Annotated in this window: 209 protein-coding genes, 1 tRNA gene, 4 pseudogenes and 1 riboswitch (2 of these 215 running past the window's edge); of the genes and pseudogenes, 131 read left to right on the forward strand and 83 right to left on the reverse strand. The window is 66.9% G+C overall.

Annotated elements, in window-relative coordinates; genetic code table 11:
* The 6 genes in view from OHQ90_RS16170 to OHQ90_RS16195 are tightly spaced (at most 7 nt apart) and all read right to left on the reverse strand, a layout consistent with a single transcriptional unit that may run on beyond the window.
* Positions 1–961 carry the 5' portion of an ABC transporter substrate-binding protein gene (locus OHQ90_RS16170; RefSeq protein WP_328411373.1) on the reverse strand. Its footprint begins 659 nt before the window's first position, so 961 of the gene's 1,620 nt are visible here — the first part of the coding sequence; its start codon is at positions 959–961; its stop codon lies off the left edge, out of view.
* Positions 958–2,097, reverse strand: coding sequence for an LLM class flavin-dependent oxidoreductase (locus OHQ90_RS16175; RefSeq protein WP_328411375.1), 1,140 nt, complete (start codon positions 2,095–2,097; stop codon positions 958–960). The genes OHQ90_RS16170 and OHQ90_RS16175 overlap by 4 nt, the downstream gene beginning before the upstream one ends.
* Positions 2,094–2,657, reverse strand: a complete 564-nt coding sequence (locus tag OHQ90_RS16180) for a GNAT family N-acetyltransferase (protein ID WP_328411376.1) — start codon at positions 2,655–2,657, stop codon at positions 2,094–2,096. Before OHQ90_RS16180 ends, OHQ90_RS16175 begins: the two co-directional genes overlap by 4 nt.
* Before the next feature lie 7 nt (positions 2,658–2,664).
* Positions 2,665–3,654: an ABC transporter substrate-binding protein gene (locus tag OHQ90_RS16185; protein ID WP_328411378.1), complete on the reverse strand. Its 990-nt coding sequence runs from the start codon at positions 3,652–3,654 to the stop codon at positions 2,665–2,667.
* Between the two features lie 7 nt (positions 3,655–3,661).
* Positions 3,662–4,465, reverse strand: a complete 804-nt coding sequence (locus OHQ90_RS16190; protein ID WP_328411380.1) for an amino acid ABC transporter ATP-binding protein — start codon at positions 4,463–4,465, stop codon at positions 3,662–3,664.
* Positions 4,462–5,397 (reverse strand): amino acid ABC transporter permease, encoded by a 936-nt coding sequence (locus tag OHQ90_RS16195; RefSeq protein ID WP_328412876.1) that lies wholly within the window; start codon positions 5,395–5,397, stop codon positions 4,462–4,464. The genes OHQ90_RS16190 and OHQ90_RS16195 overlap by 4 nt, the downstream gene beginning before the upstream one ends.
* Positions 5,398–5,835: 438 nt before the next feature.
* Positions 5,836–5,929: riboswitch (SAM riboswitch) on the reverse strand.
* A 283-nt stretch (positions 5,930–6,212) separates the two neighbouring features.
* Between OHQ90_RS16195 and OHQ90_RS16200 the strand changes: the two genes are divergently transcribed.
* Complete coding sequence (locus OHQ90_RS16200; RefSeq protein ID WP_328411382.1) at positions 6,213–6,950, forward strand: hypothetical protein; 738 nt, start codon at positions 6,213–6,215, stop codon at positions 6,948–6,950.
* Positions 6,951–7,158: 208 nt separating this feature from the next.
* On the opposite strand, the gene OHQ90_RS16205 is transcribed toward OHQ90_RS16200, so the two are convergent.
* The 5 genes from OHQ90_RS16205 to OHQ90_RS16225 form a co-directional block, all read right to left on the reverse strand.
* Positions 7,159–8,343, reverse strand: coding sequence for a glycosyltransferase (locus OHQ90_RS16205; RefSeq protein WP_442941409.1), 1,185 nt, complete (start codon positions 8,341–8,343; stop codon positions 7,159–7,161).
* Between the two features lie 4 nt (positions 8,344–8,347).
* The gene (locus tag OHQ90_RS16210) at positions 8,348–9,115 is read right to left on the reverse strand and encodes an LppM family (lipo)protein (RefSeq protein ID WP_442941410.1); all 768 of its coding nucleotides are present in this window, start codon (positions 9,113–9,115) and stop codon (positions 8,348–8,350) included.
* 26 nt (positions 9,116–9,141) lie between these two features.
* Entirely contained in the window at positions 9,142–9,915 is a 774-nt protein-coding gene (locus OHQ90_RS16215) for a carotenoid biosynthesis protein (protein ID WP_328412881.1), read from the reverse strand.
* Positions 9,916–10,085: 170 nt separating this feature from the next.
* The gene (locus OHQ90_RS16220) at positions 10,086–11,654 is read right to left on the reverse strand and encodes a phytoene desaturase family protein (RefSeq protein ID WP_328411384.1); all 1,569 of its coding nucleotides are present in this window, start codon (positions 11,652–11,654) and stop codon (positions 10,086–10,088) included.
* A gap of 40 nt (positions 11,655–11,694) precedes the next feature.
* The gene (locus tag OHQ90_RS16225) at positions 11,695–12,306 is read right to left on the reverse strand and encodes a GNAT family N-acetyltransferase (RefSeq protein ID WP_328411386.1); all 612 of its coding nucleotides are present in this window, start codon (positions 12,304–12,306) and stop codon (positions 11,695–11,697) included.
* A gap of 159 nt (positions 12,307–12,465) precedes the next feature.
* Here OHQ90_RS16225 and OHQ90_RS16230 point away from each other — a divergent pair, with 159 nt between their 5' ends.
* From OHQ90_RS16230 to OHQ90_RS16340, 23 genes are all read left to right on the forward strand, one after another.
* On the forward strand, positions 12,466–12,906 hold the full coding sequence (locus OHQ90_RS16230; RefSeq protein WP_328411388.1) for an SAV_6107 family HEPN domain-containing protein: 441 nt from the start codon (positions 12,466–12,468) through the stop codon (positions 12,904–12,906).
* 192 nt (positions 12,907–13,098) lie between these two features.
* Complete coding sequence (locus OHQ90_RS16235; RefSeq protein ID WP_328411390.1) at positions 13,099–13,521, forward strand: DUF3040 domain-containing protein; 423 nt, start codon at positions 13,099–13,101, stop codon at positions 13,519–13,521.
* A gap of 437 nt (positions 13,522–13,958) precedes the next feature.
* Complete coding sequence (gene mraZ / locus OHQ90_RS16240; protein ID WP_328411392.1) at positions 13,959–14,390, forward strand: division/cell wall cluster transcriptional repressor MraZ; 432 nt, start codon at positions 13,959–13,961, stop codon at positions 14,388–14,390.
* Positions 14,391–14,603: 213 nt separating this feature from the next.
* Entirely contained in the window at positions 14,604–15,581 is a 978-nt protein-coding gene (rsmH, locus tag OHQ90_RS16245) for a 16S rRNA (cytosine(1402)-N(4))-methyltransferase RsmH (protein ID WP_328411394.1), read from the forward strand.
* Positions 15,578–16,465: a hypothetical protein gene (locus OHQ90_RS16250; RefSeq protein ID WP_328411396.1), complete on the forward strand. Its 888-nt coding sequence runs from the start codon at positions 15,578–15,580 to the stop codon at positions 16,463–16,465. Before rsmH ends, OHQ90_RS16250 begins: the two co-directional genes overlap by 4 nt.
* An 80-nt stretch (positions 16,466–16,545) precedes the next feature.
* Positions 16,546–18,351 carry a peptidoglycan D,D-transpeptidase FtsI family protein gene (locus OHQ90_RS16255; protein WP_328411398.1) on the forward strand — a complete coding sequence of 602 codons (1,806 nt, stop codon included), beginning with the start codon at positions 16,546–16,548 and terminating at the stop codon, positions 18,349–18,351.
* Between the two features lie 1,475 nt (positions 18,352–19,826).
* A complete protein-coding gene (locus OHQ90_RS16260; protein WP_442941412.1) occupies positions 19,827–21,437 on the forward strand; it encodes a UDP-N-acetylmuramoyl-L-alanyl-D-glutamate--2,6-diaminopimelate ligase in 1,611 nt (536 codons plus the stop codon).
* A 207-nt stretch (positions 21,438–21,644) separates the two neighbouring features.
* Positions 21,645–23,333 carry a UDP-N-acetylmuramoyl-tripeptide--D-alanyl-D-alanine ligase gene (locus tag OHQ90_RS16265; protein WP_328411402.1) on the forward strand — a complete coding sequence of 563 codons (1,689 nt, stop codon included), beginning with the start codon at positions 21,645–21,647 and terminating at the stop codon, positions 23,331–23,333.
* Positions 23,330–24,406, forward strand: a complete 1,077-nt coding sequence (gene mraY, locus OHQ90_RS16270; RefSeq protein ID WP_328411404.1) for a phospho-N-acetylmuramoyl-pentapeptide-transferase — start codon at positions 23,330–23,332, stop codon at positions 24,404–24,406. Before OHQ90_RS16265 ends, mraY begins: the two co-directional genes overlap by 4 nt.
* Positions 24,407–24,455: 49 nt before the next feature.
* Complete coding sequence (murD, locus tag OHQ90_RS16275) at positions 24,456–25,901, forward strand: UDP-N-acetylmuramoyl-L-alanine--D-glutamate ligase (protein WP_328411406.1); 1,446 nt, start codon at positions 24,456–24,458, stop codon at positions 25,899–25,901.
* Positions 25,902–26,078: 177 nt separating this feature from the next.
* Positions 26,079–27,593, forward strand: a complete 1,515-nt coding sequence (gene ftsW, locus OHQ90_RS16280) for a putative lipid II flippase FtsW (RefSeq protein WP_328411408.1) — start codon at positions 26,079–26,081, stop codon at positions 27,591–27,593.
* A 5-nt stretch (positions 27,594–27,598) separates the two neighbouring features.
* On the forward strand, positions 27,599–28,720 hold the full coding sequence (gene murG, locus OHQ90_RS16285) for an undecaprenyldiphospho-muramoylpentapeptide beta-N-acetylglucosaminyltransferase (protein ID WP_442941472.1): 1,122 nt from the start codon (positions 27,599–27,601) through the stop codon (positions 28,718–28,720).
* Complete coding sequence (gene murC / locus OHQ90_RS16290; RefSeq protein ID WP_328411412.1) at positions 28,717–30,240, forward strand: UDP-N-acetylmuramate--L-alanine ligase; 1,524 nt, start codon at positions 28,717–28,719, stop codon at positions 30,238–30,240. Before murG ends, murC begins: the two co-directional genes overlap by 4 nt.
* 6 nt (positions 30,241–30,246) lie before the next feature.
* Complete coding sequence (locus tag OHQ90_RS16295) at positions 30,247–30,909, forward strand: cell division protein FtsQ/DivIB (RefSeq protein ID WP_328411414.1); 663 nt, start codon at positions 30,247–30,249, stop codon at positions 30,907–30,909.
* Between the two features lie 311 nt (positions 30,910–31,220).
* Positions 31,221–32,462, forward strand: a complete 1,242-nt coding sequence (gene ftsZ / locus OHQ90_RS16300) for a cell division protein FtsZ (protein WP_328411416.1) — start codon at positions 31,221–31,223, stop codon at positions 32,460–32,462.
* Positions 32,463–32,583: 121 nt separating this feature from the next.
* The gene (gene pgeF / locus OHQ90_RS16305) at positions 32,584–33,312 is read left to right on the forward strand and encodes a peptidoglycan editing factor PgeF (protein ID WP_328411418.1); all 729 of its coding nucleotides are present in this window, start codon (positions 32,584–32,586) and stop codon (positions 33,310–33,312) included.
* Positions 33,313–33,379: 67 nt separating this feature from the next.
* Positions 33,380–34,141, forward strand: a complete 762-nt coding sequence (locus OHQ90_RS16310) for a YggS family pyridoxal phosphate-dependent enzyme (RefSeq protein ID WP_328411419.1) — start codon at positions 33,380–33,382, stop codon at positions 34,139–34,141.
* A 187-nt stretch (positions 34,142–34,328) separates the two neighbouring features.
* On the forward strand, positions 34,329–35,114 hold the full coding sequence (gene sepF, locus OHQ90_RS16315) for a cell division protein SepF (RefSeq protein WP_328411421.1): 786 nt from the start codon (positions 34,329–34,331) through the stop codon (positions 35,112–35,114).
* Positions 35,115–35,203: 89 nt separating this feature from the next.
* Positions 35,204–35,506, forward strand: a complete 303-nt coding sequence (locus OHQ90_RS16320; protein WP_228000883.1) for a YggT family protein — start codon at positions 35,204–35,206, stop codon at positions 35,504–35,506.
* Between the two features lie 69 nt (positions 35,507–35,575).
* Positions 35,576–36,433: a DivIVA-like cell division protein Wag31 gene (gene wag31 / locus OHQ90_RS16325; RefSeq protein ID WP_328411423.1), complete on the forward strand. Its 858-nt coding sequence runs from the start codon at positions 35,576–35,578 to the stop codon at positions 36,431–36,433.
* A 65-nt stretch (positions 36,434–36,498) separates the two neighbouring features.
* Complete coding sequence (locus OHQ90_RS16330) at positions 36,499–36,699, forward strand: hypothetical protein (protein ID WP_328411425.1); 201 nt, start codon at positions 36,499–36,501, stop codon at positions 36,697–36,699.
* Positions 36,700–36,989: 290 nt separating this feature from the next.
* A complete protein-coding gene (gene ileS / locus OHQ90_RS16335) occupies positions 36,990–40,190 on the forward strand; it encodes an isoleucine--tRNA ligase (RefSeq protein WP_328411427.1) in 3,201 nt (1,066 codons plus the stop codon).
* A gap of 401 nt (positions 40,191–40,591) precedes the next feature.
* Entirely contained in the window at positions 40,592–41,149 is a 558-nt protein-coding gene (locus OHQ90_RS16340; RefSeq protein ID WP_328411429.1) for an NlpC/P60 family protein, read from the forward strand.
* Positions 41,150–41,311: 162 nt separating this feature from the next.
* Here the strand turns inward: OHQ90_RS16340 and OHQ90_RS16345 are convergent, their stop codons facing one another.
* A complete protein-coding gene (locus OHQ90_RS16345; RefSeq protein ID WP_328411431.1) occupies positions 41,312–42,187 on the reverse strand; it encodes a UTP--glucose-1-phosphate uridylyltransferase in 876 nt (291 codons plus the stop codon).
* Positions 42,188–42,562: 375 nt separating this feature from the next.
* On the opposite strand from OHQ90_RS16345, the gene OHQ90_RS16350 reads away from it, so the two are divergent.
* The 3 genes from OHQ90_RS16350 (at position 42,563) to OHQ90_RS16360 (ending at position 47,846) form a co-directional block, all read left to right on the forward strand.
* Positions 42,563–43,891: a DNA polymerase IV gene (locus OHQ90_RS16350; protein ID WP_328412883.1), complete on the forward strand. Its 1,329-nt coding sequence runs from the start codon at positions 42,563–42,565 to the stop codon at positions 43,889–43,891.
* Between the two features lie 90 nt (positions 43,892–43,981).
* On the forward strand, positions 43,982–44,488 hold the full coding sequence (locus tag OHQ90_RS16355) for a hypothetical protein (protein WP_328411433.1): 507 nt from the start codon (positions 43,982–43,984) through the stop codon (positions 44,486–44,488).
* Positions 44,489–44,579: 91 nt separating this feature from the next.
* On the forward strand, positions 44,580–47,846 hold the full coding sequence (locus tag OHQ90_RS16360) for an arabinosyltransferase domain-containing protein (RefSeq protein ID WP_328411435.1): 3,267 nt from the start codon (positions 44,580–44,582) through the stop codon (positions 47,844–47,846).
* 146 nt (positions 47,847–47,992) lie between these two features.
* Here the strand turns inward: OHQ90_RS16360 and rarD are convergent, their stop codons facing one another.
* Positions 47,993–48,925 (reverse strand): EamA family transporter RarD, encoded by a 933-nt coding sequence (rarD, locus tag OHQ90_RS16365; protein ID WP_328411436.1) that lies wholly within the window; start codon positions 48,923–48,925, stop codon positions 47,993–47,995.
* A 33-nt stretch (positions 48,926–48,958) separates the two neighbouring features.
* On the opposite strand from rarD, the gene OHQ90_RS16370 reads away from it, so the two are divergent.
* Positions 48,959–51,397, forward strand: coding sequence for an HAD-IC family P-type ATPase (locus tag OHQ90_RS16370; RefSeq protein ID WP_328411438.1), 2,439 nt, complete (start codon positions 48,959–48,961; stop codon positions 51,395–51,397).
* Between the two features lie 63 nt (positions 51,398–51,460).
* Positions 51,461–52,279: a PhzF family phenazine biosynthesis protein gene (locus OHQ90_RS16375; RefSeq protein WP_328411439.1), complete on the forward strand. Its 819-nt coding sequence runs from the start codon at positions 51,461–51,463 to the stop codon at positions 52,277–52,279.
* 69 nt (positions 52,280–52,348) lie between these two features.
* On the opposite strand, the gene OHQ90_RS16380 is transcribed toward OHQ90_RS16375, so the two are convergent.
* Genes OHQ90_RS16380 through lspA form a run of 3 tightly spaced genes read right to left on the reverse strand, consistent with a single transcriptional unit; the run spans position 52,349 to position 54,655 of the window.
* Positions 52,349–53,026, reverse strand: coding sequence for a hypothetical protein (locus OHQ90_RS16380; RefSeq protein WP_328411440.1), 678 nt, complete (start codon positions 53,024–53,026; stop codon positions 52,349–52,351).
* On the reverse strand, positions 53,019–53,945 hold the full coding sequence (locus OHQ90_RS16385; RefSeq protein WP_328411441.1) for an RluA family pseudouridine synthase: 927 nt from the start codon (positions 53,943–53,945) through the stop codon (positions 53,019–53,021). The genes OHQ90_RS16380 and OHQ90_RS16385 overlap by 8 nt, the downstream gene beginning before the upstream one ends.
* Complete coding sequence (gene lspA / locus OHQ90_RS16390) at positions 53,942–54,655, reverse strand: signal peptidase II (RefSeq protein WP_442941413.1); 714 nt, start codon at positions 54,653–54,655, stop codon at positions 53,942–53,944. The genes OHQ90_RS16385 and lspA overlap by 4 nt, the downstream gene beginning before the upstream one ends.
* Before the next feature lie 152 nt (positions 54,656–54,807).
* Between lspA and OHQ90_RS16395 the strand changes: the two genes are divergently transcribed.
* The gene (locus OHQ90_RS16395) at positions 54,808–55,698 is read left to right on the forward strand and encodes a hypothetical protein (RefSeq protein WP_442941473.1); all 891 of its coding nucleotides are present in this window, start codon (positions 54,808–54,810) and stop codon (positions 55,696–55,698) included.
* A 110-nt stretch (positions 55,699–55,808) separates the two neighbouring features.
* A complete protein-coding gene (locus OHQ90_RS16400; protein WP_328411443.1) occupies positions 55,809–56,276 on the forward strand; it encodes a VOC family protein in 468 nt (155 codons plus the stop codon).
* Between the two features lie 8 nt (positions 56,277–56,284).
* Here the strand turns inward: OHQ90_RS16400 and OHQ90_RS16405 are convergent, their stop codons facing one another.
* From OHQ90_RS16405 to OHQ90_RS16420, 4 genes are all read right to left on the reverse strand, one after another.
* Positions 56,285–56,746 carry a QcrA and Rieske domain-containing protein gene (locus tag OHQ90_RS16405; protein WP_328411444.1) on the reverse strand — a complete coding sequence of 154 codons (462 nt, stop codon included), beginning with the start codon at positions 56,744–56,746 and terminating at the stop codon, positions 56,285–56,287.
* A gap of 14 nt (positions 56,747–56,760) precedes the next feature.
* Positions 56,761–57,303, reverse strand: a complete 543-nt coding sequence (locus OHQ90_RS16410; protein WP_442941474.1) for a DUF6529 family protein — start codon at positions 57,301–57,303, stop codon at positions 56,761–56,763.
* Between the two features lie 16 nt (positions 57,304–57,319).
* Positions 57,320–57,961: a hypothetical protein gene (locus OHQ90_RS16415; RefSeq protein ID WP_328411448.1), complete on the reverse strand. Its 642-nt coding sequence runs from the start codon at positions 57,959–57,961 to the stop codon at positions 57,320–57,322.
* A gap of 645 nt (positions 57,962–58,606) precedes the next feature.
* Positions 58,607–61,864, reverse strand: coding sequence for a BTAD domain-containing putative transcriptional regulator (locus OHQ90_RS16420; protein ID WP_328411450.1), 3,258 nt, complete (start codon positions 61,862–61,864; stop codon positions 58,607–58,609).
* 122 nt (positions 61,865–61,986) lie between these two features.
* On the opposite strand from OHQ90_RS16420, the gene OHQ90_RS16425 reads away from it, so the two are divergent.
* Together OHQ90_RS16425 and OHQ90_RS16430 are read left to right on the forward strand one after the other, a co-directional pair.
* Positions 61,987–62,898: an alpha/beta fold hydrolase gene (locus tag OHQ90_RS16425; protein ID WP_328411452.1), complete on the forward strand. Its 912-nt coding sequence runs from the start codon at positions 61,987–61,989 to the stop codon at positions 62,896–62,898.
* Entirely contained in the window at positions 62,895–63,557 is a 663-nt protein-coding gene (locus OHQ90_RS16430) for an NADPH-dependent FMN reductase (RefSeq protein WP_328411454.1), read from the forward strand. The genes OHQ90_RS16425 and OHQ90_RS16430 overlap by 4 nt, the downstream gene beginning before the upstream one ends.
* Before the next feature lie 64 nt (positions 63,558–63,621).
* Here OHQ90_RS16430 and OHQ90_RS16435 read toward each other — a convergent pair whose 3' ends face one another.
* Positions 63,622–63,906, reverse strand: a complete 285-nt coding sequence (locus tag OHQ90_RS16435; RefSeq protein WP_328411456.1) for an antibiotic biosynthesis monooxygenase — start codon at positions 63,904–63,906, stop codon at positions 63,622–63,624.
* 446 nt (positions 63,907–64,352) lie between these two features.
* On the opposite strand from OHQ90_RS16435, the gene OHQ90_RS16440 reads away from it, so the two are divergent.
* Positions 64,353–64,838, forward strand: coding sequence for a DUF6194 family protein (locus OHQ90_RS16440; RefSeq protein ID WP_328411458.1), 486 nt, complete (start codon positions 64,353–64,355; stop codon positions 64,836–64,838).
* A 291-nt stretch (positions 64,839–65,129) separates the two neighbouring features.
* Entirely contained in the window at positions 65,130–66,869 is a 1,740-nt protein-coding gene (locus tag OHQ90_RS16445) for a hypothetical protein (RefSeq protein ID WP_328411460.1), read from the forward strand.
* A 12-nt stretch (positions 66,870–66,881) separates the two neighbouring features.
* Here the strand turns inward: OHQ90_RS16445 and OHQ90_RS16450 are convergent, their stop codons facing one another.
* The 10 genes from OHQ90_RS16450 to OHQ90_RS16495 all read right to left on the reverse strand — a co-directional run bounded on the left by OHQ90_RS16450 (position 66,882) and on the right by OHQ90_RS16495 (position 81,183).
* Entirely contained in the window at positions 66,882–67,121 is a 240-nt protein-coding gene (locus tag OHQ90_RS16450; RefSeq protein ID WP_328411462.1) for a hypothetical protein, read from the reverse strand.
* The gene (locus OHQ90_RS16455; RefSeq protein WP_328411464.1) at positions 67,111–71,910 is read right to left on the reverse strand and encodes an FHA domain-containing protein; all 4,800 of its coding nucleotides are present in this window, start codon (positions 71,908–71,910) and stop codon (positions 67,111–67,113) included. Before OHQ90_RS16455 ends, OHQ90_RS16450 begins: the two co-directional genes overlap by 11 nt.
* A 175-nt stretch (positions 71,911–72,085) precedes the next feature.
* Positions 72,086–74,053, reverse strand: coding sequence for an acetate--CoA ligase (acs, locus tag OHQ90_RS16460; RefSeq protein ID WP_328411466.1), 1,968 nt, complete (start codon positions 74,051–74,053; stop codon positions 72,086–72,088).
* A 67-nt stretch (positions 74,054–74,120) separates the two neighbouring features.
* A complete protein-coding gene (locus tag OHQ90_RS16465) occupies positions 74,121–75,767 on the reverse strand; it encodes a solute symporter family protein (RefSeq protein ID WP_328411468.1) in 1,647 nt (548 codons plus the stop codon).
* 76 nt (positions 75,768–75,843) lie between these two features.
* Entirely contained in the window at positions 75,844–76,230 is a 387-nt protein-coding gene (locus tag OHQ90_RS16470; protein WP_328411469.1) for a DUF485 domain-containing protein, read from the reverse strand.
* Between the two features lie 195 nt (positions 76,231–76,425).
* Positions 76,426–78,180: a sodium/solute symporter gene (locus OHQ90_RS16475; RefSeq protein ID WP_328411470.1), complete on the reverse strand. Its 1,755-nt coding sequence runs from the start codon at positions 78,178–78,180 to the stop codon at positions 76,426–76,428.
* 54 nt (positions 78,181–78,234) lie between these two features.
* Positions 78,235–78,603, reverse strand: coding sequence for a hypothetical protein (locus tag OHQ90_RS16480; protein WP_328411471.1), 369 nt, complete (start codon positions 78,601–78,603; stop codon positions 78,235–78,237).
* Entirely contained in the window at positions 78,600–79,397 is a 798-nt protein-coding gene (locus OHQ90_RS16485) for a LytR/AlgR family response regulator transcription factor (RefSeq protein WP_328411473.1), read from the reverse strand. The genes OHQ90_RS16480 and OHQ90_RS16485 overlap by 4 nt, the downstream gene beginning before the upstream one ends.
* Positions 79,398–79,448: 51 nt before the next feature.
* Positions 79,449–80,648 (reverse strand): histidine kinase, encoded by a 1,200-nt coding sequence (locus OHQ90_RS16490; RefSeq protein WP_328412887.1) that lies wholly within the window; start codon positions 80,646–80,648, stop codon positions 79,449–79,451.
* 94 nt (positions 80,649–80,742) lie between these two features.
* Positions 80,743–81,183: a hypothetical protein gene (locus OHQ90_RS16495; protein WP_328411475.1), complete on the reverse strand. Its 441-nt coding sequence runs from the start codon at positions 81,181–81,183 to the stop codon at positions 80,743–80,745.
* A gap of 410 nt (positions 81,184–81,593) precedes the next feature.
* On the opposite strand from OHQ90_RS16495, the gene dnaE reads away from it, so the two are divergent.
* A complete protein-coding gene (dnaE, locus tag OHQ90_RS16500; RefSeq protein WP_328412889.1) occupies positions 81,594–85,088 on the forward strand; it encodes a DNA polymerase III subunit alpha in 3,495 nt (1,164 codons plus the stop codon).
* A gap of 121 nt (positions 85,089–85,209) precedes the next feature.
* Here the strand turns inward: dnaE and OHQ90_RS16505 are convergent, their stop codons facing one another.
* The 3 genes from OHQ90_RS16505 to OHQ90_RS16515 all read right to left on the reverse strand — a co-directional run bounded on the left by OHQ90_RS16505 (position 85,210) and on the right by OHQ90_RS16515 (position 87,720).
* Entirely contained in the window at positions 85,210–86,400 is a 1,191-nt protein-coding gene (locus tag OHQ90_RS16505) for a Cmx/CmrA family chloramphenicol efflux MFS transporter (RefSeq protein ID WP_328411477.1), read from the reverse strand.
* Between the two features lie 79 nt (positions 86,401–86,479).
* The gene (locus tag OHQ90_RS16510) at positions 86,480–87,052 is read right to left on the reverse strand and encodes a TetR/AcrR family transcriptional regulator (RefSeq protein WP_328411479.1); all 573 of its coding nucleotides are present in this window, start codon (positions 87,050–87,052) and stop codon (positions 86,480–86,482) included.
* Positions 87,053–87,105: 53 nt separating this feature from the next.
* Entirely contained in the window at positions 87,106–87,720 is a 615-nt protein-coding gene (locus OHQ90_RS16515; protein WP_328411481.1) for a class I SAM-dependent methyltransferase, read from the reverse strand.
* Between the two features lie 202 nt (positions 87,721–87,922).
* Between OHQ90_RS16515 and treZ the strand changes: the two genes are divergently transcribed.
* Positions 87,923–89,674, forward strand: coding sequence for a malto-oligosyltrehalose trehalohydrolase (gene treZ, locus OHQ90_RS16520; protein WP_328411483.1), 1,752 nt, complete (start codon positions 87,923–87,925; stop codon positions 89,672–89,674).
* A gap of 228 nt (positions 89,675–89,902) precedes the next feature.
* Positions 89,903–91,159, forward strand: a complete 1,257-nt coding sequence (locus OHQ90_RS16525) for a serine hydrolase domain-containing protein (RefSeq protein WP_328411485.1) — start codon at positions 89,903–89,905, stop codon at positions 91,157–91,159.
* 65 nt (positions 91,160–91,224) lie between these two features.
* Here the strand turns inward: OHQ90_RS16525 and ilvA are convergent, their stop codons facing one another.
* Entirely contained in the window at positions 91,225–92,580 is a 1,356-nt protein-coding gene (ilvA, locus tag OHQ90_RS16530; RefSeq protein ID WP_328411487.1) for a threonine ammonia-lyase IlvA, read from the reverse strand.
* A 75-nt stretch (positions 92,581–92,655) separates the two neighbouring features.
* Positions 92,656–93,090 carry a nitroreductase family deazaflavin-dependent oxidoreductase gene (locus OHQ90_RS16535; protein ID WP_328411489.1) on the reverse strand — a complete coding sequence of 145 codons (435 nt, stop codon included), beginning with the start codon at positions 93,088–93,090 and terminating at the stop codon, positions 92,656–92,658.
* Positions 93,091–93,177: 87 nt separating this feature from the next.
* Between OHQ90_RS16535 and OHQ90_RS16540 the strand changes: the two genes are divergently transcribed.
* Complete coding sequence (locus tag OHQ90_RS16540; protein ID WP_328411491.1) at positions 93,178–93,417, forward strand: hypothetical protein; 240 nt, start codon at positions 93,178–93,180, stop codon at positions 93,415–93,417.
* A 132-nt stretch (positions 93,418–93,549) separates the two neighbouring features.
* On the opposite strand, the gene OHQ90_RS16545 is transcribed toward OHQ90_RS16540, so the two are convergent.
* Positions 93,550–96,399 (reverse strand): helix-turn-helix transcriptional regulator, encoded by a 2,850-nt coding sequence (locus tag OHQ90_RS16545; RefSeq protein ID WP_328411493.1) that lies wholly within the window; start codon positions 96,397–96,399, stop codon positions 93,550–93,552.
* Here OHQ90_RS16545 and OHQ90_RS16550 point away from each other — a divergent pair.
* From OHQ90_RS16550 to OHQ90_RS16560, 3 genes are all read left to right on the forward strand, one after another.
* The gene (locus OHQ90_RS16550) at positions 96,393–97,214 is read left to right on the forward strand and encodes a methyltransferase domain-containing protein (RefSeq protein ID WP_328411494.1); all 822 of its coding nucleotides are present in this window, start codon (positions 96,393–96,395) and stop codon (positions 97,212–97,214) included. The genes OHQ90_RS16545 and OHQ90_RS16550 overlap by 7 nt on opposite strands.
* Positions 97,215–97,288: 74 nt before the next feature.
* Positions 97,289–97,915 (forward strand): MspA family porin, encoded by a 627-nt coding sequence (locus OHQ90_RS16555; protein WP_328411496.1) that lies wholly within the window; start codon positions 97,289–97,291, stop codon positions 97,913–97,915.
* A 187-nt stretch (positions 97,916–98,102) separates the two neighbouring features.
* Entirely contained in the window at positions 98,103–99,335 is a 1,233-nt protein-coding gene (locus tag OHQ90_RS16560) for a DUF2235 domain-containing protein (protein ID WP_328411497.1), read from the forward strand.
* Here OHQ90_RS16560 and treY read toward each other — a convergent pair.
* The 3 genes from treY to OHQ90_RS16575 all read right to left on the reverse strand — a co-directional run bounded on the left by treY (position 99,255) and on the right by OHQ90_RS16575 (position 104,208).
* Complete coding sequence (gene treY / locus OHQ90_RS16565) at positions 99,255–101,693, reverse strand: malto-oligosyltrehalose synthase (protein WP_442941414.1); 2,439 nt, start codon at positions 101,691–101,693, stop codon at positions 99,255–99,257. The genes OHQ90_RS16560 and treY overlap by 81 nt on opposite strands.
* Positions 101,690–103,810: a glycogen debranching protein GlgX gene (glgX, locus tag OHQ90_RS16570; protein WP_328411498.1), complete on the reverse strand. Its 2,121-nt coding sequence runs from the start codon at positions 103,808–103,810 to the stop codon at positions 101,690–101,692. Before glgX ends, treY begins: the two co-directional genes overlap by 4 nt.
* A gap of 83 nt (positions 103,811–103,893) precedes the next feature.
* Positions 103,894–104,208 carry a hypothetical protein gene (locus tag OHQ90_RS16575; protein ID WP_328411499.1) on the reverse strand — a complete coding sequence of 105 codons (315 nt, stop codon included), beginning with the start codon at positions 104,206–104,208 and terminating at the stop codon, positions 103,894–103,896.
* A 176-nt stretch (positions 104,209–104,384) separates the two neighbouring features.
* On the opposite strand from OHQ90_RS16575, the gene OHQ90_RS16580 reads away from it, so the two are divergent.
* The 4 genes from OHQ90_RS16580 to bioD all read left to right on the forward strand — a co-directional run bounded on the left by OHQ90_RS16580 (position 104,385) and on the right by bioD (position 107,849).
* A complete protein-coding gene (locus OHQ90_RS16580; protein WP_328412893.1) occupies positions 104,385–105,656 on the forward strand; it encodes an adenosylmethionine--8-amino-7-oxononanoate transaminase in 1,272 nt (423 codons plus the stop codon).
* A gap of 248 nt (positions 105,657–105,904) precedes the next feature.
* Positions 105,905–107,059, forward strand: a complete 1,155-nt coding sequence (locus OHQ90_RS16585) for an 8-amino-7-oxononanoate synthase (RefSeq protein WP_328411500.1) — start codon at positions 105,905–105,907, stop codon at positions 107,057–107,059.
* Positions 107,056–107,190, forward strand: a complete 135-nt coding sequence (locus tag OHQ90_RS16590) for a hypothetical protein (protein ID WP_328411501.1) — start codon at positions 107,056–107,058, stop codon at positions 107,188–107,190. Before OHQ90_RS16585 ends, OHQ90_RS16590 begins: the two co-directional genes overlap by 4 nt.
* Positions 107,187–107,849 carry a dethiobiotin synthase gene (gene bioD / locus OHQ90_RS16595; protein ID WP_328411502.1) on the forward strand — a complete coding sequence of 221 codons (663 nt, stop codon included), beginning with the start codon at positions 107,187–107,189 and terminating at the stop codon, positions 107,847–107,849. The genes OHQ90_RS16590 and bioD overlap by 4 nt, the downstream gene beginning before the upstream one ends.
* A 374-nt stretch (positions 107,850–108,223) precedes the next feature.
* On the opposite strand, the gene OHQ90_RS16600 is transcribed toward bioD, so the two are convergent.
* Together OHQ90_RS16600 and OHQ90_RS16605 are read right to left on the reverse strand one after the other, a co-directional pair.
* Positions 108,224–108,811 carry a maleylpyruvate isomerase family mycothiol-dependent enzyme gene (locus tag OHQ90_RS16600; protein WP_328411504.1) on the reverse strand — a complete coding sequence of 196 codons (588 nt, stop codon included), beginning with the start codon at positions 108,809–108,811 and terminating at the stop codon, positions 108,224–108,226.
* Positions 108,808–109,758, reverse strand: a complete 951-nt coding sequence (locus OHQ90_RS16605; protein ID WP_328411506.1) for a sigma-70 family RNA polymerase sigma factor — start codon at positions 109,756–109,758, stop codon at positions 108,808–108,810. Before OHQ90_RS16605 ends, OHQ90_RS16600 begins: the two co-directional genes overlap by 4 nt.
* 183 nt (positions 109,759–109,941) lie before the next feature.
* Here OHQ90_RS16605 and OHQ90_RS16610 point away from each other — a divergent pair, with 183 nt between their 5' ends.
* From OHQ90_RS16610 to OHQ90_RS16640, 7 genes are all read left to right on the forward strand, one after another.
* Positions 109,942–111,363: a DHA2 family efflux MFS transporter permease subunit gene (locus tag OHQ90_RS16610; RefSeq protein WP_328411507.1), complete on the forward strand. Its 1,422-nt coding sequence runs from the start codon at positions 109,942–109,944 to the stop codon at positions 111,361–111,363.
* 173 nt (positions 111,364–111,536) lie between these two features.
* Positions 111,537–111,758, forward strand: a complete 222-nt coding sequence (locus OHQ90_RS16615) for a hypothetical protein (RefSeq protein ID WP_328411509.1) — start codon at positions 111,537–111,539, stop codon at positions 111,756–111,758.
* A 192-nt stretch (positions 111,759–111,950) separates the two neighbouring features.
* Complete coding sequence (locus OHQ90_RS16620; RefSeq protein ID WP_328411511.1) at positions 111,951–113,117, forward strand: alpha/beta hydrolase; 1,167 nt, start codon at positions 111,951–111,953, stop codon at positions 113,115–113,117.
* 75 nt (positions 113,118–113,192) lie between these two features.
* A complete protein-coding gene (locus tag OHQ90_RS16625; protein WP_328411513.1) occupies positions 113,193–114,287 on the forward strand; it encodes an ABC transporter substrate-binding protein in 1,095 nt (364 codons plus the stop codon).
* On the forward strand, positions 114,287–115,150 hold the full coding sequence (locus OHQ90_RS16630) for an ABC transporter permease (protein ID WP_328411515.1): 864 nt from the start codon (positions 114,287–114,289) through the stop codon (positions 115,148–115,150). Before OHQ90_RS16625 ends, OHQ90_RS16630 begins: the two co-directional genes overlap by 1 nt.
* Positions 115,126–115,881: an ABC transporter ATP-binding protein gene (locus tag OHQ90_RS16635; RefSeq protein WP_328411517.1), complete on the forward strand. Its 756-nt coding sequence runs from the start codon at positions 115,126–115,128 to the stop codon at positions 115,879–115,881. The genes OHQ90_RS16630 and OHQ90_RS16635 overlap by 25 nt, the downstream gene beginning before the upstream one ends.
* Positions 115,878–117,227, forward strand: coding sequence for an LLM class flavin-dependent oxidoreductase (locus tag OHQ90_RS16640; protein WP_328411519.1), 1,350 nt, complete (start codon positions 115,878–115,880; stop codon positions 117,225–117,227). Before OHQ90_RS16635 ends, OHQ90_RS16640 begins: the two co-directional genes overlap by 4 nt.
* Positions 117,228–117,434: 207 nt before the next feature.
* Here the strand turns inward: OHQ90_RS16640 and OHQ90_RS16645 are convergent, their stop codons facing one another.
* On the reverse strand, positions 117,435–118,019 hold the full coding sequence (locus OHQ90_RS16645) for a TetR/AcrR family transcriptional regulator C-terminal domain-containing protein (RefSeq protein ID WP_328411520.1): 585 nt from the start codon (positions 118,017–118,019) through the stop codon (positions 117,435–117,437).
* Between the two features lie 135 nt (positions 118,020–118,154).
* Here OHQ90_RS16645 and bioB point away from each other — a divergent pair, with 135 nt between their 5' ends.
* The 9 genes and pseudogenes from bioB (at position 118,155) to OHQ90_RS16685 (ending at position 124,056) form a co-directional block, all read left to right on the forward strand.
* Complete coding sequence (bioB, locus tag OHQ90_RS16650; RefSeq protein ID WP_328411522.1) at positions 118,155–119,168, forward strand: biotin synthase BioB; 1,014 nt, start codon at positions 118,155–118,157, stop codon at positions 119,166–119,168.
* Positions 119,169–119,201: 33 nt separating this feature from the next.
* Positions 119,202–119,429 carry a biotin synthase auxiliary protein BsaP gene (bsaP, locus tag OHQ90_RS16655; RefSeq protein ID WP_328411524.1) on the forward strand — a complete coding sequence of 76 codons (228 nt, stop codon included), beginning with the start codon at positions 119,202–119,204 and terminating at the stop codon, positions 119,427–119,429.
* 20 nt (positions 119,430–119,449) lie between these two features.
* Positions 119,450–120,115 carry a DUF2567 domain-containing protein gene (locus OHQ90_RS16660; RefSeq protein WP_328412895.1) on the forward strand — a complete coding sequence of 222 codons (666 nt, stop codon included), beginning with the start codon at positions 119,450–119,452 and terminating at the stop codon, positions 120,113–120,115.
* A 94-nt stretch (positions 120,116–120,209) separates the two neighbouring features.
* Positions 120,210–120,746, forward strand: a complete 537-nt coding sequence (locus OHQ90_RS16665) for a DUF1353 domain-containing protein (protein WP_328411526.1) — start codon at positions 120,210–120,212, stop codon at positions 120,744–120,746.
* Positions 120,747–121,202: 456 nt separating this feature from the next.
* Positions 121,203–122,219, forward strand: a pseudogene (locus OHQ90_RS16670) (nSTAND1 domain-containing NTPase); the annotation flags it as partial.
* A 97-nt stretch (positions 122,220–122,316) separates the two neighbouring features.
* Positions 122,317–122,610, forward strand: a pseudogene (locus OHQ90_RS39425) (hypothetical protein); the annotation flags it as partial.
* Between the two features lie 118 nt (positions 122,611–122,728).
* Positions 122,729–122,914, forward strand: a complete 186-nt coding sequence (locus OHQ90_RS16675) for a hypothetical protein (protein ID WP_328411530.1) — start codon at positions 122,729–122,731, stop codon at positions 122,912–122,914.
* Between the two features lie 315 nt (positions 122,915–123,229).
* The gene (locus OHQ90_RS16680; protein WP_328411532.1) at positions 123,230–123,625 is read left to right on the forward strand and encodes a hypothetical protein; all 396 of its coding nucleotides are present in this window, start codon (positions 123,230–123,232) and stop codon (positions 123,623–123,625) included.
* Positions 123,622–124,056 (forward strand): hypothetical protein, encoded by a 435-nt coding sequence (locus OHQ90_RS16685; protein WP_328411534.1) that lies wholly within the window; start codon positions 123,622–123,624, stop codon positions 124,054–124,056. Before OHQ90_RS16680 ends, OHQ90_RS16685 begins: the two co-directional genes overlap by 4 nt.
* Before the next feature lie 694 nt (positions 124,057–124,750).
* On the opposite strand, the gene OHQ90_RS16690 is transcribed toward OHQ90_RS16685, so the two are convergent.
* Positions 124,751–125,509: an NUDIX hydrolase gene (locus tag OHQ90_RS16690; protein WP_328411536.1), complete on the reverse strand. Its 759-nt coding sequence runs from the start codon at positions 125,507–125,509 to the stop codon at positions 124,751–124,753.
* 77 nt (positions 125,510–125,586) lie between these two features.
* On the opposite strand from OHQ90_RS16690, the gene nadA reads away from it, so the two are divergent.
* The 3 genes from nadA (at position 125,587) to nadC (ending at position 129,596) form a co-directional block, all read left to right on the forward strand.
* Entirely contained in the window at positions 125,587–126,642 is a 1,056-nt protein-coding gene (gene nadA / locus OHQ90_RS16695; RefSeq protein ID WP_328411537.1) for a quinolinate synthase NadA, read from the forward strand.
* A 109-nt stretch (positions 126,643–126,751) separates the two neighbouring features.
* Positions 126,752–128,608 carry an L-aspartate oxidase gene (locus tag OHQ90_RS16700; RefSeq protein ID WP_328411538.1) on the forward strand — a complete coding sequence of 619 codons (1,857 nt, stop codon included), beginning with the start codon at positions 126,752–126,754 and terminating at the stop codon, positions 128,606–128,608.
* A gap of 127 nt (positions 128,609–128,735) precedes the next feature.
* Positions 128,736–129,596, forward strand: a complete 861-nt coding sequence (gene nadC, locus OHQ90_RS16705; protein ID WP_328411540.1) for a carboxylating nicotinate-nucleotide diphosphorylase — start codon at positions 128,736–128,738, stop codon at positions 129,594–129,596.
* A 63-nt stretch (positions 129,597–129,659) separates the two neighbouring features.
* Here nadC and OHQ90_RS16710 read toward each other — a convergent pair whose 3' ends face one another.
* Positions 129,660–130,838: a winged helix DNA-binding domain-containing protein gene (locus OHQ90_RS16710; protein ID WP_328411541.1), complete on the reverse strand. Its 1,179-nt coding sequence runs from the start codon at positions 130,836–130,838 to the stop codon at positions 129,660–129,662.
* A 96-nt stretch (positions 130,839–130,934) separates the two neighbouring features.
* Positions 130,935–131,285: an ArsR/SmtB family transcription factor gene (locus OHQ90_RS16715; RefSeq protein WP_328411543.1), complete on the reverse strand. Its 351-nt coding sequence runs from the start codon at positions 131,283–131,285 to the stop codon at positions 130,935–130,937.
* Between the two features lie 104 nt (positions 131,286–131,389).
* Here OHQ90_RS16715 and OHQ90_RS16720 point away from each other — a divergent pair, with 104 nt between their 5' ends.
* The 5 genes from OHQ90_RS16720 (at position 131,390) to OHQ90_RS16740 (ending at position 138,146) form a co-directional block, all read left to right on the forward strand.
* Positions 131,390–132,604: an MFS transporter gene (locus tag OHQ90_RS16720; RefSeq protein ID WP_328411545.1), complete on the forward strand. Its 1,215-nt coding sequence runs from the start codon at positions 131,390–131,392 to the stop codon at positions 132,602–132,604.
* Between the two features lie 20 nt (positions 132,605–132,624).
* Positions 132,625–133,626: an alpha/beta hydrolase family protein gene (locus OHQ90_RS16725; RefSeq protein ID WP_328411547.1), complete on the forward strand. Its 1,002-nt coding sequence runs from the start codon at positions 132,625–132,627 to the stop codon at positions 133,624–133,626.
* An 83-nt stretch (positions 133,627–133,709) separates the two neighbouring features.
* Complete coding sequence (locus OHQ90_RS16730; RefSeq protein WP_328411549.1) at positions 133,710–134,576, forward strand: arylamine N-acetyltransferase family protein; 867 nt, start codon at positions 133,710–133,712, stop codon at positions 134,574–134,576.
* 72 nt (positions 134,577–134,648) lie between these two features.
* Complete coding sequence (locus OHQ90_RS16735) at positions 134,649–136,400, forward strand: penicillin-binding transpeptidase domain-containing protein (protein WP_442941416.1); 1,752 nt, start codon at positions 134,649–134,651, stop codon at positions 136,398–136,400.
* Positions 136,401–136,553: 153 nt separating this feature from the next.
* The gene (locus tag OHQ90_RS16740; RefSeq protein ID WP_328411550.1) at positions 136,554–138,146 is read left to right on the forward strand and encodes a serine/threonine-protein kinase; all 1,593 of its coding nucleotides are present in this window, start codon (positions 136,554–136,556) and stop codon (positions 138,144–138,146) included.
* A 5-nt stretch (positions 138,147–138,151) separates the two neighbouring features.
* Here the strand turns inward: OHQ90_RS16740 and OHQ90_RS16745 are convergent, their stop codons facing one another.
* Positions 138,152–139,006 carry a helix-turn-helix transcriptional regulator gene (locus tag OHQ90_RS16745; RefSeq protein ID WP_328411552.1) on the reverse strand — a complete coding sequence of 285 codons (855 nt, stop codon included), beginning with the start codon at positions 139,004–139,006 and terminating at the stop codon, positions 138,152–138,154.
* 141 nt (positions 139,007–139,147) lie between these two features.
* On the opposite strand from OHQ90_RS16745, the gene OHQ90_RS16750 reads away from it, so the two are divergent.
* The 6 genes from OHQ90_RS16750 to hisH all read left to right on the forward strand — a co-directional run bounded on the left by OHQ90_RS16750 (position 139,148) and on the right by hisH (position 144,572).
* Positions 139,148–140,188: an aldo/keto reductase gene (locus OHQ90_RS16750; RefSeq protein WP_328411554.1), complete on the forward strand. Its 1,041-nt coding sequence runs from the start codon at positions 139,148–139,150 to the stop codon at positions 140,186–140,188.
* A 40-nt stretch (positions 140,189–140,228) separates the two neighbouring features.
* Positions 140,229–140,516 carry a putative quinol monooxygenase gene (locus OHQ90_RS16755; RefSeq protein WP_328411556.1) on the forward strand — a complete coding sequence of 96 codons (288 nt, stop codon included), beginning with the start codon at positions 140,229–140,231 and terminating at the stop codon, positions 140,514–140,516.
* Between the two features lie 295 nt (positions 140,517–140,811).
* Positions 140,812–142,149: a histidinol dehydrogenase gene (gene hisD, locus OHQ90_RS16760; protein ID WP_328411558.1), complete on the forward strand. Its 1,338-nt coding sequence runs from the start codon at positions 140,812–140,814 to the stop codon at positions 142,147–142,149.
* Complete coding sequence (locus tag OHQ90_RS16765) at positions 142,146–143,279, forward strand: histidinol-phosphate transaminase (protein ID WP_328411560.1); 1,134 nt, start codon at positions 142,146–142,148, stop codon at positions 143,277–143,279. The genes hisD and OHQ90_RS16765 overlap by 4 nt, the downstream gene beginning before the upstream one ends.
* A gap of 28 nt (positions 143,280–143,307) precedes the next feature.
* Entirely contained in the window at positions 143,308–143,940 is a 633-nt protein-coding gene (gene hisB, locus OHQ90_RS16770; protein WP_328411562.1) for an imidazoleglycerol-phosphate dehydratase HisB, read from the forward strand.
* Positions 143,937–144,572: an imidazole glycerol phosphate synthase subunit HisH gene (gene hisH, locus OHQ90_RS16775; protein WP_328411564.1), complete on the forward strand. Its 636-nt coding sequence runs from the start codon at positions 143,937–143,939 to the stop codon at positions 144,570–144,572. The genes hisB and hisH overlap by 4 nt, the downstream gene beginning before the upstream one ends.
* Before the next feature lie 194 nt (positions 144,573–144,766).
* Here the strand turns inward: hisH and OHQ90_RS16780 are convergent, their stop codons facing one another.
* Positions 144,767–145,303, reverse strand: a complete 537-nt coding sequence (locus OHQ90_RS16780; protein WP_328411566.1) for a nuclear transport factor 2 family protein — start codon at positions 145,301–145,303, stop codon at positions 144,767–144,769.
* A 100-nt stretch (positions 145,304–145,403) separates the two neighbouring features.
* Here OHQ90_RS16780 and OHQ90_RS16785 point away from each other — a divergent pair, with 100 nt between their 5' ends.
* Positions 145,404–145,856 (forward strand): MarR family winged helix-turn-helix transcriptional regulator, encoded by a 453-nt coding sequence (locus OHQ90_RS16785; RefSeq protein WP_328411568.1) that lies wholly within the window; start codon positions 145,404–145,406, stop codon positions 145,854–145,856.
* Between the two features lie 207 nt (positions 145,857–146,063).
* Here the strand turns inward: OHQ90_RS16785 and OHQ90_RS16790 are convergent, their stop codons facing one another.
* On the reverse strand, positions 146,064–147,347 hold the full coding sequence (locus OHQ90_RS16790; RefSeq protein ID WP_328411570.1) for a DUF2786 domain-containing protein: 1,284 nt from the start codon (positions 147,345–147,347) through the stop codon (positions 146,064–146,066).
* A 219-nt stretch (positions 147,348–147,566) separates the two neighbouring features.
* On the opposite strand from OHQ90_RS16790, the gene priA reads away from it, so the two are divergent.
* From priA to hisI, 5 genes are all read left to right on the forward strand, one after another.
* The gene (gene priA, locus OHQ90_RS16795) at positions 147,567–148,298 is read left to right on the forward strand and encodes a bifunctional 1-(5-phosphoribosyl)-5-((5-phosphoribosylamino)methylideneamino)imidazole-4-carboxamide isomerase/phosphoribosylanthranilate isomerase PriA (protein WP_328411571.1); all 732 of its coding nucleotides are present in this window, start codon (positions 147,567–147,569) and stop codon (positions 148,296–148,298) included.
* Positions 148,299–148,310: 12 nt separating this feature from the next.
* Positions 148,311–149,126 (forward strand): inositol monophosphatase family protein, encoded by an 816-nt coding sequence (locus OHQ90_RS16800; protein ID WP_328411573.1) that lies wholly within the window; start codon positions 148,311–148,313, stop codon positions 149,124–149,126.
* A gap of 40 nt (positions 149,127–149,166) precedes the next feature.
* Positions 149,167–149,940, forward strand: a complete 774-nt coding sequence (gene hisF / locus OHQ90_RS16805) for an imidazole glycerol phosphate synthase subunit HisF (protein ID WP_328411575.1) — start codon at positions 149,167–149,169, stop codon at positions 149,938–149,940.
* A gap of 79 nt (positions 149,941–150,019) precedes the next feature.
* Positions 150,020–151,483, forward strand: coding sequence for a serine/threonine-protein kinase (locus OHQ90_RS16810; RefSeq protein ID WP_328411577.1), 1,464 nt, complete (start codon positions 150,020–150,022; stop codon positions 151,481–151,483).
* A 213-nt stretch (positions 151,484–151,696) separates the two neighbouring features.
* Entirely contained in the window at positions 151,697–152,044 is a 348-nt protein-coding gene (gene hisI, locus OHQ90_RS16815; RefSeq protein WP_328411579.1) for a phosphoribosyl-AMP cyclohydrolase, read from the forward strand.
* Between the two features lie 71 nt (positions 152,045–152,115).
* On the opposite strand, the gene OHQ90_RS16820 is transcribed toward hisI, so the two are convergent.
* The 4 genes from OHQ90_RS16820 to OHQ90_RS16835 all read right to left on the reverse strand — a co-directional run bounded on the left by OHQ90_RS16820 (position 152,116) and on the right by OHQ90_RS16835 (position 154,412).
* Positions 152,116–152,625, reverse strand: coding sequence for a MarR family winged helix-turn-helix transcriptional regulator (locus tag OHQ90_RS16820; RefSeq protein ID WP_328411581.1), 510 nt, complete (start codon positions 152,623–152,625; stop codon positions 152,116–152,118).
* A 177-nt stretch (positions 152,626–152,802) separates the two neighbouring features.
* Positions 152,803–153,381, reverse strand: coding sequence for a permease (locus OHQ90_RS16825; RefSeq protein ID WP_328411583.1), 579 nt, complete (start codon positions 153,379–153,381; stop codon positions 152,803–152,805).
* 91 nt (positions 153,382–153,472) lie between these two features.
* Entirely contained in the window at positions 153,473–153,934 is a 462-nt protein-coding gene (locus tag OHQ90_RS16830; protein ID WP_328411584.1) for a peroxiredoxin, read from the reverse strand.
* A gap of 178 nt (positions 153,935–154,112) precedes the next feature.
* Positions 154,113–154,412, reverse strand: a complete 300-nt coding sequence (locus OHQ90_RS16835; RefSeq protein WP_328411585.1) for a hypothetical protein — start codon at positions 154,410–154,412, stop codon at positions 154,113–154,115.
* 170 nt (positions 154,413–154,582) lie between these two features.
* Between OHQ90_RS16835 and OHQ90_RS16840 the strand changes: the two genes are divergently transcribed.
* The 12 genes and pseudogenes from OHQ90_RS16840 to OHQ90_RS16895 all read left to right on the forward strand — a co-directional run bounded on the left by OHQ90_RS16840 (position 154,583) and on the right by OHQ90_RS16895 (position 166,380).
* The gene (locus OHQ90_RS16840; RefSeq protein WP_328411587.1) at positions 154,583–156,142 is read left to right on the forward strand and encodes an anthranilate synthase component I; all 1,560 of its coding nucleotides are present in this window, start codon (positions 154,583–154,585) and stop codon (positions 156,140–156,142) included.
* On the forward strand, positions 156,139–156,882 hold the full coding sequence (locus OHQ90_RS16845; RefSeq protein ID WP_328411589.1) for a TIGR02234 family membrane protein: 744 nt from the start codon (positions 156,139–156,141) through the stop codon (positions 156,880–156,882). Before OHQ90_RS16840 ends, OHQ90_RS16845 begins: the two co-directional genes overlap by 4 nt.
* A gap of 139 nt (positions 156,883–157,021) precedes the next feature.
* Positions 157,022–157,840: an indole-3-glycerol phosphate synthase TrpC gene (gene trpC, locus OHQ90_RS16850; RefSeq protein WP_328411591.1), complete on the forward strand. Its 819-nt coding sequence runs from the start codon at positions 157,022–157,024 to the stop codon at positions 157,838–157,840.
* On the forward strand, positions 157,837–159,111 hold the full coding sequence (gene trpB, locus OHQ90_RS16855) for a tryptophan synthase subunit beta (RefSeq protein ID WP_328411593.1): 1,275 nt from the start codon (positions 157,837–157,839) through the stop codon (positions 159,109–159,111). The genes trpC and trpB overlap by 4 nt, the downstream gene beginning before the upstream one ends.
* Entirely contained in the window at positions 159,108–159,908 is an 801-nt protein-coding gene (trpA, locus tag OHQ90_RS16860; protein WP_328411595.1) for a tryptophan synthase subunit alpha, read from the forward strand. Before trpB ends, trpA begins: the two co-directional genes overlap by 4 nt.
* Before the next feature lie 168 nt (positions 159,909–160,076).
* Positions 160,077–160,271: a hypothetical protein gene (locus tag OHQ90_RS16865; protein ID WP_328411596.1), complete on the forward strand. Its 195-nt coding sequence runs from the start codon at positions 160,077–160,079 to the stop codon at positions 160,269–160,271.
* Between the two features lie 51 nt (positions 160,272–160,322).
* A pseudogene (gene lgt / locus OHQ90_RS16870) lies at positions 160,323–161,399 on the forward strand (prolipoprotein diacylglyceryl transferase); the annotation flags it as partial.
* A gap of 421 nt (positions 161,400–161,820) precedes the next feature.
* On the forward strand, positions 161,821–162,330 hold the full coding sequence (locus tag OHQ90_RS16875; RefSeq protein ID WP_328411599.1) for a TM2 domain-containing protein: 510 nt from the start codon (positions 161,821–161,823) through the stop codon (positions 162,328–162,330).
* 185 nt (positions 162,331–162,515) lie between these two features.
* Positions 162,516–163,268, forward strand: coding sequence for an amino acid ABC transporter substrate-binding protein (locus OHQ90_RS16880; RefSeq protein ID WP_442941417.1), 753 nt, complete (start codon positions 162,516–162,518; stop codon positions 163,266–163,268).
* A 12-nt stretch (positions 163,269–163,280) separates the two neighbouring features.
* A complete protein-coding gene (locus OHQ90_RS16885) occupies positions 163,281–163,949 on the forward strand; it encodes an amino acid ABC transporter permease (protein ID WP_328411600.1) in 669 nt (222 codons plus the stop codon).
* Between the two features lie 102 nt (positions 163,950–164,051).
* On the forward strand, positions 164,052–165,470 hold the full coding sequence (pyk, locus tag OHQ90_RS16890; RefSeq protein ID WP_328411602.1) for a pyruvate kinase: 1,419 nt from the start codon (positions 164,052–164,054) through the stop codon (positions 165,468–165,470).
* A gap of 1 nt (position 165,471) precedes the next feature.
* The gene (locus OHQ90_RS16895) at positions 165,472–166,380 is read left to right on the forward strand and encodes an acyl-CoA thioesterase (RefSeq protein ID WP_328411604.1); all 909 of its coding nucleotides are present in this window, start codon (positions 165,472–165,474) and stop codon (positions 166,378–166,380) included.
* A 1-nt stretch (position 166,381) separates the two neighbouring features.
* Here the strand turns inward: OHQ90_RS16895 and OHQ90_RS16900 are convergent, their stop codons facing one another.
* From OHQ90_RS16900 to OHQ90_RS16915, 4 genes are all read right to left on the reverse strand, one after another.
* Entirely contained in the window at positions 166,382–166,792 is a 411-nt protein-coding gene (locus OHQ90_RS16900; protein ID WP_328411606.1) for a hypothetical protein, read from the reverse strand.
* A 132-nt stretch (positions 166,793–166,924) separates the two neighbouring features.
* Positions 166,925–167,545, reverse strand: coding sequence for an arsenate reductase/protein-tyrosine-phosphatase family protein (locus OHQ90_RS16905; RefSeq protein ID WP_328411608.1), 621 nt, complete (start codon positions 167,543–167,545; stop codon positions 166,925–166,927).
* Positions 167,546–167,819: 274 nt separating this feature from the next.
* The gene (locus tag OHQ90_RS16910) at positions 167,820–168,332 is read right to left on the reverse strand and encodes a phenylacetaldoxime dehydratase family protein (protein WP_328411610.1); all 513 of its coding nucleotides are present in this window, start codon (positions 168,330–168,332) and stop codon (positions 167,820–167,822) included.
* Between the two features lie 144 nt (positions 168,333–168,476).
* A tRNA-Leu gene (locus OHQ90_RS16915) sits at positions 168,477–168,563 on the reverse strand.
* 222 nt (positions 168,564–168,785) lie between these two features.
* Here OHQ90_RS16915 and OHQ90_RS16920 point away from each other — a divergent pair.
* The 6 genes from OHQ90_RS16920 (at position 168,786) to OHQ90_RS16945 (ending at position 175,191) form a co-directional block, all read left to right on the forward strand.
* A complete protein-coding gene (locus OHQ90_RS16920) occupies positions 168,786–169,403 on the forward strand; it encodes an ANTAR domain-containing response regulator (RefSeq protein ID WP_328411611.1) in 618 nt (205 codons plus the stop codon).
* Between the two features lie 240 nt (positions 169,404–169,643).
* Positions 169,644–170,840, forward strand: a complete 1,197-nt coding sequence (locus OHQ90_RS16925; RefSeq protein WP_328412901.1) for a branched-chain amino acid ABC transporter substrate-binding protein — start codon at positions 169,644–169,646, stop codon at positions 170,838–170,840.
* Positions 170,841–170,937: 97 nt separating this feature from the next.
* The gene (locus OHQ90_RS16930) at positions 170,938–171,975 is read left to right on the forward strand and encodes a branched-chain amino acid ABC transporter permease (RefSeq protein ID WP_328411612.1); all 1,038 of its coding nucleotides are present in this window, start codon (positions 170,938–170,940) and stop codon (positions 171,973–171,975) included.
* On the forward strand, positions 171,972–173,405 hold the full coding sequence (locus OHQ90_RS16935; protein WP_328411614.1) for a branched-chain amino acid ABC transporter permease: 1,434 nt from the start codon (positions 171,972–171,974) through the stop codon (positions 173,403–173,405). Before OHQ90_RS16930 ends, OHQ90_RS16935 begins: the two co-directional genes overlap by 4 nt.
* On the forward strand, positions 173,402–174,421 hold the full coding sequence (locus OHQ90_RS16940) for an ABC transporter ATP-binding protein (protein WP_328411616.1): 1,020 nt from the start codon (positions 173,402–173,404) through the stop codon (positions 174,419–174,421). The genes OHQ90_RS16935 and OHQ90_RS16940 overlap by 4 nt, the downstream gene beginning before the upstream one ends.
* Positions 174,422–174,429: 8 nt before the next feature.
* Positions 174,430–175,191: an ABC transporter ATP-binding protein gene (locus OHQ90_RS16945; protein ID WP_328411618.1), complete on the forward strand. Its 762-nt coding sequence runs from the start codon at positions 174,430–174,432 to the stop codon at positions 175,189–175,191.
* A gap of 47 nt (positions 175,192–175,238) precedes the next feature.
* Here OHQ90_RS16945 and OHQ90_RS16950 read toward each other — a convergent pair whose 3' ends face one another.
* Complete coding sequence (locus OHQ90_RS16950) at positions 175,239–175,715, reverse strand: nuclear transport factor 2 family protein (RefSeq protein ID WP_328411620.1); 477 nt, start codon at positions 175,713–175,715, stop codon at positions 175,239–175,241.
* Positions 175,716–175,807: 92 nt separating this feature from the next.
* Between OHQ90_RS16950 and polA the strand changes: the two genes are divergently transcribed.
* Positions 175,808–178,582, forward strand: a complete 2,775-nt coding sequence (gene polA, locus OHQ90_RS16955; RefSeq protein ID WP_328411622.1) for a DNA polymerase I — start codon at positions 175,808–175,810, stop codon at positions 178,580–178,582.
* Positions 178,583–178,926: 344 nt separating this feature from the next.
* Here polA and OHQ90_RS16960 read toward each other — a convergent pair whose 3' ends face one another.
* Positions 178,927–179,238 (reverse strand): DUF6191 domain-containing protein, encoded by a 312-nt coding sequence (locus tag OHQ90_RS16960; RefSeq protein ID WP_328411624.1) that lies wholly within the window; start codon positions 179,236–179,238, stop codon positions 178,927–178,929.
* A 408-nt stretch (positions 179,239–179,646) separates the two neighbouring features.
* Between OHQ90_RS16960 and OHQ90_RS16965 the strand changes: the two genes are divergently transcribed.
* A complete protein-coding gene (locus OHQ90_RS16965; protein ID WP_328411626.1) occupies positions 179,647–180,081 on the forward strand; it encodes an alpha-isopropylmalate synthase regulatory domain-containing protein in 435 nt (144 codons plus the stop codon).
* A 90-nt stretch (positions 180,082–180,171) separates the two neighbouring features.
* On the opposite strand, the gene trxA is transcribed toward OHQ90_RS16965, so the two are convergent.
* Complete coding sequence (trxA, locus tag OHQ90_RS16970) at positions 180,172–180,546, reverse strand: thioredoxin (protein ID WP_328411628.1); 375 nt, start codon at positions 180,544–180,546, stop codon at positions 180,172–180,174.
* Positions 180,547–180,596: 50 nt separating this feature from the next.
* Positions 180,597–181,118, reverse strand: coding sequence for a 2'-5' RNA ligase family protein (locus tag OHQ90_RS16975; RefSeq protein WP_328411630.1), 522 nt, complete (start codon positions 181,116–181,118; stop codon positions 180,597–180,599).
* 79 nt (positions 181,119–181,197) lie between these two features.
* Between OHQ90_RS16975 and OHQ90_RS16980 the strand changes: the two genes are divergently transcribed.
* The 5 genes from OHQ90_RS16980 (at position 181,198) to OHQ90_RS17000 (ending at position 187,695) form a co-directional block, all read left to right on the forward strand.
* Positions 181,198–182,295: an isocitrate/isopropylmalate dehydrogenase family protein gene (locus tag OHQ90_RS16980; protein WP_328411632.1), complete on the forward strand. Its 1,098-nt coding sequence runs from the start codon at positions 181,198–181,200 to the stop codon at positions 182,293–182,295.
* Positions 182,296–182,845: 550 nt separating this feature from the next.
* On the forward strand, positions 182,846–184,435 hold the full coding sequence (locus tag OHQ90_RS16985; RefSeq protein WP_328411634.1) for a carboxylesterase/lipase family protein: 1,590 nt from the start codon (positions 182,846–182,848) through the stop codon (positions 184,433–184,435).
* Positions 184,436–185,062: 627 nt separating this feature from the next.
* The gene (locus OHQ90_RS16990; RefSeq protein WP_328411636.1) at positions 185,063–185,926 is read left to right on the forward strand and encodes an ABC transporter substrate-binding protein; all 864 of its coding nucleotides are present in this window, start codon (positions 185,063–185,065) and stop codon (positions 185,924–185,926) included.
* 3 nt (positions 185,927–185,929) lie between these two features.
* Positions 185,930–186,892, forward strand: a complete 963-nt coding sequence (locus OHQ90_RS16995; RefSeq protein ID WP_328411638.1) for an amino acid ABC transporter permease — start codon at positions 185,930–185,932, stop codon at positions 186,890–186,892.
* Positions 186,889–187,695, forward strand: coding sequence for an amino acid ABC transporter ATP-binding protein (locus OHQ90_RS17000; protein WP_328411640.1), 807 nt, complete (start codon positions 186,889–186,891; stop codon positions 187,693–187,695). Before OHQ90_RS16995 ends, OHQ90_RS17000 begins: the two co-directional genes overlap by 4 nt.
* 18 nt (positions 187,696–187,713) lie before the next feature.
* Here the strand turns inward: OHQ90_RS17000 and OHQ90_RS17005 are convergent, their stop codons facing one another.
* The gene (locus tag OHQ90_RS17005) at positions 187,714–188,616 is read right to left on the reverse strand and encodes a LysR family transcriptional regulator (RefSeq protein WP_328411642.1); all 903 of its coding nucleotides are present in this window, start codon (positions 188,614–188,616) and stop codon (positions 187,714–187,716) included.
* 71 nt (positions 188,617–188,687) lie between these two features.
* Here OHQ90_RS17005 and OHQ90_RS17010 point away from each other — a divergent pair, with 71 nt between their 5' ends.
* From OHQ90_RS17010 to OHQ90_RS17020, 3 genes are all read left to right on the forward strand, one after another.
* Complete coding sequence (locus OHQ90_RS17010) at positions 188,688–190,061, forward strand: FAD-binding oxidoreductase (protein WP_328411644.1); 1,374 nt, start codon at positions 188,688–188,690, stop codon at positions 190,059–190,061.
* 62 nt (positions 190,062–190,123) lie between these two features.
* Positions 190,124–191,008: an SPFH domain-containing protein gene (locus OHQ90_RS17015; protein ID WP_328411645.1), complete on the forward strand. Its 885-nt coding sequence runs from the start codon at positions 190,124–190,126 to the stop codon at positions 191,006–191,008.
* 9 nt (positions 191,009–191,017) lie between these two features.
* Positions 191,018–191,170, forward strand: coding sequence for a hypothetical protein (locus tag OHQ90_RS17020; RefSeq protein ID WP_328411647.1), 153 nt, complete (start codon positions 191,018–191,020; stop codon positions 191,168–191,170).
* Positions 191,171–191,374: 204 nt separating this feature from the next.
* Here the strand turns inward: OHQ90_RS17020 and OHQ90_RS17025 are convergent, their stop codons facing one another.
* Complete coding sequence (locus tag OHQ90_RS17025) at positions 191,375–192,286, reverse strand: SDR family NAD(P)-dependent oxidoreductase (RefSeq protein WP_328411649.1); 912 nt, start codon at positions 192,284–192,286, stop codon at positions 191,375–191,377.
* Between the two features lie 49 nt (positions 192,287–192,335).
* On the opposite strand from OHQ90_RS17025, the gene OHQ90_RS17030 reads away from it, so the two are divergent.
* The gene (locus tag OHQ90_RS17030; protein ID WP_328411651.1) at positions 192,336–192,941 is read left to right on the forward strand and encodes a TetR family transcriptional regulator; all 606 of its coding nucleotides are present in this window, start codon (positions 192,336–192,338) and stop codon (positions 192,939–192,941) included.
* A 94-nt stretch (positions 192,942–193,035) separates the two neighbouring features.
* Complete coding sequence (locus OHQ90_RS17035; RefSeq protein ID WP_328412903.1) at positions 193,036–193,239, forward strand: cold-shock protein; 204 nt, start codon at positions 193,036–193,038, stop codon at positions 193,237–193,239.
* A gap of 99 nt (positions 193,240–193,338) precedes the next feature.
* Here the strand turns inward: OHQ90_RS17035 and OHQ90_RS17040 are convergent, their stop codons facing one another.
* Positions 193,339–194,193 (reverse strand): class I SAM-dependent methyltransferase, encoded by an 855-nt coding sequence (locus tag OHQ90_RS17040; protein ID WP_328411652.1) that lies wholly within the window; start codon positions 194,191–194,193, stop codon positions 193,339–193,341.
* Between the two features lie 281 nt (positions 194,194–194,474).
* Here OHQ90_RS17040 and rpsA point away from each other — a divergent pair, with 281 nt between their 5' ends.
* Both rpsA and OHQ90_RS17050 read left to right on the forward strand, forming a co-directional pair.
* Entirely contained in the window at positions 194,475–195,944 is a 1,470-nt protein-coding gene (rpsA, locus tag OHQ90_RS17045; RefSeq protein WP_328411654.1) for a 30S ribosomal protein S1, read from the forward strand.
* A gap of 245 nt (positions 195,945–196,189) precedes the next feature.
* Entirely contained in the window at positions 196,190–197,155 is a 966-nt protein-coding gene (locus OHQ90_RS17050) for an AEC family transporter (protein ID WP_328411655.1), read from the forward strand.
* On the opposite strand, the gene OHQ90_RS17055 is transcribed toward OHQ90_RS17050, so the two are convergent.
* Positions 197,142–197,549: a hypothetical protein gene (locus OHQ90_RS17055; RefSeq protein WP_328411657.1), complete on the reverse strand. Its 408-nt coding sequence runs from the start codon at positions 197,547–197,549 to the stop codon at positions 197,142–197,144. The two genes, OHQ90_RS17050 and OHQ90_RS17055, sit on opposite strands and share 14 nt — an antisense overlap.
* A gap of 292 nt (positions 197,550–197,841) precedes the next feature.
* Between OHQ90_RS17055 and OHQ90_RS17060 the strand changes: the two genes are divergently transcribed.
* Positions 197,842–198,045: a cold-shock protein gene (locus OHQ90_RS17060; protein WP_327114982.1), complete on the forward strand. Its 204-nt coding sequence runs from the start codon at positions 197,842–197,844 to the stop codon at positions 198,043–198,045.
* Here the strand turns inward: OHQ90_RS17060 and OHQ90_RS17065 are convergent.
* Both OHQ90_RS17065 and OHQ90_RS17070 read right to left on the reverse strand, forming a co-directional pair.
* A complete protein-coding gene (locus tag OHQ90_RS17065) occupies positions 198,038–198,367 on the reverse strand; it encodes a MerR family DNA-binding protein (protein ID WP_328411658.1) in 330 nt (109 codons plus the stop codon). The two genes, OHQ90_RS17060 and OHQ90_RS17065, sit on opposite strands and share 8 nt — an antisense overlap.
* On the reverse strand, positions 198,340–198,717 hold the full coding sequence (locus OHQ90_RS17070; RefSeq protein WP_328411659.1) for a hypothetical protein: 378 nt from the start codon (positions 198,715–198,717) through the stop codon (positions 198,340–198,342). The genes OHQ90_RS17065 and OHQ90_RS17070 overlap by 28 nt, the downstream gene beginning before the upstream one ends.
* Positions 198,718–198,796: 79 nt before the next feature.
* Between OHQ90_RS17070 and OHQ90_RS17075 the strand changes: the two genes are divergently transcribed.
* From OHQ90_RS17075 to OHQ90_RS17085, 3 genes and pseudogenes are all read left to right on the forward strand, one after another.
* On the forward strand, positions 198,797–199,180 hold the full coding sequence (locus tag OHQ90_RS17075) for a hypothetical protein (RefSeq protein ID WP_328411661.1): 384 nt from the start codon (positions 198,797–198,799) through the stop codon (positions 199,178–199,180).
* 470 nt (positions 199,181–199,650) lie between these two features.
* On the forward strand, positions 199,651–200,472 hold the full coding sequence (locus OHQ90_RS17080) for an SPFH domain-containing protein (protein ID WP_328412905.1): 822 nt from the start codon (positions 199,651–199,653) through the stop codon (positions 200,470–200,472).
* Positions 200,451–200,813 (forward strand): annotated as a pseudogene (locus OHQ90_RS17085) (alkaline phosphatase family protein); the annotation flags it as partial. The gene OHQ90_RS17080 and the pseudogene OHQ90_RS17085, both read left to right, overlap by 22 nt.
* Positions 200,814–200,870: 57 nt before the next feature.
* Here the strand turns inward: OHQ90_RS17085 and OHQ90_RS17090 are convergent.
* On the reverse strand, positions 200,871–201,029 hold the full coding sequence (locus OHQ90_RS17090) for a hypothetical protein (RefSeq protein ID WP_328413469.1): 159 nt from the start codon (positions 201,027–201,029) through the stop codon (positions 200,871–200,873).
* A gap of 359 nt (positions 201,030–201,388) precedes the next feature.
* On the opposite strand from OHQ90_RS17090, the gene coaE reads away from it, so the two are divergent.
* Entirely contained in the window at positions 201,389–202,597 is a 1,209-nt protein-coding gene (gene coaE, locus OHQ90_RS17095) for a dephospho-CoA kinase (protein WP_328411662.1), read from the forward strand.
* A gap of 309 nt (positions 202,598–202,906) precedes the next feature.
* On the opposite strand, the gene OHQ90_RS17100 is transcribed toward coaE, so the two are convergent.
* The 4 genes from OHQ90_RS17100 to OHQ90_RS17115 all read right to left on the reverse strand — a co-directional run bounded on the left by OHQ90_RS17100 (position 202,907) and on the right by OHQ90_RS17115 (position 205,596).
* Entirely contained in the window at positions 202,907–203,143 is a 237-nt protein-coding gene (locus OHQ90_RS17100; RefSeq protein ID WP_328411664.1) for a hypothetical protein, read from the reverse strand.
* A 110-nt stretch (positions 203,144–203,253) separates the two neighbouring features.
* The gene (locus OHQ90_RS17105; protein ID WP_328411665.1) at positions 203,254–203,778 is read right to left on the reverse strand and encodes a DUF402 domain-containing protein; all 525 of its coding nucleotides are present in this window, start codon (positions 203,776–203,778) and stop codon (positions 203,254–203,256) included.
* A gap of 56 nt (positions 203,779–203,834) precedes the next feature.
* Positions 203,835–204,482 (reverse strand): DUF402 domain-containing protein, encoded by a 648-nt coding sequence (locus OHQ90_RS17110; protein ID WP_328411666.1) that lies wholly within the window; start codon positions 204,480–204,482, stop codon positions 203,835–203,837.
* 262 nt (positions 204,483–204,744) lie between these two features.
* Positions 204,745–205,596, reverse strand: coding sequence for a class I SAM-dependent methyltransferase (locus tag OHQ90_RS17115; protein WP_328411667.1), 852 nt, complete (start codon positions 205,594–205,596; stop codon positions 204,745–204,747).
* Between the two features lie 69 nt (positions 205,597–205,665).
* Here OHQ90_RS17115 and OHQ90_RS17120 point away from each other — a divergent pair, with 69 nt between their 5' ends.
* Together OHQ90_RS17120 and uvrB are read left to right on the forward strand one after the other, a co-directional pair.
* The gene (locus OHQ90_RS17120; protein WP_328411668.1) at positions 205,666–206,256 is read left to right on the forward strand and encodes a TetR/AcrR family transcriptional regulator; all 591 of its coding nucleotides are present in this window, start codon (positions 205,666–205,668) and stop codon (positions 206,254–206,256) included.
* Between the two features lie 48 nt (positions 206,257–206,304).
* Positions 206,305–208,494, forward strand: a complete 2,190-nt coding sequence (gene uvrB / locus OHQ90_RS17125; protein ID WP_328411670.1) for an excinuclease ABC subunit UvrB — start codon at positions 206,305–206,307, stop codon at positions 208,492–208,494.
* Positions 208,495–208,535: 41 nt separating this feature from the next.
* On the opposite strand, the gene OHQ90_RS17130 is transcribed toward uvrB, so the two are convergent.
* Positions 208,536–209,006 carry a VOC family protein gene (locus tag OHQ90_RS17130; RefSeq protein ID WP_328411671.1) on the reverse strand — a complete coding sequence of 157 codons (471 nt, stop codon included), beginning with the start codon at positions 209,004–209,006 and terminating at the stop codon, positions 208,536–208,538.
* A gap of 52 nt (positions 209,007–209,058) precedes the next feature.
* Here OHQ90_RS17130 and OHQ90_RS17135 point away from each other — a divergent pair, with 52 nt between their 5' ends.
* From OHQ90_RS17135 to OHQ90_RS17145, 3 genes are all read left to right on the forward strand, one after another.
* Positions 209,059–209,958, forward strand: a complete 900-nt coding sequence (locus OHQ90_RS17135; protein WP_328411672.1) for an AraC family transcriptional regulator — start codon at positions 209,059–209,061, stop codon at positions 209,956–209,958.
* Between the two features lie 59 nt (positions 209,959–210,017).
* Positions 210,018–210,434, forward strand: coding sequence for a DoxX family protein (locus tag OHQ90_RS17140; RefSeq protein WP_328411674.1), 417 nt, complete (start codon positions 210,018–210,020; stop codon positions 210,432–210,434).
* A 280-nt stretch (positions 210,435–210,714) separates the two neighbouring features.
* Positions 210,715–211,167: a universal stress protein gene (locus tag OHQ90_RS17145; RefSeq protein ID WP_328411676.1), complete on the forward strand. Its 453-nt coding sequence runs from the start codon at positions 210,715–210,717 to the stop codon at positions 211,165–211,167.
* A 109-nt stretch (positions 211,168–211,276) separates the two neighbouring features.
* On the opposite strand, the gene OHQ90_RS17150 is transcribed toward OHQ90_RS17145, so the two are convergent.
* The 3 genes from OHQ90_RS17150 to OHQ90_RS17160 form a co-directional block, all read right to left on the reverse strand.
* Complete coding sequence (locus tag OHQ90_RS17150) at positions 211,277–213,580, reverse strand: HelD family protein (RefSeq protein ID WP_328412907.1); 2,304 nt, start codon at positions 213,578–213,580, stop codon at positions 211,277–211,279.
* Between the two features lie 86 nt (positions 213,581–213,666).
* Positions 213,667–214,014: an antibiotic biosynthesis monooxygenase family protein gene (locus tag OHQ90_RS17155; RefSeq protein WP_328411678.1), complete on the reverse strand. Its 348-nt coding sequence runs from the start codon at positions 214,012–214,014 to the stop codon at positions 213,667–213,669.
* Between the two features lie 9 nt (positions 214,015–214,023).
* Complete coding sequence (locus tag OHQ90_RS17160) at positions 214,024–215,367, reverse strand: diguanylate cyclase domain-containing protein (RefSeq protein ID WP_328411680.1); 1,344 nt, start codon at positions 215,365–215,367, stop codon at positions 214,024–214,026.
* Between the two features lie 214 nt (positions 215,368–215,581).
* Here OHQ90_RS17160 and OHQ90_RS17165 point away from each other — a divergent pair, with 214 nt between their 5' ends.
* Positions 215,582–216,769 carry a beta-ketoacyl synthase N-terminal-like domain-containing protein gene (locus OHQ90_RS17165; protein ID WP_328411682.1) on the forward strand — a complete coding sequence of 396 codons (1,188 nt, stop codon included), beginning with the start codon at positions 215,582–215,584 and terminating at the stop codon, positions 216,767–216,769.
* A gap of 7 nt (positions 216,770–216,776) precedes the next feature.
* Here the strand turns inward: OHQ90_RS17165 and OHQ90_RS17170 are convergent, their stop codons facing one another.
* The gene (locus OHQ90_RS17170; protein ID WP_328411684.1) at positions 216,777–218,516 is read right to left on the reverse strand and encodes a sensor histidine kinase; all 1,740 of its coding nucleotides are present in this window, start codon (positions 218,514–218,516) and stop codon (positions 216,777–216,779) included.
* Between the two features lie 136 nt (positions 218,517–218,652).
* Between OHQ90_RS17170 and OHQ90_RS17175 the strand changes: the two genes are divergently transcribed.
* Positions 218,653–219,555 (forward strand): sigma 54 modulation/S30EA ribosomal C-terminal domain-containing protein, encoded by a 903-nt coding sequence (locus OHQ90_RS17175; protein WP_328411687.1) that lies wholly within the window; start codon positions 218,653–218,655, stop codon positions 219,553–219,555.
* A 16-nt stretch (positions 219,556–219,571) separates the two neighbouring features.
* Here OHQ90_RS17175 and OHQ90_RS17180 read toward each other — a convergent pair whose 3' ends face one another.
* Complete coding sequence (locus tag OHQ90_RS17180; RefSeq protein ID WP_328412909.1) at positions 219,572–220,204, reverse strand: response regulator transcription factor; 633 nt, start codon at positions 220,202–220,204, stop codon at positions 219,572–219,574.
* Positions 220,205–220,441: 237 nt separating this feature from the next.
* Between OHQ90_RS17180 and OHQ90_RS17185 the strand changes: the two genes are divergently transcribed.
* Entirely contained in the window at positions 220,442–222,559 is a 2,118-nt protein-coding gene (locus OHQ90_RS17185) for an amylo-alpha-1,6-glucosidase (protein WP_328411689.1), read from the forward strand.
* 113 nt (positions 222,560–222,672) lie between these two features.
* Positions 222,673–225,699 (forward strand): excinuclease ABC subunit UvrA, encoded by a 3,027-nt coding sequence (gene uvrA / locus OHQ90_RS17190; RefSeq protein WP_328411691.1) that lies wholly within the window; start codon positions 222,673–222,675, stop codon positions 225,697–225,699.
* Positions 225,700–225,799: 100 nt separating this feature from the next.
* Here uvrA and OHQ90_RS17195 read toward each other — a convergent pair whose 3' ends face one another.
* The 5 genes from OHQ90_RS17195 to OHQ90_RS17215 form a co-directional block, all read right to left on the reverse strand.
* Complete coding sequence (locus tag OHQ90_RS17195; protein ID WP_328411693.1) at positions 225,800–226,033, reverse strand: hypothetical protein; 234 nt, start codon at positions 226,031–226,033, stop codon at positions 225,800–225,802.
* A 38-nt stretch (positions 226,034–226,071) separates the two neighbouring features.
* Positions 226,072–227,616, reverse strand: coding sequence for an FAD-dependent monooxygenase (locus OHQ90_RS17200; RefSeq protein WP_328411695.1), 1,545 nt, complete (start codon positions 227,614–227,616; stop codon positions 226,072–226,074).
* A 60-nt stretch (positions 227,617–227,676) separates the two neighbouring features.
* Positions 227,677–228,297 (reverse strand): TetR/AcrR family transcriptional regulator, encoded by a 621-nt coding sequence (locus OHQ90_RS17205; protein WP_328411697.1) that lies wholly within the window; start codon positions 228,295–228,297, stop codon positions 227,677–227,679.
* 71 nt (positions 228,298–228,368) lie between these two features.
* Complete coding sequence (locus tag OHQ90_RS17210) at positions 228,369–228,710, reverse strand: recombinase RecA (RefSeq protein ID WP_328411700.1); 342 nt, start codon at positions 228,708–228,710, stop codon at positions 228,369–228,371.
* Positions 228,711–228,714: 4 nt separating this feature from the next.
* Positions 228,715–228,858 carry a hypothetical protein gene (locus OHQ90_RS17215; RefSeq protein WP_328411701.1) on the reverse strand — a complete coding sequence of 48 codons (144 nt, stop codon included), beginning with the start codon at positions 228,856–228,858 and terminating at the stop codon, positions 228,715–228,717.
* 420 nt (positions 228,859–229,278) lie between these two features.
* Between OHQ90_RS17215 and infC the strand changes: the two genes are divergently transcribed.
* The 3 genes from infC to rplT form a co-directional block, all read left to right on the forward strand.
* Positions 229,279–230,019, forward strand: a complete 741-nt coding sequence (gene infC, locus OHQ90_RS17220; protein WP_442941475.1) for a translation initiation factor IF-3 — start codon at positions 229,279–229,281, stop codon at positions 230,017–230,019.
* A 59-nt stretch (positions 230,020–230,078) separates the two neighbouring features.
* Entirely contained in the window at positions 230,079–230,273 is a 195-nt protein-coding gene (gene rpmI, locus OHQ90_RS17225) for a 50S ribosomal protein L35 (RefSeq protein WP_328411703.1), read from the forward strand.
* Between the two features lie 95 nt (positions 230,274–230,368).
* Positions 230,369–230,686, forward strand: the 5' portion of a protein-coding gene (rplT, locus tag OHQ90_RS17230) for a 50S ribosomal protein L20 (RefSeq protein ID WP_014983432.1). 63 nt of this gene lie beyond the right edge of the window; the window shows 318 of its 381 coding nt (coding positions 1–318); its start codon is at positions 230,369–230,371; its stop codon lies beyond the right edge, outside the window.

Raw genomic sequence — 230,686 nt, forward strand, 5'->3', positions numbered from 1 at the left:
CGCGGTCGATGGCAGGCAGCAGCGCCTGGCGGACCGCCGGATCGCGCAGTGGTCCGCGGGTGACATTGGGCTGGAAGCCGAACGGCACGCCCGGGTTCGCGGTGCTCAGCACGCGCCCGCCGGTCGCCTCGATCTGGGGCGCGTCCTGCGGCAGGGCGTCGCTGATGGCATCGAGTTGATTGGAGCCGAGACTTCCGGTGCGGACTCCGGACTCGGGGACGACGGTGAACTCGATCTTGTCGAGGTAGGCCTCGCCGCGGTGCGCGAACACCGCCGAACCCCAGTGGTATCCGGCGCGTTTGGCCAGCGTCGCCGAGGCATCCTGCCGGTAGTTCGCGTAGGTGAACGGGCCGCTGCCGACGTTGTCGCCCGCGCAGCGTTGTTCGGCGGGTTTCGCGGTGGTGACGTCGGCGAGGATGCCGAGCTGCGCGGTCGAGGTGGCCTGCAGGAATTGGGCATTCGGCTTGCTGAACTCCACGCGGGCGGTGAGCTTGTCCACCGGAGTGGTCGCAACATAGTTGGTGAGATAGCTCGCGCCGAGCGGCGCCTTCGCCGCGCCCAGCTCGAGGACCGAGTCGAAGGTCTTCTGCACCGATTCCGCGGTCAGCGGCGTGCCGTCGCTGAAGGTGACGCCGTCGAAGAGGTGGAAGGTGAAGACCTTCGCGTCGGGGGTGACCTCCCAGCTCTGCGCAAGCCAGGGCTTCAGTTCGCCGGTCTTCGGATCCTGATCGGTCAGCGAATCCACGATCTGACGGCTGACATACAGCGTCTGATTGGTGCCAGACTGTGCGGGATCCGAGCAGGTCGGCGCCACCGACAGGCCGTAGCGCAGCGTGCCACCCGGCTTGGGCGGGCCCGCGTCCGCGCCGGTCCCTGCCGAATCACTGCCGCAGGCGGCGAGGCTCGCGGCCGCGGTGACGGCTGCGGCCACGGCCGCGATTCGATAGCGGGGTCGGATCACTGTGGTACTCCAGATGTTTCGGTGCGGACGAGGTCGCCCTGCGAATCGAGGTCGTAGTCGGTGGTGGGTCGAACGGGATGGTCGGTGGCCGAGTTCACGGCCAATGGCCTGCTCTGAATCCGCCTGCGCAGTTCCGGGGCAACTGCGGACTGGAACAGCTCGAGGCTGTCGCGGTGCGCAATTGCGGTGCGTCCGTCGCGATCCGCGGCCAAGTGGGTCACCTCGTGGCCGAAGTGCTCGTGCTGACGGCTGACCTTGTCGATCACCTGCTCCGGGCTGCCGACCAACGCCGAGCTACGGGCGAGGAAGTCGTCGAGGGTCTCGAACACCACCGGCAACCCGAGCTTGCGGGCCAGCGCGAGTCGCGCCTCGAAGATCGGCCGGAACACCTCCGCGGCCTCCTGCGAGGTTTTGGCCACGTGGAATCCGGCGGTACCCGCGCCGACCATGGCATCGGCGGGGTCGTGCCCGTAGAACTCCCACCGCTCCCGGTAGTGGCGCACCAGCTCGGCATACGGCTCGATGGGATTGGTGACGTTCGCCGAGAACAGCGGATCACCGTGGCGCGCGGCCAGTTCCACCGAGTCGCGACTCGTCGCGCTGCCGTGCCAGATGCGGATGCGCGGCTGCCACGGCCGTGGCAGCGCCTTGGCCGCGCGGAGTTCGGGCCGGAACCGGCCGGACCATGTCACGCTGTCGCTGGCCCAGAGCTCCCGGAACAGCTCGTAGCCTTCACGATTGCGGTCCCACTGATCGTCGGTGGTGACGTGGAACAGCTCCGCCTGCGCACTGCCGTTGCCCTTGCCGATGATCAGTTCGAGTCTGCCGCCGGAGAGATTGTCCAGCGTCGAGTAGTCCTCGAAGGCGCGCACCGGATCCAGCAGGCTCAGCGTGGTGACCGCGGTGAACAACGAGATGCGCGAGGTGACCGCGGCGATGTGGCTCAGGATCACCGGCGGTGCCGCCGACAGGAACGGATCCTCGTGCCGCTCACCGACGGCGAACCCGTCGTAGCCGAGCTCTTCGGCGATGCCCGCCTGCTCGATGACATTGCGCAGGCGCTCCCTGGTGCCGGGCAGCCGTCCGGTTATCGGGTCCGGAACCCGGGTGACCAGGGTGAAAAGCAGGAACTTCATGCGTGGGCTCCTACCGGGTCGGAGGCGGGATGTGGGGCGGGCAGGTACTTCTCGAAGGGATGCGGGCCGATCTCTTCCGACGGGATGTCCGGGTCGTAGAGCGCGGTGTAACCGTGGGCCAGATACAGGGCGACGGCCTCGGGCTGGCGCGGACCCGTGATCAGGTAGATGCGGCGGTAGCTACGCCGTGCGATCTCGGTCTCCAGCTGTTCGAGCACGAAGAGCCCGAGTCCCTGCCTGCGGTGCTCACGTGCGGTCCAGATGCGTTTCAGCTCGGCGGTGTCGTCGTCGTAGCGTCGGAAAGCGCCACCTGCCACGGGTTCGCCGTCGCGGGTGACGACCAGCAGCGCACCGTCCGGCGCCGCGAACTCCGCGGCCGGATAGTCGCGCAGCGAGTCGTGCACCGCACCGACGGTCCGGCCGTAGCGCCTGCTGTATTCGACGGCGAGTTCTGCGAGCAGGGGCGTGGCCAACGGATCGTCCTGGGCGACCGCGTGCACGCACAGCTCGGGTCGTGTTGCCGGGGAAAGTCGCCGATTCGAGGAAAGTCGCTGTGTCATCGGGCTGTCACGACTTCTTCGGCAGGCCGGGCGGGTTGATCCGCGAGCTGGTCACCGTTTCGGTCTTCAGCCCCCACCGGTCGATGACCTGCTGGTAGGTGCCCGACCGGATGGCGTGGTCGATGGCCTTGTGCACCGCGCCGATCAGCCCGTTGTCCTTCTTGGTGAGCACGCCGATCTCGCCCTGGAGCGCCTCGCCCGCGCCGGAGAAGGTGGCCACGATCTTGGTCTGATCCGCGGTTGCCGCGTGGTAGATCGCGGTGGGGTTGGGTCCGATGTAGCCGTCGAGGCGATGCGAGGCGAGCGCCAGATAGTAGTCGCTGGTCTTGTCGAAGTAGGCGATGTCGATGGCGGGCAGTTTGTCGGCGGCGTTCTGCTCGTTCCACTTCACCAGCAGCTGTTCCTGGTTGGTGCCGGTGCCGACGCCGATACGCTTGCCTGCCAGGCTCTTACGATCCCGGTAGTCGAGCGTGCTGTCCTTGGGGATCTCGAGTGCGACGTTGTCGGTGCGGTAGGTGGCGAAGTCGTACTTCTCTTTGCGTTCCTCGGTGACGGTGACATTGCTGATGAACGCGTCCACCTCGCCGGAATCCACCCGGACGAAGTTCTGTGTCCAATCTGCCACCGTCGCTTCGAGTTTCAGTCCGAGGATGTCGGCGATCAGGGTGGCGAAGTCGATCTCGGAACCCACCACGGTCTTGTCGTCGGTGGCGTAGAAGCGCAGTGGAGGTGCGGTGCCGGACGCGCCGGTCACCACCAGGGTGCCGCGGTCGCGAATGGATCGGGGCACCTCGGCGGCGATGGCGTCGACCTTGGCTGTGTGCACCCGGCCCGATTGGGCGGGGGAGAGGTCGAAGGCGACCGTGCCCGCAGGCGCGACGACGGTATCCTCGTCGGGATCGGTGCCGCAGCCGGAGACCAGCACAGCGACCGTGGCGGCGACGCCGACCAGGGCGGAGAACTTCATCGAATACCTGTTCATCAGGGGAGCGCGCATCGTGCGCTCAGCGGACTCGGGACAGAAATGCGCGGGTGCGCGGATGTTCGGGGTTGTCGAGAACCGCGGCGGGTGCGCCCTGCTCGACGATCGCGCCCGCATCGAGGAACACGACAGTGTCGGCTACCTCGCGGGCGAAACCGATCTCGTGGGTGACGATGACCAGCGCGGTGCCGCCGTCGGCAAGTCCGCGGATCACGTCGAGAACCTCGCCGACCAGCTCGGGGTCCAGCGCGGAGGTGGGTTCGTCGAAGAGGATCACCGGCGGTCGCAGCGCCAACGCCCGTGCGATCGCCACCCGTTGCTGCTGTCCGCCGGACAGCCGCCGCGGGTAGACATCGGCGAGCTCGCCGATGCCGACGCGGTCCAGCAGCGCCTTCGCCTCGCGCTCGATCTCCTGACGGGGGCGGCCCTGCGCGGAAATCGGCGCGAGCGTGACGTTGTCGAGCACTGTCAGATGCGGGAAGAGATTGAATTGCTGGAACACGAAACCGATGTGCGAGCGCTGCTTGCGGACCTCGCGGTCGGACAGTGCGTGCAGAGTGTTGCGGCGCTGCCGATATCCGATCAGCTCGCCGTCGATGTGTACGGTGCCCGCCGCTAGCGGCTCCAGATGGTTGATCACCCGCAGCAGTGTCGATTTGCCGGAACCGGAGGGGCCGATCACGGCGACCACTTCGCCTCTGGCGACGGTCAGATCGATGCCGCGAAGCACCTCGTGTGCGCCGTACGATTTGCGCACGCCACGGACCTCGACGGCGGGAGCCGCTCCGGTGCGCTGCTCGACTGTGTCGAGTGCCCCGGCGCTCATCGGGTCGCTCCACGCGGTGCGGCCGAACCGATGTCGGCAATCTCGCGCAGCCGCTGCCAGGCCCGCTGCCACGGTGTCGGCGGCGGTGTGCGCTGCGCGCCCCTGGCGTAGTGACGTTCGATGTAGAACTGCGCCACCGACAGGATCGTGGTCAGGATGATGTACCAGACCGTGGCGACCATCAACAGCGGCACCACTCGGCCATTGCGGCCGTAGACCACCTGGACCTGGTAGAAGAGTTCGGCGATCGCCATCACCGACACGATCGAGGTGCCCTTGAACAGGCTGATCACCTCGTTGGTCGCGTTCGGCAGGATGGAGCGCATCGCTTGGGGAACGACGATGGTGCGGAACTGGCGCAGCCGCGGAATACCGAGCGCCGCCGCCGCTTCCAGCTGGCCGGGATCGACGGAGATGAAACCGGCGCGGATGATCTCGGCCGAGTACGCCGCCTGGTGCAGTGCCAACCCGATCACTGCCGCGCTGAACCCGCTGATCACGCCGTTCACCTCGAAGGTCAGGAATGAAGGGCCGAACGGGATTCCGAGGGACAGGGTGTTGTACAGGTAGGCGAGGTTGAACCAGAACAGCAGCTGCACGATCAACGGAATCGATCGGAACGCCCAGATGTAGACCCACGAGATCACCCGCAGCACGGGATTGTTCGACAGTCGTGCGATCGCGAGCAGGGTACCGATCAGGAACCCGAGCGCCGTGCCCCACAGCGTGAGCTCCAGCGTGACCCGCAGCGCCGACAGCACCGACTTCGCGGTGAAGTACTTCGCGAACGTGGACCAATCCCAGCCGGGATTGGTCACCAAACCATGGACGAACTGTGCAAGCAGCACCAGCGCCACCGCACTGATCACCCACCGCCACGGATGCCGCGTCGGAGCAACCTTCAGCGCGGGCGTGCTGCGTGCGGCCGCCACGTTCTCGGTCGCGGTGGTTGCGGGCACACCGATGGCGGCGGTGGATCGTCCAGCGGAGGTCGTCGCACCCGCGTTGGGCGGATGGGCGATGCCACGGGACTCGACGGTGCCGGAAGTGGCGGATTCGCCGGATGCCGGGGTGGCGGGCTCGCCGGGTGCAGCCGTTGTGCCGGGCGCGTCGGGGGAGCCGGGTGCACCGCCGACGGCGGCGGCTGGGCCGAAGACGGCTGCGCCGGATGCGATGGACGCACTCATATCGAGGTCCTTCGAAGAAACGAACGAGACCGGCCCCTCATCAGGCGGTCACATCACCCGGCCAGTGACGGGTGCTCAGTCTGGCGGTGCGGTCAGTCGCGACAGCTCGCGGCGGTGATGTGGCACTGGTCGACATGGCGACGTGCCCAGCGGTTGACGCATTGCTCGGTGATCATTTCGGTTCCTCCATCGTTCCCGGCGGAAGCACCCGCACCCGGCGAGCGGGGGGTTGCTGCGACGTCGACGAGCCAGGTCTCTCGGTCGCTCTGGATGGTGCGACCCGCGGCGAGCGCGGGCCGTCGAAGGTCTAGCCGAAATAGCATGCGAAGTAAGGGCACTCCAGAACAAGGTTACGAATCAGCGTGAGCGCAGCCCTTGTCCGAGCGTCCGGTGCCCGCGATCATTGAGCCCGTCGTCGCGAGTAGCGCCTACGTTCTGGCCCGAAGCGCAGATCACGGGTGTGCGACGCGCCGGAAAGTTGCTATCTCGAAGAATTCCTGCTGTACGAGTTTGCTGAAGTACCCTGACCTCGATCGTGCCGACGTTGAGGAGGGTCCACAGTGACCGTTGTGCGCCGTCTGACCACGCTTACCGCCATCGCGGCCAGTGCTGCCGCGCTGGCCCTTGCCGCCCCTGCCACCGCCTTCGGCGCCCCGGCTGCTCCCGCTGCCCCTGCGGCTCCGGCTGCTCCGGCAGCGTCCGCCGAGCAGCCCGGTCTTGCCCGGACGGTCGCGCCCAACGATCTGGCCGGCACGTACCAGTCGGCAGTCGAGGCGCTGCGCGTCCTCGGCATGGACCCGTTCCTGTACCCGACCGCCGCGGCATTCTGCTCCGACGCCACTACTCTCGGCCTGGTCCCCGCCGTCGCGGGCGCCATCCCGGGCCCGTGGCCCAAGAACGCCATGAAGATCCCCGGCCTGGACCTCACCGCCGTCGAAAAGGGCGAGGTCATGTTCACTTTCGTGCCCTATGGCGTCGCCCCCGACACCTCGACCGAGTCCGGCATGCGTGTCGCCTGGGTGAACCTGAAGAACGGGCGCAGCGGCCTCACCTCGATGGGCCCACTCTCCGATATTTTCCGGGCTATGGTCCCCGACCAGGTCCCCGCGGAAGTCCGCCCTCTCGTCGAGCGGGCGATCCAGGACTTCTTCTTCGCCACCCTCCCGGCCGGCGGCATCCGCGCCGTCCCCGTGGACACAGGCTCGGGAACGGTGCTCGCCGCGATCTTCGGCACCGTCGAAAACGACGGCAACACCTGCTTCTTCCTCCCGACCATCGGCATCACCACGGTCAAATAGCCAGCCCGGCCCGACCCTTTCGGCCGTCCATCCGCCGCACCGTGTCACCACCGGGCACCCTGTGTAGAAGGTGTCCGGTCGCGACACGGTGCGGCGGACGGGCCGGGTGGAAGTGATGCAGCCGAGAGGCAGCCAACTCTCTGGGCTCGGTGGGTTCCAGCGGCCGGCTATGCAGGAGCCTCGGAGAATATCCACTGGGCGCGGCTGGTCAGGCAGTGACCGCGCGGTCTTTCCAACGGAGCGTGCCATGCCGATGAGCGCGGCGGGATGCTATCCATAGACCCAGGTATGCGCCGATGGACAGTGGATGAGCAAGGGCTGCAAGGGTATCCGCTGCTGCGATAGGCCAAGGGAGCTCGGTGGAACGGGACAGTAAACGTCCTGCCACGGCGGCGAAGTAGCCGAGCAGACCGGCTTTACGGACCGCGCCGCTGCCCACGACGGCAGCCAGCGGCGGAATCCAATAGCCCAGCGCAGCAATCGCTCCGACGGCCGCTCCGGCCGCTGCGGAGCCGCCGTAGGTCGACCACAGCCATCGGGTGTAGCCCGCTTCCAGTTCAGCGGCGCCACAGTACATTCTGGTCTCCGCCTGGCGTCCCGCGGCGACCAGCGCGGTGCGGAAGCCATTGCGGCGCAAGACTCGAGCGATATCCAGGTCCTCGGTGGGACTGGCCGCCACCGCGCCATGGCCGCCGACGGCGCGGTAGGCGGCGGTATCGAAGACGAGGAACTGCCCGCAGGCGACCGCTGTCGACGGTTTGCTGCTGCGGTTGGCGATCGAAATCGGCAGCGTGGACGCCCACGACCAGCACAGCAGCGGTTGCACCACGGCCTCGGGCACCGATCCGGTTCGCTGTCTCGGCCACGGCGACAGCAGTGCGACACCACGACGGTGGAATTCGGCTGACGCCGAAGCGATCGCATGCGGTGCCAGCCGGACATCGGCATCGAGAAAGATCACCGTGGGTGCGTCGACGAGCTCGGCCAACCGTGCGCAAGCCGCGGCCTTGCCCGTCCACCCCGGACCGGGCTCGATCTCGTTGCGCAACACCATGAATCGCTCGTCGCCTGCTATCGCGTCGATGGCTGCGGCATAGGTGTCATCGATGGAGGCGTCATCGAGGATCAGCACCCGCAATCGGGGGACCCCGACCTGCGCCCGCAGATCGCCGATCAGCGCGGGTAGCCGCACCGCCTCGTTACGCGCAGGAACGCAGACGGCGATCGGTTCGACGACAGGGGTGGCGACCTCGGGCAGTCTGGACACGGTCAACCGGTTGTAGAGCGCGATCGCACTGCCGGTCAGCGCAATACCGGTGCCGAACCGGGTCAGCGCCAGTGCCGATGGACAGAGATCCGCGTCGGCGGGCCGTCGGGTCACGCGCTCGGTCACTGGCTCAGCGGCGCCGCCGCGGCTGCCACAAGCTGCTGAACGAGAAGCCCTCGGGCGCGCCGGGCGGCGCGGGGTTGCGGTTCATGAAGGCCAGCGCGGCGACGATCGCGGCGACCGCAAGGGTGATGCCGCCGACGATGCCCGCCCATCCTGCGAAGGAGCGGGTGTTCGGGTCGGCGTAGCTGACCTCGGCGCGCAACGTGGACACATCACCGGGCGGCAGTTTCCACGACACGGTGGAATCGTCTTCGCGGTTGCCGTTGGTCTTGGCGACGCGCGACGGGAACGCCACCGTGAACTGCACGTCCGAGCCGTGCGGCGGAACGGATTTCAGGTCGACCCTGCCGGTGAGACTGACCAGGTCGCCGGTGCGCTGGAACTGCAGGTTGAACATGCCCTGTGTCTGTTCGGACAGGCCGCCGAGTTGGGAGACCTCACCGAAGGAAAGATCCTCGAAGAACACCTTGCTGCCTACATACCCGTCCTGGTTGTAGGGCTCCACCCGGACCTTCGCCGCCAGCGAGTCGGGCGACTTCAGCTGCGGGCCCTTGTCGTTGGGGTCGACCGGGACGACCGCGGCGACGATCCGTCCCGACACCCGGTCATTGGACGACACGCCCATCGATACCTGCACGCGCAGGCAGCCGGCGAGCACGGGCACCAGCAATGCCGCCAGCAGAACTGCCGCCGCGACCCTGACCCCTAAGCGAGGCGAGCGCGGCGAGGGTAGAACCTGAGCATCTAGCGGCGTGGTGAGAGGACTCGGCTGCACGGGTCACATCGTGCCAGGCCATCGGTTCAGATGGCCACGCGACGGGCGGAACCGTCCCCGTTGTGTCGCCCTCGGGACCGACGCAGCCGCACTACCAGCGGTACTCCGAGAATCCCGAGCCCGATCCCGCCGTAACAGGCCGAGGCGGGCAGCCCCAAGAACACCGCGTGTGCGAGCGCGGACCCGAGCCAGGTCCACAGGAAAACAACGACCGGGACCGCGATGGTCGACCGCGACGGCCGCACGTCGCGCGCGGTGCGTTCCCAACCGGTCAGCGCCAGGGCCATCAGCAGCGCCACCGCGAACCAGCCCAGATAATTGGTATATGGAATCCCGGCGAGCCCTGGCAGCCCCGAATCGCCATCGCACCAGCTCCACTGCCCATCGGCGACCATCTGTGGATCCAGAAACAGGTCCCACCCCACCGTACCCACCGCCGTCAACCCGATCCGGCCGACCGCCCGGCGCGTGAGGAAACCGGCCACCACCCAGACCGGATACAGCCCGCCGGTCCACGCCAGCGCCACCACCAGCGGCACCCCGGCCACGGCAGGACCGAGTCTGCCGTCCGCGTAGTCGTAACAGCCGAACGGGAAACCCGTTGCGGTGCCGATGATCTCGGCAAGCAGCCCCGACCCCGACACGATGACCAGAAATCCGGCGGCATATCTCGGTCCTCGAGTCATCCCGGCATGGACCAGCGCGGTGGCCGCCGAAAGCAACACCACCACGACGGTCACCTGATCGCGGCCGACCCCCGAGGTCAGCGGATAGGCGATCTGCGCGAGGACCAACAGCATCGCCGAGAGCGCGGGAATCAGGTCTCGCGGCCGTGGTGTAACAGCGGTCGCGTCAGCGGATCCCGTCGTCGCGAGTTGCCGCAGGAGCGTCGCGGCATAACGCCCCACTCTGCCCGGGCCGCCTGGATCGGCCACTGGTCGACGCGGCGCATTCTGCCGAGTGGGGTCGGTCATCGTCTACGTAGTCGAGGGCATCGATTCCGGCGCTGGTCGCGCAGGACCAGCTGCGCGGCGCTGCGCCCGCTCGCCCCGGAAACACCGCCGCCTGGATGGGTCGATGCGCCGGTCAGATACAGCCCCGGCGCGTCCGGCACCCTTTGCCCCGAGAGCTCGGGCAGTGGTCGCCACAGCATCATTTGATCCAGCGACATTTCGATGTGCATCACATTGCCGCCGCGCAGGCCCATCTCGCGCTCGAGGTCGATCGGAGTCTGCACATGGCGTCGCAGCACCGAGTCGGCGAAACCCGGTGCGTAAGAATCGACTTCGGCGATGATGCGGTCGGCCTCGTGGTCGGCGTGCTGGGACCAGTCGGTGCCGTCGGCAAGTTGGTAAGGGTGCCATTGGGCCCACAGTGAAAGCTGGTGTTCCCCGGGGGCGGCGATGGTCGGGTCGAGTGCGCTGAAGCTCATCGCGAGCACGACAGGGCGCGGTGGCAGGTCGCCCGCCAGCGCGGCGCCGTGCGCCCGCCGCAGCTGTCGCCGATCGGACACCAGCAATTGCAGGCCGTGCGCGGACTCTTCGGTCGAGCTGCCGGGATATTTCGGCAGCGATCGAGTCGCCAGCCGCACCACCATCCCGATGCCGGGCCCGACCCGGATGCGGCGCTGCCAGTCGTCGAGCACGGCGGGGTCGTATCCGCCTTCGCGCAGCAGGTCCAGGGTGGTCAGCACATGGGCGCCCGCGATCACGATGTCCGCATGCAGGTTTCGACCGGATGCGGTGCGCACGCGCCAGCCGGCGCCCGCGCGTTCCAGCGCGGTGACCGCATCGCCCGCAGACACGTCGCCGCCGTCGGCACGCAAGCGCGCGACGAGCGCGGCGGACAGCGCACCACTGCCACCGACGGCGCGGCCGGGCGGCACGGTGTGCATGAGCGCGGCGAAGCCGACCATGGGCGCGGTGCCCGGCTCCGACATGGGCGGACCCGACTGCGCGCCGAACCAGGCCAGCGACGCTTTGAGCCGCTCGTCGTCGAAGTAACTGTCCAGCAGGGCATCCCCGGTCTGTAGAAACTCCCGCGACAACGCACTGCCGCCGGCACGTGCGTCGAGCCCCCAGAACGAGCGCAGTAACCGGCCCGGCGTGGGGGAGCCGCCGAACGCGCGCATCACCCGTGCGCTGCGCGGCCCCCAGACCTCCACGAAACGTCGGTAGGCGGCAGCGTCGCGCGCACCGCAGGCCGTCGCGATCGAGGCACAGGTTCGATCGAGATCGCGATGGAACACAATCGGTGCGCCGCCGCCCGGACCTGCCGGTGTGAACCCCCACGGGTCGCAATCGATGTACCGCAGCCCGAACCGGGCCAGCTCGAGTTCCTCGATGATCCCGGTGTGGCGCACCATGATGTGCGCGGAGGACCCGCGATCGACCAGATGGCCAGGAAAGCGCTCGACGGTCGATACCGCGCCGCCGAGCACCTCGTCGCGCTCGAGCACCTCGACCCGGTGTCCGGCGCGCGCCAGGTAGCAGGCCGCGACGAGCGCGTTGTGGCCCGACCCGACCACCACAACCGTCACGTGACCCTCACTGGCGCACTCCGCCGCTCGCCGCGCATTCTCACAGCGGCAGCCGTCGTCCGAGGATGGCAAAGGGTCTGGTGTCGCCCGCGAAGACGAAGTTCCTGACCACATCGGTGAAACCCTGTCTGCGGTACAGCCGCCACGCCCGGTTGCTCTCCTTCTCCACCTCCGGGGTGGACAGCAGCACCGCCCGTTCGGGCCGGTCCTGCAGTAGCCGGGCGAGGAGGGTCGCGCCGATGCCGCGGCCCTGCGCGGTCGGGTGCACGTGTAGCTCGGTGAGCTCGAAATAGTCCGAGAGTAGTTCGCGCGCAGAGTGTTCCGGCCAGCCCGAGCGTCGCATGCCGCTGTGCACCTGCTGGTGCCACCACTGATGTGCGGCGCCGCGGTAGCCGTAGGCGATCGCGACGATCGGCGACGATCGTAGGTCGATGTGCCCGGAATCGTCGGGTACGACGGCGGCGACCGCCTGCCAGCCGGGACGGGTGGTGTGCTCGGTCCACATCGGCGCGCGGTGCTGCTCGGTGCCGCGCGGGTAATCCATCGCCGCGACATACACGGCCAGCGCATCGTGGAGCCGGGAGCGCAGGGCCGCGACCGAGAGGTCGACGACGACGGGTGCGGGGGTGTGGTTGGGCTTGACGGCAGTCATGGCTCTCGTCGGGCCGCGCTGGCGCGGAAGTTTGTCGGTGGGTGTCTCTATATTCAATCTCAATTCAAACGTTCGAATACCTGTTCGATCCGCGCGGTGCTGGGAAGTCGGCTCCCGTGCACACGATGGGCCAGGTGCGCGATTGTGGAGGGACGGCTGATGTCTGGTCGGATCGAACATGCGGGACAACCCGGTCGGGCGGGAAAACTGCTGAAGAAGGCCGACGGCCTGCTGATGCAGGCGGCGGGCGAGGAGGATCCGCGAGAACGATTCCGGACCGCGTACCTCGCGGCATTGCGCGGCGCGGGCGCGGTGCTCGCGTTCACGGGTGCTGACGCCGCGCCGCGGACGCGGTCACGCAGCGCCTGGGTGCTCCTGCAACGCGCGGCCCCCGAATTCGTCATGTGGGCGGACTACTTCAGTGCCCGCTCGGAGACGCGCGCCGCGCTGGAGGCGGGACTCGATCGTGATGTCGACGATCGGCAGGCCGACGAGTTCTATTCGCGGGTAGGCGCATTCCTGCACGATGTGGAAGATCTCATCGACGCGGGGGCTCGTTTGCGTCCGATTCCGGGCTGGAACAACGGCATGACCGCATAGTCGTCGGCGCGCCGCCGACTGTCGCGTCTGCCCTGCGCCCGCCGCAATTTGGCGACAGACTCGGCTGGCTGGGCCCATTAGGTGGTACGGCATTGATCGAACTCGTATCATTGGTGACAGATAGCCGCCAAGGTCGGCTGTCTGTCGCCTACCCGGAGGCGACAGCCAAGTCCTAGTGCCGGGGGAGGTACCGTGCCACTCTCCGAGCACGAGCAGCGCATGCTCGAACAGATCGAGAGCGCTCTCTATGCTGAGGATCCGAAGTTCGCCTCGTCCGTCCGCGGCGGACGCCTTCGCTCGACCTCGAGTCGTCGCAGACTCCAGGCCGCAGCTTTGTTCGTCCTTGGTCTGTTTCTACTCGTCGCCGGCATTGCCGCTCCTGTGAAGCTGGGCGACTTTCCGATCATCAGCCTGATCGGATTCATTGTCATGTTCGCCGCAGGCGTGCTGCTACTGCTCGGCAGTTCGAAGAGCATTGCCAAGGGCGACCGGTCGGGCGAAGCCCAATCCGGTGGCGCGAGCGGCGGATCGAGCGGACGTGGGCGCCAGCGCAAGTCCGGTGGTTTCTCCGAGCGCATGGAGGATCGATTCCGGCGACGGTTCGAGCAGGAGTAGCTCGGGCTTAGCCGACATCTCACAGCACAGACGGCGACGCCGCACCGATTCGGTGCGGCGTCGCCGTCTTGTGTGCGAAACGCCGAACGGTCAGATGATCTCCGGTCGGGTTTCGTCCGATCCCCCACATCGCCCCACGAAGATCCCCCACCACGCACCGATCATCCGGTGAATAGGGTGACACCAGGGCGTTTGCTGGTTGTTGTCGGGCGCCCACCCAGCTGGGCGGTGCGTGTCGGCGAGCACCCGAAAAGTTCTCCACCGCGGTGATAGCTGGGATGACCTGCGCAATCGCCGACGCGGGGAGCCAGATCACCCCGCGTTTCGATTGAAAGTGGGGGAAAGTGGGGTAATGTGGAGCGCGCACTACAGGAAAGTCATACATCCGAGGTGATCGTGCTCCCCGCGCAGGTGGGGTTGATCCGGGAGGTATCGAGTTGTTTCTCGGTACGTACACACCTCGGCTGGACGACAAGGGGCGACTCACGTTGCCTGCAAAGTTTCGAGACGATCTGGCGGGAGGGTTGATGGTCACGAAGGGTCAGGACCACAGCCTTGCCGTGTATCCCAAGGAAGAGTTCACCGCGCTCGCTCGTCGAGCTGCGGCGGCGTCTCGGAGCAACCCGCAGGCTCGCGCATTCGTCCGCGCGCTGGCAGCCGGAACCGATGAGCAACGGCCGGATGCCCAAGGCCGGATTGTGTTGTCGGCCGACCATCGTCGTTACGCAAACCTGGACAAGGAATGCGTCGTGATCGGATCGGTCGACTTCCTGGAGATATGGGATAAGCAGGCGTGGGATTCCTACCTCGCCGAGCACGAGGAGGACTACGCGGAAGCGAGAGACGAGTCGCTGGGCGGAATCTTCTAACCGAGCGAACGAGTGCCACGCGGCCTCTGCCCGGACGTGGACCCTGACGTACTTCCCCGACGCCAGGTGCCGTGTTTCGGACAGAGACCACGCGGCATTCGTATTTTCGAAAGCAGCTGTCTATCAAGGCGACCCGTACGATGGTCGGACTTTCATCCGCCCAGGCGCTCCAAGTAGTGCAGGACGACGCGAGGCAAATCCCGGGAGGTCGAGGTGAACCGTGAACAGCACGGTCCCCGTCATGTTCCGGTTCTGCTCGGGCGAGCTGATGAACTGCTCGGACCGGCGCTGGGTGAGCCGGGCGCCGTCTATGTAGACGCCACTCTCGGACTCGGCGGACATGCCGAGCACTTCCTGCGCACCTATCCGCAGATCCGGCTGGTCGGGCTCGATCGTGACACCTCGGCGCTGGCGCTGGCCGCTGAGCGACTACGTCCGTTCGAGGACCGAATCACCTTGGTGCACACGCGATATGACGGTATCGCCGACGCGCTGCAAGAGGCCGGGTTTGCGAGCACCGGCTCGGTGAGCGCGATCCTGATGGACCTCGGCGTTTCCTCGATGCAGCTGGACGAGGCCGATCGCGGCTTCGCCTATTCCGTCGACGCGCCGTTGGACATGCGGATGGATCCGACCACTGGTATCACCGCGGCCGACGTGCTCAACACCTACAGCCACGGTGACCTGGCTCGGGTGCTGAAAACCTATGGGGAGGAACGCTTCGCGGGCCGGATAGCGTCGGAGGTGGTGCGGCGGCGACAGCAGAAGCCGTTCACTACGAGCGCCGAACTCGTCGAGGTGCTCTACGCCTCGATCCCGGCCGCGACGAGGCGGACCGGCGGGCATCCCGCCAAACGGACCTTCCAGGCGTTGCGGGTGGAGGTCAACCACGAGCTCGATTCGCTGCGGGCCGCGCTGCCCGCGGCACTGGATTCGCTGCGGGTCGGCGGACGGATCGTGGTGATGTCCTATCAGTCGCTCGAGGACAAGGTCGTCAAGCAGGAGCTCGCGCCGCGCACGACATCGCGCAGCCCGGTCGACCTACCGGTCGAATTGCCCGGTATGGGACCGGAATTCAAGCTGTTGACCCGTGGTGCCGAGAAGGCGACCGAGCAGGAGATCGAGGAGAACCCGCGCGCGGCGCCGGTACGGATGCGTGCGGCGGAGAGAATCCAGGAGGGGAATTCATGAGTGTTCGGGCGCGTGCCGTCGAGGCGCCGGGCCGGGTCGCCCGCCGGGTTCAGGCCGCCGAGCGGGTCAAATCCGGTGCGGCGCAACGTGCTTATGCCCGCCGCCGACTGCGCGCCGAACAGCTCACCGACACGCCCGACCTGCCGACTCGGCGGGTGTCTGCCATGGCGACCCGAATCCCGTTCGTGGCGGCCATCATTGCGCTGCTGGGCTGTGGTCTCGCCGGTACGCTGCTGCTGACCACGAGGGCGGCGGAGGACAGCTATCAGCTCGGCGACGCCAGGCAGATCAACAGGAAGCTCTCGGAAGAGCGCGCCGCGCTGCAGCGTGAGGTGGAGGCCGCCGACTCGGCGCCCGCACTGGCGGCACGAGCCCGTGAGTTCGGCATGATCCCCGCCAAGGATCCGGCCCGCATCGTCGTTGCCCCGGACGGTACGGTGACGGTGATCGGCAAACCGACTCCGGCGCAGGGGCCCCCGGTGCCGCCGTTGAATACCGCGCCATCGGCGCCGCTCGCCTCGCAGCCGGGACATGTGCTGGCACAGGGCGAACGAGTGGTGCCGGTTTCGACCCCCCGGCAGCCGACCGTGCCAGGGCAGCCGAATACCGAGCAGGCCAATGGCGCCCAGGCGCATACCTCCAGTTCGAGCCCGACACCGACGAGCCCCGCCGCCGCGAGCCAGATGCCCGTCGCGGCGCCGCCGACGGCACAGCAGGCCACGCCGCCCGCGTCCGCGGCGCCTGTCGATGTGCCGCAGCCGGAGTCGCCGCAGCCACAGCTCGAATCGCCGCAGCCACAGCCGGAAACACCGCAGGCCGCCGGAGTCCAGCCCCAGGCCACGGCGCCGCAGGATCAGCCCGCCTCCGACGGAGGCCCCCGTTGACACAGACCAGGCCCGCGCCGCAGCGCCGCGGGCCTGAACCATCACGTGCTCCGAGACCGCGGACCGCCACCGTGGCGACCATGGAGCGGCCATTGCGGCTACGCCTCGGCGTCGGCCGGATCGTGATGCTGGTTGCGCTGACGGTCGTCGCTATCCAATTGCTCTGGGTGCAGAGCATTTCCGCGCCCGCCCTGTCCGCGCAGGCAGCCAGTCAGCGCATCACCCACGAGCCCGATTACGCCACCCGAGGCCCGATCACCGATCGCAACGGCAAGTTACTCGCCTTCACCACCCCTGCCAAAGCGCTGACTTTCCAACCGGTTCAGGTTCGTAAAGACCTCGAGGCCGCACGCTCGAAGAGCGATAAGGCTCCTGATCCGGAGGAACGGCTCAAAGCCATCGCCAAGACCATTCACGAAAAGCTCGGCAAGCAGGCGCCGTCGGAGACGGCATTGCTGAACAAGTTGAAGAGCGACGAGGAATTCGTGTACCTGGCTCGCGACGTCGATGCGCGGATCGCCTCCGAGATCAGGTTGCAGTACCGGGAGGTGGGTGCCGAAGCGCAGCCACTGCGGAAGTATCCAGGTGGTTCGCTGGCCGCCAATGTGATCGGCTCCACCGGCTGGGACGGGCATGGCCTCATCGGCCTCGAGTCGTCGATGGACTCGGTGCTGGCCGGTACCGACGGCTCGCAAACCTACGACCGCGGCTCCGACGGCGCTGTCATTCCTGGTAGCTGGCGGGATAAGCAGCCCGTGGTCAACGGCAACGGTGTCGAACTGACCCTGGATTCGGATCTGCAGTACTACGTGCAGCAGCAGGTTCAGCAGGCCCGTGAAATATCCGGCGCCCAGGGCGCGTCCGCGGTGGTGCTGGACGCCAAGAGCGGCCAGGTCATGGCCATGGCCAACGACAGCACCTTTAATCCGGAACTCGGCCCACAGAACTGGAACTCGGCCACCACGAAGAACGCATCGGTGTCCGATGTGTACGAGCCGGGATCGGTCAACAAGATCGTTACCGCGGCCGCGGCGATCGAATACGGGCTGACGAATCCCGATGAGGTGCATCAGGTTCCGGGCTCGATCTCCATGGGTGGAGTCATTGTCAATGACGCTTGGGTGCACGGCGTTGCGCCGTACACCACCACTGGAATCTTCGGGCGATCCTCGAACGTGGGCACGCTGATGCTGGCGCAGCGGATCGGCGAGGAACGGTACGCCGACATGTTGAAACGTTTCGGGCTCGGGCAGCGCACCGGTGTCGGGTTGCCCGGCGAGAGCTCCGGCGTCGTGCCTGCCCGTGACCAGTGGTCCGGTTCCACCTTCGCCAACCTGCCCATCGGACAGGGCCTTTCGATGACGACGCTGCAGATGACCGGCATGTATCAGGCCATTGCCAACGACGGTGTCCGCATCCCGCCGCGCATCGTGAAGGCCGAGATCGCGCCGGACGGCACTCGCACCGAGGAACCGCAGCCGGACGGCGTCCGCGTCGTGAGTCCGCAAACCGCCGCTACCCTGCGGACCATGTTCCAGTCCGTTGTTCAGCGCGACCGTGTGGATGGAAATCAGACCGGGACGGGCGCGCCCGCAGCCATCGAGGGCTACCAGATCGCCGGTAAGACGGGCACCGCACAGGCGATCGACCCCAGCTGCAAGTGCTACTCCACTTCCAGATACTGGATCACTTTCGCGGGCATCGCGCCGGCCGACAACCCCCGCTACGTAGTCGGCCTCATGCTCGACGCGCCCATGCGTAGCTCGGATGGCAGTGGCGGGGGTTCTGTTGCCCCCCTGTTCCACAACATCGCCTCCTGGGCACTCCAGCGCGACCGCATTCCGCCGTCGGAGCCGCCGAAGCGATTCGTGCTGCAGGCCGGGTGACCCGGCTGTCGACTACGTCTGGAAGAACGACGGAGAGCGTGGCCGACAGCTCCCTACGGATGTCCGCGATACAGCGCAATAGTGGTGGTGTCTTGCCCGGAGTTGTATCGGAAGGTTCGCGGCGGGACAGGTATCGGTATCGACGAGATTCCTGTCGCGATGCCGACCTCCGAACCGGTCGGATGAGCTGACAGGCGTCAAATCTATTAATTCGATGAGGCATCGCTCGTGATATGCGGTGGCCTGTGAAAGGTTGCCTTCGAATCCTCGATAATTGATGAAGGGGTCGCGCAATCGCGTGGACGCAGGTGCTCTGTTTCCTGCTGTTCGTCTCCTGTGTGTTCGCTGCAAACATATCGAGCACAGAGGCCGCGGTATTTACTTCCGATCGGAACCCCAGTACTGTCGAGGTGCCCCCAGTAGGTTGTGGACATGGGGAGTGAGTCAGGGAGGGTTCATCTTGACGAGAATTGTTCCTGCCATATCGATCGCCGCTGTATCGGCGATTGGATTGGGCGGATCGGGTGCTGCAAATGCGTACCCTCTGGATTATCGTGGGGTAGGAGTGCGCCTGCCGGCGGGTGGTGCGTAACCAAAAGAGCTTTGCGAGTCACGGTTTACTGTGGAGTGTCCGAGCCTTGCGGATGACGGGCTGTTCTATCCCCGGGGGAATCCACCCCGTATCAGCGCGGATCCTCGTCGTTCCTGCTGCCTGATCACTCGGCCGGGCTGTGCCCGGGAGTTTTACCTCGGAAGATGTTCGGCAGGCTGTAGATTATATTTACGCGTTTGTCGCATTATCTTTGTTGAAATGTATCTATTATCAGTAAAAGAAAGTTGGATAACTATGCTGGAACGAATAAGTGCAGCCGGTATTCAACGCGCCTGTACTCATCTTGCGTTCGGTATCGTACTGGTCGGGGGAAGTTTGTAGGTTTCGGAATCGGCGCAGGGACCGCTTCTGCCGACATATTCTGCAACTCGGATGGCCATATGCAGACGTGCCATCAGACGGATCCGTCGAAGTGTGCTGCGTTGAATAATCCTCCGCAGAATCCGTCGGATCCTTGTACCTGGGTCGAACCTGCACACTGACCCACGTAGCCGAGGTGGTGTGGCGTAGTCGGAATGAAGGAATCGCCCCGGTCTGATCGTCTGTGCCCCGTCCGCATTGCATGTGGACGGGGCACAGGTGTATTCCGCTCATGCGGCGCCGCGTCCATTGCCGCCCCCGGCGTGCGCCACACCACGCTGGTTGCACGGTGACGGAGTGCTCGGCAGCCATGGCGAAACCGGCCCGGCCGGTTACCGGTTGTGTGCCATGGGCAGCGTGGCGGAGCCCGCGGATGAGGTGCGGGGGTCGTAGGGTTCGAGGGCGGTGTCTTGATGCTGCGGTGGGGCTGCCTGGCCGTGCCGGGAGCCGTCACCGGTAACCTGACACGTCGATCACCGCCCCCGAGAGGAGCCTGGTTTCTGTGCAGTCTGGTCAACCGCGCGCGTTGCGGCCCGAGTGCCCACCGGCGTCATTGTTGACGACTCTGGCTAACTCGGTCGCCGCAGAGTTACGCGGTGCGCCGACTGCGCGTGAGGTGTCGGTCACCGGCATCGAGCAGCGCTCGAATGCCGTGCTGCCGGGAGACCTGTTCGCCGCGCTGCCCGGTGCGCAAGCGCACGGAGCGCGATTCGCCCGTGACGCTGTCGAGCGTGGTGCGGTCGCGGTTTTCACCGACGCAGCGGGCGCGGAACTGGCGGGCGAGGTCGGCGTGCCGGTGCTGGTGCGCGAACAGCCGCGCGCGGTACTCGGCGAACTGTCGGCCGCCATCTACGGCAACCCCTCGCAGCGGCTCCGTATCATCGGCATTACCGGCACCTCCGGCAAAACCACGACGTCCTATCTCGTGGAGGCCGGGCTCGCCGCCGCGGGCCGGTCCACCGCGCTGATCGGCACGATCGAGACCAGGATCGGCGGCCGTCGGGTGCCGAGTGCGCTGACCACCCCCGAAGCGCCGCAGCTGCACGCGATGTTCGCGCTGATGGTCGAGCAGGGCGTGGACGCGGTCGTGATGGAGGTCTCCAGCCACGCACTCGCGCTGGGCCGGGTCGACGGCGTGCGCTTCGCGGTGGGTGCGTTCACCAATCTGTCGCAGGACCACCTGGACTTCCACGCCGACTTCGAGGACTACTTCGCCGCCAAGCGGCGGCTGTTCGAACCGGATTCGCCGGTCGCCGCGCGCACCGCAGTCGTTTGCGTCGACAGTGAGTGGGGCAGGCGGTTGGCCGCCGACATCGATGCCCCGATCACCGTGGCCACGATCGATGGGATCGGGGCGGCGAGCAGCACCTGGCATCTGACCGGTCCGGTGGTGGCACACGGCGGCGAGCAGGAGTTCAGCGCTGCCGGACCCGGTGTGAATGTGGATGTGCGCCTACGTCTTCCGGGGAGCTATAACGTCGCGAACGGACTGCTCGCGGTTGCAGTGTGCGCGGCCGCCGATGTCGATCCCGCGATCGCTGGGCCCGCGCTGGCTACCGTCGATGTGCCGGGCCGGATGCAGCGGGTCGACCGGGGCCAGGACTTCCTCGCCATCGTCGACTACGCGCACAAGCCCGCCGCGCTGGAATCGGTGATCGCGACCCTGCGCGGGCACCTCGCCGCCGACAATCCGGAAGCTCCCGGCAGGCTGGCCGTTGTCGTCGGCGCCGGTGGTGACCGCGATGCGGGCAAGCGGTCATTGATGGGCGCGGCCGGGGCGCGCGGCGCCGACCTGCTGATTATTACCGATGACAATCCACGCTCGGAGGACCCGGCGGCGATCCGGGCGGCGCTGAGCGCAGGTGCACTGGCGATTCCGGCCGGCGACCGTGGCGAGGTGCGTGAGATCGGCGACCGTGCCGAGGCGATCGCCGCGGCCGTCGACTGGGCCCGCGTCGGCGATGTGGTGCTGATCGCGGGTAAGGGGCACGAGCCAGGCCAGGAGATCCAGGGCGTCAAGCATCGCTTCGACGACCGTGACGTGCTTGCGGAGGCGTTGGAGGGCCGCGCCGGGCACGTGCGGGAGTCGAGTGTCAGCGAGGCGCAGCGATGACCGAGCCGATCGTGTGCCTGCGTGCTCGACACCCGTCGGAGCCGAGCGTCAGCAAGGCGCGAGTATGAGTCGAACAGCCTACGCAGACAACGACTTCGGGTCTGACAGAGCTGGACGAGGACGAGACGCCCGCGGTGGCGCAACACAACATTTCCAGTCGGCACAGCGAAGTCCGCACGGTACGGACGCGGAGGACTTGACGGTTTCATGATCGAGATGACACTGCGGGAGATCGCGGACGTCGTCGGCGGCACGCTGCACGACGTCCCTGACCCGGAGGTGACGGTTACGGGTTCGGTCGAATTCGATTCGCGCCGAATCGGTTCCGGAGATCTGTTCCTTGCCCTGCCCGGCGAGCACGCCGACGGGCACGATTTCGCCGCAGCGGCGGTTGCCGCGGGCGCGGTTGCGGTCCTGGCCGCTCGGCCGGTCGGGGCGCCCGCCATCGTGGTGACGCCGGCCGCGGGCGCGGTGCCGGCGACTTCGGTTGCACTGGCCCATGATTCGGACGGCTCGGGCGCTGCGGTCCTGGCCGCGTTGGCCACGCTGGCGCGGGTCAGCGTCGAACGGCTTTCCGCGGCGGGCGCGACGGGCTCGGAGGAGGTAGCGGAGCGTGACCACGCAGAGCCCCGCGAGCGCCGCCAATCCAACACCGCGGCGGGCGCGACGGGCTCGGAGGAGGTAGCGGAGCGTGACCACGCAGAGCCCCGCGAGCGCCGCCAATCCAGCACCGCGGCGGGCGGACTCACGGTCATCGGGGTGACCGGTTCCTCCGGCAAGACCTCGACCAAGGACCTGCTCGCCGCCGTGCTCGCTCCGCTCGGCCCGGTGGTGGCCCCGCCGGGATCGTTCAACAACGAGCTCGGTCATCCGTGGACCGCGCTACGCGCTGATGCCGACACCCGATTCCTGGTGTTGGAGCTGTCCGCCCGCGGCCCTGGCCATATCGCCGCTCTCGCGAAGGTTGCGCCACCGAGGATCGGCGTCGTACTCAATGTCGGCACCGCCCACCTCGGCGAATTCGGCAGTCGCGAGGCGATCGCCCAGGCAAAGGGCGAACTGGTGGAGGCGTTGCCGATCGCCGGACTCGCCGTGCTCAATGCCGATGATCAGCAGGTCGCCGCAATGGCCGACCGCACGACTGCACGCGTGGTCACCGTCGGGCAGTCCGAGCGTGCCGACATCCGAGCCACCGATATTCGGCTCGACGACCAAGCGCGGGCAGCCTTCACGCTGCACACGCCGTCTGGCAGCATCCCGATACAACTGGCCGTGCACGGCGAACATCAGGTCGGCAATGCCCTTTCCGCCGTCGCGGTAGCCCTGGAATGCGGCGCCGATCTCGATACCATCACTCGAGCGCTCTCCGGCGCTCATGCTGCATCGGCCCGTCGAATGGATGTGCGGACCACCACCGACGGCGTCACCGTGGTCAACGATTCCTACAACGCCAATCCTGATTCGGTGCGGGCCGCACTCAAGGCGCTTGTCACCATGTCGCGCGCGGGTGATACCGCGCGGCGCAGTTGGGCAGTGCTCGGCGAAATGGGCGAACTCGGCGAGGAGTCGGTGATCGAGCACGACCGGATCGGACGCTTGGCGGTACGCCTCGATGTCGACCGGCTGATCGTGGTCGGGACCGGAAGGCCGTCCCGGGCGATGCACCAGGGAGCGGTGATGGAAGGCTCATGGGGCGAGGAGTCGATCATCGTTCCCGATATCGGCTCGGCAATCGCGCTGCTCGACGAGGAAGTCGAGGCGGGCGATGTGGTGCTGGTCAAGGCATCGAAGTCGGTTGGCCTGTGGGAGGTTGCCGAACATCTGACCGGTACGGAGCGTGCGCGGGGTCACGTGGGTGGGACCAGGGCGGGATCTGACACGGAGGCAGCAGGATGAGGCAGATTCTATTCGCGGCGGGCATCGCGCTAGCGGTGTCGATCCTGCTGACGCCGCTACTTATTCGGACCTTCGCCAAGCAGGGGTTCGGCCAGGAGATCCGGGTCGACGGCCCGGCCAGCCACCAGGCCAAGCGCGGCACCCCGACCATGGGCGGTGTCGCCATCCTGATCGGCCTGTGGGCCGGCTACCTCGGCTCGCATCTGATCGGCATAGGCTACGACGCCGAGGGCCCGTCCGCGTCGGGACTGCTGGTGCTCGGACTGACCACCGCACTCGGCCTCGTCGGCTTCCTCGACGACTTCATCAAGCTGCGCAAGCAGCGCAATCTCGGGCTGACCGCCGCAGGCAAGTACCTCGGCCAGCTGGCCGCCGCGGTGATCTTCGGTGTCCTCGCCCTACAGTTCCGCGGCGCGAACGGGCTCACCCCGGCGAGCAGGCACCTGTCCTACGTCCGTGACATCACCACGGTGTCGATGGGCGCGATCATTTTCCTGGCGTTCGTCTGCATCATCGTGGTCGCCTGGTCCAACGCGGTGAACCTCACCGACGGTCTCGACGGTCTCGCCGCAGGCTCGATGAGTCTGGTACTCGGCGGCTACGTGGTCATCTCGTTCTGGCAGTACTACCACGCCTGCGCGATCAAACCGGAAGCCGGTTGCTACAACGTGCGCGACCCGCTGGACCTGGCCCTGGTCTGTGCCGCGGGTGCTGCCGCGTGCGTCGGGTTCCTCTGGTGGAACGCCGCGCCCGCCAAGATCTTCATGGGTGACACCGGCTCACTCGCGCTGGGCGGCATGCTGGCGGGCTTGTCCATCACCACCAGGACCGAGCTGCTGATGGTCGTCATCGGCGCGTTGTTCGTGGCGGAGGCGGCCTCGGTGGTGCTGCAGGTGGCGGTGTACCGCACTACGCGCAACCGGCTGTTCAAGATGGCGCCGTTCCATCATCACTTCGAGCTGAGCAAATGGGCTGAAACTACGGTGATCATCCGATTCTGGTTGCTGGCGGCGATCGCTTCCGCGGTCGGACTCGGGTTGTTCTATAGCGAATATCTCTCCGCGGTCGGGTGAACTAGCGATGGTCGAACATTCTCCGAGGGCCCTGCGAACGCCGGGGCCCATGCTCGAATTTCTGCGTGGCCGTGATGTTCTCGTGGCAGGCTGGGGCGTCTCCGGACGCTCGCTGATCGAGCCGCTACGCGATATCGGCGCCCGGCCGGTGGTCACCGACGGTGGTGCGTCCGCGCTCGCCGAGGCGGCCGGTCTAGGCCTCGACATCGCGACGTGCACCGAACTGGAGTCCGCGGACTGGAGCCGCTTCGCGCTGGTCATCACCAGCCCGGGCTGGCGGCCGGACTCGCCGGTGCTCGCCGCGGCCGTGACCGAGGGCACCCCGGTGTGGGGCGACGTCGAATTCGCCTGGTGGGTCGATCAGGCCAGGATCTACGGTCCGGTCCGCAAGTGGCTGGTGGTGACCGGAACCAACGGCAAGACCACTACCACCTCGATGGTGCATTCGATCCTGCGCGCCGCGGGCATCGCCAGTGTGGCGTGCGGCAATATCGGGCTGCCGATCCTGGATGCGCTGCGGCGCAACCCCGGTCCGCAGGTGCTCGCGGTCGAACTGTCCTCGTTCCAGTTGCACTGGGCGCCTTCGGTGCGACCGGAGGCAGGCGTGGTGCTGAATGTGGCAGAGGATCACCTGGATTGGCACGGCGGCCTCGACGCCTACGCCGCCGCGAAGGCACGCGCGCTGGTCGGGCGGATCGGTGTGGTCGGACTCGACGATCCGGTCGCCGCCTCGCTCGCGCGCCGTGCGAAAGCCCGTCGGGTTATCGGTTTCCGGATCGGCGTGCCCGCCGACGGTGAGCTCGGTGTCGTCGACGGCAAGTTGCTCGATCGTGCCTTCACCAAGGCAGCGATCCTGGCCGAAGTCGGCGACATCAGCCCGCAGGGACCCGCAGGGATCGCCGATGCACTGGCGGCGTCGGCGCTGACCCGGGCCATCGATGTCGCCCCGCAGTTCGTGCGCGAGGGGCTGATCGAGCACAAGGTCGGTCCGCATCGCGCGGCCTTCGTGCGTGAGCTGGACGGCGTCGAGTTCATCGACGATTCCAAGGCCACCAATCCGCATGCCGCGCGGTCGTCGATCCTGGCCCACGCACAGGTGATCTGGCTCGCCGGTGGGCAATTGAAGGGCGCGGCGGTCGAGGATCTCGTCCAAGAGGTTGCCGACCGTTTGGTCGCCGCGGTGCTGTTCGGGGTCGACGCGCCGATAATCGCGGCTGCGTTGGCGCGACACGCGCCCGAGATCCCGGTCGTCGAGGTGCGCGCGGGAGACGATGCAAGAATGGGTAGAACCGAGAAGGCCGACGCCGTCATGGCCGAGGCCGTGCGCGCGGCGGCCGGGTTCGCCCGTCAAGGCGATACCGTGCTTTTGGCTCCGGCCGCGGCCTCACTGGACATGTTCGCCGACTACACGCACCGCGGGCGCAGCTTCGCTGCGGCGGTGCACGCTCTGGAAGACGGTGATCTGGGAACCGCTGAGGCCGGGGAATTCCGATGATCTCCGTGATACGCGCTCAGTACGTGGGGCCCCTTTCGCTCGAGACCGAGCGAAAGGCCCGGTGGCTGTCGCGGATTGATCAGGTCGTGACAGGATCGACCGCTATCGGTGCGGTTGCTGGTCATACCTGTGACTGCCGCCGCGGAGATACCGGCCCGAAGAAGTCGGCGTGACCGCATGAGTAAGCCCGGGAAATCTGCGCCGACAGGTAGCTCGCAGAAGGTGAGCGGGCCGTCGTCATCGGCTCGGTGGCTGGGCGCGCGCGCCGGTTCATGGCTGGCGCGGCCGCTTGCGTCATTCCATCTGGTTGTCACTATTGCCACGCTGCTCACGACACTCGGCCTGGTGATGGTCCTCTCGGCGTCTGGGGTCGTGGAGTATGCGGGGGGCGGCTCGGCGTATTCATTGTTCAATCAGCAGGCGCTGTTCGCAGTGTTCGGCGCCGTGCTGTTCTACATCGCGCTGCGAATCCCGTTGCGCCTGTTGAGACAAGCGTCGTTCCCGATATTTGCGCTATCGGTGCTCGCGCTGCTGCTGGTGCTGGTTCCCGGCATCGGTACCAGCGTGCAGGGCGCGCGACGCTGGTTGATGTTCGGTCCGGTATCGGTACAGCCGTCGGAGATCGTGAAGGTCACGTTGATCGTGTGGGGCGCGCATCTACTTGCTTCCCGACGGTCCGATCAGGCGAGCCTCAAAGACATTCTGGTGCCCCTTGTCCCGGCTGGCCTGCTGGTCTGCCTGTTGATTGTGGTACAGCCGAATCTCAGCACTACGGTCGCGGTAGGTCTCATCCTCGGCTCGCTGTTGTGGTACGGAGGATTGCCGGTTCGGCTCTTTGTGACCATCGCGATCTCAGGTGTGATCGCGGCGGGCGTTCTCGCGATGTCTGCTGGCTATCGATCGAATCGGGTTCGGTCCTTCTTCAACCCCGGTACCGACACACAGGGCGATAACTACCAAGCACGGCAGGCGCTGTACTCGCTTGCCGATGGCGGCATCTGGGGTCGAGGACTGGGACAGAGCCGAGCCAAGTGGAGTTACCTTCCGAATGCCCACAATGACTTCATCTTCGCGATCATCGGCGAGGAACTCGGCTTTCTGGGCTGCGGTCTGGTGCTCGCCTTACTTGCTCTCTTCGTCTATACCGGCATCCGTATCGCCAGCCGCTCCGCGGATCCGTTCTTGCGGCTGCTGACTGCGTCCGCAACGACATGGATCGCGGGCCAGGCCCTGATCAACATCGGTTATGTGGTCGGGTTGCTTCCGGTTACCGGACTACAGCTGCCACTCGTTTCGGCCGGCGGCTCATCGCTGGCGATCACTCTTTTGATGTTCGGCCTCATTGCCAACGCCGCCCGGCACGAACCGGAGGCGGTCGCCGCGCTGCATGCCGGGCAGGACGGCCGGTTCAGCAGGTTGCTGCGGCTGCCGAAGCCGGAGGTGTATTCCCCCGCACGGGCGGACGCGGCCAGGGCGCGCTCGGCCGCGGCCAGGGCGGCCAGGTCCGCAGAGAAGGCCCGTGCCGATCGGGCACGACAGGCGCCGCCGCCCGCGCGGCGTCCGCAGCCCGGCTCCGATTCCGGCAGACGTCGTGCCCCGGAGCGCCGGGGCACGAGTTCGCTGCGGGCGACCAGGGCTTGGGAGCCGAATTATCCGGTGAATCATGCGAGAGATCGGGGAAGATCCAGGTGAGTGACGTGCGGCCCGCAGGCCGACCGCTGTCGGTGATTGTCGCGGGTGGTGGCACCGCGGGACATATCGAGCCGGCACTCGCCGTCGCCGATGCGCTCAAACGCCTCGACGATTCGATCCGGGTGACCGCCCTCGGCACCGAGCGCGGACTGGAAACTCGCCTCGTGCCCGAGCGCGGCTATCCGCTCGAGCTGATCCCGCCGGTGCCGTTGCCGCGTAAGCCGACCGCCGATCTGCTGCGGCTGCCCGGTCGTGTCCGTGCCTCGGTGGCCAGGACGAGGGCGATCATCGATGCGGTCGAGGCCGATGTGATCGTCGGCTTCGGCGGCTACGTCGCGTTGCCCGCCTACCTGGCCGCGGGCAAAGGGGTGCTGCGGCGCAGGCGTGCCGTGCCGGTGGTGGTGCACGAGGCGAATGCGAAAGCAGGCATTGCCAATAAGGTCGGCGCCCGCCGCGCGGACCGCGTGCTCGCTGCGGTGCCCGATTCCGGGCTCGCGCATGCCGAGGTCGTCGGCATTCCGGTGCGCGGCTCCATTACGTCGCTGGACCGTGCGGCCTTGCAGGCCGAGGCGCGCGCACACTTCGGCCTGCCCGTCACGGGCCCGGTGCTGCTGGTGTTCGGCGGCTCGCAGGGTGCGCGGACACTGAACGAGGCGGTCTCCGCCGCCGCGCCGCAGCTGGCCGCGGCAGGCATCTCGGTGCTGCACGCGCACGGCCCCAAGAACACGCTCGATGTCGCGGACTCGGGTGACGATCGATCGCGGTATGTCGCCGTGCCGTATCTTTCCCGCATGGACCTGGCCTACGCCGCCGCGGACGCGGTCGTCTGCCGGTCCGGCGCGATGACCGTCGCCGAGGTGTCGGCAGTCGGTCTGCCCGCGTTCTATGTGCCGCTGCCACACGGCAACGGCGAGCAGGAGCTCAACGCCAGGCCGGTCGTCGGCCAAGGCGGTGGCAGAATTGTGGCGGATTCCGAACTGACCCCGAAATATGTGATCGATGAGGTGATCCCACTGCTGACCGACCCCGCACGGCTGATCGAGATGAGCCTGTCCGCCGCAGGCGCCGGGCACCGTGATGCCGCGGACGAAGTCGCGCGGATCGTCGTGCAGGTGTCGGGCCGATGAGCGAATCGAGCGTTAATCAGGTGGAAGCCGCCGCCGTGGACGCGCGGTCGGCGCTGCCGCCCGAACTCGAGCGGGTGCACATGGTCGGCATCGGCGGTGCGGGCATGTCCGGCATCGCGCGCATTCTGCTCGCGCGCGGCGGTGCGGTATCCGGCTCGGACGCCAAGGAGAGTCGCGGCGTGCTCGCGCTGCGCGCTCGTGGTGCGCAAGTGCGCATCGGCCACGACGGCAGCGCGCTCGACCTGCTGCCCGGTGGCCCGACCGCGGTGGTCACCACCTATGCCGCCATCCCGAAGACCAATCCCGAACTGGTCGAGGCGAATCGTCGCGGGATCCCGGTGCTGTTGCGTCCCACCGTGCTCGCCTCGCTCATGCAGGGGCATCGCACGCTGCTGGTTTCCGGCACGCACGGTAAGACGTCCACCACGTCGATGCTGATCGTGGCCCTGCAGCACTGCGGGCTCGATCCGTCCTTCGCCGTCGGTGGTGAACTCAACGAGGCGGGCACCAACGCCCACCATGGCACCGGTGAGATCTTCGTCGCCGAGGCCGACGAGAGCGACGGCTCGCTGCTGCAATACGACCCGCACGTCGCGGTGGTCACCAATATCGAATCCGATCACCTGGATTTCTTCGGCTCGGACGAGGCCTATGTGCAGGTCTTCGACGATTTCGCCGATCGGCTCTCCGCGGGCGGACTGCTGGTGGTGTGCTTGGACGATCCCGGTTCGCTGGCACTGGCCGAACGCGTCGGCGCCCGGCTCGCGGAGAAGAACATTCGGGTGCTCGGCTACGGCTCGGGCGAGCTGTCCGACGCGCCGGTGCCGGTCGGGGTGCGCCTGCACAGCTGGGAGCCGCGCGATGTCGGTGGCGTCGTTCAGTTCCAGCTCGCCGATGAGCCCGCGCCGCGCACCCTGCGGCTCTCGGTGCCCGGCAGGCATATGGCGCTCAACGCGCTCGCCGCGCTGCTCGCGGCCCGCGCCGCGGGCGCAGACGTGGCCGAAATCGTCCAGGGCCTGGAGGGTTTCGGCGGGGTACACCGCCGGTTCCAGTTCGCGGGACGGGAAAACGGCGTCCGCGTCTTCGACGACTACGCCCACCATCCGACCGAGGTACGTGCGGTGCTCGGCGCCGCCGCCGAGCTGGTCCAGCAGGAAGCCCGCGATGGCGCCCGTTCCAGGCAGGGTCGGGTCATCGTGGTGTTTCAGCCGCACCTCTACAGCCGCACCGCCACTTTCGCCGATGACTTCGGCGCCGCGCTGAGCCTGGCCGACGAGGTGGTCGTGCTCGATGTCTATGGCGCGCGAGAAAAGCCGCTGCCCGGGGTGAATGGTGCGCTTGTCGCGCAGTCGGTCACCAAACCTGTGCACTACCAACCGGATATGTCGCGGGTCGGCCGTCAGGTCGCGGCGCTGGCGCTGCCGGGCGATGTGGTGATCACCATGGGTGCAGGTGATGTCACGATGCTCGGCAGCCAAATTCTCGATGGGCTGCGAGCTCGTCCACAGTACGGGCGGTGAGACGCGATGCCGTGGCGACGAATCCGGCTGTGGGGATCGCTCGGTGTGTGCGTGCTCGTCGTTCTCGGTGTCCTGGCCTGGTTCACGCCCATGCTTTCGGTGCGCACCGTCCGGATCGCCGGGTTGGTCGCGGTGTCCGAACAGCAGGTGCGCGAGCAGTTGGAGATCCCGTCGGGTCGTTCGATGCTGCGTATCGATACGACATCGGTGGCGGGGCGGGTGGCCGGCATCCCGAAGGTGCACACGGTTCGGGTGCAGCGGGTATTTCCGTCGACCGTCAAGGTCACGGTGGAGGAGCGCACCCCCGTGTTGTTCTTCGACAGCCCGCAGGGGGCGCATCTGGTGGATGGCGAAAGCGTCGAATTCGCAATCGAGCCCGCCCCGATCGGTGTGCCGAAACTGCTCACCGGGCATCCCGGCGCCGACGATCCCGTCACCCGGGCCGCGGTATCGGTGCTGGTTGCGCTGCCGCCCGCGGTGAGTGTTCAGGTGGGCGAGGTTGTCGCGCGGTCGATTTCGGATATTTCGCTGAATCTGCACGATGGCCGCACGGTACTGTGGGGCGGGACGAACGACGCCCAACGCAAAGCGGCTGTGGTTTTGCCGCTGCTCACCAGGGACGGCACGGTCTACGACGTTTCGAGTCCGAATCTCGTCACGGTAAGGTGATCGACACCCATTGCGCCCGGGGAATTTTCGGTGGACTGCTCCGCTTTCGGAGGTGGTCGCCGAGACGGGGCGCCGGGGGCAACCGTCCACGATAGTGTGTGTTGTGCGGCGAGACGAGAGGGATCACACAAGATTCTCCTCACTCGTTTCGGCGCGCCTGCGCACGGATCGCGGCGGCGGCGAATAGCGTTCCGCACCAGTCGGATACTTGACATAACGCCAACCCTATGGTTGAGGTTTAGGGTTTGCTCCCGGCCGAGTGTCGAGAATCCGAAAACGACAGGCTTTAGATCGAAGGAAGGCGAGAGCCAATGACGCCCCCGCACAACTACCTTGCAGTGATCAAGGTCGTCGGTATCGGCGGCGGCGGTGTGAATGCCGTCAACCGGATGATCGAACAAGGTCTCAAGGGAGTCGAGTTCATCGCGGTCAACACTGACGCGCAGGCCCTGCTGATGAGCGATGCCGATGTCAAGCTCGACGTCGGTCGTGAACTCACTCGCGGCCTGGGCGCCGGTGCCGACCCCGAGGTCGGCCGCAAGGCCGCCGAGGATCACAAGGACGAGATCGAAGAGGTGCTCAAGGGCGCCGACATGGTCTTCGTCACCGCGGGCGAGGGCGGTGGCACCGGCACCGGTGGTGCGCCGGTCGTCGCTCAGATCGCGCGCAAGCTCGGAGCCCTCACGATCGGTGTGGTGACCAGGCCGTTCTCCTTCGAGGGCAAGCGGCGCGGTAACCAGGCCGAGGTGGGCATCAACCTACTGCGCGAGTCCTGCGACACGCTGATCGTCATCCCGAACGATCGGCTGTTGCAGCTCGGCGATGCCGCGGTGAGTCTGATGGATGCCTTCCGCTCTGCCGACGAGGTACTGCTCAACGGTGTGCAGGGCATCACCGACCTGATCACCACCCCCGGCCTGATCAACGTCGACTTCGCCGACGTCAAGAGCGTGATGTCCGGCGCGGGCAGCGCGCTGATGGGCATCGGTTCGGCGCGTGGTGAGGGTCGGTCGGTGAAAGCCGCGGAGTCGGCCATCAATTCACCGCTGCTCGAGGCGTCCATGGACGGGGCGCACGGTGTGCTGCTTTCGATCGCGGGCGGCTCCGACCTGGGCCTGTTCGAGATCAACGAGGCGGCCTCGCTGGTGCAGGAGGCCGCGCACATCGAGGCCAACATCATCTTCGGCACGGTGATCGACGACTCGCTCGGCGACGAAGTACGCGTCACCGTGATCGCGGCGGGCTTCGACAGCGGCGCGCCCGCGCGGCGTACTTTCGAACCCGCGAACCGGGGCACGATCGGTTCCGCGCGCGCAGGCGAAATCGCGCAGAGCCGCGCCAGCGAGGCGGCGGCGTCTTCGCGTGCCGAAACCTCTTCTGCCGCAAGCCAGTCAGCCTCCACTCGGGGATCCGTGCCCAGCTATCGGGACAGCGAACGCGCACGCACCCTCGCCGAGCCGACGATCGCCAACAACTCGCGCACGCACATCGAACCCCCGGATTCGGGTGACGATGATGACGACGTCGACGTGCCCTCGTTCATGCGCAGGTAAAGAAGCAGGATCCGGCGGGGGCCGGGTCCCGGTGGCCGCCGGGACGACGGGGGCCGAAAACGGCTGTGACGTGGGATACGCGCATTCGGGGCCGAGCGGCGCCGGCCGTTAGGCTGGTGTCATGACAATTGCGCCGACGCTGACCGTTCGACGGGTGACCACCACGCGAGCGGGGGGCTTCTCGGCGCCGCCGTACGATTCGTTCAATCTCGGCGATCATGTGGGGGACAATCCGGCGACGGTGCAGCGCAATCGGGATCGGCTGGCCGATGGAATCGGGCTGGCGCCCGAGCGGCTGGTGTGGATGGAACAGATCCACGGCCGCAATGTCGAAATTGTCGATGGACCGAGGTCCGAGCCGGTTCCTGCGACCGATGCGCTGGTGACCTCCGTGCCGGGGCTCGCGCTGGTGGTCCTGAGCGCGGACTGTGTGCCGATTCTGCTCTCCGATGACGAAGCGGGCGTGGTCGCCGCCGTACACGCGGGACGCATCGGCGCTCGGATCGGCATCGTGCCACGGGTACTCGACGCGATGATCTCCGTCGGTGCCCGGCTCGATCGGATCGGCGCCTTCCTCGGCCCGGCGGCCTCCGGCCGCCAGTACGAGGTGCCCGCCGCGATGCGTGCCGATGTCGAAGCGCATCTGCCCGGCAGCGCGACCACCACCCTGCGCGGCACCCCCGCGCTGGACCTGCGCGCCGGAATCCGCAGGCAGCTCACCGAGGCCGGTGTCGCCGCCGTCGCGGTCGATCCACGCTGCACCATCGAGGATCGCACCCTGTTCAGTCACCGCCGCGGCGCGCCTACCGGCAGGATAGGCAGTGTGATCTGGGCACAGGCGGGCGCATGAGCGAGCGAACCATCGGCGCAGCCGCATCGGCGGCTTCGACGGAGCCGAGCGCCGGGGCGGCGGTGTCATGAGTGCTACGGCGGAGTCGGAAACCATTGCGGCCGAGCCAGTAGACGGCCGGACCGCCGAGCTGGCGGAGAACCTGGCCGGGCTGAACAAGCGGATCGGCGCGGCCTGTCGAGTGGCAGGCCGTGATCCGGCGTCGGTCCGGCTGCTACCGGTGACGAAATTCTTCCCGGCCGCCGATGTCGCCATCCTGCACCGATTGGGCTGCCGCGAGTTCGGCGAGTCGAGGGAGCAGGAGGCCACCGCGAAGGCGGTCGAGCTGGGCGGGCTGGTGGATGTGCGCTGGCACATGATCGGCCGATTGCAGCGCAACAAGGCACGCACCGTTGCGCGCTGGGCCTATGCGGTGCACTCGGTGGACAGCGAACGACTGGCAATGGCTCTTGACACCGCGGCGCGCGCCGCGGTGGATGCGGGGGAGCGGACCGACCCGGTCGAGGTGCTCGTTCAGGTCAGCCTCGACGAGGATCCCGGCCGCGGCGGCGTCGCACCGGAAGAGCTTGCGGCGCTGGCGGACCGGGTTGCCGACGCCGCAGGGCTGCGGCTGGCTGGGCTGATGGCTATTCCGCCGCTCGATGTCGACCCCACCGCCGCGTTCGCCCGCCTTGCCGCGGTGCATGCCCGGCTACTGCGTGACCATCCCGGCGCACGAGAACTTTCCGCCGGAATGTCCGGTGATCTGGAATCGGCGATTGAACACGGTTCCACGTGTGTGCGTGTCGGAACCGCCTTGATGGGCGCCCGACCGATAACCTCGGCGTAGCAAAGAAACCTCATCAGTCACATTCGACACATATGCTTGGGGCAGAAGAGGGCTGAGCAAGACTTCAACACCCGGCCGCCACCGGGGCCGAAGGAAGGTCGACCAGAATGAGCGAGCGCAGCGAGCGAGTAACCGACGCAGCCACAATCGTGGTCATGACGGAGCCGAGCGACAGCGAGGCGCAGTCATGAGCACGCTGCACAAGTTCAAGGCGTACTTCGGCATGGTTCCGCTCGAGGATTACGAAGACGACTATGTCGCCGAGCATGCCCCTCGTGGCGTGGACGAGCGTGCCACCCGTAGGCCCCGTGACTACTCCGACCGTGGGGGCTATGGCGCCCCCCGTTATTCGGACGATCGGTACGGTGCCGATCGCTTCGATGACGAATCCGATTACCCGGAGCCGGCTTACAAGTCTCCGTACAAGGCCGGGTACCCGGTGTCCCGTCGGGACGACTATGCCGACGAGCCCTACGGTGACGACCGCTACGAGGCGCCGCGTCGCCCGACCCGGATCGAGTCCGCACCGACCGCGGGCCGATTCCGTGCCGGTGGCAACGCGCCGATGATGCGGGGAGCCACCAGGGGTGCGCTCGCCGTCGATCCCGATGCCGAGGAGCGGCGGCTGGAGGAGCGCGTGCGCCCCGAGCCCGCCCCTGCGCGTCGTCCTGGGATCTTCGAGGACGGAGGTCCCTTGTCCAAGATCACGACGCTGCGCCCGCGTGACTACAGCGAGGCCCGCATCATCGGTGAGCGGTTCCGTGAGGGCAACCCGGTGATCATGGACCTGGTCGACCTGAGCAACGCCGATGCCAAGCGGCTCGTCGATTTCGCCGCAGGCCTGGCCTTCGCCCTGCGTGGCTCATTCGACAAGGTCGCCACCAAAGTGTTCCTGCTCTCACCGGCCGACGTGGACGTATCGGCCGAGGAGCGGCGCAGGATCGCGGAAACCGGCTTCTACAACCAGAAATAGCGGTGTGATCCGGGGGTGGTCTCAGACCTGTCACGCATGGGGCGGTGTGGTCATTTTGCGCGGCGGGGATTTTCGGGCAGAGTGAAGTCGTGGCCTTGTTCGCGGTGCTGTACTTCGTACTGTTCATCTTCTGGCTGTTGCTGATCAGCCGGGTGATCGTCGAGTTCATCCGTAGTTTTGCTCGCGACTGGCGCCCGAGCGGCTTCGTCGTCGTCATCCTCGAGGTGATCTTCACGATCACAGACCCTCCGGTGAAACTCCTGAGGCGGTTGATACCACCGGTGTCACTGGGGGGAATTCGACTCGATCTGTCGATTATGGTCTTGCTTTTCATCGTCTTCATCCTGATGTCGATCGTGGGCAGGCTCGGGCAACCGGTAGCCCCGGTGTGACAGAATGAACCGAGAAGATAGCTTGCTAGATCTGCTAGATCTCCAAAAGACGCGTGAAGGGATCCTTCCATGCCGCTGACCCCAGCCGATGTGCACAACGTCGCGTTCAGCAAACCGCCGATCGGGAAGCGCGGCTACAACGAGGATGAAGTAGACGCCTTCCTGGATCTCGTGGAGCAGGAGCTCTCGCGGCTGATCGAGGAGAACGCCGACCTGCGTCAACGGGTCGCCGAGCTGGACGCGGAACTGGCCGATGCCAAGAAGAATCGCGGCCCTGCCAGCCCTAATGCGGTGAAAGCTCCGGTGCAGCAGGCCCCGCCGCCGGAGCCCATCAAGCCTCCGGTGCAGCAGGCCCCGCCGCCCGCCCCGATGCCGGTGGCCCCGCCCGTCGCCAAGGAAGCGCCGAGCGCCGATGCGAACCTGCAAGCGGCCAAGGTGCTCAGCCTCGCCCAGGAGATGGCGGACCGGCTGACCAGCGATGCCAAGTCCGAAGCGGAGAACCTGCTTTCGAACGCTCGGGCAAATTCCGAGCGACTCGTCGGAGATGCCCGTACTCGCTCCGAGGCCATGATTGCCGACGCTCGTCAGAAGTCGGATGCGATGCTGTCGGACGCGCAGACCCGCTCGGACAACCAGCTGCGTCAGGCCAAGGAAAAGGCCGACGCGCTGCAGGCGGACGCCGAGCGCAAGCACACCGAGATCATGGCGACCATCACTCAGCAGCGCAGCGTGCTGGAGAGCCGGATCGAGCAGCTCAAGACCTTCGAACGCGAATACCGCGTGCGGCTGAAGTCGTACCTGGAATCGCAGCTCGAGGAGCTGGAGAACCGTGGCTCTGCCGTCCCGGTCGATGGCGACGGCGCCTTCGCCGATGCCAATACTGCCAATAATCTCGCGCCGGCCTCGTTTGCCAAGGGTGGCAAGTAGTCTCGTTATCAGGCCGACATGGCCGCCTTTGTAGTCCTGCCGCCTGGCATGCCTAGGGGGTCAACATGCTCGTCTTGACGCTCGTCCTTGCCGCTATCGGCTTTGCCCTGCTAGTGGCCGCGCTGACCACCGGATCGGTGGTGTGGGCGTGGGGATGCATCGTTGTCTGTGTACTGGGTGCCGTGCTGCTGTTGGTGAGTGCGCTTTCCATGCGGAGCCCGGACAGCGATTCCGCACCACCGCCGGGACGACACGCTAAACGTTGAGGTCGGGCCACCAGAACTGGTTTGACCACGGTGGCTAGAATCAAACATATGCGGCGTTGATCCGGCCATCACCGGGGAGTCTTCGGAAGAACGGCGGCACGAGCGAACACTCGGCACGCTCAGTAGAACCGAACGGGTGAGCCCGTCACAGCTTGCAACGAGAGGTCCGGCGCAGTTGCCGCTGGACAAGCGGGGTGGTACCGCGGTATCGGCGCAACCGGCGCCGGAATCGTCCCCGTGCTGACACATACGCGCCTACGGCGCGGCGGCACGAGGAGACGGCATCCGCGATGGCGGACGACACTTCCAGTAGCGCATACCCACGCGTCGACCTCGGCGCAGGCACCGGGGCGTCCTTCCCTGACCTGGAGCGACGTGTCCTCGACGCTTGGTCGGCCGATGACACCTTCCGCGCCAGCATCGAAAACCGTTCGGGTGCAGTGTCATTGGTGGCCGCGGAGTCCTCCGTGGTTACGCAGGCTGCCTCCTCCGGGCCCGTCGCTCCCGCCGGGGAGTTCGTCTTCTATGACGGCCCGCCGTTTGCCAACGGTCTGCCGCATTACGGGCATTTGCTCACCGGCTATGTGAAGGATCTCGTTCCGCGTTTCCAGACGATGCGCGGTAAGCGCGTCGATCGGCGATTCGGTTGGGACTGCCACGGATTGCCCGCGGAAATCGAGGCGGAAAAGCAGCTCGGTATCACGGACAAATCACAGATCGATGCGATGGGGCTGGCGGAATTCAACGCCGCCTGTAAATCTTCGGTACTGCGCTACACCGGTGAATGGCGCGATTACGTGACGCGTCAGGCGCGCTGGGTCGACTTCGACAACGACTACAAGACACTGGATCTCGACTTCATGGAGTCGGTGATGTGGGCGTTCAAGTCGCTGTACGAGAAGGGCCTCATCTATCAGGGCTTCCGGGTGCTGCCCTACAGCTGGTACGAGCAGACTCCACTGTCCAATCAGGAGACCCGGCTCGACGACGCCTACAAGATGCGTCAGGATCCGGCCGTCACCGTCGACATGGTGCTGCGAGTGCCCGCCGAGCACCCGCTGCACGCGCTCGACGGCGCCAACGCGCTGATCTGGACCACCACGCCGTGGACCCTGCCCTCCAACCTGGCCATCGCGGTGCACCCCGATGTGCGCTACGTGCAGGTGCGCGCGTCCGACGGCAAGCGGTATGTGCTGGCCGCCGAACGGGTCTCGCATTACGCCCGCGAGTTCGGCGAGGAGCCGGAGGTGCTCGCGGAGTACGACGGCGCCGCGCTCGCCGATCTGTCCTACGAGCCACCGTTCGATTTCTTCGTCGGTCACCCGCGCGCTCACCGGGTGCTGACCGCCGACTACGTGACCACCGACTCCGGTACCGGAATCGTCCATCTCGCTCCCGCTTTCGGTGAGGAGGATATGGATGTCGCCATCGCCAACGGCATCGAGCTGGTGCAGCCGCTGGATCCGGGCGGCAAGTTCACCTCGATGGTGCCGCCGTATGAGGGTCTGATGGTCTTCGACGCCAACCCGGTGATCATCAAGGACCTCAAGGCCGCGGGAAAGCTGTTGCGGCACGAGACGATCGAGCACTCCTACCCGCACAGCTGGCGGTCGGGCCAGCCGCTGATCTACATGGCGGTGCCGTCCTGGTTCGTTGCGGTCACCACGTTCCGCGACCGGATGGTGGAGCTGAACAAGCAGATCACCTGGGTGCCCGAGCACATCCGCGACGGCCAGTTCGGCAAGTGGCTGGAGGGTGCGCGGGACTGGAACATCAGCCGCAACCGCTACTGGGGCAGCCCGATCCCGGTGTGGGTGTCCGACGATCCGGCCTACCCGCGCACCGACGTCTACGGCTCGCTCGATGAGCTGGAGCGTGATTTCGGCGTGCGCCCGACCGACCTGCACCGGCCGATGATCGACGATCTGACCAGGCCCAACCCCGACGATCCGACCGGCAGGTCGACCATGCGGCGGGTGCCGGAGGTGCTGGACTGCTGGTTCGAGTCGGGCTCGATGCCGTATGCCCAGGTGCACTACCCGTTCGAGAACAAGGAGTGGTTCGACGGCCACTTCCCCGGTGATTTCATTGTCGAGTACAACGGGCAGACCCGCGGCTGGTTCTACACGCTGCACGTGCTCTCGACCGCGCTCTTCGACAGCCCCGCCTTCAAAACCGTTGCTGCGCACGGCATCGTGCTCGGTGATGACGGGCTGAAGATGAGCAAGTCCAAGGGCAACTACCCGGATGTGAACGAGGTGTTCGACCGGGACGGCTCCGATGCGATGCGCTGGTTCCTGATGAGCTCGCCGATCCTGCGCGGCGGCAACCTCATCGTCACCGAGCGCGGCATCCGCGAAGGCGTCAGCCATGCGCTGCGCCCGCTGTGGAATGCGTGGACGTTCCTGCAGCTCTACGCATCCCGGCCGGGCACCTGGCGCACCGACTCTACGAATGTGCTCGATCGCTACATCCTGGCCAAGCTGGCCGCCACCAGGGATGTGATGACCGAGGCGCTGGAGGGGTACGACATCGCGGGCGCCTGCGACGAGCTGCGCTCGTTCGCCGACGCGCTCACCAATTGGTATGTGCGCCGGTCGCGTTCGCGGTTCTGGAGCGAGGACCGCGATGCCGTCGACACCCTGCACACGGTGCTGGAGGTGGTTACCCGGCTGGCCGCCCCGCTGCTGCCGTTGATCTCCGAGGTGATCTGGCGCGGCCTGACCGGCGAGCAGTCGGTGCATCTGGCCGATTGGCCCGAGGAGGGGGAGCTGCCGCAGGATCCGCAGCTGGTCGCCGCGATGGACGAGGTCCGCGTGGTCTGCTCGACAGTGCTGAGCCTGCGCAAGGCCCAGAACCTGCGAGTGCGGCTGCCGCTGGCCGAGGCGACCATCGCCGCGCCCGACGCCGACCGACTGCGCCCGTACGCCGACATCATCGCCGACGAGGTGAACGTCAAGAAGGTCGATCTGACCACCGACGTCGCCGTACACGGCCGGTTCGAGCTGGTCGTCAATGCCCGTGCCGCGGGTCCGCGCCTCGGCAAGGACGTGCAGACGGTGATCAAGGCGGTCAAGGCGGGCGAGTGGTCCGAGGATCCCGACGGCGTTGTCACGGCGGCGGGCATCCAACTGCTGCCGGAGGAGTACACCCAGCGCCTGGTTGCCGCCGAGCCCGAGTCCACCGCGGCGCTGCCGGGCAATGCCGGGCTGGTGGTGCTGAATTCGGTGGTGACCGAGGAGTTGGAGGCGGAGGGCTGGGCCCGCGATGTGATCCGCGATCTGCAGGAGACCCGAAAGTCCGCCGGGCTGGATGTTTCCGACCGTATCACGGTGGTCCTCGGGGTGCCCGCCGAGCAGGCGGCCTGGGCACAGACCCATCGCGACCTCATCGCCGGTGAAATCTTGGCCACCGAGCTGACTTTCGGTGACCCGGGCGCGGATGCCGCCGACATCGTCGGCGGCGTGCGGGTGTCCATCGCCAAGGTCTGACCGGTATTCGATCGACAGCGCGGGGCGGGACCGATTCGGTCCCGCCCCGCGTTTTTGTAGGCGTTCTCGGTGTGTGGGATGAGAAGGCCGATGTTCGGCTCGTGGCCTCGCTCCTCGCGAAGGCCTCACCCGACCGTAGTGATTGTGATCAAGATCACATGCTGAAGATTTGCTGGAATGCTTGTCGTGATCTTGGAAGGCCCGGCACAATCAACAATGTTGCTGCTGGTGCGTAGCAGTACTCCTGTGACGGCAGTGACTGTTCGTGCTGTACTGATCCACCTGAAATACCTTGTGCCGACGCCATATTCGCGTCTGGCGCAGGTGCTGTTATGCGCGGCTCCACCCCATCGACGAGGCCGGTGCCGCGCGGTAGCCGGGTCGACGGAAGGGGCGAGCACGTGACGAGAAAACCATTGCGCCGGATAGCCATCGGGTTTCTGGTGTCCACGGTCGTGACGTTCCTACTGGCCGGACCGGTGCACGGTGATTCGGGGAGCGCATCGGGTTCGGGAGGTTCCGGGTCGGGTTCGGGCAATTCCGGGTCGGGTTCGGGCAGTTCCGGGTCGGGTTCGGGCAGTTCCAGCGGCTCCGCAATGCTGCCGCTGCCGAGTACCGCTGGACTCGGCGCGTTGACCGCGGCCGCGACGCAGGTCGGCAAGCCCTACGAATGGGGTGCGACGGGACCCTTCACCTGGGACTGCTCGGGCCTGGTCCAGTGGGCCTTCCGTCAGGTCGGGGTCAAGCTGCCGCGCACCACCTGGGAGCAGGCAAGGGTCGGGTCTGCGGTCCCGTTCGCCGCGCTCTCGCCGGGTGACGTCGTCATCCTCAACGACGACGCCTCCCATGTCGGCATCTACGCCGGCTTCGGACAGATCCTCGACGCCCACGATTGGGGCGTGCCCGTCGGTCTGCACCCGCTCGGCGAGTTCGACATCTTCACCATCCGCCGCTTCTGAAACCGGTGCTGCCTCGGGTCGCGGCCGACCGGCGCCGCGGTTTCCGGTGTCCGCATTCGTTGTGAGGCAAGGTTTTACGAACCCGGCGCGGCTGGTCGCCGACGGGAGGCAGCCGGATCGGGTGCCGGTCGGAGCCGCTTTTGGCGGGGTGGCTGCGCGTTGTCAGTCGAAGAGCGTGCGCAGCCTCGGTCCGTATTCGGGATGGGCGAGGGCCGAGGCGAATTGGGCGACCAGGTAGTCGGCGGGGTTGCCGGTGTCGTACCAGCGGCCGCGGATGACCTGGCCGAAGACCGGGTTCTCTGCGGCGTGCACGTTGATGGCATCGGTCAGGTAGACCTCGCCCGCACGGTGCTGATACCAGCGTTCGGTCTGCCTACGCAGCTCATCGATAATGCCGGGGGTGACCACGTAGCCGCCGATCGCGGCGAAGCCGGAGGGCGCGTCCTCGGGCTTGGGCTTCTCCATCAGGCCGGTGATGCGCAGCAGGCCGTTGCCCTGGTCGTCGGCGACCACCGGTACGCCGTAACGCTGGGATTCGGCCGGGTCCATCGGCATCAGTGCGAGCACCGGGGAGCCGGTGGCCTCGTAGGCGTCGATGAGCTGCTGGGCACGCGGCACCTCGGCGACGAAGACGTCGTCGGGCCACAGCACCAGCATCGGCTCGTCGCCGGCATTGCGGGCCGCGTTCAGGACCGGGGTGCCGTTGCCGTAAGGGCCGTGCTGGTCGAGGTAGGTGATGTGGCCGAGCCGGGAGAGTTCACCGACCTCTTCGACGGCGTCGGCGTAGGCGGTCTTGCCGTCCGCGCGCAGCTGCGCGACCAATGCCGGGTTGGGGCGGAAGTGGTCTTGAATCAACGACTTTCCGCTGCTGACGACGATGGTGATGTCGGTGATACCCGACGCGACCAGCTCGCGGACGGTGTGCTCGATGACCGGCTTGTCGCCGACGGGCAGCATCTCTTTGGGGATGGCCTTGGTCAGCGGGAGGAGTCGGGAGCCGATTCCGGCGGCCGGGATCACGGCCTTGCGGATCTTCATGAACCGATCATCACATATCGGTGTGGCCGAAAAGCCCGATCCCGGCAAGTGATGGTTGGGCAGTCGGATGCGGATACGTCGGGCGTTGGGCCGGATCGGGGCAGGTCACGGCGTGTTCGCGGGATCGCCGCGCCGCGGTCACGCGGCAGTGCGGCCGTTACCTGATACCTATAGCAACCCGACAGTGACCGCCCAGACCCGTGCATGCCGGATCTGTCGGTAGGGCGGCGTAGATTTCGGGTCGTGAGCACCGACGACACCACCATCGCCGCAGGCGCGACAGGTGGCGACGTGGGCGCGACGGGTGGAAAAGCGGCAGGTGTCGCGGCGTCTGTCACCGGCCGCACGGCCCGCCGGTGGGTGCTGCACATCGATATGGACGCCTTCTTCGCTTCGGTCGAGCAACTGACCCGTCCGACGCTGCGCGGGCGTCCCGTTCTGGTGGGCGGCACCGGCGGGCGCGGTGTCGTGGCGGGAGCGAGTTACGAGGCGCGGGTGTACGGTGCGCGCTCGGCGATGCCGATGCATCAGGCCCGGCGGCTGGTCGGCGTCGCCGCGGTGGTGGTGCCGCCGCGCGGCCCGGTCTACAGCATGCTGAGCGTGCAGGTGTTCGATGCGTTGCGCAGCCGGATCCCGGTGCTGGAGACGCTGTCGTTCGACGAGGCGTTCGGCGAGCCCGCCGAACTGGCAGGAGCGAGCGCGCTGCAGGTGCACGAATTCTGCGAGCAACTGCGGGCGCTGGTCCGCGAGCGGACCGGACTGGTCGCCTCGGTCGGCGCCGGAACCGGTAAGCAGCTGGCCAAAATTGCCTCCGGTCTGGCCAAACCCGATGGCATCCGAGTGGTTTCGCCGGAGGAACAACAGCAGCTGCTCGCCGGTCTTCCAGTGCGCAAACTGTGGGGGATCGGGCCGGTCGCCGAGAGCAGGCTGCGCTCGCTCGGAATCGAGACCGTCGGCGCGTTCGCGGCGCTGCCGGAGTCGGAGGCGGTATCGATTCTCGGCGGCAGTATCGGTGCGGCGCTGCACCGGCTGGCCCGCGGCATCGACGACCGTCCGGTGGCCGAACGCGCCGAGGCCAAACAGATCAGCGCCGAAACCACTTACGAGAGCGACATTGTCACCCTCGCCCAGCTGCGGCCCGCGATCGAGGCGATGGCCGGCGCCGCCCACACCAGGCTCGGCAAGGACGGCCGCGCCGCCCGTACGGTGGTGCTGAAGCTCAAGAAATCCGACATGAGCATCGTGACGAGATCGTTCACCCTGCCTTACGCCACGGCCGACCTGGCCACCCTGTGCACCGCCGCGCAGCGCTCCGCGATCGATCCTGCCGAGCTCGGCCCGATCCGGTTGGTCGGCGTGAGCTTCGGTGGGCTCTCGACGGTGCGGCAGGAATCGCTGTTCCCCGAACTGGATCAATCGCCTGTCGAGGAGCACACCGAGGAGCCCGAATGGGTGCCCGCGCCCGCCGTCAGGTCGGATTCCGAGGCGCCGCAAGACGATTCGACGGCGCGGCGGGCAACCCAGTGGTATCCGGGCATGGACGTGGCGCATCCCGAATTCGGACACGGCTGGGTGCAGGGCGCGGGACTGGGTGTGGTCACCGTCCGGTTCGAGACCAGCTCGACAGGGCCCGGCCCGGCGCGTACGTTCGCTGCCGACGACATCAGTTTGTCCCGGGCTGATCCACTAGGCAGTCTCCGCTGACCGGTAGCCTGTGATACTCGTGCAGCGTTGCCGTTCGGTTGGACGCTGTCCGTGTTGACCCGTACCTACTCGAACGTAAAGGACGAGCAGTTGAAGCTTCGTAAGACTGGACGCATCGCGATCGCCGGCCTGGCCATCGCCGCCACGCTGAGCATGACCGCTTGTGGTGGCGACGACAACAAGGACACCGCCAAGCCGGCCCGCACTACGACCAGCGCCAAGGCTGCGGCGTCGGCGAGCCCGAACCTGCCGCCGGTCCCGACCGTGTCGGAGCTGAACACGGCACTGCAGAAGGCGCTGGATCCGTCGATCCCGAATGCCGAGAAGCTCGACATGGTCCAGGGCGCGCAGGCCGACCCGGAGCTGCCCAACCGTCTTGCCGATGCCGCCAAGAGCGCCAACATCCAGGTCGCCGTCACCGAGGTGACCCCCTTCGGTGACAGCGTCAACGCCAAGGCGAACTTCACCCTCAACGGCCAGACCAATATCGTCGACGTGCCTTTCGTCGCCGAAGACGGCAAGTGGAAGGTCCAGAAGACCTGGGCCTGCACCATGCTGAGCAACCTCGGCCAGCAGTCGGTGGCCTGCACCAGCTAGTTCTTCGGGCGGTCGGCCCCCGCTCCGCTCGGGGGTCGGCCGCACAGGCAACACCTTTCGCAGGCAAACTATTCCGCTACTATCGGGCACCGTGGCTGACACGATGGTGTGGGCGGGGCAGCCGCCCGTCGAGGCATCCGAATCCGGGACGGCACAACCGAACAGACGCGGTGGATGGGCCGGGCCCCTCGCACTGATTGCCGGTTTGCTCGGCGCGCTGTTCGCGGTCGCCGTGCCATTGCTGCCGGTTCGTGTGGACGCAGCGACGCTGACCTGGCCGCAAGCCGGATCCGCACGCAGCATCGAAGCCCCGCTGGTCTCCTATGCGCCACTGACTTTCGATGCCACCCTGCCCTGCACGGCGATCAACCAGCTCAGCGCGAAAGGTGGGGTGCTCGCTGCCACCGGACCGGCAGGAGCGCCTAATCTCGAGCGGTACGGGTTCGTCGCGCGGGTGCAGCCGCCCCGCGGCGACACTGCCGCTCGACTCGACGTTGTGCTGCGAAACCAGGCACTGCTCAGCGTTCCGGTCGACGAACTGATCCCTGGTTGCGAGCTCACCGTGCATGCCGACACCACCAGCGCCACCGCCACCCTGGTGGGATTCGAAGCACCCGGCTTCCCCGTCGTGCTCAACGGCGACTATCGGCCGCAGCTGGTCGGCATCTTCAGCGATCTGGCCAGTGCCGACGGTGCCCGTGTCACCGCGGCGCTCGACACCAGATTCTCCTCGACCCCCACTCCGATCAAGCGAGCGGCGATCTGGCTCGCCGTGCTGTGCACCCTTGTTTCGCTGGTCGCGCTGTACCGGCTCGATCGCCGTGACGGCAGGCGCACTCGGCAGGTCCTTCCGCAGCGCTGGTGGACGTTCTCCCTGCTCGACGGCGTGGTGCTCGGGACGATGGTGTTGTGGTACTTCATCGGTTCCACCACCTCCGACGACGGATACCAGTTCGGCATGGCGCGTGCGTCCGGTGTCGCGGGCTACATGGCCAACTACTTCGCGTACTTCGGAGTGCCCGAAAATCCGGTCGGGACACCGTATTACGACTTGATCCGGCTCATGACCGAGGTGAGCACCGCAAGCCCGTGGGTGCGGCTGCCCGCCTTGCTCTGTGGTGTGTCGATGTGGCTGCTGCTCAGCCGTGAGGTGGCACCCCGGCTCGGAGTTGCGGTGCGGCACAACCGGATCGCGATGTGGACCGGGGCGCTCGGCTTTCTGACCATCTGGTTGGCCTACGACAACGGCCTGCGCCCCGAACCGCCGGTGGCACTCGGGCTGCTGCTCACCTGGTGTCTTGTCGAGCGTGCCATCGGGACTCGGCGGTTGCTGCCCGCCGGGCTGGCGATACTGGTCGCGGCATTCAGTTGCACGGCAGGGCCTTCCGGCGTCATTTGTATCGCAGCGCTGCTCGCGGGGTTGCGACCGGTTGCGCGAATCATCATGGCCCGCATCGGTAATCAGCGTTCGGTGCGCGATCGGGTTATCGAGTACGCGATCTTGCTCGCACCGCTGCTTGCGGCAGGGGCCGTCGCGCTGGCGGTGATGTTCGCCGATCAGCCGCTCGCGGCGATGTTCGAGATGAAGCGCGTGCATCACATCGTCGGCCCGGATGTGCAGTGGTTCGACGACTATCTGCGCTATCAGTACCTGTTCCAAGGCGAGACCGACGGTTCGGTCGGCCGCAGGATCGGCGTCTTCGCGATGTTCGTCGGACTGGCCGTGTGCGTGCTCATGGTGCTGCGCAAGGGCGGTCGGATTCCGCAGACCGCGGCGGGCCCGACGCGGCGCATTCTCGGTGTCACCGTCGGCGCGCTGTTTCTTGTCATGGTCACGCCCACCAAGTGGACTCATCATTTCGGCGTGTACGCGGGGGTGGCCGGAGCCGTCGCGATGGTCACGGCCATGGCGGTCGGCCCGCGGGTGCTGCGTGCGCCGCGCAACCGTGCCCTGTTCGCCGCCTTGATCGCATTCGTGCTCGCGCTGGTGTTCTCGGGCCCCAACAAGTGGTGGTACGTCTCGTCTTACGGCATTCCGTGGTGGGACAAGCCGCCCGTCGTCGCCGGATTCGGGCTCAACAAGTTGTTCCTCGTCGCCACGGTCCTGCTGCTCGTCGGGTCCGCGTGGTGGCACATTCATGCTCCGGAACCTGGTACGCCGCACCGGATTTCGCGATTCAGCTGGCGTGTTTCGTTGCTCCCGCCGCTGACCATCGCGCTGGCGCTGCTGGTGGTCTGGGACGTCGGCTCGTTCGCCAAGGCGGCCCTCGCCCAGTATCCGGCGTTCTCGCTGGCGCGCTCGAATATCGCTGCGGTGTCTGGGGATACGTCGGGCCTGGCGGGCCAGGTGTTGGTCGAGACCGACCCGAACGCGGGCATGCTGCGGCCGCTGATCGGCGACGCGATCAGCACGTTGTCGGGCAGCGGAACCGGATTCAGCGGCAACGGGGTTGCCGAGGACCTACGCCCCGACGATGAAGCGAGCTCCTCCGGCAGTATCGCGGACGCACTCAGCAGCAAGTCGGCCACCGAGAACACCGCGGGAACCGCAAGCGCCACCCTGCCGTTCGGTCTCGACCCGGCCACCACGCCGATGCTGGGCACCTATCGCTCCGGCGACGCCGGGCCCGCCGACCTGACCACCGGCTGGTATCACCTGCCCGACCCCGACGATCGCGCGAGCATCATCGCGCTGAGCGCGGCAGGGCGCATCAGGTCCGTCGATGCCGACGGCATCGTCACGCCGGGTCAATCGCTCGAAATCGAGTACGGCGCCACCGATTCCGCGACGACCGCGCAATCCATGGGCCGGGTCACCCCGATCGATATCGGTCCCGCGCCGTCGTGGCGGAACTTGCGGGTGCCGTTCACCGAGATCCCGGATCGCGCCGACGTGATCCGGATTGTCGCTGTCGATCGCGACCGCAACCCGAAACAGTGGCTGGCGCTGACCCCGCCGCGGGTGCCGCAGACCAAGACGCTCGACGAGGTCGTCGGCTCGAAGGCCCCCGTGCTGACCGATTGGATGGTCGGACTTCAGTTCCCGAGCCAGCGCCCTTATGACCACCACAACGGCATTGCCGAAATCCCGGCCTACCGCATCCTGCCCGACCGCCCCGGCGCCGAAATCACCAGCCTGTGGCAGAGCCACGACGGCGGCGGCCCCCTCGGCTGGACCGACATGCTGCTGCGCTCGCGCAGCCTGGCCACCTACCTGAACAACGACTGGCGTCGTGACTGGGGCGAACTCCAGCAGTTCAGCAGGATCGATGCGAGCGCGGACCCCGCACGGCCCACGATCGCCGGACAAGACCACTCCGGACTCTGGACCCCCGGGCGCATCATCACCGACTACTGAGTACTCCAGACGCCAAGAACCGACCGGAAGGTACGCGTAGTTGATGGAGTGCGCTTGCCGGCTGCTGTGGGTCGAGACCGCACTGCGAGGAGATTGCCGGCGGAAAGGCGCTTCACCGGTGTGCGAATGACTGTCGGATAGCTGCGCTACGCATCGGGTGTGTGGGTCGGTGCGGGCGTCATGGCGCCGGCCTTCGGATTTCGCCTGCCGTTGCGGGCGCGGCGCAGTGCGTCGGTGGTGAAAATGGCCAGGGCCGCCCAGATCAGCGCGAAACCGGCCCAGCGGGATGCCGGCATGGGTTCGTGGGCGACGGCGACGCCCCAGGCCATCTGGAGAGCCGGAGTGAGGTACTGGAGCAGCCCCATGGTGGACAGCGGAACGCGCTGCGCGGCAACGGCGAACAACAGGAGCGGAACGAGGGTGATCGGACCGGTGGACACCATCAGCGCGGTATGGCCCGCACCGGAACCGAATTCGCTGCGACCCGACACCATCAGCACGACGACGAACGCGAGCGCGAACGGCGCGGCGACCAGGCCCTCGGCGGCGATGCCGCGCAGCGCGTCGAGCGCGATCACCTTCTTCACCAATCCGTAGATCGCGAACGAACAGGCCAGCGCGAGCGCGATGATCGGCGGCCTGCCGTAGTCGACGGTCAGCACCGCGACCGCGAGCGCGCCGAGACCGAGCGCGGCCCACTGCGCCCGGGCCAGCCGCTCCCGGAAGATGAGCACGCCGAATGCCACGGTCACCAGCGGGTTGATGAAGTAGCCGAGCGCGCACTCCACCACGTGCCCCGAGGTGACCCCGTACACGTACACACCCCAGTTGAGCGACAGCGCTGTCGAGGCCACCGCGGCCAGCCGCCAGGTCTTCGCGTCGATCCCGCGCATCTCGCGTAGCCGGCCGTTGACCACGAGCACGCCGACGACCAGGATCAGCGTCCACAGGATCCGCTGTGCGACCACCTCGGCCGGACCGGCAAACCCGAGCAGCCCGAAGAAGGCGGGGAACAGGCCCCAGATGAGAAACGCGCCTGCGCCGAACACAACACCTGGGACCGACCTGCTTCGCTGCACGCTACGACCGTAGTTCTCGGTAGCCTTGCGGTCATGTCGATAACCGTGCAGGCAACGGGCGCCACCGGACTGACCACGGCGCAGGTCGCGCAACGTCGCATCGACGGGCTGACCAACGACGTCCCGGACCGGGCCAGCCGATCGGTGCGCGAGATCGTCCGGGCCAACGTCTTCACCAGGATCAACGCCATTCTCGGTGTGCTGTTCATCCTGATCCTGGCCACCGGGTCGATCATCGACGGCATGTTCGGCCTGCTGATCGTCGCCAACAGCGCGGTCGGCATCATCCAGGAGATCCGCGCCAAGCGGACCCTGGACCAGTTGGCCATCGTCAGCCAGGCCAAACCGACGGTGCGTCGCGACGGCAAGTCGTTGGAACTCGCGCCGCGCGAGGTGGTGCTGGACGATCTGATCGAGCTCGGGCCCGGCGACCAGATCGTGGTCGACGGCACCGTCGAGGAGTCCGCGCAGCTCGAGGTCGACGAATCGCTGCTCACCGGTGAAGCGGACCCGGTGGACAAGAGGATCGGCGCGCAGGTGATGTCGGGCAGCTACGTGGTGTCCGGCAGCGGTGCCTACCGCGCGACCAAGGTCGGTCGCGACGCCTATGCGGCGAAGCTGGCCGAGGAGGCGAGCAAGTTCACCCTGGTGAAATCCGAGCTGCGCAGCGGCATCGACACGATTCTGAAGGTCATCACCTATCTGCTGATCCCCGCGGGGCTGCTGAGCGTGTACAACCAGCTGTTCTCCAGTAAGGAGAGTTGGCGGCCCGCGGTCAGCGGCATGGTCGCGGCACTGGTGCCGATGGTGCCGGAGGGCCTGGTGCTGATGACCTCGGTCGCCTTCGCGGTCGGCGTGGTCCGGCTCGGTCGGCGCAAGTGCCTGGTGCAGGAGCTGCCTGCGATCGAGGGTCTGGCCAGGGTGGATGTGGTGTGCGCCGACAAGACCGGCACGCTGACCGAGAACGGGATGCGGCTGTCGGACATCAAGGTGCTCGACGACGCCGACGACGCCGAGGTGCGCAAGGCGCTGGCCGCCCTGGCCGCCGACGATCCGCGCCCGAACGCGAGCGTGCAGGCGATCGGCGAAGAACTGCCCGACGGTCCCGGCTGGCAGCACACCGCGGTCGCCCCGTTCTCCTCGGCGAAGAAGTGGAGCGGGTACTCCTACGGCGAACACGGCGACTGGCTGCTCGGCGCTCCCGATGTGCTGCTCGACCCGACATCCGACGATGCCAGGGTCGCCGAGGAGCTCGGCTCCTGCGGCCTGCGGATCCTGCTGCTGGCACGCAGCGACCGCGCCGTCGACGCTCCCGACGCTCCGGGCGTTGTGACACCCGCCGCGCTTGTGGTGCTCGAACAGAAGATCCGGCCCGACGCTCGCGAGACGCTCGAATACTTTGCCGGCCAGGACGTCTCGATCAAGGTGATCTCCGGCGACAACGCGGTGTCGGTGGGCGCGGTGGCCTCCTCGCTCGACCTCCCCGGCGGCGACCACGCGGTCGACGCCCGCGAATTGCCCGATGGCCGTGACGAGCTCGCCGACGTCCTGGAACGCGAAACCACTTTCGGCCGGGTGCGTCCAGACCAGAAGCGAGCCATGGTGGGCGCCTTGCAGTCTCGCGGTCACACCGTCGCCATGACCGGTGACGGCGTGAACGACGTACTCGCGCTGAAGGATTCCGATATCGGCGTCGCGATGGGGGCGGGTAGCCCCGCGACTCGCGCGGTCGCGCAGATCGTGTTGCTGGACAATAAATTTGCGACGCTGCCGTACGTGGTGGGCGAGGGTCGTCGGGTCATCGGCAACATCGAGCGGGTGTCGAACCTGTTCCTCACCAAGACCGTGTACGCGGTGTTGCTCGCCTTTCTCGTCGGGCTTGCCGGGGTGGGTTCGCAGATCTTCGACTATGCGCCGATCCCGTATCCGTTCCTGCCCCGGCATGTCACGATCGCGGCCTGGTTCACCATCGGTATCCCGGCGTTCATTCTGTCGCTGGCGCCGAACAACGAGCGGGCCCGCACCGGCTTCGTCCCTCGGGTGCTGCGACTGGCCATTCCCTCCGGCGTGGTGATCGGCATCGCGACCTTCGTGTCCTACCTGATCGCCTATGCCGGACCGCATGCGAGCGAGCAGCAGAAGGAGCAGGCGGGCACCACGGCGCTGATCACGCTCATCATGATCGCGGTGTGGGTGCTGGCCATCGTGGCGCGGCCGTACGTGTGGTGGAAGATCGTGCTCATCACGGCGTCGGTGGTGGCGTACCTGTTCCTGTTCACCGTTCCGTTCACCCGCCACTTCTTCAAGCTCGACCCCTCGAACATCCGGCTCACCACCGCGGCAATCATCTGTGGCGCCATCGGTATCGCGCTCGTCGAAGCCGCCTGGTGGATCAGTGCGGCACTGCAGGGACAGCGGGGCCAACTGCTTCCTGCCACCCCCAGCGGCGGCGCCCGACAACTGGACATCTGACTCGCCGCGCCGCGAGATGCCTTGTGCGAGGCGAGCATTCGGTGTTGGAGTACCTTCTCGAATATGGAGGTACTGCTGCACCAGATCGACGCGTTCGCTGACGCACCGTTCTCGGGCAACCCAGCCGCGGTCATGCCGCTGTCGGCGTGGCTGCCGGATGCGCTGCTGCAAAATCTGGCCGAGGAGAACAACCTCGCCGAAACTGCCTTCTACACCGCGCAGTTACCCCCGGACGCCGGCGCGCGACCGGGGGAGTGGCCCGTATTCCACCTGCGCTGGTTCACTCCCACCCTCGAAGTGAACATGTGCGGCCACGCCACCATGGCAGCGGCGGCTCAGGTTCTCGAAGACATCCACCCCGGTGAAGACCGGGTGAGCTTCTTCACTCGCAGCGGCTGGCTACATGTCGACCGGACCGACGACGACGAATACGTGCTCGATCTGCCCGCGCTCGAATCCAGGGAGATAGAGCCCGATCCGGTGCTGATCGACGCACTCGGTGTGCGCCCGGTGCGCGCGTTCACCGGATTCGACGAGGTGATCGTCCTCGGCTCCGAACAGGAAGTGCGCGACGCCCATCCGAACTTCGCGGCCTTCCCGCCGCTGGCATTCGACGCGGTCATCACCGCCCGCGGTGAGTCCTCCGATATCGTGTCCCGGGTCTTCGGACCGGATCTCGGAGTGATCGAGGACCCGGTCACCGGATCGGCACACGCCCAGCTGGTTCCGCTGTGGACCCGCGAACTCGGCCGCACCGAGCTCACCGCCCGCCAACTATCCCATCGCGGCGGCAGCATGCGCTGCGAGCTCGTCGGCAACCGTGTGCTGCTCATCGGCCGTTGCCGCCGCTACCTCGACGGTGTGGTGACGATACCGGACTGAGCGGCATGAGATCCCTTGTTGCGTAGACGCTTCAGCAGGCACCGGCCGGCCGCCGGCGCTGCGTCGTCGTCATCGTTCGGGGAGCGGGCCGTCGTCCGGGCCGGGCAGCACTACATCGTGCTGGTCGGGCAGCAGCGGGACAACGGCGAAGCTGCCGGATACGGCGTCCGGCGGGAGGGCCTGGACGGCGCGGATTCCATTCTGGACGGAAAGGTCTCGGAGGTGGGGGAGTCGGCCGCGGACGACGAGGCCGACGGTGCATCCGCAGTGTGCACGGAGTCGGGCCGCCGAGAGCGCGACAAGGTGGGCGGAGCGTTCGTCGGAGACCGGTGGGGCGAGCAGCTGCCAGGCCGCGTTGTCGGCCGAAGCGACGGCCACCGCGTCGCCCGCCGGGACCGCGACGGCGACCATCGGGGTGTGGACGCGGGGAATCTGGACCTGATAGATCACCTGGGCGATGCGGAGTCCGCCGCTGTGGGCCGGAATCTGTTCGGGGGTCAGTGTTTCGGTGAACGACACCAGGGCCCAGTGCTCGTCGGTATCCGTGCCCGTGAGCGAGTCATGGGCGCGGGCACGGTATTCCGCGACCGGCTCGCCCCGTTCGGGGCCGAGCCGATCGGTGGCGACGCCGGAGGGAACCGGCGGCCGCAGCGCGCCGAGCACCGCCATGACCGCGACCAGGCCGACGGCGGCCGCGGCGACGGCGAGAGCGCGCCAGGGGTGGAACCGAGAGTCGGGTTCAGGCATTGCGCAGGATGTCGAGCGCGTTCTTCAAGTCCGCCGGGTACTCGCTGGTGATCTCCAGATACCGGCCGTCGGCGGGGTGATTGAAGCCGAGCGCGCGGGCATGCAGCCACTGGCGTTCCAGGCCGAGGCGTTCGGCGAGGCGCGGGTCGGCGCCGTAGGTCAGGTCACCGCAGCAAGGGTGCCGGATCGCGGAGAAGTGCACCCGGATCTGGTGGGTACGGCCGGTTTCCAGGTGGATGTCGAGCAGGCTGGCCGCTTGGAACGCCTCGACAGTGTCGTAGTGGGTGATGCTCGGGCGGCCGTCGGCGGTGACCGCGAATTTCCAGTCGTTGCCGCGAGCCCTGCCGATGGGGGCGTCGATGGTGCCGCTGCTCGGATCCGGATGTCCCTGCACAAGGGCGTGATACCGCTTATCGATGGTGCGCTGCTTGAAGGCGCGCTTGAGCACCGTGTATGCCCGCTCGGATTGCGCGACCAGCATCACCCCGGAGGTACCGACGTCGAGCCGGTGCACAATGCCCTGGCGTTCGTGTGCGCCGGAAGTGGAGATACGGTAACCGGCCGCGGCGAGTCCGCCGACGACCGTCGGCCCGTGCCAGCCGACCCCGGGATGGGCGGCGACGCCGACCGGCTTGTCCACCGCGACGATGTCGTCGTCGGCGTACAGAATGGTCATGCCCTCCACGGCTTCGGCCTCGATCGTCAGTTCCCGCTTCGGTTCCGGGAACTCGACCTCCAGCCAGGCGCCGCCGACGAGTCGATCTGACTTGCCCGCGGCGATGCCGTCGAGCTGCACGGAGCCCTCCTCGGCCATCGCGGCCACCGCGGTGCGCGACAGGCCGAGCAGCCGTGAGAGCCCCGCATCGACGCGCATACCGTCTAGCCCGTCGGGCACCGGCATGGTTCTGGTTTCCCTCATGCCGCGTTCTCCTGTCCGGTGTTCTTCGGCTTGCTCTCGGAATCGCTGCCGTCCGGCACGTCCCCTTCGGTCGCGGTGTCGCCACCGCGTCCGGTCCGACTGCCGTCGGGTTCGAACCCGAACACCGTCAGCACCACCAGCAGGATGGCGCCGCACACGATCGCGGAATCGGCCACATTGAAGACCGGCCACCAGCCGATCGCGACGAAATCGACCACGTGTCCCTGCAGCGGGCCCGGTGCCCGGAATACTCGGTCGACCAGGTTGCCGAGCGCGCCGCCGAGCACCATGCCGAGCCCGATCGCCCACCACAGCGAGCGCAGCGTGCGCCCGATGCGGACCACCCCGATCACCACGCACGCAGCGACCAGCGTCAGCAACCAGGTCATGCCGGTGGCCATGGAGAACGCCGCGCCCGGATTGCGCACCAGCGACAGACGGGCGAAATCGCCGATGATCGACACAGGCTTGCCGGGTTCCAGCTGGGCGACCGCGATCGTCTTGGTGAGCAGATCCAGCCCGAGCAGCACCGCCGCGATGATCAGCAGGGTCCGCAGCCGCAACGGTGCGGCCGCCGCAGCCTCGGTCGATAGCTCGGGAGTCGATGGCGTTGGTTCTGTCGGTGGCGCCGCCTGGTCGGCAGTGCCCTTTCGAGCCACCTGCGCGCTGTCGCCAGTGGGGTCTTTCTCGGTCGGCCGGTCGTCACTCACGACGACCATCATCTCTCGAGCAAGCATGGCCCTGTTGCACGCGGTCTCCTGCATGTCCCAGCTGACACTCAGGAAGCGGTCGTACTCTGATTCTCGTGACGGTGTTGTCTTCCCCCCACGCCCCTCGGGTCGCGCGCTCGGGTGTGCTGCTGATGGTGCTTGCGCTCGGGCTTTCGGCGTTCGGTGTCGGTTGCAGCGATGGGACAGAGGCGCGCAACGAATCCGACGGCACCGAGCCGCTCGGAATCGGTAAGGAAGTGACGGTGCCGATCTCGGTGGCGGTCACCACGGTCGTCTCGCCGGGCAGCGAGCCGCGCGCCCTGCTGCGCCCCAGCTACCAGGCAGGCACCGCGCAGCAAGTGACCTTGCGCACCGACTACCGCATCGCACAGCAGATCAACGATCAGCCGTCGCGCGATTTCTCCACGCCCGCGCTGACCATCCCGATGACCGCACGGGCGGGTAGTGACGGCGTCGACCTCACCCTCGGCACCATCACGAGCCCGGACCCGTCGCTCGCCAAGGCACTGACGGCCGCGGATGGTTCCCACGCCGGTTTCGATATGAGCGAGCTCGGCGCGATCACCGCGCTGCGCCTGGAGCCATCGCCGGATACCTCTAATGCCGCGCGAGCGGCCCTGGAGCAGGCCTTCTATCAAGCGGTCTACCGCTCGATCGCGTTCCCCGACCAGCCGGTCGGCGAGGGCGCGGTGTGGACGGTCCGCCAAGAGGTGACCGGCGGCGTCGCGCTCGAACAGGTGACCACGGCAACGCTTACCAAACGCGAGGGCGACCGGCTGACGATCGAGCTCGAGGTGACGCAGCAGCCGCAGACGTCGGTGTGGATGATGCCCAATAACGCGGGGACGCTCGACATCCAGGACTACGTCATGCAGGGCACCGGAACGATCACTGTCGACCTGGGGCTGCCGCTGCCGGTATCGGGTTGCATCACTGTGGGCGGGCATCAGGCCTACCGTGACGCGCGCAGTGCCAGCATGCTGCAGCAGACCATCAATACGCAGGTGTCGTGGACGGAATGAGCCGATAACTCGCGGGCCTGATGCCTAGATCGGTGAGATCGGACATTTTTGCCCGTGGCCGGTAATAGGCTCGGCGTGTCCGACACATCGCCTTCTACCGGAGGTCAAACATGTCCGATGTCAAACCTGTTCCCGATGGATATCCGGTGGTCTCGCCCGGATTGGCTATCGACGGCGCTGCGGCGGCCATCGATTTCTACAAACAGATTTTCGGCGCGTCGGAGCGGATGCGCATGCCCGGTCCGGACGGCAAGATCGCGCATTGTGAACTGATGTTCGGCAGTTCGGTCGTCATGCTCGGGGATCCCGCTCCCGATATGGGTTTCCTCGACCCGAAGACCGTCGGCGGAACTCCGGTCAATCTCCACGTCTACGTCGCGGACGCCGACGCCGCCTACACCGCCGCCCTAGCGGCCGGTGCCAAGCAGCTCACCCCTATCGCCGACCAGTTCTACGGTGACCGCAGCGGCTCGTTCGAAGACCCGTGGGGGCACCGCTGGACCGTGGCCACCCATATCGAGGATGTCCCGCCGGAGGAGATGGACAGGCGTATGGCCGAAATGTTCGGTACTTCCTGACCGGCGGCTTACCCCAGCACCACCGAATCGCCCTCGACGTGAACGTTCTTAGCGGCGAGGGGTTGGGTCGCGGGCCCGTTCACCACTGAGCCGTCCAGGCCGAACTTGCTGCCGTGGCAGGCGCAGTTGATGGTGCCGCCGGAGACGTCGGCCACCTTGCAGCCCGCATGCGTGCAGACCGAGGAAAGGCCGACGAAGGTGCCTGCGCTCGGCTGCGTCACCACGGTGTCGCCGCTGATCACGCCGCCACCGACCGGGACATCTGCAGTATTGGTGATGGCATTCGGGTTGGGTTGCCCCGCAGCGGCATTCGGGCCGGGTGCCGCTGCGGTCGCGGGCTTCGGTGCGGGTGCCGCCGCGGATTCGCTCTTGCCGTAGGTGCTGCACGCGGTGAGCGCGGCCGCGGCGGCCACCGCGCCCGCGCCGGCCACCACAGTGCGTCGCCGGAGGATGAATTCGTCGATCGTCATGGGTTGATCTCCTTTCAGAAGGTGATGCCGTTGTGCTGGAAGAACCACAGTGCCGAGGTGAGCCAGATGCCGACCAGGCCGCTGAGCGTCAGGCCGCCCGCAACCGGAATCACCCAGCCGGGCAGGCCCTTTCTGGTCAGCAGCAGCATCTTGGCGACGAAGGCGCCATAGAAGAAGCAGCCGAACAGTGAGTGCAGCAGCACCCGGGTCTGATAGTCCTGAAACCCCATGGCGTACAGGCAGTGCACCGCGACCGGCACACTGGCGAGCACGGCAAGCCGGCCCGACCAGACGTGGGCCACGCCGATCCAGGATGGCGCGAAGCCGCGGATCTTGCCGTACATGCTCAGCGCGGAAGCGAATTGGAACAGCGCCAAGGCGGTCGCGAGCGTGGCGAGCCAGGTCTTCACCGCCATCGGGCTGGAGAATCCGGCCACATTGACCGAAAAGAACCGTGGGTCATGAACTTTCCCGTACACGCCGAGCGCTGTCGCGACGGCCGCGCCGATCAGCAGCGGGACGACGATCGCCGCCGCTGCGCTCGGCTGGATCCGCACGGTCGGGGCTTTTCGATCAGCCGACACTGTCACCACCACTCACCTTGCTCGCAGTTATCTTCTTGCCGTTGACGATTGCCGTCGCGTCGGCCGTGAGGGTCGGGGCCGGAGAGGTGGAGCCGTCGGCCGCCCGCCGCACTCCGGTGACGCCGCCGTTCGCGTCGACGATCCAGCTCTCGCGCTGGCCGCCGTCGTTGTAGATATACAGTCCCGCGGGCGATTGCACGGGTGCCGCGGTGAAGCCCCACTGCTGGCCGCCCAGCCACAGCGTCCCGTGCACGGCCTTGCCGTCGAAGCTGCCGTCGAGCCGGGCGTCGTTCTTGCCGGTCAACTGCAACGATCCGTTCACAGCGCTGCCCTGCAGCCAGGACTCGATCGTGTTGCCGTCGCACGCGTACGCGGTTGCTTTGCTGCCCTGCACGGCGATTGAGAGGGTGATGGCGCCGCCGGTCTGCAGCGGAATCGTGCCGACGTAATCGGCCTTCGCCGGGAACGGTGTTGCCGCGGACGCGCCGGTAGTCGGTGGGGCCTGCGTCGTGGTGACCGAATTCGGCTTCGCCTGCGTCGGCTCGGTCTCCTTGGACATATCGACGACGAGCAGGACAGCGGCCAACCCGGCCACCGCCCCGAGGGTGAGCAATGGTCCCAGACGTTTCATTGGGTCTCCTCGATGCGCGGCCGTCGAAAGACCGGCCGAAGCGATCCCCGAACCGCACGCTGCGCCGGTACCGCTGTCTCGCATTGTCTACGTGGTAGACCACCCGAGCGGTTCAATCCGACATTCACGGCACCCGTCGATCGGCGTGCCATACCTGCGTGTTTGCTGGTCAGGAGGCTGGAAGCAGCCGGTACGCCGTGCGTGCGGTACGCCTCGAATGTGCCGGCGCGACGGCGGACCGAGCAATGGAAACGGTCATGGTCCGCGGCCGAAAAGTGGGCAGCTGTCGTGGCAGTTACGGGCGAGCCGCGGCTCACGAGAGCGCGCGATGCGGTGTGGCCGACCGGTGCATGTCCGGGGCTGTCAGGTCGGACGGTCAGCTGAGATCGGACCGGCGGTGCGTCGTGCTGTCTGGCCTGGGGCCAGTGCCTCGGCGGCCGCACTCGTGCTCGCAAACGAGCGCTCGCGGTTGTGTTTCCGGCGGGTGATCGTTGCAGTTCACCCGGCTGCGGGGTCAGTTCGGCGGTGCGGGGTCGTGTTGTCGGTCGGTGCGGCCGGTGGTGCCTCGGCCGCATTCGTCCTCGGAATCGGTGCTCACGGACGCGCGGTCGGCGGATGGCTATCGCAGTTCACTCGGTTGGGTGGTCAGCCATGGTCGGCGGCGACGGTGGGTCGCGGTGTCGGTGCCGAGGCGGCGGCAAGCGCCCGCGCTGCACCCGGTGTCAGTTTCGCGCCCGCCGCGTGGGCTGCGGTGAATGCGGGATCACCGAGGGCTGCCCGGACGGTGCTGGTCGGGCCGTCGATGTCCGGGCGTTCGGCGGGGAGCAGGGCGATGCCGTTGGCCAGGCGGACGGCTTCGGCGGCACCCAAAAGGTGTGCGGCGGCGTCGTATTCGCCGAGGCCGGCGGTGTCGGTGGCCAATCCGGCCAGGGCGAAAGCGGTGTCGCGTGGGGCGGCGATGCGTTGGGCGCCGTCGAAGGCGGCGAGGTGGAGGTCGAGTGCGGCCGCGGGCTCGCCCCGCTGTTCGAGGAGATAACCGAGTTCGACTTGGAGCATGGGGAGGAACAGCGGCGTCTCTTCGGCGTCGGGCGGGGTCAGTGCCAGCAGTTCGCGCAGGATGTGTTCCGCGACATCGGGTTTGCCGTCACGCCGGGCGGCGAAGGCGAGCACGACCGAGGCGAAGAGGCGGCCGGGACCGTAGCCGTGTTCGGCCGCGATTCGCTGCGCCTGCGCACCGAGCGCGGTGGCGCGGTCGAAGTCGGTGTGCTGCATGGTGATCCAGCCCAGCCAGCACAAGTGGGTGCACACCTGGCCCCACAGTTCCAGCTCCTGGGCAAGGCCGAGCGCCTCGGTGTGGATGTCGGTGGCGACGGTCAGGTCGCCCGTCAGTTCCGCGAGGCCGCCGAGCCATTCGGCGGCCTGTAGTCTGCCCCAGCGGTCGTCGATCTCGGCGAAGATCCGCGCCGCTGAGTGGGCATTGTGCTCCAACGCGGTCAGATCCACCCGGCTGTGCGCGGATTTCGCCAGCGCCACGTGCGCGGCCGCGATACCCCAGCGGTCACCGAGCTGTTCGCACACCGGAAGCGCACGGCGCACCAGTGCTTCCAGCTCCGGCAGGTCGCCGGACTCCAGCGCGGAGAAGGCGAGGAACAGCTCGGCGCGAGCCCGCCCCGCCGGATCGTCGACGGTGTCATAAACCGCGAACACCGCGGCGCGCTGCGCGGCACCGTCGGTGAATTCGCCTTGCTGGAACGCGAGCCCGGTATTCCACGCGAGAGCCGGTGCGCGATGCTCGGGCGCACCACCCAGTGCGAGTGCGGCATCGAACCATCGCCGCGCCTCGTTCAACCGCCCGCGCAGCAGCCAATACCAGGCCAGCGCATTCACCAGCCGCAGCGCATGGTCCGCATCATTCGCCCGCACGAATCCGTCCAGTGCGGCCCGCAGATTCGCATCCTCGCTGTCGAGTCGATGCAACCATCGCTGCTGGTCCGCGCCATACAGCTCCGGCGAAGCCCGTTCGGCCAGCAGCAGGTAATACCGGTGGTGGGCCCGGGCCGCCGCGGCCGCTTCGCCCGCCTCCGCCAGTCGATCCATGCTGAACGCCGCCACCGACTCGAGTAGCCGAAACCGCCTGCCCGTTGCGTGTACCAGCGACCGATCCACCAGTCTCGCAACAACATCCGCGACCGTAGACAGCTCGAGCCGGGTAGTGGTGGTGTCCCCGTCGATCCCTTCCGCACACACCGTTTCGGCGGCGTCGAGGGTGCAGCCGCCCGCATGCACAGCCAGTCGGCGCAGCACTGCCCGCTCGTCGTTGTCGAGCAGACCCCAGCTCCAGTCGATCATTGCGGTGAGGGTCTGCTGGCGTGGCGGGGCGCCGCGATGTCCGGTGGCGAGCAGCCGGAAACGATCGTCGAGCCGGGCAACCATCTCGTGCACACCGAGCGCCCGCACCCGGGTCGCAGCCAACTCCAGGGCCAGGGGGATGCCGTCGAGTCTGCGGCACAGGGTGGCGACCGGTGCGGCGGTGTCGGTGTCGAGGACGAAATCGCGGGCGCTCGCACGGGCCCGGGTCAGGAAAAGCTTTACCGCGCTGGACTGTTCGAGCTCGATGAGATCGGCGTCGCGGGTCGGCACGGTCAAGGGCTCCACCACGACGATGTCCTCACCGGGCAGTCGCAGCTGCTCGCGACTGGTGGCGAGGATGTGCAGCTTCGGGGCGGCGCCGAGCAGCAGTTCGGCGAGGTCGGCCGCGTAATCGACGACGTGTTCGCAATTGTCGAGGACCAGCAGCAGTTCTTGATCGGCGAGTGCCTCGCAGAGCAGCTCCGCCGGATCGGCGCCGTCGCCGGCTCGGATGCCGAGCACCTGCGACACCGCCTCGGCCAGCCAGGTCGACCCGTCGGTCGCGGTCGGTTGCAGCGGCGCCAGCTCGACCAGCCAGGCGCCCTGAGGAAACCGTTCGGTCAGTCCGGCAGCCGCGGCGAGCGCGAGCCGGGTCTTGCCGACGCCGCCGGGGCCGGTCAGCGTCACCAGCCTGGTGGCGGAAACGGTGTCGCGCAGCCGAATCAGATCCCCGTCGCGGCCGATCAGCTCGGTGCGCTGGGCCGGGATATTGGAATTGCGCCGCCGCAGTACTGTTTCCGGTCGCGGCGCGGCGAGCTGGAGCTCCTGCCCCAGAATCGAGCGGTGCAGAGCAACAAGTTCCGGACTCGGGTCGAGGCCCAGTTCGTCGGCCAACTGTCGACGCAGGTCCTCATAGCTGTCGAGCGCCTCGGCCTGGCGGCCCGCACCGTAGAGTGCACGCAAATATCCCGCGCGCAACCGTTCGCGCAGTGGGTGTTCGCGCACGAAGGCCGCGAGATCGCCCGCCACCTCGCGATATTCGCCGAGTGACAGTCGCGCCTCCGCGAGTTCCTCGACAGCGACCAGCCGCTGTTCCTCCAGCTGGGCGATGGCGGGTTCGGCGAAGGTTGCGTCCCGGAAGTCGGCGTATGCGGGGCCGCGCCACAGACCGAGCGCTTCGGTGAGCGCCTGGACGCGCGTGGCCGTGTCCGTGGTCGCACGGGCAGTGGCCACCAGTGAACGGAAATGCAGCGCGTCGACGTCGGTGCCGCCGAGGCGATAGCCGGGTGGTGGCGACACCACCAGCTCGCGGCCACCGGGCTCGGCATCCTCGAGCGCCCTCCGTAGCTGCGACGCCTTGGCCGCCAGCGTGCCCGCGGGGTTTCCGGGCGGATCATCGGCCCAGATGTCGTCGACGAGCCGATCCGCCGAGACCGGCTGTCCGCCGTTGACCAGCAGGTCTGCTAGCAGCGCCCGCACCTTGGCGCCCGGAATGGGGACGACCGTGCCCGCCGCCGTCCAGACCGTCAACGGACCGAGCACTCCGAAACGCATACTCGCAGCTTAAGCGGTGGACGCACGGGCGCTCGGCACCGGAATCCGACCGTAAACAAACCGGAAGGTGCACATCCCAGAGTTGGTGCCAACGAACAACACCGACCACCGAAGGAACCGACATGAAACTCCGCACCGCATTCGTCGCCGCTGCCCTCGCCGCCACCGCCCTGCTGTCGGGCTGCTCGGGCGCCGACGACGCGCCGACGCCCGCTCCGGCCGCGGCTCCCGGCGCCTACGCCGATGTGAACGGCCTGCACATGTATTACGAGGTGCACGGGACTCCGACCGCGCAGCCGCCGTTGGTGTTGTTGCACGGCGCGTTGTCGGGCATCGGCACCGACTTCGGTCAACTGATTCCGGAACTGTCCAAGACCCGCCAGGTGATTGCCGTCGAACAGCAGGCACACGGCCGCACCGCCGACATCGACCGCCCGCTGCGCACTCCGCAGATGGCCGAGGACACGGTCGCGCTGCTGCACCAGCTCGGCGTGCAACGCGCGGACATCTTCGGCTACAGCATGGGCGCCGGTGTCGCACTGGAGATTTCGCTGAAGTACCCCGAGCTGGTGCGCAAACAGGTGCTCGCGGCGGGCGGCCTCGACGCCAATGCGATGCACCCCGGGCTGCTGGACGGCCTTGCCGAGCTGCAGCCCGAGATGCTGCACGGTTCGCCCTTCTACAACGACTACATGAAGAACGCGCCGCGTCCTGAGGACTTCCCGCGGTTGGTCGCGCGGGTCAAGGATCACGACCAGAACGCGTTGCCCGCTTTTGCGGCAGCGGCGGTGCGTCAGATCACAGCGCCGACGCTGACGGTGATCGGCGACTCCGACATCGTCAGGCCCGAGCACGCGGTCGAGATGTTCCGGCTCTTCGGCGGCGGCATCATGGGCGACACGCCCGCAGGCCTGCCGAACGCGCAGCTGGCCATCCTGCCCGGCACCAGCCACGTCACCCTGGTGCACCGTCCAGAACTGTTGCTGCCGATCATCCCTGCCTTCCTCGAAGCACCCGCACAGGATGTGCGGTGAGCGAGCTCGGCGATCGAACCGTGAATGCGGCGGCGGGCACTGACGAACCGGGCGGCGGCCCGGCCCCGGCGGCGCCCACCGCGCGCCCGGTGCGGGTCACGCTGATCCTCGGCAGCACCCGCACCGGCCGATTCGGGCCGACGGTGGCGGATTGGTTCGCGGGCCGATTGCGCCGCCGTCGTGATGTCGAGCTGGACACCGTCGACCTCGCCACCGTCGGACTGCCCGATCGGCTCACCGATCACGACGAACAGGTTCCCCCGACGGTGCGCGAATTGGGCCGGCGTTTGGCTGCCGCCGACGCCTTCGTCGTGGTCACGCCCGAATACAACCGAAGCTTCCCGGCGGCTGTGAAGAACGCCATCGACTGGTTCGACAGCGAATGGGCCGCCAAGCCGGTGACCGTCGTCAGCTATGGCCGCGACTCCGACGGCAGCCAGGCCGCCGCCCAACTGCGGCAGGTGTTCGGCGAACTGAATGCCGTTCCCATTCGCCGCACCGTCCCCATCGCCAAGGTGTGGCAGCGCTTCGCCGCCGACGGCAGCTGGCCGCGCCGCGATGCCGAGCTCGACGAATCCGTCAATGGCGCGGTGGACCAACTCCTCTGGTGGGCCCGCGCATTGCGCGACGCTCGCGCCAGTGCGCCGTTCGTGCAGTGAGAACATCCCGATCCCCGGCCGCCTGAGCTCGACGAGTGGCAGCCTCCACGGGCGCCGTCCGAGGCTAGCGGGATTCGAGTTCGAAGATCTGACGCGGGCGGCATTCACGTTCGTCGAACGTGGCATCCACGCCCGCGCTGAAAACGGCGGCGAATGCCGCCGAATACGTGTCGTCGGAATCCCATGCGGCCGTCGAGACGACGGCGTCTCCTTCGCTCGTCACCCAGCACTCGGCGGACAGGCAGCCCGGCGACGAGCGCAGGACCGCGCGGACCTTGTGCACCCGGGCGACGAACTCGTCGAAGTGTGCGGGTACCGGGTAGCGGAAGGCAACAAAACCGACTGTCATCCGACGCGCCTTTCCTCGGCGAAAGCATCGATGCTCTCGCAATTCGATTGTGTAACACCAATTCTCAAATATGCGGTGCCGTATACGAAAATCGTAGCTCGCGCCGCGGCGGTGTCGACACCGTCCGCGATACCGGCGGCATGGCCGCCGTCACACACGCATTGCGCCGTGTCGGATCGAGCAGAACCTTTCGAAATTGCCTCCCGCGCCGCAGGTCTCCTGCTCGAACTCTCGCGACCGAGCCCCGCTCCCGCCCTCGGCACGCCACCGCCGCATCGTGCCGCCGACGTGCGCCGATCGCGCATGCCTCGACTCCGGTTGTCTCGCCGGTTTGAGAGTTTTGTCGACAAATATCGCCTGTTTAGAGTTCATGTTCAGAAAAGTCTCACTGGGAAGTTCAATGAGAAAATTTAAGGTAGGTGATCTCGACAGAGAAAGGTTTCGGTATGGATGCCGACGAAGTGAAGCGCTACATCGGTGAGAAGTTCGAGGGCGTGGTGGTCAGTGGGTATCTGGGTGACAGTTTCTTCATCTACGACCCGAACGGCGATCTGCCTGCCAAGCGCCAAATCCCCTTCGCGACCATCGTGACCGGCGACAACTACGACACCGTCTCCGCGCTGCACCATGAGGACGCGTACCGGTTGAACATCTCCCTGACCAAGGACACCTTTACCGCGATGTTCGGGCAGGTGCCCACTCGGCGCGACGAGAACGGCACGCCGGCTACCGATTACGACTATGCGGCCAGGGATCAGCTGATGCCGCACCCTACCTACGGTGCTCAGCATTGGGTCTGTGTCGTGAACCCGAGCGACGAGACCTTCGACGTCATCGAACCACTGTTGGCCGAGGCCTACCGGTTCACCGCTCGCAAACATGCCAACTGGCTCGCACGCCGGCGTTCTGTCGCACAACAGCAGGCCGACTGACGTATCAGCCGCGATAACCCGTCGCGGTGACCACACCCGCGCCTATGAATCCTGTTGGTGGGCGAGGGTGTCCCTGCATGACAGCGGCTGGAAGTACCGACTGTACGCGGCCGGCCCGGCCACCCGATGTTTCGCTACCGACCCGAAAGACCAGATCTGTGCCGCGACGGTTGCGCAGGTAGCGCCCCAAGGGGACATCGTTGCGTTGGAGCGCGGCTGCTCGATGCGGGTAATCTGTCGGCGAGCAACTCCTAGGGCGGAAACTGAACGCCCGGGCGCAGGGAGAATGGCATGGGTGAGCAGTTTTCGGCCGATTTGGATCGGCTGCGGGCCCTGGCTCCGGGTTTCGATCGGATCGGTGTGGAGGTGAAAGCGGCGGTCGAAGCGTTGCGTGCCGTCGTGGGCGATGACGCCGCGCCATGGGGTAATGACGACACCGGCAAGGCATTCGGCAAGTCCTTTGTCCCGGAACAGCAGCAGGCCATGTCCGACCTGGACAGTCTGGTTCGGGTGCTACAGCAGGCCGGCGGCGACCTGCGCCAACTCGCTGATAACTTCGAGTACCAAGACTTGGCTGCTGGGCGGCAAATTCGCAACGTCGGTCTCGGGACCGGGAACGGCTCGACACCGTTCCCCGGCGGCGATGGCGCTGTTCCGAACCAGACCGATCCGAACGTCACGATCACTCCGATCGCTACGCAGCCCGCCGCCGCCACAGCCCGTACGCTGCCCGCCGCCGCCGCCACAGCCCGTACGCTGGCCGCCGCAGCATCGCCGCCCCCGTCACCTGCCACAGTGCCGACATCCGCTCCGGCCGGCACAGGCACTCCGGAGGGCGCACCAGCGACCGAACGTCGACCTGGACAACAAGATCGGAACCGATCCGACACGAATCGCCCCGGCACCGGCGGCGGCGAAGGCATGCCGGGAATGAGCCTGAACCCAGCTCATCGAGCAGACGCCCAACGCACCCCACCAGCGCAAGCGAGCGCTCCGACCGCCACGCCGTCGGCAGGTGCCTCAGGGCAGCCGGGTGCGTCCGCAGCGGCGAAGGACACAGCTGCCGCCACGGCTACACCGTGGTCCAAGTCCGCTGCGGATCGACCACCGCGCGTCGCCGCCTCCGGCTCGGGCGCCTCCGATTCTCCGCCACGCATGCCGAGCCGGCCTGGGGCACGGACGCCGCGGAAGGCCGATAAGCCGGACCGCAAACCCGCGAAGCCGACGGTGGACGCTGTTGCCGAGTCGGCCGCGGCCAGGCTCGCACGGGAACTGGTCGAGCGACATGGCGTGCGGGCGTTCGGCTTCGACACCCTCGGCGTGCCCGAAGAGGTGCTGACCGACATTGTCGCCGCGGTGGACGACATCCTGCCGCGGTACCTGGACATCGACCTCCGTGCCATTGGCATCGACGAGCTTCCGGACGGCGAACTGACCCGGCTGGACTGGGATTCGGTGACGAAACCCGCCACTTCGGGGGATATCTCCGATACCGAGGACGCATCCGAGGGAGTGGAGGAAACGGATGCGAGCCCGGCCGAACGAGTGTTGTTCACCGCGCGCATTGTGCTGTCGGCACGTGCCGCAACCGACCCGGACTATCTCGAGCAGACCATCGCGGCAGCCGAGAGTGCGGGTCTGCTGGTGCCGGGATACGCACGGCGACCGGTGTATTCGTCGATCGTGTGTGAACTCGGTGGGGCGATGGATGTGGCTGGCGGCTTCCGCGCCCGCACCGCGGCCCGGCGTGCCCTGATCACCGCGTACCTACCTCGGTTGGACGCGGAGGACCGGGGTTCGCTGCACCGGACGGTGGCAGGCTTCCGAGGGTGGCGGGCGCAGCTGAGCGGCCGCAGCTTCCGCAGCGGGCGATTCGACTCCGCCGCGGCGTTGGCCGAGGGGTTCACCGAGATGGTGTTGAACGGCGAGCAGGCCGCACCACCAGCGCGGGTGTTGCATCGCCTATTGGTCGAGACTGCCGGAGCGTCCTCGTCGGGCGCGGGGCGTGATGTTGTCCGCGCCTCGACATGATCGCGGAGGGGGCTACCTGTCCTCGCTCGGCCGGTCCAAACCGGCGTCGTGCAGGATCATGGCCATAGTTTCGGGATCGATCGGGTTTTCTGGCGGATAGTCCGGTTCGACCGGGTTTTCCCGAGCGACCGGCAGCATGTCGTCGTAGCCCAGATCGCCGGGGTGGAACTCTTCGAAGCCACGGTAGTACACACCGTCCGCGGTCCGGCCACGCAGTTGGCGCAGGATCGTCACGCCGTCCTCAGCGAGCATGGGCGGGCTCGTGCCATCCGAGTACGCTGTCAAAGTAATCCTTCAATTTGTTGGCGAGTTCTTCGTTTTTGAGAGTGAATTTGCGCATCTGCTTGGGGTTTCCGTTCGTCCAAGCGGTGAACGCTTCGGCGAATGCCTCCGAGGGTTCGTTGTAGTAGTCGTTCCACTTACCATCATGTCCGATGGTCCTGAGTATCTCCTGGTGTAGGTCCATCCATTTTCGTTCACCGCTGAGCCATCGTCCACCGGTACCGTACGCAGCGTCCGTGGCATGTCCGAACTCGTGCCAGGCCACATTGTGACTGCCGCTGCCACCGCCGGAGTTGATGACGATCCGCCTCGGACCGCCCATGTACACGCCTTGAACTGTGTTCCAACTTGTTCCCTCGGGGCGGCCGTACGGGGTATTGCCATGCAGGCTCTCCGTGCCGGGCAGCTCGAGTAGCGGTCTGTTGCCGATGACGATTCCGCCACCGGGCACGGCATTCAGGTATTCGCTGACCCGCCGGTAAATGTGCGGACGCACCCGGCCGAGTTCCCGCTGAACCTCCACTGTTGCGGTTGTCTGGTCCATCATGTTGATGAACGGGCCGCCGTCGGCCGGAGGGAAGGCGACCGTGAACTCGATGGCGTTCGCCAACCGCACCTGATCGCCTGGATTCAGCGTCACTTTCGTGCCCGGCGGGATTTCCTTCTTGTTGACGTATGTGTGGTTCAACGATCCTTCGTCACGGATCCAGACCCGGCCGGACGGATGGACGCCGATACTGGCGTGCTGACGGGATACCTGTGCGATCTTGGGTAGCCCGGTGGGAAGGCTGGAGTTGTCCCGACCGAGCAACACCGGTTCGCCGCCGCGCACGATATCGAGGGAGATATCCCCGTGTGAGCTGTTGAGCTTCACCGGCAAAAGCCGCTGGGCGTTCTCGTGGTAGCCATCCGCGAATTGCGCTGCGCCGGCCCATTCCCCGAAGCGAATCTGGTCGCCGGGACGGAGCTGCACAGGTCTTGCGTCCGGGTCGACCCTGACGTTGTCGACCCACGTTCCAGCCGTGGAATGCTCATCGCGCAGCCACAACTGGCCGTACTCGTCACGGAAAATGGTGGCGTGTTCCGGGGACACCGAAGTGTCTGCGGAGAATTGATTGGACATCGGCAGGTCGGGGCGACTGCCGATCAACACCTCATCGCCGCGCCGAAGCGCCAGCACTGGGCCGTTCTCGTAGTCGGACAATCGCAGTACCAGCGGCGCTTCCTCACCCATCTGGAGCCGGGTGGAGATACCTTCGTACGTTACGTTGTCGTCGGCGTTCAGGTAGCGCTTCTCGCCTGGTGGGACCTGCTCTTCGTTGACCTTTACCTCGGTCCGGCTTTTCGGGTTCGGGTCGTGCACCCATGTCCGACCATCGGCATCGCGCCCGAAGATGATTTCTCGCCCGGACAGCACCTTGCCGTCGAGCGACATCATCACCGTGTTGCCTTTCAGCTCGTCGATGTTGACCCGGACTTCCTGCCCGGGTTCCAGGTCGATCGGAAGCTTTTTCCGGCCCTCGGTGAAGTGCAGTGCGGCCGGCGGGAGTTCCGGATGCTCATCGCCTCCGAGACGGGCTGCGGCGACGAAATCGGGACCGATCCGGACATCGTCGCCTTCGGTCAGGGTGACTCGCTGGTCCGGTGTGATCTTGTCTCCGTTGACCCACACACCCTCCGAACCCGGATGATCGCGGATCCACAGTCGGCCGTCGTGGTCGAGGCCGAGGGTGGCGTGGCGATGCCCGACACCCGGGACATCGCGCAGTTGTGTTGCGAAGGGCGAGTTTTCATCGGTGCCGATCGGGACCGACTGGCCGGGTTCGAGTCGCACCGGCACCGCGTCCGGGCCGCTGCCGAGCCGCAGGTGGACCGGACTGGCATTGGTCGCCGCATCCGGCGGAAGGAACTGCGCCTCACCGCGATATCCGCCTAGGTGTACTTTGTCCCCAGGCTCGATAGTTCGCGGTTCGCCCGCTGCGAGTTCGACGTTGTTGACTCGCGTGTGGTTTCTGGAACCGCGGTCCTCGATCCAGACCCGGCCGTTCTCGTCCATGCCGATACGTGCGTGATTCGTAGAGACGGTCATCCGACCGGGCGTGTCCGGGTGCAGCATGCCGCGACCGATATCGATGGTCTGCCCGCGATACAGTCGCAGTGCAGGCCCGTTATCGCCGAACAGCCGCACTTCGGCCATCTGACGCTGGAAATTGATACCGATATCGAGCGTACGACCGAGCACGATCTTCTGGCCGTCGTGGACGCGCACCCAGGTATCGCCGACCACCTGCTTGCCGTCGACAAAGGTGCCGTTCTTCGACTCGTTGTCGTGGATCAGAACGTGGCCATTTTCGTCCACTTTGATAGTCGCGTGACGGCGCGAGACGGGGTTGGTCGCCGCATCCTGAAACAGCGCGCCGTCGCCGCGTCCGAGCACATGCTCCTGGCCCGGAAACAGTCGCAGCGGGACTGCGGCACCGTCCGGGCCCGTCAAAACCACGTCTGCATAGCCGCCGTCGGGATGGCGGTAGAACATGGTCTGTCCGGCCGGCGGTGGAGCCGCCGCCATCCGGTCGTCGTACGCCGGTCCGTGGTCCGGCTCCACGCGCGGCAGCGGTCGAGTCGGCGGACCGTCATAGGTCGGTTCATCGGATTGATGCAGACCGTCCTCATCACGTGGGAGCGGAGCATTGTCGGGTGGCTCGTCGACCAGGCGCAGCCGTCTGCTGGGCGGTCGCTGCTCGGGCGTCGCCGGAACGTCGACTTCTTCGCGCACCGGCGGCTCGACCTCGCGAGTACGAGGAATGCCCGCGGTGCCGTCGGCCCCTACGCGGCGCGACGGCGTTCGGGGTCGGTCACCCCGCAGGTTCTGGTCGAGCGGCGGAGGCAGATCGTTACGCGGCGTCGCCGACACCCCTCGGTCTCCACCTTCCGCCCGTCGATTGTTGGATTCCGGTGCGGGAGTCCGTGATTCACCTGCGACATGCGGTGGCGACACGGGCGGAGGGGTGTGCGCGGGCGGGCCGGTGACACCGACGGCATGCTGCTCCAAGATGTCCAGCCGCTGCAGCATGACCTCATGCCAGTCCCGTCGGCCGGCCGCGAAGAACGCCGGGCGCAGCTCTTCGACCCGCTGTCGAATCTCGTGTACATCCGATCGCGCGAGAGCGTGCTCCTTCCAATGGATCTCACCGTCGGGCCCGTGTTCTTGGAATTGCTTTGCGAAGGGACCGATCACTCCGGTGTCCTCGAAGGCGCGGCTGTTGTCGATTCCCCACACGTCCCCGGTGCGATCGACATTCCAGTGCTCGGAGCGGCCCGGCATTTCCCCGGGGTGGTCGACCATCCAGTTCTCTGAGCCGCGGTCCGGCATGCCCACCAGTGCGTCGAGGACGCCGAGCCGCGTTCCGGAAGGGGTGCCGTGGAACCTCGTCTCGGCGTTCCAATCGCGTGGATACGCTTCCTGCGCAGGCTTGCCGGGGGCAACCTCCATGTAGACGTGGTCGCCGACGACATGCACCAGAGGCACGCGCGCCCCCACCGCCTCGCCGACCATCGATGTCAGGAATTCGGCGTGTGCGTGCTGCCGATTCGACACCACCTTGCGGATCACCTCGGTGCCGTCGTGGAAAGTGAGCCGTTCCACCACTTTCGCCGAGTCCCCCGCAGTGCTGGTCCGCGCTATCGTTTCGGCCCGCGGCGGTTCGCCGGAGCGCAATAGTTCGTTGATGTGGGCGGCGAACTCCCGATGGCGCGCCGCGAACGGGGATGGTTCGCCTTCTCCACGGAACGCGCTACGGCCTGCCTGATGGACGCGCAGCGAGCTGACGGCCGCGCCGACGAAGCCACCGCCGAAGCCGGTGATGGCACTTTGGCGAACCATTCTGAACACGTCGCCGATACTGTGAATGTCTTTGTGGTAGATGATCAGCGAGGGCACGGCGCCGACGACGCCACCTGTCACGCCGCCCGCGGCACCGATCATCATGGTGCCGCCCACATGCGCTGAGAGGCGGCCCACGTTGGTGGTTGCTCGGCCCCCCACCCACTCCAACATGCGCGGAGCGATCCGTCGGCCGACCTCCGCGCCCGCGATACTGCCCAGCACACCACCGGCGAGCAGTTCCAAGAACGAGCCCGTGTCGAACCCGTCGCGGATGCCGTCGTGCATGTCCCATAACTGGGCGCCGACGCTGGTCACCGCACTGGTCAGAGCCCCGATTTTGGCGGCATGGATGGCTCCGTGCAGCGCGGCGCGCCGCGCGGTGCCGGCCGCCGCGTTTTCGGCCACTGTCACGGTGAGCCTCGCCGCCGCCGCGCGCATCGCCTGCTCGGCGGCCAGCCGGTCGACTACTGCTTTCATCCCGCCACCCTGGAAGAACAGCAGCGCGTCGTAGGCGAGCTGCGCGCCGAGGACGATCCCCGAAATGACCAGCAGATGCTGCGTTTCCAGGGTGGAATCAGCGAGGTCGTGACACTGTTGCCCCATGTCCTTGCAGACCGCAGCCTGATTGCGCATAGTCGCGGCGACCGTGCGGTGCCGCTCGGCCAATCCCGCTTGGGTGGCGCCATCGATCGCTTGCTCGACTCGACAGGCTTCGGCCTCGTACTGATCGGCCGAGTCGTTCAGCACCACACCGGTCTGCAGATACGCATCACCGTGGCATCGCGTGCCCTCCACGCTGGTCACGGGCCAATGCCCGAGGACGAGGTCTCGCACAGCGAAGGGAACCTCGGCCAGCAGACTGCTCGCATCCATCGCAGCCCGCCTTTGTGCCCCACAAAATTCTCAGGGTCAATGTAGGCAGAACTCGGCCACGCCAGAATTCCCTCTTTTGGGAACAGTGCTACAATATAAGCTTTTGTAATCGCGGAGCGGTGGACCCGGTCCCCCTCATCGCCGTGGTGGCCGGGTCCGCCGCATTCCGCGTCGTCTATCCGCGGGCGATGGTCTCGAAGACCTTCGGGTCGACGAGGGTCGAAGTATCGCCGAGTTCTCGGCCCTCGGCGACGTCGCGGAGTAGACGGCGCATGATCTTGCCGCTGCGGGTTTTCGGGAGTTCGGGGACGATATGGATTTCGCGTGGGCGGGCGATGGGGCTGATTTCCCTGGACACTTCGGCTTTCAGTTCGGTGACCAGGGCCGCGCCGGTGTTGGTCGCGCCCGCGGTGAGGATGACGAACGCGACAATGGCCTGACCGGTGGTATCGTCGCTGGCACCGACCACCGCGGCCTCGGCGACTCCGGAGTGCCCGACGAGGGCGGATTCGACTTCGGCGGTGGAGATACGGTGGCCGGAGATGTTCATCACGTCGTCGACGCGGCCGAGCACCCACAGGTCGCCGTCGGCATCGAGCTTGGCGCCGTCACCGGCGAAATACCAACCGGCGTCGGCGAATCGGTCCCAGTAGGTCTCCCGGAACCGGTCCATGTCGCCCCAGATGCCGCGCAGCATCGACGGCCACGGCTGGTCGAGGACGAGCAAACCGGAACGGCCGTTCTCGAGCTCGGTGCCCTCGTCGTCGACGATCTTGGCGGAGATGCCGGGCAGTGGAGCCATCGCGGCGCCGGGCTTGGTCGCGGTGACGCCGGGCAGCGGGGAGATCATGATGGCGCCGGTCTCGGTCTGCCACCAGGTGTCCACGATCGGAGTTCGGTTGCCGCCGATGACATCCCGGTACCAGCGCCAGGCTTCCGGGTTGATGGGCTCGCCGACCGAGCCGAGTAGTCGCAGCGAGGACAGGTTGTGGGCGTCGGGGATCTCGCGGCCCCACTTCATGAAGGTTCGCACCAGGGTGGGAGCGGTGTAATAGATGGTGACACCATACTTTTCGATGATGTCGAAGTGCCGGTGCTCGTCGGGAGAGTTGGGTGTGCCCTCGTAGACGACCTGGGTGGTCCGGTTGGCGAGCGGGCCGTAGACGATGTAGCTGTGTCCGGTGACCCAGCCGATGTCGGCGGTGCACCAGTAGACGTCGTGTCCGGGCTTGTGGTCGAAGACGTTGTGGTGGGTGTAGGCCGCCTGGGTCAGGTAGCCGCCGGAGGTGTGCAGGATGCCTTTGGGTTTTCCGGTGGTGCCGGAGGTGTAGAGGATGAACAGCGGATGCTCGGCGTCGAACGCTTGCGCCTGGTGGTCCGGGGAAGCATCGGTGACCGTGTCGTGCCACCACAGGTCACGGCCCTCGGTCCACGGCACCTCGATGTTGGTGCGGCGCACCACGAGCACGTGCTCGACGCTCGAGGGCGCGCCGCCGAGCGCCTCGTCCACCGCGGCCTTGAGCGGCGCGGCCGCACCGCGCCGCCACTGCCCGTCGGTGGTGATCACCAGCCGCGCCTCGGCATCGTCCACCCGCTGCCGCAACGCGGTGGGGGAGAAGCCGGCGAAGACGACCGAGTGGGTGAGCCCGAGGCGGGCGCAGGCCAGCATCGAGACGATGGCCTCGGGAACCATCGGCATGTAGATGGCGATCCGGTCGCCGGCCCGCATGCCGAGCTCGGTGAGATAGTTTGCCGCCCTGGACACTTCGCTGAGCAGTTCACTGTAGGTGAGGTCTCTGGAGTCGCCCGGCTCGCCTTCCCAGTGGATGGCGACCTGATCGCCGTGGCCGTCCAGTACGTGCCGGTCGACGCAGTTGTAGGCGACGTTGAGTTTGCCGTCGACGAACCACTTCGCGACGGGTGCGTCGCGCCAATCGAGGACCTGTGTCCAGGGCTGATCCCAGTGCAACCGCCGAGCCTGCTCGGCCCAGAACCCGAGCCGATCGGCCGCGGCCCGGTCGTACACGGCCGCACCGGCATTGGCGGTCGCGGTGAACGCGGCCTCCGGCGGGTAGGTGGCCGGTACGGCACCGGACGCGCTGTCGAGGCCGGTCGTGTCAAGGTCGGTGGTTGCGCTGGTCAACGTGGAACTCCTATCGGAACTACAAGGGATGTGGTCTCATCCCGTCGAAATGTCGGGGCGGCAGGTCTCAGTGCACGACCGCCTTCTCCGCGCCGACGCCGGTGAGTGAGCGGACCTCCATCTCCGAGGCCTTCGCCGGGTCTTCCCGCTTCCGGCCGCCGAGGAAGGTGCCGATCACGCCGAGCGCGAAGGCCAGTGGGATGGAAACGATTCCCGGATTCGACAGCGGGAACCAGTCGAAATCGGAACCCGGGATCATCGAGGTCTTGGTGCCCGACACCGCCGGGGAGAACACGATCAACACGATGGTGGAGATCAGGCCGCCGTACATGCTGAACAGCGCTCCCGTGGTGTTGAACCGCTTCCAGAACAGCGAGAACAGGATGGTCGGCAGGTTCGCCGCGGCAGCGACCGCGAAGGCGAGCGCCACCAGGAACGCGACGTTCTGGCCGTTGGCGAGGATGCCGAGCCCGATGGCGAGCACGCCGATGATCACCGCGGTGATCCTGGAGACCCGGACCTGCTTGTCCTCGTCGACCTTGCCCTTCTTGATCACGCTCGCGTAGATGTCGTGGGCGAACGACGCCGAGGCGGTGATGGTCAGTCCGGCGACGACCGCGAGGATCGTAGCGAAGGCGACCGCGGAGATAATGCCGAGCAGCACAACGCCACCCAGTTCGAATGCCAGCAGCGGCGCCGCCGAGTTCTGGCCGCCGGCCGCGCCCAGGATACGGTCGGGGCCGACGATCGCGGCCGCGCCGTACCCGAGCACCAGGGTGAACAGGTAGAACGCGCCGATCAGTCCGATCGCCCAGACCACCGATCGCCGAGCCTCTTTCGCGGTGGGCACCGTGTAGAAGCGCATCAGCACATGCGGCAGACCGGCCGTGCCGAGCACCAGCGCCAAGCCGAGGGAGAGGAAGTTCAGCTTGGAGGTCGAGCTGCCGCCGTACTGGGCACCGGGGGCGAGCACGTCACGCGCGGCCACGCCCTTGGTCTTCGAACCGGACACCGCTTCCTGGGCCGAGCCGAGGATGTCGGAGAAGTTGAAGCCGAACTTGGCGAACACCATGACCGTCATCAGCGCGGCACCGGTAATGAGCAGTGCGGCTTTGATGATTTGCACCCATGTGGTGCCCTTCATGCCGCCGACCAGCACGTACACGATCATCAGCACGCCGACAACGGCGATCACGATGGACTGCCCGGTCTTGTCGGAGATATCGAGCAGCAGCGCGACGAGACCGCCGGCGCCCGCCATCTGCGCAAGCAGATAGAACAGCGAGACGGCCAGTGTGGTCAATGCGGCAGCGGTGCGGACGGGGCCTTCCTGTAACCGGAAGCTCAGCACGTCCGCCATGGTGAACTTGCCGGTGTTCCTGAGCATTTCGGCGACCAGCAGTAGCGCGACCAGCCAGGCGACCAAGAAACCGATCGAGTAGAGGAACCCGTCGTAGCCGTAGACCGCGATCGCACCGGCGATGCCGAGAAAGCTCGCCGCGGAAAGGTAATCGCCCGCGATGGCGACACCGTTCTGTGGACCGGAGAAGCCGCGGCCGCCGGTGAAGTAGTCGGCGGCGGTGCGGTTGTTGCGACTGGCCCTGATCACCACGACCATGGTGATCACGACGAAGATGGCGAAGATGGCGATGTTCGCGGCCGGATTGCCGACCGTCCCTGCGGCAAGGTATTGCGTGTCGGCGAAGACGGTCATGCCTGCACCTCGCTGACGCTCGGTTCCGGCATGACCGCCAAGGCGGCTGTGTCCTGGTTTCGCTCGCTGCGCTCGCTCATGCCTGGCCCCCTTCGAGGTAATGACGAATAGCGGCCGCGCGCGGGTCGAGTTCGCGGTTGGCGAACCGGACGTAGAGTGCGGTGATGGCGAAGGTGGAGACGAACTGCGCGAGGCCGAGCAGTAGGCCGAGGTTGATGTTCCCGAAGACCTCGGTCGCCATGAAGTCGTGCGCGTAAGCGCCGAGCAGCACGTAACTCAGGTACCAGACCAGGAACAGCGCGGTCATCGGAAACACGAAGCGGCGCAACCGGCTTCGGAGCTCCTGGAATTGCGGACTCGCTTGCACGGCGGCGAAGTCTTCGGCGCTCGGCGTGCGCGGCGGCGCGGCGGCATCCGAGCGCCGAGGCTCGGTGCTCTCGCCGTCGAGGTCGATACTGGTCATCAGGAGTCCTAGCGTGTGACGTGACTTACTGCGCAGACCGTAGCCAGGTCGGCATGAGGGAATCATGATGTGGCGCAGGTCACTCCGTGAAGGTGCCTGTTTGTGCGGTGAGCGGTCGGCTGGACGCGACGAACGGTCCGGCCGCGGAGTGCGAAAAACGGATCGCCACGGCGGTTCGTTCGACCGCGGGCAGCCTCAGTTGGAGCGCAGCACGCGCTCCCGGTCGGCGCCCATGCCGAGCCTTTCCGGCGCGTGCAGGCGCACGAAGATCCGCCCGACCGTGCGTGCGCTCTGGCCGCGTGTCACCTTGCTGACCAGGATCATCGATGCGAATGCCAGGGGAACGCTGATCGCCGCCGGATAGCCGAGCATCGCCGCGGGCCAGCCGCCCGCCACCTCGTCGGAGACCCCGCCGAGCACCGATACCGCCGTCGCGCCGCCCGCCGCCAGACCGCCGGTGATCAGGCCGGTGGCCGCCCCGATCGCGGTCAGCCCGCGCCACCAGATGCCGAGTGCAAGCAGCGGGCAGAGCGTGGACGCGGCGACCGAGAATGCGAGCCCGACGGTGCGGGACAGATCGAGCGAGGCGACGGTGAGCGAAAGACCGAGTGGCACGGCACCGGCGCACAGCGCTGCGGCACGAAAATCGCGAATGCGCCCGCGCAGCATGTCCGTGCTGAGCACCCCCGCGATGCTCACGAGCAGACCCGACGAGGTGGACAGGAACGCGGCGATCGCGCCCGCGGCCGCCAGCGCCGCGAGCAACTGTCCCGGCAGACCGGCGAGCACCGATCCCGGCAGCAGCACCACCGCGGCATCGGAGGTGCCGGTGATCAGCAGCTGCGGCACGTAGAGCCGCGCGAAGACCCCCAGCAGCACCGGGAACAGGTAGAACACTCCGACCAGCCCGATCACCGCGAGCGCTGTGGTCCGCGCCGCCCGGCCGTCCGGGTTGGTGTAGAAGCGCACCAGCACATGCGGCAACCCCATGGTGCCGAGGAAGGTGGCGACGATCAGCGAGAACACCTGGTAGGTCGGATGCGATCCGCCGAACCCGCCGCCGGGCAGCAACCAGGCCGCGCCGTCGGCGGGCGCACCGGCCACCACCGGCACGGCAGCGCCGGCATCGAGGACCAGCTGGGTGCCCGCGGCCAGCTCGTGTTCGCCGGATGTCAGCAGCGCCGGTCCGGTCACCGCGCGGTCGTCGAGGGTGCCGTTGATCGAAACCAGTTGTGGCGCGGCCACCTGAACGACCACATCGGTGCTCACATCGACCGTCGTCCGCTCGGTGACGATCGGGGGCGCGGGTGTGGCGAGCTCGCGATCGTCGGCTAGGAAATGCCCGAGCAGCACCAGCGCCGGTATCGCCACCGCGGTCAACTTGAGCCAGTACTGGAAGGCCTGCACCAGCGTGATGGACCGCATCCCGCCGCCGGCTACATTAGCGATCACGATGGCCCCGACCGCCACGGCGCCGACCCAGTCCGGCACGCCCAACAGAATGCGCAACGTCAACCCGGCGCCTTGGAACTGCGGAATCAGATACACCCCGCATATCAGCACCACTACGACCGCCGCCAGCCGGCGCAGCCGCACCGACCCGAGCCGGAATTCCGCGAAGTCGGGCACGGTGTAGGCCCCCGATCGCCGCAGCGGCGCGGCCACGAACAACAGCAATCCGAGATATCCCGCGGTGAACCCGACCGGATACCAGAGCGCATCGGCCCCGTACTTGGCGATGAGCCCGGCAACACCGAGAAAGGAAGCGGCGGAAAGATACTCGCCGGAGATCGCTGCCGCGTTCCAGCGCGGCCCGACACTACGCGAGGCAACGAGGAAGTCCGACGTGGTCCGCGCCAAGCGCACGCCGTAGACGCCGATGGCGACGGTGGCGAGTGCGGCAAGCAGCAGGGCGGCGATGGTGAGCGCGGGTGCGGTGCTGGTGCTCATTGTCGTCTCCGGCCGACTCGCTCCGTGAGATCGGTTGCCGCGTCGATGTTCACGTCACTCGTCCGCCAGCTCGAGGAAGTCCTGTTCGTTGTGCTCGGCGAGGCGAACGTACAGCCGGCCGACGGCGTAGAGCAGGGGATAGACCACGATACCGAGCAGCAGCCACGGCAGTCGTATACCGAAGACCACGAACGAGCCGACCGCTGCGATATGAAAAAGCAATGGCAGCGAGCACAATACGAGGACCGTGACCAGGCCGAGCCGCAGCGCGAGGCCGAGCTGAGCGCGAATGAGCCCGCCGATCATGGCCGCGCCGATCTCGGTCTGTTCGGCCACCTCGACGCGAGTACGTACCCGCCGCGCGCCGCGACGCTCGGCCAGCACCACACGCTGCCGGGTCGGTCGCTGCTGCGGTCCGGTCACAGGTGGTTCCGCTGCTGTCGAGGGCCGTGCACGAGACGCTGCTTCAGCTCGCGGACCTGTCGCCGACTGACCGGCAGCTCCACCGCCGCGGCGTTCCCGTCCGCGCGCAGGCACACCACCGTGCCGGTGCCGACCGTGCGCAATCCGGTCACCAGCCGCAGCGCCACCAGATAGGACCGGTGCACCCGCAGGAATCCCGCATTCTCCCAGCGGGATTCCAGCGCGGTCAGCGGAATCCGCACCAGATGTGACCCGGCGCTGGTGTGCAGCCGCGCGTAATCACCGTCCGCCTCCACCCAGCTCACGCTCGAGCGGTTCACCAAGGTGGTGACGCCGCCGAGCTCGACGGGGATGACCGCGTTCGGATCGGCGCGCGGCTGCTCGGTCACCAGTGCGGGCGTGCTGCGCGCGGCGGCGATTCGCCGCACCGCCTCGGCCAATCGTGCCTCGCGCAACGGCTTGAGCAGGTAATCGACGGCCCCGAGATCGAATGCCGCCACCGCTCGATCGTCGTGCGCCGTCACGAACACGACGGCGGGTGGATTCGCGAACTCCGACAGGATGCCCGCCAATTCCATCCCGTCCAGCCCGGGCATATTGATGTCGAGGAACACCGCATCGATGGGATGGGCCCGCATCAGCCGCAGCGCATTGGTCGCGTCGCCCGCGCTGTGGATCTCGCCGACACCCGATTGCGCGCGCAGCAAATACACCAGCTCGTCCAGAGCCGGTTTCTCGTCGTCCACGGCAAGCACGCGAAGCGCTCCGGTGGACTGGTCAGTGGTCCGGGTCACAGCCGGTCCATCGTAAGCGCTGGCTTCGCTGCATCGGATCGGGTCGAGCCTTCATGCCTGGATGCCGGCCCGGAACTTGGGGACCCGCAGGCTCACCTTGGTGCCCGCGCCGGGCGCGGTTTCCACGATCAGGCCGTAGTCGTTGCCGAAGGCGGCGCGCAGCCGGTCGTCGACATTGGCAAGGCCCACATGGGCCGATTCGCCGGAAGCCGCCGGGCCGGTGCCGGTTTCGATCGCGTCGAGGGCGCCGGAGCGCAGCAGATCCGGATCCATCCCGATGCCGTCGTCTTCGACGCTGATCACGCAGTCGGTGCCCGCGTCGGTGGCGATAATGCTCACCGTGCCGCCGCGGCTCGCCCCCGCCAAGCCGTGCCGGACCGCGTTCTCCACCAGCGGTTGCAGAGCGAGGAAGGGCAGCACAACGCCGAGCACCTCCGGCGCGATCTGCAGCCGTACCTCCAGCGCATCGCCGAAGCGGGCCCGCTCCAGGGCGAGATACCGCTCGATATTGCGCAGTTCGTCCGCGAGGACGGTGAATTCGCCCGCGGCGCGGAAGGAATAGCGGGTGAAGTCCGCGAATTCGAGGATCAGCTCCCGCGCCCGATCCGGGTCGGTGCGGACGAAGGATGCCACGGTATTGAGTGCGTTGTAGATGAAATGCGGGCTGATCTGGGCGCGCAATGCGCGCACCTCGGCGCGGTCCAAGCGGGCGCGGGATGCATCGAGCTCGGCCAACTCGAGCTGGCCGCAGGCGTATCGCGCCACCTCCGCCACCGCGCCGAGCCTGCCGGGTCCCGGCTGCCCGGTGGTCACCACTCCCAGCGCACCGGCAACTCCGGAGTTTTCGATCAGCAATGGCTGAGCGATCAAGGTGCGCCCGGAGTGCTCGACGCGGCCGGGCCCGGACACCAGGACCGGTCGCTCGGTCGCCATCGCGCGGCGTGCGGCATCGGCGAAATACTCGGCGAGATCGGAGTGCGGGCCGTCCCAGGCGAGCAAGGTGCCGTCCGGATCGGCGACGCCCAGCGCCTCGGCACCGGTGAGGGCGCGCAGATGCGGCGCCGATTCCTGCGCGGACTGATCCGTCAGGCCCTGACGCAAGGGCCGCGCGGCCAGCGAGGCGGTGTGCAGCGCGGTGTGCACCGCGCGCTCGGCCGGTGTGGTCACAGACCGACGGGTCCGCGACCACACCAGCAGCGCACCGGCGAGCAACAGCACCGAGGCGACAACGGCTACCGCCGCCGTTGTCAACGCGTACCCGTCGAAGGGGTGTGTTGCTGCCACGTCATCGCCCGATTATCCCGATGCCGTCACGCGGTCGGTGACAGCAGCGCCGAAGCGCAGGCTACGGCTGGTATTCGTGCACCGTGAACTCACGGTTGCCCGGTTCCGGCAGGTGCGCCGCGCCGATGGTCACCGTGCTGGTGAAATCGCCGATTCCGGGCTGGAAGATCGCGGAGTAGCTGCTGTTGCTCCAGTACCCGGGGCCGTTCGCGGTCACTGTGAACGAGCCCGTCGCGCCGGTGGCGAGATTGCGCCAGTTCAGCGTGACCGGCAGCGTGCACGGTCCGATGCCGAACATGGTCGTGCTGACGGTGAACGCCGCGCTCGACGGATAGGCGTCACCGTTGACACTCGAATCGACCTGCGCGAAACAGGCGCCCTGGGTGAGCGAGTAGATGGTGGCGAACTTGCCCTCCGCGGTGGCGGGTGCGGCCGTGGCCAGCAGTGCAACGGCGGCAACGGGTGTAGCGGAAAGGACGAACAGAGATCTGGCTGTATTCATCGGCACCCCTACAGGGTTGGTCAGTTCTTGGTTGTGCGGTCATGCCCGTAAACACATCCCGATAAACGTTGCCACGCGCGCCGCCTCGGTGGTCGAGATTCCGCCGATCCAGCAGCGCGGAGGAGAACGTTGCCGCGGGCGTCGCGTAGTGTCGACCGGTCCGCGCTAGACGTCATTCGCGGAAAATGGACAGCTCCATGGCGACTCGCCAGACGCGCCGGTGATCTTCGCCACCGACACGCCGGGCCCTCCTGGGGCGTCTCTTTGCGGCGTGCGCGCCTCAGAAAACTTGTCGTACCGACGTGCCTAGAATCGCTAGGCCAACCCCCGTCGAGACCTTGGGAGGAAGGACCGTCTTGGCCGCCTCGTCCGGATCGTTCGTTCACCTGCACAACCACACCGAGTACTCCATGCTCGACGGTGCGGCGAAGATTTCGCCCCTGTTCGCCGAGGCGAAACGGCTGGGGATGGACGCGGTCGGGATGACCGACCACGGCAATATGTACGGCGCCTCCGAGTTCTACAACTCCGCGAAAAAGGCGGGCATCAAGCCGATCATCGGTATCGAGGCCTACATTGCGCCCGCCTCCCGATTCGACACCAAGCGCATCCAGTGGGGCGATCCGAGCCAGAAGGGCGACGACGTCTCCGGCTCCGGCGCCTACACGCACATGACCATGGTCGCCGAGAACGCGACCGGCCTGCGCAACCTGTTCAAGCTGTCTTCGCTGGCGTCGCTCGAGGGCCAGCTCGGCAAGTGGGCGCGGATGGATGAGGAGATCATCGCCCAATATGCCGAGGGCATCATCGCCACCACCGGCTGCCCCTCCGGCGAGGTGCAGACCCGCCTGCGCCTCGGTCACGACCGCGAGGCCCTGGAGGCTGCGGCCAAGTGGCAGGAGATCTTCGGCAAGGACAACTTCTTTCTCGAGGTGATGGACCACGGCCTGTCCATCGAGCGCCGGGTCCGCGAGGGGCTGCTGGATATCAGCAAGCAGCTGGGCATCCCGCCGATCGCCACCAACGACTGTCATTACGTCACCAAGGATCAGTCGACCAATCACGAGGCGCTGCTGTGCATTCAGACCGGCAAGACGCTGAGCGACCCGACCCGCTTCAAGTTCGACGGTGACGGCTACTACCTGAAGTCCGCCGAGGAGATGCGCGCGATCTGGGACGCCGAGGTGCCCGGCGCGTGCGACAACACGGTGCTCATCGGTGAACGGGTGCAGCCCTACGACGACGTGTGGGCACACCGCGACCGGATGCCGGTCTTCCCGGTGCCCGACGGCGAGAGCGAAGGCAGCTGGCTGCGCAAAGAGGTCGCCCGGGGACTGGACCGCCGGTTCCCCAACGGCGTGCCGCAGGACTACATGGATCGGGCCGAGTACGAGATCGGCGTCATCCTGGAGATGGGCTTCCCGGCCTACTTCCTGGTGGTCGGTGACCTGATCGAGCATGCCCGCGAGGTCGGCATCCGAGTCGGCCCCGGCCGTGGTTCGGCCGCTGGTTCGCTGGTGGCCTACGCCCTGACCATCACCAATATCGACCCGATTCCACATGGGCTGCTGTTCGAGCGGTTCCTCAACCCCGAGCGCGTGTCGATGCCCGATATCGATATCGACTTCGACGATCGCCGCCGCGGTGAAATGGTGCGCTATGCCACCGAGAAGTGGGGCAGCGACAGGGTCGCGCAGGTCATCACGTTCGGCACCATCAAGACCAAGGCCGCCATCAAGGACTCGGCCCGAGTGTTGTTCGGCCAGCCCGGATTTGCCATCGCCGACCAGATCACCAAGGCGTTGCCACCGCCGATCATGGCCAAGGACATCTCGGTGTCGGGCATCACCGACCCGGAGCACGAGCGCTACAAAGAAGCGGCCGAGGTCCGGACGCTTATCGACACCAACCCCGACATCGCCAAGATCTACGAGACCGCACGGGGTCTGGAAGGCCTGATCCGCAACGCAGGCGTGCATGCCTGCGCGGTGATCATGTCCTCGGAGCCGCTGACCGACGCCATCCCGGTGTGGAAGCGCCCGCAGGACGGTGCCCTCATCACCGGCTGGGACTATCCGTCGTGCGAGGCCATCGGCCTGCTGAAGATGGACTTCCTCGGCCTGCGTAACCTGACGGTGCTCGGTGACGCGATCGACAACGCGAAACTGAACCGCGGCGTCGAGATCGACTTGGACGCATTGCCATTGGACAACCCGGCGACCTATGACCTGCTGGCTCGCGGCGACACGCTCGGTGTGTTCCAGCTCGATGGTGGTCCGATGCGCGACCTGCTGCGCCGCATGCAGCCGACCGCGTTCGAGGACATCGTGGCCGTCGGCGCTCTGTATCGCCCCGGCCCGATGGGCATGAACGCGCACAACGACTATGCCGACCGCAAGAACAACCGCCAAGAGGTCAAGCCGATCCATCCGGAACTGGCCGAGCCGTTGAAGGACATCCTCGGCGCAACCTACGGTCTGATCGTCTACCAAGAGCAGATCATGCACGTCGCGCAGAAGGTGGCCGGCTACTCGCTCGGTCGAGCAGACATCTTGCGCCGCGCGATGGGTAAGAAGAAGGCCGAGGTGCTGGCCGCGGAGTTCGAGGGCTTCGAGGCGGGCATGCAGGCCAATGGCTATTCCAAGGCCGCCATCAAGGCGCTGTGGGACACCATCCTTCCGTTCGCCGGGTACGCGTTCAACAAATCGCATGCCGCGGCCTACGGTCTGGTCTCCTACTGGACCGCCTACTTCAAGGCGAACTATCCGGCCGAGTACATGGCGGCACTGCTGACCAGCGTCGGCGACGACAAGGACAAGGCCGCGGTCTATCTGTCGGACTGCCGCCGCCTCGGTATCACCGTGTTGCCGCCGGACGTCAACGAGTCCGAACTGAACTTCGCCTCCGTCGGCAAAGACATCCGGTTCGGACTCGGCGCGGTGCGCAATGTCGGCGCCAACGTGGTGTCCTCGATCATCGCCGCGCGCAAGGAGAAGTCGAAGTTCACCGACTTCTCGGACTACCTGAACAAGATCGACGCGATCGCTTGCACCAAGAAGGTCACCGAATCCCTCATCAAGGCAGGCGGATTCGACTCGCTCGGGCATCCGCGCAAGGGTCTGCTGCTGGTCCATTCCGATGCCATCGACGCGGTGATGTCGACCAAGAAGGCCGAGGCGATCGGGCAGTTCGATCTCTTCGGCGGGATGGATGCCGACGAGTCGGTGTCCTCGATCTTCGACGTGAAGGTGCCCGACGACGAGTGGGAGAGTAAGCACAAGCTCGCGTTGGAGCGCGAAATGCTCGGCCTGTACGTGTCCGGGCATCCGCTCAACGGTGTCGAGCATGTGCTTGCCGCGCAAGCGGATACGCAGATCCCCGCCATTCTCGAGGGTGACATCAAGGACGGCGCCCAGGTGACCATCGGCGGCATCCTCGCCTCGGTCAACCGACGGATCAACAAGAACGGTCTGGCCTGGGCTTCCGCGCAGCTGGAAGATCTGACCGGTGGCATCGAGGTGCTGTTCTTCCCGCAGTCGTATTCGGTCTACGGTATGGATGTCGTGGAGGACGCCGTCGTCCTGGTGAAGGCCCGCGTCTCGGTCCGCGACGACCGGATCTCGTTGATTGCCAACGATCTCGCCGTCCCCGACCTCTCCTCGATCGGTGTGGCCAAGCCGCTCGCGGTGATCCTGCCGACCAGGCTGTGCACCCCCGACAAGGTGAGCGCCCTCAAGCGCGTCCTGACCAGCCACCCCGGCACCGCAGATGTGCACCTGCGGCTGGTCGGCGCCCGCGACAAGACCACCCTGCTGAAACTCGACGACAGCCTGCGCGTCTCGCCGTCGTCGGCGTTGATGGGCGATTTGAAGGCCCTACTCGGTCCCGGCTGCTTGGCCGGCTGAGCTACCTCCGACGCCGAACCCCGGCTTGCCACAAGGCAAGTCGGGGTTCGGCATTCCAGCTGGTCGCGGACCGGTTGTCGGTGGGAAACCGGGCGGCGGTGCGAGGTTCGGCGTCCTCCGGTCAGTGGGCGAGTTCGGGGAGGGGCTGTGGTTCCGGTGTCGCAATAGCGGGCCTGCGGTGCACATGTTGGGCCCAGGCGATCGTGGCCAGCATGGCACCGCCCATCGCCGCGCCGATCCAGCCGACCGAGGCGTAGCCGAGGCCGGCGCCGATGGCGATGCCGCCGAGCCAGGGGCCGACGGTGATGCCGACGTTGAACGCGGAGTAGTTGGTGGCGGTGGCGAGGGTGGGGGCGGCGCCTGCCAGGGTGAAGACCCGGGTGTTGAGGGCCGGGTTGGTGGCGAAACCGAATGCGCCCAAGAGGAATACGAGAACGATCACCGGCGCGGGCAGGTCTGCGGTCAGTGCCAGCCCCGCGGCGATGATGGTCATGCCCGCCGCGCCGACGTAGAGCGTGCGGAAGGGGTGGGCGTCGGAGGTGCGGCCGCCGATGCTGATGCCGATCAGGCTGCCGAGGCCGTAGAGCGCGAGCACCGCGGGAATCCAGGTTTCGGAGATTCCGGTGGTGTCCGCGAGCATGGCACCGAGGTAGGAGAAGGTCACGAAGATCGACCCGGTGGACAGCGCGGTGGTCGCGTAGGACAGCCACAGCCGCGGATTGGCCATGGTGCGCAGTTCATTGCGCAATTGCGGCACCCGGGTCGGCCGTCCGCCGGGAATCTTCGCGAGCACGCCGATCGTCGAGAGCGCCGACAGCCCGGCGACCACCCAGAATGCCGCGCGCCAGCCGAAGTGCTGGCCGATGACGGTGCCCGCGGGCAGCCCGACGATGGTGGCTATGGTGAGTCCGCCCGCGACGATGCTCATCGCCTTGCCGCGTGCGTTCTCCGGCACCAGGCTCACCGCGGCGGTCGCCGCCAGCGCCCAGAACCCCGCGTAGACAAAGGCGCTCACCACCCTGGTCGCGAACAGCACCCAGTAGTCCGAGGTCGAGGCGCCGACGACGTGGGCAGCGACGAAGACGGCGAGAAAGCCGAGCAGCGCATCGCGGCGCGGCCAGCGCAGTGTGACCACGGCGAGTACCGGTGCGCCCACCAGCATGCCGAGGGCGAATGCCGAAATCAGCAGTCCTGCGCGCGGAATGGTCACGCCGAGATCGGTGGCCATTTCGGGCAGCAGCCCGGCGAGCATCAGCTCCGAGGTGCCCTGGGCGAAGATCGACAACCCCAGGACGAAGACGGCTAATGGCATCGGATACCTCTCTAGTTTTGGATTGATCAGTTCAAAATGAACTCGAAAGAAAAGGCGGCGCGATGCCGCCTTGCTGGTCTTACAGTGCGCTGAGCGCGGTGCCGGCAATGGCTTCCAGTGCATCCCGTCCCGCGCCACCGCGCGCCGCCACGCGCATTCCGGCGATGGTGGCGTTCACGAAGTGTGCGAGATCGCGCGCACCCCTGCCGCGTTCGATATCGCCCGCCCGCTGGCCGCTTTCGATGGCGGCGGTCAGCGCGGCCAATCGCAGCTCCTGATCGATGCGCAGCGTGGCGGCTACCGCGTGATCGCGCAGGGCCAGCTCGACGGTCGAATTGACCACCAGGCAGCCGGTCGGCTCCTCCTCGGGTGCGTCGATCACCTGCCATAGCAGTGCGCGAATCTTCGCTTTGGCCGACTGGTCGCTGTCGAGCAGCTCGAAAATGGTTGCGTTCTTGGTGGTCATGTACCGCTGTAGCGCTCGATCGAACAGGTCGTGCTTGCTTGTGAAGGTGTTGTAGATGCTGCTGCGCCCGAGTCCTGTTGCCTCGCACAGGTCCTGGGTGGAGGTTCCCTCGTAGCCGGCGGTCCAGAACGCGCGCATCGCCGCGTCCACCGCTCGCTCCTCGTCGAATCGCCTCGGTCGTGCCATGGCGCCAACGCTAACATATTTTGAACAGATCGTTCCAATATCTATGGAGTCGGTCAGGGCGATACCGCGACACCGAGGGTGAGCGCCGTCAGGAACTTGGGGCCTTGCTCATAGAAGACATCGACGTCGCGAATCTCGAAGCCTGCTGTCTCGACCAGCCCGCGAATATCGCGATCGAGGTGACAGCCGCCCGCGATGGCCTTCTGGATCGGGTTGAGCCGGTGCTGCCAGACCTGCACCTTCGCATCCGGCGCCAGGCCGTGCTCGACGAAGTGCAGGGTGCCGCCGGGAACGAGCACCCTGCGCACCTCGGCCAGTGCGGTCGCGATGTCCGGGATGGTGCACATCGTCCAGGTCGAGAGGGCGGCGTCGAAAGAGTTGTCGGCGAAGGGGAGCGATTGACCGTCCAAGCCGGCGCGTTCGATCGGCACCGTGGCCGTGGCCAAGCGTCCTGCGGCGAGCTTCCACCCGAGATCCGCCGGTTCGACCGCGCTGATCGACTGCACCGCTGCCGGATAGAAGGGCACATTGAGCCCGGACCCGAAGCCGATCTCCACCACCCGCCCGTGCAATCCGGCGCAGACCCGCTTGCGCTGCGGATTGTTGAACTTCGCGCCGCAGGCCACCTCGACGATGCGCGGCACGATCTGATCGTTATAGATGCCCACGTCTTCACTGTGTCAGTGCGGTACCGGGAGCGCCAGGCGGTCCCGTCGGGCAGGGGCGGGTGTCTGAAGGCCATGCGATGAACGCGGAACGGGCGATTCGGCCCTGCGGAAGGCCTGCCGCGCTGGTCAGGGACCGTGCGCACGTCCGGAATGCCCGCACGCTCGGCACGTGTGGCGATGTCGCCCGTGCGATGCTGGCGCGGTGACAGTGTTCGAGGTGTGGGCGCCGCGTCCGGAGCGGGTGCGGGTCGAAGTGGACGGTTCGGTGCATCCGATGACCAGGTCGACCGACGGGTGGTGGCGAGCCGAGGTGGCGTCCGCGCCGACTGCGCGCTACGGCTTCCTCCTCGATGACGATCCGACGGTGCTGCCCGATCCGCGCTCGCCTCGACAGCCCGACGGTGTGCACGGGCGCTCGGCGCTGCACGCTCTCGACCCGGCGGTATGGACCGACTCCGGCTGGACCGGACGGCAGCTGGCGGGCGCGATCTACTACGAACTGCACATCGGCGCCTTCACTCCGGCCGGCACGTTCGACGCGGCGATCGCACGTCTCGATCATCTGGTCGACCTCGGCGTGACCGCGGTCGAGCTGATGCCGGTGAACGCCTTCGACGGCACCCACAACTGGGGCTACGACGGTGTGCTCTGGTATGCGGTGGCCGAACCCTACGGTGGTCCCGACGGTTTGCAGCGCTTCGTGAATGCCTGTCACGCACGAGGATTGGCCGTCACACTCGATGTCGTCTACAACCACCTCGGGCCCTCCGGAAACTACCTGCCGCGCTTCGCGCCCTATCTGACCGAGGGACGCAATACCTGGGGTCAGAGCCTCAACCTGGACGGGCCCGGCTCGGATACGGTGCGCCGTTTCATCATCGACAACGCACTGCGCTGGCTGCGCGAGTTCCACATCGATGCGCTGCGGCTGGATGCGGTGCACGCACTGGTCGACAGCACCGCCACCCACCTGCTCGCTCAACTGGCCACCGAGACCGAATGCCTTGCTGCCCACCTGCGCAGGCCGCTGACCCTGATCGCGGAAAGCGATCTCAACGACGCGACGCTGATCACCCCGCGGGCGGCGGGCGGCTACGGGCTGAGCGCACAGTGGAACGACGATCTGCACCATGCCGTGCACACCGCGGTCTCCGGTGAAAGACAGGGCTACTATGCCGATTTCGGCACGCTCGGCTGCCTCGCGCATACCCTGACCAACGGTTTCTTTCATGCCGGAACGTATTCCAGCTTCCGTGGCCGCACCCACGGCCGCCCACTGGACACCAGGGTGATCCCCGCGAGCGCGCTACTGGCCTACACCTGCACCCACGATCAGGTCGGCAACCGCGCGATCGGTGACCGGCCGAGCGTCAACCTCACCGACGGGCAACTAGCGATCAAGGCCGCCCTCGTGCTGCTCTCGCCCTACACGCCGATGCTGTTCATGGGGGAGGAGTGGGGCGCGAGCACACCCTTCCAGTTCTTCACCTCGCACACCGATCCGGTGATCGGGGCCGCCACCGCCGTCGGCCGCAAGGCTGAATTCGCCGAGCACGGCTGGGATAGTGACGACGTGCCCGACCCGCAGGACCCGGAGACGTTTCTGCGCTCGAAACTCGACTGGTCGGAGCTGGGGGTCGCGCGCCATGCCGGGCTACTCGGCTGCTACCGCGCGCTCATCGCGCTGCGCCGCGCGCGGGCCGAGCTCACCGACCCGTGGCTGACCCATGTTGCGGTCGACTACGACGAGGACGCGCGCTGGATCGTCGTGCACCGAGGGACGGTGCGGCTGGTGTGCAACCTGTCCGCCCATCCGGTCACCGTGCCGACTGTCGGAACGGTATTGCTGGCCTGGGGCGAACCTGTCGAAGCCGATTCGGGGACTGGCGTTCCCGGGCATTCGTTCGTGGTGGTATCGGCGGAGGAGGTCACCGAGTCGGAGCGGATCCGGTAGCTGCCGGTGGTCCCGCCCGGCAAACCGCACGAAAACCGAACGAAAATTGTTATCACCGTCGACCGTTTGTGGGCGTACCAACCCATGTTGACCTGCGATGTTGCCGTTTCGAAAGCTTCGTAAACCGATGGCTCGTAGCCGCCCCCTCGAGCGGCTCGGAGCGCTCGGCGTCAACTGTCCGAGACAATGACCGTTGCCGAGCGTGACCGACGCCATTACCGTTGAGTAATGAGCAACGTGGCTTCATCCGGGGACTTCGATCTGTCTGGCGAACTCCCGGTCGGGGTGGGCGGCAGCGCCGCCGCTGAATTCGGACCACTGGTACGCCGTTTCGCGAAGACATTCGGAAACCGTCGTGGCGCGGGCGCGGGGCTCTCGGTGCATCTGCGCGGTGCGCCTCTCGTCGAGATCTGGACCGGGAGCGCGGGCAACACGCCGTGGACCAAGGACACCGGATCCATCATCTTCTCGGCGACCAAAGGCGTCACTGCCACGGTGATCCACCGCCTCGCCGACCGCGGGTTGCTCGACTATGCCGCCCCGATGGCGGAGTACTGGCCGGAGTTCGGCGCCAATGGCAAAGCCGGCATCACCGTCCGTCAGGTGATGACCCACCGTGCGGGCCTGTCCGCGCTGAGTCCGATCGCCTCCGGTCTGGAAATCCTCGACCACCAGCTGATGGAGGAACGTCTCGCCGCCGCGAAACCCGATCACCTGCTGGGTGTTCCGGCCTATCACGCGCTCACCTACGGTTGGCTGCTCGCCGGGCTGGCTCGCGCGATCACCGGCGACGGTATGGCGGAGCTGTTCCGCACCGAGGTCGCCGAGCCGCTCGGCATCGACGGTATTCATCTGGGCCGCCCGCCCGCCTCCGCGCCGACCAGCTACGCCGAACTCGCAGGCAACCAGTTGCGTCCGATCGGAAACCCGCTCACCGCAAAGGTATTGGGTTTCAGCTATGGCATTCCCGGCGCGCTCGGCGCGGCTGCCCGCTGCCTGTTCCTACCCGGCGTCGAAGCGATCCTGGAGGGCGAGAATCCGCCCATCCTGAGCACCGAACTCGCTGCGGGCAACGGGGTGGGCACCGCATCGGCGCTGGCCACCATGTACGGTGCGCTGGCCAACAATGGAACGGCAGACGGTCGTCGGTACCTGTCGCCGCGGACCATCAAGGCGCTGCGCCGGATCGAGAGCTACCGGCTCGACCACGCGCTGTTCTATGCGCCGATGCTCTGGCACCTCGGCTACCACTCGATGCCGATGCCCGGTGCTCACGCGGGTCTCGGTCACATCGGTCTCGGCGGCTCGTTCGGCTGGGCCGAGCCGCGCCTCGGGCTTTCGGTCGGCTTCGTGCACAACCGGCTTTCGGTGGGGCAGTTGACCCTCGACCAATCCTCGGCGGCTTGGCTGCTGCCGATGGTGGTGGCCGGACTGCGCTCGACCAGGCGGGCCGCCGCCGTCGTGGAGACCCCCGAGGCGGCGTAGCGATCAGCACGGGGCACCCGTGCGCGGCCCGACGAAAGGCGGGACGGCGCACGAGTCCGGGGGCGTCAGGTCAGATAGCGGTAGGCCGGAGAACCCGGCACCAGCCGCTCGCACTGGAGCGGAGTGTCCGCGATGCGCTCCAGCAGTGGCGCCAACCCATCCGGCGCGCCGAGTTCGATACCGACCAGCGCCGCACCGGTTTCCCGGTTGTTGCGCTTGACGTACTCGAACAGGGTGATGTCGTCGTCGGGCCCGAGCACCTCGTTCAAGAAGCGCCGCAGCGCGCCCGGCTCCTGCGGAAAGTCCACCAGGAAGTAGTGCTTCAGGCCGCGGTGCACCAGCGAACGCTCGATGATCTCGCCGTAGCGGGACACGTCGTTATTGCCGCCGGAGATCAGGCACACCACCGTCGAGCCGGGTTCGACGGTGATCTCCGACAGCCCCGTAACCGCGAGCGCGCCCGCGGGCTCGGCGATGATGCCCTCGTTCTGGTAGAGGTCCAGCATGGCTGTGCAGATCGCGCCTTCGTCCACCTGCATGATACGGAAAGCGCCTGCGCCACCGGGAGATTCGGTAGCGGTGAGTAAAGGCAGCGAGCCATGGGACACCACCCGGCCGCCGAAGCCCGAGACCGCCGCGAAGGGCACATCGCCGATCCGGCGCACTGCGGCACCGTCCACGAACGGGTCGATCTCCGGCAGCGTCACCGGTCCGCCCGCAACCAGCGCCGCGGTCATCGAGGCCGCGCCTGCCGGTTCCACGCCGAGAATTCCGGTCTGTGGCGAGCGGTTGCGCAGGTAGGTGCCGATGCCGGCCAGGCAGCCGCCGCCGCCTACCGGCACCACCACCAGATCGGGGGAGGTGCCGAGCTGCTCCAGGATTTCGGCGGCGATGGTGCCCTGACCGGCCGCGGTGCGCACATCGTCGAACGGCGGCACCATGGTCGCGCCGGTGCGCTCGACATCGGCGGCGGCGGCCGCGGCGGCCGCATCGTAGGTTTCTCCGACGGCGATCAGCTCCACGAACTCGCCGCCGTGCACCCGGATGCGGTCACGCTTCTGCTTCGGCGTGGTGGTCGGAACGTAGATGCGGCCGCTGATTCCCATCGCCTTGCAGGCGAAGGCGACGCCCTGGGCGTGATTGCCCGCGCTGGCCGCGACCACGCCTGCGGCTTTCTCGTCCGGGGTGAGCTGCACGATCAGGTTGTAGGCGCCACGCAACTTGTAGGAGCGCACGGCCGAGAAGTCTTCGCGTTTGAGGTAGACCTGCGCACCGGTCAGCGCCGAGAGTCGGGCGCTGAACTGCAGCGGGGTCGGCTCGATAATGTCGGCAATGCGCTTGGCGGCGGCGTCGATCTCGTCCGCGCTCAGTGCGGGACGGGAAGCGGACAGTTCGTCGAGGACCTCGAGCGGATTGGACACCCGAATTATGCTGCCACCCGTCACATCGGCCCGACGCGGCGGGTGGGCCTGCGGCCTGCGGTGCGCAGTGGCGGATTACTGCGGGGTGAGGACGAAGACCGGGATCTGACGGTCGGTCTTCGTCTGGTAGTTCGCGTAGTCCGGCCAGACAGCGACGGATCGCTCCCACCATCTGGCCTTCTCGTCACCGAAGACCTCGTGGGCGATGTAGTCCTTCGTCACGGTGCCATCGCGCAGCTCGACGTGCGGATCGGCCTTGATGTTGTAGTACCAGACGGGGTTCTTCGGTGCGCCGCCCAGCGAGGCGACGATCGCGTATTCCCCGTCGTGTTCGACCCGCATCAGCGGCGTCTTGCGCAGCAAGCCCGTCTTCGCGCCCCGCGTGGTGAGCAGGATTACCGGCTTGCCCTGCAGCGAGGTGCCGTCGGTGCCGCCGGAGCTCTCGTACGTTTCCGCCTGCTTGCGGGCCCAGTCGGACGTGCTCGGTGCATAGTCTCCTGTGAGTGGCATAACCCGGGCAACGCGACAGCGCCGCCCGCTGTTCCCGCCCGAAAATGTTCGGTGGACCGAACTTCGTTATCCGTATATCCTGACCACATGGCAACGGTTCACCCTTCCACCGTCGATATCGCGGGCACCGCGTGGCCGACGTACAAGCTCGAGGCGCTCGCCGCCGGGCTGGTGACCTGCCTTATGCTGGCGCTCATCACTGGCTCGCTGCAGGTCGCGGTGCTCGCGGCCGCGGCGGTGGCCGCAGCCCGCTGGATCCTCGGACAGGTGGGTAAGCGCCGGTCGGCCTCGGCACGCCGCACTGACCGGATCCTCTCCGCCAGCTGACCGTCCACGGACTGCGTCCGTCGACGGGCCGGCTATCGTCGATCACCCCCGTTTCCGCCGGCGAGGTGATCGGCCGAGCATCTCGCCGGCCACCATCGTGATCGGCGACCGTTTCCGGCCCGGCGGAGTCGGTCAATCCACGTCGAGCGGTAGCTCGGCCAGCTCGCCTCGCGACAACACACCAAGCTTCGGATATGCCTTGTACAGGTGATGCCCCACGGTCCGCGGGCTGAGGAACAGCTGAGCAGCGATATCGCGATTGGACATGCCCTGCGCCGCGAGCCGCACGATCTGCAGCTCCTGCGGGGTCAGCCGGGCAAGCACCCCGGTCGCCGGACGTGCCGCGATGCCGACGCCGAGCGCGGCGAGTTCGGTGCGAGCGCGCTCGGCCCACGGTGCGGCGTCGAGTCGTTCGAAGATTTCCAACGCGGGCGACAACTGGTTGCGTGCATCGACCTTGCGGCGGCTGCGGCGCAACCATTCGCCGAACAGCAGCTGCGTGCGCGCTTGCTCGAACGGCCTGCCGCTGAGGGCGAGCGCGGCCTGAAAGTGGTCCTCCGCCAGGGTTTCCGGACCGATCAGCGCCTGACAGCGGTGGGCGAGCGCGGAGATCCAGTCCTGCCGTGCGCCCGCGGCCCACGACTGCAGCCGTTCCATGGCGTCTCCGGCCCGCTCCGGACGGCCCAGCCGAACCGCTGCCTCGATCAAATCCGGAAGGGCGCGCATCCCGGCGACATGATGGCGGGCGGGTTCGGCGGTCAGCAGCTCCAGCCGTGCCAGTGCCGTCTCGACCTTGCCCTGGCCGAGCTCGAGCAGGCCGAGCGCCGAATTCGTCCATGGCGCACCGGGCGCCGCGGCCCCGCCGAGTTGCTCGGACAGCGCGCGTTCGACTAGTGCCCGGCAGTCCTGCTCACGTCCTTCGAATGCGGCCAAGTAGGCGAGGTAGCTGCTGAGCTGGCTGATCCAATGGTCCTGCCCGATGTCCTCGGCGATCCGCAGTCCCTCGGTCGCGGCGATCCGGCCCTCGTGCGGCCTGCCGAGGAATGCCTCGGCTTCGCCGCGAAAGAACAGCAGCGTCGGCAGCAGGGCGATGCGACCCTGGTCGCGGCACTCGGCGATGAGAGTCTGCGCCAGCTCCGCGACCTGCTCATCCTGACCGACGACCAGGCCCGCGCCGCACATCTGGACCAGGTCCCGCGGGCTGTCGGCGCCGCTGCGGCGGGCCGCGGCGGCCGTCTCGCGCAGGTCGACGGTGTAGCGGCCCTCGATGGCGGCGACCGTGTAGCGGGCGATCGGCGTCATAGAATCCGACTCGGGCAACACCAGCGCGGTCAGCCGCGCGGCGACGTCCGCCAATTCGGGTGCGCCGAGATACCAGGCCGTGTGCACTGCCTGCGCCAGGATGCGGGCCGCGTGCACCGGTTCGCCGTCGCGCACCAGGTCCGCGCCTGCCAGCAGCAGTTGATGGGCCGAGAGTGGTTTGCCTGCACCGAATTCCGCGGTCGCTCGCACCAGGTCCAGGCGCGCGTCGAGTAGCGGGTCGCTGTTCTGGCCTGCCGCGCGTTCGGCGAGCGTGCGGGCGCGGTCCAATTGTCCTGCCTCGCTTGCGGTTTCGGCAGCCAAGACCAGTCTCCGGACGCGGGCTTTCGCGTCGATGCTCAAGCCGGCCGCACGCTCGTAGGCGGTGACGGCGCCGGAGAATCCGCTGCGCCGGCGCGCACGGTCGGCGGTTTCCTCGAGTGCGGTGGCCGTCGATTCATCGGGACCTGTTGCCGCGGCGGCCAAATGCCAGGCGCGCAGGTCCGCGTCCGAGGGATCGCGCAACGCCTCGGCGAGCGCCGAGTGCACGGCGAGGCGCTGTGCGAGCGGTGCTCCCTGGTAGACCGCCGAACGCAGCAGTGGATGGCGGAAGACCAGCGTTCGACCATTGCTGTGCAGCAGACCGGCGTCCTCGGCGGGTTGCAGATCCGACAGCTGCGGGCCGAGGGCTGCCGCGGCACCCAACACCGTGCCGAGGTCGTCGGTGCCTGCCGCGGCGGCGACGAGCAGCAGTGTCCGTGTCGGTGCGGGCAGCCTGCTGACCTGGCCGTGGAAGGCCACCTGCAGGCGCTGTGTCAGCGGCAACGGGTTGGGCCCCGTGCTCGCCGAACCCGAGCCGGTCGCCTCGACGGCCAGCACCGCGGGCAATTCCAGCAGTGCCAGCGGGTTGCCGGCCGCCTCGGTCAACAGTCGATAGCGCAGCGCGGGAGCCAGATCGCCGGTGCGGCTATCCACCAGTGCCGCCGCCGCGTCCTGCCGCAATCCCGTGACGGTCAGCTCCGTCAGACCGGGCGCGGGAAAATCGTCGTCCGCAGGCCGGGTGGCGAAGATGATGACGACGCCCTCGGCATCCAGCCGCCTGGCCGCGAACAGCAGTGTTTCGGCCGTCGCACGGTCGAGCCAGTGCGCGTCATCGATCAGGCACAGCAGCGGGCCATCGGCGGCTTCCTCGGCCAGCAGTGACAGCACCGCGAGTCCGATCAGCATCCGATCGGCCGGATTGTGCTGGGTCAGGCCGAACGCGCCGCGCAGCGCATCGCGCTGTGGGCCGGGCAGCGTGTCCACCAACTCGAGTCCCGGTCGCACCAGCAGGTGCAGCGCGGCGAAGGGTAGCTCCGCCTCCGACTCGACACCGGCACTGCGCACCGTCGGAATACCCTGGGCCGCCGCATAGTCCAACAGCGCCGTCTTCCCGATTCCGGGCTCGCCGCGAATAACGAGAGCGCCGCTGCGACCCTCCCTGGCTCCGTGCAGTAGCCGATCGATGATTGTTTGTTCGGCCTCTCGTCCATGGAGCATCTGCTCACCGTAGCCGTCGAGCGGGCGGTCGGTCAGCGGCGATATATGCCCACCTGCGCGAAAGCCCGATTTGTCGGCGCGGACAGGTCTGGTCGGCCTGCCCCACTCGATGTCGCGGCGCAGGTACCGTCTGGCGTATGGCACACGGCGATACGCCCGACATAGGGCCGTCCTTCCACGCCGAGCATGTCGATTCCGGACAGATCGACATGCTCGTCGCCATTCTCGATGTGCAGGCTCGACTACCCAGCATCCAGCGGATCCGGCGCTGGGCGCATGAGGCGCTCGCGGTCACGGCCGGGGAGCGCGCCCTCGACATCGGATCGGGCACCGGTTCGGAGGTCATGGCGTTCGCCGAGCGCGTCGGCCCGGACGGCGAGGCGGTCGGCATCGATCCGAATCCGGCCATGGTCGACGTCGCCGAGCGGCGCGCCGAGGCGGCCGGGTCGAGGGCGCGATATCTCGGTGGCTCGGTCTACCAATTGCCCTTCCCCGACGGCTATTTCGATGCGATCCGCTGTGAGCGCGTGTACCAGCATCTCGATGATCCGGCCGCCGCGACCACCGAGATCGCCCGGGTGCTGCGCCCCGGCGGCCGGGTGCTGCTCATCGACAGTGATTGGCACACCGCGATCACCCATCCCGGTGATCCTGCGGTCGTGGGGGCCATGTCGGAGACGCTGCTGGCGAACACGCCCAATCCGGCGTCCGGCCGCCGTCTGCGCGGTCTGCTGGTCGCCGCGGATTTCGAGATCGACGACATGGGCTCGGAGGCGGTGATCTGGGATCCGGGATCGGCGCTGCCGCTCTACGGTGAAATGACGGCGCGAGCCGTCGCGGCGGGGGCGATCACCGCCGAACAACATGATCAATTCCGTGCCGACCTGGACGCGGGCATCGCCGCGGGCGATTACCACCTGTCGGTGACCATGTTCGCGGTATTGGCGCACAAGCGGTGACCGAGGGAAACGATACGAAGCGCAAGCCGTGTCCTAGCCCGTCGCTATAGCGGTGCGCTACTAGTATCTTCGTCATGCGGTCGAACATGACGAAGGTAGCTCTAGTGCTCGCCGGAGTGTGTCTTGCTGCGCTTTCGCCGGTAGCTTCGGCACCACGCGCCGAAGCCGAAATCATCACCCTGCCGCCGCACGAGAGGACCTACGCGTCACCGCTGGGCGGCAACCTGATGGTCGGCAACAGGGACGAGACGATCAACCGCATCGCGCCGTTGAACCAGGTGGGCACGACCAGGGAGGCCTTTGTCAGCTCCGTCGCCTATGGCCAGGTCGACGGAGGGGTGGGCAAGCTGCGGGTGGGGTATCACATCGGTTGCGCGGTGACCGTCGGTGCCGGCACTCTCGGCGCGACCCCCGATATCATCACCGGGATCGACCCGGACACCGAAGACCAACCACCTATCCTCTTGAACCCCAACCCGATCGTGACACTCAACCTCACCCCCGGTGAGGTCGCCGAGGTCGCGATGACCGAGAAGGACATGATTCCGGGAAAGCTTATTCAGACGGTGGTTCGGGATTTCCATCTCAAGATCAACACCTGCACCGGTCCGGTCAGTATCCGGCAATTCACGTATGTGCTTGCTACCTCACCCGAGGTCGACGACATGGGCGCGGTGTTCGGCGACCCTACCTGGTTGTGAGAGCTTCCCCGAAAAAGCCCCGGTAAGCCGGGGCTTTTCTGGTTCTTCATGCGTTCCCCCATTGACATCGCGGGGTATTCGTCTACTGAAATGCATTGTTTTTATTAACATTCCGTACCCGAGCCCCGATGATTCGAGTAGTCCAGTACGCAGGTTTGCACGGGGATTGCGGCGGGAGAATTTGCCCATGAAACGCCTGGTAGTTTGTTGTGACGGCACCTGGAAAGCCGAATCGAGCAGCACGGTATCCAACATCATCAAGATCGCTCAGACGATCAGCTTCTCCGCGTCGGGACCGGCCGGAGAGCCGATTCAGCAGTGGGTGAGCTATGTGTCGGGGCCCGGGGCGCGCGGGTTCCTCACCGACCGGCTGATGGGCGGTGCTTTCGGACTCGGGCTGGAGGCGAACCTGTCGTCGGCGTATTGGCATCTCGCACTGAACTGGGAGCCCGGCGACGAGATCTACATCTTCGGCTTCAGTCGCGGCGCCTTCACCGCCCGCAGCCTGGCCGGACTGATCGGCCGAATCGGGATCATGACGCCCGAGGCGATGATCGACGGTCGGTATCCACACGCGCTGCGCATTCATCGGCAGGTCGCCCCCACCCGGACGGTGCAGAATCCGGATCCGCCGGAGCCGCAGGAGTGGATCGACTTCCGCGGCGAGCACTGCAGGTACCCCGCCAAGATCGACTTCCTCGGTGTGTTCGACACCGTCGGCGCGCTCGGCGTGCCGGGGCTGACCTCGCTGCGGCACAAGTTCCACGATGTGAAGCTCTCATCCAACGTGCACTGCGCGCGCCAGGCGCTGGCGATCGACGAGCGGCGCCGCAACTTCGAGCCGTGCCTCTGGGAGGTGCCGATCGAGCCGAACGTGAAGTACCGCAAACACTTCGATCGAGTGAAGCAGGTCTGGTTCGAGGGCGTGCACAGCGATATCGGCGGCGGCTACAAAGAATGCGGCCTGTCCGACATCACCCTGCAGTGGATGGTGACCGAGGCCGAATCGGTCGGCCTCGCCTTCGATCGGGAGCGGTTGGCGGGGCTTTCCAAGCGCTGCCACGCCGAGGGCGTGAAGCACCTGGAACTGCACAAGTCCCTCGGCATCGGCTACCGCATCCTCAATGTGCTTCGGACGCTGCGCAACCCACGCAACCGGCGCTTCCATTGGGATTCCTGGCGGCGGTTGGCCACCCCGATCGACCAGTGTGTCCGGATAGCCTCCAGCGCCAAGACCGAGCCGGACTACCGGCCGGTGAATCTGCGGCGCTGGCGCGCGGAACTCGGCGGCATGTTCCCGGCGGACCTGGTCGAGCAGACCGGTGGGGTGTCCACCCTGCTAGCGGACGAGCAGGGCGACAGGCAGGCGGGCGAAGAGCTTTTCCAGTCGAGCCCGGCCCTGGAAAGTGTGGCCGGTTAACCGGTCGGTCCAGCTGCCCTGCGGCAAATCGAGCGTAGTGTCGCCCCACCCGGTTTCGGCGAGACCGATGCTGTGCCGGGTGGTGGCGACGATCACCTCGGGCGCCTCGCCCGCACGGCCACGGGCATAGCTCACCAGCCTGCCCGCGTGGTCGCCGGTGGCGAACAGCGGCAGATAGGTGCCGCCGACGAAGCAGTCCGGCCGCTCCCTGCGCAGCCACAGCGCGTAGGCGACGATCCACATCTTTGCCGCCCCATTGGTGTTCAATGCCGGTGTGCCGGTGAGCGATTGCAGTAGCCCGGCGCGTGCCGCGAAGTCCACCGGCCGCCGGTTGTCCGGGTCGACCAGGGTGTCCTCCCACAGCTCACAGCCCTGGTAGATGTCCGGGATGCCGGGCCCGCACAGCTGGAGCAGCTTCTGCGACAACGAATCCGACCAGGCGTGTGGCGCGAGCTCGTGCACCAGGTCGCCGATTTCGGAGCCGACCGGTCCGTCGATCACCGCATCCAGCCAGCCGTGCACCGATGCCTCGAACTCGGCATCCGGCTCCTCCCACGAGGTGTGCACGCCCGCTTCGCGAATCGACTTCTCCGCGAACAGATGCAGTCGCTCGCGCAGGCCCGCCACCGAGGAGGCCGGGCGGCCGTCGGCAGGCCACACACCGAACATGTTCTGCAGCAGGAACAGTGTCGTCGCGCCGTCGGGACCCGGCGTCTGCTCCTGCCACGACTCGACCGACTGCGCCCAGGTCTCGGCGACCTGCGACAGCACCCCGATCCGTGCCCGCACGTCCTCACCACGTTTGGTGTCGTGGGTGGACAGCGTGGTCATGGTGGCAGGCCAGCGTTGCGCGCGTTCGCTGTTGGACAGGTGGAACTCGTTGAGCGAGTGGCCGAATCGAGCCGGATTGCCGCCCACCTCTTGCAAGGAGACCAGCCGGGCCGCCTGATAGAACATGGTGTCTTCGACGGATTTGGCGGTCAGCGCGCCGCAGACCTGACTGAAGCGCACGCTGGCTTCGCCTTCGATAGCCAAGGCAGACACCAGGATGTTCAACGGTGCGGTCAGCTCGGTGTTGCGCTTCTCGACTTCGGCGACCACCGCGCCGGTCATCCCGGCCAGCGGCGCATAGTCGACGCGATACACCGGCATGAACGCCAGCACTTCGATGGTCGCGTTGGTCAGCGCCATGGTGTCGAAGCTTTCCGCGCGCGCGTCGCGTTTGACAGCGGTGACCAACCGTCGAACCTCCGGGGCCAGAATGCTTTCCGCGACCGCGCGTTTGATCCGGTGCTCGGTCTCGCCGATCCAGGCCCGGTCGCTGCCGTGCCCGGCGATGCGCCGGGACAGTTCGGTGAGCGGGGGCTCACCCTCCGGGTCGATGAGCACGCCGCCGATATCGGCGAGCGCGTCGTAGCCGGTGGTGCCGTCGATCGGCAGCGTCGCATCGAGCGGCTCGCGGTTGGCCAGGATCTTCTCCACCAGCAGCAGCCGCTGCGGTCCGATCAGCCTGCGCAGCTTCGTCAGATAGGCGGCGGGGTAGGACAATCCGTCCGGATGGTCGACCCGGACGCCATCGATGAGATCGTGCTCGCACCAGGCGGCGAGCTCGCGATGGGTGATGTCGAAGACCTCGGGATCTTCCTGACGCAACGAAGCCAGGCTGCTGACGGCGAAGAACCGGCGATAGGTGCACAGTCCAGCCTTCCAGCTGACCAGCCGATAGTGCTGTTTGTCGTGGATGCGTAGCGCGTTGTCGCCGTCGGTGCCCGCCGCGATGGGGAAACGCAGGTCGTGCAGTGCCAGCATCGGTTCCGAACCGGACCGGTCGACCGTCAGGGCCGCCGGATCGTTTTCGCTATGCAACACCGGCAGCGCCAGCCGCCCGCCCGCGCCGTTGGCCGGGCTCCAGTCGATGTCGAAGAAGTGCGCGAACTTCGATTCGCGTCCGTTGCGCAGCACGTCCCACCACCATGGGTTCTGCTGCGGGTCGGCGACACCGAGATGGTTGGGCACCAGGTCCACGATCAAACCCATACCGCGACTGCGTACTTCGTCGGCGAGCGCCTTCAGTCCGGCCGGGCCGCCGAGGGCCGCCGACACGGTGGTGGGGTCGGTGACGTCGTAGCCGTGCGGCGAGCCCTGCACCGCGGTCAGGATCGGCGAGAGGTACAGGTGCGAGATACCGAGCTGCTGTAGGTATTCCGCGATCGAGCGGGCCTCGGTGAAAGTCAGCACATCGGGCCGCAGCTGGAGTCGGTAGGTGCTGCGGACCGTGGTCTGCCGGACCGGTCGGCGGCCACGGAGAATGGGATCGGTGAAGTGTATCTGCGTCTCGGTCATGGGCGTTTCGGTCATGCGGTGCAACGGAGGACGAGCAGGCACCGGGCGGGGAGGGTGACGGTCGCGGCCGCCGGATAGACGGTTTCGCAGCGGCCGTCGGGTATCGAGCAGTCGAGCGCGACCGACCACTCTGGACCGTAATCGGTGCCGGGCAGGGCGAAATCGAGGGCGGAATCGTGCGCGTTGAAGCACAGCAGGAACGAATCGTCGGTGATGTGTTCACCACGGGGGCCGGGTTCGGGTATGCCGCGTCCGTTGAGATACACCGTCAGCGACTTGCCGAATCCGCTGTCCCAGTCCGCAGGGGTCATCTGATCGCCCGCCGGGGTGAGCCACGCGATGTCGCGGGCATGCTCCTTGGACCGGATCGGCCTGCCCTTCAGGAAGCGTCGGCGGCGGAAGATGGGGTGCGCGGTGCGCAGCGCGATCACCGTGCGGGTGAAGTCGAGCAGGTCCGAATTCGTCTGCATCAGTGACCAGTCCATCCAGGCCAGCGGTGAGTCCTGGCAATACACATTGTTGTTCCCCCCTTGCGTCCGCCCGATTTCGTCGCCGTGTGAGAGCATCGGCGTCCCCTGGCTGAGCACGAGCGTGGCCAGCAGGTTGCGGCTTTGCTTGGCGCGCAGGGCGAGGATATCCGGGTCGTCGGTGGGGCCCTCCACCCCACAGTTCCAGGACCGGTTCCAGCTTTCGCCGTCGCGGTTGTCCTCGCCGTTGGCCTCGTTGTGTTTCTCGTTGTAGGACACCAGATCCCGCAGCGTGAATCCGTCGTGCGCGGTGATGAAGTTGATGCTCGCGCTCGGTCTGCGGCCGGTGTCCTCGTACAGGTCCGAGGAGCCGGTGAGCCGGGAGGCGAACTCACCGAGCGTCGCGGGCTCGCCGCGCCAATAGTCGCGGACGGTGTCGCGGTACTTGCCGTTCCACTCGGTCCACAGGCCGGGGAAGTTGCCGACCTGATAGCCGCCTTCGCCGACATCCCACGGTTCCGCGATCAGCTTCACCTGACTGACCACCGGATCTTGTTGCACCAGATCGAAAAACGTGGAAAGCCGGTCCACGTCGTGCAGTTCGCGGGCCAGCGTGGCGGCCAGATCGAAGCGGAAGCCATCGACGTGCATGTCCAGGATCCAGTAGCGCAGCGAGTCCATGATCAGCTGCAGTGTGTGCGGGTGTCGCACATTGAGACTGTTGCCGGTGCCGGTGTAATCCATGTAACGCGACGGGTCGTCGTCCATCAGGCGGTAGTAGGCGGCGTTGTCGATACCGCGGAAGGCGAGGGTCGGTCCGAGGTGATTGCCCTCACCGGTGTGGTTGTAGACGACGTCGAGGATCACCTCGATGCCCTCCGCGTGCAGGGCGCGCACCATCGCTTTGAACTCGGTGACCGCGGCGCCGCCACGCGGGCTCGCGGCGTACTCGTTGTGCGGGGCCAGGTAGCCGAAACTGTTGTAACCCCAGTAATTTCGCAGGCTCTGATCCAGCAGGACACGGTCGTGCAGGAATTGGTGCACCGGCATCAGTTCGATAGCGGTGATGCCGAGGCTTTTCAGATATCCGACGATCGCCGGGTGCGCGATGCCCGCGTAGGTGCCGCGCAACTCCTCGGGAATGTCGGGGTGTGTCATCGTCATGCCCTTGACGTGCGCCTCGTAGAGCACCGTCTCGTGATAGGGCCGATTCGGCCTCCGATCGGAGCCCCAGTCGAAGAACGGGTTGATCACCACGCCGGTCATGGTGTGCCCCAGGGAATCCAGGCCGTGGGTGTAGAGCGACGGATCGTTGTCGAAGTCGCCGTCGAAAGCTTTCCCGTAGGGATCGAGCAGCAATTTGCTGGGATCGCAGCGTAATCCGTGATCCGGGTCGTAAGGCCCGTGCACTCGGAAGCCGTAGCGCTGTCCCGGTCCGATCGTCGGTAGATACGCGTGCCAGACGTAGGTGTCGACCTCCTCCAGCGGGATCCTGGTCTCGGTGCCGTCCCTGGCGATCAGGCTCAGCTCGACTGCATCGGCGACCTCGGAGAACACCGAAAAATTGGTGCCTGCGCCATCGTAGGTAGCGCCCAGAGGGTAGGCGGTGCCGGGCCAAACACCGAGTGGTGTCACGTCACCGGGCGCTGCGTCGGGCTGAGCCATGTCAACGACACTAGCGGCAGCCGGGCAACCGTCCATGTGGGTGGTTGCGGCCGGGCGCGTCAGTGCTGGTCGGGACTGATTTTCTACCAGCGACGCTGGTAACCCGCGCGCTCGGCGATGGCGGCGAGCCCGCCGAGGACGGCGCGTTGAAGCCATGCGGGAATGCCCGCCGGGTAGCCGTCCTGGTAATCCCACAGCAATGCCAGGGCAAGCGGGTCGCGTGGCACTCGGGCGCGGGTGCTGCGGCCCGCGGCGTCCAGGTTGTGCCACAGCAGGAGCATCTGCCAATGTCGCAGGGGCGGGCGGATTTCGTGGTCGAACGGGGTATCTGCTGCCTCGCTCCAGAACGCGTGCACGGCTACGTGGAGAGCCGTGAGGCGTGGAATCTGGGCACTCACCGAATCGGCGCTGTCGCTGCACAAGGCGGCGATATTCCTCGGAGCCGGCCCGCGCCGCTCGCCTTCGGCCCTCCGGCGAGGTCGTGCCTACCCAGCTCGAGTGGTAACTTGAACGCCGTTCAAGCCAGCTCCGGGGAGGCCGGGGCAGTCGCACGACCGCGAGGATTCCTGTGGCAATGACCCCCGACGAGATCGCCGCCATCGACGCCGAGCATGTTTGGCATCCCTACGGTGGTTTCCCCGCGACGACCGAGCCGCTCGTGGTGGCGGGCGCGTCCGGGACCCGGCTGACCCTGTCCGACGGGCGCGAACTCGTCGACGGTATGAGCTCCTGGTGGGCCGCGATCCACGGCTACCGGCATCCGGTGCTGGACGCGGCACTGGTCGCCCAGTCGCAGCGGATGAGTCATGTGATGTTCGGTGGGCTCACCCACGAGCCCGCGGCCCGGCTGTCCGAACTGCTCGTCGAGCACACCCCCGACGGCCTGGACAAGGTGTTCCTGTGCGACTCGGGATCGGTGTCCATCGAGGTCGCGGTCAAGATGTGCCTGCAGTATTGGCGCGCGCTCGGGCTGCCGGGCAAGCGGCGGCTGCTCACCTGGCGCGGCGGATATCACGGTGACACGTTCACGCCGATGGGCGTGTGCGACCCGGACGGCGGGATGCACTCGCTGTGGACCGACGTACTGGTCGAGCACGTCTTCGTGCCGACGCCGCCCCGCGACTACGAACCCGGCTACGTCGCCGAACTCGACCGTGCGCTGGCCGCGCACGCCGATGAACTCGCGGCCGTCATTGTCGAGCCGGTCGTCCAGGGTGCGGGCGGCATGCGCTGGCACGACCCGCGCTACCTCGCCGACCTGCGCCGCCTGTGCGACGAACACGGCGTGCTGCTGATCTTCGACGAGATCGCCACCGGATTCGGCCGCACCGGAGCGCTTTTCGCCGCCGACCATGCGGGCGTGCGTCCCGATGTCCTCTGCGTCGGCAAGGCGCTGACGGGTGGCTACCTCACCTTGGCCGCGGCGTTGTGCACCGCGCAGATCGCAGAAACCCTCAGCGCGGCGCACGGCGGTCTGATGCACGGGCCCACCTTCATGGGCAACCCGCTGGCCTGCGCCGTTGCCGTGGCGTCGATGGAGCTGCTGCTGCAACGCGACTGGCGCGGCGAGGTCGCCCGTATCGAATCCGAGCTGAATGCCGGTCTCGCCCCGGTCCGCGACCTGCGCGGGGTCGTCGAGGTCAGGGTGCTCGGCGCGATCGGTGTCATCGAACTCGACGGTCCGGTCGACATGCGCACAGCAACCGAGGCTGCCGTGTCCGCGGGCGTCTGGCTGCGCCCCTTCCGCAACCTCATCTACACGATGCCGCCGTTCATCAGTACGTCGGATGATGTCGCGGCGATCACGGCGGGCATGCGGGCCGCGGTCGAAGCGCAGTCGGCTTAACCGGCAATATTCACGAGCCGATTGGCGGTGGTGGCCGTCGGGCTGGGTGCTGCTTCGGTGTCGTGGGTGCACGGAGAATGTGTGGTCGCCCTAGCGGCTCGGTCGGCGAGGTCGCCGATGGGGATCGGGGTGCGGCGGGAAGAGTTGTGGAAACGGTGTGCTGCCGATCGGGGGATCCCACCCGCGGCGGGTGGTGGAAGCTAGGTCCACTAGGCGACCTGAACGGTGTTCAAGTATGCTTCGGAGCTGTGACTACCGATCCGTTGAGCTGGTTGGACGAGCGTGCGGCAGAGCGGGTGACCGCTGGGTTGCGGCGCGAGCTGCGGGCACGGGCGCCGCAATCGCCGTCGATCGATCTCGCCTCCAACGACTACCTCGGTCTGGTTCGGCATCCCGAGGTGGTCGAGGGTGCGATCGACGCCGTGCGGCGATGGGGGGCTGGTTCGACCGGGTCCCGGTTGGTCACCGGCACTACGGCCGCGCATGAACAACTCGAGGCCGAGCTTGCCGAATTCGTCGGCGCCGAAGCCGGTTTGGTGTTCGCCTCCGGGTACGCCGCCAACCTGGGCGCGGTGACCGCGCTGGCCGGACGCGGCGCGCTCGTCGTCTCCGACGCGGGCAGTCACGCCTCACTGGTGGACGCCTGCCGGCTGTCGCGGGCGCGGGTGGAGATCGCCGCGCATCGCGATGTCGACGCCGTCGACCGGTTGTTGGCCGCCCGCACCGAGGAACGCGCGCTCGTGCTGACCGATTCGGTGTTCAGCGCCGACGGTGACCTGGCTGCGCTGGCCGAACTGCACGGGGTGACCCGCGCCAATGGCGCGGTGCTGATCGTGGACGAGGCGCATGGTCTCGGCGTGCGCGGCACCGGTGGGCGCGGGCTGGTGCACGAGGTCGGCCTGGCCGGGGAGCCGGACCTGGTTATCACCGCGACCCTCTCGAAAGCTCTTGCCGCCCAAGGTGGTGCCGTGCTGGCTAGTGCGCGGGTCCGCGCACACCTGATCGATGCCGCACGCACCTTCATCTTCGACACCGGCCTCGCGCCTGCCGCCGTCGGCGCGGCGCGTGCAGCTCTGCGATTGCTGCGCCGTGAACCCGGAATGGCCGCCCGCGTGCTCGAGCGGGCCGCCGATATCGCCCGTATCGCCGGTGTGCCTGCACCGGATTCGGCGGTGGTCTCGGTCGTGCTCGGCGAGGCGCAGGTCGCCTACGACGCCGCACGCGCCTGCCGGTCCCGTGGCCTCGACGTCGGCTGCTTCCGTCCGCCGTCGGTCCCGGAGGGCACCTCCCGCCTGCGCCTGACCGCCCGCGCCAACCTCACTCCCGCCGAGCTCGGCACCATTGCCACCGTCCTCACCGAGGTCTTGGCCGAAGCTCGCGGATTGAGCGTGGTGCCGGCATGAGCGGACAGTTCAGCGCCGCAGCTTCGGGCGGCGGCGCCGTGCCGGGCGCCGCGCCGTCGGTCGGCATGCGCTCCGGCCCGGTCGAGCCCGAGTCTTCGCGGGCCCGCGTATTCAGCGAGGTGTGGCCATGAGTCCGCTGTTGATCACCGGAACCTCCACCGAGGTCGGCAAGACCGTGGTGACAGCGGCAATCGCGGCGGCGGCCTGCGCGGCCGGCCGATCGGTCGCGGTGTGCAAGCCCGCCCAAAGCGGTGTCGCTCCGGGCGAACCCGGCGATCTCACCGAGGTCGAGCGCCTGGCAGGTGTCACCCGAACCCTCGAACTCGCCCGCTACCCGGATCCGTTGGCGCCCGACACCGCGGCCCGCCGCTGCGGCCGACCGCTGCTGACCATGGCCGAAACCGTGTCTGCGATAGAGGGTCTCGCCGACGCGGACCTCACCCTGGTCGAAGGCGCGGGCGGACTGCTCGTTCGTATGGGCGAATTCACGCTGCTCGATCTCGCGCAGAAACTCGACGCACCGGTTCTGGTGGTCGTCGCGGCCGGGCTCGGCACTCTCAATCACAGCGAATTGACCACCCGCGCACTGCGATCGGCAGGCGTACGCTGTGCGGGGCTGGTGATCGGCTCCTGGCCCGCCGACCCCGACCTGGCCGCCGAGTGCAACCGCACCGATCTGCCAGCGGTCACCGGCGTCGACGTGGTCGGCGCCATCCCCGCGGGCGCGGGTGCTTGGGGGCGCGACCGCTTTACTGCCGACGCCCCAGGGTGGTTCACGCGCACCTGGTGAAGGCTGAACCTGTTCGGCTCGAGCGGATTTCGCGTTTATTACACACAAAGGTCCGAGCCCTCGCGCATAGTTGCGCTCGGGCACGAGCCGGTGAGTTCGTTCAGCGCACATTCTGGGCACGCGGGCGTGCTCGCGGGCAAGCTGCGCAGGCGGGCGTCCCGGTGGTCCAGGCCGCAACGGGGGACTCACTCACGACTTCGTCGTGGTCGACTCGATTCGCCACACTCACACCGCCGAAGCTGCTGTCGCCCAAGCTGTTACGGTACCGCGAGCCGCCTCGGAGCCGTTGAGAACAGGGATCGACCAAGCTGGGGTTGTGGGGCATGGGGTGGAGGGCGCAGATGGCCGGCGCCGAAACCGACTGTGGCGGTTGGTCACCATGCGCTGGGCAGCGCTACGGGATCAGCGGCCCCCACACGCGCTGGGCTCTTGCGGCCGAGGTAGGCGAGCAGTTGTTCGCCTGGTCTGGTGGTGTAGGTGGGGACCGGTGGCCCGAACAGCGGATCTCGACCGGTGATCGGGACGAGCTGCGGCGCGATGGTCAGTAGATCGCCTGCGAGCTCGTCCGGTATCTGTACCGACGGTGTGTGCGCCACAGCGATATCCCAAGCATGCACGGTCAATTCGAGAGCGCCGGCCGCACCGAGGATTTCGGCGGGCAACGGGGTGTCGGACACCAGCACCGGATTCGGGGAGTAGTGGGCCAGGTCGCCGAGCAGGCCGGTGGCGGCGGCCTGGACATGCGCGACGGCGGTGGCATCGGGATGCCGAGTGGCGGGGGTGGCGTAAATTCGGCCACCCGCAACTCCTTCGCGCAGGGCGGCGATAGATTCCTCGACGTGCGCGAGCAGCATGCGCACGTCCCAGCCGTGGCACGGGGTCGGTCTGGTGAGGTCGGAGCCGAGTCCCCGCAGGGCGCACAGGAGATACAGCACCGATCGGTCGAACAGGTCACGGTTCATAGCAGTGACTTCGGCAGGTCGAAGCCTTCGAAGAGTCCGCTGTCGTGGAAGGAAACGATGCGCTCGATCCCCGTTGGGGTCGCGGTGAGGACATGGATCGAGTGGGCCTCGCCACGCACGTAGAACCCGAAGGCGGGCTGCCCGTTGGCGGCGGTGCGCACCATCTGTACCTCGCCTGCGCGGGTCGGGCATCGCGTCGCGATCAGCCGCACGATGCGGAGGTTGCCGCGGAACCATTCGCGGATCGGTGGCATCTCCATCACCGCATCGGTTTTCAAAAGCTCGGTGAGCGCCGCCATATCGGCGTTCTCGAACGCGGCCGCGTACCGGTCGAGCACCGCACGCACTGCCGGATCGTCGGGCTCGGCGATATCGGCCGTTGCCAAAGGCAGTTGCCGCAGGGTGGCGTGCGCGCGCTGCAACGTGCTGTTGACCGCGGTGACACTCACCTCCAGCAGTTCCGCCACCTCGGATGCTTTCCAGCGCAGCACATCCCGCAGGATCAGCACCGCGCGCTGACGTGGCGGCAGATACTGCCACACGGCGATCAACGCCAGCCGCATTCCTTCGCGAGCGGCAACGATCGCGGCCGGATCCGACGACTCGGGTTCGATGCGGACATCCGGCATCGGCTGTAGCCACGGGATCTCGTTCGAGAGGAACGGCGCGGTCTCCGGATCATCCGACGGCCCCGACAACCCCGACGGCAGCACGCGCCTACTGCTGTGCTGCAGCGCGTTGAGGCAGGCGTTGGTGGCAATCCGATACAGCCACGTCCGCATCGACGCCCGCCCCTCGAAATCGCCATAGGCGCGCCAGGCCCGCAGCATCGTCTCCTGCACCAGATCCTCGGCGTCGTCCACCGAGCCGACCATGCGATAGCAGTGCGCGAGCAATTCCCGCCGGTATTGCGCCGTATGTACGGCGAACTCGTCGATATCGACCATCGGTGCCCCTTTGTCGGCCCATTTCGTGTCGGACCCCGGCCTCGGCATGGAAGTCCTCGAACATGCAGACCGTCCATGTGCTCGGAACTCATCGGTACCGGAAATTCCGGCACCCCCGACCGATGAGTTCCGTCGTCGCGCCGGTCGATATCTGTGCAGGCACGCTGCACAGGAAGGAGCACGGTGAGTACACCAATGGTTTCGGCGGTGACGCAGCGCTGGGTGCTCGCGCTCGGCGCGATCGCCTCGTTGATGGCGGCACTGGACACGCTGGTCGTCGCGACGGCGCTCGGTACTATTCGCGAGAATCTCGGGGCGTCGGTCCAGACGCTCGAATGGACGGTCAACGGATACAACCTGAGTTTTGCCGTATTGCTGATGACTGCCGCGGTCGTCGGCGACCGATTCGGTCGACGGCGGATGTTCGCGGTGGGGCTGGCGATCTTCGTCGCGGCGTCGGCGGCGTGTGCGATGTCGACCTCGGTCGCCGCGCTGATCGCGGCGCGCGTGGTGCAGGGCATCGGCGCGGCGTTGATCATGACACTGGCGCTGGCCTTGGTCAGCGCGGTGTTCCCGCCGCAGCGGCGTGGCATGGCCATGGGAATCCTGCAGGGTATTACGGGCTTGGCGGTCGCGTGCGGTCCGTTGGTCGGTGGCGCCGTATCGGAGGGGCTGTCCTGGCAGTGGATCTTCTGGCTCAACGTCCCGATCGGGCTCATCGCGATTCCGTTGGTGCTGAACCGGATTCCGGAGACCTACGGTCCCGATTCGACGGCGGATGTCGGAGGATTGGCCTTGCTCACCGGTGGTGCGTTCGGTGTGGTGTGGGGCTTGGTCCGCGGCAATGCCGCAGGGTGGGCCAGCGCGGAAATCATGGTCGCGCTGGTCGGCGGTGTCGTACTGATCGTTGCCTTCACCGTGTGGGAGGCGCGCGGGCCCGAGCCGATGATCCCGATGCGGCTGTTCGCCTCGCGCGGGTTCGCGGCCGGTAACACCGCAATCTTCCTGCTGTTCGCCGGGCTGTTCGGTTCGGTGTTCTTCTACGCGCAGTTTCTGCAGATCGTCTTCGGCTACGGGCCGCTAGGGGCCGGGCTGCGACTGTTGCCGTGGACGCTCACCCTGTTCTTCTGCGCACCGGTCGCCGGTGTGGTGGCCGACCGCATCGGCGAACGACCGCTGATGGCAGGTGGATTGGCTATGCAGGCGGGCGGCATGTTCTGGATCGCGCGCATCGCTGAGCCGGCAATGGCATACGGCTCCTTGGTCATTCCATTGGTCATCTCGGGAATCGGTGTATCGATGGCGCTGCCGTCCGCCCAGACAGCGGTGGTCGGCGCCGTCGAGCACGCGATGCTCGGCAAGGCGGCGGGCGCGAACAGCATGATGCGCGAGCTCGGTGGGGTATTCGGGATCGCCGTCGTGGTTGCGGTGTTCACCGGCGCGGGCGGTTACCGATCCGCTGCGGAATTCGTGGGCGGTTTCGGTCCGGCGATAGCGGTCGGAGCGGGATTGTCGCTATTCGGCGCGGCCGTCGCGCTTGCCCTGCCCGGCCGCCGGGCGGCTGTCGCCGCAGCCGCGTCGCCCGAGGTGGTGGCCCCGGTGTGACGAGATCACCAGCTCGGTCGCGGATACGATCGACGGGTTCGCCGGCCGCGCAAAACCGAAAACGGAAGCCGAGTACTGGGCGTGTCGGGGTTGGGTGGCCCGAGGCGTACGACAACCTCGACAAGCTGGAAGCAATCCCGGTACACGCTCGCTAGCGTTCGAGACTCGGAGACATGATGAGCGCCAACCCTTCTCCGATGCCGGACGAGGCGGATGTCCGTCTGAGCGTGTTCGTGCACGGCGTGCGGATGGACTTCGCCGCGTGCATGACTGCCGCACTGTGTTTCATGGAAGAGCACCGATCACGCCATTACGTCGACGCTGTGAACGTGATCCCGGCGACACGAGCAGGTTGGGGCGGGTTACCCAATGAACGGTTGTTTCTGGAACCCTGAGCGGCGAAACCGACCGGTTAGGCAGAGACGGGAGTGACTTAGCCGCGAGGGCGACCGTTCCGGAATTGCACCGGATTCCCGCATCCACCTGGGATGGCGGCTCGGACTCTACCGGTCGGTAGGGTTTTCGGGCGCGGCAGGTGTTCCGTGTTTGCCTGGCAGGACTCCCGGAAACGTGCCTACAGTGAAGAGATGTCGCCGTTGGAGGAACGGCACCCGTCCACCGTCACGGACTGGGACGACGAGCGACGCAAAGCCCGCCTGCGGGATACCGGCCAAGGGCATGGGTGGAAGTCGTTGCGCCGCACCCGGCTGGCGCTGTTGCGGGTCGCCGCACTACTGCTCGCGGGACTCGTGCTGTTCGCCCAGTACTGGGTGCACGACGTCGCGCCGGAGCAGGCCAGGTTGGCGCGTACCGAGCCTGCCATCCTGCCGGTCGCGCCCCCGGCCGACGCCGAGAACTGGGACACCGTCGTGGTCGACATGGTCGGCCTCGGCGGCCTCAATGCCGGCAATACCGCCGCGGCACTGCCGGCGCTGAGCCGAATGGGCGTGGTGTGGGCCATCAAATACGACAACAGCGGCATCGACACCCGGGTGATCGCCGAGTTGATCATCCGCGCCGCGCAGATGTCGGGACTGAAGAACATCGTGCTGGTCGGGCACAGCATGGGCGGGGTGATAGCGCTGGAGGTCGCCAGGCACATCCACACCGACAGCGACCGCCGCCTGGTGTCGGTGATTCTCGATTGCACGCCGATGGACCTGAACGCGGTGCGCCCGGAAAGCCGCGGCCGGGGCGAGGACATGCTGCGTTGGATGGCGTGGTTGCCCGGCGCGCGGGAGAGTCGCGGGCTGCGCCTGACCGTGGAAACCTACGCGCGCCGCGACCGCTTCTTCGACCGGGGTGGCGCAGGGATGCCGGGCATCAGGGTCGCGAAATTGGGCGGGGTGGTGTCGGATGTGCTGCGCGAGAAGATCTTTTCCCGCGACGCGGCGAGCAACGGACTCATCGAGTCGCAATTCCTGGCGATCGTGGCAGGCGGCGCGCTCAACGATCTGCGTGCACTGTCGCGCCCCGTGGACGGCAAACCGCGCCCGGCCATCGTCTTCATCCGTCCGCGCAATCCCGACAACGACCGGGTGGTCGACGTCGAATACTCCCACCAGGTGCTGATCGAGCGCGCCGGCGGCATCGACGGCACGCTGCTGGTGGTGATGACGCGAAACACCGGCCACGCCAACCCGATGCAGCGGCCCCGCGAATACAACACGGTGATCGAGCAGCAGATTCTGCCGTTCGTGCAGCGCTTCCAGCAGCAGGTCCGTGCGACGGCCAGTGCGGCCGGGCCGCGCTGACCGCGCCGGGATAGGGCTCGAATCAGCCTGAAAGTAACCGTATCCGCGCCGGATTTGTCTTGCTTCAATGCCAGAATGCACCAACCACGCACGTTCATGACCGGCCTCCGTGGCCGCACTATCGCCGCAGTGCTCGTCGCGGCGACCGCTGCGACGCTCGGTCTGGCCGGCTGTGCGAACAGTGACAAGACCTCGGCCACTACCGTCGCCGACGTCCCGCTGCCGACCGAGATTCCCGCGGGCACCAAACTCGTTGTCGCCGACCAGCAGGAGCGGCTGCAATCGGTGCTGCGGTTGTCCGGCGAACTGGACAAGCTGCCGTTCAAGGTCGAATTCGCCAACTTCATCGGCGGGCCCGCGATTCTCGAGGCCTTCCGTGGCGGCGCCGCCGACGTCGCGCCGGTAGGCGATGTCCCGCCGATCCACGCGCTGGCGGCCGGGCAGGATGTGCCGATCGTCGCGGCGTACCAGACCAGCGCCAGCGCACTGAAGCTCGCGGTGGCTCCCGGCAAGACCGCAACCACGCTGGCCGATCTGAAGGGCAAGAAGATCGCCTACGCCGAAGGCACCGCCCAGCAGGCTGCGGTGTTGCGCGCGTTGGCCAAGGCCGGGCTGAAAACCGGCGACGTGCAACTGATTCGGCTGCAACTGGCCGAGTTCCTCGACGCGGTGCGCACTGGGCAGGTCGACATCGCACCGCTGATCGAGCCGAACGTCACGCGGCTGCTGCGCACGCCTGGCACCTCACTGATCCCGGACTCCGAGACCACCGGTATCTATGGCGGATTGGCCTACCTGTACGCGCGCCGTGCCGTCGTGGGGGACCCGGCGAAGGCCGCGGCCACACGCGCATTGGTCGGCGCCTACGTGCGGGCGCACCAATGGGCCAATACCCACCAGGATGAGTGGGCGCGTCGGTATTACGTCGACATCCAGAAGGTCAGCGCCGACGACGCCCAACGCATCGTCGAATCGCTCGGTACGTACACCTTCCCGCACCTGGACCAAGTGCTCATCGACCGCCAGCAAGCCACCATCGATGTCATCGACGGTGCCGGTGAGCTGCCGAAGAAGGTACGCGCCGCAGGCGGTTTCGACCTGCGCTTCGATGCTCCCGTCACCCAGGCCGTCACCGAAAGCGGCGCCGCGTTCGAACCGAGGGCACGGTAATGGCCACCGTGGATGCCGGTGTACTCGGTCGGTTCGGCCGTGCCCGCACGGCCCCGGCACCGGTGCTCGCCCGGCGCAAGCCGAGTCGGCCCAGGCTCGGCCCCGGTCGACCGATCCCGTTCGGCATCGCCGTCGGACCGGTGCTGCTGGTGGCCACCTGGGTGATCGGATCCGCCTCCGGCACGCTGGATCCGGAGACACTGCCCGCACCGTGGACGGTCGCCGAGACCGCGGGTGGCCTGATTTCCGATGGCAGACTGCAGTCGAACCTGCTCACCTCCGTCAAGCGTGCCGGCGTCGGGCTCGGCCTCGGTGTCGTCATCGGGGTGGTGCTCGCAGTGATCGCGGGACTGAGCCGGATCGGTGAAGCCTTGGTGGACGGGCCCATTCAGATCAAGCGGGCGATCCCGACGCTGGCGCTGATTCCGCTGTTCATCGTGTGGTTCGGCATCGGCGAGGAGATGAAACTGCTCGTCATCACCACCAGTGTGGCGATTCCGATCTACCTCAACACGCATGCGCAGCTGCGCAGCGTCGACTCCAGGTATGTGGAACTCGCGGCGACGGTAGGGCTTTCGCGCTGGGGATTCATCCAGCGGATCGCGCTGCCCGGATCGCTGCCCGGGTTCTTCACCGGCCTGCGGCTCGCGGTGACCATCGCCTGGCTCGCGCTCGTTGTCGTGGAGCAGGTCAATGCCACCAGCGGCATCGGCTATCTGATGACGCAGGCCCGCACCTACGGCCAGATCGACGTGATCGTCGTCGGACTGGTGATCTACGGCCTGCTCGGTTTGTTCGGCGATATCGCGGTGCGCGCGGTGGAACGGAGGGCACTGTCATGGCGGCAGACACTGGCCGACTGAACGTGGTGCGAACCCGCGACCTGTATCGCGGGTTCGGTGACCGGGCGGTCTTGCGCGGCATCGACCTCGATATCGCGCGCGGTGAATTCGTCGCGTTGCTCGGCCGCAGCGGTTCGGGCAAGAGCACCCTGCTGCGGGCGCTGGCCGAATTGGACTACGACGTGCCGGGATCCGGCGAGCTGACCGTGCCGACCGAACGCGCCGTGGTCTTCCAGGACTCGCGGCTGCTGCCATGGATCCGGTTGCTGGACAACGTGACTCTCGGCCTCTCCGGTGCCGGAGCCGCCGATCGCGGGCGCACCGCGCTGGCCGAGGTCGGCCTTGCCGGTCGGGAAAAGGCATGGCCCAAGGAGCTTTCCGGCGGCGAGCAGCAGCGGGTCGCGCTGGCGCGCTCGCTGGTCAGGGAGCCGCAACTGCTGCTGGCCGACGAACCGTTCGGTGCGCTCGACGCACTCACCCGCATCAAAATGCATGCGCTGCTGCAGGACCTGTGCGCCGAGCACAAGCCTGCGGTGCTGCTGGTGACCCACGATGTCGACGAAGCCGTGCTGCTCGCCGACCGCGTGCTGGTCCTGGACGAAGGGCGGATCGCGCTGGATCAGCGCATCGACCTGGCACGGCCACGCCGCCACAGCGATCCCGGCTTCACTCGGCTGCGGGAATCGCTGCTGGCCAGCCTCGGCGTCGACACCACGCCACCTCACATCGACGAAGAGAAGAAGGCGTCATGAGCTCACCGCGTCAACTCAGCCTCAATGCGTTCATCTACCCCTCCGGGCATCACGAGGCAGCGTGGCGGCACACCGACAGTCAGCCGGGCCGGATCTACGACGTTGCCTATTACCAGGAGATCGGCCGCACCGCCGAAGCCGCGAAACTCGACGCGGTGTTCTTCGCCGACGGGCCGGCGTTGCGTACCAATGTCAAACACAATGCGGGCTCGGGGCTGGAGCCGATCACGCTGCTCACCGCCATCGCCACGGCGACAACCCATCTCGGCCTGATCGCGACCGCCTCGACCACCTACTACGAGCCCTACAATCTGGCCAGGCTGTTCTCCACCCTGGACCACATCTCCGGTGGCCGGGCCGGGTGGAATATCGTCACCACCGGAACCGACCTCGCCGCAGCCAATTTCGGTCTCGCCGAGCATCCGTCGCACGCCGAGCGCTACGCCCGAGCCAGAGAGTTCGTGGATGCGGTCGTCGCGCTGTGGGACAGCTGGGAAGACGACGCGATCGTGCTCGACCAGGCGGCAGGGATCTACGCCGACCCGGACAAGATCCATCCGATCGACTTCGTCGGCGAATATCTGAAGGTGCGTGGGCCGTTCAATGCGCCGCGCACGCCGCAGGGGTATCCAGTGCTGGTGCAGGCCGGGGCCTCCAATGACGGCCGTGCGTTCGCGGGCAAGTACGCCGAAGCGATCTTCACCGCGCATCAGCGCCTCGAAGACGCGCAGGATTTCTATTCCGATATCAAGGCGAAGGCCAGGGAATTCGGTCGCGACGCCGACCACATCAAGATCCTGCCCGGCATCAGCCCTTTCATCGCCGACACCGAGGCGGCCGCCAAGAAGCTGGAACGGGAGTTCAACGAGCTCACCGTCCCCGAGTACGGCCTGAAGCAGTTGGAGGGCATCGCGGGCAAGAGCCTGCGCCACCTCGCGCTCGACGAGCCGGTGCCCGTCGAATTATTCAGCGACGCAGGCGATGTCACCGACAACGCCCGAAGCCGTCTGCAAGTGGTCGCAGGCATCGTGCAGCGTGAACGCCCGACCGTCCGCGGCCTGCTGCACCGCCTCGCGGGCGCCCGCGGGCATCGCGTATTCGCGGGCACACCGGAGCAGGTGGCCGACACCATCGAGGAATGGTTCCGCAACGGCGCCGCCGACGGCTTCAACGTCATGCCGCCCTACTACCCCGGCGGTCTGGAGGTCTTCGCGGAAACAGTGGTCCCGATCCTGCAGCAGCGTGGCCTCTTCCGCACCGAATACGCCGGCAGCACTCTCCGCGACCACTTCGGCCTGCCCCGCCCCGAAAGCCAATTCGCCCGCCGCCCGGCCTTGGCTCCGTGAGCGGGCCCGGAGAACTCGGCCGTCGCAGGCCGGCTCACACCAGGTCAGGTGCGCAGCTGGGGTGATTCTCCGCTGCGTCGGCACTGGAACTCGCTGGCGTGGCAGTCTCCTCGGCCTCGGCCTGATCATGCCCGTCGGTGCTTACCTCGCGCTGGGGGCAACGTGCCGAATCCGGGGTTCGGCGGGTGCCACCAGGTGTGTTCTCGGTCAGCGGACGCGGGTGCCGAGGAGGTGGCGGACGCCGCCGACGAACAGTTGCAGGCCGAAGTCGAAACGGGCGGTGGCGTCGGGGGTTTCGTCGAGCGGGGAGGCGTCGTCGGAGAGGGCGCCGACCGAGTCCATCTGCATTCTGGACTGTTCGTCGACTGTTTGGCCGAGGACGTAGTACAGCAGGGTGTAGGCGGCCAGTTCGCCTTCGTGCCGGGGCATGCCTGCGCGGATTGCCGCGCTCACCAGGCGTTCCCGGCCCTTGTTCGTGGTGAGACGGGAGGCGTAGGTGGCCGAGACCAGTTCGGCGCCGTCGCGGTAGGCCAGTAGGCAGTTGCGCAGGCGATGCGCCAGTTCGGTGATCTGGCCCGACCATTCGATCGCGTCGATCGGCTCGTCCATCGGCGCGAGAATCTTGTCGGCGACCGCGCCGAGCAACGCCTGTTTATTGGGGAAATGCCAGTACAGGGCCCCGGGCTGCACCTGTAGTGAGCCCGCGAGCCTGCGCATGGTCAGATCGGCGAGACCGTATTGGTCGAGAATGGCGACAGCGCCGTCGACCACGTCCGCCCTGTGCAGTTGCACCCGGATTCCTTCCCCGTCGTGTTTTGACTCACTCTTACCATTACCCTAGCCTGAACACCGTTCAAGTTGCACGGCCACCTGGGGTGAACCCCAGCGGATCGACCGTGTACTGCACCGGACGAAGGGATTCGTGCAGTGACCCAGGCACCCGTTCAGACCGATATCTTGGCCATTGCCCGCGAGCAGGTGCTCGAGCGTGGTGCCGGCCTGACCCAGGAGCAGACCCTAGAGGTGCTGCGGCTCGGTGACGATCGGCTCGAAGACCTACTGGCCCTCGCGCACGAGGTGCGCATGAAGTGGTGCGGCCCCGAGGTCGAGGTCGAGGGCATCATCAGCCTCAAGACCGGCGGCTGCCCGGAAGACTGCCACTTCTGTTCCCAGTCGGGCCTGTTCCAGTCGCCGGTGCGCGCCGCCTGGCTCGATATTCCCAGCCTCGTCGAGGCGGCCAAGCAGACCGCCAAGTCCGGCGCCACCGAGTTCTGCATCGTCGCCGCTGTCCGCGGCCCGGACGAGCGGCTGATGGCGCAGGTCGCCGCGGGTGTCGAGGCCATCCGCAACGAGGTCGACATCCAGGTCGCCTGTTCGCTGGGCATGCTCACCCAGGAGCAGGTCGACCAGCTGGCCGCCATGGGCGTGCACCGCTACAACCACAACCTGGAGACCTCCCGTTCGCACTTTCCGAACGTGGTCACCACGCACAGCTGGGAAGAGCGCTGGGACACCCTGCGCATGGTGCGCGAAGCGGGCATGGAGGTGTGCTGCGGCGGTATCCTCGGCATGGGCGAAAGCCTGGAGCAGCGCGCCGAATTCGCCGCCGATCTCGCGAAGCTCGATCCCGACGAGGTCCCGCTGAACTTCCTCAACCCGCGCCCCGGCACCCCTTTCGGTGACCTCGAAGTGCTGCCCGCATCCGATGCGCTGCGCGCCGTCGCCGCGTTCCGACTTGCGTTGCCGCGCACCATGCTTCGCTTCGCGGGTGGCCGCGAGATCACCCTCGGCGACCTCGGCGCGAAGCAGGGCATCCTCGGCGGCATCAACGCCGTTATCGTCGGCAACTACCTGACCACCCTCGGACGGCCCGCCGAAGCAGACCTGGATCTGCTCGGCGAGTTGAAGATGCCCATCAAAGCGCTCAACGAAACGCTCTGATCCGCCCGCCTTGCGACGAAAGGGGCAGGCGCGATGAGTACTGTCATGGATATGGACGAGCGCTACAACCCGTTCACCGGTAAGCGGATCGTGCCGGGTCTGGATGACCCGGTGCCGACCGCTGCCGCGCTGGGGCTGGAACCGCCGCGCTTCTGTGCAGAGTGCGGTCGCCGGATGGTCGTGCAGGTGAGCCCGGACGGCTGGTGGGCGAAGTGTTCACGGCACGGGGTGCTCGACTCGGCGAGTCTGGAACGCCGCTAGTGGTGGCGCGCGCTGTGGGGATGCGGCGTGAGGTGCGCGCCGCGGTGGTCGTCGGCGTCGCGGTGTTGCTGCTCAGTGTGCTCGGTGGTGTCGTGTGGGGTTGGCTCGCCCCGACCGAGCAGTTGCTGGTGGTCCAGCCCGGCCGTGGCTCCATACTGACCGGGGAGAGCGTGCATCAGTTCGACGCGCTCGCGATCTTCGTGTGCGTCGGCGCGGTGACCGGCGTGCTGTCCGCGGTGGGCGCGTGGCGGTGGCGTGCGGTACGTGGGCCGATCGTGCAAGTCGGGCTACTGGCCGGGTCTCTCGCGGGCGCTTTCGCGATGTCCTGGGTGGGCGAGCAGCTCACCCGGTGGCAGCATCCGCGTCCACACGATCCGCCCGTCGGGCAGATCGTCGTCCTGCCGACCGAGGTGAGCAGCTGGCTGGCACTGATCGTGCAGCCGCTGCTGGCGTCGCTGGTGGTGTTGTTCGTCGCCGCGCTCTACCCGTCGGACGATCTGGGCACCGGATTCAGTGGGCCGTTGGGGAAGTCCAGGCCGGTCGACGATCGATCCTTCACCGGGGCAAGCGTTTACCGCCCGTATGTCGCCGAGCATGCGGGCAATGGGCCCGCCCCCTACGGTGGGTACGAGCAGGTCCCGGAACCCGGATCCGATTCGATGCCGCAGTCTCGACCCACCCACTGACGCGTTGGCCGAACCGTTGCCTGCGGGGCCGTGCGGAACTACCACAACCACCTAGAATTGTGGGATACGCTCTGCGTTCAGAGAGGAACGGGTCGTGGCGTTCGTCGGTAACGGGCCGGTCGTCGAGGAGCTCGACGCGAAGTTCTGGCGGGTGGCCGCGCCACTGGTCTATCACGGTGCCGACGAGGAATTCGTTGTCCCCGAAGGCTTTCGCACCGATTTCGCCTCGGTGCCGCGCGCGTTCGTCTGGTTGATTCCCCGCTACGGCGTCTACACCAGGGCCGCCATTCTGCACGACTACCTGCGCAGCTCCGGCGTGGTCGGCACGGCCGACGCAGACGGCATCTTCAGGCGCGCACTGCGCGAGGCAAGAGTGTCGGTGCCGCGCCGCTGGATAATGTGGGCCGCAGTGCGTTTGGGCAGCCGCCTGCGCGGCGCAGGCCCGTTGGACATCGCCCGCTTCGTGCTGATCGCCGCGCTGGCAGTGCCGTTCCTCGCTATTCCCGCGACTGTGGTGCAGCTGTTTCTCATGCTGTTCTGGCTGGTCGAGCTGGTGTTCTGGGGCGTGGCGAACATTGGACGCCGGGCGACTGCGCCGCCACCGCCGACGCCGCAGATGAAGACGGCCTGACCGATCCGATAGCGGCCGACGATATCGCCGCGGCTGCGCGCCCGGTCATCCCGATGCCGTCGCCGGTGGCCGATGACGGCGAGGAGATCGCCGCAGTCGCCGCGTGCTGGGAACACGCGCGCAGTGTTGTCGAGAACCAGCCGACCTGGTCGTACCACTGCCTGCGAACTGACTGAATGTTCCGGTCCGGAACCAAGATCCGATGCTTCCAGCTGCACGTTTACCGGATTGGATCGGCGCGACCGGACGCTACCGTCGACCGGCTGCCTACTCTCGCTACAGGTCGGGAGCGTCGCCTCCGACACCAGAAGTGGAGGAGGACAGGTGGATTCGAGTGAACCGGAACCCCGTTGGCGCCCAGCACCGCGAACGGTCTTCTCCCAGCAGTTCGCCGCGCTCTTCGATGCGGCAGGCAATCCGACGCTGCGCCGGGTTGCGGCCGCGGCCGAGGCGCGCATGCGAGCCACCCGAGCGGCCGGGCAGAAGGGCGGTGCATCGATCCAGCGCATCAGCGATTGGAAGGCGGGGCGCAATGTGCCCGCCCGCTTCGAATCCCTGCTGCCCGTATTGCTCACGCTCCTCGACGAGGCGCGCGAGTCCAGTAAGCCCGTGCCGCCTGCGCTGCTGGATCTGCGGGTGTGGCGACGACTGTGGACGGCGTCGAACGAGTGGGACCCCGAGTCCGACACTGCGCAGTGCCCGTACCTCGGCTTGACCTCCTACCGCAGACAGGACGCAGATCTGTTCTTCGGCCGTACCCGACCGACCGTCGAACTCGCCGAATTGGTGCGCGCGACAGTGGGTCCCGACGGTCACGGTGGGATCGTGATGCTCGTCGGCGCCTCCGGCGCGGGTAAATCGTCGCTGCTCGAGGCAGGTTTGCTACCTGCTCTTGCCGATCCGCTCGAGGACTGGGCGATCGCGACCATGACGCCTGGGCGAGCCCCGGTCGGCAGTCTTTACGCCGCCATCGATGTCGTGCACAGCCAGGAGTCGGTCCGCTCCGAATATGCCTACGGTGCCACGGGTTCCGAACGCGGCCCCGACACGGCGAACTCCGCCGCTTCCGAGAACGCAGGGGGTTCTCCGGAGTCCGTGGAATCCGCCACCGCGGCGCTGGCCGATTGGGGCATCGGCCGGCGCCGCCTGTTGATCGTTGACCGGTTCGAGGAACTGTTCACCCTGTGCCACGACCCGCAACAGCGCGAGATGTTCCTGGCCGCGCTCGAACACCGGGCCATCCGCGGCGAGCACGCCCCGGCCGCTGTCGTGCTGGCGGTGCGCGCCGACTTCTATGCGCAATGTCTGGACGTTCCGGTGTTGGAGGACGCTCTCGAGCATCGCAGTTACTTGCTCGGCCCGATGCGCCTGGACGAACTGGCGGAAGCAATCAGCCGCCCTGCCGAATTGGCAGGCTGCAAAGTGGAATCCGGTTTGAATGAGCTCGTCATCAGTGAGCTGTGTGGCCTCGGCGGTGGAGGGGTCCGCCGAGGCTACGACCTGGGAGCCCTGCCGCTGGTATCCCACGTGATGGTCGGCGAGATCGCTTGCCTTCAGTCCGGACGGGCCTCTACTGGTTTCCGGCGGCAGGCAAGTGCGAATGTGGGACTTCACGGATATCAGAGATCCGCAGCCGATCGAATACCCGGCCGTCACGGCAGACTCGTCGTCGGTCTGGTTCGTCGATTTCTATGGTGACGGTGGGTATTTGATCGGCGTCGACACGGGCGGCAGAGCCCGGCTGTGGGACCTCGACACACAGCACACGATCACCCGGATTTGCGAGGTGACTCGGTCGCTGATGAACCGGCGGGTGTGGGAGGACCACATGCTGGAGCTCCCTTACGACCCGCCATGTGAATAGGTAGGAGCTCGAAGGTGCCGTACCTGCCGATAAATGAGTGGAGAGCGGGCTGTCGGCGCGGATACCGTTGATCCGCAGTCGGTTCGGACAGCGCGACTGTGGGAAGGAGGTGTTGGCAATGAACGAACGTAACCAGGCATTGGTATTGGCGGGGATGTACCCGGAGCAGAGTGGGGAGCGGCCGGATTTGGTGGCGTGGCGGCGGCGCGATGCGCTGCGCCGGTCCAGTGCTGCGCAACCTGTTCCCAGCAAGCGGCAGTATCGCCGTACGCGCAAACATAGGAATCGGTCGCAGGATTCGTGACGCTGCGGTATTCGATGGGACGGCTGACCGGTGATGGGTGACAGCTGACCGGTGTCGGCTGGTCCGGTGACGGCCGACAGTGACGGCTGAGGTGACGGGTCGACTGCTGACGGTCGTCAGGTGACCGCTGACGAGCGACGGCTGACTGGTGACGGGTGACTGGTGACCGCTGACCGCCGACGGCGGAGGTCGCCGAGTCGGGTGCGGTCCGCGTTCGGGGGAACGCGGCCATGACCGCTGTTCGGGGGCGACTGGACAGTCAGCCGTGCCGGGCCCAGACTCGGATGATAAGTAGTGTCGCCGGTGGGGTGCAGAATGCGTGATGACTGGTGCCCGAGTGTGGCCGAGCGGGTCGATCAGCTGTTCGCGACGTTTCACGCGCGGACGGAACCGGAGCGGTCCGGCGACGAAGTGGCTCGGGAGCTGACGCGGCGGGTGAGGTTCCCGGTATCGGCCGGGGTATTGAAGGCGTTGCGGCGCGGGGTTTCCGATGGCGATCCCGCGGTCCTGGTCGCGTTGGCGGGCTATTTCGGTGTTCCAGGATGCTATCTCACGGATTCCGGTCCAGAAGTCGTAGTGCTGCATCGGAATTTGGAGCTGTTGCGGAGCATTCGTGCGGCCGGTGTCACCCGGTTGGCGTTGCGTGGTGGCGGTGCCCTGCGTGCGGATGCCGACCTGTCCGCCCTGGTGCGGGCGCTGGATGCCTTGTGAGTCCCGATCCGCGGAGGGATCCGATCATCGAGCAGCTGTGGCGGATGGCGGAATTGCTTGCCGTGCCACTGCCGTGGACTCTGGCGGCATTCATAGAGCGGGCCGAAGCTGTGACAGGCAAGCGAATTCGGCTATTGCCGGTGGCGGGTCTGCACACCGAGGCAGCGCCGTGCGGGCTGGTATTGGAACGCACGGCCGAGATCGTCATCGCCTATGACGCGGCGGCTTCGGATGCGGATGTCGGCCATATCGTTCGGCACGAGGTGGGACATCTGCTGCTGAACCAGATCGGTGGCGCGCCGGACCGGTCGATGACCGAAGCCGTCGAGGCCCTGTTTCCCGAATTCGACCGCGATGAGGTGCTGCACGTTCTCGGACCAGAGGATCGCGGCGACGAAACCAGCCGACGGTGCACCGTCCCGCCATGCTGATTGCCGTCAGTTAGCCAGTCGATCATTCGGTCCGCGGTACCGGGTGCCCGACAGGGTGCGCCGAGACTGCTGTCCGCGGGGTTTGCCTGCCGGCCTGGGACGCGTAGTCGGTGAGTCGTTCTCCAGAGCGATGATCGGCGTCGACCGGCAACCACCAGGTCGTCGCTGTGCCGATTCTTGTCCGGTCCGGACAACTGCGCCTTGGCGGTTCGCTCTCATGCGTCCGGTCCGGAATTCTCTGTAAATCGCCGTGATCAGCGCATTTACCAACTCGAGCGCGGCCGTTCACGACATCGGCCGTGCCGGTCGCCTAGCGTCGAAGTCGTACGATTGATCGAACATCGGGCGGGGCATGATCCGGATTCGGTCGGTAACAAGAAGATCCGTTTCGAATCAGAGGGGGAATCGTGTTGTGGAAATCCGTAGCGGTCGGGGCCATGCTGCTGCTGGTGACCGTAGCCGTTGGCGCGCCGGTTGCCGGCGCGGAGTCGACAGCTGAGGTTGCGGGCCGCGGCGCTGTTGTCACGGAACAGGTTGTCACGGAACATGCTGTGGTTCCGTGTCTTTGGCCCGTCTGCATCTTGCGATAGCGGCCGCGAACCACGGTCCGGCATCCGGTCTGCCGGATGTCGGACCACCTGCGACGCAGCGGCGTGAGTGGGGTGTCGGCCACCGTCCGACCCACATGCGGCGGTCAGGTCGGCGGGCGCAACGCCGCGAATTCGTCGGTGACGCGCAGGCCGGAGTCGGTGAAGCGGTACACCGCGGCGGGCCGACCACCCGCGCGGCCGGGGGCTGCGGTGGCACCGGTGGGAGTGATGACCTTGCGCCGGGTCAGGACTCGTTGCAGGTTCGTGGTGTCGACGTCGTATCCGAGTGCAGCGCAATAGATTTCGCGCAGGGTGGACATGGTGAAGCGGTCGGGAGCCAGGGCGAAGGCAATGTTGGTGTAGGAGAGTTTCGCAGCGAGTCGGGTGCGGGCGTGGTCGACGACCGTGCCGTGGTCGAAGGACATATCGGGCAGGGCCGAGACCGGGTGCCACGCGGTGTCGGAGGGCAGCTGTGGATCCGCGGTCAGCGGGACGAGGCCGAGGTAGGCCGAGGCGATGCGGCGCGGGTGGGGGACCCGGTCGGGCTTGCTGAAGACCGACAGCTGCTCCAGGTGGGTCAGCTCGCGCACGTCGACCTTTTCGGCGAGTTGGCGCCTGGCCGAGTCGTCGAGGTCTTCATCGTCGCGCAGTCGGCCGCCCGGTAGCGACCAGGTGCCCTTCTGCGGGTCGAGTGCGCGCTGCCACAGCAGCACGGCGAGTTCGGTTCGCTGGTCGGGTGGGCAGCGTCGGATGACCTCGCCGGAGCGCTCTGCGGGGCCGGGACCTGCGGTGATATCGGAGGGGAAGCGCCGGACCTGGAACACCGCGGTGAGCGATTCGTGGATGGTGTTACTATGGGGCACGTTTTCGATTATAAGTCGAAAACCTGGTTTGGTGCGAATTCGGCGGTGTTGCCGAGCGCATGGAGGAAGGAGCCACCATGGCGACGATGGGAGCAGAGCTCGCAACCGCGCCTGGCACCACGCTGATGGAGCAGGTCACCGACGGGCCCTCGGGATTCACCGGCGTCGAGGGGACGCCCGAGTGGGCGCAGGAGATCAAGCGATTGGCGCGCGAGCGCAACGCCACGATTCTCGCGCACAACTACCAGCTGCCCGAGATCCAGGACGTGGCCGATCATGTCGGGGACTCGCTGGCGCTGTCTCGGATCGCGGCCGAGGCGCCCGAGGACACCATCGTCTTCTGTGGCGTGCATTTCATGGCGGAGACGGCCAAGATCCTCAGCCCCGAGAAGACCGTGCTGATTCCGGACCAGCGGGCAGGCTGCTCGCTCGCCGATTCCATCACCGCGGACGAATTGCGCGCATGGAAGGACGAATTCCCGAACGCCGTCGTCGTGTCGTATGTGAACACCACGGCCGCGGTGAAGGCACTCACCGACATCTGCTGCACGTCCTCGAACGCGGTGGACGTGGTCGCCTCGATCGACCCGGACCGCGAGGTGCTGTTCCTGCCGGACCAGTTCCTCGGCGCACACGTCAAGCGCGTCACCGGTCGCGAGAACATGCAGATCTGGGCGGGCGAATGCCACGTGCACGCGGGCATCAACGGCGAGGAGCTGCAGGAGCAGGCCCGCACCCACCCGGACGCCGAACTGTTCGTGCACCCCGAATGTGGTTGCGCCACTTCGGCGTTATATCTCGCGGGTGCAGGTTCGTTCCCGGCCGACCGGGTGCACATCCTGTCCACCGGCGGCATGATCGATGCCGCCAGGGCCGCCAAGTCGAGCCAGGTGCTCGTCGCCACCGAGGTCGGCATGTTGCACCAGCTGCGCAAGGCCGCCCCCGGCATCGACTTCCAGGCCGTCAACGACCGGGCGTCGTGCAAGTACATGAAGATGATCACCCCGGCCGCGCTGCTTCGGGCCTTGGTGGAGAACCGCGACGAGGTGCACGTCGATCTGGAAACCGCTGCGCTGGCGCGTAACTCGGTGCAACGCATGATCGAGATCGGCAACCCGGGCGGTGGGGAATGAGTGCCGTCTGCGCGATGCTGGAAACGGCTGCGCTGCAATCTGATCCGGTGCGTCGGCGGACCGAGATCGGTAACCGGGCACACGTGCTCGTCCGGAGCGGCAGGAGCAAATGACGATCGCGCCGCCCCGGATCGACTGGGAGGCCGACGCCGACCTGATCGTGATCGGCGGCGGTGTCGCCGGTCTGACCGCGGCGCGTACCGCGTCGCTGCGTGGCCTCAGGGTGCTCATCCTCAGCAAGGGCGGAGCGACCGACACCTCTACCCAGTACGCCCAGGGCGGGATCGCTGTCGTCGCGCCGCACGGGGATTCGGTGCAGTCGCATGTGGACGACACCGTCGAGGCCGGTGCCGGGCTTTGTGATGTCGATGCGGTGCGGTCGATCGTCGAAGGCGGTCAAGACGCGATCGCCGCGCTGACGGACCTGGGTGCGGTATTCGATCTCGGTCGCGACGGCCAGATTTCGCGCACCCGTGAGGGTGGGCACAGCACTCGACGGATCATCCACGCCGGCGGCGACGCCACCGGCGCTGAGGTGCAGCGCGCACTGAACGCGGCCGGCCTTCCGGTCCTCTTCGGCACCGCGGCACTGGAGATCGTCACCGGTCCCGGCGGTGTGCAGGGCGTGATCGCGGTGTCCGAGCGCGGATTCGGGGTCGTGCACGCACCGGCGGTGCTGCTGGCCACCGGTGGGCTCGGCCAGCTGTACGCCCTCAGTACCAACCCGCCCGGGGCGACCGCGGACGGTATTGCGCTGGCACTGTGGGCCGGAGCGACCGTGGCCGATCTCGAATTCGTCCAGTTCCACCCGACGGTGCTGTACACACCGGGCGGGACCGGTCGCAGGCCGCTGATCAGCGAGGCCGTCCGCGGCGAGGGCGCGACACTGGTGGATTCCGAAGGCAATTCGGTGACCGCTGGGGTGCACCCCCGTGGTGATCTGGCACCGCGAGACGTGGTGTCGCGGGCCATCGCGGCGCGGATGCGGGCACTCGGCGCCGACCATGTGTATCTCGATGCCAGGTCCATCGACGGCTTCCCGCAACGGTTTCCGACGATCACCGCCTCCTGCCTGGCCGCAGGCATCGATCCCCGCACCGACCTCATCCCGGTCGCTCCTGCCGCGCACTACCAATGCGGCGGGGTGGTCACCGACACACACGGTCGCACCGCCGTCCCCGGCTTGTACGCGGCGGGTGAGGTAGCGCGAACCGGCCTGCACGGCGCGAATCGGCTGGCCTCCAACAGCCTGCTCGAGGGGCTCGTCGTGGGCGAACGCGCCGGGGCGGCCGCGGCAGAACGCCTCGGCGAGGAAGTGCCCATCACCGAAATCCCGCTCCGCGCCGTACCTCGTGTCGATCGAATGCTGGTGCAACAGTTGATGACCGCCCACGGCTCCGTCGTCCGCGACGCCGCCGGTCTATCCGATGCGACACGCAGGCTGGAGCACGCGGTGCTGCATCGCGTGACGCGGACGGGTCACGGTTCCGCCGGTTCGACGGTGCGTGACAGCAGTGCGACCCCGAGCGGTGCGGCGGCGATCGATCCGTCGATGGACGATGCCGCGGCGATACCCGCCGATCGGGCGGTGCAAGACGGTCGTGGGGTGCGCAATGGCGTGGCGGTGCACGATAGCGCGGCCGAGCACAAAGACGCGTCCGCACCGAACGGCGTCGTGCCGCTACCCGGCCCGGCGCACGGCTCGCCGAGCAGCATTGCGGCGCAACGCATCGCCGAGTTCGAGGACGCCGCGCTCACCTTGACCGCCCGAGTGCTGCTGCTGGCCGCCGCGGCCCGCACCGAGAGCCGCGGTTGCCACACCCGCTCCGACCATCAGGAGCCGACCGAACGCCAGCAACACAGCGTCGCATTCCGCCTTGGCTCCGAGGGCCAACCGGTCCCGGCCCCCGACGGATTCGCCGTCGCCGACCCCTGGCCCCGAGACTCTCTCCCGAGCGCATCGTGACCGCCGGGGTGATCGGTGGCGCATGGTTGCGGCACAACGCGGGAAGCGCCCGCGATGGTGTGCCACTCACCTCGGCGTGGGGCCTCGAATACTGCCCGCTGCGGGCGTGGAGAGTAGGAGTGCAGTGATGAGTTCGGATAGTGGGCTCGAGCGGGGCGAGGTGCTCGCGCTTATTCGTACGGCGTTGAACGAGGATCTGCGGTACGGGCCCGACATCACTACTGCGGCAACCGTTCCCGCGGATGCGGTGGTGAAGGCGTCGGTGGTATCGCGGCAGCCGGGGACGGTCGCCGGGCTCGATGTCGGGTTGCTCGTCCTCGACGAGGTGATCGGGGCAGGGAACTACGAGGTCACCGACCGGGTGGCCGATGGCACCCGGGTGACGCCGGGGCAATCGGTGCTCGGACTGGTTGCACCGACGCGTGGCCTGCTCACCGCCGAACGCACCATGCTGAATCTGGTCTGCCACCTGTCGGGCATCGCGACGGCCACCGCCGCGTGGGTCGACGAGGTCGCCGGCACGAAATGCCGGATCCGCGACAGCCGAAAGACATTGCCCGGCCTGCGCGCCCTGCAAAAGTACGCGGTGCGGGTAGGCGGGGGAGTGAACCACCGAATGGGTCTCGGCGACGCCGCGCTGATCAAGGACAACCACGTGGTCGCTGCCGGTTCGGTGGTCGAAGCGCTGCGCGCGGTCCGCGCCATGGCCCCCGACATCGCCTGCGAAGTCGAGGTCGACAGCCTCGAACAACTGAACGCGGTCCTGGCCGAAAACGTGGAACTGGTCCTGCTGGACAACTTCCCGCTCTGGCAGACCCAGGCCGCTGTCCAGCGCCGCGATGCCGAGGCCCCGCAGACCCGACTCGAATCCTCCGGCGGTCTGACTCTCGACGACGCCGCCGACTACGCCCGCACCGGCGTCGACTACCTCGCGGTGGGCGCACTCACCCACTCGGTGCGAGTGCTCGACCTCGGCTTGGACATGTAGGCGCATCGTCTGTGGCCGAGCCGCTCGATTTCGGCTCGCATCACATCGCCGATGCGCGTCCGCTCAAGCCGTGAGTTCACGCTCGAGCGGGGTGCGGAAGCGGGGGATGGCGCGGACCTCGCCGAACCAGCCGGTGGTGCGGGCGACTTCGGCGTCGATCATGGCCGCGGCGTCGGAGCCGACGTCTTCCAGCAGGCGGTAGGCGATCTCGCCGTCCTTGCGCTGCGCCCAGCCACCGACGATGCGGCCGTCGCACCAGATGGTGGGTCCGATATTGCCATTGCGGTCGAACAGGACCGGTGCGTGCGGGCCCAGATACCAGTCGCGGGATTGCCAGCCCATCGGGGTGGGGTCGAGGGCGGGCAGCAGCGAGACCCAGGGGTCGGGGGCGGGGACGGACTCCAGGTCGTCGGCGAGCAGGATGCCGGTGACGCCGTCCAGGTCGACCTCGACGGTATCGAGGAGGGCGAGAGCCTTGCGGACATCGCCGAGGGACCAGCCGGTCCACCATTTGATATCTGCAATGGGGGCGGGGCCGAAGGCCGACAACCATTTTCGGACCAGTTCGGCGCGGGCGTGGTCTGCAGGCATCGTCGCGACACCGTCGGGCAGCCACGATTCCACCGGCGCCCAGCTGTATTGGCTGCTCGTCCAGCTGCCGTTCGGGCGACCGCGCACGATGCGGCCTTCGACACCGAGGATCACGAGCACCCAGGTGGTGATGCTGGTCGGCTTCGAATATGCCTTCCCAGGTGCCGGATCCACCTGCGTGCGCAGGCGGGGCACGTCCTTGCTCAGCTGGGCGCCGGTGGCCGCGCCGCGAGCAAGTAGCGCCTTGTGGGTCTCGTCTTCGACATCGGCGAGCCATTCGCGGACATTGCCGTCGACCACACCGGCTACCTCGAGGAACTTGCCATAAGTGCGGCGCTGCTTCTCGGCCAGCGCGTCCGCGCACGAAGCTTGCAGCACCGGCAACAGCTCCACCGGCGCGACGAACATGGTGCGTCGCATCGCGAGCAGCCGTAGCAGGGTGCGGTCGTCGTACAGTGCCTGCTCGACGTGTGCCGGAGTGGCGGTGTGGCTGCGCGCGCCGACCGACAGGAACACCGTCGCCGGATCGGTCGCGTGCAGCACGACGAGCGACCGTGCGATATCGGTGACCTCATCGGTGCGGGCGGCAGTGGCCAGCCGGTGTCGTACCGCGAGTCGGGCTCGCCGCTGTGCCGCATCAATCGAACGCATAGGCGAATCTTAACCGCCGGGCATGCCGTGGCCGATCCGGCGATGACGTCGGGCTGTTGCCGTGCCTTGTCGAGGATTGCCGGGTCTCGCCTGCGCTCAGTCCGCCGGTCGCCAGGCGCGCACGAGGTCCAGTAGGCCGGGGAAGCGCGCGTCGAGGTCCTCGATGCGCACGCGGCTGCGCCGTTCGAGCCCGTACTGCTGCTGGCGCGTGACGCCCGCATCGCGCAGCACGCGAAAGTGATGGGTGAGTGTCGATTTCGGTCGATCGATGCCGAACCAGCCGCAGGAGCGATCGGTGTCGGGCGATTCCAGCAGCAGCTTCTGCACGATGTGTAGTCGCAGCGGGTCGCTGAGGACTCCAAGCACGTCTTCGAGGCGGAGATCGGCGCGGGCGGGCTCGGGCAGCGGCGCGACGGTGGTGTCTGGTGCGCGGGTGGCCGATGGCATCGGGTCTCCTCGGTTCGTGGACGCCTTGTACGAGTTCTATCGTACTTGGTGCTAAGTTCGACTATTGTCGTACCAGTACGAGAAGAGTCGAACTAGGAGATCGCATGACGGCAGTCGTGACTCGGCCACACGAGGCGGCCGGAAAAGACCGGGCACACCGCGCCATGATCTGGTTGGCGGCCTGGCCGGTGTTCGCGGTATTCATCCTGTCGAACGCGCCGACCCCGCTGTATGTCGTCTGGCAGCGCTCACTCGGCTTCTCCTCGGGCACCTTGACCGCGATCTTCGCTTGCTACATCGTCGGTCTGCTCGGCGCACTGCTGGTGGCCGGTGTGGTGTCCGATCGCCTCGGCCGCAAGCCGGTGCTGCTGCCAGCACTCGCGCTCGCGATGCTCGCGTGCGTGCTCTTCGCCACGGCGACTTCGGTATTCATGCTCGCGCTCGCCCGGCTGCTGACCGGGATCGGGGTGGGTGCCGCCGTCTCCGCCGGGATGGCGGCCGTCACCGATGTCGGCGGTCCGGAGCGCAAACGTCTTGCCGCACTGGCGGCGTCGGCGGCGATGGTTCTCGGCGCCGGGTTCGGCCCGTTGCTGGCCGGGGTGTTTTCGGAGACCTTGCCCGGCCCGACCGTCACCATTTTCGCCGTCGAGTTCGCGTTGCTGGTCTCGGCATCGGTCGTGGTCGCACGCTTGCGGTTGTCGAAGGGCGCGGGCGGGCACGGGGCGTGGATCCGGATTCCCGCGGTGGCGCCGGGCGGACGGACAGCGGTATTGCTCGGGATCGCTGTCTTCGCGCCCGGGATCACCGCGACGTCCTTCGTGCTGTCACTGGGCCCGTCGCTGCTGTCGAACCTGCTCGGGGCCACCAACCGGGTTGTCGCGGGCGGGCTGGCCTTCGTCATGTTCCTCGGCGCGACCGGCATCCAGTTCGCCGTGCGGCGCTTGCCGATTCGCACCATCATGGTCGGCAGTGCCGTCGCTACCACGGCGAGCATGATCGCGCTCACGGTGTCGGTGTCCACCGTGTCCATCGTGTCGTTCGGCATGGCCGCCGTGCTGGCCGGTCTCGGGCAGGGGATGGGGCAATTCGCCGGACTGACGGCGATCAGTGCCGCCGTGCCCGCCGCGCGGCTGGCCGAGGCGAACGCCGCCCAGAATGTCGGCGGCTATGTGCCTGCGGCGGTGCTGCCGCTCGCGGCGGGGTTCCTCAGCGACGCAATCGATTTGACCAGTGCCACTGCAGCCTTCGCGATGGTCGTGCTCACTGCCGCCGTCGTGGGTGGAATTCTTGTCTGTGTTCGCGCCGTCGGACACCGATAGCGGCATGGCATCATGCGAGGATGACGCGCGGATACGGACTGGCTGCGGTGTGTTGTGCGGTGCTGAGTGTGCTCGCGGCGACCATTTCGGTCGCTGCGCCGGTGTCGGCGGAGCCGGAATGCCAGGTGCGAGTTGCGGTGCGGCCGATCACGCTGACCGTGGACGGTGAGGACGCGACCGGGCTGGTCTACGAGCCGTACCGGTGCGCGCCGGGCGATCTCGCGCCGCGGGGCCTGGTCACCGCCGTGCACGGGTACCGCGGTTCGGCCGCCGACCACGCGGGCTATCTGACCTCGATCGCGCAGCGCACCGCGACCCCGATCGTGTCGATGGATCTGCGCAGCGCGACCAGCGTATGGAAGCCCGGCGAATGGAACCTCTCGGCAGGCCGGCACGACATCGTTGCGGCAACCCAGTGGTACCGGAACGAGCATCCCTCGATTGCCCGCACCGTCCTCTGGGGCTGGAGCCAGGGCGGGATCATGAGCGGCCTTGCCGCGGCCAACGGCCCGCGTGGACTGTTCGACTACTGGGTCGACAATTACGGTCCGGCAGACGATTTCACGATGTGGCTGGCCTCGGCGGGAATCGACCCGAAGCTGCCCGCGCAGATCGAACGCGACGCGGGCGGCTGCCCGCCGACCACTTGTCCTCAGGCCTACCTCGAACGCTCGCCCGCCCTGCTGGCAGGCCAGATGGACATCGAGCGCGCGTTCCTGGTGCACGGCACCGGCGACGACGTGCTGCCGTACGCCACCAGCGTGGAGATGCGGGCCGGCCTGCTCGCCGCGGGCAAGCCGACCTCGATGTACACCATTGTCACCGGCCGCGACCTCAACGGCGCCGTGGTGCCCGGTGGCCACAGCATCGGCCCGGCGTTCTTCGAAGGCGGCTGCGTGGTCGAACGCCTGCTCACCGGAGCCGAGCCGACCGAGGGCCCGGACCGCGACTACATCGTGGACGTCGCGCACGGGCTTGCCACCGCCCCCGCCGCGCCGCCGAACGCGAAGTGCGCCGCCTGAGTCACGTGATTGCGGCACCGCGGAGGAACAGTTCCGGCAGCCGTGTGGTTGCCTCGATGAGACTGACACGAGGAAGAGGTGTGATGAGCAAGCCCGACGATCCCGCCTACCACTGGAACGGCGACGAACTGGACCTGGAAGCGTATCTGGCGCGCATCGGATTCGACGGTGACCGCAGTCCGACCCTCGCGACCTTGCGGGCGCTGGTCTACACGCACACCACCACGATCCCCTTCGAAAACCTGGAGATCGTCCTCGGCCGTGACATTCCGCTGGATCTGGAGTCTTTGCAGAACAAGATGATCCGGCAGCGCCGCGGCGGCTACTGCTACGAGAACGTCGGGCTGTTCGCGGCCGTGCTGGAGCGGCTCGGGTTCGGCGTCACCGGTCTCAGCGGCCGCGTGACCATGGGCGTCGATATCGGCCTACGGCCCGCCACCCACGCGCTGCTGCGCGTGACGACCAGCGACGACGACCGGGTGTGGGTCTGCGATGTCGGATTCGGTTCCGGCCCGCTACAGCCCTACGAGCTGACCGAAGGTCGTGGTGAGTTCGCCCTCGGCGAGTGGCGATTCCGGTTGGAGCGCACCAGCGGCGAGCTGCACAGCGACCTGTGGGTGCTGCACCAGTTCGGCCGTGACGGCTGGATCACCCGCTACACCTTCACCCCGAACCCGCAGTACCGCATCGATTTCGCGGTGGGCAATCACTTCGTGTCGACCTCGCCACGTTCGCCGTTCACCATGCGGCCGTTCGTGCAGCGGTTCCTCCCGGATGCCCATCACATCCTGGATGGCACCACCTGGACCGTAGAACGTCCGGACGGCTCGGGCGAGGTCCGGGAGCTGACACCCGGCGAACTGCCCAAGATCCTGTCGGAGGTCTTCGACATCGACCTCGCCGACGTCGACGCGGCGGCGTTGGCCGACGGGCCCTGGCTCGCCGACTGACCAGCGGCCGGCGGCGCCTCGATGCCACGTGGCTACCCCGGCGCGCCGGGGTAGCCCGATACAGTCGGCTGGGTGCGCACCCACCGGAAGGTCCTCACCCTGTTCGCCGCGCCCGCCTTGGCGTTGACCGGCTGCAGTTCCGGCCCGGACCAGCCCGACACCGTCGCTGGACAATTCGCCGACGCGCTGAACCGCGACGATATCGCCGCCGCCGCGGCCACGACCGACGATCCGGCGAAGGCCGCGGACGCGCTGAACGGGCTCTACGACGGACTCGGCAAAGAGGTGACCTTCGAGGTCCGCTCGGTGGACAAGAACTCCTTCACCCTCGCCGCCACCTGGAAGTTCGGACCGGACGGCAAGAACATGTGGACCTATACCACCACCGGCGCCGCGAATGACACCGGCGACGGCTGGAAGGTCAAGTGGGACCCGACCGCGGTCGCGCCCGGCCTCGACATCGGTCCACTGGCCTACGACCCGGTGTACCCCCGGCCTGCCCGGATCCTCGACACGTCCGGCGGTGAACTGCTGACCCAGCAGGTGGTGACGCTGGTGAACGTGAGCCCCGGCGCGGACACCGACGCGATCGCCGCCATTGTCGGCCCGCTGGCTCCTGGCCTCACCCCGCAATCACTGCAGTCGGATCTCGCTGCGGCCCAAGGCAAGCCGATCACCGCAATCACCCTGCGCGCCACCGACATCGCGCCGATCCAGGCCGCGCTCGAGACTACCCGCGGCGTCACCCTCGCCCCGCAGACCCGGCTGCTGGCCAACGACAAGTCGCTGGCGTCGCCGACGCTGTCGGGCCTGGCCGAGCTCTGGCAGCAGCAGGTCGACGCGGCAACGGGCTGGGTGGTTCGCGTCCAGATTCCCGACGGCAGCAAGCGCCTCGCCGGTCAGGATCCGCAGCCGACCACCGACATCACGACCACCCTGAATATCGACCTCCAGCACGCCGCCGAGGACGCGCTCACGCCGATCGCGCAGCCCGCCACGATCGTCGCTCTGCAACCGTCCACCGGCAATGTGCTCGCGGTCGCCCAGAACGCCGCCGCCGACGCGCAGGGCCCGATCGCGCTCACCGGTCTGTACCCGCCGGGCTCGACCTTCAAGACCGTCACGGTCTCGGCCGCGCTGCAAGCGGGGTCGGTCACGCCCGACTCCGTGCTGCCCTGCCCTGGCGTCGCGAATATCGAGGGCCGCCGGATTCCGAACGACGACAACTTCGACCTCGGTCAGGTGCCGCTGCACACCGCCTTCGCGCGCTCCTGCAATACCACCATGGGCGGCTTAGCGGTGAAGTTGCCAGCCGACGCGTTGACGAAAGCAGCCGCACAGCTCGGCCTCGGTGTCGACTACGTCACACCGGGACTGACCACCGTTACCGGTAAGGTGCCGCCCGCCGAAACCCCCGCGCAACGAGTCGAATCCGGTATCGGACAGGGCCAGGTGACAGCCTCGCCGTTCGGGATGGCGTTGGTCGCGGCCGCGCTCGCCCGCGGCTCGGCGCCCGCGCCCGTACTGGTGACAGGGCAGCCCGGCGTCGCGGACAAGACCGCGGAAAAGCTGCCGACCACCGTTGATGACCAGGTGAAATCCATGATGCGCGAGACCATCACCGGCGGCACCGCCACTGCGCTGCGTGACATTCCCGGCCTGATCGGCAAGACCGGCACCGCGGAGTACATCGACGACAAGCACGCGCACGGCTGGTTCGTCGGTATCGACGGGGACCTGGCATTCGCCGTATTCGTCAGTGATGCGGGTAGTTCGGGCCCCGCGGTGGAGGCTGCGGGACGTATGCTGCGGGCGCGGCGATAGTCATTGTCGTGGTGTGGGCGGCGGATATGTCCCCGCTGCCGCGTGCCCTGGTTTGCGGCCCGCTACACTCATCCCGGAAACGCGTGGGTGGTCAATACGCGGTATGTCACGATTTCGAGAAGGTTCGGAGTAGGCGTCATCGATACCGGTCAATTGATCGCGGAACACTACCGCCTGGTCGAGCGGATTGGTAGCGGCGGCACAGGTGTCGTCTGGCGTGCCATGGACGAACGGCTGCAGCGCTCGGTAGCGGTCAAGCAGATCCACATCCAGCCCAGCCTGCCTCCGGCGGACCGCGACGTCATGCGACAGCGAGCAATCCGCGAGGCGCGCAATGCGGCCCGATTCCAGCATCCGAACGCCATCGTGGTGTTCGACATCACCGAGCACGATGGCGACCCGTGTCTGGTGATGGAATACATGAATTCGCGCAGCCTGGCCGCGGTGATCTCCGCGCAGGGCATGCTGGCGCTGCCACAGGTCTCGCGGATGGGCGAGCAGGTGGCCTCGGCGCTGATCGCGGCGCATCAGGCGGGCATCGTGCACCGCGATGTCAAGCCGGGCAATATCCTGCTCGACGACCACGGCACGGTGAAGATCACCGATTTCGGCATCTCGCGTGCCACCGGTGACGTCACGCTCACCGAGACCGGCTTGATCTGCGGGACCGCCGCCTATCTCGCCCCGGAATGCGCCCGCGGCGCCGATCCCACCCCGGCCTCGGACGTATTCGCCTTGGGCGCAACCCTTTTCCACGCGCTGGAGGGTGAGCCGCCCTACGGTTCCAGCGCCAACCCGCTCGCGGTGCTGTACGCGGCCGCCAACGGCCAGGTGAGCGAGCCGCGGCACGCGGGCCCGGCCACCGATTTCCTGCTGCAGCTGCTGAGTCCGGAACCCGAGGACCGGCCCACCATGCGGGCCGCGCACGACCATCTCGCCGCGCTCGCGGACTCCGGTTCTACGCCGGTGCCCGCCGGATTCATTCCTGCCAGTGAGGCTTTCGGCAGGCGAAGGGTCGGTGAGCCCGAATCGGCCACCCGCGCGCTGCGCCCGTCGGTCAACGCGTCGACGCAGTATCCGCCCACCGAACGGCAAGCACGTCCGGCGCCGCCGCCACGAAACACCAGGCAGCCCAACACTGCCGCGCATCCGCGCACCGCGTCACATCCGCGCACGACAACGCAGCCGAGACCGGTGCCGCGCAAGTCGGGCGGCAAGCGCAAGGCGGTGCTGATCGGCGCGTCGGTGGGTGGGTTGGTCACGGTGGTCGCGCTCCTGATCGGCGCACTGTCCCAGGGCGGTGGCGGCACACCGTCGGGGCAGGCAAGCCCGCCGTCGTCCTCCGTGTCATCGGGCGCCAGTTCCACGACCGCTGCCGGCACGCCGGGGCAGACGAAGAGCGTCGGCCCGGCAGACTCACGGCAATCCATCGATCAAGTGGTGGACTTCTACAACAACCTCACCTATCTGAGGTTCGCGGCGGCATGGAAACAGTTGACTCCCGCCGCCCAGCGGGTTTACGGCAGTCAGCCGGCTTTCCAGGATTACTGGACGCAGAATCGGGTCACGGGCTTCAACACTGTTGATGCGGCCGATGGTGGTACCGGCACCAACCCAGACGGTTCGGTGGAAGTCAATGTGGCCAGCGTGACCTATGCGGGCCAGAACAGGTCGGTGACGCTGCGGTTGATCAACTCTGGCAGCGGGGCCCCACTCATCGACAGCAACACCAAAACAACAGGCTGATCGGATCATCGCAGGCGGGAATGCGTGGAGCTCTCCCGCCACGTCGCCAACAGCTGCAACGCTGTCGCGCTGGCCGATTCCGCCTCGGTGGTGTGCATGACGAGGGCTTGATCCGGGTCGTCGGGCAGACGTAGCGTTTCGAAACCGAGATCCAGCCTGCCGACCACCGGGTGCAGATAGACGTAGCGGCCGTGGGTTTTGTCCCGGAGCTCGTGCTCGTCCCAATGTCTGCGGAACTCAGGGATGTCGCCGAGCTCCGCGAGCAGGGTGCCGATGCCCTTGTCGCCGGGATTGCGGGCCGCGTCCAACCGCAGGTAGGCAACGACGTCGGCGGCCTTGGCGGGCCAATCCTCGTAGAGCTCGCGCATACCCTCGTCGAGGAAGATCAGTCGGGCCAGGTTGCGTTCGCGGGGCGGTAGCGCGCCGAAGTCGGTGATGAGTGCCGCGGCAAGCGGATTCCAGGCCAGCACGTTGGTGCCGCGGCCGACCACATACGCGGGCACGTCGCCCGCGGCGTCGAGCAGTCTGCGCAGACCGGGGCGCACCCGCTGCTCGCCGGGTGGTTCTTCGCCCGACCACGGCCGCGCCAGCCGGTACAGATGTTCGCGTTCCACCTGGTTCAGCCGCAGCGCCTGGGCCACCGCGTCCAGTACCGACTCCGAAAAGTGCAGTGTGCGGCCCTGTTCCAGGCGCACATAGTGATCGACACTCACGCCGGCCAGCATCGCCAGTTCTTCGCGGCGCAGGCCGGGCACCCGGCGGCGGCTACCGTAGCCGGGCAGCCCGACCTCCTCAGGACGCAGGCGCGCCCGCCGGGAACGCAGGAATTCGCCGAGTTCGGCGCGTCGATCCAGACTCACGATTCCAGTATTACCGTGCCGGTGCCCACGAGGGTGGTCGTGGTGTGCCCAGGCTCGCGCGGCGCTGTTTACCGCCGTTGCGTTCGCCGAAAGTTGTTTTCACCGCCGGAACGGTTCCGGCACGGACTGGAGACAGACACCATGAACACCACTCGGCCCTTCGGCGATACGGGCATGAACCTCACTCCGCTCGGCTTCGGCACCTGGGTGATCGCAGGCTCCGGCTGGCAGTACTCGTGGGGCGCCACCGATGACGCCGACTCGATCGCCGCGATCCGGCATGCGATCGGCGCAGGTCTCAATTGGATCGACACCGCACCCGCGTACGGACTCGGCCATGCCGAGGACCTGGTCGGCAGCGCGCTCGCGGACATCCCCGAGGCCGAACGGCCCTACCTGTTCACCAAAACCGGCCTGATCTGGTCGGAAGGCGACGATCGCACCGGCCCGCCGCGCCGGATCATGCGGCCCGACACCGTGCGTGCGGAGCTGGAGGCCTCGCTGCGCCGGCTGCGCGTCGACCACATCGACCTCTATCAGGTGCACTGGCCCGACACCGGCGCGGTGTTCGTCTACGGCGCCGAGGGCGCGGCCGCGGGCCCGGCGACACCGTTGGCGGAGTACTGGCAGGTGATGGCCGACCTGAAGAAGGAAGGCAAGGTGCGCGCGATCGGGCTGTCCAATCACGACGCGGCGCAGCTCGAGGTCGCCGAAAGCATTGCCCACGTCGATGCGATCCAGCCGCCGTTCTCGGCGATCAACCGTTCGGCGGCACCGGAAATCGCCTGGGCACAGCAGCACGGTACCGGCGTGATCGTGTACTCGCCGCTGCAATCGGGGCTGCTCACCGGCGCGTTCACTGCAGAGCGGGCCCGCGCCCTCGGCGCCGACGACTGGCGTTCGTCGCACCCGGACTTCACCACCGGTCTCACCGCGAACCTCGCTCTCGTCGCGGCGCTGCGCCCGATCGCGGCACGGCACGGCGTCGGCGTGGCCGAGGTGGCCCTCGCCTGGGCGACGGCATGGCCGGGCGTGACCGGCGCGATCGTCGGTGCGCGCAACATCGCCCAGATCGACGGCTGGATCGGCGCGCGCGAGCTGACGCTGACCCCCGCAGAGCTCCAGGAAGTCGCCACCGCGATCACCACCACCGGTGCGGGGACCGGCCCCGCACAGGCCTGACGGACACCGCCCACCCGCTCTACACCGAAAGAGAATCCTGATGAACCTGCACGTTGTCGCCGAATTCCGTGCCGCAGCCGGACTAGAGGACCGGCTGCGCACCGCCCTGGAAGCAATGATCGAGCCGTCGCTCGCCGAACCCGGCTGCCTCGGTTACCAGCCCTACACCGACCCCAACGATGTCGGCAGGATGGTTCTCGTCGAGGAATGGACCGGCTCCGATGCCCTCGACGAGCACTTCACCACACCGCATTTCTTCCACGTGCGCGACGTGCTCGCCGAAATCCTCGCCGAGCCGATGGTCATCAAGCGCCTCGTCACCGCCTGATCGACCCCAGCGGCCCCGCCCCGGTTCCTCCGATCCGGTGCGGGGCTGTGGTGTCTTCCCGAGTGCGAGCGCATCGATCTCGTCACGTGCCCGAGGCAGGTCCGCGTCCGGTCGGCCGGTCTGTCGAAGCCGCCACCGATCGACAGCGGCGACCTCGGCGATCGCCGGATAACGTGATCGGGGCGCGCGCTGTGGCGTGATCTGTCTCTATGCGGCGGTTAACCGGTGGCGACCGCCCGATAGGCTGGTAGCCGAACTCCAAGCATGACCAGCACAGACAGGACTGCACACCGAGATGACAAGCCGCATCGAGCTCGCCCGCGTTGATCTGCGCGGTCGCACTCCCTCCGCTGCCGAGCTGCGCACCGCGCTGCCGCGCGGAGGGGTCGACGTCGACTCGGTATTGCATCAGGTGCGGCCGGTGGTCGAGGCCATCCGTGACCGCGGTGTCTCGGCGGCGCTGGAATTCAGCGAGATATTCGACGGCGTGATCCCGCCCGGCGTCCGGGTGCCCGCCGCCGAGCTCGACGCCGCGCTCGGAAACCTCGATCCGGCCGTGCGGGCCGCGCTCGAGGTCGCCATCGAACGCACCCGCACGGTGCACGCGGACCAGCGCCGCACCGACACCACCACCGAGGTCGTGCCGGGCGGCACCGTGACCGAGCGCTGGGTGCCGGTCGAGCGGGTCGGCCTGTATGTGCCGGGCGGCAATGCCGTTTACCCGTCCAGCGTCGTGATGAACGTGGTGCCCGCGCAGGCGGCGGGGGTCGAATCCCTTGTCGTCGCCTCACCGCCGCAGGAACAGTTCGGTGGACTGCCGCACCCGACCATCCTGGCGGCCGCGAAGCTGCTCGGTGTCGAGGAAGTGTGGGCCGTCGGCGGTGCACAGGCCGTCGCGCTGCTGACCTACGGCGGCAACGACACCGACGGCGTCCAGTTGGAGCCGGTCGACCTGATCACCGGCCCCGGCAATATCTACGTCACCGCGGCCAAGCGGTTGTGCCGCGGCCTGGTCGGGATCGATGCCGAGGCGGGCCCGACCGAGATCGCGATCCTGGCCGACGCCACCGCCGATCCGGTGCACGTGGCCGCCGATCTGATCAGCCAGGCCGAGCACGATGTGCTGGCGGCCAGCGTCCTCGTCACCGACAGCGCCGAGCTGGCCGACGCCGTCGATGCCGCGCTCAGCACGCAGATGACGGTGGTCAAGCACGCGCACCGCGTCGCGGAGGCGTTGCGGGGCAAGCAGTCCGGCACCGTGCTCGTCGACGATATCGAGCAGGGCTTGCGCGTGGTGAATGCCTATGCGGCAGAACACCTCGAGATCCAGACCGCCGACGCTGCCGCCGTCGCGGCACGCGTGCGCAGTGCCGGAGCGATTTTCGTCGGCGCGTACGCGCCGGTCAGTCTCGGCGACTATTGCGCGGGCTCCAACCACGTGCTGCCGACGGCTGGATGTGCCAGGCACTCTTCGGGTTTGAGCGTGCAGACCTTCCTGCGCGGCATCCACGTCGTCGAATACACCGAGACGGCGTTGAAGGATGTGGCCGGTCATGTGGTCGCGCTGGCCAATGCCGAGGATCTGCCCGCACACGGTCAGGCCGTGCAGGCGCGATTCGAGGCGCTGGCATGACACCGGACATCACCCTGCCCGGTTCCCGAGTGAGCCTGGAGGACCTGCCGCTGCGCGAGAACCTGCGCGGCAAGAAGCCTTACGGCGCACCGCAGTTGACGGTGCCCGTGCAGCTGAACACCAATGAGAACCCGCACCCGCCGAGCCGGGCGCTCATCGACGACGTCGCCGAATCCATTCGCGCCGCGGCCGCCGACCTGCACCGCTACCCGGACCGGGATGCGGTGGCATTGCGGTCGGATCTGGCCGCATATCTCCGCGGCCAGACCGGTGTCGCGGTGGACACGGCCAACGTCTGGGCGGCCAACGGCTCCAATGAGATCCTGCAGCAGCTGCTGCAGGCCTTCGGCGGGCCGGGCCGCAGCGCACTGGGTTTCGTGCCGTCGTACTCGATGCACCCGATCATCGCCGAGGGCATCGACACCGAATGGATCGAGGCCAAGCGCAACGCGGACTTCGCTCTCGACATCGACTACGCACTGACCGCCATCGTCGAACGCTCGCCGAACGTGGTGTTCGTGACCAGCCCGAACAACCCCACCGGCCACAGCATTCCGCAGGACGATCTGGCACGGATCCTCGATGCGGCGCCCGGCATCGTGGTGGTCGACGAGGCGTACGGCGAGTTCTCTGCCGCGCCCAGCGCGATCGGCCTGATCGACCGGTATCCCACCAAACTCGTGGTGACCAGGACGATGAGCAAGGCGTTCGCTTTCGCGGGCGGCAGGCTCGGCTACCTGGTCGCCGCGCCCGCGGTGATCGACGCGATGCTGCTGGTGCGGCTGCCCTACCACCTGTCGGTGGTGACCCAGGCCGCCGCGTGCGCGGCACTGCGGCATGCCGACGAAACCCTCGCCAGCGTTGCCGAATTGGCGGCCCAGCGTGACCGAGTCGCGGCGGCCCTGCGCGACCTCGGTTTCGACGTGGTCCCCAGCGACGCCAACTTCCTGCTGTTCGGCCGGTTCACCGATGCCGCGAAGACCTGGCAGCGCTACTTGGACGAGGGCGTGCTGATCCGCGATGTCGGCATCCCCGGCTATCTGCGCACCACGATCGGTCTGGCCGCGGAGAACGACGAACTGCTGCGCGTCAGCGCCATGGTGGTCGGCACCGACCTGACGCCCCGATGAACAGCCCCCGAAGCGAATGGAAGTGAGCATGAGTAGGACAGCGCGGGTGGAGCGGATCACCAAGGAATCCAGCATTGTCGTCGAGCTGGATCTGGACGGAACCGGCAAGACCGAGATCTCCACCGGGGTCCCATTTTACGACCACATGCTGACCGCCCTCGGTGCACATGCCAGCTTCGACCTGACCGTGCGCGCCGAAGGCGACATCGAGATCGAGGCGCATCACACGGTCGAGGACACCGCGATCGTGTTCGGCCAGGCTCTCGGTAAAGCGCTGGGCGACAAATCCGGCATCCGGCGCTTCGGTGATGCGTTCATTCCGATGGACGAGACGCTCGCGCACGCGGCGGTCGATGTGTCGGGACGGCCGTACTGCGTGCACACCGGGGAACCGGATCACCTGCTGCACGCGGTGATTCCCGGCTCGCCGGTGTCGGGCCGCGGCACTGCGGGTGCACCGTACTCCACGGTGCTCAACCGGCACGTCTTCGAGTCGATTGCCCTCAACGCCCGCATCGCGCTGCATGTGCGGGTGCTCTACGGTCGCGACCAGCATCACATCACCGAGGCCGAATTCAAGGCGGTGGCACGGGCTTTGCGCGCCGCCGTCGAACTGGACCCGCGGGTGAGCGGTGTGCCGTCGACGAAGGGGACACTGTGACCAAGAGATCCGTTGTCCTACTCGACTACGGTTCGGGCAACCTGCACTCCGCCGAGCGCGCCCTGGTGCGTGCGGGCGCGCAGGTCGAGGTCACCGCGGACCCGGAGGCCGCGCTCACCGCGGACGGTCTGGTCGTCCCCGGTGTCGGCGCCTACGCCGCCTGCATGGCGGGGCTGCGAGAGGTGCGCGGCGAGCGCATTATCGGCCAGCGCCTCGCCGGCGGTCGCCCGGTGCTCGGCATCTGCGTCGGCATGCAGATCCTGTTCGAGCGCGGCGTCGAATTCGGCGTCGAAACCGAGGGCTGCGCCGAATGGCCCGGTGTCGTCGAACGCCTGTCGGCCCCGGTCCTGCCGCACATGGGCTGGAACACTGTCTCCGCGCCGCGCGACAGCACCCTCTTTGCGGGTATGGACGCCGACACCCGCTTCTACTTTGTCCACTCCTATGCCGCCCAAACCTGGGACCTCCCGCCGAGCGAACATTTCGCCTCGCCCAAACTCACCTGGGCCGAGCACGGCGTGCCGTTTCTGGCGGCCGTCGAAAACGGACCACTCGCGGCGACCCAGTTCCATCCCGAGAAGTCCGGTGACGCGGGTGCACAGCTGCTGCGCAACTGGGTGGACTCGCTGTAGATCCTGTACCTGTGGCCCCGGGCGACCATTCTGTTCGACGAGCGCGGCCGCTACTCGCCGGCCGAAATCGAGCGTGCCGCAACGGAGTTCCAGATCGGCGAGGGTTCCGGATAGCCGCGGCGGTGTTTGCGATCGCCGCCGCGCTCTGCCGCTATTGCGCGAAGGTGCTCGCCGCGGCGCACTGAATTCGATGGTTACGGGCGGGTGCCGGTAGACCAGATGGGCGTGGTCTCCACCCGTGACAGCCGCCAGCCCTCGCCGGTGCGGACCGCGTCGAAACGGTAGATCTCGCCGAGGGTGTACTGCGGCTGCGGTGGGGTCTTCGCATCGGTGGGTGCGGGGGCGAAGGTGGCGATGAGGTTGGCTCGGACGCCTGCGGTCTCGCCCTCGAGGTCGATCATCACATTGCTGATGAAGTGCTGAATCCGCTTGCCGTCGGAGTGGTTTCGGCTGGCCTGCGCGATCAGCGCGTCCCGGCCTTCGGCCTTGCCGCCGGGAGTCTTCGCGGTGGCCTCGGTGGTGTAGATCCCGCGGAAGTCGTCGAAGCGGCCCTCGTCCAGGGCTCGGCCCAGTTGGTCGACCAGGGCGGTGATCTGGTTGCGGTCCACCAGTTCTCGCAGCTCACGCTGTGTCGGCTTGTCGTCGGTTGCCGTGGCTTTCGTCGTGCAGGCGGCGGCGAGCACGGCCAGCGGAAGGGCGGCAACGGCCAAGGCGATACGGATCTTGTTCATGGGTGGAACCTTTCGAAATATATGTTGGTATGTCCAATGTTGGTGGCGCCAACGTTATCAGGTCGTGGGTGCAACCAACAAGTGTTGCTAGATTGGCCGGATGGACATCGCTCACGAAGGTGCACCGCGCAGGCTGCGCGCCCTCCCGACCAGGCTGGTCAACCAGGTGGCCATCGTGGCCGACCGGGCGGCCGAGCGGGCCTTGGAAACCACGGGATCGCGCCGCCACCACTACGCCCTGCTCGTCGCCCTGCGGGAATTCGGCCCGGCCAGTCAGGCCGATCTGGGCAGACGGACCCGCATTGATCGCAGCGACATCGTCGCCGCGCTCAACGACCTGGCCGAGCGTGGATTCGTCGAGCGCAGCCCGGATCCCGCCGACCGCCGCCGGAATACAGTCACCCTCACCGCAGCGGGCGCTCGTCATCTTGCGGAGCTGGATCAGCGACTCGACGGTGCCCAGGATGAACTCCTCGCCGCTCTTTCGAGCCCAGAGCGTGCTGAGTTGGTCCGTCTGCTGACCAAGATCCTCGACGATCACGCGCGCGGGTGAGCACAATCGCCGGCATCTTCCCCTCCGGTGTCCGCGCTTCGAGGTGCTGCGATGCGAGTCCGGCGGATGCGGGCGCGAGCTCACCAGGCAACATTCTGTGCGCGACTGTGGTCGCGCAGGTTTGCCGGGGCAGCACTGAGGGGAGGCCGGTGCTACTGAAACACTGTGGGGGAGAGGGTGTTTCGCATACGCCGCTGATCGGTCCGGTTAGCGCTTCGCGGAGTGGCCTTGGAACCGGGCCCGGTCGGCAGCCTCGAGCCCCGCTTCCCATCCCTCGGCACTGCGGATCGTGATGCCACGGCTGCGCACCGCGGGATAGAGGGTGTCGAAAGCCTCGTCCACGGTCCGCTGACGGGAGGCGAGCACCGGCAGCAGCCGTGCGGGGTTGGTGGATTCGGCGATCGTGCTCTCGTTCGCCGCCGCGAGTCGTTCACCGATCCGAGTGGCGTACGCGGTGAGGAACGCCTTGCGGAAGGCACGCGACCGCGACTCGTCGCTGCGAATGGTCTGGTTACCGGTGGCGATCATCGCCCTGGTCGCCTGTACGAGCAGGGACGTCGTCAGCAGTTCGACGGCGTCCAGATCGCTGTCGTCGCCCACCACGGTCATGAACTCCCACGCCGCGACGAAGATCGCGCGGCAGCGGTTGGCTCGGGTGACCACCTCGACGAGCAGCGCCTTGGCTTCCACATAGGGGGTGTCCAGCCAGATCCTGCGGGCACCGGGCAGATCGGGCACAGCGGTGTCCGCACCGACGAGCACGCGGTCGAGGGCATATTTGGTCATCAGCTCCTGAGCCTTGGCCGACAGGGTCTCGGCCTCCTCGGGGAACGAGGTCGACTCCGCCTTCGCGAGCAGGCCGCGGACGCGGCCGAGCACCTTCTCGTCGACGCCGTGGTGCGTGGCCGGGTGCACATTCGCCGAGCCGGGCAACGGCCGAATCAGTTCCAACTTCGGCAGCCCGACCAGCAGCGCGAGCGCCGCCACGACAGTCGTCACCGCTTCGGTGTTGCTCAGCAGTTGACGGGTCGCCCACTGGATGAGATGCGGTTGCGCTCCCGCCCACCACGTGCGGGCCGCCAGCTCGTCGAGCTGGGCGCGCCAGGTCTCATCCACCAGCTCGGGCGCGAAAGGCGCGAGGTGGGCGGCCATCACGTCGGTGAGATAGCCGACCGCGAACTCGTCGACGCGCCGACGGGCCACCTGATGGACGTCCATCGGCAGCCAGCCGTATTGGAAGACCCGATCAACGACGCGCTGACCAGCCAGTCGCACGCCGTCCGCCAGCTCATACGTCAGCGGACCGGAGCCGGCAAGCTGTTCGATGAAGCGCTGCACCGCAACAGCATTACCTTGCGCCGACGCCACGGCCGCCGCCGTGATCGCGTCGGCGATCCGCTCTGGATCCGATGACACTGCGGTGGCGTCCAGCGCCGGACCGTCGGTACGCGCCGCCCGCCCGGTTCGGCGTCGCCGATTCTGTTTGCCCATGATCGCCGCTCCCTTCTCGACGACCGGCTGTATCGAGTCGCGCGCCGCCGCTGCTGCTGGCGCGGGTGACCAGCGTTGCCATACTGCACGTGCCGTCCGATCGACGACCATCCGACACCCAGGCCGCAGCTGCGGGGAGATTGCTCGGGTGGGTGATCTCCGAGCACATATCCGCAGGCCGGAGGTGGGGGGCGCGGAGCAAGCAACTAAGCTGCTGGCGTGAGTCTTGTGCTGCTACCTGCTGTCGATGTCGCCAATGGTGAGGCCGTGCGCCTCGTGCAGGGGGAGGCGGGCAGCGAAACCAACTACGGCTCGCCCCGCGATGCGGCACTGGCGTGGCAGGAAGCTGGTGCGGAGTGGGTGCATCTGGTCGATCTCGATGCGGCCTTCGGGCGTGGCTCCAACCGGGAACTGCTCGCCAAGGTGGTCGGCGAGCTCGATGTGCAGGTAGAGCTGTCCGGCGGCATCCGTGACGACGAATCGCTCGAGGCCGCACTCGGCACCGGCTGCGCCCGCGTGAACCTCGGGACTGCCGCGCTGGAGGACCCGCAGTGGTGCGCCCGCGCCCTCGCCAAGTACGGCGAGCGTATCGCCGTCGGGCTCGACGTGCGCATCATCGACGGCGAGCACCGGCTGCGCGGTCGCGGCTGGGTCAGCGACGGTGGCGACCTGTGGGAGGTGCTCGAGCGCCTGGAACGCGACGGCTGCACCCGCTATGTCGTCACCGATGTGACCAAGGACGGCACGCTCACCGGCCCCAACCTGGACTTGCTCCGCGAGGTCTGCGCCGCGACCGACGCGCCGGTCATCGCCTCGGGCGGCGTGTCGACCATCGAGGACCTGATCGCGATCTCCGAGCTGGTGCCCGAAGGTGTAGAGGGGTCGATCGTCGGCAAGGCGCTGTACGCGGGCCGCTTCACGCTGCCCGAGGCGCTGGCCGCGGTGCGCTGAGCCTGCGACCCGATGGCTGCCGCCCGCTCGAATTCCGAACTTTCGTCTCTGCTGGCTCTCGCGAGCGAGATCCTCGATGCCGCCAGTGCGCGCTTCGTCGAGGGCGTCGGCGCGCCGAGCGCGGTTGCCAAGGGCCGCAACGACTTCGCCACCGAACTCGATCTGGAGTTGGAGCGCACCATCTCGGCGCGGCTCGAGCAGCAGACCGGAATCGAGGTGCACGGTGAAGAATTCGGCGGCCCGCAGCTGACCTCCGGCACCGCATGGGTGCTCGATCCGATCGACGGCACCTTCAATTACTCCGCCGGGCATCCGCTTTCGGGCATGCTGCTCGCGCTGGTGCACGACGGCGAACCACTGCTCGGGCTGACCTGGCTGCCGGTACTCGACCGGCGGTACGCCGCCATGTCCGGCGGTCCGGTATTGCTCGATGGAAAGCCGTTGCCGCCCTTGCCGCGCGGCAAACTGGCCGAGGCGATGATCGGATTCGGCGCGTTCAACGTGGATTCCAACGGGCGCATCCCCGGTCGCTTCCGCTTCGATCTGCTCGGCCCGCTGAGCAGGTTGTCCTCGCGGGTGCGGATGCACGGCTCGACGGGTATCGACCTGGCGTTCACCGCGTCCGGTGTGCTGGGTGGCGCGATCGTGTTCGGGCACCATCCCTGGGACAACGCAGCGGGCGTGGCATTGGTGCGCGCCGCGGGTGGCGTGGTGACCGATCTGGCAGGCGAGCCGTGGACCATCACCTCGGGTTCGGTGCTCGCCGCCGCGCCGGGGGTCCACGAAGAACTCCTGGACATGATCTGCACGGTCGCCGACGAAGCATGAGCCGCAGCAGTACTTGCAGTTTCCGAGGAAGGGTGAGCCGATGACGTTGGCCGTACGCGTGATTCCGTGTCTCGATGTCGATGCGGGCCGGGTGGTCAAGGGCGTCAATTTCGAAAACCTGCGTGATGCCGGCGATCCGGTCGAACTGGCCGCCGCCTACGACCTCCAGGGCGCCGACGAGCTGACCTTCCTCGACGTCTCCGCATCCACGAGCGACCGCGGCACCATGATCGATGTGGTGACGCGCACTGCCGAGCAGATCTTCATCCCACTCACCGTCGGCGGTGGGGTGCGCACGGTCGAGGATGTCGACCGGCTGCTGCGCGCGGGCGCGGACAAGGTCTCGGTCAACACCGCCGCCATCGCCAGGCCGGAGGTACTGCGCGAAATGTCGGAGCGGTTCGGTTCCCAATGCATCGTGCTGTCGGTGGATGCCCGCACCGTCCCGCCGGGCCGGGCCGACACCCCGTCGGGCTGGGAGGTCACCACGCACGGCGGCAAGCGCGGCACGGGCATCGACGCTGTCGAATGGGCCGTGCGCGGCGCGGAACTCGGCGTCGGGGAGATCCTGCTCAACTCGATGGACGCCGACGGCACCAAAGCGGGCTTCGACCTGCCCATGATCCGCGCGGTGCGCGCCGCGGTGACGGTGCCGGTGATCGCCAGCGGGGGAGCCGGCGCGATCGAGCACTTTGCCCCGGCCGTGCACGCGGGCGCCGATGCGGTGCTGGCCGCCAGCGTATTCCACTTCGGTGACCTCACCATCCCACAGGTCAAACGCGCCATGCGGACCGAGGGCATCGTCGTCAGGTAGGTTTTGCCGACCTGGCTACGGGCAATGCCTCGAGCTAGGGTTTTGCTGCTCGATCAAGGTCTGCGATCGGAGGAACGGCGTGCTGGGTGAAGGTGAGCTGTTCGCTGGATACCGCATCGAACGCCTGCTCGGCCAGGGCGGCATGGGGTCGGTGTATCTGGCCGGGCATCCGCGGTTGCCGCGCTCGATGGCCTTGAAGCTGCTCAACCCGGAGTTGTTCAGCGACAACGAGATCAGGGCCCGGTTCGAACGCGAAGCAGATCTGGTCGCCCAGCTGGACCATCCGAATATCGTCACTGTGTTCGATCGCGGTGTCGAGGACGAGCAGCTGTGGATCTCCATGCAGTACGTCGACGGCATCGACGCCTCGACGATCGATCGGAGCAAGCTGCCGCCGACGCGGGCGGCCCAGATCGTTGCCGAAACCGCGAAGGCATTGGATTTCGCGCACGGCAGTGGAGTCCTGCACCGTGATGTGAAGCCGGCCAATATTCTGCTCGCCCGCGCGACCGGCGGTCAGGAGCGGGTATTTCTCACCGACTTCGGCATCGCCCGGTTGCGCGACGACGCCGGTCATCTGACATTGACCGGAACCTTCACCGCCACTTTGGCTTACGCCGCACCCGAGCAGCTGACCGGTGCCCCGATGGACGGCCGCGCGGACCAGTACGCGCTGGCCTGCACGCTGCACTGGCTGCTGACCGGCGTGGCGCCGTTCGAAGCGCCGAGCCCGCCCGCGGTGATCCAGGGCCACCTCCAAGTCCCGCCGCCCCGCGTCACCGCACGGCGCGCCGATCTGCCGGCGGCATTGGACGAGGTGCTGATCCGGGCCCTCGGCAAGCGCCCCACCGACCGCTACGGCTCCTGCACCGAGTTCGCGGAGGCGGTGTACCGAGCACTGCATATGTCGGCCCCCCACGCGATGCCCGTAACAGGTCGGCCCGGCCCGGCTGCGACCGCAGCGCCGATCCCCGAACACCCGCCCGCGCAGCAGCATGCGCACCTGAATCCGCAGTCCTACCCGAGCCCACAGTCTTCTCAGGGCTCGCAGCCTTATCCGAGCATGCAGCCCTACCCGAGCCAGCAGGGCTCCCCAGGCGCGCAACCGCACCTGAATCCGCAGCCCTACCAGGGCTCGCATCCTCATCCGAGCGTGCAGCCCTATGCGAGCCCGCAGTCCTCCCGCGGCTCGCAGCCCTATCCGAGCGTGCAGCCTTATCCGAGCCCGCAGTCTTCGCAGGGCTCCCAGCCCTATCCGAGCATGCAGTCCGCTCAGATCTCGCAGCCTCATCCGCAGCCCTACCAGGGCTCACAGCCCCACCCGAGCCCCCAGCTTCCCCTGAATCCGCACAACCCAGGTCCGCAGCCTCAGGCCGCGCCCGGATACCCCACTCCCACCGGGCAACCCGCTGGTTTCTCGGCGAGCCCGCCGCCATATGGCCACCAGACAGCGCCCGGCTCCGGTTCGGGGGGAACGGTATTGGTCGTTCTCGGCATTGTGGCACTGATCGTCGTCATAATCGTCGTTGCTCTCCTTGTCTGAGACATCGACGACCTCGACGAGGGCCGTGTGCGCTATCGGGCGGCGCGGGGGACCTACCGGAAAACCCCTGAGCGCCGCACTCGACGCGCCGGACGGTGTCGCCGAGGCGCTGCGCCGTAACTCGTCTGTCTCAGCCGGATAGTGCCGGTAAAGCCTCGGCCCACAGCGCAGGCGCGTGCCGAGCAATGGACCCTGCCCCTGTATAACGGTGGCATGACTCTCGACCCTGCCATTGCCACCCGGCTCAAGCGCAATGACGCGGGCCTCGTGTCCGCGGTCGCGCAGGAGCGCGGCAGCGGCAATGTGCTGATGGTCGCCTGGATGGACGACGAAGCCCTGGCCAGGACGCTGGAAACGCGCAAGGCGACCTACTATTCGCGCTCGCGTCAGCAGTACTGGGTCAAAGGCGAGACCTCCGGCCACACCCAGTACGTCCACGAGGTCCGCCTCGACTGCGACGGCGACACCATTCTGCTGGTCGTCGACCAGGAGGGCGCGGCCTGTCACACCGGCACGCACACCTGCTTCGACTCCGACGTGCTGCTCGCCGATAAGTCCTGAGTCGCCACACGTCGGGAACACGGCACGGACTGTCCGCGTCCGCTCTCGGGCAGATCGGCAGGCGGCCGGTGCTACGGCGTCGGCGGCTGCTCGGTTCGGTCCTCGGTGGGGGGCGAAACGTCACCGTGACTCAATGCATCGGCCAGCTGTGTCGACAGCACTTCGCTGAGGTCGGCCAGCTGTGCTGTCTGATGCGGATCGAGACCATCGAACACCAGCCGGCGCACGGCATCCTGATAGCCGGGAGCTGCCTCGACCACCTTCGAATAGCCGGTGTCTGTGAGAACGGCCTGCACGCCGCGTCGCCCGGTGGTCGCTGACCGCTCGGCCCAGCCCATCCGCTCCATCTTCGACACGACATGCGACAGTCGCGATAGCGATGCATTTGCCTTGTGGGCCAGATCACTCATCTGCAATCGGTGGCCGGGTTCTTCGGACAGCAGGGTGAGCACCCAGAATTCGAAGTGCGTGATCCCGGACTCGCGCTGCAGCTGGGTGTCCAACGCGCCTGGTAGGCGGGTCATGAGCGCCACGATCGCACGCCAAGCTCGCTGTTCGACGGGATCGAGCCACTTCGTCACTGGTTGCCTTCTTTCGAGCCAAGTGACGTGTTTTGTTAGTGAGTCTAGCGATTTATTGAAAGTCATATTCACAGTCACTCGCGACAATGAGTTTGCCACGACTTCGCTCGACCGTCATGAAGTTGCTGCGTGACGTGAGGTCACTCACATGCCATCGTGGCGTGTCGGTGTCGTTTCCTAGGTGAGCTTCGGTGACACGGGCGCGGTGGACTGGGACGGCGGAGTCGACGTCACCGGCTCAGCGGGATGCTTGCGCCGCCATCCGCGCCGGACGACGACGAACACCACGAGCAGGAAGACGACCAGTGCGACGATGGCGCCGACCAATGACGCGCCTCGGAAGGCGGGCGCATCGACATCGAGAATTCGCTGCCCGGCGTGGGCGGCGCTGTTGCCGCCGAGCACGATGCTCAGCGTCATGAGATTCGGGATCGCGGCGATCACCGCGAGCCCGCCTGCCGCGCCCGCGATCACCTTGCCCGCGCGGCGACGCCACACGAGTGCTGCCAGCAACATCAGGAAAAGCGGTATGGCAGTGAACAATCCACCATAGACGAGACCCCAGCCGATGCCCTTGCTGAAACTGCCGCTCACCAGCTCCGCGATGCGCTGGGCCCACCACCGTGGGATGAAGGCGGCAAGGATGAAGTAGGCGACGACCAGCACGGCGATGACCGCCAGGCCGCCGAGAATCCTCGTGCGCCACGTGGCCAGCGTGGATTTCTGCCCGTCCGGCCGAACCTCGCTCGAAGTCATGAATTCAGCGTAGGCCGGGCCATCTGCGGTGACGTGATCATCGACTCGGCGTTTTCGAGACGGTCGTCTCGAATATTCGGCGTCGGTCGGCTTACTGGACGCGTTCGCGTAGGAACTTCAACGCCTCGTCGGCATGCACATCGGCCCGAAACTCACCGGTGATGACCTTGCGGACGGTGCGATCAGGGTCGATGACGAAGGTGTGCCGCTTCACCGGCGAGAGCTTGCCGAGCAGGCTGCGCTTGACGCCGAACTGCGCGGCGACAGTGCCCTCGACATCCGAGAGCAGGGGATAGCCGAGATTCTGCTTGGTCGCGAATCCGGCCTGGGTGTCGACGTTGTCGGCACTGATGCCTACCGGCGCGGCGCCCGCCGCGGCGAATTCGGCGGCAAGATCGCGGAAGTGGCAGGCCTCGGCCGTGCAGATCGGAGTATTGGCGGCGGGATAGAAGAACAGCACCACGGGGCCGTCCGCGAGCAAGGCGTCGAGCGAACGTGGTGTGCCGGATTGATCTGGGAGCTCGAACTGCGGTGCGAGCTGGCCTATCTTCATATCGGCGACAGTACCGGGCGATGCGTCGGTTCGGGGTGCCACGATGCCTGCCCAGATCCCCGCCACCCGTGCTTTCGCCCCATGTCGCCCTGTACGCGGCGGGGTGTACGAGTCGTATTCCGGCTTTCGCTGGATCGACGGGAGAAGCCTGGGATGACGGGGACGGTAGATTCGGTCGCTATACGCCGATGAGTGCGGCGATCTCGGGGTTCTTGATCTCCATGACATCGAGAATGCCGTGCGCGCGCAGCAGCGGCTCGAGTTCCTTGATGCGGTCGCTGTGGATGGCGTACTCGTCCGGAAAGCGGTGCTTGTCCAGGGCCTCCAAGGCCTTCACATAGGTGACGAAGGACGCTAGCGCGTTCAGCGGTGTGGAGTTCTGGGATCTGCCCATCGAGCTCAGGCCGACCATTCGCTGGGATGTGCCCGATCCGGCAGTGTGCCGACCCTCCGGCGTAACCGGTTGCGAGGGGTACATCAGTTGTCTCCTCTCGAAGTGGATACCGCATGCGACATGGAACGCGGCGAGTGTAGTGACGCCGCCCACAGCCCCGGAATTCGCGTGCGAACCGGACGGCTGGTTTACGGCCGGTTGGGCCCGCGAAGGGCGGCTGAGTCGGTGTCATAGCGGCCTGGGATGATGGAGCAATGCCTGGCGCGTCCACTCCCACCACCACGACCCGCGAACAGTTCCACCAGCTCGCCGCGGAACATCGGGTGGTTCCGGTGATCCGAAAAGTGCTGGCGGACTCCGAAACTCCGCTGTCGGCCTATCGCAAGCTGGCCGGCGATCGGGCCGGCACCTTCCTGTTCGAATCCGCGGAGAACGGACGCTCCTGGTCGCGCTGGTCGTTCATCGGCGCGGGCAGTCCGTCGGCGCTGACCGTCGTCGACGGCGCGGCCGCCTGGCTCGGCAACATCCCTGTCGACGCGCCCTCGGGTGGCGATCCGCTGGTCGCGTTGCGCGAGACCCTGCAACTGCTGGAGACCGAGCGGCTCCCCGGCCTGCCGCCACTGACCGGGGGCATGGTCGGCTACCTCGGCTATGACGCGGTGCGCAGGATCGAACGGCTGCCCAGCCTCGCCCTCGACGATCTGGAACTGCCGGAGATGGTGCTGCTGCTCGCCACCGATCTGGCGGCATTCGACCACCACGAGGGCGCGATCACCCTCATCGCCAACGCGGTCAACTGGAACGGCACCGCCGAGCGGGTCGACGAGGCCTATGACGACGCGGTCGCCCGGCTGGATCGGATGACCCACGCGCTCGCCGCGCCGTCGGAGTCCACCGTGTCGGTCTTCGACCAGCCCGAGCCGCATTATCGGCGCAAACGCACCTCCGAGGAGTTCGGCGCCGGAGTGCGTCGTCTCGTCAAAGAGATCGAGGCGGGCGAGGCTTTCCAGGTGGTGCTGTCGCAGCGCTTCGAAATGGACTACGACGGCGCCCCGATCGATCTGTACCGCATGCTGCGCGCCTCGAACCCGAGTCCGTATATGTATCTGATGCACATCCCCGACGGCGCGGGCGGCACCGCGTTCTCCATCGTCGGTTCCAGCCCGGAAGCCCTGGTCACCGTGAAGGACGGTGTGGCGACGACACATCCGATCGCGGGTACCCGCTGGCGCGGCGCCACCGAAGAGGACGACCTGCTGCTGGAGAAGGGGCTGCTCGCCGACGAGAAGGAGAACGCCGAGCATCTGATGCTCGTCGATCTCGGCCGCAACGATCTCGGCCGGGTGTGTCAGCCGGGCACTGTGCGGGTCACCGAGTATCGGCAGATCGAGCGCTACAGCCACGTCATGCACCTGGTGTCGACCGTGCACGGCAGACTAGCGCCCGGCAAGATCGCGCTGGACGCGGTGCGCGCCTGTTTCCCGGCGGGCACGCTGTCGGGCGCGCCGAAGGTGCGCGCGATGGAACTCATCGAAGAACTGGAGCCGACCCGGCGCGGCGTGTACGGCGGTGTTGTCGGCTATCTGGATTTCGCGGGCGACGCCGATACCGCCATTGCCATTCGCACCGCGCTGCTCAAGGACGGCACCGCTTATGTCCAGGCGGGTGCGGGCGTGGTCGCGGACTCCGATCCCGACTATGAGGATGTCGAATCCCGGAACAAGGCGATGGCGGTGCTCAAGGCGGTCGCGGCCGCGAAGACGGTTCGGGCATACGGCACCGAGCCGGGAAGCGAGAACGGCAGCGCGGGATGAGTGCATCGGATCAGAACGACGAGGGGACCGATGCCGAGGCGATCGCGGTCGATGTGGCCGCGCCCCGGCGCAAGTACCCGATCGGCGCGATCGTGTTGTTGGCGATCGCCGCGGCCGCGCTCTGGGGTTCGTCGCGGCTGACTTGGGTGACGGTGTCGTCCACGGACGGGCTCACCGAGCCGCGCACCGACCATCTCAACGGTGGTGTCTGGTTCGGCGCGCTGACCCCGCTGGCGCTGGTGCTGCTCGCCGCGATCGCGGCAGTGCTCGCTACTCGTGGCTGGCTGCGCCGGATGGTCGGGGTGCTGATCGGCCTGGTCGCCGCGGTGACCGCCGTACCGGCCTTCGCCCTGCTGACCGAGTCCGGCGCGATGGCCGCCCGCGCCGGCACCCTGGCCGAACTACCCGGCCGGGCAACCGTCACCGAGGTGGTCACGGCGCCTTTCCCCGCGGTGGTCGCGCTGCTGGGTGCGCTGGCGGCTTTTACGGCCGGTGTACTGCTCGCCAGGATGCCCCAGGAGGCCGCGCAACTGTCCGGCAAATACGACAACCCGGTGTTCCGGCGGGCCGCCGCCACCGAACAGGTGACGCAGCGACGGGCGGAAGACGCTGCCGCCGGGGCGAATTCGGCCTCGGGACAGCTTTCCGAGCGCGTGCTGTGGGACGCGCTCGACGCGGGCACCGACCCGACCGAGGAGGCCGGTTCGCCGCGTGATGATCAGGGCAAACATGCCGAGTGAAGTGTCTGGGCAGGTCCCGACAAACCCCGGCGCGAGAGCGCCGCAAGCAGCCATTTATTCTTTGTCAGCATCGGTGAGACAGCGCCTGGGGGGATTCTCAGGCAGCAAGTTGCGTCTCCCCAGAAAGGATTCGAGCCAGATGACGGTACTCGACTCGATTCTCGACGGGGTCCGCGCGGATGTCGCCGCTCGGGAAGCCCTCCTGGACTTCCAGGCAATCAAGGCCGCGGCCGCGGCGGCGCCTTCGCCGCTGGACGCCCGCGCCGCACTCCTCGAGGACGGCATCGGCGTCATCGCCGAGGTCAAGCGGGCCAGCCCCTCCAAGGGGGAGCTCGCGGACATCCCGGACCCGGCCAGTCTGGCCAAGGCGTATGAAGACGGCGGCGCGCGCATCATCAGCGTGCTGACCGAAGGTCGCCGCTTCCACGGCTCGCTCGACGACCTCGATGCCGTCCGCGCCACGGTGACCATCCCGATCCTGCGCAAAGATTTCGTCGTCGGGCCGTACCAGATCCATGAGGCCCGCGCGCACGGTGCCGATGTCATCCTGCTGATCGTTGCGGCACTCGAGCAGGACGTGCTGTCCTCGCTCATCGACCGCACCGAATCGCTCGGCATGACCGCGCTCGTCGAGGTGCACACCGAGGAAGAGGCCGACCGCGCACTCGAGGCGGGTGCCTCGGTGATCGGCGTGAACGCCCGCAACCTCAAGACGCTCGAGGTCGATCGGGACGTGTTCGCGCGTATCGCGCCCGGCCTGCCCACCGAGGTCATCCGGATCGCCGAGTCCGGTATCCGCGGCACCGGCGACCTGCTGGCCTATGCCGGTGCGGGTGCGGACGCCGTGCTGGTCGGCGAGGGCCTGGTGACCAGTGGCGATCCCCGCGCCGCCGTCTCCGAGCTGGTGACCGCGGGCACCCACCCGTCCTGCCCGAAGCCCGCGCGGCGGGGCCGGTGACAGCGGTGACGGCATTACCGCAGGCCAGCGCCGGCGTCGCGCACAAGAGCACCCATGAGCCCGACGTCGGCGGACACTTCGGCGTGTACGGCGGCAGGCATGTCCCCGAGGCGCTGATGGCGGTGATCGAGGAGGTCACCGCCGAGTACGAGAAGTGCAGGCTGGACCCCTCGTTCCTGGACGAGCTCGACCGGCTGCAGCGCGACTACACCGGCCGGCCTTCGCCGGTCTTCGAGTGCACCCGGCTTGCCGAGCATGCCGGTGGCGCCCGCATTCTGCTCAAGCGCGAGGACCTGAACCACACCGGCTCGCACAAGATCAACAACGTGCTCGGTCAGGCACTGCTCGCCAAGCGAATGGGCAAGACACGGGTCATCGCGGAAACCGGTGCGGGCCAGCACGGCGTCGCTACCGCCACCGCGTGCGCGCTGCTCGGCCTCGAATGCGTCATCTACATGGGCGCGGTCGACACCACACGGCAGGCGCTGAACGTGGCCCGCATGCGGCTGCTCGGCTCCGCGGTGGTGTCGGTGACCACCGGCTCGCAAACCCTCAAGGACGCCATCAACGAGGCGCTGCGCGACTGGGTGTCCAACGCGGACGACACGTACTACTGCTTCGGCACCGCAGCGGGCCCGCATCCATTCCCGTTGATGGTGCGCGACTTCCAGCGCGTCGTCGGCCTGGAGGCTCGCGCCCAAGTGCAGTCCTCGACCGGACGGCTGCCCGACGCGGTCGTGGCCTGTGTCGGCGGCGGCTCCAACGCGATCGGCATCTTCCACCCCTTCCTCGACGATGCCGGCGTCCGGCTGATCGGCTTCGAGGCGGCCGGTGACGGCGTCGAAACCGGAAGGCACGCGGCCACTTTCACCGGCGGCACGCCCGGCGCCTTCCAGGGCGCCTACTCGTATCTGCTGCAGGACGATGATGGCCAGACCATCGAATCGCACTCCATCTCCGCGGGTTTGGACTACCCGGGCGTCGGCCCGGAGCACGCCTACCTCAAGGACATCGGGCGCGCCGAGTACCGACCGATCACCGACACCGAGGCGATGGACGCGCTGCTGCTGCTCAGCCGCTGCGAGGGCATCATCCCGGCCATCGAGTCCGCGCACGCGGTGGCCGGTGCGCTGCAACTCGGCAAGGAACTGGGCAAGGGCGCGATCATCCTGGTGAACCTGTCGGGTCGTGGCGACAAGGACATGGACACCGCGGCGACATGGTTCGGGCTCTTCGACGAACCCGGCGCCGACAAGGAGAGCGTCGAATGAGTCAGCAGTCCCGCCTCGCCAACACTTTCGCCGCCTGCCGCGCCGAGAACCGCGCCGCGCTGGTCGGCTATCTGCCCGCGGGTTATCCGGACCTCGCAGGATCCATCGAGGTCGTCCGTGCCATGGTCGAATCCGGTTGCGACATTGTCGAAGTCGGCGTCGCGTACTCCGACCCGGTGATGGACGGGCCGACCATCCAGGCCGCCGCCGAGCAGGCGCTGCGCGGCGGAGTCCGGGTGCGCGACGTGTTCTCGGTGGTCGAGGCGATCACCGCGGCGGGCGGCAAGGCCGTCGTGATGAGCTACTGGAACCCGGTGCTGCAGTACGGGGTCGAGAAGTTCGCGCGCGATCTGGCCACGGCGGGCGGGGCAGGCATCATCACCCCGAACCTGATCCCGGACGAGGCCGACGACTGGTTCGTCGCCTCGGCCGCGCACGACCTGGATCGGATTTTCCTGGTCGCGCCGTCCTCCACCGAGGAACGCCTGGTGAAGACGCTGGAAGCGAGCCGAGGGTTCATCTACGCGGCGTCGACCATGGGTGTCACCGGTGCCCGCGATGTGGTGTCTTCCGCGGCACCCGCACTGTGTGCGCGGATTCGGACCCATTCCGATATCCCGATCGGCGTCGGTCTCGGCGTGCGCTCGGGTGCGCAAGCGGCCGAAATCGCTTCGTACGCAGACGGTGTCATTGTCGGCTCAGCGCTGGTGAGCGCCGCCGCCGAGGGGCTGGACGCGGTGCGCGCGCTGACCGAGGAACTGGCCGAGGGCGTCCGGTCCGCGACCGTCGCTTCCTGACACACTGCATCGGGCCGCTCGACCGGCCGCTGCCGCACCGCCACGAGTGAGCCGTGCCGCTCGTGAGCTTCGCTGCAGCACCGACAGTTCGGTGCTGAAGTCAGCGCCCGGTGTCCGATCGGACAAGCAGCGCTGAACCGCCTGGCTCGCGCCATCGTATGAACAAGCATGAGCGCACCGAAGCGGTCGCCTTCGCCGCGACCTGTGGTGGCGAGCCTGCTCGTATTCTTTGTTCTCGCACCTTGTGTCGCGGCGCTGACCCGGGCCGAGCCGGTCGTTGTCGAAGCGCTGTCGGCCATCGGGGCCGGGTTGCTGAGCCTCGGCGTCGGCGCCGCGGTGTGGTGGTGGCAACGTCGCACATAACGCTCCGCTACGGTTGGCCCCGTGACCTTACGAGTCCTCGCAGACAGCGTCCTGAGCAATGGTGGCGTCACCGCTGATGTGTTGGCCTACATCCCCAGTCCCGCGCAGGGTGTGTGGCAGATCGGGCCGTTTCCGCTCCGGGCCTACGCCCTGTGCATCATCCTCGGCATCGTCGTCGCCATCTGGTGGGGCGAGCGGCGCTGGCGCGAACGGGGCGGGCAGCCCGGCGCGATCCTCGATGTCGCGATGTTCGCGGTGCCCTTCGGCCTCGTCGGCGGCAGGCTGTATCACGTGGCCACCGACTGGCAGAAGTACTTCGGCGCCGACGGCCATCCGATCGATGCGCTGAAGATCTATCAGGGCGGCCTCGGCATCTGGGGTGCGGTGTTCCTCGGCGGTGTCGGTGCGTGGATCGGCTGCCGGGTCTACCGAATCCCATTGCCCGCCTTGGGTGATGCGATCGCCCCCCCGGTCCTGCTCGCGCAGGCCATCGGCCGCCTCGGCAACTACTTCAACCAGGAACTGTACGGGCGCGAGACCGACCTGCCCTGGGGCCTGGAGATCTACCTGCGCTTCGACGACGACGGCAAGCTCGACCCGATGAACGGTGTCTCCACCGGCGTCGTCGACAAGGTCGTGCACCCCACGTTCCTCTACGAATTGCTGTGGAACCTGCTGATCGTGGTGCTGCTGGTGCAGATCGACAAACACTACCGAATCGGCCACGGCAGGCTGTTCGCGCTGTACGTTGCCGGCTACTGCGTCGGCCGCTTCTTCGTCGAGCTGATGCGCGCCGACGAGGCCACCAAGATCGCGGGCATCCGGATCAATTCGTTCACCTCGGCCCTGGTATTCCTGGCCGCCGTCGCCTATTTCGTCCTCGCGACGAAGGGCCGTGAGACCGCCGAGCAGCTGCAACCCAGCACCGGATCGCGCCCGTGGCCTTGGCAGATCGCCGCCCTGCGCGCTGCCGCAGCGGCGCAGGCGACGGCCGAGACCTCCGATGCCGCGTCGACAGACGAGAACGCGGCGCCGCAGCCGGACGCGGTGACCGACAAGGACACGGAATCGACCGAGGACACCGGCGGCGACAAGGATGCCGCGGCGATCACGGCAGACGATTCGGACAACGCCGTCGAGTTGGACAAGTCCGAGCAGACTGCGGAGCCCGAGCGGACAACCGATGCAGCGAAGGACATCCCGTCCACGGAATCCGCCGGCTGCGAGAAGTCCACCGAGCCGGATCGGTCCGCCGACCAGGAATCGCCCGCGGCGCCGACTACCAGCACTGCTGTGGAGCAGAAGGACACTGCCGCCGAGCAGAAGTAGCCCCCAATTCTGCGTGCACGGCAACATCGCGGGCACTGTCCGCGATATCTACCGAGACGAGCAACCTCGGTCGCCGGACTGCCGTGGCCGATTCGACAGGGCGACAAATCATGTCGGTTCCGGCAAGAATGTCTCGTGATCGTCGCGGCAGTTGCTCGCTCGGCAGATCGCACGGCCGGGGGCCAGCACAGGGTGCCCGCACAAATGAGGAGGACATTTAGTGACCGACCCTTACAACCCAGGACCGCAGTACGGCCCGCCCGGTACGGGGCCGGACTTGAACAAGTCGGCGGACCCGAGCCAGCCGCAGTACCCGCAGGCCGATCCGTACGGCCAGCCGCAGTTCGGTCAGCCCGCCGACCCGTACGCACAGCAGCAGCCGGGGAGCTACGGGCAGCCGGGTGGCTACGGGCAGCCGGGTGGCTACCCACCCGCGCCGTACCAGCAGCCACAGGGATACAACCCGAACGATCCGGAAGCGCCCTACGGGCGTGACCAGTTCGGTGTGCCCTTCTCGGATAAGCAGAAGCTGATCGCGGGGCTGCTGCAGATCTTCCTCGGCGCGTTCGGTGTCGGCCGCTTCTACACCGGTTATACCGGCATCGCCATCGCGCAGATCGCGGTCACCTGGTTGACCTGTGGCATCGGTGGCATCTGGCCGCTGGTCGACGGCATCATGATGCTGGTGGGCAAGGTGCCCGATAGCGACGGCCGTCCACTGCGCGACTGAGCACGCCTTTTCACCCTGTCGGGCCGCCGCACCGCACCGGTGCGGCGGCCCGACAGGTATTTCGGGTGCTAAAGCCAGTTCCGATCACCATGATCGCGATACTGTTCCTCGAAACGATCCCGGCGTAACGTCGGTCGATCTGTGTGTTGTGTGTGGACACTCCACGCACCGAAGAGAGGGATTTCGTGCGTCGCAAGTTGTTCGCCGCCGCCATGCTCGCCATCGTCGCCGCCACCGGGCTTTCCGCGTGCGGCAGTGACGACCCGAACGTGATCAAGGTCGGCACCGAGGGCACCTACTCCCCGTTCAGCTACCAGGGCTCCGACGGCAAGCTCACCGGCTACGACATCGAGGTGGTCCAGGCTGTTGCCGACAAGCTCGGCAAGAAGGTCGAGTTCGTGCAGACGCCGTGGGACGCGATCTTCGCCGGCCTCGAGTCCAAGCGCTTCGATCTGGTCGCCAACCAGGTGACTGTCAACGATGAGCGCAAGGCCAAGTACTCGCTGTCGCAGCCGTACACCACCTCCGAGGGCGTCATCGTCACGCGCACCGACAACAACGGCATCACCACTCTCGCCGACCTGAACGGCAAGACCTGCGCTCAGTCGGCCACCAGCAACTGGAGCAAGGTCGCCACCGGCGCAGGCGCGAAAGTCGAAGCGGTCGAAGGTTTCGTGCAGGCCATCCAGCTGCTGAAGAACGGCCGCGTCGACGCCACCGTCAACGACACCCTCGCCGTTGCCGAGTACACCAAGAAGACCGGCGACACCAGCGTGAAGGTGTCGGGCAAGACCGGTGAAACCAGTCACCAGGCTTTCGCGGCCCGCAAGGATGACGCGCTGGTCGCCGAGGTGAACAAGGCGCTCGATCAACTCCGCGCCGAGGGCAAACTGGCCCAGATCTCCGAGAAGTACTTCGGCACCGACATCAGCAAGTAGCAGCGCCCTGCCATGGATGCCGCTACGCGGGAACTCATTTGGCACAACCTGTGGCCGATGTTGCAGGCCACGATCACCAAGACCATTCCGCTGACGGCTGTCAGTTTCGTCATCGGTCTGGCCATTGCGCTGCTCCTGGCTCTGGCACGGATGTCACCGGTGTGGCCGGTCCAGGCGGCCGCCCGGTTCTACATTTCGATCATCCGGGGTACGCCGCTGCTGGTGCAGTTGTTCATCGTCTTCTACGCGCTGCCGCAGTTCCACATCGTGCTCGACCCGTTTCCGGCGGCGGTGATCGCCTTCAGTCTCAATGTCGGTGGTTACGCGGCGGAGGTGGTGCGCGCGTCGATTCTGAGCGTGGCCGACGGGCAGTGGGAGGCTTCCCAAGCGCTCGGCATGTCGTATCCGATGATGATGCGGTTGATCATCCTGCCGCAGGCGTCGCGGATCGCGGTGCCACCGCTGTCGAATACGTTGATCTCGCTGGTGAAGGACACCTCGCTCGCCTCGACCATTCTGGTCACCGAGTTGCTGCGGACCGCGCAGATCGCGGCCGCCCCGACCTTCGATTTCTTCGCCCTCTATGGTGTCGCGGCGCTTTACTACTGGGCGATCTGCCTGGTCCTCGGTTTCGGGCAGACCCGGCTGGAAACGCGATTGAGCCGTCATGTCGCGCGATGACCGCTCGTTCGTATGTTCCACCAACTTGTGTGCAAATTTTTCACCAAGGTTTCACCGAGGCCACGACAAGACCACTACACCCGGCGGGACTAGGCTCTACTCGTGATGCGACGGACGAAGATTGTGTGCACTCTCGGCCCGGCCACTGCCACCGAGGACCGTATTCGAGAACTCGTCGAAAGCGGCATGGACGTGGCGCGGCTGAATTTCAGCCACGGCGAACACGCCGACCACGCCGAGAACTATAAGAAGGTGCGGGCCGCTTCCGACCACCTCGGTCGTGCGGTCGGTATTCTCGCCGACCTGCAGGGTCCGAAGATCCGGCTCGGCCGGTTCATCGAGGACCGCACGGTGTGGGCGACGGGTGAAGAGGTCCGCATCACCGTCGACGACATCGTCGGCACCCACGACCGTGTCTCGACCACCTACCGGGAACTGGCCAAGGACGCCAAGCCGGGAGACCGGTTGCTGGTGGACGACGGCAAGATCGGGCTGACGGTCACCGGCGTCGAGGGCAACGATGTCGTCTGCCGGGTGACCGAGGGCGGACCGGTCAGCAACAACAAGGGTGTTTCGCTGCCGGGTATGGATGTCTCCGTGCCCGCGCTGTCGGAAAAGGACATCGAGGACCTCGAGTTCGCACTGAAGCTCGGCGTGGACTTCATCGCGCTGTCGTTCGTGCGTTCGCCCTCGGATGTGGAACTCGTACACGACGTGATGGACCGGGTCGGTCGCCGCGTGCCGGTGATCGGCAAGCTGGAGAAGCCGGAGGCGATCGACAACCTCGAGGCCATCGTGCTCGCCTTCGACGCGGTCATGGTCGCTCGCGGTGACCTCGGCGTCGAGCTGCCGCTCGAGCAGGTGCCGATCGTGCAGAAGCGCGCCATCCAGATGGCACGGGAGAACGCCAAGCCCGTCATCGTCGCGACCCAGATGCTGGAGTCGATGATCGAGAACTCGCGCCCGACTCGGGCCGAGGCCTCCGACGTCGCGAACGCGGTGCTCGACGGCGCCGACGCGGTGATGCTGTCGGGCGAAACCTCGGTCGGTGCGTACCCGATCGAGACGGTGCGCACCATGGCGCGCATCGTGCACGCAGTGGAGACCGAATCGACGCGGGTGCCACCGCTGACCCACGTGCCGCGCACCAAGCGCGGTGTCATCTCCTACGCGGCCCGCGACATCGGTGAGCGGCTCAACGCCAAGGCGCTGGTGGCGTTCACCCAGTCCGGTGACACGGTGCGCAGGCTCGCCAGGCTGCACACCCCGCTGCCGTTGCTGGCGTTCACTCCGCTGCCGGAGGTGCGCAGCCAGCTGTCGCTGACCTGGGGCACCGAAACCTTCATTGTGCCGACAGTGGACAGCACCGATGCGATGATCCATCAGGTCGATGTAGCACTGCTGTCGATGGAGCGATATCAGAAAGGTGATCTGGTGGTAATCGTTGCGGGCTCCCCGCCCGGTACCGTCGGGTCGACCAACCTGATCCATGTGCACCGTATCGGTGAGGAGGACCATTAGAGTGACCGCTTCCCTGAGTGGTGCCGTCGGCGTCGGTTCGACGTCGACGGAGGGTTCCGATCTGCGGGTGTTGCTCGGACTGCTCGATCTGGAGCAGGTCGACGAGGATGTCTTCGTCGGCCAGCATCCGGAGAAGGTGTGGAGCCGCACGTTCGGCGGGCAGCTCGTATCGCAAGCGATCATGGCGGCGGGGCGGACGGTCGGTGACCGTCCGGTACACGCGGTGAACGCGCACTTCGTGCGCGGTGGCGATGTGAAGAAGCCGATCGAATACCGGGTCGACCGCCACCGCGACGGGCGCTCGTTCGCCAACCGCACGGTGACCGCAAGCCAGGACGGCCAGGAGCTGTTCGTCATGCTTGCCGCGTTCCAGGATTGGGGCAAGGGACTCGAGCACTCCGCCACCCAGCCGGTCGTTCCGGATCCGGAAACGCTGCCGCGGGTGGAGGAGAGCTTCGAAGGCTTGGAAGACAAGCTGGAGATGTTCATCAAGGCCCCGCATCCGATCGATATGCGCTACACCAACGACCCGGCCTGGATCATGAAGGGCACCGGCGAGCGGCTCAATCACAACCGGGTGTGGATGCGCGCCGACGGCAGGCTGCCCGACGATCCGCTGATTCATGTTGCGACGCTTGGTTATTCGTCGGACACCACGGTGCTCGACTCGATCATCACCACACACGGTCTTTCCTGGGGCCTCGACCGGATCATCGCGGCGACGGTCAATCATTCGATCTGGTTCCACCGCCCGTTTCGCTTCGACGAGTGGGCGCTGTACGCCACGGAATCCCCGGTCGCCGCGGGCTCCCGTGGGCTGGCGACGGGCAAGTTCTTCTCGCGCACCGGCGAATTGCTCGCCACCGTGGTGCAGGAAGGCCTGATCCGCCACTTCCCGTCGCGGGCCTGAGCTAGAGCGGCTCGCGCTCGGTCTCGAAGTCGAAGCTGTCGCGGCGCTGTACCCGGATGGTTCGAGGGACGGCTAATTGCGTGGGGCCGCAAGAGGTTTCCAGCATCAGCCTGCGCTCCAGGGCGGCCAGGCTCGGTGCCGTGAGATCGCGCGCGGCCCCCACCAGGCTCAGCGCGATCTCATAGGTGCGGCGGCCATCCGGCTCCTGGCCGGGATGGTCTACCCGCCACTGGGTTTCGAGCATCATGTGGTCCGGTGCGTCGGAGTCGACAGGCAGCGTGAAGCGCCACGCGAACACCTCGCGATCCTGGAGGTGGTCGTCCACCACGGCGCGCACCGAGTCGACGACGCGCTCCAGGGTTTCCGGTGTCACATAAACATGGAGCGAAACATCCGAAATTCGTTTCGGCATGTCTGATTCCTGTCGTGTGTCGAACCAGCAACGGCGGAATGTTGTTCGCGGGGAGTTTAAACCCTCGATGCACATGATGAACACAGCAAGGGCCGAATTCGCGCGGATGCGTCCGGCGCACCGCACCCGGTGTCACGGGATCCGGTGCGCCGCCAGGAATGCCGCGAGCGGTGCGGGCGCGGCTCCCGGCGCCACCACGAGACCGGGACGTTCGTCGTCGACTCGCTTGCGCTGCTCGTGGGGGGCCAGCGTGAGCAGCAGCGGCACCAGCGCCTCGGCGATCCGATCGCCGACCTCACAGAATGCGGCCTCGGACAGGCCGACCGGGTCGGCGATGTTCTCGCGGCCGACCAGTGCGAGGTCGTGGCGGGCGCGATGCAGATCGGCAATGCTGCGCGCGCCGGTCACTTTGGCGATCCGGTGCGCCTCCAGCAGGGTGAAGGTGCGCGGCGCCGCGCCGAAACCCATCGACGTGGCCTGGTCGCGGATCTGCTCGGTCATCGTGAGCACCAGGTCGGCGCGGTCGATCATGCCCGGCTCCAGGCGGCGCGCGCGAAAGTTGTCGGGGTCGGCGCCCAGGCCCGAGATGGTCTGAGCCGCGAGTGGTTCCACGGGGAAGCCGACCAGCGCACGGGTTCCCGCGCTCTCCGCGGTGAGGCCGGCGAGGCGGTGTTCGACAGCGAGGGCGCGGGTAAGCCGCTCGGCGATCACCGAACGACAGACATTGCCGTTGCAGACGAACAGGACGTGCATGGGGATACGGTAGGACGGCAGATAACGATTCAGAAGCGGCCAGGCCGCGAATCACACCGCCACGAGCACATATTCATCTGTGCGTTGCGCGGCGTACACGAAGTACGCCCTCGTGTTCGGAGAGACGCTCGACGGGCGTCGCCGACCGGTGGCCGGCCCGTCATCGAGGTCTGGGCGTATTCGCGTTGTTACCCGATATGAATGAATTCAATCATGATGTCGGCGACCGATATCGTCAGCGCTGGGAAGCCGCCGCCGTCGGCAAGGTGCGGCCTCAGCCGGATTCGGTTCCGTAGTAATCGGATTCGTCGATCACCGGCGCCACCTTCGCCGCCTCGTCGTGCACGCGGCCGCGGGTGGAGAACCTCCGGCCGCGCGAGGCGACGACGGGCGCGAAGCGCGCGAGCCCGGTGGCGGTCTCCATATCGTCGTACATGGCATCGATCCCGCCGCGCAGGAAATAGGCCTCATGCCAGAACCCGGTGCCGCCGGAGTCGCGCAGGAACTTCTGCCACCAATCGCGGTGCGGCGCCGAGCGAGTCCACCGCTCCAGACTGTCGAGATCGCGCCAGTACTGCCGCGCCCCCCAGTGCGGCGGAAACAGCGCCCAGACCACGTCCTCGTGCAGTAGTAGCCCCTCGGGCTGATCCTTGTGTGACTTATAGAGTTTCGGCCCGAGCCCGAGCAGACGCAGGATCCCGCGCGGTCGGCGCACCCGCATCCCGAGGTAGACGACTACCAGGTCCGGATACTCGGACAGATCGACTGTCGTTCTGTTCACTCGCATGCGGGGGACCTCCGAAACCGAGGTGTGTGCTGCTCACCCTACGCGGGAAATACGCGGTGAGTCGGAATCCGGTTCGACCGTGCGAGCCGGGGTGTGGGCAAGACAAACGGCCTGTGCTCGTGAGGAGCACACCGCCTGCTGCGTTGGTGCCGATTGTGGGACTCGAACCCACACGTCCTTTCGGACAACGGTTTTTGAGACCGTCGCGTCTGCCAGTTCCGCCAAATCGGCGCACCGGTTGCAAAGCATAGCGGGTGGGTGGCGTCGAACGCGAATGGGTTCCCCTCTGCGGCGCGGACGGGCGGTTTGCGCAGGGTATATGGGTTCTATGCCGAAGTGAAAGGTACTCTTTACATCACTCGACAGCGCAACGGTGGGCCGATGGACCGGCACATGGGCCACGGCCACCCTTCGGCGTGTCGGGACAGGCATCGGAACCAGAGGGGTCTACCTATGAGCAGTACAGCAGGGGGCGCCGCCACGAAGCGGGACGCCGGGGCGAAGCGGGTCGTCGTCGCGGAGGACGAGGCGCTCATCCGTATGGATCTGGTGGAGATGCTGACCGAAGAGGGCTACCAGGTTGTCGGCGAAGCGGGTGACGGTCAGCAGGCTGTCGATCTCGCGGTGGAGCATCGGCCGGACCTGGTCATCATGGATGTGAAGATGCCGCGCCGCGACGGCATCGACGCCGCGGCCGAAATTGCGTCGAAACGCGTTGCGCCGGTGGTGATTCTGACTGCATTCAGTCAGCGCGATCTGGTCGAGCGGGCGCGCGACGCGGGCGCGATGGCGTATCTGGTGAAACCGTTCACGAAATCCGATCTGGTGCCCGCCATCGAATTGGCGGCGAGTCGCTTCCATGAGATCACCGCGCTGGAGAGCGAGGTCGCCAATCTCTCCGATCGGCTGGAGACGCGCAAACTGGTGGAGCGGGCCAAGGGTGTGCTCATGCAGACGCAGGGGCTGTCGGAGCCGCAGGCATTCAAGTGGATTCAGCGCACCGCGATGGACCGCCGGACTACCATGAAAGCGGTAGCCGAGGTGGTGCTGGAGAACCTGGCCCCGAAGTGACCCTCTGAGGGCCTTGGCCGGTCACGGCCGGAAAATTTACTTCGTTGAAACGCATTCGCGAAGAAGAATTCGAAACAATGTCGTTCGCATGACGCGAATGTGATGCGGAACTAACGTGGCAACGCTATGTTCTGACCGGGCCGACGTGGTCGGCCTCCTCGGCGAGCCGAGGGAGTACAGGACGTAGAGGTGAGGGACGTGCTTAGTTCGATATGGCGCAGTCGTTCGACACGAGGAGTATTGGTAGCCGGTGCCGCGGCTGCACTCGTGCTGACGGGCTGCAGTGACAAATCGACCAACGAATCGGGTTCATCCGGCACAAATGGTGCGGGAAGCCTGTCCATCCAGCCGGTGGCACAGGTGGACATCGACGGCAAGCAGGTCCCGAAGACCGATCCGGCCAAGGCCGCCGATCCGGCGGGCGACGGCAAGGCGACCTGTCCGGCCGGTACCACGATTGCTTTCGCAGGCGCATTGACCGGCCCCAACGCGGCTCTCGGCATCAACATCGTGTCGGGCGTGAAGCTGGCGCTCGATCAGCACAACAAGGCGAACGCGGGCTGCAAGATCGAGCTCAAGCAGTTCGACACCGAGGGCGACCCACAGAAGGCCACCCAGGTCATCCCGCAGATCGTCAACGACAAGTCGATCATCGGCCTCGTCGGTCCCGCGTTCTCCGGTGAGACCAAGGCGACCGGCAAGATCCTCAGTGATGCGGGCCTGGTCTCGGTCACCTCCTCGGCCACCAATGCCACACTCACGCAGAACGGCTGGAATACGTTCTTCCGCGGCTTGGCCAACGACGACATTCAGGGTCCGTCGGTCGCCAAGTACCTCGTCGGCAGCGCAGGCTACAAGAAGGTCTGCGTCGTCCAGGACAACAGCGACTACGGCACCGGCCTGGCCAAGAGCATCACCGAGGGGCTCGGCGCCGCAGCGGATCCGAGCTGCGCGGCCAGCATCAAGACCGGTGACAAGGACTTCTCCGCCACCGTCACCAAGATCGCGAGCGCGAACGCGGACGCGGTCTTCTACTCGGGTTACTACGCCGAGGGCGCACCGCTGGCGCAGCAGTTGAAGTCCGGTGGCGTCAAGGCCGTCTTCGTCGGCCCGGACGGCGTCAACGATCCGCAGTTCCTTTCGCAGGCGGGTAGCTCGGCCAACGGTGCGACGCTGACCTGCCCGTGTGGTCCGGCCCCGGAGAAGTTCGCGAAGGATTACGAGGCGCTCAACGGTCAAGCTCCCGGCGTCTACTCGGTCGAGGCCTACGACCTGGCCACGATCCTGAGCAAGGGCATCGACAGCGGCAAGGTGACCCGTCCCGAACTGCTCGAGTACGTGCGGTCCTATGACGGTCCCGGTCTGGCGCGTCAGTACAAGTGGAACCCCAACGGGGAACTGTCCAATGCACTGATCTGGATCTACACAGTCAAGTAACCCGCACCCACGAAACGCGCAGCACGTATGGGGGTTCGCGCGAATCCCTGTACGTGCTGCTGTTTCGTGAGCGCGAATGAATGAGGGCGAATTACGAATGACTTCAACAGTATTGGCCGGTGCTGTACAACTAGCCGGCGGCTCGATCGACTTCAACTATCAAGGAGTGATCGACGATTTCTGGCGACTGACCGTCGACGGATTGTCCTACGGTGCGATATACGCACTCGTCGCTGTCGGCTACACCCTGGTCTACGGCGTACTGCGGCTGATCAATTTCGCCCATTCCGAAATCTTCATGCTCGGCCTGTTCGGCCAGTATGTCGGGCTTATGCTGCTCGGGTTTTCACCGAGCGGTGATGTCTACTCCCAAGGCATCGTTCTCACCGTCACCTATCTCGCACTGGCGATGATCTTCGGTATGGCCGTATCCGGCGCCGCGGCAGTCGGATTGGAGCGGGTGGCCTATCGGCCGCTGCGCAAGCGCGGAGCCAAACCGCTGATCTTTCTGATCACCGCCATCGGCGCCTCCTTCGTGATCCAGGAGATCATGCACTTCGTGGTGCCGAAGGTGTGGCCGAAGCTGGGCGGCACCAACGCGCAGAAGCCGATCATGCTGGTCGAGCCGACCAAACAGTTCAGCTTCGGCGGAGCGGATGTCACCAATGTGACGATCGTGATCATCGTCGCCGCCGTCATCCTCGCCATCGCCACCGAGGTGCTGATCAACCGGACGAAGTTCGGTCGCGGCATCCGGGCGGTGGCACAGGATCCCGACACCGCGACGCTCATGGGTGTTTCGCGGGAGCGAATCATCATGTTGACCTTCCTGATCGGCGGCGTGCTCGCCGGTGCGGCCGCGCTGCTGTACGCGCTCAAGATTCCGAACGGGATCATCTACTCGGGCGGCTTCATCCTGGGCATCAAGGCGTTCAGCGCCGCGGTGCTCGGCGGTATCGGCAATCTGCGGGGCGCGCTGCTCGGCGGGTTGCTGCTCGGGCTGGCGGAGAACTACGGCCAGATCCTCTTCGGTACCGAATGGCGTGACGTGGTCGCGTTCGTTGTCCTGGTTCTGGTGCTCATGATTCGCCCGTCCGGCATCCTCGGTGAGAGCCTCGGAAAGGCGCGCGCATGACCGACACGGTAAAGAGCCCGCCGCCACGGCAGAGCGGGCCGGAAGAGACCTCCGAGCACGGCGTCGGTGATGCACTGCGGACCTGGTGGGCCGGGCTGTCGCGGCCCGCCCAGTGGGGGGTCGGCGTGCCCGCCATCATTCTGCTGGCACTGCTGCCGCTGTACCCGCCGCCGTTCCTGGATACTCCCGGTACCAGCTTCGGTGGCGTGATGGCCCAGTTCGCGATGTACGCGCTGCTCGCCATCGGCCTGAATGTCGTTGTCGGACAGGCTGGTCTGCTCGATCTCGGGTATGTCGGCTTCTACGCCGTCGGCGCGTACACGGTGGGTCTGCTGACGAGTCCCAACAGCCCGTGGAACCAGACCGACGGCGGTTGGCTGAGTGAGGACTGGGCCTGGTTGGCCTGCCTGCCGCTGGCGGCGGCGGTCACCGCGGTGTCCGGTCTGATTCTCGGTTCACCGACGCTGCGGTTGCGCGGCGACTATCTGGCGATCGTGACGCTCGGCTTCGGCGAGATCGTCCGGTTGCTCGCCGACAATCTCGGCGACCTCACCAACGGCAGCCTCGGCCTGTCCGGCATCGCCTATCCCCGCGTCGGTGAATCCGCGGAGCGGCCCAACGGTGTGTTCTCCGCGGGCAACGTCGGCGACTCGGAAGCCTCGAACATCTTCGCAAGGGCCAACTCCGGCATCTGGTGGTTCTGGGTCGGCATGGTTCTGGTGATCATCGTGCTGCTGGTCGTCGGCAATCTGGAGCGCAGTCGGGTCGGCAGGGCCTGGGTCGCGATCCGTGAGGACGAGGACGCCGCCGAGATCATGGGGGTGCCCACCTTCAAGTTCAAGCTGTGGGCATTCATGATCGGCGCCGCGGTCGGCGGCCTGTCCGGTGCGCTGTACGCGGGCCAGGTGCAGTTCGTGAATCCGAGCGGGTTCAACATCATCAACTCGATGCTGTTCCTCTGTGCGGTCGTCATCGGTGGTCAGGGCAACAAGCTCGGCGTGATCGTCGGCGCGTTCATCATCGTGTACCTGCCGAACCGGCTGCTGTCGGTGCAGCTGGTCGGGCAGACCGTTGTCGGTTACGTGCTGCTCGGACTGGCCATCGTTGGCATCATCGCGATGATCGTCGGGTGGAAGCGCTGGGCACGCGATCTGGAGCGGCCGGTGCGTCTCGGTTATCTTGCCGGCGCGATCGTCGTGGTGATCGGGATGTTGATCGTCCTCGGGAACGTGCTGAAATTCCATGAGCAGGGCGCGCAGTCGCTCGGCGACTTCAAGTACCTGTTCTTCGGGGTCACGCTCATCGTGTTGATGATTTTCAAGCCGCAGGGGTTGTTCCCGGTGCGACAGAAGTTGCTCGCCTACGGGCGGCAGGTATATCGGGCCGTGCGCAAACCGTTCGGCAACGAAGTGATCGGGGAACAGGCATGACCGGGCCGGGCGCGGGTGACGCGCTATTCGACAATGAGGACATGTCGGCCGGCTATGCCGCCGAACCGGAAGCGACGCCGAGCGCTGGCGTTGTCGATGTGACGGCCGTGCTGCCGGAACTCGGCGACGCGGAGGCGGTCGCGGAGGCGGTCGCGCCGAGCCGTGAGATCGAGACGCCGGTGGGTGCAGCGCTGCTGCGCACCGACGGATTGACCGTGAAGTTCGGCGGCCTCACCGCATTGGACAACGTGAGTTTCGAGATTCGCCGCGGCGAAATCCTCGGCCTGATCGGGCCCAACGGTGCGGGCAAGACCACCTGCTTCAACGCGATCACCGGTGTGTACCGGCCGTCGTCGGGCGTGGTCTATTTCGATGGCAAGCCGCTGACGAAGACCAAGCGCAATGCCATCACCCGCCTCGGTATCGCACGCACCTTCCAGAACATTCGGCTCTTCGCCGAGATGACCGCGCTGGAGAACGTGGTGGTCGGCACCGACGCCAGGCACAAAACCTCGGTGCCGGGCGCCATCTTCCGCACCACACGGCATCGCCGTGAGGAGCACGAGGCCATCGAACGCGGCATGGCGTTGCTCGAGTTCGTCGGCATCGCACCGCGCGCGGTGGAGAAGGCGCGCAATCTGTCCTACGGCGACCAGCGCCGGCTGGAGATCGCCCGCGCGCTGGCCACCGAGCCGAAATTGCTCTGCCTCGACGAGCCCGCCGCCGGATTCAATCCCAGCGAGAAGTCCGCGCTGATGGATCTGATCCGCAAGATCCGCGACGACGGGTTCACCGTCCTGCTGATCGAGCACGACATGCGGCTGGTGATGGGCGTGACCGACCGCATCGTGGTGCTGGAATTCGGGCGCAAGATCGCCGACGGGCTGCCCGCCGACATCCGCGAGAATCCCGATGTGATCAATGCCTATCTCGGTGTGCCCGACGACGGTGCCGGTGCGCCCGAGGAGGGCGCCCAGCCGGGGACAGCGGACGACACACACGGGACGGACGGGTAGGGACGGCGATGGCATCACACAGGCAATCCGACAGCCCCGGCGACGCATCGGGCCCGCTGCTCGAAGTCACGGACATGGTCGTCAACTACGGCAGAATCCAGGCGCTGCACGGGATTTCGCTGCAGGTGGCGCCCGGCGAGCTGGTGACACTGCTCGGCGCGAACGGCGCGGGCAAGACCACCACGATGCGCGCTCTATCCGGGCTGCTGCCGCTGACCCGCGGCCGCATCTTGTTCGAGGGCCACGACATCACTCATATGAAGGCGCACGAGCGCGTCAAGCTGGGGTTGATCCAGGCACCGGAAGGCCGCGGCGTCTTCCCCGGCATGACGGTGCAGGAAAACCTCGACATGGGCTGCTACGCAAGGCCGTTCGAGTCGAAATCGGAATACGACAGCACCCTGGAATGGGTGTTCGGCATGTTTCCTCGGCTCGAAGAACGGCGCAAGCAGGTCGGCGGCACGCTGTCCGGCGGCGAGCAGCAGATGCTGGCCATCGGCCGCGCGTTGATGGCGCGGCCGCGGCTGCTGCTGCTCGACGAACCGTCGATGGGGCTGGCGCCCATGGTGATTCAGCAGATCTTCCGGATCATCTCGGAGATCAATAAGCAGGGCACCACGGTGCTGCTCGTCGAGCAGAACGCTCAGCAGGCGCTGGCCCGCAGCGACCGCGCCTACATCCTGGAGACCGGTGAGGTGACCAAGTCCGGCTCCGGTCGCGACCTGCTCACCGATCCCGCGGTGAAGTCGGCCTATCTGGGCGTTGGATAGATGATGAGCTGACGGGTCTGGCCGACCAGCCACCCTCTGCGGGGTGCTCAGTGGCCAGGCCCGTCGCTGCCCGAGTCACGGGTCGCGGCCACCGCAGCATCGGACAGTGCCGTCCCGGTGTCGGACACCGCCGTCATGACGGCCGCAGTGTCCAAGTAGAAGGGCCGGATTTCGCTGATGAGCTCGTCGCGGAAGGTGATCAGCTGCATCACCGAGGTATCGAGCACGCGGCCGGTGGCGCGCGCTCGCAGTCTGCCGACGTTGTAGATGACCACCGCGTCGCCGTCCACCACGAACCGCTGCTCGAGGAACTCCAGTGACGACCAGGTTTCGCTCATCGCGGCCATGAACCGCTGGATGCCGTCCCGGCCGTGCCATTCGCCGCCGTAGGGCAGGTTGGCGGCCTGATACATCACGACATCGGGGGCAAGGCAGGCCGCCATACCGGCGAAGTCGCCGCCCGTGGTGATGTAGGCGGCTTCCGCTGCGAAGAACCGCTGCAAAGCGGACATTGTTGTGGTCACGGGGAAATATTGGGCGCAAGCCGCGGCCCGGTCCGGCGGAAATCGGACGTAACACTCGATGCCTCACGGCGGGTGGGAGCCGCCGCTGTGAGATGTCGGTGGGCCTCCCTAGACTCTTCACCGTGACCCCAGCGACCATTGATCAGCGTTCGAGCTCCGTCTCTGCAGCCGGCTCCGATGCGGCCGGTCCGCAGCCGACTCTGCTGTTGCTGGATGGGCATTCGATCGCCTATCGCGCGTTCTTCGCGCTGCCCGCCGAGAACTTCAAGACGGTCACCGGGCAGACCACGAACGCGGTGTACGGCTTCACCGCGATGCTCATCAACCTGCTCCGCGACGAGAAGCCGACCCATATCGCCGCGGCCTTCGACGTGTCACGCAAGACATTCCGCACCGAGGCGTACCCGGAGTACAAGGCCAATCGCAGTGCCACGCCCGACGAGTTCCGCGGGCAGGTCGAGCTGACCAAGGACGTGCTCGGCGCGATGGGCATTCCGGTGATGGCGATCGACGGTTTCGAGGCCGACGACCTGATCGCCACGCTCACCACCCAGGCGGTCGCCGAGGGCTTCCGTGTGCTGATCGTCTCCGGTGACCGCGACTCGATCCAGCTGGTCGACGACAACGTCACGGTGCTCTACCCGCGCAAGGGCGTCTCCGATCTGACCAGGTTCACTCCGGATGAGGTGATGGCCAAGTATCAGCTCACGCCGGCCCAGTACCCGGATTACGCGGCCCTGCGCGGCGACCCGAGCGACAACCTGCCCGGCATTCCGGGTGTGGGGGAGAAGACCGCCGCCAAGTGGATTCGCGAATACGGTGACCTCGCCACCCTCGTCGACAAGGTCGACGAGGTGAAGGGCAAAGTCGGCGATGCGCTGCGGGCCAATCTGAGCAGCGTGGTACTCAACCGGCAGCTCACCGAGATGGTGCGCGATGTGCCGCTGCCCTACACCCCCGATCAGCTGGCTCAGCAGCCGTGGGATCGCAACAAGATCCACCAGCTGTTCGACGATCTGGAATTCCGGGTGCTGCGCGACCGGCTGTTCGAGACGCTGGCGCCGCCGGAGCCGGAAGCCGAGGCGGGCTTCGAGATCAGCGGTGGTGCTCTGGAAGTGGGCGCGGTCGCGGCCTGGCTCGCCGAGCATGCGAAAGCCGGTGTCCGGCACGGTGTTTCGGTGGTCGGATCGGGCACTCCCGGCAACGGGGACGTGCGCGCGCTCGCGATCGCGGGGGGCGACGGCGAGAGCGGCTACATCGACGTCACGGTGCTGACCCCCGAGGACGACGCCGCGCTCGGCGTGTGGCTGGCCGACCCCGCCGTGCCCAAAGCGCTGCACGAGGCCAAGTCCGCGATGCACGCGCTGCGCGGCCGCGGCTGGACCCTGGCCGGGCTGACCAGCGATACCGCACTGGCCGCCTATCTGGTGCGCCCCGGCCAGCGCAGCTTCAACCTCGACGACCTGTCGCTGCGGTACCTGCGCCGCGAGCTGCGTGCCGAAACCGACGAGACGCCGCAGCTCTCGCTGCTCGACGACGAGGACACCGTCGACGCGGAGGTCGCACAGACCGAAATGCTGCGCGCCAGGGCCGTCGTCGACCTCGCCGCGGCGCTGGACACCGAACTCCAGCAGATCGAATCCGTTCCGCTGCTCGAGGATATGGAGCTGCCGCTGCTCGGCGTGCTCGCCACCCTGGAGGACGCGGGCATCGCCGTCGACGTCGACCAGTTGGAGACGCTGCAGCGCCAGTTCGCCGACAAGGTGAACGAAGCGGCCAACGCGGCCTACGAGGTGATCGGCAAGCAGATCAACCTGGGCTCGCCGAAGCAGCTGCAGGTGGTGCTGTTCGACGAGCTCGACATGCCCAAGACCAAGCGCACCAAGACCGGTTACACCACCGACGCGGACGCGCTGGAATCGCTGTTCGAGAAGACCGAGCACCCGTTCTTGCAGCATCTGCTCGAGCACCGCGACGCCACCCGCCTGAAGGTCACGGTGGACGGCCTGCTCAAGTCCGTCGCCGACGACGGTCGCATCCACACCACGTTCAACCAGACCATCGCCGCGACCGGCAGGCTCTCCTCGACCGAGCCGAACCTGCAGAACATCCCGATCCGCACCGACACCGGCCGCCAGATCCGCGACACCTTCGTTGTCGGTTCCGGCTTCGCCGAGCTGATGACCGCCGACTACAGCCAGATCGAGATGCGCATCATGGCGCACCTTTCCGCCGACGAGGGCCTGATCGAGGCCTTCAACTCCGGTGAGGATCTGCACACCTTCGTCGCGTCCAAGGCCTTCGACATCCCGCTGTCGGAGGTGAATCCCGAGATGCGCCGCCGCATCAAGGCGATGTCCTACGGCCTCGCCTACGGTCTGAGCTCCTACGGTCTCTCCGCGCAGCTGAAGATCAGCACGCAAGAGGCGAAGGAACAGATGGATGTCTATTTCGACCGGTTCGGCGGCATCCGTGACTATCTCTACGAGGTCGTCGAGCAGGCCCGCAAGGTCGGCTACACCGAGACCCTCTTCGGTCGCCGCCGCTACTTGCCGGACCTGGACTCCAGTAACCGTCAGCGCCGTGAGGCCGCCGAACGCATGGCGTTGAACGCTCCTATCCAGGGCACCGCCGCCGACATCATCAAGGTCGCGATGATCAACGTGAACAAGGCGATCACGGCCGCGGGACTGCGGTCGAGGATGCTGCTGCAGATTCACGACGAGCTGGTGTTCGAGGTCGCCAACGGCGAGCGGCAGGCACTGGAAACGCTGGCCCGTGACCAGATGTCCTCGGCCATCGCACTGTCGGTGCCGCTGGATGTCTCGGTCGGCACCGGTCGCAGCTGGGATGCCGCGGCACACTGAGGGCGGAGGCCGCCGTTGAACATGCGGTGGCCGAGCCGGGCCCCTCGGTGCGTTCGGCCGCAAAAGCTGCGTGAGGTGGTGACCACGACGGCGGCTATGGGGCTGGGCAGCGGAAACCCCTTGTGCTGCCCAACTTTTCAGCGCTCGTAGGCAAGTAGCTCGTACTGTGTCGCCGCCACGCGAGGGAGACCGTCGGCTTCCAGCCGGTGCCGGCGACACGACCATCGAAATCCATCAACGGCGGAACCTATTCGCCAGCATGACGGTCTCCGGGGTCGGTGGCGACCGCTCTGCTCACAGATCTGCCGGGAAATCTCCGACGTCGGACTCGAGCGCGTCGAGTGTTACTCCCGGTGGCGCACCAGTCGCGCCGAACCTGCTGACAGATCAATCTCGTCGCGCGGTGGTGCGCCATCGGACTTGTCTTCTTTGTGCATCAGCACGGTCTGGCGCTGCTCGAACTCGTGGCGCTTGGAGCCCTGGAAAGCGGCGGCGACTTCTTCGAAACCGGCGGCCGCGACCGGGCGGCCCGGGCGGTCCGCGAACCATGGGAGGATGCGACTGCCGGTCAAGCGGCTCCACAGCACCTCGGCCGCGGCGAGCATCATCAGCAGTATCGCCAGTCCGGGAATTGTCATGGCAACGAGCAGGCCCATGCGGTCGAAGGTACCCGCGCCCACACCATTGCGCCGCGATACCTGGACGCCGTGAAATCGGCTGCCACGACGCTGCGGCCTCCGTCCGGCCGCATATCCCGTGAGCTGCGCAAACGATACTCACGAGTAGGCGCACCGAGGGTGCTAATAAGGTTGCGATTGCGTCGAGATGCCCCTATCGTGTACCGCGTGCCGAATCCCGCCGACCGCCACAGCGCCGTGCTGAATGTCGCAGACCGCGACAGCGCAGCGCTAATTCCGCTTACCGCGATGGTGGCTGCCCGGCGACTTCTCCTCGTAGTAACCCGCCGTAGCGGGGTCTGATTCGGACCGGTCCCCTCGCTGCGGGCTGTTGATTGTTAGTGCTGGTCCCCTCCGCCGATTCTCTTCGGGAAGACCTGAATTGCAATGACGATCCTTACTCTCGACACACGCGCATTCATCGCCGCCGCACCCAAGGGCCTGCGGGCCGAATGCGGCGGCCTGACGCCTGCGCAGTTCTACGACCGCTACTGCGAACACACCGGACACATTCGGCTCAGCGACTGGTCGCTCGCCGGTAACGGGAGCGCGGAGTGCGTCGCGACGCTGGAGTTCGCCGACCAGCTGCGGACGTTCAGCACCACCGGTAGTCCGGTGGCGGCGATGACCTCCGCACTCTACGACGCGGGCTATCCGGTCGAGATCTTGCAGTTCCACCAGCGCCGCACCGAGGCAGGCACCGCCACCTTCGTGCAATGCGAGGTGAACGGCAGGCGCGGCTGGAGTGCGGCCATGGCCGATGACGGCGCCGAGTCGACGATTCGCGCGATGATCGCCTGCGTCAACCGAATTGCTCGTTGACCGGGTAGACCCGACGGCTCGCAGGCCCCGAAATCGCAACGGACCGTTCACCACTCGAAGGTGAACGGTCCGCCCCGGGGTGTGTGCGCCTTACTTTGCGGTCTGCTCCGACTGCTCGGCCAGCTGCTTGCGAACCTCGTCCATGTCCAGGGCCTTCACCTGGGTGACGAGATCCTCCAGTGCGGCGGGCGGGAGCGCGCCGGGCTGCGCGAACACCAAAACGCCCTCACGGAAGGCCATGATGGTCGGGATGGAGCGGATGTTCGCCGCGGCGGCCAGGCCCTGCTCCGCCTCGGTGTCGACCTTTCCGTGGACGACATCGGGGTGCTTGGTCGAAGAGGCCTCGAAGGTCGGCGCGAAGCTTTTGCACGGGCCGCACCACTCTGCCCAGAAGTCGACGAGTACCACGTCGCTTCCGGTGACTACCTCGTCGAAGTTCTGCTGGGTCAGCGTCTGGGTGGCCATGACGTCCTCTCATGTCGTTTCATTGCCAGCTGTAACGTCCGGCGTTCTCTTTATCTTCCACGGGCCACCGGCCACTCGCGCCGTTGGTCACCGTCCCAACGCCGGATACCCACGATGCTCGCCGGGAAATCACGGTCTCTTGCGACAGCGTGCACGGCCTCGCCGAGTTGTTGATGGGATACGCGGCGTGCCAGCGTCACGTGCGGCGTCCACTCGTCCGGGTGCAGGTTCGATGGAACGCCGGGACACTGCGCCACGATGCTGAAGATCCGTCGCTGCAATGCGAGCAGTTGCTCGGACGGAACGACCGCCCTGACCAGGATCGGATGGCGCGCGCCGAACACCAGCAACCCACCGAGACGTACCGGGAAGGGCCGGAAACTCTGCTGCTCGAGGACGTGATCGATGCGCGGCCACAGCTGCCTGGCGACCGCTACGGTGATGTGCGGGCGCGTGGTCTCGGCGGTCTTCGCCGCGACACTGGGAATGCCCGCGTCCGCGAGCAACTGCCACTGCCGTCGGATCTCCGCATCGGCTGCGTCGTCCAACAGTAATTCGACCGACTGCACCATGGTCCCCAGAAAGTAGCGCCCTCCGGCGTGTCCGTGGGGCGATTCGGTCGCAGCCGACCGGCGGCGGGAGGATGACCTGGTGAACGATGCGACGCAACGCGACAGTTCGACACTCCGCCTCGGCCTGATCGACGGCGACGGGATCGGCCCCGAGGTCGTGCGGGCAACGCGGGCAGTGGTCGACGAGGCCATGGCTGCCGCCGGTGCGAATCCGGTGGAGTGGGTTCCGTTGCTGATGGGTCACCGCGCGATCGAAGAGTTCGGCGAGCCGCTGCCCGAGGCGACCTTGACCGGTCTGGCGGGACTCGACGCGTGGATCCTCGGACCGCACGACAATGCGTCCTACCCGGACGTGCATCGTGCGGCGGTCGCGCCCGGCGGCGCCATTCGCAAGAGGTTCGGGCTGTACGCCAATATCCGGCCTGCGCGGGCATTCACGGGTGTGCGAGCGGCCGCGCCGTTCATCGACCTGGTGATCGTCAGGGAAAACAGCGAGGGCTTCTATGCCGACCGCAATATGTTCGCCGGGTCGGGGGAGTTCCGGCCGACACCCGATGTCGCGATGGCCGTCGGCGTCGTCACCCGCCGCGCTTGTGAGCTGATCGCGCAGGAGGCGTTCCGGCTGGCCGCGACGCGTCGTCAGCGGGTGACCATCGTGCACAAGGCCAATGTGCTGCCGATGACGATGGGTCTGTTCCGTGATGTCTGCTATGAGGTCGCCCTCGATTATCCGAGTGTCGAGGTCATCGACGAGCATGTCGACGCGACCGCAGCCCATCTGGTCCGCGCGCCCCGCGATTTCGATGTGCTCGTCACCGAGAACCTTTTCGGCGACATCCTCTCCGATCTGGCGGGAGAGTTGAGTGGATCACTCGGCATGGCGTCTTCGCTGAACTGCTCGCAGTCCCGTGCGATGGCGCAGGCGGTGCACGGCGCCGCGCCGACCTTGGCGGGACGCAATCGCGCGAATCCGGCGGCACTGCAGCTGTCGGCGGCAATGTTGTTGAACTGGTTGGGGACTCGCAACGCCGATCGGATGTTGCGCAATGCGGGGGAGCGCATCGAGCGTGCGGTCGCGGCTACTTTCGAGGCCGGTATTGCGACCGCTGACCTGGGCGGTCTCGCGTCGACGAGTGAATTCACCGAGCAGGTTTGCGCCAGGGTCCACCGCCGGTGATCAGCGTGTTGCGCTCGGGTATTCAGCACGGATCGGATTGATCTTCCGTTACCGACCCGCGAATCGCGGCGATTCGCAATGTCAGCGAGTTCATGAGTTGAAGGGTCACTGTACGCAGTCGCGTTGCGTTGCCGCCTCGGGTGGCCACGGGCCGCAGCGTTGTGCGATGTGCTCGACCAGGTGGTGCTGTCCTCCCGTGGTCCGTTGCGCCGGATCGTGCCACCGAAACGCCGTCGGAAACGACTCGGCAAACTCACCCCGGTCGAGTTTGAAATAATCAACCAGACCGCACACTCGGCCTGAACCACTCGACCCACGAGTCGATCAAAAGTGGGGGAGTCCCGTGGGTGTGCGGTGGTCAGGCGGCTGAAGCTTTGAGCGCCGCAGTTTCGCAGTATTTCGAGTCCGGCTGATCCCGACACCAGAGTGCAGCTCTACATCCAGCCGATCAACGCCAGTTACCGCGGCGTCCCGACGCCGTCGGAAGCTCCATCGCCGCCGACCGCAGCGACAACATCGAAGAGATTGGGCAGCAATGATTCACTTGATCATGCGATCCGCGATCTGCATGATGGCGGGAACCGGCCTCGCGTTCGCGGGTGCTCCGGCGCCCGTCGCGGCGACCCCACCCGATGTAGTCGTGACCGGCGGCGAGATCTCCGGCTTCGCCGCCGACGGAATCACCAAATACCTGGGAATCCCTTTCGCCGCACCCACCGGTGGCGAAGCGCGATTCAGCCCGCCACGGCCTGCACCGCCGTGGCCCGGCATCCGGCAGGCTCACGGTCACGGACCACAGTGTCCGCAGACCGGACTCCTGCCCGACCCGTTACCGGCAGGCCCCACCAGCGAGGACTGCCTGAGTATCGACCTATACGTGCCCGACGGCACCCGCGACAGAAATTTGCCGGTCATGGTGTTCTTCCACGGCGGCGGCTACACCGACGGCTCCAACAGCCAATATGACGCGCCCACCCGGATGGTCGCCGAAGGCAACGTCATCGTGGCCATCCCGAACTACCGCCTCGGACCGTTCGGATTCATGTCGCTACCAGAGTTGGCTGCCGAGTCCGGTGGCGCCACGGGAACAGTCGGCATTCAGGATCAACAAGCCGCCCTACGCTGGGTGCACGACAACGCCCACGCCTTCGGTGGCGATCCATCCAACGTGACGATCTTCGGTGAATCGGCCGGCGCCGGAAGTATCTGCACACACTTCGCCGCACCCGCTTCCGACGGCCTCTACAACAAAGCCGTCATCCAAAGCGGATCCTGCGTCCGATCATCCTTGATGCCCCGCAACCGCGACGACTCCTTCACACGGTCACAGCAATACGCCGAAAGCGTCGGATGCGGTGATCCCGCAACACAATTGGCATGCCTGCGCGCACTACCCGCCGCGAAACTCCTGGAATCACCGATCGCCCAATTCGACGGACTACCGACCTGGATACCCAGCATCGACGGCGTCGTCGTCACCGGAACACTCGACACCGCACTCGCACGAGCAGCTGACCGAGAGATACCCCTCATCGTCGGAAACAACAGCAACGAAGGCGCACTGTTCATCGTCGACTCGGACTATGCCCGCGGCCGCATCCCGGATGCCGCAAGCTACGAGCGCTACGTCCGCCGATCATTCGGCGCCTACGCCGACCGAGTACTCGCCCAATACCCACTCGACCGGTACCCCTCACCCGCGGCCGCCCAGTCCGCAGTCATCACCGACGGCGTGTTCGCCTGCCCCGCACTGTTCGTCAGCCGCATGGCCCGCGACACCGGACATCCGGTGTGGCAGTACGAATTCGACGAAGCCCCATTCGGCGATGCCAACCCCCTGCTGCCCGGCGCCTTCCACGCCGGTGAACTGCCCTACCTGTTCACCAGCCTGATGAGCCTGCCGATCCCATGGACCGGACCGTCCGATGCCTTCGCCCGACAAATGCGGCGATGGTGGACCACCTTCGCCCACACCGGCAACCCGAACGGGCCCGGCTCACCCCCATGGTCGGCCTGGCCCGAACCGACCGGGCAAAGCTCCGACGGGCCGGTACTGACCATGCGGGCAACCGGCAGCACCATGTCCCACGACTTCGCCGCCGAGCACCACTGCGAATTCTGGTCCGAACGCCCTCAATGAATCCCCTGTCCACCGAACCGAAACCCCGCCGCCGACCGGCCTCCGTCCGCCGGACGGGAGTCTGTCGAGCGAGCGGCCCAACCACGTGCGGCGTCGCGGCTTCTCGCCCGAAGCGTGCTCGAGGGTTGGACACAGTTCCGCGGCACCGACCGCGGCCACAACAGACCACGCGTGGTCATGGCATTGCAGGATGCGTCGAGACGCGGTGTGTCTCGCCCGCCGTCCGCGCGACACGCGGCATCGCCGGATGTTCCCGGCCGGTTCCGGGCTCTGGTCGCCGCTGAGCGGTAGTCGTTGCGGGTCGGGCCATCGACGCACGGGTGGCCGACAGTGTCGCGAAGCCGGACGGTATCAGCGACCGGAGTGTGTCAGAGGACACGGCGGTCGCCGCCCCTCAAAGCTGCTGGTCAGGCTGTGAGGGGGTAGGGTGTCTCGGCGGCGTGCCGGCGCCCTGGGCAGTGATGAGTTCGCAACGACTTCGTGTCGTTCTTTCGTTACTGTCAAGCACGAAGCGTCCCGGTCGCTTAGATTGCCAAACGGGTGGTGACACCCGGGTTTAGTGAATCCGAAATGTGGAGGGCTGCTGTGTCTGTTCGATCGGTTTTTGGCAGGCGCGCCCTGCAGGCGATGTGCGTCGTCACTGGCGGCGTGTTGGTGCTATCCAGCTGTAGTAATTCGGAGGACAGCAGCCCCGAGGTGGCGAAGGTGGCCGGTGTCGACAAAGTCGACTCGATCGCCGCGCAACTTCCCGACAAGATCAAGCAGTCCGGCAAGCTCGTCGTCGGCGTGAACGTTCCGTATCAGCCCAACGAGTACAAGGATCCGAGCGGCAAAATCGTCGGCTTCGACGTCGACCTGATGGACGCGGTCGCCGCCACGCTCGGCGTGAAGGCCGAGTACCTCGAGTCGTCCTTCGAGAAGATCATCCCCTCCATTCAGGCGGGTACCTACGACGTCGGTATGTCTTCGATCACCGACTCGAAGGAACGCGAGCAGAGCGTCGACTTCACCACCTACTTCAAGGCCGGCAGCCAGTGGGCGCAGCAGACCGGTAAGCCGATCGACCCGGACAACGCCTGCGGTAAGAAGGTCGCGGTCCAGGCCACTACGGTTCAGGACACCGACGAGATCCCGAAGCGCAGTGAGAAGTGCGTCGCCGAGGGCAAGCCCGCCATCGAGAAGAAGTCCTTCGATGAGCAGAGTGCGGCCACGACAGCTCTGGTGCTCGGCCAGGTCGACGCCATGTCGGCGGACTCCCCGGTGACCGCCTACGGCATCAAGAAGAGCGACGGCAAGATCGAGGCCGCCGGTCCGGTCTTCGACTCCGCACCCTACGGCTGGGCGATCCCGAAGGGTTCGGCGCTCGGCAAGGCACTGCAGGCCGCGGTGCAGCACCTGATCGACAACGGCAAGTACCTCGAGATCACCAAGAACTGGGGCGTACAGGAAGGCGCGATCACCAAGTCGGTCATCAACGGCGCAGAGAGCTGATCGATGACCGCACAGAACACCCCGTCGGCGCCCGGCGACAACGCCGGGGCCGGTGGGCAGGTCGCTTCGTCCCAGCCCGATCCGATCAAGGCGGTGCCACTGCGCCGTCCGGGTCGATGGATCGCCGCGGCGATCATTCTGATTCTGGTCGGCCTGTTCGTGTACGGCGCCAAGACCAATCCCGCGTACCGGTGGGACACCTACGGAAAGTACTTGTTCGACAGCCGGATCGTCTCCGGCGCGGTGGTCACACTGGAGCTGACCATCCTCGCGATGGCTCTTGCCGTCTCGTTGGGCACGGTGCTCGCCGTGATGCGCCTTTCGCCCAACCCGGTGCTGCGGGCGACGGCATGGGTGTATCTCTGGATCTTCCGTGGCACACCGGTCTTCGTGCAATTGGTCTTCTGGGGCCTGTTCCCGTCCCTGTACAAGCAGATTGCCCTCGGGATCCCGTTCGGGCCGCAGCTGCTGCAGTTGGACGTGCAGGATCTGCAGGCGGCATTCACCTTCGCCGTGATCGGACTCGGCCTCAACGAGGCCGCGTACATGGCCGAAATCGTCCGTGCCGGAATCAATTCCGTCGGCGAGGGGCAGCGTGAGGCGTCCACCGCGCTCGGCATGTCCTGGTCGCAGACGATGCGCAGGACGGTGTTGCCGCAGTCGATGCGGGTGATCATTCCGCCGACCGGCAACGAGCTGATCGGCATGCTCAAGACCACGTCGCTGGTCACCGCGCTACCGCTGACCACCGACCTCTTCGGCAGGGCGCGTGATATCTACGGTGTGAACTTTCAGCCGATTCCGCTGCTGCTGGTCACTGCCACCTGGTATCTCGCGATCACCAGCGTGCTGATGGTCGGCCAGTTCTACCTGGAGCGCTACTACTCGCGTGGTGTCTCGCGGCAGTTGACTGCGAAGCAGTTGCAGGAGTTGGCCGATGCGCAACAGATTGTGAAGGCGAAATGACCGTCGACGTCGACAAGGACTCCGCCGTCGAAAAGGCCGACCGGCCGCCGATGATCGTCGCGGACCAGGTGTGCAAGAGCTTCGGCGCGCTACAGGTGCTCAAGGGGATTTCGCTGGAGGTCGCGCGCGGCGAGGTGCTGTGCCTGATCGGCCCATCGGGTTCGGGAAAGTCGACCTTCCTGCGCTGCATCAATCACCTCGAGCGGGTGAACGCGGGACGACTCTATGTGGACGGCGACCTGGTCGGCTACCGCGAGAAGGGCGACAAGCTCTACGAGTTGCATCCACGCGATGCGGCCAAGCAGCGCCGCGATATCGGCATGGTGTTCCAGCATTTCAATCTGTTCCCGCATCGGACGGCGCTGGAGAACATCATCGAGGCGCCGACTCAGGTGAAGAAGGTGCGCAAATCCGTTGCGGTGGCTCGCGCACACGAGCTGCTCGAGCGAGTCGGCATGGCGGACAAGGCAAATGCCTATCCTGCACAACTGTCGGGCGGTCAGCAGCAGCGCGTCGCGATCGCCAGGGCGCTGGCCATGGATCCGAAGCTCATGCTGTTCGACGAGCCGACCTCGGCTTTGGACCCGGAGCTGGTCGGCGAGGTGCTCGGCGTCATGCGCGAGCTGGCGGCATCGGGCATGACGATGGTGGTCGTCACGCACGAAATGGGTTTCGCGCGTGAGGTTGCCGATCAATTGGTGTTCATGGACGCCGGCGTGGTCGTCGAAGCAGGCAGGCCGCGTGAGGTGTTGGCCAACCCGCAAGAAGCCCGCACCAAAGCGTTCCTGTCGCGACTGCTGTAGCGCCGCCCCGCGCACCGGCTACGGAGTCCTGGTGCGCGCCAGACTGATTCGGAGCTGACCGAGCAGGACTCTGACGGCAGGACTGCCGGGCCGGTCGCGCCGCCAGGCCAGTGCGAGCTTGCCGTGCAGCTGCGGCTCGCTGATCGGTAGTACCCGCACCCCGAACGCCGCGGCTTCCTCGGGGTTCAGCGCGGGTACCACCGCGATGCCGAGGCCGCGGGCGGCCAGGCGGAGCAGCAGTGGCGGCGCGGCCGCTTCGAACGCCACATCCGGCTCGAAACCCGCTGTGGCGCAGGCGCGGTCGAAGACGCCGCGAATTCCGGTGCCGCGTGGCAGGCAGATCAGTGGGTGGTCGCGGAGCTCGCCGAGCGGGATGTGTGTCCGGTCCGGTCCGTCGAGCGCGACGGCCGCGACGATCGGAGTGTCGAGCACGACGTCGATACCGAGATCGGCATCGAGTTCCGCTCCGGTCAATCCGACGAGGGCGATGTCCAGCTCGCCGTGCCGCACCGCGGCCAGCATCTGTTCGGAGGTGTTCTCGGTCAGGCTGATACCGACCTGCGGGTGATCGTCGTGGAAGTCCGCCAGTGCCGAGGAGATATCGAAGTCCTCGGTGGCGGTGCCCGAGATGCAGCCGACGCGCACGTGCCCACGCAATAGGCCGGTGAATTCGTCCACGGTCTGCGTTATCTGCTCGGTCGCGGCGAGTGCGGCTCGCGCATGCGGCAGCACTGCCGCACCCACCTCTGTCGTGGTCACCGAACGGCCGCTGCGATCGAGCAGCTGCTGACCCAGCTCGCGTTCGAGCTGGCGGATCTGGGCGCTGAGCCCGGGCTGGGCCAGGTGCAGGCGGGCCGCGGCACGGGTGAAGTTGGCTTCCTCCACGACGCTGACAAAGTAGCGGAGCTGACGCAGTTCCATAATCAATGATTCTAGAAGCAAGCAGAACTATCTGTTGTACTTCTCATTCGAGCGCGGGCATCGTGTGAGTCATGGGAAACACCGCAGCTCAGATCATCGATATCGACACCTTCGCCGGCCCCGTCTACTACCCCGGCGACGCCGGGTACGAGGACGAGATCGCGGGCTTCCAGACCGCCTACTCACACCGGCCCGCGCTCATCGTCGGGGCCGTGCACGCGGCGGACGTGCGCAGCGCAGTGGAGTACGCGGCGCGCCAGGGACTTCCGGTGGCCGTTCAGGCCACTGGGCACGGGCTGTCGGTCGCCGCCGACGGTGGCGTGCTGGTCAGCACCCGGCGGATGACCGACATCCGCATCGATCCCGTCGCCGGAACCGCGAGGGTCGCGGCAGGGGTCCGGGCGGGCGCGCTGGTCGAGGCGGCGGCACGGCACGGTCTCGCGCCGCTGAACGGGTCGTCGCCATCGGTCGGCGTTGTCGGCTACACCCTCGGCGGCGGACTCGGCCTGCTGGCAAGGGAATTCGGCTACGCGGCCGATCATGTGCGCGTCATCGAGCTGGTCACCGCCGACGGACGGATGCGCACCCTGGTTCCCGGCGACGAGCTGTTCGGTGCGGTGCTCGGCAGCGGCGGCAACTTCGGCGTAGTGACCGCTATGGAAGTGGAGCTGGTTCCGGTGACCACTGTGTACGGCGGTCAGCTGGTATTCGACACGGCGTTGGTCGAGCAGGCGCTCGGCGTGTGGCGGGCGTGGACCGAAACGGTCCCTGAGCAACTGACTTCGACCGTCAGCATGCTGACCTTTCCGAACATTCCGCAGGTCCCCGAGCCGCTGCGCGGCCGCTACGTGGCGTCGTTTCGGATCGCCTTCAACGGACCCGCCGATGAGGGGGAAAAGCTGGTCGCCCCGCTTCGCGCGATCGGCAACCGCTTGCGCGATGACCTGCGCGCGATGCCCTACACCGAGTCGCACACCATTCACAGCGACCCCGACCACCCGCACGCCTACGCGGCGACCAACGCCCTACTCTCCGACCTCACTCCGGAAACCCGGTCGGCGTTGCTTGCGGTCACCGGCCCTGGCGCACCGATCCAGGCCGTAGTCGACATTCGCCACCTCGGCGGAGCGCTGCGCAGGCCCGGCCCCGCGGGAATCGCCGTTGACCATCGCGACGCAGGCTACCTCGTCCGCGTCATCACCTTGCCCGAACCGGGCAGTGCCGCAACAGCTCCCGCCGACCACGCGGCGGTCCGCGCCGCATTGGCACCCTGGACCCTCGGCCACAACCTCAACTTCCTCTACGGTGCGGGCGCCGCCGCCACCGAGGATCAGACCCGCACCGGCTACACCCCCGACACCTACACCCGCCTCGCCACCCTGAAGGCAAACCGCGACCCCCACAACATGTTCCGCTTCAACCGCAACATCACCCCGGCCCACTGAACCGGTTGCCCCGGCGTCCTCTGCTAGCATTGTGATATCACTTTGATACTTCGGAGGATGTTATGGAGTTTCGGGACGCATTCCGCCTGAACGGCTTTTCGGTGCTGTTGGGTTGGCTGGTGCTCACGATCTTGTTCGGTGGGGGTGCCGTGCTCGGCTACGTGATCGCGGGGCGCAACGGCAATGCGCCCGCACTGGTCGCGGCGATTGTCGCGACGGTCATCGTGGTGGTGCTGCTCCTGCTCGCAACCGGTCTGACCGTGGTCAATCCGAACGAGGCGAAGGTGGTGCAGTTCTTCGGCCGCTACATCGGCTCGGTGAGCGAACCCGGGTTCTTCTCGGTGGTGCCGCTCACCGATCGGCGCAGCATCTCGTTGCGGGTGCGTAATTTCGAGACGCAGAAGCTGAAGGTCAACGACGCCGACGGCAACCCGGTCGAGATCGCCGCGGTTGTTGTCTATCGGGTGGTCGACAGCTTCAAGGCCGCTTTCGCTGTCGACGACTACGAGGAGTACGTGGAAACCCAGTCCGAGGCGGCGGTCCGGCATCTGGCGACCACGCATCCCTACGACGCGCACGACGCCGATCGCACCAGCCTGCGCGATGGTGCCGAGGTGGCCGGAGAACTGACCGTCGAACTGCGGGAGCGCACCGAAATGGCGGGCATCGAGGTGCTAGAGGCTCGGATCACCCACCTCGCCTACGCCCCCGAGATCGCTCAGGCGATGCTCGTCCGGCAGCAGGCCGCGCAAGTGGTTGCCGCGCGCACCCACATTGTCGAGGGCGCTGTCGGCATGGTCGGTCTTGCGCTGGAGAAGCTGGCCGAACAGGGCACGGTCGACCTCGACGAGGAGCGAAAGGCCACCATGGTGTCGAACCTCTTGGTCGTCCTGTGTGGCGACCGGGCCATCCAGCCCGTGGTCAACACCGGATCGATCTACTCCTGAGCCGCGGCGATGGCTGAACGGAAGAAGCTCTTACTTCGCCTCGACCCGGCAGTGCACGACGCCATCGCCAAATGGGCGGTCGATGATCTGCGCAGCATCAATGCACAGATCGAATACGCCCTGCGGCGAGCGTTGGAACAGGCAGGCCGAAAGCCGAAGTGACCGCGGCGAGTTCCGGCCACGTGGTCCCGTCCCCAGAGTTACCAGCACAAACGCTGGAACCCTCTGGTGGCGGGGCCTTTCGGCGTGCTGTTGCGTAGCGGCGTGTGCCGCAACGGCCACGCCGAGCCTGGACAGGCGACTCGGTGAGGTGGGTGGGTATCGGCAACGGCTCGCCTGTCGTCGGAAGTGCCGCCGCCGCTGCTGTCATGGGTGCTCGGAACTCGCCGCTACGGTGAGCTCGTCCAGCAGTTCGATACTGTCGTCATACAGTGCGTGCTGCAGGTCGAGGTCGTAGGACACCTTCGACGACGGCCGCTCGGCGCGTCCGACGAAGTAGCGGCCGGTCGCGTCGGCAACTGCGGGATCGGCCGCCAGCCAGGCGAGATCAGCGCCCGAGGTGGCAGGCGTATGCACGCCAGGCAAGGCGACCAGTGCTCGTGCGGCCGTGCGCCAGAGGAGCTGACCGATTTTCCCGGCGTCCCTGGCCAGTCCGGTGCCCGGCATCAAGCCGGGATCGAAAGCATTGACCGTGATCCCGCGCGGCCCCAGCCGCCTGGCCAGCTCATAGGCCGTTTGCAGGTTGGCCAGTTTCGATGTGCTGTATCGACGGCGGCCGTCGCGCCGCGCGGATTCGGTCGGGACCGAGGGGTAGGCGAGCTCTCTGGCCGAGGCGATGAGCGGGTCCGGCATTCCGGTGAGTTGGTCGGGATCATGTGTTCCGGAACTGACGAACACGATCCGTCCAGGTGGGGTCAGCTCGTCGAGTAATGCCCGCACCAGGGCGAGGTGCCCCAGGTGGTTGACGCCGAAGGTGGCTTCCACGCCATCTTCGGTGTAGGTGCGCCGGGTGAACTGCAGCCCCGCATTGCAGATCAGGGCATGCAGTGGCGGCAGTGCGGCAGCGCGCAATTCGGCCGCGAATCGTGCGACGGATGCCAGCGAGCCGAGGTCGAGGGCGGCCCCACGTGCGCCGATGGCAGTCGCACTCGCGTGCGTCCGATCGGCGTCGCGCCCGGTGATGACGACCGTCCACCGGGGGTTTGCGGCGAGTGTGCGTGCGCACTCGTGGCCGAGCCCGCTTGTCCCGCCGGTGATCACCACGGTTCTGTCACTCATTGCCATATGGCATAGTCTGCCATGTGGCGGGCTGTGTGACAATATTCGGATGTCGCTGCGGGATCGGAAGAAGGAACGCACCAGGCGGGCGATCGCCGACGCCGCGTTGCGGCTGTTCGTCGCACGCGGGTTCGATGCCGTGACCGTCGCCGACATCGCCGCGGAAGCCGACGTGGGGACTCGAACCCTGCATCGCTACTACGCGAGCAAGGACGAGCTGCTCTTCGCCGAGGACGACGAGCATCGCGAGGAACTGGCCCGCCTGCTCGACGAACGCCCCGAGGGCGAGTCGCCGGAGTCCACGCTGGCCGCGGTGATCGGCCCGATGGTCCTGCGTTTCGCCGACCGCCTTGCCGATGCCCGCGCCCGAGACACACTGATCGCCGCCAACCCGGCCTTGCAGGCCAGGGAACTCGCCAAGCGCAACGCAGTCGAAACGCTCGTCGCCGAGCATCTCGCGCGCCGGATGGGCGTCGATGTCGGTGCGGACGTGCGACCGCTGCTCTGGGCCAAGGTCGGCATGTCCTGCTTCTTCGCGGGATACCAGATCTGGCTGAATTCCGGCGGCGATCTCGGCGCGCATATCGCCGCCGCACGCGCCGCGTTGCCGGCGGAATTCGGCCGGTCGGAGCCTGTCATCGCGCCTTCGCGCTGAATTCCTACCGCCAAGACGGCGTCAAATGCTGGGAATCTGCGGGTGGACCAGGCAGTATCAGGACGTTCGGTCATAGATTCCAACGGCGGGAGTGATGATGCAGGGCACTGTCAAATGGTTCAATGCGGACAAGGGATTCGGTTTCATCGCTCCGGATGACGGAGGGCCGGACGTCTTCGTCCATTTCAGCGCGATCGCCGACACGGGCTTCCGCAGCCTGAACGACGACCAGCGGGTCGAGTTCGACGTCACCCAGGGCCAGAAGGGCCCGCAGGCGGAAAACGTGCGGCCGATCTGACGTTCTTGAAGCCTGTGCGTCGCCGGTGGGTCTGGAATCCTCGACGGCGCACAGGTTTTCGGGTGGTCGACCGGGCGTGATCGGCTCAGCGCGGTGGCGCTATCGGGCTGTCGGCTTACTTGTGACGAAAATGGCTGTGCCAGGGAATAATTCGCCGCGCAATGGGCTCCATTGGCCCCATTCGCGGTCCAGCCACTCCGGCCAGTCGGGTTCGATGATGTCTTCGAGGATCAGGCCCGCGGCGACGATCTCGCGGACCCGGTCCCCGATGGTGCGATGGTGCTCGACGTAGGTGGCCTCGCCCTCGCTGTCGACCTCTACATAGGGGGTGCGGTCGAAATAGGGGATCGAGGCGGTCAGACCGGCCTCACCGGGATCGTCCGGGAAGATCCAGCGCATCGGGTGGTTCACCGAGAACACCCAGCGCCCGCCGGGGCGCAACACCCGGGCGACCTCGCGCATCACCTGCGCCGAGTCGGCCACGAACGGGATGGCGCCGAAGGCTGAGCAGGCCAGGTCGAAGGTGGCGGCGGCGAAAGGCAACGATTCGGCGCCGGCCTGCACGAGGGTAACCTGGGGTCCGCCGCGGGCCATGGCGGCAAGGCCGCGCTCGAGCATGCCCATCGATAAGTCCAGGCCGACCGCGTGCGCGCCCTGTCCGGCGAGCCAGCGTGCGCACGGCGCGGAACCGCAGCCGATCTCCAGGATCCGCTTGCCGGCAACCTCGCCGAGCAAATGCATGTCGCCCTCGTGCAAGCCCTCGGGGCACCAGACGAACTCGCCGTCGGGGGAATCCACGCCGAGGAAATCGGCGTGTGTCTCGTGATACTGGGTGGCATCGGCATCCCACCAGCGTCTGCTGGCCTGCTGGCTGGCTTCCGAGCCGATCCGGGTGCGCGCGGTCCCGGCCGTTCCGAGCAGTGTGTTTGCTTGCGCATGGCGATCTTCCGACACGCGGTCAGCGTAGTCCGGCGTGGCGTCGAGACCGGTTTGCCCGGCCGGACCAAGGTCGCGTACGCTGAACGCGCGAGTGCCTTCTGTACTGCCGTACCGATGTCCTCAGAAGGGGCTGAAGTAACAGGTGAGGTAACAGAGCACCCGCGCTGAGTTTCACAAGCTTTGCCGTGCGGTACGTTCATTATGTCCGTCACGTCGCGTCATCGCGGTGAGTTCGCAGCGTACCGAAAGTTCCAATGTCCGCAACCGACCACAATCCGTCCGGAGCAAACCGACACATGCCCACCACCGTCACCTCGCCGCAGGTAGCCGTCAACGACATCGGCTCCGCCGAGGATTTCCTCGCCGCCATCGACGCCACGATCAAGTACTTCAACGACGGCGACATCGTCGAAGGAACCATCGTCAAGGTCGACCGCGACGAGGTCCTGCTCGACATCGGTTACAAGACCGAAGGCGTCATCCCTTCCCGTGAGCTCTCCATCAAGCACGATGTCGACCCGAACGAGGTCGTTTCCGTGGGCGATGAGGTCGAGGCTCTCGTTCTCACCAAGGAGGACAAGGAAGGCCGCCTGATCCTGTCGAAGAAGCGGGCTCAGTACGAGCGCGCTTGGGGCACCATCGAGGAGCTCAAGGAGAAGGACGAGGCCGTCAAGGGCACCGTCATCGAGGTCGTCAAGGGCGGCCTGATCCTCGACATCGGTCTCCGTGGCTTCCTGCCCGCCTCGCTCGTCGAGATGCGTCGTGTCCGCGACCTCCAGCCGTACGTCGGCAAGGAGATCGAGGCCAAGATCATCGAGCTGGACAAGAACCGCAACAACGTGGTCCTTTCCCGCCGCGCGTGGCTCGAGCAGACCCAGTCCGAGGTCCGCAGCGAGTTCCTGCACCAGTTGCAGAAGGGCCAGGTCCGCAAGGGTGTGGTCTCCTCGATCGTCAACTTCGGTGCCTTCGTGGACCTGGGCGGCGTCGACGGCCTGGTGCACGTCTCCGAGCTGTCCTGGAAGCACATCGACCACCCCTCCGAGGTTGTCGAGGTCGGCAACGAGGTCACCGTCGAGGTGCTCGACGTCGACCTGGACCGCGAGCGGGTTTCGCTGTCGCTCAAGGCGACTCAGGAAGACCCGTGGCGTCAGTTCGCCCGCACCCACGCGATCGGCCAGATCGTCCCGGGCAAGGTCACCAAGCTGGTTCCGTTCGGCGCGTTCGTGCGCGTCGAAGAGGGCATCGAGGGCCTGGTGCACATCTCCGAGCTCGCCGAGCGCCACGTGGAGGTCCCGGACCAGGTTGTCGCCGTCGGCGACGACGCGATGGTCAAGGTCATCGACATCGACCTGGAGCGTCGCCGGATCTCGCTGAGCCTCAAGCAGGCCAACGAGGACTACCACGCCGAGTTCGACCCGTCGAAGTACGGCATGGCCGACAGCTACGACGAGCAGGGCAACTACATCTTCCCCGAGGGCTTCGACTCCGAGACCAACGACTGGATCGAAGGCTTCGACAAGCAGCGCGAAGAGTGGGAAGGCCGTTACGCCGAGGCCGAGCGTCGCCACAAGATGCACACCGCGCAGATGGAGAAGATGGCGGCCGACGCCGCGGCCGAGGCCGCGAACGGTGGCGGCTCGTCGAACTACTCCTCCGAGAGCGGTTCGCAGGCGTCCTCCTCCAGCTCGCCCGAGTCGGCCGGTGGTTCGCTGGCCAGCGACGCGCAGCTGGCGGCTCTGCGGGAGAAGCTCTCCGGCAACGCCTGATAGGCACGTTACGAGGAAGGCCCCGATCCGCTCGCGGATCGGGGCCTTCCCGTTTGTGCGCCGTGTTAGAAACAAGCTTCCACGTCAGTGTGCGCGAAGGTTCCTATGGCCCGCTCGCAGCCTGCGCAGGCTGTCTCTAGGCTCTTCCTGGTGACCGGTCAGCATCTCGATCCGACAGCGTCGGGTACCGCAAGGCCGTTCCCGGTGGCCACACCACCGCAGGAGGCCACGACAACGGGGGACGATTGAGCGGCCTTGCCGGCACCGCGGCGAAACTAGCGCCGGTCGTTGTGGTGTTCGGCGGTGGCGTGGTATTCGCGCGGCGCAAGATCATCGGAGCGGAGAGCTCGAAGGCCTTCTCCGACTTCGCTTTTCTCTTCGCAATTCCGTGCTACTTGTTCGGTTCGCTGTATGCGAGCGATCTGGGGCAGGTGTTCGACCCGGTGGCGATCGCCGCGTACCTGGCAACGGTGCTTGTCGGGATGGTGGTCGTGGGCTTCGCCGCGCGCCGGGTGATCGGCGCCGATGTTCGGGGCACTGCGTTGCGGATCATGGCGGGGATACAGGTCAACACGACCTACTTCGCCATACCGGTTTTCGTGCTCCTGTTCGATGATGCCGCGCCGGTCTTTCCGACGATCCTGCTCCAGGTCTGTGTACTGACAGTGGTCGTCATCGCCATCATGGAATACGGTGCGGCGCAGGACGACCAGGACCGTCCGCCGCGCGCTGCCGTGATACGTGGCATTTGTGCGGCGCTGGGTACGCCGATTGTCATCGCCTGTTACCTCGGCGTCGCCGCCAATGTGGCAGAAGTTCCGGTGCCGGAGTGGGTCGGTGATGCGCTGGCTTTCAGCGGCAACGCGGCCGCGCCGGTGGCTTTGTTCGCACTCGGTCTGCACCTGGGCGGGACAGGTTTGCGACTGCGCGGAGCCGCTCGCGACGAATACGCGCTGATCGCCTGCAAATGTGTCGCGCTCCCACTGCTGGCGTTCGTCGTGGCCGAGTACGTGTTCGGCATCACCGGCCGATGGCTGACCTACCTGGTGGTGATCGCCGCGATGCCTGCGCCACAGAACTTGTTCATCTTCGCGCAGCGTTATGACACCGACGTCGACCTCGCGGCAGCGATCGTCGCGAAGACCTCCGTCATCGCGCTGGTCCTGCTGCCGCTGTGGCTCCTGATCACCCAGGGCTTTACTGCAGCGTGAGCACCTTCGCCTGCCCGGATATCACGACGTCGTTCTGATCGACCAAGGCCGCGCGTACCTGTACAACCGCACCCGACGCCAACGGCGCCTCCCCGGCGGCTCCTGCCAAGGAGACGGTGGCGACGTGTTGGCTGCCGTCACAGGCGACGTCGTTCTGGGTGCCGAGGGCCGCAGGGCGCTCTGCGGTGGGTTCGCCCGCCATCACCTTGATACTTGTCACCCCAGCGCCGGCGTCGCAGTTGTATTCGACGCCGACGCTGCTCGGTGCGGCAACGGTGATGTCGACGGTATTGGCGGCGAGCGCAGGGGCAGCGGTCAGCACCAAGGTGGCGCCCATCGATGCGAAGACGGTCGCGGTCCGGACAGTGCGGCGATGATTCCGAGTGGTCATCATGGATTCGTTCCTCCTGTGTGGCGTAGACGGATCGCTGAACACAACGGGAAGAGAACGCGGTCCTCACTGCACCACGTGCATCTATGGTCCAACTCCGAGGTCGACCCGCGTGGCGGAATCGCTTGATCGGCGCATCGCGGAGGCCGCCGCGCCGCGGCCGTACCCGGTGCCGAGGGTTGATTGGCTCACACTCTTCGTCATTTGCCCCCGATCCATGGCATGGTTGTCCAGTGAGATCAGGCTTATCGACGTGATCCGCTTGGCTCATCTACAGAAAAGAATGAAGTAAGCAATGACTCAAGGCAGTGTGAAGTGGTTCAACAGCGAAAAGGGCTTCGGCTTTATCGCGCAAGACGGTGGCGGCCCTGACGTCTTCGTTCATTACTCCGCCGTGTCCGGCTCGGGATTCAAGTCCCTTGAAGAAGGACAGCGCGTGGAGTTCGAGGTCGGCCAAGGACAGAAGGGCCCGCAGGCCCAGGACGTCCGCGCTATCTGATCGACGCAGCTTGGTAAAGCCCCGCACCCTCTGGGTGCGGGGCTTTTGCGTATTTCGGGGTAGCCGCTACCCCGAGTGGGGTGCGGTTACCCTCGGCCACCGCCGCGACCAGCTGTCGAAATGTCGGGCATTGCATGAAGTCCTCTGCTTCGCACGCCATCGCGTGCTCGATCATCCGCCGCGAGGCCTGCGCTTCGGCGATCCGGACGCCGAGCTCCTCGTATTGTCTGGCCAGCACGGTTCGGCGCGCGGCACGGTCCGGTGCGTCGAGCATTTCCCGCAACTGCTCCAGGCTCAGCCCGGCCGCCTTGCCTCGCCGCACTGACCCTGGACCGCGCCCACCGACGCGTTCTGGTGCTGGACTCCGGCCACGCCCGTAACGCACCCGCCGCTGCCGTCCACAATTTCTTCACCCGAGACGGCGTGCCGCCCGCCGATCTCCGAGCGATCGGCCGCGACCAGCTGATGATGTATCCCACCGTCGAGGTTCGCGACGGTGCGGCCACCGGGGTCGCCCAGGGCGATCGCGGCTTCATCGTGCAGCTCGCAGACGGCACGAAAGCCGACACCAAGCGGCTGCTGCCGGCCAGCGGCCTGGTCGACCAGCTGCCCGACATCGCCGGTATCGCCGAGCTGTGGGGGCGGGCGGTATTCCACTGCCCCTACTGCCACGGTTTCGAGAGCAGTCAGCGGCCGATCGCCGTGATCGGCGGCAACCCGACCGCATCCGGCTCGCGCTGCAGTCGGCGGGGTGATCACCGACACCGTGGGGTGGCGCTGGATCTTCTACATCAATGTGCCGCTCGGCTTGATCTCCATGGCACTTGTCGGAGCTGCGCTACGACTGCCGCGCGGCGGCATCGGGATGAACCTGCAGCTGCTGGTGACAGTTGCGCAGAACGCCGTCGCCGTAACGGAACTCGGTGCGGTCACGTCCACAGTGCTGGCTCTGCGCGGTCTCGGTATGTCGCTCGGCATCGCAGTCTACGGCGGTGTCCTTGGCCACGAACTCGCCGGAAAACCCGCCTCGGCAACGGCTACGGCCGATGCCATTCCGGACACCCTGATCTGGGCTCTCCCGCTGACCATGGTGCTGCTCGTGTTGACACTCGTGATTCCGGATCCTGCTCGGTAGAGCCGGTCGACCGGGGAAGACCGAGCCGCCGCGGGCCGGCAGGCACCGTAGCCCGCGCCGCCGTCTTCGCGTGCACGTCGCCTCCCGATTGCCGGCCGGGAGGCCTCGGGCATTTGATCTGCGGCTCATCCCCCGCCAGTGATGACAATCGGTGTGACTCCTGACCGGCCGTAGAGCGCGGGACCGTTGATGGTGGCGGCGCGGTAGACCACGCGGGATCGGTGCTTGCGGCAGTGCGCGGGATCGATTCGGGGGTAACCGAATTCGGGCTGTCGAGGGTCGCGTTCGGCGGTAGGGTGCCGGGCATGGGGAGCAATTCGGGCCGCAACGACTACCTCGAACAGGTCGTTGCCCAGCAGGCCGCACTCGAAGGTGACTTGCGCACCCGCAAGCCGATGGCGGCGGAGGCGTTTGCGCCCGCACCGCCGGCCGCGCCCGGTGGACCGGCGCAGCAGGTACGTCGCGGTGCTATGGCGAAGCGGGCCGATCGAGTTGGGCCCGCTGTGCAGGGCAGCGGGCCGGGGCCGGTGGAGGTCAGGGTCACCGGATTCTGGCGGTGGCGAACGGTTTTGGTGCCGCCCAACGCTTTTGTCGTGCACACCCGGCGTGGTCGCAGCGAACCGCTGCACATCGGGCTCGGCGTCTCCTTCCGCTTCAACCCCGCGACCGATGCGTATCTCGTGGTGCCCGGCGCCATGCAGACGATCCTGATCAACGCCTACTGCATTTGCAGCGAACTGCAGGGTGTGCTGGTCCAGGGGTACGTGCAGTGGATCATCGAGGATTTCGCCACTGCCTATCGCAAGCTCGACTTCTCCGACGGCGAGGATCCGATGCGGTTGGTGAACATTCAGCTGCGCGAACAGGCCGAGGCCGCCATCAAGGACAAGGTGTCCACCATGGGGGTGCGGGATGTGCTCAGCGACAAGCAGCCGATCATCGAGGAATTGACGGCGAGGCTCAGAGCGGTGGCCGAGGGATCCGGCGATGCGGCAGGGGACGGCCGCGACCGAGGGCTCGGCCTCGGCATTGTCACCGTACAGATCAAGGAAGCGGTGGTCAGCTCGTCGACGCTCTGGGAGAACTTGCAGAAGCCCTACCGCAGCGAACAGAGCCAGATCGCTCACCTCGCGGAACTGACGACCCAGGAAGTGATTTCGGCGCGCGAGACCGAGGCGAGTCGGACCGCCGAGGAGCGGCGTATCGAGAACGAGCGGGAACTGGCCGAACTCAGATATTTTCCGCCAGCCTACGAACCGGTCTGGCAAGCTATCGCGTTCCGGGACTGGTGATTTCGCCATACGGCCGCGGCGGCCTCGTTGCCTCCGAGACCTTCGACCTCGCATCCCAATTACGGCTGCTGGAAACCAGGTTCGGTGTCGAGGTGCCGAACCTGACGCTGTGGCGGCGCGGTATCGCCGGAGATATGACATCGACGTTCGATTTCGGATCGATACCGAATGCGGCGAAAACGATCTTGACCGATCCGAAGCCGAAAGTCGCTGCCGCGCCCGCACAATGCGGCCTGAATCCGGCATTGGGCACGGCGACCACGGGCATGCCGTATCCGGCGCCGCTCGATGAAATGCCGCAGCAGCAGCCGGGTAGCCGACTCAGGCCGAGTGGCATCGTCCGAGCACGCCGAAAGTGGCCCAGTCCGGTTCGGACTGGGCCACTTCGGAAGTCGGGGTCAGCTGGCGGTCGCAGGTACCCAATACGTGGCTGCCGCGGCAGAGCGTTTTCGCATGGCGGCGAAGCTGTGCCGAGCGGGGTTGATCAACGCGGTGAACCATGTGCGGCGGTGCTCGGCGAGCGCGGCCGCAACGGCGGGGATCTGTATGCAGTGCATACCACCCGCCATACCCAGGCGGTGGCGACCCGTCTGGTTGTTTCTGGTGCCCAATGATGTTCCTTTGCTTGCTGGTACTGGCCTGGATCGCCACGGCGAAGATTAGCCGAACGAAAGGGCGAGTCAGAGTATTTTGCGCACGCAATTGCCTCGGCGTGTCGGAAAGTTGTCGCCCGCGAACGGCAATCGGCCGGAAATGTTGCGAGATGGTCTCGACAGAGTCACGGATCGGGCAAATAGCGGCGCGGGTGGTGGAATGGTCGGTCCGAGTGGGTATTCGGGCTGATTGGGTGCCGGGGGTCCGCGCCGACGCTCGGGTGGGAGCCCGGCCCGCCCGGTGCGGATGCGAGACTGGTCGAATGTTGCGGATCGGCCTCACCGGAGGCATGGGAGCGGGCAAGTCGACGGTGGCGCGGATACTCGCCGACCGTGGCGCGGTGGTCATCGACTCCGATGTCCTCGCACGGGAGGTGGTCGCGCCGGGTACCGAGGGGCTGGCGGCGCTCGTGTCGGCCTTCGGCGGGGACATCCTCGCCGCGGACGGAAGCTTGGACCGGCCCGCGCTCGCGGCCAAGGCATTCGGCAGTGACGAAGCGCGCGCGACACTGAATTCGATAACGCATCCGCTGGTCGGAAAGCGAACTGCTGAACTTATTTCCGCCGCTGCGCCGGATTCAATTCTTGTCCAGGATATTCCGTTGCTAGTGGAAAACGGTCTCGCGCCGTTGATGAACCTTGTTCTTATTGTGGACGTCCCCGAGGAAATTCGAATTCGGCGACTTGTCGAATTCCGCGGTGTTTCCGAGGCCGATGCGCGGGCGCGAATTGCCGCCCAGGCCACCGACGAACAGCGGCGCGCGGTGGCCGACGTGTTGCTCGACAACAGCGGCGCCGCAGACGACATCGTTCCGATCGTGCACCGGCTGTGGGACGAGCGCCTGGTGCCGTTCGAGCGCAACCTGCGCACCGGAACGCCCGCGCGGCGGCCGGATGTGCGTGTCGTCGCACCGAACCCGCAGTGGCAGGTTCAGGCGCAGCGGCTCATTGCGCGGCTGTGGGTGGCCTGTGGTCCGGCCGCATCACAGATCGACCACATCGGCTCGACCGCCGTGCCGGACCTGCCCGCCAAGGACGTGATCGACGTGCAGATCACGGTCGCCGATATGGCGACGGCCGATGGGTTGCGCGATGCGCTCGGCGCGGCGGGCTTCCCCGTGAAGGCACATGCCACGCACGACAATCCCAAACCGACGAGCGCGGACCCGGCCGGGACGGATATCGGCCGGTGGGCCAAGCGGCTGCATTCCAACGCCGACCCCGGCCGGCTCGCCAATGTCCATGTCCGCGTTGCCGGTTCGCCTGGGCAGCGGTTCGCGCTCGACTTCCGGGACTGGCTGCGGTCGGATGCCGCAGTCCGCGCCGAGTACCTCGAGATGAAACGGGCAGGCGAAGCCAAGGCGACCGGGCTGACCGGCGAGGAGGCGACGCTCGCTTACCTCGAGGTCAAGGAGCCGTGGTTCGACGCCGCGTACGAGCGAGTTCGCGCCTGGCGCGAACGCGACGGGTAAATCGGGCGCGACCGGGCACCGCTGGGTGCGATGGGCGGGCCGGGTCAAGTGCAGTGGTCCGCGGCGGTGCGGTGACGGGCGGCAGGTAATTTCCCGTCAGCGCCGCATCCAGACCTTGGTGAGCTCGACGTCAGCGCTGACGCGTTGCCGACAGCAGGGCCCCCAGCCGTTCCACAGACTGACCCCAGCCTTCGCGCGCTCCGTCCGCTGGACTCAGCGGGTCAGGGGCGAGCGGATCCATTCGGGTGTGCCTGTGGGAAACCGGGTTCGGGAGTCCAGCACGCCGACCCAGGTGGGCCGCACTACGATTCATTCCATCGCGGGCGCCGTCCCGGTCACGAAGTCGAGGTAGTCGGCGACGGCTTCCGCACCGCCCTTGCTCATGGCTGCGGCGTATTCCGGTGCCACGCCGTCTACTTCGTGCACCTCGGCGCGGCCGCGGATCAGCGGCACCTCCGGCGGTGCGGAATTCGTGTCGATCGTGATGGCGACGTCGGGGCGGGCGCGCACTGCTTTCGCCTTCTTCGACGGTGCGAAACCCGCCATGACGATCTCGGCGCCGTTCCGCCAGAAGTTGATCGGCAGCCCGCGCGGGGTGCCGTCGGCGGCAATAAAGGCCAGCGCAGGCCGTTGTCAAGAGGTGCTCGAGAAAGGAGCTACCGCCAGGTGAGCGTGATGCCGAGGGTGGCGAGCCAGCACTCGAGGGAGTGGCCGTTGGCGGCGATGCCCTCGATCGTTGCGGCGGCGTACTCGATTGCGGCCTGGGTCTCGCCGAAGCCGATCAGCCCTGCGGCATGGGCGGCGAGCAGCTCGTCCACGTCGAGCAGCTCGGTGTCGCGGCCGGTGCGCACCACGATGTCCAGGTAGTGGTCCACCGACTTCCAGGTGTTCGGCCCGACCTGGGTGAACTCACCGAGATCGACGTAGTAGTCCTGATCGCGCTTGTGTTCGGGGTGGTAGTGGAAGACGGTGACGCGGATGGACAGCTCGGGTAGCAGCCACGACTCGATGTAGTGGAACTGCGGATGGTCGGAAACACGCGCCATGTACAGGCCCCATGGCTCCGCGCGGAACTGCTCGACCGGCCTGACGAAACCCTTCGGATCCGTGTTGGTCTGCGCCGCGAGGTCGAAGTACTCCACCTTCGGGCGATGCACGTCCACTGATGGTGCCTGTGTCATGCACACAGAATCTACCGCCGCCGGGCCTGCGTCGAGTGCTGTAGCGGTGGCGTCCGCTACATCCAGCTCAGCGCGATGCCATGCGAGGCGAGCCAGCGTTCGACATCGTGGTCGTGTGCGGCAAGGCCGTCCATCGCGGTGGTGGCCCGCTCGAAGGCGCGGTGTGCCTGCGTCGTGTCGATCAAACCGGCCGCGTGGGCGGCCAGTAGGTCTTCGACGCCGCGCAGCTCGGACTTGCGCCCGCCCTGCACCATGATGTCGAGGTAGTGGTCGATCGCTTTCCAGCGCTTCGGTTCGACCTTCGTGAATTCGCCGATGTCCAGGCAGTAATCCTGCCCTCGGTGATGCGCTGGACTGCGGTGGGTGATCGTCGCGCGGATCGACAGTTCCGGCACCAGCCATGACTCGACGTAGTGGAACTCCGGCCCGCTGACCGTCCTGGCCATATACAGGCCCCACGGCTCGACGTGATAGCGCTCCACCGACCGGACGAAGCCTCGTGCGTCGGTATTGGTCAGATCGGCGAGATTGAAATACTCGACCTTCGGTTTGGCGGGAGCGGCCGCGGCGAGCGGCCGCGGTGGTGCTGTCGCGAGCCTGGAGGTCAGTTGACCTGGTGCGACCCCGCGCATGTCCCTGGCGACGTATCCGGCTATCCCGGTCATTGCAGGCACTGCGGCGAGCAATGGAATCAGAGCGCTCATGGCGTCTTCCTTCACCCTGTACCGATAACACCCTGTACCGATAACACCCTGTACCGATAACCAAATCAGGCTACACCCGTCGGGAGTTGCGCGCTTTGTCTAGGAATGTGATGAATATCGTTGCGGCAACGGACATTTCGGGCAAGTAACAAGTCGTGTACCGCTGCTCGCCGGTGGCGGTGCGCGGGAACTCCGATGGCGCGCCGGGCGGCCACTGATGCGACGTCGGGTGGATTCGGCCGCTCCGGGTGGGTTTCCGGTGTTACCCGATTGTGGGAGGTCGGTCGGTGTCGGTTCGCACCGCTGTGACCGCCACTGCGGTGTAGTGCATCGTGAAGCCGCCCCCTGTCGCGTCGATGGCTGCGCCGATGCCATCCAGTAGTGCCTCCAGCTTGTCCGCCGGGAATTGGCTGTGACCGCCGAAGGTCGGCACCTGCTCCAGCCACTCGTTGCGGGTGCAGGACTGCTCCCAGTCGAACCGCCATTGCGCCGCGTCGCCGAACGCGCGGGCCTGTTGTATTCCCGTGCTCGCCTTGGTGAAGAACGTGGAGTAGGTGTCCAGGCCGGGCATCGTCGCGCGGTCGAAAGGCGAGCCGGGCAGCACCCTGCGGTAGACCGTGGCGAAGGCTGCGGCCAGTGCCGACGGTGGTTGGAATACGTACCAGAACACGGCCAGTCGCCCGCCGGGGCGCAGCACTCGCGCCGCTTTGGCTGCTCCCGCGACCGGGTCGACCCAATGCCAGGTCTGCCCGGCGACGACCGCGTCGAACGTCCGGCCTGCGGTATCCCAGGCTTCGAACGTCGACACCTCGACCTCGACGCCGCTGCGACGTGCGAACTCGGCCATCCGCGGGTCGGGTTCGACTCCGAGCACCCGGCTGCCTGCCGCCTGGAACTGCCTGGCCGCGATGCCGGTGCCGGTCCCGACATCGAGCACGTCGCGGCCGGGGCTCTCGGCGACTATCCGCGCCACCAGGGCGTCCGGGTAGCGCGGGCGGGTTCGGTCATAGCGTTCGGCGTCGGAGCCGAACGACTCGGCTATGTGTCGGGCCCGATGCGCCTCGCGTGGCTCGGGCTCGGAAAGGGGCGGTTGTTCCGACGGTATAGTGGGCATGTGCCCACTATAGTGGGCACATGCCCACTCGTAAATCGAGAAGGGCTGGGCGAGGGAAGGATTCGCGGTATGCCGACCGGCATTGCCCTGCGTGACGTGCGCGAACAGCTGTTCGACGCAGCAGAGCGCATCCTGCTCCGTGCCGGACCGAACGCGCTGACCAGCCGGGCGGTCACCACCGAGGCAGGCTGTGCCAAGGGGGTCCTGCACCGGCATTTCGCCGACTTCGACGGTTTCCTCGCCGAGCTCGTGCTCGACCGCATCGGCCGGATCGACAACCAGGCCGTCGCGCTGCGCGAATCCGCGGGAACCGGCACCGTCGCCGAGAACGTCACCGGCGCGCTGACGACTCTGTTCGAGTCGGTCGCGGTGGCGATCATCAGCCTCGTCACCTTCCGCGGCGAGTTGCGCGCCCGGCTGCGCCGGGTCCGGCCACCCGGCGTCCCGGTAGTGACGGAGGCTGCGGCCATGATCGCCTCCTACCTGACCGCCGAGCGCGACCTCGGCCGCATCGCGGCCGACGCCGACGTGGACACCCTCGCGCTCATGGTGATCGGGACCGGGCACCTGCTGTTCGCGGGCCGGGAGGGCACGCCGCCGGAGACCGCTGCTGTCCGCAAGGTCGTGACCACGGTCCTCGACCCGGCGCTTTCCCGCTGAAATACTGCCGCCGGGAATCTGTCGGTGGCTGGGCTTAGGCTGATGAGCATGGCATTCGCAACCGAAATCCCAGCGGAAGGCTTCGAGGACAGGGCCGGTGGGACGCCGCTCGCGCATTCCGAGTTCAGGCCGGTCGGCGAGATCGAGCGGGCCGACGGCCGGTTCGAGGTGGTCAGCGATCACAAGCCCGCCGGTGACCAGCCCGCAGCCATCGAAGAGCTGGAGCGCAGGATCAGGGCGGGCGAGCGTGACGTGGTGCTGCTCGGCGCCACCGGCACCGGCAAGTCGGCGACCACCGCCTGGCTGATCGAGCGGCTGCAGCGCCCGACGCTGGTGATGGCGCCGAACAAGACCCTCGCCGCGCAGCTGGCCAACGAGCTGCGAGAGATGTTGCCCAACAACGCCGTCGAGTACTTCGTCTCGTACTACGACTACTACCAGCCCGAGGCGTACATCGCGCAGACCGACACCTATATCGAGAAGGACAGCTCGATCAACGACGATGTCGAGCGGCTGCGCCACTCGGCCACCTCGAGCCTGCTCTCGCGCCGGGACGTGGTGGTGGTCGCGTCGGTGTCGTGCATCTACGGCCTCGGCACGCCACAGTCGTACCTGGATCGGTCGGTGCAGTTGGAGGTGGGCACCGAGCTCGACCGCGACGCGTTCCTGCGACTGCTGGTCGACGTGCAATACACCCGCAACGACATGTCGTTCACCCGTGGCTCGTTCCGGGTGCGCGGCGACACCGTCGAGATCATTCCCTCCTACGAGGAGCTCGCGGTGCGCATCGAGTTCTTCGGTGACGAGATCGAGGCGCTGTACTACCTGCACCCGCTGACCGGCGATGTGGTCCGACAGGTCGACACGGTGCGAATCTTCCCGGCCACCCACTACGTGGCGGGTCCGGAGCGCATGGAGCGCGCGGTCGGCGATATCGAGAATGAGCTGGAGCAGCGGCTTGCCGAGCTGGAACGGCAGGGCAAGCTGCTCGAGGCGCAGCGGCTACGCATGCGCACCCAGTACGACCTGGAGATGATTCGGCAGGTCGGGTTCTGCTCCGGCATCGAGAACTACTCGCGCCACATCGATGGCCGTGCGGCCGGCACCGCGCCTGCCACGCTGATCGACTATTTCCCCGAAGACTTCCTGCTCGTCATCGATGAGTCGCACAACACCGTGCCGCAGATCGGCGGCATGTACGAGGGTGATATGTCGCGCAAGCGCAACCTCGTCGAATACGGCTTCCGGCTGCCGTCCGCGGTCGACAACCGACCGCTCACCTGGGAGGAATTCGCCGATCGAATCGGGCAGACGGTGTACCTGTCGGCCACGCCGGGTCCCTACGAGCTCGGGCAGGCCGGCGGTGAGGTCGTCGAGCAGGTGATCCGCCCGACCGGGCTCGTCGATCCGAAGGTCGTGGTCAAGCCGACCAAGGGACAGATCGACGACCTGATCCACGAAATCCGCCAGCGTACCGAGCGCGACGAACGCGTGCTGGTCACCACCCTCACCAAGAAGATGTCCGAGGATCTGACCGACTACCTGCTCGGCCTCGGCATCCGGGTGCGCTACCTGCACTCCGAGATCGACACGCTGCGGCGCGTGGAACTGCTGCGGCAGCTGCGGCTCGGCGAGTACGACGTGCTCGTCGGCATCAACCTGCTGCGTGAGGGCCTCGACCTGCCGGAGGTGTCGCTGGTCGCGATCCTCGACGCCGACAAGGAAGGCTTCCTGCGCAGCACGACCGCGCTGATCCAGACCATCGGCCGTGCTGCGCGCAATGTGTCGGGCGAGGTGCACATGTACGCCGACAAGATCACCGACTCGATGCAGTTCGCCATCAGCGAGACCGAGCGGCGCCGGGCCAAACAGGTTGCCTACAACGAAGAAATGGGCATCGACCCACAGCCGCTGCGCAAGAAGATTGCCGACATCCTGGATCAGGTGTACCAGGAGGCCGACGACAGCGAGGTCGCCGTCGGCGGTTCCGGTCGTAACGCCAGTCGTGGCCGCAGGGCTCAGGGTGAGCCGGGTCGCGCGGTGAGCGCGGGCATCTACGAGGGCCGCGACGTCAAATCGATGCCGCGTGCCGAGCTCGCGGACCTGGTGAAGGAACTCACCGCGCAGATGATGAGTGCGGCACGGGATCTGCAGTTCGAGCTGGCCGGGCGACTACGCGACGAAATCGCCGATCTCAAGAAGGAACTGCGCGGCATGGACGCCGCCGGGTTGAGTTGAGGCTGGGCCCGGCGGTGTCCGGCAGCTCGGCCGCGGCGGGCTCAGGACTGCGTCGCCATCCATTCGTTGACGCGGCGCTCGGCTTCCTCGCGGGAGACGTTTTCGACCTTGGTGATCACTGCCCACCGGTGACCGAACGGATCGATCACGACACCGAACCGGTCGCCGGTGACGAAGGTCTGCGGCTGTTCGGCACTGCGGGCGCCGTGCGCGATGGCGCGTTCGATGACTGCGTCGACGTCCGGGCAGTAGTGCACGATCGAGGTGTGCACCCAGTCGCCGTTCGGGGCGAACACGTTGTTGTCGGGGATGGGCATGCCCACTTGCAGGGTCGAGTCGCCGATCTTCAGTTCGGCGTGCGCGGGCTGGCCGTCGGGCAGGTCACTGCGGCCGACCACTTCTGCGCCGAAGACCGCTGTGTAGAAGTCGATTGCTTTATTGCCGTCGGACACCGCGAGAAAGCAGGTGATCGAGTGGTAGCCGTCGGCGATGGGGTTCACTGTTTCGCTCATGCCGACAACCCTCGTCGATCGCGCGACCAGGGTCTTGTAAGAAAGCGACACCATGCCCGTGGGTACTGACCAGGTGGTGGCAGGACCGGAACCGGCCGGTGCTCCTGCCCTCGACGACGTGAAGGGGATCCTGCACCCGGACGAGCAGGCCAGGCATCGATCGCTGGCCCGGCTACCCGCCGGACCCGAGATCGGCCGGTTCGTCGAGTGGTATTGGTCGGTCCGCTGGGATCTGCGTGGCCGTCCGCCGTACTACGCCGAGGTGCTGTCGTATCCGTGCGTGAATGTCACCTTCGAGCAGACCGCAACTCGCACCGGCGGTTTCGTCAACGGCGTCTCCACGACCAGATACATCCGTGAGCTCAGCGAGATGGGGGAGACGTTCGGGGTTCGCTTCCGTGCGGGCGGCTTCGGTGCTTTCACGGGCCTGAACGTCGGCTCGTTCCGTGACGCGGCCGTGCCGCTGGCCCGGGTGCTGCCGGAGGCCGATGGGCTGACCGAGCGCGTGCTCGCGGTGTCGTCGGATCTCCAGCGCCGTACCATCATCGAGGATTTCTTCGCCGGCCGCGAGACCGACGACGACCCGACCTATCGACTGGTGCTGCGCATCGTCGAGGCGATGGAGCACGACCCGGAATTGACCAGGGTCGATCAGGTCACCGAGCGGTTCGACGTGCCGATCCGCACCCTGCAGCGGATGTTTCGCAGATACATCGGGGCCGGACCGAAATGGGTGCTGCGCCGCTATCGCCTACAGGACGGCGCCGATCTACTTGCGCGCGGCCACATCGAAGACCTGGCCGCGCTCGCCGCGGAGCTCGGCTACTTCGATCAGGCGCATTTCTCTCGTGAGTTCGCCGCTGAGGTCGGAATGGCTCCGCTGGAATATGCCAAGAATTCGATACGCTCGCGCAACGAGGTCACTTCGAAAGTTCTTCCTACCGAGAAATAGCCGCAGTGCCGACAATCGAATAAGACCTCGTGTACCCATCGCCAACGAGGGAGCAGGACATGGACGTCGTGGTTTTGATCGGGCGGGTGCTTTTCGTCGTGTTGTTCTTCGGCTCGGCAGTCGGGCATTTCACGCAGACCGAGGCGATGACGGGTTACGCGCAGAGCCGCGGCGTGCCGGCGCCGAAGGCCGGCGTGCTCGCCGCGGGTGTGCTGATGGCGCTCGGTGCGGCGAGTGTGCTGCTGGGGATTTGGGCGGATCTGGGTGCGCTGCTGCTGGTGATCGTGCTGCTGCCGACCGCGTTCCTGATGCATCGGTTCTGGTCGGAGACCGATCCGGAGACAAAACAGGGCGAGATGATCCACTTCAACAAGGATCTCGCCCTCGCCGGTGCGTCGCTGATGCTGTTCGCTTTCTTCGCGCATGTCGACGAACTCGGATTGACCATCACCGGGCCGCTATTCCATCTCGGATGACTGTGATGAATCTCCCACGCACACAAGAACGTTCGCACGAGTTGTGATCGATCACAGAACTCGGGTCGAGAAATTGAATCTGCCCTGGTCGGTAAGGTCATCGAGCATTCGCCGAGCGAACCGGTGTTCGGAATGCCCGAACACCCCGAGTGTGATGTGTTGCGATTTCTGATATTTCCGACGGTTTTGCCGCTAGGGTCGAGCCCAGTCGCCGCGCCGGTGCCACGACTGATGGTGGTGCCGGACGTAGGCACCCGACCACCGCATAGTTGGAGGAGAGATGACCGCCTACCGGACCATTGTCGTCGGTACCGATGGCTCGGACTCGTCGTATGTCGCCGTCGAAAAGGCCGCCGCGCTGGCGGGCGACGGGGAAACGACGCTGGTCGTGGCCTGCGCGTACTACCCGACCGACGATCGCGATGTCGCGGCTGCGGCCGATGTGCTCAAGGACGAGGCCTACCAGGTGCGCGGCTCCGCGCCGACCAACGAGATCCTGCGCACCGCCAGGGACAAGGCCGCCGCCGTCGGCGCCAAGAACATTGTCGAGCGCTCCATCGTCGGCGAGCCGGTCGACTCGCTGCTCGCTCTCGTCAAGGAGGTGGAGGCCGATCTGCTCGTCGTCGGCAACCGGGGTCTGAACACCCTGGCGGGCCGCCTGCTCGGCTCGGTGCCTTCCGATGTCGCCCGCAAATCGCGCTCCGACGTCCTGATCGTGCACACCGTGCGCTGAAGGTAGTCCCGCGCAACGCGAACCTCGCCCGCTCCGGGCAGTTCGTGTCGACAGACCCGACCCCGTCGTTCCGGCCGAAGCCGCAACGACGGGGTTTCTCGTGTGTGCCCTATGCCAGCGCGTGCAGCACCGGCGGCAGCTCTCCGGTGTGGATGACGCCGAGGCGCTGGGTCGCGCGGGTCAGCGCGACATACAGATCGTTGAGGCCGCGCGGAGACTCCGCGAGAATCTGCGCGGGTTCGACCAGATACACCGCGTCGAACTCGAGGCCCTTCACGTCGTGCACGGTCAGCACGCGCACCGATTCGACTGCCAGCTCGGCGAAATCCGGGACCAGGTCGTGCGGAGCGATCACCGCGGTGGTGCCAGGTCCGGTCTCGGTGCCGACCAATCGCTCGACCTCGCTACGCAATCGGTTCGCGGTGACCGCGTAGGCGCGCGGTGGCTGCCCGGACTCGCGCACCGATCGCGGCGCCGCTGCGGTGGGGTCGATCGCGCTCAGCACGCCGGCGGCGACGTCCATGATCTCGGCCGGGGTCCGGTAGTTCACCGTGAGCTCGGTCAGCTTCCAGCGTTTGGCCACATACGGTTCCAGCATCGCCTGCCACGACGAGGCGCCCGCGGGGTCACCGGTCTGCGCTACGTCGCCGACGACGGTGATCCAGCGATTCGGGATGCGGCGCATCACCATTCGCCACGCCATTTCCGAAAGCTCCTGCGCCTCGTCCACGATCACGTGACCGTAGGTCCAGGTGCGGTCGCCCGCGGCGCGTTCGGCGGTGGTCTGACTGGCGCGCACATTCTGGCGTTCGGCGAGCTGGCCGGCATCGATCAGGTCATAGGCCATCAGGATCTCGGGATCGAGCTCGTCTTCCAGATCCTGTGGCGCCGAACCGGTCAGGATGTCGAGCGCGTCCTGCGCCTCGGCCAGCTGGGCCCGCCAGCGGCGCCGTGCGCGTTCGCGTTCCTCGGCGTCGTCGACACCGAGCAACTCGGCGAGCTCGTCGAGCAGGGGTGCGTCGGCTGCGCTGTATTCGCCATTATCCGACCGCACCAGCTCGGCACGGTCGGCAGGATCGAGGCTGCCGGCCACGCGATCGAGCCGCTTGGGGTCGGCGAGCAGGTCGGCGAGCACGTCCTGTGGCGACAGGATCGGCCAGAGCCGACCGATCGCCGCCTGAATCGCGGGATCGGTGCGCATCTCGTCGCGGATTTCAGCGAGATCGGTTCGGCTGAGCAGACTTTGGCCGCCGGACAGGTCGGCGCCCATGGTCTGGGCCAGCTGATCGGTCAGTGCGTCCAGCACCGAGCTCGCGAAGATCGGCCTGGCCAGGTTGTGCGGGCGGCGCGAGGAGCGGGCCCGGCCGCGGGCGCGGGTGGTGATCTTGCGATCCAGGATCACCGGGTAGCCGTCGAAGGTCAGGCGGATCGGCTCGGCGGGTATCTCCTGCCGATCGCGCACCGCCTGCTTGAGCACCTCGAGGATGGCGAGCGAGCCCTTGATCTCGCCGGCCCGCAGCGAGTCCTCCCGAGTGGCTTTCACCCCGGGATACAGGTCGCCGATGGTGGACAGCAGCACGCCGGTCTCGCCCAGCGAGGGCAGCACCTGGCCGATGTAGTCGAGGAAGGTGGCGTTCGGGCCGATGATCAGCACGCCGGACTTGGCCAGCTGCTGCCGGTAGGTGTAGAGCAGGAAGGCCGCGCGGTGCAGTGCCACGGCGGTCTTGCCGGTGCCGGGACCGCCCTGCACTACCAGCACGCTCTTGTGCTCGGAGCGGATGATCGCATCCTGCTCGTGCTGGATGGTCTCGACGATGTCGTTCATGTGGCCGGTGCGCGCGGCATTGAGCGCCGCGAGCAGCGCGCTCTCACTGCCGACGCCGCCGTCCGCGCCGGTGACGCCGGCCTGGTGCGCCGCTTCCAGATCGAGGTATTCGTCGTTGACCGCGGTGACTGTGCGATTGCGCGAGCGGATGTGACGGCGGCGGGTCACCCCGTCGGGCGTCGCGGTGGTGGCCAAATAGAAGGGCCGGGCAAGCGGTGCGCGCCAATCCAGCAGCAGCGTCTCGTAATCGTCTTGTTCGTCGAGGATTCCGAGCCTGCCGATGTAGCGGTATTCGCCGTCCTGATCGCCATCGAGGTCGATCCGGCCGAAACACAGGCCGTGTTCGGCGGCGTCGTACTTGGCAAGGTCCTCGTGGTAGAGCGCGCTGAACGATTCCCGCTCGCTGCGTGCCTGCGGGGTGCCGCCGGTTTCCAGCAGCACCGTGCGCAAGCGGTTGTTGGCATAGTCGCGCATGCCGTCGAGCCGGTCGTAGAGCACAGACAGGTAGGCCTGCTCCTGCTCGATTTCGCGGTTTCGCTCGGATGCGCCGTCGTGCGCGGCACGATCCTGAGTGAGACGGTCGGGCAAACTGAACTCCTTAGTCACCGCGATGAACCTGCGCACCCGCAGCGGACGAGTGCACGCGAACTCTGTAGAAAACAGAGTTGTCGAGTCTACTGCCGGTTCGGTGTGCTCGCCGTAACCGCAGGTGGGGTATCTGATGTCGCGTCGCCCACTATCGGGGCGAAGTGCTGCACAACCGGGAACGGGTCATAGAAGTGGTGTAACAGCTGCTGCCAGCGCTGATACCCGGCGGAGCCGCGAAATCCTTCGACGTGGTCCGCCAGTCGCTCCCATGCCACCAGGAGCAGATACGTGTCGGGCGTCTCGATACCGCGCGAGAGCGAGAGCGACCGAAATCCCGGCATGGCCGAGATGATCGGCTTCGCCTCGGCGAAGGCGGCCTCGAAGTCTTGGGCCTGTTCGGGACGGATGGAAAGCAGCGCGTGTTCGAGAATCATCGATGACCTTCAAGAGGCGTGGGTGTTGTTCGGCATGCGGCCGAGGGGGGTGCCGCTGTCCCGGTGCCCGGCCGGCTTGGCGCGGTACATCGCAAGGTCCGCGTCGTGCAGGACCGCCTCCGGTGTGCGGTGGTCGCCGGGGCTGAGCTCCGTGGCGCCGATCGAGGCGTTCACCTCGATGCGGTGTCCGCGCGCGATGATCGGCTCGGCCATGGACGAGCGCAGCCGAGTCACCAGCGTGTCGATGTCGACCCGCCGCGCCGGTCCGGAAAGCAGCACCAGGAACTCGTCGCCGCCGAGCCTGCCGACCAGGTCATCGCCGCGTAGCGCGCGCTGCAGCCGCTGCGCGACGATCTGCAGCACGGTGTCGCCGATCGCGTGGCCGAGGGTGTCGTTGATCGCCTTGAACCCGTCCAGGTCGATGAACAGCACGGTCGACACCGGAAGTGTCTCGCTGGTGGCGAGCGCGCCTGCGAGCTGGGAGAGGATCAGCGAGCGGTTGGCAAGTCCGGTCAGCGAGTCGTGCGTGGCCTGATACTCCAGTTGCCTTCTGCTGGCCCGGAAATCGGTGATGTCGGCGAAGGAGGATACGGCCGGCGAGGCCGGGTCGCCGGGGTTGAGCAGCCGGCTGCTTCCGGACAACCAGCGCCGCTGTCCGTCGTGGCGGTCGACGCCGAAGACGTAGCCGGTGATGGTTTCGCCGGTGGCGAGTGTCCGCGCGATCGGGTGGCGGGTCGCGGGCAGTGGCTGTGCGTTGGCGTCCAGCAGCAGCAGCGGCAGTTCGTCGATCGTCGCGCCGACGAGATCGCGGGCGCGTTCGTCGGTGCCGAAGATCCGCCGGGCCGCCGGATTGGCCGATTCGATGCGGCCGTGGCGGTCGATCACCACCACGCCCTCCTCCAGTTGGGAGACGACGGTGGTGAAGTACTGCTCGGCGCGCCGCTGCGCGTCCTCTGCGGCGCGCTGTGCGGTCAGGTCGTGTACGACCACCTGGTAGGCGAGATGGTCGTACCAGGCGGTGAGTACGGAGATCGTTTCGACGGGGACAGTGCCGCCGTCGAGACGTATAAGCGTCATCTCGGCGCGATCGGAGGCGTCGCCGGAGTTGGTCAGCGTGCTGATCCGCTCGATCATGCCGAGCACCGAGTGCGGATGGACGAACTGCGTGAGCGGTTTGCCGATCACATCGTCGACGCTGCCGGCGGCGAGCATCCGCGCCATGGCCCGGTTGACGTAGACGACGGTGCCACGTGCGTGCACACAGATGCCGTCCGGGGTGTGCTCGACCAGGGACTGGTAGCGCTGCGCCAGCTGCTCGGCCGCTACTGCGTCGTCTGCCTTGTTCTCACCCACTCGAACCCCCGATCGTCGACCCAATCATGGCCATTGGAACATGGGATTATTCTGACCTCGAGGTGTACAAGATCACACCGTCGACGCTATTGCTTCGATCACAGTTCGGGCACTTCATCGGGCCTTATCTGATGATCATTACAAACCCGATTCTCCGCGCACATCTCGAGCCGACATGCTGGTCGGACCGGAGGACCGGCGAAGGAGCGAAGCTATGCCTGGCTCAGTCGCGCAGACCGAAGCGCAATATCAAGATCATATGACGATCGCCGGAATCGGGGCGGTCAGCGGGTACGGCTGGGGCCGCGAGACTCTGTGGGAGGGGTTGCTCAGCGGCAAGTCGGCAGCGAACCTGCAACCCGGTTACGGTCTCGACCGTGACGAGCACGCCTGGGCGTCGCTGGTGCCCGACGGCGGCGATTACACGGTCAGTAACAGCCGCTACGGGCGCGCCATACACGAGTCGGCGCGCGAGGCGATCGCCGATGCGCGAGCGCGTGGCTGGCGGCCGGGCCGCACCGTCGGCGTGCTGCACGCGATCGTGCTCGGCGACGTCACGAACTGGCGTGACTTCTACCTTGTCGACCACGGCCATCGCCGCTCCCGCGACTACATGCGACTACTTCCCTCGACTCCGATCTCGGTATTGCAGCAAGAATTCGGCTTCCACGGTCCTGCGATGAATATCTCGGCGGCGTGCAGCTCGGCGAATGTCGCGCTGATCACCGCGAAGCTGTGGTTGGACGCGGGCGTCGCGGACGACGTGATCTGCATTGCCACCGATATGTCCGCGACGCCCGACATGCTCGAGCACTTCGTCCGCCTCGGCGCCGCGGTCGGCGATGCCGAACCGCTGGATGCCTGCCGTCCCTTCCAGACGGGTAGCCGCGGTTTCAGCATGGGTGAGGCGTCGGTGGCGTTCGTGCTGAGCCGTTCGGTGCGGCGCCCGTACGCGGCGATGCTGGGCGGGGGGATGACCAACGACGCGTACCACGTGGTTTCGGTGGACCCCGGCCACGATCAGATCTTCGACTGCGCACGCATGGCGTTGGCCGACGCCGATGTCACCCCCGCGGATGTCCGGTATTTCAACGCGCACGGCACCGGGACCAAACAATGCGATGTCGCCGAGCGGCATCTGCTCACACACCTGTTCGGCGACCGCCCGCACGTCTATGCGGTGAAACCACTCGCGGGCCACTGCCAGGGCGCGGCGGCGGCGGTCGAGGTGGCCGCGGCGGCGCTGGGATACGAGCGGGGCGTCGTGCCCGCCGCGCCGATCGTCGCGTCCGCGTACGAGCGGTTGCTCGACGGCCCGACGGAGTTCGAGGGTGGTGTCACGGTGAAGTTGTCGCTCGGTATGGGCGGCAACAATTCGATGGTGGTGCTCGGGCCGGTGTGAGCCCGGCTCATGGCAGTGGCACCGACCAGCTGAGGCGGGTCCCCGGTAGCCGGTCATCCGGATCGTCGGCGCGGCGGATATCGGGCCCGATGGTGAACTGTCCGTCCGACTTCTCGGCCCGCTGCTCCAGACTGCGCAACCCGCTGCGGATCACGTGATTCGGTATGCCCCAACCGTTGTCGGTCACCACGATGGTCAGATCGTCGGCCACACCGATTTCCACCGCGACCAGATCGCCGCCGGAATGCCGCACCGCGTTGCTCACCGCTTCCCGCACCACCGCCTCGGCGTGATCGGCGAGCTCGGCTTCCAGCACCGACAGCGGTCCGGTCACCTGAATGGTCGCCCGCAGTTCGGTATCGGCGGTCTGCTGCCGTATCGCCGCTTCGATCCGCTGCTGCAGCCCGGTGGCTTGGCCGCCGCCGTGCAGGTCGAAGATCGAGGTGCGGATCTCTTGGACGACCTCCTGCAGATCGTTGATCACGTTTGCCAGACGCTCGCGCACGCCCGGAGCCTCGGCCCGTGGCACCGCGCCCTGCAGAGTGAGCCCGATCGCGAAGAGCCGCTGGATCACGTGGTCGTGCAGGTCGCGCGCGATGCGGTCGCGGTCGGCGAGGATGTCGAGATCGCGCATGCGGCGCTGAGTGTCGGCCAGTTGCATGGCCAGCGCCGCCTGATCGGTGAATGCGGCGGTCAGCTCGACCAATTCGTCCGGGTACGGCGCGGAGCCCGCCGGGCGCACGGTGACCAACGCGCCGAGGGTGGCATCAGGCGTGCACAACGGAAGGATCAGCGCAGGGCCGACATCGGGCAGTGGCGCGCCGAGATCGACCTGCGCGGCATCGTCGAAGCGCAGCGGCGTGCGCCGAGTGAAGGCCTCGCCGAGCGCGGTGCCCTCGGTGTGCACGGTCCATCCGTCGTGGCCCGCACTCGGCCCGGACCACTGCGTGATCGACAACTCGGTGACCTCGCCGAGCCTGCCGTCGGCCCTCGCGGCGCTGGCCAGGAAGGACTGGTGTGAGCCGGTGAGGGTGCGGGCGTGGTCGACCACATGGGCGAGGACCAGATCTGGTTCGGTCCCGGCCAGAAATTCGGTGGCGATGTCTCTGGTCGCCTCGATCCACGCCTGCCGAGTGCGGGCGGATTCGTAGAGCCTGGCGTTATCCACCGCGATGCCCGCCGCGGCAGCCAGGGCCTGGACGAGCACATCGTCATCCTCGGTGAACGGATGTCCGCCAGCTTTCTCGGTGAGGTACAGGCTGCCGAAGATCTCGTCGCGGATGCGCACGGGGACGCCGAGGAAGGTGTGCATCGGCGGGTGGTGCGGCGGAAACCCCACCGACGCACGATGATTCGACAATTCGTCGAGGCGAAGCGGTCTCGGCTGGTTGAACACGACGCCGAGCACACCGTGCCCGGTGGGCAGCCTGCCGATCCGGTCGCGGGTTTCGTCGTCCATGCCCTCATCGATGAACTGGGTCACCTGCTGGTCGTGGCCGCGCACCGCGAGCGCACCGTAGCGGGCGTCGACGAGGCTGGTTGCCGTGTGCACGATGGTGCGCAGGGTTTCGTCGAGATCGAGTCCGGAGGTGACGGCGAGCATCGCCTCGACAAGACCGTCCATCCGGTCGCGCGAATCGATGATCAACTCGACGCGTTCCCTGACCTCGGAGAGCAGCTCCCGGAGCCGAAGTTGCGACAACGTGTCGCGCACCGAATACGGGCCGCTGCCGTTTTCTTCGGTCATCTCGGCTTCCTGTCCGTGCGGGCGCGTCACAGCGCTTTTCTCAGTCTAGTTGGCCGATCGAGGACTTTCGGCTCTGTTCACCGTGACCTTACGGTGATGAGGTGGGCGCACCGGGAATAGAAAGTAGGGATGTCCTATGAATTCGTCGGAGCTGGTGAGAGCGTCGGAATTGGTGGGCGAGACCGAGTTGGTCGGTGTGCCGGAGCTCATGGGCGGGCCGAAATCGGTCGGCGGGTCGAAGATGTTCGGCAGGACCGAGCTGTTGCGTTCGACCGAGCTGTGGGCGACCGCGGCCGACCCGGAACTCGCGGTGACGACGTGTGGTGCGGTGCCCCCAGCGGACGTGACACGGGCGGTGCGGGCGATCGGCCGGGTGTTGCGCCGCCATCACGTGGATTCGGCGGCGCGGGTGCGGGTCACGGTGCCGCCCGATGTCACCGAACCGACACTGGTACAGGCGAACATCCGCTTCCACGACACTCCGACCCGGGTGCAGGTCACCGGACCGCGTGGGTTCGCCGTCACTTTCGCCGTCGAACGGCTGGACCGGCAGATCGCCCGGCTGGCAACCAGTCAGGCGCGCCCTTTCCCCGATCCGGCTCGTCCACCACTGGCCAGGGTTACGGAGCTGCGCCCGATCGTTCGCAGGAAGTTTTGCGCGCTTTTGACCGGAACCCCGGCCGAGGCGACGGCAGTGCTGGACGCAATGGACTACGACGCCTACCTGTTCACCGATTCGGAAACCGGTGAGGACGCGGTCGTGCACTGGGAGGAGTCGCTGGGCGTGCGGCTGTCGCGACAATACGGGACGGCTGCGCCGCAGGCAGCAGCGGAGGTGGCATTGACGGTGAATTCCCTTCCGCTCACAGTGCATTCGGAACCGGCGCCCGCACTGAGCGAGGACGAGGCGGCGGCGCGGTTGTGTCGAGGGGGACTGCCGTTCCTGTTCTTCACCGATCCGGGTAACGGCCGTGGCCGACTGCTCTATCGCCGATACGATGGCGACCTCACGATCGTGGTCCCGGCGGGCACCGAGTAGCCGGGTAGGTCTTCGCCTAACTGTCGCGCAGTTTGGTGGCCAGCACCGCGGCCTGGGTGCGGCGTTCCATGCCGAGTTTGGCCAGTAGTCGGGAAACGTAATTCTTGACGGTCTTCTCCGCCAGGAACATTCGCGCCGCGATCTGGCGATTGGTCAACCCTTCGCCGAGCAGTGCGAGCAGTCTGCGTTCTTGTTCGGTGAGTCCGGCGAGCGGCCCATCGTTTTCGGTGCTGCTGTGCAAGCGCGCTTTGAGCGCGGCGGCTGCGCGGTTATCCAGCAGCGAGCGGCCCGCGCCGACTTCCTTTATGGCCGCGGCCAATTCCATGCCCTTGATGTTCTTGACGACGTATCCGCTCGCGCCGGCGAGAATCGCGTCGAGCATGGCGTGCTCGTCGGTGTAGGAGGTGAGGATCAGGCAGCGCAGGCCCTCGATATCGGCGAGCAGATCGCGGCACAGTTCGATGCCGTTGCCGTCGGGCAGCCGCATGTCGAGCACCGCGACGTCCGGCCGCAGCGCGTGGATGCCGATCATGGCCTGCGCGACATCGCCCGCCTCACCGATGACCGTGAGCTCGGGGTCGCTGTCCAACAGGTCGATGAGGCCGCGGCGGACGATCTCGTGGTCGTCGACGAGGAACACCTTGATCACGCCGCATCCTCCCTCGCTCGCGGGTTCCCGCGCCCTGCTCGGCGGGGCCTGCGCGCCCCGTTGTGCCACCTGCTCAAGGTAACTCGCCGGGCGCGCGTTGGGGATAGCGGAGCGCAATTCGGCGACACTGGATTTCAGCAATATTCGGCCAACGGCGCCGCTACCCATGAGCGGGGCGCAGACAGCGGATCCGCTGTCTGCCCGCCGCACAGAGCCGAGCATCGGTAGGCTGTAGGTGTGAGCAGCCCCTGGGGGGAAGGTGCGGGTCCGGGTGAGCCCGGGGCGGTCGAGGCAGGCGTCACCCTCGTCGAGGGCTCGACATTCTGCATCAGCGAAACCGGTGGCAGCATAAGCCCGCATCGTCAGGAGGGATTGTTCGTCCGCGACACCAGGGTGTTGTCGCGGTGGCGGCTCACGATCGATGGGGTGCTGCCACAGCCGCTCACCGTTCAGTATGCCGACCCCTACAGCGCGACCATCCTGGCCAGGACGGCGCCGAGCCCGGGCCGCGCCGACAGCACGGCGTTGGTGATCGTCGGGCGCCACGTCGGAGACGGCATGCGCGATGACCTGACTGTGCGCAACCTGTCCGGCGAACCCGTCCGCTGCGTGGTGGCGCTGGAAGTCGACGCCGATTTCGCGGACCTGTTCGAGGTGAAGGATGGCAGGACCGGTGACGGCGTGGTCACCAGCAGCAGCGCCGTCGACGGAGCGATCGAGATCACCAGGGCCGATCTGCGGGTGGGCGTCACCGTCGCCGCGGCGGGAGCAACCGCGCGCAATCGCGAATTGCGCTGGCAGGTGGACCTTCCCGGGCGTGGTGAATGGACCGCGTGCATCCAGTACCGGCCCGCGCTCGGCGCGGACCCGGTGACGCCGCGGTATGTGTGCGGCAGTTCCGTCTCGCTCAGCGAGCCCGCGCAGCGCTTACGCGACTGGTATGAGAATTCACCCACCGTGCACACCGACGACGAAACCCTCGCCGCGGTGTTGCAGCGCGCCGTCACTGATCTCGGGGCCTTGCGTATCTTCGATCCCGGCCATCCCCAGCGGGCTGTGGTCGCCGCGGGCGCGCCCTGGTTCATGGCGCTGTTCGGCCGCGACTCGCTGCTCACCTCGTGGATGGTGCTGCCGCTGGATCGCAGGCTCGCCGTCGGCACCCTACAGAGCCTGGCGGGCTTGCAGGGCAACGAGATTCGTTCGGCCACCGAGGAACAGCCCGGCCGGATTCCGCACGAGGTGCGGTTCGGGCGGGCGTCGACACTGCTGCTCGGCGGTGACACCGTCTACTACGGCACCGCCGACGCCACGCCGCTGTTCGTCATGCTGCTCGGCGAGCTGCATCGCTGGGGGCTCGATGCCGGGACCCGCGATGAGCTGCTGCCGCACGCCGATCGGGCGCTGGACTGGATCGCCGACTACGGCGACGCCGACGGAGACGGTTTCGTCGAATATCAGCGGTCCGCCGAACACGGGCTGGCCAACCAGGGCTGGAAAGACTCGTGGGACGGCGTGAACTTCATCGACGGCACCCTGCCCGACGCGCCCATCGCGCTTGCCGAGGTGCAGGGGTATGTCTATGCGGCCTACCTGGCACGGGCGGAGCTGGCGCTCGACGCGGGCGACCACGCCGCCGCGGATCGACTCCGCGCGAAGGCAGGCCGCTTGAAAGCCGCCTTCAACAAGGCATTCTGGCTGCCGGAACACGGCTGGTATGCGATCGGGCTCGATCGGGACAAGCGACCGATCGATGCGCTGACCTCCAATATCGGACACTGCCTGTGGACCGGGATCGTTGATGACGACAAGGCGGGCCTGGTCGCCGACCGCCTGCTCGCGCCCGAAATGTTCACCGGTTGGGGCATCCGGACGCTGGCAACGACCATGGGTGCATACAACCCGGTCAGCTACCACAACGGCTCGGTATGGCCGCACGACAACGCCATCTGCGCCGCCGGGCTGATGCGCTACGGGTACACCGAGCAGGCGAACCGGGTGATCGATGGGATGCTGGATGCGTCGAGCCGGTTCGGGCATCGGCTGCCCGAGTTGTTCTGTGGCTTCGATCGCACCGAGTTCGCGGCGCCGGTGCCCTATCCGACATCGTGCTCGCCGCAGGCATGGGCGGCCGCGGCGCCGCTGCTGTTTCTGCGCAGCATGTTGCGACTGGAGCCGGGCAGTGGTGGTTCGACCGGACCGGGCCCGGCCTCGATCGCGCCCGCGGTGCCGGACCGGTACCTGCCGCTGCGGGTCAACGGGCTGCGCGTGGGCTCGGATGTGCTGACGGTCACCGTCGACAGGGATGGCTGGCAGTTGCTCGGACTGTCCGGCGAGCGGCCTCGATCAGGGCGCTGAGCTGGGTGGGAACCGACCCCGGTCCGGCGCTCGGCGAAACTTGTCGGTGGGCGGGCCTAGCATGGCGGCGGGGGCACGTCTGAACACGTCTGAACACGGAGAAGGGACACCTGGTGGCGGAACGCCTCACTGTGCGCGGAGCTCGGGAGCACAACCTGAAGGGGGTCGACCTCGATCTGCCCCGCGACAGTCTCATCGTGTTCACCGGACTGTCGGGCTCGGGCAAATCGAGCCTGGCCTTCGACACGATCTTCGCCGAGGGCCAGCGCCGGTACGTGGAGTCGCTGTCCGCTTACGCTCGCCAGTTCCTCGGGCAGATGGACAAGCCGGATGTCGACTTCATCGAGGGTCTCTCACCCGCGGTGTCCATCGACCAGAAGTCGACCAACCGCAACCCGCGCTCGACCGTCGGCACCATTACCGAGGTCTACGACTACCTGCGCCTGCTCTACGCGCGTGCGGGCACTCCGCACTGCCCGGTATGCGGCGAGCTCATCGCCAAGCAGTCGCCACAGCAGATCGTCGACCAGGTGCTCGCCATGGAAGAGGGCATCAAGTTCCAGGTCCTCGCGCCGGTGGTGCGCACCCGCAAGGGCGAATTCGTCGACCTGTTCGATCAGTTGAACACCCAGGGCTACTCCCGGGTCCGGGTCGACGGTGTTGTCCATCCGCTGTCGGATCCGCCGAAGCTGAAGAAGCAGGAGAAGCACGATGTCGAGGTCGTGGTCGACCGGCTCTCGGTCAAGCCGAATTCCAAGCAGCGGCTGACCGATTCGATCGAGACGGCGCTGCGGCTCGCCGACGGCATCGTGGTGCTCGATTTCGTCGATCGCGACGAGCACGCACACGACCGCGAGCGCCGCTTCTCCGAACGCCTGGCCTGCCCCAACGGGCATCCGCTCGATATCGAGGACCTGGAGCCGAGGTCGTTCTCGTTCAACTCGCCCTACGGCGCCTGCCCGGACTGCACCGGTCTCGGCATCCGCAAGGAGGTCGACCCGGATCTGGTGGTGCCGGACCCGGAGCTGAGCCTGGCCGACGGTGCGATCGCGCCGTGGTCGCGCGGCCAGACCGCCGAATACTTCAACAGGCTGCTGTCGGGCCTGGCCGAATCCGTCGGCTTCTCCATGGACACGCCGTGGCAGGACCTGCCGCTCAAGGCGCGCAAGGCGGTGCTGGAGGGCAGCTCGGATCAGGTGCATGTCTCCTACACCAATCGCTACGGCAGGAAGCGTTCGTACTACGCCGATTTCGAGGGCGTGATGCCATTCCTGCAGCGGCGCATGGAGAGTACCGAGTCCGAGCAGATGAAGGAGCACTACGACGGGTACATGCGCGATGTGCCGTGCCCGGTCTGCAACGGCGCCCGGCTGCGCCCGGAGATCCTCGCGGTCACCATCGCCGCGGGCGGCGAGCGGAAGTCCATCGCGGATGTCAGCGAGTTGTCCATCGCCGACTGCGCCGACTTCCTGAATTCGCTGACCCTCGGTGAGCGGGAGACCGCGATCGCCGGGCAGGTGCTCAAGGAGGTGCAGGCACGGCTCGGGTTCCTGCTCGATGTCGGGTTGCAGTACCTGTCGCTGTCGCGGGCGGCGGCCACGCTCTCCGGTGGTGAGGCGCAGCGCATCCGGCTGGCGACCCAGATCGGTTCCGGCCTCGTCGGTGTGCTCTACGTGCTCGACGAGCCCTCGATCGGACTGCACCAGCGCGACAATCGTCGGCTCATCGAAACCCTCACGCGGCTGCGCAATCTCGGCAACACCCTCATCGTGGTCGAACACGACGAGGACACCATCCGTGCCTCGGACTGGGTGGTCGACATCGGTCCGCTGGCGGGCGAACACGGTGGCACGGTAGTGCACAGCGGTCCGTACCAGGAACTGCTCACCGAGCCGAATTCGCTGACCGGCGCCTACCTTTCGGGCCGGGAGCGGATCGAGGTGCCGCTGGTGCGGCGCCCGGTCAGCAAGAAGCGTCAGCTCACCGTGGTCGGTGCGAACGAGCACAACCTGCGGGGGATCGACGTCAGCTTCCCGCTCGGCGTGCTCACCTCGGTGACCGGGGTGTCGGGCTCCGGCAAGTCCACCCTGGTCAACGACATCATGGCGACCGTGCTCGCGAACAAGCTCAATGGTGCGCGACAGGTGCCGGGCCGGCACACCAGGATCAATGGTCTCGACGAGCTGGACAAACTGGTGCAGGTGGACCAGTCGCCGATCGGCCGCACGCCGCGCTCGAACCCGGCCACCTACACGGGCGTGTTCGACAAGATCAGGACGTTGTTCGCGGCGACCACCGAGGCGAAGGTGCGCGGCTACCAGCCGGGCCGATTCTCCTTCAACGTCAAGGGCGGTCGCTGCGAGGCGTGCTCGGGTGACGGCACGCTGAAGATCGAGATGAACTTCCTGCCGGATGTGTATGTGCCGTGCGAGGTGTGCCATGGGGCGCGCTACAACCGCGAAACCCTCGAGGTTCATTACAAGGGCAAGACCATCGCCGAAGTGCTGGACATGTCCATCGAGGAGGGCGCCGAATTCTTCGAGCCGATCACCTCGATCCACCGCTACCTCAAGACACTGGTGGACGTGGGCCTCGGCTACGTCCGTCTCGGCCAGTCCGCGCCCACCCTGTCCGGCGGTGAGGCACAGCGGGTGAAGTTGGCCGCCGAGCTGCAGAAGCGTTCCACCGGTCGCACCGTCTACATCCTCGACGAGCCGACCACCGGCCTGCACTTCGAAGACATCCGCAAGCTGCTGCTCGTCATCAACGGCCTGGTCGACAAGGGCAATACCGTCATCGTCATCGAACACAACCTGGACGTCATCAAGACTTCGGACTGGGTGATCGACATGGGCCCGGAGGGTGGCTCCGGTGGCGGCACCGTAGTGGCCGAAGGGACTCCGGAAGATGTTGCGGCCGTTACCGACAGCTACACCGGGCAGTTCCTGCAGCACGCGCTGACCGACGCGACGGCGCCGAAGACTCCGGCCAAGAAGGCCGCGAGGAAAGCACCGACCAAGGCCGCCGCGGCCAAGGAAGCGTCGAGCAAAGCCGCGCCGGCCAAAACCACAACAACCAAGATCGCCGCCCCGAGCGCCGCCGCCAAACGCGCCTCGCGCAAGGCTGCCGCACTGCGCTGACGATCAGGCAGTCCGAGGACAGTGAAATGCTGGCAACGAGCCTTGCTCCGAGCCACCATTTCACGACCCTCGAACCGGCACCGGTGGCGGACGAGCGAGATCAGCGGTTCGCGACGGTATGGATCAGGTCGGCGAGTTCCTTGTGCTTCGACCACATCGGCCAGTGGCCGGTCGGCAGTTCGAGGTAGTCGGCACCGATGCGGACGCGCTCGTCGAGCATTGTAGGCGCGTCCGCATCACGCATCTGGTCGCCGACGGCAGCGGTGAAGCTACGGCAGATCAGCGACGAGGCGATGGCAAGACGTTCGGTGCGTTTGCTGAGCTTCGGCGGCACCGCGGCGATGGTGGCAGGTTCGGAAACCGCCCGCTGTATCAGGGGTGTCGCGGCGAACCGAACCACCGAAGCAGCGCGTCACGCAGGCGATCCGCGTTGCCGCGTCCGGCCTCGTTCGCGACCCAGGCGACGTATCCATCCGGTCGGATCAACAGTGCCGAAGGGGCGTCGAGACCGGTTGCGGCGACGATGTCGACCCGGTCGGCCCAGCCGTGCGCGGCGTCGGCGAACTCGGTGCCAGCGGTCAGGTCGAGCAGCACGGGGCGCGCTTTGTGCAGTAGGTCGGCGACTCGCGTACTGCCGTGCGATGTTTCGATGACCAGCTCCGGGACCATTCGTCCGGCGAGGTGATGACCGTCGCCCACGTCGTAGCGGACGTCGGATCCGGCGAGTAGTTGCGCGAGGTGTGCGATGTTGTCGGGCGATTCGAGCAGTTCGCCGAGCAGCGTGCGCAGCGCGGTGATCTCGGGGCCGGGCGCCATCAAGGTGGTCTGGGCGAGCGACTGCATCATGACACGTTCGCCGACCGGGTAGCGCTCGGTCTGGTAGCTGTCGAGCAGACCCGATGGGGCCCAGCCGTTGATGTGTCCGGCGAGTTTCCAGCCGAGATTGGCCGCGTCCTGAAGTCCGAGATTGAGCCCCGGCCCGCCCATGGCGGAGTGCACATGGGCGGAATCGCCGACCAGGAATACATTCCCGTCGCGGTAGCGGTCGGCTTGGCGAGTGTTCTGACCGTCCATCCTGCGCAGCGCGTGCGGGCCGGCACCGATGGGCGGTTGGATCGGTAGGTCGACACCGAGGACTCGGCGCGTGCTCGCCCGCAGCTCATCCAGCGTCATCGGGGTGTTCTCCTGGACCGGCTCGGTGTCGAACTCCATGGTTGCGATGAGCGGCCTGCCAGGGTCGAGCTCGGCGAAGACGAACCCGCCGCGCTCGAGGCGGTTGTGTCCGACCGGCAGTCGGCCGAATCCGGGAACCTCGAGGCCACCATCGGCCGAGCGCAGCTCCGCAGGCAGGCTCACATGCGCCATCCGGGTCAGTGTGGTGGCGAATGTGGTTCCGGGGAAATCGATTCCGGTGCACTTGCGCACAAAGCTCTTGCCGCCGTCGGCCCCGATCAAAAATGCGGTTGTCAGCTCGTAGTGACCCTCGGGGCCGGCCACGCCGATCGTGACGCGGCCGTCCTGTTGAGTCAGCTCGGTCAGCTCATGCCCCCACCTGATGTCCACGCCGAGCCCGAGCGCCCGCTTTTCCAGCAGCCGCACCAACCTGGGCTGGGGGAGCAGCATCGCGTACATCGGATTGTCTTGCAGCGTGGCAAAGGACATCGGTATGCCACTGAATCCATATCCGGGAATCGGCTGCGGCGCGCCGGGCGCGCCACCGAACTCGTGGTACAGGCCCCGCATATCGAGTAGCCGAATCACCTGGCCGACAAGGCCGTTGGCCTTCGGCTCGGCGCTCGGCTCGGTGAGTTTGTCGAGCACGATCGGGCGCACACCGGCCAAGGCGAGCTCACAGGCGAGCATGAGCCCGTTCGGTCCGGCACCGGAAACAACAACGTCGACAGATATTTCGGGCATGACGAATACACCTCTTTGTCACTGGTTTTTGTGTGTTGCGGTTCTTGCTGTGCGGCGCGGTCAGCCGTGGACAGCAGGTTCGGGTAGTCCGGCGGCGACCTGTTCGATTCCGCGGCGTAGGAGGGTGGTGAGCAGCAGCGGTGGATCGGCGTGTATGTATGTCTCCGTCGCGGCCTGATAGACGCCGCCGAGCACGCCCGCAACCAACCGCGGATAGAGGTCACGCTCGGGATCGGTGCCGGTGCGCTCCGCGATCACCTCGACCCAGTCGTCGAATACACCTTTGGACACCGCGATTCGGGTCTCCGGCGCATCGAGCAGTTCACGAACCATCGATAGTTGTTCGGTGGTCGGGGGCGCGGCCCCGACACCGTCGGCCTCCAACGGCTCCAACACCGCCGCGCCGATCGCGCTCCAGAGTGGTTCGCCCGCAGGACGATTCCGCAGCGCGATCAGGCTGCGCTGGATCCGCTCGATCTGCCGATAGGCCAGCGCCTCGTACTTGCCGGTGAAGTAGTTGTTGAAGGTGCGCACCGACACCCCCGCTCGCGCCGCGATGTCGTCGCGCGTCACGTTCCCGAGGCCACGCTCCATCGCCAGCTCGAGCGCGGCGTCGCTCAATGCTTTGCGGGTATCGAGCTTCTTGCGCTCTCGCAGACCGAGTACCTGTTCCTCCGGCATGACATCAGCGTACCGATAAAAGTGCCCGACGGGCAAGATTTCCCGCCGGGCAAAATTATTGAGGTGCTGGATCAGTAAACCGGGCCGGTGTACTTCTCGCCGGGCCCTTTGCCTGGCTCGTCGGGATGCGCAGAGGATTCCCGGAAGGCGCGCTGCAAAGACTGCAGGCCGTCGCGGTAGGGGCCGGCGTGCGGGCCGAAGTACTCGACGGAGGAGGTGACCAGGCCGGCGAGGGCGGTGATCAGACGGCGGGCCTCGTCCAGATCGCGGTGTGGGCTGGTGTCCGGGTCCGCGTCGCCGAGCCCGAGCTTCTCCGCCGCCGCACTCATCAGCATCATCGCGGCGCGGCTGATCACCTCGACCGCCGGGATGTCGGCCAGTTCGCGGACGGTGGTGTCGGGCTGTTCAGTCATGGGATCAGGCTAGCGAGGCTGTCCGCAGCAGTCGGAGCTGGCCGATCTCGGCGGCGTTCTTCATCGGTTCGGCGTTCACCCAGCCGGCCGGATGTGCCATTGTCAGCGCCGCGTCGGCGGGCCATGGATACCCGGAGGGCTTGTCCAAGTCGCTCTGTGAGCCTGCTCAGTACGCCGGGCCAGTCCGTGCGCAGGCCGCGTAGCCACGGCAATGGCCTGGTCGCTGACGGAACTTCACGTCGAGGCGCTGCGGCACGACGACTGGACACGGGCAAGTGATCAACGGGGCGATTCGGCGATAGCGAGCGGGAATGTTAGACTTCTCGCCGACGACCGCCCTCGGCTTGCCTTGGGCTGATAAGTGGAGCCCGACTCCCACCGTTGCCGACGAGCAATCGTACAGGTCATACGGTCCGGTCACCCGTCCTTCCAGGGCGGGTTTCTTGTGCAGGGATGCTTTGCGCGGAGAGCGATTCGCCGCGGAGGAGCTGATGAGCACAGGGGTCGACGCGAGCGCCGTTGGCGCGCGATGTCGGTGGCCGGTCGACTCGGGCCCCGTTGCGGAGAAATACCGCACCGGGGCTTTTGTGTTGAACAAGGGGTTGCATTTATTGCACGCGGTTGTCAGACGACATCGCTTGACCTAGGAGGCCCCATCAGCACTGAGACCCGCATCAACGATCGCATCCGTGTTCCCGAGGTTCGACTCATCGGACCCGGCGGTGAACAGGTTGGGATCGTGCGTGTTGAAGATGCACTACGCGTCGCCCTCGAGGCCGATCTTGATCTGGTCGAGGTGGCTCCAGACGCTCGTCCACCGGTCTGCAAGATCATGGACTACGGCAAGTTCAAGTACGAGACAGCGCAGAAGGCGCGCGAGTCTCGGAAGAACCAGGTGCAGACCGTCATCAAGGAGCAGAAGCTCCGCCCCAAGATCGACGACCACGACTACGAGACCAAGAAGCGCAACGTTGTGCGCTTCCTCGAGGCCGGTTCCAAGGTCAAGGTGACGATCATGTTCCGTGGCCGTGAGCAGTCGCGCCCCGAGCTGGGCTTCCGACTGCTGCAGCGGTTGGCCTCCGACGTCGCCGAGCTCGGTTTCGTCGAGACTTCCGCCAAGCAGGACGGTCGCAATATGACCATGGTCCTCGCGCCCCACAAGGGTGCGAAGACGCGTGTGAAGGCGCAGGAAGAGTCGGCGGCCCGGTCGCAGCCTGCCCCGCGCGCCGCTGCGCCTGCCGCAGACACGCAAGCCGCTCCTGCAGCGGCGGCCCCCGCGGCACCGGCCGAGTCGGCCGAGTCGCAGTAACAACGATCAGCACCGGCGGTCCGCGCAGGGCCGCCGGTACGACACAGATAGAGGAATCCATGCCGAAGATGAAGAGCCACAGCGGCGCGTCGAAGCGGTTCAAGGTGAGCGGTCGCGGCAAGCTGCTGCGTCAGCAGGCCAACCGTCGCCACCTGCTCGAGCACAAGTCCACTCGTCGGACTCGTCGTCTGGATGGCACGGAGTCCGTCGCGTCCGTTGACGTCCCCCGCGTCAAGCGGCTGCTCGGTCTCTGAGACCAGCAGCATCCGCGATCCGGATTCCGGACGCCGACCACCGACCAACTCCGGGGCGCACGCAGACGCCCCCTAGATCGACAAAGGACTGACCCATGGCACGCGTCAAAAGGGCCGTCAACGCTCAGAAGAAGCGTCGTTCCATCCTCGAGGCCTCCAAGGGCTACCGCGGACAGCGCTCGCGCCTGTACCGCAAGGCCAAGGAACAGCAGCTGCACTCGCTCACCTACGCCTACCGGGACCGCCGGGCGCGCAAGGGTGACTTCCGCAAGCTGTGGATCGCCCGCATCAACGCCGCGGCGCGCCTCAACGACATCACCTACAACCGCTTCATCCAGGGCCTGAAGGCTGCCGGTGTCGAGGTCGACCGCAAGATCCTGGCTGAGCTCGCTGTCTCCGACGCCGAGGCGTTC

The organism is Nocardia sp. NBC_00403 (assembly GCF_036046055.1).
Taxonomy (GTDB): domain Bacteria; phylum Actinomycetota; class Actinomycetes; order Mycobacteriales; family Mycobacteriaceae; genus Nocardia.

Bases quoted from the DNA above. Each gene is read 5' to 3' on its own strand.
- OHQ90_RS16175 (WP_328411375.1), bottom strand. From the start codon at position 2,097: ATGAAGTTCCTGCTTTTCACCCTGGTCACCCGGGTTCCGGACCCGATA.
- OHQ90_RS16180 (WP_328411376.1), bottom strand. From the start codon at position 2,657: ATGACACAGCGACTTTCCTCGAATCGGCGACTTTCCCCGGCAACACGA.
- OHQ90_RS16185 (WP_328411378.1), bottom strand. From the start codon at position 3,654: ATGCGCGCTCCCCTGATGAACAGGTATTCGATGAAGTTCTCCGCCCTG.
- OHQ90_RS16190 (WP_328411380.1), bottom strand. From the start codon at position 4,465: ATGAGCGCCGGGGCACTCGACACAGTCGAGCAGCGCACCGGAGCGGCT.
- OHQ90_RS16215 (WP_328412881.1), bottom strand. From the start codon at position 9,915: ATGCTGTTGGTCCTCGCGCAGATCGCCTATCCGCTGACCTCGGGGGTC.
- OHQ90_RS16225 (WP_328411386.1), bottom strand. From the start codon at position 12,306: ATGACTGCCGTCAAGCCCAACCACACCCCCGCACCCGTCGTCGTCGAC.
- OHQ90_RS16230 (WP_328411388.1), top strand. From the start codon at position 12,466: ATGTCTGGTCGGATCGAACATGCGGGACAACCCGGTCGGGCGGGAAAA.
- OHQ90_RS16250 (WP_328411396.1), top strand. From the start codon at position 15,578: ATGAGTGTTCGGGCGCGTGCCGTCGAGGCGCCGGGCCGGGTCGCCCGC.
- OHQ90_RS16255 (WP_328411398.1), top strand. From the start codon at position 16,546: ATGGAGCGGCCATTGCGGCTACGCCTCGGCGTCGGCCGGATCGTGATG.
- OHQ90_RS16265 (WP_328411402.1), top strand. From the start codon at position 21,645: ATGATCGAGATGACACTGCGGGAGATCGCGGACGTCGTCGGCGGCACG.
- mraY (WP_328411404.1), top strand. From the start codon at position 23,330: ATGAGGCAGATTCTATTCGCGGCGGGCATCGCGCTAGCGGTGTCGATC.
- murD (WP_328411406.1), top strand. From the start codon at position 24,456: ATGCTCGAATTTCTGCGTGGCCGTGATGTTCTCGTGGCAGGCTGGGGC.
- ftsW (WP_328411408.1), top strand. From the start codon at position 26,079: ATGAGTAAGCCCGGGAAATCTGCGCCGACAGGTAGCTCGCAGAAGGTG.
- murC (WP_328411412.1), top strand. From the start codon at position 28,717: ATGAGCGAATCGAGCGTTAATCAGGTGGAAGCCGCCGCCGTGGACGCG.
- OHQ90_RS16295 (WP_328411414.1), top strand. From the start codon at position 30,247: ATGCCGTGGCGACGAATCCGGCTGTGGGGATCGCTCGGTGTGTGCGTG.
- ftsZ (WP_328411416.1), top strand. From the start codon at position 31,221: ATGACGCCCCCGCACAACTACCTTGCAGTGATCAAGGTCGTCGGTATC.
- pgeF (WP_328411418.1), top strand. From the start codon at position 32,584: ATGACAATTGCGCCGACGCTGACCGTTCGACGGGTGACCACCACGCGA.
- OHQ90_RS16310 (WP_328411419.1), top strand. From the start codon at position 33,380: ATGAGTGCTACGGCGGAGTCGGAAACCATTGCGGCCGAGCCAGTAGAC.
- sepF (WP_328411421.1), top strand. From the start codon at position 34,329: ATGAGCACGCTGCACAAGTTCAAGGCGTACTTCGGCATGGTTCCGCTC.
- wag31 (WP_328411423.1), top strand. From the start codon at position 35,576: ATGCCGCTGACCCCAGCCGATGTGCACAACGTCGCGTTCAGCAAACCG.
- OHQ90_RS16330 (WP_328411425.1), top strand. From the start codon at position 36,499: ATGCTCGTCTTGACGCTCGTCCTTGCCGCTATCGGCTTTGCCCTGCTA.
- ileS (WP_328411427.1), top strand. From the start codon at position 36,990: ATGGCGGACGACACTTCCAGTAGCGCATACCCACGCGTCGACCTCGGC.
- OHQ90_RS16345 (WP_328411431.1), bottom strand. From the start codon at position 42,187: ATGAAGATCCGCAAGGCCGTGATCCCGGCCGCCGGAATCGGCTCCCGA.
- OHQ90_RS16350 (WP_328412883.1), top strand. From the start codon at position 42,563: ATGGACGCCTTCTTCGCTTCGGTCGAGCAACTGACCCGTCCGACGCTG.
- OHQ90_RS16370 (WP_328411438.1), top strand. From the start codon at position 48,959: ATGTCGATAACCGTGCAGGCAACGGGCGCCACCGGACTGACCACGGCG.
- OHQ90_RS16375 (WP_328411439.1), top strand. From the start codon at position 51,461: ATGGAGGTACTGCTGCACCAGATCGACGCGTTCGCTGACGCACCGTTC.
- OHQ90_RS16380 (WP_328411440.1), bottom strand. From the start codon at position 53,026: ATGCCTGAACCCGACTCTCGGTTCCACCCCTGGCGCGCTCTCGCCGTC.
- OHQ90_RS16385 (WP_328411441.1), bottom strand. From the start codon at position 53,945: ATGAGGGAAACCAGAACCATGCCGGTGCCCGACGGGCTAGACGGTATG.
- OHQ90_RS16395 (WP_442941473.1), top strand. From the start codon at position 54,808: ATGGTGCTTGCGCTCGGGCTTTCGGCGTTCGGTGTCGGTTGCAGCGAT.
- OHQ90_RS16400 (WP_328411443.1), top strand. From the start codon at position 55,809: ATGTCCGATGTCAAACCTGTTCCCGATGGATATCCGGTGGTCTCGCCC.
- OHQ90_RS16405 (WP_328411444.1), bottom strand. From the start codon at position 56,746: ATGACGATCGACGAATTCATCCTCCGGCGACGCACTGTGGTGGCCGGC.
- OHQ90_RS16415 (WP_328411448.1), bottom strand. From the start codon at position 57,961: ATGAAACGTCTGGGACCATTGCTCACCCTCGGGGCGGTGGCCGGGTTG.
- OHQ90_RS16420 (WP_328411450.1), bottom strand. From the start codon at position 61,864: ATGCGTTTCGGAGTGCTCGGTCCGTTGACGGTCTGGACGGCGGCGGGC.
- OHQ90_RS16425 (WP_328411452.1), top strand. From the start codon at position 61,987: ATGAAACTCCGCACCGCATTCGTCGCCGCTGCCCTCGCCGCCACCGCC.
- OHQ90_RS16435 (WP_328411456.1), bottom strand. From the start codon at position 63,906: ATGACAGTCGGTTTTGTTGCCTTCCGCTACCCGGTACCCGCACACTTC.
- OHQ90_RS16440 (WP_328411458.1), top strand. From the start codon at position 64,353: ATGGATGCCGACGAAGTGAAGCGCTACATCGGTGAGAAGTTCGAGGGC.
- OHQ90_RS16445 (WP_328411460.1), top strand. From the start codon at position 65,130: ATGGGTGAGCAGTTTTCGGCCGATTTGGATCGGCTGCGGGCCCTGGCT.
- OHQ90_RS16450 (WP_328411462.1), bottom strand. From the start codon at position 67,121: ATGCTCGCTGAGGACGGCGTGACGATCCTGCGCCAACTGCGTGGCCGG.
- OHQ90_RS16455 (WP_328411464.1), bottom strand. From the start codon at position 71,910: ATGGATGCGAGCAGTCTGCTGGCCGAGGTTCCCTTCGCTGTGCGAGAC.
- OHQ90_RS16465 (WP_328411468.1), bottom strand. From the start codon at position 75,767: ATGACCGTCTTCGCCGACACGCAATACCTTGCCGCAGGGACGGTCGGC.
- OHQ90_RS16470 (WP_328411469.1), bottom strand. From the start codon at position 76,230: ATGACCAGTATCGACCTCGACGGCGAGAGCACCGAGCCTCGGCGCTCG.
- OHQ90_RS16475 (WP_328411470.1), bottom strand. From the start codon at position 78,180: ATGAGCACCAGCACCGCACCCGCGCTCACCATCGCCGCCCTGCTGCTT.
- OHQ90_RS16495 (WP_328411475.1), bottom strand. From the start codon at position 81,183: ATGAATACAGCCAGATCTCTGTTCGTCCTTTCCGCTACACCCGTTGCC.
- dnaE (WP_328412889.1), top strand. From the start codon at position 81,594: ATGCTCGACGGTGCGGCGAAGATTTCGCCCCTGTTCGCCGAGGCGAAA.
- OHQ90_RS16505 (WP_328411477.1), bottom strand. From the start codon at position 86,400: ATGCCATTAGCCGTCTTCGTCCTGGGGTTGTCGATCTTCGCCCAGGGC.
- OHQ90_RS16510 (WP_328411479.1), bottom strand. From the start codon at position 87,052: ATGGCACGACCGAGGCGATTCGACGAGGAGCGAGCGGTGGACGCGGCG.
- OHQ90_RS16525 (WP_328411485.1), top strand. From the start codon at position 89,903: ATGAGCAACGTGGCTTCATCCGGGGACTTCGATCTGTCTGGCGAACTC.
- OHQ90_RS16535 (WP_328411489.1), bottom strand. From the start codon at position 93,090: ATGCCACTCACAGGAGACTATGCACCGAGCACGTCCGACTGGGCCCGC.
- OHQ90_RS16540 (WP_328411491.1), top strand. From the start codon at position 93,178: ATGGCAACGGTTCACCCTTCCACCGTCGATATCGCGGGCACCGCGTGG.
- OHQ90_RS16550 (WP_328411494.1), top strand. From the start codon at position 96,393: ATGGCACACGGCGATACGCCCGACATAGGGCCGTCCTTCCACGCCGAG.
- OHQ90_RS16555 (WP_328411496.1), top strand. From the start codon at position 97,289: ATGCGGTCGAACATGACGAAGGTAGCTCTAGTGCTCGCCGGAGTGTGT.
- OHQ90_RS16560 (WP_328411497.1), top strand. From the start codon at position 98,103: ATGAAACGCCTGGTAGTTTGTTGTGACGGCACCTGGAAAGCCGAATCG.
- treY (WP_442941414.1), bottom strand. From the start codon at position 101,693: ATGACCGAAACGCCCATGACCGAGACGCAGATACACTTCACCGATCCC.
- glgX (WP_328411498.1), bottom strand. From the start codon at position 103,810: ATGGCTCAGCCCGACGCAGCGCCCGGTGACGTGACACCACTCGGTGTT.
- OHQ90_RS16580 (WP_328412893.1), top strand. From the start codon at position 104,385: ATGACCCCCGACGAGATCGCCGCCATCGACGCCGAGCATGTTTGGCAT.
- OHQ90_RS16590 (WP_328411501.1), top strand. From the start codon at position 107,056: ATGAGCGGACAGTTCAGCGCCGCAGCTTCGGGCGGCGGCGCCGTGCCG.
- bioD (WP_328411502.1), top strand. From the start codon at position 107,187: ATGAGTCCGCTGTTGATCACCGGAACCTCCACCGAGGTCGGCAAGACC.
- OHQ90_RS16600 (WP_328411504.1), bottom strand. From the start codon at position 108,811: ATGAACCGTGACCTGTTCGACCGATCGGTGCTGTATCTCCTGTGCGCC.
- OHQ90_RS16605 (WP_328411506.1), bottom strand. From the start codon at position 109,758: ATGGTCGATATCGACGAGTTCGCCGTACATACGGCGCAATACCGGCGG.
- OHQ90_RS16615 (WP_328411509.1), top strand. From the start codon at position 111,537: ATGATGAGCGCCAACCCTTCTCCGATGCCGGACGAGGCGGATGTCCGT.
- OHQ90_RS16620 (WP_328411511.1), top strand. From the start codon at position 111,951: ATGTCGCCGTTGGAGGAACGGCACCCGTCCACCGTCACGGACTGGGAC.
- OHQ90_RS16625 (WP_328411513.1), top strand. From the start codon at position 113,193: ATGCACCAACCACGCACGTTCATGACCGGCCTCCGTGGCCGCACTATC.
- OHQ90_RS16630 (WP_328411515.1), top strand. From the start codon at position 114,287: ATGGCCACCGTGGATGCCGGTGTACTCGGTCGGTTCGGCCGTGCCCGC.
- OHQ90_RS16635 (WP_328411517.1), top strand. From the start codon at position 115,126: ATGGCGGCAGACACTGGCCGACTGAACGTGGTGCGAACCCGCGACCTG.
- OHQ90_RS16640 (WP_328411519.1), top strand. From the start codon at position 115,878: ATGAGCTCACCGCGTCAACTCAGCCTCAATGCGTTCATCTACCCCTCC.
- bsaP (WP_328411524.1), top strand. From the start codon at position 119,202: ATGAGTACTGTCATGGATATGGACGAGCGCTACAACCCGTTCACCGGT.
- OHQ90_RS16660 (WP_328412895.1), top strand. From the start codon at position 119,450: ATGCGGCGTGAGGTGCGCGCCGCGGTGGTCGTCGGCGTCGCGGTGTTG.
- OHQ90_RS16675 (WP_328411530.1), top strand. From the start codon at position 122,729: ATGAACGAACGTAACCAGGCATTGGTATTGGCGGGGATGTACCCGGAG.
- OHQ90_RS16680 (WP_328411532.1), top strand. From the start codon at position 123,230: ATGCGTGATGACTGGTGCCCGAGTGTGGCCGAGCGGGTCGATCAGCTG.
- nadA (WP_328411537.1), top strand. From the start codon at position 125,587: ATGGCGACGATGGGAGCAGAGCTCGCAACCGCGCCTGGCACCACGCTG.
- OHQ90_RS16700 (WP_328411538.1), top strand. From the start codon at position 126,752: ATGACGATCGCGCCGCCCCGGATCGACTGGGAGGCCGACGCCGACCTG.
- nadC (WP_328411540.1), top strand. From the start codon at position 128,736: ATGAGTTCGGATAGTGGGCTCGAGCGGGGCGAGGTGCTCGCGCTTATT.
- OHQ90_RS16710 (WP_328411541.1), bottom strand. From the start codon at position 130,838: ATGCGTTCGATTGATGCGGCACAGCGGCGAGCCCGACTCGCGGTACGA.
- OHQ90_RS16715 (WP_328411543.1), bottom strand. From the start codon at position 131,285: ATGCCATCGGCCACCCGCGCACCAGACACCACCGTCGCGCCGCTGCCC.
- OHQ90_RS16720 (WP_328411545.1), top strand. From the start codon at position 131,390: ATGACGGCAGTCGTGACTCGGCCACACGAGGCGGCCGGAAAAGACCGG.
- OHQ90_RS16725 (WP_328411547.1), top strand. From the start codon at position 132,625: ATGACGCGCGGATACGGACTGGCTGCGGTGTGTTGTGCGGTGCTGAGT.
- OHQ90_RS16730 (WP_328411549.1), top strand. From the start codon at position 133,710: ATGAGCAAGCCCGACGATCCCGCCTACCACTGGAACGGCGACGAACTG.
- OHQ90_RS16750 (WP_328411554.1), top strand. From the start codon at position 139,148: ATGAACACCACTCGGCCCTTCGGCGATACGGGCATGAACCTCACTCCG.
- OHQ90_RS16755 (WP_328411556.1), top strand. From the start codon at position 140,229: ATGAACCTGCACGTTGTCGCCGAATTCCGTGCCGCAGCCGGACTAGAG.
- hisD (WP_328411558.1), top strand. From the start codon at position 140,812: ATGACAAGCCGCATCGAGCTCGCCCGCGTTGATCTGCGCGGTCGCACT.
- OHQ90_RS16765 (WP_328411560.1), top strand. From the start codon at position 142,146: ATGACACCGGACATCACCCTGCCCGGTTCCCGAGTGAGCCTGGAGGAC.
- hisB (WP_328411562.1), top strand. From the start codon at position 143,308: ATGAGTAGGACAGCGCGGGTGGAGCGGATCACCAAGGAATCCAGCATT.
- OHQ90_RS16780 (WP_328411566.1), bottom strand. From the start codon at position 145,303: ATGAACAAGATCCGTATCGCCTTGGCCGTTGCCGCCCTTCCGCTGGCC.
- OHQ90_RS16785 (WP_328411568.1), top strand. From the start codon at position 145,404: ATGGACATCGCTCACGAAGGTGCACCGCGCAGGCTGCGCGCCCTCCCG.
- OHQ90_RS16790 (WP_328411570.1), bottom strand. From the start codon at position 147,347: ATGGGCAAACAGAATCGGCGACGCCGAACCGGGCGGGCGGCGCGTACC.
- OHQ90_RS16800 (WP_328411573.1), top strand. From the start codon at position 148,311: ATGGCTGCCGCCCGCTCGAATTCCGAACTTTCGTCTCTGCTGGCTCTC.
- hisF (WP_328411575.1), top strand. From the start codon at position 149,167: ATGACGTTGGCCGTACGCGTGATTCCGTGTCTCGATGTCGATGCGGGC.
- hisI (WP_328411579.1), top strand. From the start codon at position 151,697: ATGACTCTCGACCCTGCCATTGCCACCCGGCTCAAGCGCAATGACGCG.
- OHQ90_RS16825 (WP_328411583.1), bottom strand. From the start codon at position 153,381: ATGACTTCGAGCGAGGTTCGGCCGGACGGGCAGAAATCCACGCTGGCC.
- OHQ90_RS16830 (WP_328411584.1), bottom strand. From the start codon at position 153,934: ATGAAGATAGGCCAGCTCGCACCGCAGTTCGAGCTCCCAGATCAATCC.
- OHQ90_RS16835 (WP_328411585.1), bottom strand. From the start codon at position 154,412: ATGTACCCCTCGCAACCGGTTACGCCGGAGGGTCGGCACACTGCCGGA.
- OHQ90_RS16840 (WP_328411587.1), top strand. From the start codon at position 154,583: ATGCCTGGCGCGTCCACTCCCACCACCACGACCCGCGAACAGTTCCAC.
- OHQ90_RS16845 (WP_328411589.1), top strand. From the start codon at position 156,139: ATGAGTGCATCGGATCAGAACGACGAGGGGACCGATGCCGAGGCGATC.
- trpC (WP_328411591.1), top strand. From the start codon at position 157,022: ATGACGGTACTCGACTCGATTCTCGACGGGGTCCGCGCGGATGTCGCC.
- trpA (WP_328411595.1), top strand. From the start codon at position 159,108: ATGAGTCAGCAGTCCCGCCTCGCCAACACTTTCGCCGCCTGCCGCGCC.
- OHQ90_RS16865 (WP_328411596.1), top strand. From the start codon at position 160,077: ATGAGCGCACCGAAGCGGTCGCCTTCGCCGCGACCTGTGGTGGCGAGC.
- OHQ90_RS16885 (WP_328411600.1), top strand. From the start codon at position 163,281: ATGGATGCCGCTACGCGGGAACTCATTTGGCACAACCTGTGGCCGATG.
- OHQ90_RS16900 (WP_328411606.1), bottom strand. From the start codon at position 166,792: ATGCCGAAACGAATTTCGGATGTTTCGCTCCATGTTTATGTGACACCG.
- OHQ90_RS16905 (WP_328411608.1), bottom strand. From the start codon at position 167,545: ATGCACGTCCTGTTCGTCTGCAACGGCAATGTCTGTCGTTCGGTGATC.
- OHQ90_RS16910 (WP_328411610.1), bottom strand. From the start codon at position 168,332: ATGCGAGTGAACAGAACGACAGTCGATCTGTCCGAGTATCCGGACCTG.
- OHQ90_RS16920 (WP_328411611.1), top strand. From the start codon at position 168,786: ATGAGCAGTACAGCAGGGGGCGCCGCCACGAAGCGGGACGCCGGGGCG.
- OHQ90_RS16930 (WP_328411612.1), top strand. From the start codon at position 170,938: ATGACTTCAACAGTATTGGCCGGTGCTGTACAACTAGCCGGCGGCTCG.
- OHQ90_RS16935 (WP_328411614.1), top strand. From the start codon at position 171,972: ATGACCGACACGGTAAAGAGCCCGCCGCCACGGCAGAGCGGGCCGGAA.
- OHQ90_RS16940 (WP_328411616.1), top strand. From the start codon at position 173,402: ATGACCGGGCCGGGCGCGGGTGACGCGCTATTCGACAATGAGGACATG.
- OHQ90_RS16945 (WP_328411618.1), top strand. From the start codon at position 174,430: ATGGCATCACACAGGCAATCCGACAGCCCCGGCGACGCATCGGGCCCG.
- polA (WP_328411622.1), top strand. From the start codon at position 175,808: ATGTCGGTGGGCCTCCCTAGACTCTTCACCGTGACCCCAGCGACCATT.
- OHQ90_RS16960 (WP_328411624.1), bottom strand. From the start codon at position 179,238: ATGGGCCTGCTCGTTGCCATGACAATTCCCGGACTGGCGATACTGCTG.
- OHQ90_RS16965 (WP_328411626.1), top strand. From the start codon at position 179,647: ATGACGATCCTTACTCTCGACACACGCGCATTCATCGCCGCCGCACCC.
- trxA (WP_328411628.1), bottom strand. From the start codon at position 180,546: ATGGCCACCCAGACGCTGACCCAGCAGAACTTCGACGAGGTAGTCACC.
- OHQ90_RS16975 (WP_328411630.1), bottom strand. From the start codon at position 181,118: ATGGTGCAGTCGGTCGAATTACTGTTGGACGACGCAGCCGATGCGGAG.
- OHQ90_RS16985 (WP_328411634.1), top strand. From the start codon at position 182,846: ATGCGATCCGCGATCTGCATGATGGCGGGAACCGGCCTCGCGTTCGCG.
- OHQ90_RS16990 (WP_328411636.1), top strand. From the start codon at position 185,063: ATGTGCGTCGTCACTGGCGGCGTGTTGGTGCTATCCAGCTGTAGTAAT.
- OHQ90_RS16995 (WP_328411638.1), top strand. From the start codon at position 185,930: ATGACCGCACAGAACACCCCGTCGGCGCCCGGCGACAACGCCGGGGCC.
- OHQ90_RS17000 (WP_328411640.1), top strand. From the start codon at position 186,889: ATGACCGTCGACGTCGACAAGGACTCCGCCGTCGAAAAGGCCGACCGG.
- OHQ90_RS17005 (WP_328411642.1), bottom strand. From the start codon at position 188,616: ATGGAACTGCGTCAGCTCCGCTACTTTGTCAGCGTCGTGGAGGAAGCC.
- OHQ90_RS17010 (WP_328411644.1), top strand. From the start codon at position 188,688: ATGGGAAACACCGCAGCTCAGATCATCGATATCGACACCTTCGCCGGC.
- OHQ90_RS17015 (WP_328411645.1), top strand. From the start codon at position 190,124: ATGGAGTTTCGGGACGCATTCCGCCTGAACGGCTTTTCGGTGCTGTTG.
- OHQ90_RS17020 (WP_328411647.1), top strand. From the start codon at position 191,018: ATGGCTGAACGGAAGAAGCTCTTACTTCGCCTCGACCCGGCAGTGCAC.
- OHQ90_RS17025 (WP_328411649.1), bottom strand. From the start codon at position 192,286: ATGAGTGACAGAACCGTGGTGATCACCGGCGGGACAAGCGGGCTCGGC.
- OHQ90_RS17030 (WP_328411651.1), top strand. From the start codon at position 192,336: ATGTCGCTGCGGGATCGGAAGAAGGAACGCACCAGGCGGGCGATCGCC.
- OHQ90_RS17035 (WP_328412903.1), top strand. From the start codon at position 193,036: ATGATGCAGGGCACTGTCAAATGGTTCAATGCGGACAAGGGATTCGGT.
- rpsA (WP_328411654.1), top strand. From the start codon at position 194,475: ATGCCCACCACCGTCACCTCGCCGCAGGTAGCCGTCAACGACATCGGC.
- OHQ90_RS17055 (WP_328411657.1), bottom strand. From the start codon at position 197,549: ATGATGACCACTCGGAATCATCGCCGCACTGTCCGGACCGCGACCGTC.
- OHQ90_RS17060 (WP_327114982.1), top strand. From the start codon at position 197,842: ATGACTCAAGGCAGTGTGAAGTGGTTCAACAGCGAAAAGGGCTTCGGC.
- OHQ90_RS17080 (WP_328412905.1), top strand. From the start codon at position 199,651: ATGGCGAAGCGGGCCGATCGAGTTGGGCCCGCTGTGCAGGGCAGCGGG.
- OHQ90_RS17090 (WP_328413469.1), bottom strand. From the start codon at position 201,029: ATGCACTGCATACAGATCCCCGCCGTTGCGGCCGCGCTCGCCGAGCAC.
- coaE (WP_328411662.1), top strand. From the start codon at position 201,389: ATGTTGCGGATCGGCCTCACCGGAGGCATGGGAGCGGGCAAGTCGACG.
- OHQ90_RS17100 (WP_328411664.1), bottom strand. From the start codon at position 203,143: ATGGCGGGTTTCGCACCGTCGAAGAAGGCGAAAGCAGTGCGCGCCCGC.
- OHQ90_RS17105 (WP_328411665.1), bottom strand. From the start codon at position 203,778: ATGACACAGGCACCATCAGTGGACGTGCATCGCCCGAAGGTGGAGTAC.
- OHQ90_RS17110 (WP_328411666.1), bottom strand. From the start codon at position 204,482: ATGAGCGCTCTGATTCCATTGCTCGCCGCAGTGCCTGCAATGACCGGG.
- OHQ90_RS17115 (WP_328411667.1), bottom strand. From the start codon at position 205,596: ATGCCCACTATACCGTCGGAACAACCGCCCCTTTCCGAGCCCGAGCCA.
- OHQ90_RS17120 (WP_328411668.1), top strand. From the start codon at position 205,666: ATGCCGACCGGCATTGCCCTGCGTGACGTGCGCGAACAGCTGTTCGAC.
- uvrB (WP_328411670.1), top strand. From the start codon at position 206,305: ATGGCATTCGCAACCGAAATCCCAGCGGAAGGCTTCGAGGACAGGGCC.
- OHQ90_RS17130 (WP_328411671.1), bottom strand. From the start codon at position 209,006: ATGAGCGAAACAGTGAACCCCATCGCCGACGGCTACCACTCGATCACC.
- OHQ90_RS17135 (WP_328411672.1), top strand. From the start codon at position 209,059: ATGCCCGTGGGTACTGACCAGGTGGTGGCAGGACCGGAACCGGCCGGT.
- OHQ90_RS17140 (WP_328411674.1), top strand. From the start codon at position 210,018: ATGGACGTCGTGGTTTTGATCGGGCGGGTGCTTTTCGTCGTGTTGTTC.
- OHQ90_RS17145 (WP_328411676.1), top strand. From the start codon at position 210,715: ATGACCGCCTACCGGACCATTGTCGTCGGTACCGATGGCTCGGACTCG.
- OHQ90_RS17155 (WP_328411678.1), bottom strand. From the start codon at position 214,014: ATGATTCTCGAACACGCGCTGCTTTCCATCCGTCCCGAACAGGCCCAA.
- OHQ90_RS17165 (WP_328411682.1), top strand. From the start codon at position 215,582: ATGCCTGGCTCAGTCGCGCAGACCGAAGCGCAATATCAAGATCATATG.
- OHQ90_RS17170 (WP_328411684.1), bottom strand. From the start codon at position 218,516: ATGACCGAAGAAAACGGCAGCGGCCCGTATTCGGTGCGCGACACGTTG.
- OHQ90_RS17175 (WP_328411687.1), top strand. From the start codon at position 218,653: ATGAATTCGTCGGAGCTGGTGAGAGCGTCGGAATTGGTGGGCGAGACC.
- OHQ90_RS17200 (WP_328411695.1), bottom strand. From the start codon at position 227,616: ATGCCCGAAATATCTGTCGACGTTGTTGTTTCCGGTGCCGGACCGAAC.
- OHQ90_RS17205 (WP_328411697.1), bottom strand. From the start codon at position 228,297: ATGCCGGAGGAACAGGTACTCGGTCTGCGAGAGCGCAAGAAGCTCGAT.
- OHQ90_RS17210 (WP_328411700.1), bottom strand. From the start codon at position 228,710: ATGACTGAACAGCCCGACACCACCGTCCGCGAACTGGCCGACATCCCG.
- rpmI (WP_328411703.1), top strand. From the start codon at position 230,079: ATGCCGAAGATGAAGAGCCACAGCGGCGCGTCGAAGCGGTTCAAGGTG.